Annotated in this window: 207 protein-coding genes and 2 pseudogenes (2 of these 209 cut by a window edge); 111 read left to right on the top strand and 98 right to left on the bottom strand. The window is 72.9% G+C overall.

From position 1 onward, the window contains the following. The 4 genes from OHA99_RS35305 to OHA99_RS35290 all read right to left on the bottom strand — a co-directional run. Positions 1–410, bottom strand: the 5' end (the start) of a protein-coding gene (locus tag OHA99_RS35305) for an SDR family oxidoreductase (protein WP_405698788.1). 415 nt of this gene lie to the left of the window's left edge; only the first 410 of its 825 coding nucleotides appear in the window; it begins with the start codon at positions 408–410; the stop codon falls past the left edge of the window. Next, positions 407–1534, bottom strand: coding sequence for a hypothetical protein (locus OHA99_RS35300; RefSeq protein WP_153181477.1), 1128 nt, complete (start codon positions 1532–1534; stop codon positions 407–409). Before OHA99_RS35300 ends, OHA99_RS35305 begins: the two co-directional genes overlap by 4 nt. Positions 1535–1612: 78 nt before the next feature. After that, the gene (locus tag OHA99_RS35295; protein ID WP_153181476.1) at positions 1613–2632 is read right to left on the bottom strand and encodes an AraC family transcriptional regulator; all 1020 of its coding nucleotides are present in this window, start codon (positions 2630–2632) and stop codon (positions 1613–1615) included. A 9-nt stretch (positions 2633–2641) separates the two neighbouring features. Then, positions 2642–3229 (bottom strand): TetR/AcrR family transcriptional regulator, encoded by a 588-nt coding sequence (locus tag OHA99_RS35290; protein ID WP_087792516.1) that lies wholly within the window; start codon positions 3227–3229, stop codon positions 2642–2644. Positions 3230–3356: 127 nt separating this feature from the next. Here OHA99_RS35290 and OHA99_RS35285 point away from each other — a divergent pair, with 127 nt between their 5' ends. The 5 genes and pseudogenes from OHA99_RS35285 to OHA99_RS35265 all read left to right on the top strand — a co-directional run bounded on the left by OHA99_RS35285 (position 3357) and on the right by OHA99_RS35265 (position 9550). Next, positions 3357–4802, top strand: coding sequence for an amidase (locus OHA99_RS35285; RefSeq protein WP_405698786.1), 1446 nt, complete (start codon positions 3357–3359; stop codon positions 4800–4802). 256 nt (positions 4803–5058) lie between these two features. Next, a complete protein-coding gene (locus OHA99_RS35280; RefSeq protein ID WP_405698784.1) occupies positions 5059–6264 on the top strand; it encodes an alanine--tRNA ligase-related protein in 1206 nt (401 codons plus the stop codon). A 79-nt stretch (positions 6265–6343) separates the two neighbouring features. Continuing rightward, positions 6344–7135, top strand: a complete 792-nt coding sequence (locus tag OHA99_RS35275) for an N-acetylglucosamine kinase (RefSeq protein ID WP_405698783.1) — start codon at positions 6344–6346, stop codon at positions 7133–7135. Positions 7136–7181: 46 nt separating this feature from the next. Beyond that, positions 7182–8337 (top strand): annotated as a pseudogene (locus tag OHA99_RS35270) (sodium:solute symporter family transporter). 37 nt (positions 8338–8374) lie between these two features. Further along, entirely contained in the window at positions 8375–9550 is a 1176-nt protein-coding gene (locus OHA99_RS35265; RefSeq protein ID WP_153181472.1) for an anhydro-N-acetylmuramic acid kinase, read from the top strand. Positions 9551–9574: 24 nt separating this feature from the next. Here OHA99_RS35265 and mgrA read toward each other — a convergent pair whose 3' ends face one another. The 3 genes from mgrA to OHA99_RS35250 all read right to left on the bottom strand — a co-directional run bounded on the left by mgrA (position 9575) and on the right by OHA99_RS35250 (position 12067). Further along, entirely contained in the window at positions 9575–10621 is a 1047-nt protein-coding gene (mgrA, locus tag OHA99_RS35260) for an L-glyceraldehyde 3-phosphate reductase (protein WP_164386074.1), read from the bottom strand. Positions 10622–10745: 124 nt separating this feature from the next. After that, positions 10746–11111: a darcynin family protein gene (locus OHA99_RS35255; RefSeq protein WP_153181470.1), complete on the bottom strand. Its 366-nt coding sequence runs from the start codon at positions 11109–11111 to the stop codon at positions 10746–10748. Between the two features lie 62 nt (positions 11112–11173). Next, positions 11174–12067: an NAD(P)H-binding protein gene (locus OHA99_RS35250; protein ID WP_405698781.1), complete on the bottom strand. Its 894-nt coding sequence runs from the start codon at positions 12065–12067 to the stop codon at positions 11174–11176. 112 nt (positions 12068–12179) lie between these two features. Here OHA99_RS35250 and OHA99_RS35245 point away from each other — a divergent pair, with 112 nt between their 5' ends. The 4 genes from OHA99_RS35245 to OHA99_RS35230 all read left to right on the top strand — a co-directional run bounded on the left by OHA99_RS35245 (position 12180) and on the right by OHA99_RS35230 (position 17127). After that, the gene (locus tag OHA99_RS35245; protein ID WP_153181468.1) at positions 12180–13139 is read left to right on the top strand and encodes a LysR family transcriptional regulator; all 960 of its coding nucleotides are present in this window, start codon (positions 12180–12182) and stop codon (positions 13137–13139) included. Positions 13140–13626: 487 nt separating this feature from the next. Beyond that, positions 13627–15147 (top strand): catalase, encoded by a 1521-nt coding sequence (locus OHA99_RS35240; protein ID WP_164386072.1) that lies wholly within the window; start codon positions 13627–13629, stop codon positions 15145–15147. Between the two features lie 165 nt (positions 15148–15312). After that, positions 15313–16041, top strand: a complete 729-nt coding sequence (locus tag OHA99_RS35235) for an esterase/lipase family protein (RefSeq protein ID WP_405698780.1) — start codon at positions 15313–15315, stop codon at positions 16039–16041. A gap of 165 nt (positions 16042–16206) precedes the next feature. Beyond that, positions 16207–17127 (top strand): SDR family oxidoreductase, encoded by a 921-nt coding sequence (locus tag OHA99_RS35230; protein WP_405699051.1) that lies wholly within the window; start codon positions 16207–16209, stop codon positions 17125–17127. A gap of 24 nt (positions 17128–17151) precedes the next feature. Here OHA99_RS35230 and OHA99_RS35225 read toward each other — a convergent pair whose 3' ends face one another. Then, entirely contained in the window at positions 17152–18462 is a 1311-nt protein-coding gene (locus OHA99_RS35225) for a phosphatase PAP2 family protein (protein WP_405698779.1), read from the bottom strand. A 160-nt stretch (positions 18463–18622) separates the two neighbouring features. After that, positions 18623–19696: an alkene reductase gene (locus tag OHA99_RS35220; protein ID WP_153181464.1), complete on the bottom strand. Its 1074-nt coding sequence runs from the start codon at positions 19694–19696 to the stop codon at positions 18623–18625. Between the two features lie 115 nt (positions 19697–19811). Here OHA99_RS35220 and OHA99_RS35215 point away from each other — a divergent pair, with 115 nt between their 5' ends. Both OHA99_RS35215 and OHA99_RS35210 read left to right on the top strand, forming a co-directional pair. Continuing rightward, positions 19812–20186: a MerR family transcriptional regulator gene (locus tag OHA99_RS35215; RefSeq protein WP_153181463.1), complete on the top strand. Its 375-nt coding sequence runs from the start codon at positions 19812–19814 to the stop codon at positions 20184–20186. A gap of 48 nt (positions 20187–20234) precedes the next feature. Next, a complete protein-coding gene (locus OHA99_RS35210; protein ID WP_087792508.1) occupies positions 20235–20807 on the top strand; it encodes a TetR/AcrR family transcriptional regulator in 573 nt (190 codons plus the stop codon). 37 nt (positions 20808–20844) lie between these two features. Here the strand turns inward: OHA99_RS35210 and OHA99_RS35205 are convergent, their stop codons facing one another. After that, positions 20845–22737 carry a glycoside hydrolase family 9 protein gene (locus OHA99_RS35205; RefSeq protein WP_194280227.1) on the bottom strand — a complete coding sequence of 631 codons (1893 nt, stop codon included), beginning with the start codon at positions 22735–22737 and terminating at the stop codon, positions 20845–20847. A 140-nt stretch (positions 22738–22877) separates the two neighbouring features. On the opposite strand from OHA99_RS35205, the gene OHA99_RS35200 reads away from it, so the two are divergent. Then, a complete protein-coding gene (locus OHA99_RS35200; RefSeq protein WP_405698776.1) occupies positions 22878–24095 on the top strand; it encodes an AAA family ATPase in 1218 nt (405 codons plus the stop codon). Positions 24096–24115: 20 nt separating this feature from the next. Next, positions 24116–25831: a VWA domain-containing protein gene (locus OHA99_RS35195; protein WP_405698774.1), complete on the top strand. Its 1716-nt coding sequence runs from the start codon at positions 24116–24118 to the stop codon at positions 25829–25831. Between the two features lie 67 nt (positions 25832–25898). Here the strand turns inward: OHA99_RS35195 and OHA99_RS35190 are convergent, their stop codons facing one another. Continuing rightward, complete coding sequence (locus OHA99_RS35190; RefSeq protein WP_165686989.1) at positions 25899–26714, bottom strand: SAM-dependent methyltransferase; 816 nt, start codon at positions 26712–26714, stop codon at positions 25899–25901. 71 nt (positions 26715–26785) lie between these two features. Further along, a complete protein-coding gene (locus OHA99_RS35185; RefSeq protein ID WP_153181459.1) occupies positions 26786–27661 on the bottom strand; it encodes a helix-turn-helix transcriptional regulator in 876 nt (291 codons plus the stop codon). Positions 27662–27933: 272 nt separating this feature from the next. Here OHA99_RS35185 and OHA99_RS35180 point away from each other — a divergent pair, with 272 nt between their 5' ends. Continuing rightward, positions 27934–28407, top strand: a complete 474-nt coding sequence (locus tag OHA99_RS35180; RefSeq protein WP_153181458.1) for a hypothetical protein — start codon at positions 27934–27936, stop codon at positions 28405–28407. A gap of 24 nt (positions 28408–28431) precedes the next feature. Here OHA99_RS35180 and OHA99_RS35175 read toward each other — a convergent pair whose 3' ends face one another. Further along, the gene (locus OHA99_RS35175) at positions 28432–29541 is read right to left on the bottom strand and encodes a glycoside hydrolase family 43 protein (protein ID WP_282881393.1); all 1110 of its coding nucleotides are present in this window, start codon (positions 29539–29541) and stop codon (positions 28432–28434) included. A gap of 262 nt (positions 29542–29803) precedes the next feature. Here OHA99_RS35175 and OHA99_RS35170 point away from each other — a divergent pair, with 262 nt between their 5' ends. Together OHA99_RS35170 and OHA99_RS35165 are read left to right on the top strand one after the other, a co-directional pair. Further along, positions 29804–30997, top strand: coding sequence for a glycoside hydrolase family 64 protein (locus OHA99_RS35170; RefSeq protein ID WP_405698771.1), 1194 nt, complete (start codon positions 29804–29806; stop codon positions 30995–30997). Between the two features lie 99 nt (positions 30998–31096). Beyond that, a complete protein-coding gene (locus OHA99_RS35165; protein ID WP_153181455.1) occupies positions 31097–31954 on the top strand; it encodes a family 16 glycosylhydrolase in 858 nt (285 codons plus the stop codon). A gap of 35 nt (positions 31955–31989) precedes the next feature. Here OHA99_RS35165 and OHA99_RS35160 read toward each other — a convergent pair whose 3' ends face one another. Continuing rightward, the gene (locus OHA99_RS35160; protein ID WP_381497690.1) at positions 31990–32145 is read right to left on the bottom strand and encodes a hypothetical protein; all 156 of its coding nucleotides are present in this window, start codon (positions 32143–32145) and stop codon (positions 31990–31992) included. Positions 32146–32503: 358 nt separating this feature from the next. On the opposite strand from OHA99_RS35160, the gene OHA99_RS35155 reads away from it, so the two are divergent. The 4 genes from OHA99_RS35155 (at position 32504) to OHA99_RS35140 (ending at position 37663) form a co-directional block, all read left to right on the top strand. Further along, complete coding sequence (locus tag OHA99_RS35155; RefSeq protein ID WP_405698769.1) at positions 32504–34753, top strand: alpha-N-acetylglucosaminidase; 2250 nt, start codon at positions 32504–32506, stop codon at positions 34751–34753. Between the two features lie 5 nt (positions 34754–34758). Next, complete coding sequence (locus OHA99_RS35150) at positions 34759–35607, top strand: glycerophosphodiester phosphodiesterase (protein ID WP_405698767.1); 849 nt, start codon at positions 34759–34761, stop codon at positions 35605–35607. A gap of 112 nt (positions 35608–35719) precedes the next feature. Beyond that, positions 35720–36211: an NUDIX hydrolase gene (locus OHA99_RS35145; RefSeq protein ID WP_381608524.1), complete on the top strand. Its 492-nt coding sequence runs from the start codon at positions 35720–35722 to the stop codon at positions 36209–36211. 255 nt (positions 36212–36466) lie between these two features. Further along, positions 36467–37663, top strand: coding sequence for a glycoside hydrolase family 64 protein (locus OHA99_RS35140; protein ID WP_405698765.1), 1197 nt, complete (start codon positions 36467–36469; stop codon positions 37661–37663). 110 nt (positions 37664–37773) lie between these two features. On the opposite strand, the gene OHA99_RS35135 is transcribed toward OHA99_RS35140, so the two are convergent. The 4 genes from OHA99_RS35135 to OHA99_RS35120 form a co-directional block, all read right to left on the bottom strand. Continuing rightward, positions 37774–39213 carry a GH1 family beta-glucosidase gene (locus tag OHA99_RS35135; RefSeq protein WP_153181449.1) on the bottom strand — a complete coding sequence of 480 codons (1440 nt, stop codon included), beginning with the start codon at positions 39211–39213 and terminating at the stop codon, positions 37774–37776. 96 nt (positions 39214–39309) lie between these two features. After that, entirely contained in the window at positions 39310–40233 is a 924-nt protein-coding gene (locus tag OHA99_RS35130; RefSeq protein WP_153181448.1) for a carbohydrate ABC transporter permease, read from the bottom strand. A 12-nt stretch (positions 40234–40245) separates the two neighbouring features. Then, positions 40246–41241, bottom strand: a complete 996-nt coding sequence (locus OHA99_RS35125; protein WP_153181447.1) for a carbohydrate ABC transporter permease — start codon at positions 41239–41241, stop codon at positions 40246–40248. Between the two features lie 104 nt (positions 41242–41345). Further along, complete coding sequence (locus OHA99_RS35120) at positions 41346–42656, bottom strand: ABC transporter substrate-binding protein (RefSeq protein ID WP_153181446.1); 1311 nt, start codon at positions 42654–42656, stop codon at positions 41346–41348. Between the two features lie 327 nt (positions 42657–42983). Here OHA99_RS35120 and OHA99_RS35115 point away from each other — a divergent pair, with 327 nt between their 5' ends. Beyond that, positions 42984–43997 (top strand): LacI family DNA-binding transcriptional regulator, encoded by a 1014-nt coding sequence (locus OHA99_RS35115; protein ID WP_153181445.1) that lies wholly within the window; start codon positions 42984–42986, stop codon positions 43995–43997. Positions 43998–44034: 37 nt separating this feature from the next. On the opposite strand, the gene OHA99_RS35110 is transcribed toward OHA99_RS35115, so the two are convergent. Beyond that, positions 44035–44523, bottom strand: a complete 489-nt coding sequence (locus OHA99_RS35110) for a DUF6083 domain-containing protein (RefSeq protein WP_405698763.1) — start codon at positions 44521–44523, stop codon at positions 44035–44037. Positions 44524–44645: 122 nt separating this feature from the next. On the opposite strand from OHA99_RS35110, the gene OHA99_RS35105 reads away from it, so the two are divergent. The 3 genes from OHA99_RS35105 (at position 44646) to OHA99_RS35095 (ending at position 46855) form a co-directional block, all read left to right on the top strand. After that, positions 44646–45491 (top strand): class I SAM-dependent methyltransferase, encoded by an 846-nt coding sequence (locus OHA99_RS35105; RefSeq protein ID WP_405699049.1) that lies wholly within the window; start codon positions 44646–44648, stop codon positions 45489–45491. 135 nt (positions 45492–45626) lie between these two features. After that, on the top strand, positions 45627–45830 hold the full coding sequence (locus tag OHA99_RS35100; protein ID WP_153181443.1) for a hypothetical protein: 204 nt from the start codon (positions 45627–45629) through the stop codon (positions 45828–45830). Positions 45831–45997: 167 nt separating this feature from the next. Beyond that, positions 45998–46855 carry a glycerophosphodiester phosphodiesterase gene (locus OHA99_RS35095; protein ID WP_405698762.1) on the top strand — a complete coding sequence of 286 codons (858 nt, stop codon included), beginning with the start codon at positions 45998–46000 and terminating at the stop codon, positions 46853–46855. On the opposite strand, the gene OHA99_RS35090 is transcribed toward OHA99_RS35095, so the two are convergent. The 6 genes from OHA99_RS35090 to OHA99_RS35065 are packed head-to-tail and all read right to left on the bottom strand — an operon-like array spanning position 46842 to position 53359. Then, complete coding sequence (locus tag OHA99_RS35090; protein WP_405698760.1) at positions 46842–47819, bottom strand: formylglycine-generating enzyme family protein; 978 nt, start codon at positions 47817–47819, stop codon at positions 46842–46844. The two genes, OHA99_RS35095 and OHA99_RS35090, sit on opposite strands and share 14 nt — an antisense overlap. A gap of 34 nt (positions 47820–47853) precedes the next feature. Continuing rightward, entirely contained in the window at positions 47854–49398 is a 1545-nt protein-coding gene (locus tag OHA99_RS35085) for a sulfatase-like hydrolase/transferase (RefSeq protein WP_405698759.1), read from the bottom strand. After that, positions 49395–50396, bottom strand: a complete 1002-nt coding sequence (locus OHA99_RS35080; RefSeq protein WP_405698758.1) for an aliphatic sulfonate ABC transporter substrate-binding protein — start codon at positions 50394–50396, stop codon at positions 49395–49397. Before OHA99_RS35080 ends, OHA99_RS35085 begins: the two co-directional genes overlap by 4 nt. Before the next feature lie 20 nt (positions 50397–50416). Further along, positions 50417–51229, bottom strand: a complete 813-nt coding sequence (locus tag OHA99_RS35075; RefSeq protein ID WP_007387996.1) for an ABC transporter ATP-binding protein — start codon at positions 51227–51229, stop codon at positions 50417–50419. Next, positions 51226–52107 carry an ABC transporter permease gene (locus tag OHA99_RS35070; RefSeq protein WP_345964429.1) on the bottom strand — a complete coding sequence of 294 codons (882 nt, stop codon included), beginning with the start codon at positions 52105–52107 and terminating at the stop codon, positions 51226–51228. The genes OHA99_RS35075 and OHA99_RS35070 overlap by 4 nt, the downstream gene beginning before the upstream one ends. Next, complete coding sequence (locus OHA99_RS35065; protein ID WP_164386047.1) at positions 52094–53359, bottom strand: ROK family transcriptional regulator; 1266 nt, start codon at positions 53357–53359, stop codon at positions 52094–52096. The genes OHA99_RS35070 and OHA99_RS35065 overlap by 14 nt, the downstream gene beginning before the upstream one ends. A 235-nt stretch (positions 53360–53594) precedes the next feature. Here OHA99_RS35065 and OHA99_RS35060 point away from each other — a divergent pair, with 235 nt between their 5' ends. The 3 genes from OHA99_RS35060 to OHA99_RS35050 all read left to right on the top strand — a co-directional run bounded on the left by OHA99_RS35060 (position 53595) and on the right by OHA99_RS35050 (position 57907). Continuing rightward, positions 53595–54950 carry a family 43 glycosylhydrolase gene (locus OHA99_RS35060; RefSeq protein WP_405698756.1) on the top strand — a complete coding sequence of 452 codons (1356 nt, stop codon included), beginning with the start codon at positions 53595–53597 and terminating at the stop codon, positions 54948–54950. Between the two features lie 129 nt (positions 54951–55079). Continuing rightward, positions 55080–57236 (top strand): SpoIIE family protein phosphatase, encoded by a 2157-nt coding sequence (locus OHA99_RS35055; protein ID WP_405698755.1) that lies wholly within the window; start codon positions 55080–55082, stop codon positions 57234–57236. Further along, entirely contained in the window at positions 57233–57907 is a 675-nt protein-coding gene (locus tag OHA99_RS35050; protein ID WP_153181435.1) for a CBS domain-containing protein, read from the top strand. The genes OHA99_RS35055 and OHA99_RS35050 overlap by 4 nt, the downstream gene beginning before the upstream one ends. 18 nt (positions 57908–57925) lie before the next feature. On the opposite strand, the gene OHA99_RS35045 is transcribed toward OHA99_RS35050, so the two are convergent. Further along, entirely contained in the window at positions 57926–58873 is a 948-nt protein-coding gene (locus OHA99_RS35045) for a LysR family transcriptional regulator (protein ID WP_381587146.1), read from the bottom strand. 106 nt (positions 58874–58979) lie between these two features. Here OHA99_RS35045 and OHA99_RS35040 point away from each other — a divergent pair, with 106 nt between their 5' ends. After that, on the top strand, positions 58980–60293 hold the full coding sequence (locus tag OHA99_RS35040) for an aspartate aminotransferase family protein (RefSeq protein WP_153181433.1): 1314 nt from the start codon (positions 58980–58982) through the stop codon (positions 60291–60293). A 59-nt stretch (positions 60294–60352) separates the two neighbouring features. Here OHA99_RS35040 and OHA99_RS35035 read toward each other — a convergent pair whose 3' ends face one another. From OHA99_RS35035 to OHA99_RS35020, 4 genes are all read right to left on the bottom strand, one after another. Continuing rightward, positions 60353–62572: an MMPL family transporter gene (locus tag OHA99_RS35035; RefSeq protein ID WP_405698754.1), complete on the bottom strand. Its 2220-nt coding sequence runs from the start codon at positions 62570–62572 to the stop codon at positions 60353–60355. A gap of 240 nt (positions 62573–62812) precedes the next feature. Further along, the gene (locus OHA99_RS35030) at positions 62813–63373 is read right to left on the bottom strand and encodes a GerMN domain-containing protein (RefSeq protein ID WP_153181431.1); all 561 of its coding nucleotides are present in this window, start codon (positions 63371–63373) and stop codon (positions 62813–62815) included. Then, positions 63370–64929 carry an ATP-binding protein gene (locus tag OHA99_RS35025; RefSeq protein ID WP_405698752.1) on the bottom strand — a complete coding sequence of 520 codons (1560 nt, stop codon included), beginning with the start codon at positions 64927–64929 and terminating at the stop codon, positions 63370–63372. The genes OHA99_RS35030 and OHA99_RS35025 overlap by 4 nt, the downstream gene beginning before the upstream one ends. Beyond that, the gene (locus OHA99_RS35020) at positions 64926–65627 is read right to left on the bottom strand and encodes a response regulator transcription factor (protein WP_153181429.1); all 702 of its coding nucleotides are present in this window, start codon (positions 65625–65627) and stop codon (positions 64926–64928) included. Before OHA99_RS35020 ends, OHA99_RS35025 begins: the two co-directional genes overlap by 4 nt. A 147-nt stretch (positions 65628–65774) precedes the next feature. On the opposite strand from OHA99_RS35020, the gene OHA99_RS35015 reads away from it, so the two are divergent. The 3 genes from OHA99_RS35015 (at position 65775) to OHA99_RS35005 (ending at position 69241) form a co-directional block, all read left to right on the top strand. Further along, positions 65775–66611 carry an SGNH/GDSL hydrolase family protein gene (locus tag OHA99_RS35015; protein ID WP_153181428.1) on the top strand — a complete coding sequence of 279 codons (837 nt, stop codon included), beginning with the start codon at positions 65775–65777 and terminating at the stop codon, positions 66609–66611. 117 nt (positions 66612–66728) lie between these two features. Beyond that, the gene (locus OHA99_RS35010) at positions 66729–67985 is read left to right on the top strand and encodes an acyltransferase (protein WP_153181427.1); all 1257 of its coding nucleotides are present in this window, start codon (positions 66729–66731) and stop codon (positions 67983–67985) included. A 179-nt stretch (positions 67986–68164) separates the two neighbouring features. Continuing rightward, entirely contained in the window at positions 68165–69241 is a 1077-nt protein-coding gene (locus OHA99_RS35005; protein WP_405698750.1) for a MerR family transcriptional regulator, read from the top strand. 36 nt (positions 69242–69277) lie between these two features. On the opposite strand, the gene OHA99_RS35000 is transcribed toward OHA99_RS35005, so the two are convergent. After that, entirely contained in the window at positions 69278–70378 is a 1101-nt protein-coding gene (locus OHA99_RS35000; RefSeq protein WP_405698748.1) for a winged helix DNA-binding domain-containing protein, read from the bottom strand. Beyond that, the gene (locus OHA99_RS34995; protein ID WP_366472708.1) at positions 70375–70797 is read right to left on the bottom strand and encodes a VOC family protein; all 423 of its coding nucleotides are present in this window, start codon (positions 70795–70797) and stop codon (positions 70375–70377) included. Before OHA99_RS34995 ends, OHA99_RS35000 begins: the two co-directional genes overlap by 4 nt. A gap of 148 nt (positions 70798–70945) precedes the next feature. Here OHA99_RS34995 and OHA99_RS34990 point away from each other — a divergent pair, with 148 nt between their 5' ends. Next, a complete protein-coding gene (locus OHA99_RS34990) occupies positions 70946–71956 on the top strand; it encodes a YafY family protein (protein ID WP_194280222.1) in 1011 nt (336 codons plus the stop codon). Positions 71957–72139: 183 nt separating this feature from the next. Here OHA99_RS34990 and OHA99_RS34985 read toward each other — a convergent pair whose 3' ends face one another. From OHA99_RS34985 to OHA99_RS34975, 3 genes are all read right to left on the bottom strand, one after another. After that, a complete protein-coding gene (locus OHA99_RS34985) occupies positions 72140–73348 on the bottom strand; it encodes a Cmx/CmrA family chloramphenicol efflux MFS transporter (RefSeq protein ID WP_007388003.1) in 1209 nt (402 codons plus the stop codon). Positions 73349–73447: 99 nt separating this feature from the next. After that, positions 73448–75742 carry an FdhF/YdeP family oxidoreductase gene (locus OHA99_RS34980; protein ID WP_405698747.1) on the bottom strand — a complete coding sequence of 765 codons (2295 nt, stop codon included), beginning with the start codon at positions 75740–75742 and terminating at the stop codon, positions 73448–73450. Between the two features lie 40 nt (positions 75743–75782). After that, positions 75783–76301, bottom strand: a complete 519-nt coding sequence (locus OHA99_RS34975) for an SRPBCC family protein (RefSeq protein WP_153181421.1) — start codon at positions 76299–76301, stop codon at positions 75783–75785. 155 nt (positions 76302–76456) lie between these two features. On the opposite strand from OHA99_RS34975, the gene ligA reads away from it, so the two are divergent. The 4 genes from ligA to OHA99_RS34955 all read left to right on the top strand — a co-directional run bounded on the left by ligA (position 76457) and on the right by OHA99_RS34955 (position 81095). Beyond that, complete coding sequence (gene ligA / locus OHA99_RS34970) at positions 76457–78547, top strand: NAD-dependent DNA ligase LigA (RefSeq protein WP_164386032.1); 2091 nt, start codon at positions 76457–76459, stop codon at positions 78545–78547. Positions 78548–78606: 59 nt separating this feature from the next. Beyond that, entirely contained in the window at positions 78607–79830 is a 1224-nt protein-coding gene (locus OHA99_RS34965) for an MFS transporter (protein ID WP_405698744.1), read from the top strand. Positions 79831–79927: 97 nt separating this feature from the next. Next, entirely contained in the window at positions 79928–80509 is a 582-nt protein-coding gene (locus OHA99_RS34960; RefSeq protein WP_153181418.1) for a sugar O-acetyltransferase, read from the top strand. A 10-nt stretch (positions 80510–80519) separates the two neighbouring features. Then, entirely contained in the window at positions 80520–81095 is a 576-nt protein-coding gene (locus OHA99_RS34955) for a TetR/AcrR family transcriptional regulator (protein WP_087792479.1), read from the top strand. Between the two features lie 73 nt (positions 81096–81168). Here the strand turns inward: OHA99_RS34955 and OHA99_RS34950 are convergent, their stop codons facing one another. Next, positions 81169–82467 (bottom strand): YeeE/YedE family protein, encoded by a 1299-nt coding sequence (locus OHA99_RS34950; RefSeq protein ID WP_366472706.1) that lies wholly within the window; start codon positions 82465–82467, stop codon positions 81169–81171. Between the two features lie 260 nt (positions 82468–82727). Continuing rightward, complete coding sequence (gene htpG / locus OHA99_RS34945) at positions 82728–84653, bottom strand: molecular chaperone HtpG (protein ID WP_405698743.1); 1926 nt, start codon at positions 84651–84653, stop codon at positions 82728–82730. 207 nt (positions 84654–84860) lie between these two features. Here htpG and OHA99_RS34940 point away from each other — a divergent pair, with 207 nt between their 5' ends. From OHA99_RS34940 to OHA99_RS34910, 7 genes are all read left to right on the top strand, one after another. Beyond that, a complete protein-coding gene (locus tag OHA99_RS34940) occupies positions 84861–85736 on the top strand; it encodes an SGNH/GDSL hydrolase family protein (RefSeq protein WP_366472705.1) in 876 nt (291 codons plus the stop codon). A 30-nt stretch (positions 85737–85766) separates the two neighbouring features. Next, positions 85767–86723: a GlxA family transcriptional regulator gene (locus tag OHA99_RS34935; RefSeq protein WP_153181414.1), complete on the top strand. Its 957-nt coding sequence runs from the start codon at positions 85767–85769 to the stop codon at positions 86721–86723. 139 nt (positions 86724–86862) lie between these two features. Continuing rightward, positions 86863–87861 carry a type I glyceraldehyde-3-phosphate dehydrogenase gene (gene gap, locus OHA99_RS34930; RefSeq protein ID WP_153181413.1) on the top strand — a complete coding sequence of 333 codons (999 nt, stop codon included), beginning with the start codon at positions 86863–86865 and terminating at the stop codon, positions 87859–87861. 49 nt (positions 87862–87910) lie between these two features. Then, on the top strand, positions 87911–88408 hold the full coding sequence (locus tag OHA99_RS34925; RefSeq protein WP_153181412.1) for a peptidylprolyl isomerase: 498 nt from the start codon (positions 87911–87913) through the stop codon (positions 88406–88408). Between the two features lie 150 nt (positions 88409–88558). Continuing rightward, entirely contained in the window at positions 88559–90037 is a 1479-nt protein-coding gene (locus OHA99_RS34920) for a glutamate-cysteine ligase family protein (protein ID WP_153181411.1), read from the top strand. Between the two features lie 40 nt (positions 90038–90077). Next, complete coding sequence (locus OHA99_RS34915) at positions 90078–90911, top strand: class II glutamine amidotransferase (RefSeq protein ID WP_153181410.1); 834 nt, start codon at positions 90078–90080, stop codon at positions 90909–90911. A 323-nt stretch (positions 90912–91234) separates the two neighbouring features. Next, positions 91235–92173: a TauD/TfdA family dioxygenase gene (locus OHA99_RS34910; RefSeq protein ID WP_153181409.1), complete on the top strand. Its 939-nt coding sequence runs from the start codon at positions 91235–91237 to the stop codon at positions 92171–92173. Positions 92174–92230: 57 nt separating this feature from the next. On the opposite strand, the gene OHA99_RS34905 is transcribed toward OHA99_RS34910, so the two are convergent. The 4 genes from OHA99_RS34905 to OHA99_RS34890 form a co-directional block, all read right to left on the bottom strand. Further along, positions 92231–94051 carry a glycoside hydrolase family 2 protein gene (locus tag OHA99_RS34905; protein WP_381499223.1) on the bottom strand — a complete coding sequence of 607 codons (1821 nt, stop codon included), beginning with the start codon at positions 94049–94051 and terminating at the stop codon, positions 92231–92233. Positions 94052–94117: 66 nt separating this feature from the next. Next, entirely contained in the window at positions 94118–95017 is a 900-nt protein-coding gene (locus tag OHA99_RS34900; protein WP_366472702.1) for a carbohydrate ABC transporter permease, read from the bottom strand. 2 nt (positions 95018–95019) lie between these two features. Further along, positions 95020–95961, bottom strand: coding sequence for a carbohydrate ABC transporter permease (locus OHA99_RS34895; RefSeq protein WP_165686953.1), 942 nt, complete (start codon positions 95959–95961; stop codon positions 95020–95022). A 21-nt stretch (positions 95962–95982) separates the two neighbouring features. Beyond that, positions 95983–97356 (bottom strand): extracellular solute-binding protein, encoded by a 1374-nt coding sequence (locus tag OHA99_RS34890; RefSeq protein ID WP_405698741.1) that lies wholly within the window; start codon positions 97354–97356, stop codon positions 95983–95985. 154 nt (positions 97357–97510) lie between these two features. On the opposite strand from OHA99_RS34890, the gene OHA99_RS34885 reads away from it, so the two are divergent. The 4 genes from OHA99_RS34885 to OHA99_RS34870 all read left to right on the top strand — a co-directional run bounded on the left by OHA99_RS34885 (position 97511) and on the right by OHA99_RS34870 (position 101910). Then, positions 97511–98554 (top strand): LacI family DNA-binding transcriptional regulator, encoded by a 1044-nt coding sequence (locus OHA99_RS34885; RefSeq protein WP_405698740.1) that lies wholly within the window; start codon positions 97511–97513, stop codon positions 98552–98554. Between the two features lie 215 nt (positions 98555–98769). After that, positions 98770–100257, top strand: coding sequence for an NCS1 family nucleobase:cation symporter-1 (locus tag OHA99_RS34880; RefSeq protein WP_153181403.1), 1488 nt, complete (start codon positions 98770–98772; stop codon positions 100255–100257). 151 nt (positions 100258–100408) lie between these two features. After that, positions 100409–101134, top strand: coding sequence for an aspartate/glutamate racemase family protein (locus tag OHA99_RS34875; protein ID WP_165686949.1), 726 nt, complete (start codon positions 100409–100411; stop codon positions 101132–101134). A 125-nt stretch (positions 101135–101259) separates the two neighbouring features. Further along, the gene (locus tag OHA99_RS34870) at positions 101260–101910 is read left to right on the top strand and encodes a GntR family transcriptional regulator (protein WP_007446382.1); all 651 of its coding nucleotides are present in this window, start codon (positions 101260–101262) and stop codon (positions 101908–101910) included. Between the two features lie 71 nt (positions 101911–101981). Here the strand turns inward: OHA99_RS34870 and OHA99_RS34865 are convergent, their stop codons facing one another. Next, positions 101982–102911, bottom strand: a complete 930-nt coding sequence (locus OHA99_RS34865; protein WP_153181401.1) for a GNAT family N-acetyltransferase — start codon at positions 102909–102911, stop codon at positions 101982–101984. A 131-nt stretch (positions 102912–103042) separates the two neighbouring features. Between OHA99_RS34865 and OHA99_RS34860 the strand changes: the two genes are divergently transcribed. Both OHA99_RS34860 and OHA99_RS34855 read left to right on the top strand, forming a co-directional pair. Further along, a complete protein-coding gene (locus tag OHA99_RS34860; RefSeq protein WP_366472701.1) occupies positions 103043–103480 on the top strand; it encodes a hypothetical protein in 438 nt (145 codons plus the stop codon). Between the two features lie 167 nt (positions 103481–103647). After that, complete coding sequence (locus tag OHA99_RS34855) at positions 103648–104232, top strand: tellurite resistance TerB family protein (RefSeq protein ID WP_042825622.1); 585 nt, start codon at positions 103648–103650, stop codon at positions 104230–104232. Positions 104233–104251: 19 nt separating this feature from the next. Here the strand turns inward: OHA99_RS34855 and OHA99_RS34850 are convergent, their stop codons facing one another. Beyond that, the gene (locus OHA99_RS34850) at positions 104252–104857 is read right to left on the bottom strand and encodes a CGNR zinc finger domain-containing protein (protein WP_153181399.1); all 606 of its coding nucleotides are present in this window, start codon (positions 104855–104857) and stop codon (positions 104252–104254) included. A gap of 38 nt (positions 104858–104895) precedes the next feature. On the opposite strand from OHA99_RS34850, the gene OHA99_RS34845 reads away from it, so the two are divergent. Together OHA99_RS34845 and OHA99_RS34840 are read left to right on the top strand one after the other, a co-directional pair. After that, the gene (locus tag OHA99_RS34845; RefSeq protein ID WP_153181398.1) at positions 104896–106080 is read left to right on the top strand and encodes an MFS transporter; all 1185 of its coding nucleotides are present in this window, start codon (positions 104896–104898) and stop codon (positions 106078–106080) included. Positions 106081–106113: 33 nt separating this feature from the next. After that, positions 106114–107016, top strand: a complete 903-nt coding sequence (locus tag OHA99_RS34840) for an aminoglycoside phosphotransferase family protein (protein ID WP_266572479.1) — start codon at positions 106114–106116, stop codon at positions 107014–107016. Here the strand turns inward: OHA99_RS34840 and OHA99_RS34835 are convergent. Beyond that, the gene (locus OHA99_RS34835; protein ID WP_153181397.1) at positions 107013–108491 is read right to left on the bottom strand and encodes a DUF6351 family protein; all 1479 of its coding nucleotides are present in this window, start codon (positions 108489–108491) and stop codon (positions 107013–107015) included. The two genes, OHA99_RS34840 and OHA99_RS34835, sit on opposite strands and share 4 nt — an antisense overlap. Before the next feature lie 258 nt (positions 108492–108749). Between OHA99_RS34835 and OHA99_RS34830 the strand changes: the two genes are divergently transcribed. Beyond that, positions 108750–109967, top strand: a complete 1218-nt coding sequence (locus OHA99_RS34830; protein ID WP_153181396.1) for an alginate lyase family protein — start codon at positions 108750–108752, stop codon at positions 109965–109967. 22 nt (positions 109968–109989) lie between these two features. Here the strand turns inward: OHA99_RS34830 and paaE are convergent, their stop codons facing one another. The 5 genes from paaE to paaA are packed head-to-tail and all read right to left on the bottom strand — an operon-like array spanning position 109990 to position 113736. Then, positions 109990–111096 (bottom strand): 1,2-phenylacetyl-CoA epoxidase subunit PaaE, encoded by a 1107-nt coding sequence (gene paaE, locus OHA99_RS34825; protein WP_405698737.1) that lies wholly within the window; start codon positions 111094–111096, stop codon positions 109990–109992. Beyond that, entirely contained in the window at positions 111096–111611 is a 516-nt protein-coding gene (gene paaD, locus OHA99_RS34820) for a 1,2-phenylacetyl-CoA epoxidase subunit PaaD (protein WP_165686941.1), read from the bottom strand. The genes paaE and paaD overlap by 1 nt, the downstream gene beginning before the upstream one ends. After that, positions 111605–112432 (bottom strand): 1,2-phenylacetyl-CoA epoxidase subunit PaaC, encoded by an 828-nt coding sequence (paaC, locus tag OHA99_RS34815; protein ID WP_405698735.1) that lies wholly within the window; start codon positions 112430–112432, stop codon positions 111605–111607. Before paaC ends, paaD begins: the two co-directional genes overlap by 7 nt. Before the next feature lie 9 nt (positions 112433–112441). Then, the gene (gene paaB / locus OHA99_RS34810; RefSeq protein ID WP_007388027.1) at positions 112442–112753 is read right to left on the bottom strand and encodes a 1,2-phenylacetyl-CoA epoxidase subunit PaaB; all 312 of its coding nucleotides are present in this window, start codon (positions 112751–112753) and stop codon (positions 112442–112444) included. Next, complete coding sequence (paaA, locus tag OHA99_RS34805) at positions 112750–113736, bottom strand: 1,2-phenylacetyl-CoA epoxidase subunit PaaA (protein ID WP_153181393.1); 987 nt, start codon at positions 113734–113736, stop codon at positions 112750–112752. Before paaA ends, paaB begins: the two co-directional genes overlap by 4 nt. Positions 113737–113949: 213 nt before the next feature. Between paaA and paaI the strand changes: the two genes are divergently transcribed. The 3 genes from paaI (at position 113950) to OHA99_RS34790 (ending at position 117116) form a co-directional block, all read left to right on the top strand. Beyond that, positions 113950–114363 carry a hydroxyphenylacetyl-CoA thioesterase PaaI gene (gene paaI / locus OHA99_RS34800; protein ID WP_405699047.1) on the top strand — a complete coding sequence of 138 codons (414 nt, stop codon included), beginning with the start codon at positions 113950–113952 and terminating at the stop codon, positions 114361–114363. Next, positions 114360–115706, top strand: a complete 1347-nt coding sequence (gene paaK / locus OHA99_RS34795) for a phenylacetate--CoA ligase PaaK (protein ID WP_405698733.1) — start codon at positions 114360–114362, stop codon at positions 115704–115706. The genes paaI and paaK overlap by 4 nt, the downstream gene beginning before the upstream one ends. A gap of 111 nt (positions 115707–115817) precedes the next feature. Further along, positions 115818–117116: a flavin-containing monooxygenase gene (locus OHA99_RS34790; RefSeq protein WP_381587167.1), complete on the top strand. Its 1299-nt coding sequence runs from the start codon at positions 115818–115820 to the stop codon at positions 117114–117116. Positions 117117–117225: 109 nt separating this feature from the next. On the opposite strand, the gene OHA99_RS34785 is transcribed toward OHA99_RS34790, so the two are convergent. From OHA99_RS34785 to OHA99_RS34760, 6 genes are all read right to left on the bottom strand, one after another. Further along, positions 117226–118353, bottom strand: a complete 1128-nt coding sequence (locus tag OHA99_RS34785; RefSeq protein WP_405698731.1) for a tryptophan dimethylallyltransferase family protein — start codon at positions 118351–118353, stop codon at positions 117226–117228. A gap of 207 nt (positions 118354–118560) precedes the next feature. Further along, on the bottom strand, positions 118561–119910 hold the full coding sequence (locus tag OHA99_RS34780; RefSeq protein WP_153181388.1) for a cytochrome P450: 1350 nt from the start codon (positions 119908–119910) through the stop codon (positions 118561–118563). A 15-nt stretch (positions 119911–119925) separates the two neighbouring features. Next, the gene (locus tag OHA99_RS34775) at positions 119926–120519 is read right to left on the bottom strand and encodes an ATP/GTP-binding protein (protein ID WP_108989779.1); all 594 of its coding nucleotides are present in this window, start codon (positions 120517–120519) and stop codon (positions 119926–119928) included. Continuing rightward, positions 120494–120871 (bottom strand): DUF742 domain-containing protein, encoded by a 378-nt coding sequence (locus OHA99_RS34770; RefSeq protein ID WP_007388032.1) that lies wholly within the window; start codon positions 120869–120871, stop codon positions 120494–120496. The genes OHA99_RS34775 and OHA99_RS34770 overlap by 26 nt, the downstream gene beginning before the upstream one ends. Continuing rightward, a complete protein-coding gene (locus tag OHA99_RS34765) occupies positions 120868–121269 on the bottom strand; it encodes a roadblock/LC7 domain-containing protein (protein ID WP_007388033.1) in 402 nt (133 codons plus the stop codon). Before OHA99_RS34765 ends, OHA99_RS34770 begins: the two co-directional genes overlap by 4 nt. Beyond that, positions 121266–122471, bottom strand: a complete 1206-nt coding sequence (locus OHA99_RS34760; protein ID WP_381499236.1) for an ATP-binding protein — start codon at positions 122469–122471, stop codon at positions 121266–121268. Before OHA99_RS34760 ends, OHA99_RS34765 begins: the two co-directional genes overlap by 4 nt. Positions 122472–122803: 332 nt before the next feature. On the opposite strand from OHA99_RS34760, the gene OHA99_RS34755 reads away from it, so the two are divergent. Further along, positions 122804–123556: a sulfite exporter TauE/SafE family protein gene (locus OHA99_RS34755; RefSeq protein ID WP_194280217.1), complete on the top strand. Its 753-nt coding sequence runs from the start codon at positions 122804–122806 to the stop codon at positions 123554–123556. A gap of 192 nt (positions 123557–123748) precedes the next feature. Next, positions 123749–124477, top strand: coding sequence for a trypsin-like serine protease (locus tag OHA99_RS34750; RefSeq protein WP_194280216.1), 729 nt, complete (start codon positions 123749–123751; stop codon positions 124475–124477). Between the two features lie 40 nt (positions 124478–124517). Here OHA99_RS34750 and OHA99_RS34745 read toward each other — a convergent pair whose 3' ends face one another. Next, positions 124518–125588: an SCO7460 family lipoprotein gene (locus OHA99_RS34745; RefSeq protein ID WP_153181385.1), complete on the bottom strand. Its 1071-nt coding sequence runs from the start codon at positions 125586–125588 to the stop codon at positions 124518–124520. A gap of 208 nt (positions 125589–125796) precedes the next feature. Here OHA99_RS34745 and OHA99_RS34740 point away from each other — a divergent pair, with 208 nt between their 5' ends. Continuing rightward, positions 125797–126636: an ABC transporter ATP-binding protein gene (locus tag OHA99_RS34740; protein WP_153181384.1), complete on the top strand. Its 840-nt coding sequence runs from the start codon at positions 125797–125799 to the stop codon at positions 126634–126636. A gap of 337 nt (positions 126637–126973) precedes the next feature. Here the strand turns inward: OHA99_RS34740 and rpfE are convergent, their stop codons facing one another. After that, the gene (gene rpfE, locus OHA99_RS34735) at positions 126974–127339 is read right to left on the bottom strand and encodes a resuscitation-promoting factor protein RpfE (protein WP_042821978.1); all 366 of its coding nucleotides are present in this window, start codon (positions 127337–127339) and stop codon (positions 126974–126976) included. A 200-nt stretch (positions 127340–127539) separates the two neighbouring features. On the opposite strand from rpfE, the gene OHA99_RS34730 reads away from it, so the two are divergent. Beyond that, complete coding sequence (locus tag OHA99_RS34730) at positions 127540–128031, top strand: DUF5949 family protein (protein WP_153181381.1); 492 nt, start codon at positions 127540–127542, stop codon at positions 128029–128031. Positions 128032–128073: 42 nt separating this feature from the next. Here the strand turns inward: OHA99_RS34730 and OHA99_RS34725 are convergent, their stop codons facing one another. Both OHA99_RS34725 and OHA99_RS34720 read right to left on the bottom strand, forming a co-directional pair. After that, the gene (locus OHA99_RS34725; RefSeq protein ID WP_345964396.1) at positions 128074–128610 is read right to left on the bottom strand and encodes an isochorismatase family cysteine hydrolase; all 537 of its coding nucleotides are present in this window, start codon (positions 128608–128610) and stop codon (positions 128074–128076) included. Between the two features lie 74 nt (positions 128611–128684). Beyond that, positions 128685–129479 (bottom strand): restriction endonuclease, encoded by a 795-nt coding sequence (locus tag OHA99_RS34720; RefSeq protein WP_405698727.1) that lies wholly within the window; start codon positions 129477–129479, stop codon positions 128685–128687. 141 nt (positions 129480–129620) lie between these two features. On the opposite strand from OHA99_RS34720, the gene OHA99_RS34715 reads away from it, so the two are divergent. Beyond that, on the top strand, positions 129621–130691 hold the full coding sequence (locus tag OHA99_RS34715) for a nitrous oxide reductase family maturation protein NosD (protein ID WP_405698725.1): 1071 nt from the start codon (positions 129621–129623) through the stop codon (positions 130689–130691). A 64-nt stretch (positions 130692–130755) separates the two neighbouring features. After that, positions 130756–131790 (top strand): methyltransferase, encoded by a 1035-nt coding sequence (locus tag OHA99_RS34710; RefSeq protein ID WP_405698723.1) that lies wholly within the window; start codon positions 130756–130758, stop codon positions 131788–131790. A gap of 79 nt (positions 131791–131869) precedes the next feature. Here OHA99_RS34710 and OHA99_RS34705 read toward each other — a convergent pair whose 3' ends face one another. From OHA99_RS34705 to OHA99_RS34690, 4 genes are all read right to left on the bottom strand, one after another. Then, the gene (locus tag OHA99_RS34705) at positions 131870–133036 is read right to left on the bottom strand and encodes a SchA/CurD-like domain-containing protein (protein WP_153181376.1); all 1167 of its coding nucleotides are present in this window, start codon (positions 133034–133036) and stop codon (positions 131870–131872) included. Positions 133037–133216: 180 nt separating this feature from the next. Next, entirely contained in the window at positions 133217–133897 is a 681-nt protein-coding gene (locus OHA99_RS34700) for a class F sortase (RefSeq protein WP_381506759.1), read from the bottom strand. A 112-nt stretch (positions 133898–134009) separates the two neighbouring features. Continuing rightward, positions 134010–134564 carry a hypothetical protein gene (locus tag OHA99_RS34695; protein WP_153181375.1) on the bottom strand — a complete coding sequence of 185 codons (555 nt, stop codon included), beginning with the start codon at positions 134562–134564 and terminating at the stop codon, positions 134010–134012. A gap of 222 nt (positions 134565–134786) precedes the next feature. Further along, a complete protein-coding gene (locus OHA99_RS34690) occupies positions 134787–136691 on the bottom strand; it encodes a SpoIIE family protein phosphatase (protein WP_405698722.1) in 1905 nt (634 codons plus the stop codon). 142 nt (positions 136692–136833) lie between these two features. Between OHA99_RS34690 and OHA99_RS34685 the strand changes: the two genes are divergently transcribed. Next, complete coding sequence (locus OHA99_RS34685; RefSeq protein ID WP_345964392.1) at positions 136834–137385, top strand: GNAT family N-acetyltransferase; 552 nt, start codon at positions 136834–136836, stop codon at positions 137383–137385. A gap of 638 nt (positions 137386–138023) precedes the next feature. On the opposite strand, the gene OHA99_RS34680 is transcribed toward OHA99_RS34685, so the two are convergent. After that, positions 138024–138503 carry an ATP-binding protein gene (locus tag OHA99_RS34680; RefSeq protein ID WP_366473703.1) on the bottom strand — a complete coding sequence of 160 codons (480 nt, stop codon included), beginning with the start codon at positions 138501–138503 and terminating at the stop codon, positions 138024–138026. Positions 138504–138726: 223 nt separating this feature from the next. Between OHA99_RS34680 and OHA99_RS34675 the strand changes: the two genes are divergently transcribed. Next, complete coding sequence (locus OHA99_RS34675; protein ID WP_366473702.1) at positions 138727–139923, top strand: cytochrome P450; 1197 nt, start codon at positions 138727–138729, stop codon at positions 139921–139923. Positions 139924–139947: 24 nt separating this feature from the next. On the opposite strand, the gene pgm is transcribed toward OHA99_RS34675, so the two are convergent. From pgm to OHA99_RS34660, 3 genes are all read right to left on the bottom strand, one after another. Further along, positions 139948–141588, bottom strand: coding sequence for a phosphoglucomutase (alpha-D-glucose-1,6-bisphosphate-dependent) (gene pgm, locus OHA99_RS34670; RefSeq protein ID WP_405698720.1), 1641 nt, complete (start codon positions 141586–141588; stop codon positions 139948–139950). Positions 141589–141688: 100 nt separating this feature from the next. Continuing rightward, positions 141689–142117 carry a hypothetical protein gene (locus OHA99_RS34665; protein ID WP_153181369.1) on the bottom strand — a complete coding sequence of 143 codons (429 nt, stop codon included), beginning with the start codon at positions 142115–142117 and terminating at the stop codon, positions 141689–141691. A gap of 158 nt (positions 142118–142275) precedes the next feature. Beyond that, positions 142276–143016 carry a peptidase E gene (locus tag OHA99_RS34660; protein ID WP_366473700.1) on the bottom strand — a complete coding sequence of 247 codons (741 nt, stop codon included), beginning with the start codon at positions 143014–143016 and terminating at the stop codon, positions 142276–142278. A gap of 146 nt (positions 143017–143162) precedes the next feature. Between OHA99_RS34660 and OHA99_RS34655 the strand changes: the two genes are divergently transcribed. Further along, positions 143163–143978 (top strand): SAM-dependent methyltransferase, encoded by an 816-nt coding sequence (locus tag OHA99_RS34655; RefSeq protein ID WP_405698718.1) that lies wholly within the window; start codon positions 143163–143165, stop codon positions 143976–143978. Between the two features lie 16 nt (positions 143979–143994). Here OHA99_RS34655 and OHA99_RS34650 read toward each other — a convergent pair whose 3' ends face one another. Beyond that, a complete protein-coding gene (locus tag OHA99_RS34650) occupies positions 143995–144933 on the bottom strand; it encodes a LysR family transcriptional regulator (protein ID WP_153181367.1) in 939 nt (312 codons plus the stop codon). A 94-nt stretch (positions 144934–145027) separates the two neighbouring features. Between OHA99_RS34650 and mdlC the strand changes: the two genes are divergently transcribed. From mdlC to OHA99_RS34635, 3 genes are all read left to right on the top strand, one after another. After that, a complete protein-coding gene (gene mdlC, locus OHA99_RS34645; protein ID WP_405698716.1) occupies positions 145028–146608 on the top strand; it encodes a benzoylformate decarboxylase in 1581 nt (526 codons plus the stop codon). Positions 146609–146650: 42 nt separating this feature from the next. Next, positions 146651–148105, top strand: coding sequence for a benzaldehyde dehydrogenase (locus OHA99_RS34640; RefSeq protein ID WP_153181365.1), 1455 nt, complete (start codon positions 146651–146653; stop codon positions 148103–148105). Positions 148106–148195: 90 nt separating this feature from the next. Next, positions 148196–149470, top strand: a complete 1275-nt coding sequence (locus OHA99_RS34635) for an aromatic acid/H+ symport family MFS transporter (protein ID WP_366473698.1) — start codon at positions 148196–148198, stop codon at positions 149468–149470. A 72-nt stretch (positions 149471–149542) separates the two neighbouring features. Here the strand turns inward: OHA99_RS34635 and OHA99_RS34630 are convergent, their stop codons facing one another. Next, positions 149543–150310, bottom strand: coding sequence for a PepSY domain-containing protein (locus OHA99_RS34630; RefSeq protein ID WP_153181363.1), 768 nt, complete (start codon positions 150308–150310; stop codon positions 149543–149545). 109 nt (positions 150311–150419) lie between these two features. Then, on the bottom strand, positions 150420–151406 hold the full coding sequence (locus tag OHA99_RS34625) for a LysR family transcriptional regulator (protein WP_153181362.1): 987 nt from the start codon (positions 151404–151406) through the stop codon (positions 150420–150422). A gap of 214 nt (positions 151407–151620) precedes the next feature. Between OHA99_RS34625 and snpA the strand changes: the two genes are divergently transcribed. Beyond that, positions 151621–152319 (top strand): snapalysin, encoded by a 699-nt coding sequence (gene snpA / locus OHA99_RS34620; RefSeq protein ID WP_164385972.1) that lies wholly within the window; start codon positions 151621–151623, stop codon positions 152317–152319. A 100-nt stretch (positions 152320–152419) separates the two neighbouring features. Here the strand turns inward: snpA and OHA99_RS34615 are convergent, their stop codons facing one another. Beyond that, entirely contained in the window at positions 152420–153112 is a 693-nt protein-coding gene (locus tag OHA99_RS34615; RefSeq protein WP_153181360.1) for an adenosylcobinamide amidohydrolase, read from the bottom strand. A gap of 176 nt (positions 153113–153288) precedes the next feature. On the opposite strand from OHA99_RS34615, the gene OHA99_RS34610 reads away from it, so the two are divergent. Then, a complete protein-coding gene (locus tag OHA99_RS34610; protein WP_007446395.1) occupies positions 153289–153639 on the top strand; it encodes a hypothetical protein in 351 nt (116 codons plus the stop codon). Positions 153640–154075: 436 nt separating this feature from the next. Here the strand turns inward: OHA99_RS34610 and OHA99_RS34605 are convergent, their stop codons facing one another. Continuing rightward, positions 154076–155272 carry a globin domain-containing protein gene (locus tag OHA99_RS34605; protein ID WP_153181358.1) on the bottom strand — a complete coding sequence of 399 codons (1197 nt, stop codon included), beginning with the start codon at positions 155270–155272 and terminating at the stop codon, positions 154076–154078. A 72-nt stretch (positions 155273–155344) separates the two neighbouring features. After that, the gene (gene nsrR / locus OHA99_RS34600) at positions 155345–155791 is read right to left on the bottom strand and encodes a nitric oxide-sensing transcriptional repressor NsrR (RefSeq protein ID WP_153181357.1); all 447 of its coding nucleotides are present in this window, start codon (positions 155789–155791) and stop codon (positions 155345–155347) included. 150 nt (positions 155792–155941) lie between these two features. Between nsrR and OHA99_RS34595 the strand changes: the two genes are divergently transcribed. Continuing rightward, positions 155942–156424 (top strand): hypothetical protein, encoded by a 483-nt coding sequence (locus OHA99_RS34595; protein ID WP_153181356.1) that lies wholly within the window; start codon positions 155942–155944, stop codon positions 156422–156424. Between the two features lie 24 nt (positions 156425–156448). On the opposite strand, the gene OHA99_RS34590 is transcribed toward OHA99_RS34595, so the two are convergent. After that, positions 156449–158170, bottom strand: a complete 1722-nt coding sequence (locus OHA99_RS34590) for an MFS transporter (RefSeq protein ID WP_153181355.1) — start codon at positions 158168–158170, stop codon at positions 156449–156451. After that, positions 158167–158619: a MarR family winged helix-turn-helix transcriptional regulator gene (locus tag OHA99_RS34585; protein ID WP_228126263.1), complete on the bottom strand. Its 453-nt coding sequence runs from the start codon at positions 158617–158619 to the stop codon at positions 158167–158169. Before OHA99_RS34585 ends, OHA99_RS34590 begins: the two co-directional genes overlap by 4 nt. 111 nt (positions 158620–158730) lie before the next feature. On the opposite strand from OHA99_RS34585, the gene OHA99_RS34580 reads away from it, so the two are divergent. From OHA99_RS34580 to OHA99_RS34540, 9 genes are all read left to right on the top strand, one after another. Further along, a complete protein-coding gene (locus tag OHA99_RS34580) occupies positions 158731–159423 on the top strand; it encodes a GAF and ANTAR domain-containing protein (protein WP_153181353.1) in 693 nt (230 codons plus the stop codon). A gap of 172 nt (positions 159424–159595) precedes the next feature. Further along, a complete protein-coding gene (locus tag OHA99_RS34575; RefSeq protein WP_405698715.1) occupies positions 159596–161578 on the top strand; it encodes an ATP-binding protein in 1983 nt (660 codons plus the stop codon). Continuing rightward, entirely contained in the window at positions 161575–161982 is a 408-nt protein-coding gene (locus tag OHA99_RS34570; protein WP_007446518.1) for a roadblock/LC7 domain-containing protein, read from the top strand. Before OHA99_RS34575 ends, OHA99_RS34570 begins: the two co-directional genes overlap by 4 nt. After that, positions 161979–162326, top strand: a complete 348-nt coding sequence (locus tag OHA99_RS34565) for a DUF742 domain-containing protein (RefSeq protein WP_153181352.1) — start codon at positions 161979–161981, stop codon at positions 162324–162326. The genes OHA99_RS34570 and OHA99_RS34565 overlap by 4 nt, the downstream gene beginning before the upstream one ends. Beyond that, entirely contained in the window at positions 162307–162948 is a 642-nt protein-coding gene (locus OHA99_RS34560; protein WP_007446524.1) for an ATP/GTP-binding protein, read from the top strand. Before OHA99_RS34565 ends, OHA99_RS34560 begins: the two co-directional genes overlap by 20 nt. After that, positions 162945–164186, top strand: coding sequence for a cytochrome P450 (locus OHA99_RS34555; RefSeq protein ID WP_366473692.1), 1242 nt, complete (start codon positions 162945–162947; stop codon positions 164184–164186). The genes OHA99_RS34560 and OHA99_RS34555 overlap by 4 nt, the downstream gene beginning before the upstream one ends. Further along, positions 164183–165406, top strand: a complete 1224-nt coding sequence (locus tag OHA99_RS34550; RefSeq protein WP_405698713.1) for a cytochrome P450 — start codon at positions 164183–164185, stop codon at positions 165404–165406. Before OHA99_RS34555 ends, OHA99_RS34550 begins: the two co-directional genes overlap by 4 nt. Positions 165407–165504: 98 nt before the next feature. Next, positions 165505–165909 carry a hypothetical protein gene (locus OHA99_RS34545; RefSeq protein WP_153181349.1) on the top strand — a complete coding sequence of 135 codons (405 nt, stop codon included), beginning with the start codon at positions 165505–165507 and terminating at the stop codon, positions 165907–165909. 112 nt (positions 165910–166021) lie between these two features. Then, complete coding sequence (locus tag OHA99_RS34540) at positions 166022–166825, top strand: ribonuclease BN (protein WP_153181348.1); 804 nt, start codon at positions 166022–166024, stop codon at positions 166823–166825. Positions 166826–166872: 47 nt separating this feature from the next. Here the strand turns inward: OHA99_RS34540 and OHA99_RS34535 are convergent, their stop codons facing one another. The 3 genes from OHA99_RS34535 to OHA99_RS34525 all read right to left on the bottom strand — a co-directional run bounded on the left by OHA99_RS34535 (position 166873) and on the right by OHA99_RS34525 (position 170867). Beyond that, positions 166873–167907: an SDR family oxidoreductase gene (locus OHA99_RS34535; protein WP_405698711.1), complete on the bottom strand. Its 1035-nt coding sequence runs from the start codon at positions 167905–167907 to the stop codon at positions 166873–166875. Then, positions 167904–169706 (bottom strand): thiamine pyrophosphate-requiring protein, encoded by a 1803-nt coding sequence (locus OHA99_RS34530; protein ID WP_366473690.1) that lies wholly within the window; start codon positions 169704–169706, stop codon positions 167904–167906. The genes OHA99_RS34535 and OHA99_RS34530 overlap by 4 nt, the downstream gene beginning before the upstream one ends. A 102-nt stretch (positions 169707–169808) precedes the next feature. Next, positions 169809–170867 carry a LacI family DNA-binding transcriptional regulator gene (locus OHA99_RS34525; RefSeq protein WP_051005886.1) on the bottom strand — a complete coding sequence of 353 codons (1059 nt, stop codon included), beginning with the start codon at positions 170865–170867 and terminating at the stop codon, positions 169809–169811. A 191-nt stretch (positions 170868–171058) separates the two neighbouring features. On the opposite strand from OHA99_RS34525, the gene OHA99_RS34520 reads away from it, so the two are divergent. The 7 genes from OHA99_RS34520 to OHA99_RS34490 all read left to right on the top strand — a co-directional run bounded on the left by OHA99_RS34520 (position 171059) and on the right by OHA99_RS34490 (position 180253). Next, positions 171059–171985: a carbohydrate ABC transporter permease gene (locus OHA99_RS34520; protein WP_153181346.1), complete on the top strand. Its 927-nt coding sequence runs from the start codon at positions 171059–171061 to the stop codon at positions 171983–171985. A 7-nt stretch (positions 171986–171992) separates the two neighbouring features. Beyond that, positions 171993–172943: a carbohydrate ABC transporter permease gene (locus OHA99_RS34515; protein ID WP_405698709.1), complete on the top strand. Its 951-nt coding sequence runs from the start codon at positions 171993–171995 to the stop codon at positions 172941–172943. An 86-nt stretch (positions 172944–173029) separates the two neighbouring features. Next, a complete protein-coding gene (locus tag OHA99_RS34510) occupies positions 173030–174385 on the top strand; it encodes an ABC transporter substrate-binding protein (RefSeq protein ID WP_405698708.1) in 1356 nt (451 codons plus the stop codon). Between the two features lie 28 nt (positions 174386–174413). After that, positions 174414–176459, top strand: a complete 2046-nt coding sequence (locus OHA99_RS34505; protein ID WP_153181343.1) for a beta-galactosidase — start codon at positions 174414–174416, stop codon at positions 176457–176459. Positions 176460–176579: 120 nt separating this feature from the next. Next, the gene (locus OHA99_RS34500) at positions 176580–178619 is read left to right on the top strand and encodes an RICIN domain-containing protein (RefSeq protein WP_405698706.1); all 2040 of its coding nucleotides are present in this window, start codon (positions 176580–176582) and stop codon (positions 178617–178619) included. 87 nt (positions 178620–178706) lie between these two features. Further along, entirely contained in the window at positions 178707–179348 is a 642-nt protein-coding gene (locus OHA99_RS34495) for a sugar O-acetyltransferase (protein ID WP_366473688.1), read from the top strand. A 113-nt stretch (positions 179349–179461) separates the two neighbouring features. Continuing rightward, positions 179462–180253, top strand: a complete 792-nt coding sequence (locus tag OHA99_RS34490) for an SAM-dependent methyltransferase (protein ID WP_153181341.1) — start codon at positions 179462–179464, stop codon at positions 180251–180253. A gap of 66 nt (positions 180254–180319) precedes the next feature. Here OHA99_RS34490 and OHA99_RS34485 read toward each other — a convergent pair whose 3' ends face one another. Continuing rightward, positions 180320–180505: a hypothetical protein gene (locus OHA99_RS34485; RefSeq protein ID WP_366473687.1), complete on the bottom strand. Its 186-nt coding sequence runs from the start codon at positions 180503–180505 to the stop codon at positions 180320–180322. Between the two features lie 156 nt (positions 180506–180661). Between OHA99_RS34485 and OHA99_RS34480 the strand changes: the two genes are divergently transcribed. The 7 genes from OHA99_RS34480 to proP all read left to right on the top strand — a co-directional run bounded on the left by OHA99_RS34480 (position 180662) and on the right by proP (position 189823). Beyond that, a complete protein-coding gene (locus OHA99_RS34480; protein WP_405698705.1) occupies positions 180662–181843 on the top strand; it encodes a spore photoproduct lyase family protein in 1182 nt (393 codons plus the stop codon). 75 nt (positions 181844–181918) lie between these two features. Further along, positions 181919–182479 carry an MSMEG_1061 family FMN-dependent PPOX-type flavoprotein gene (locus OHA99_RS34475; protein ID WP_381501663.1) on the top strand — a complete coding sequence of 187 codons (561 nt, stop codon included), beginning with the start codon at positions 181919–181921 and terminating at the stop codon, positions 182477–182479. Positions 182480–182582: 103 nt separating this feature from the next. After that, positions 182583–183446, top strand: a complete 864-nt coding sequence (locus OHA99_RS34470; protein WP_153181338.1) for an ABC transporter ATP-binding protein — start codon at positions 182583–182585, stop codon at positions 183444–183446. Beyond that, complete coding sequence (gene cdtB / locus OHA99_RS34465; protein WP_153181337.1) at positions 183443–184426, top strand: siderophore ABC transporter substrate-binding protein CdtB; 984 nt, start codon at positions 183443–183445, stop codon at positions 184424–184426. The genes OHA99_RS34470 and cdtB overlap by 4 nt, the downstream gene beginning before the upstream one ends. 7 nt (positions 184427–184433) lie before the next feature. Next, positions 184434–186518: a siderophore ABC transporter permease CdtC gene (gene cdtC, locus OHA99_RS34460; RefSeq protein ID WP_405698703.1), complete on the top strand. Its 2085-nt coding sequence runs from the start codon at positions 184434–184436 to the stop codon at positions 186516–186518. Positions 186519–186816: 298 nt separating this feature from the next. Next, entirely contained in the window at positions 186817–188154 is a 1338-nt protein-coding gene (locus OHA99_RS34455; protein ID WP_405698702.1) for a lipase family protein, read from the top strand. A gap of 181 nt (positions 188155–188335) precedes the next feature. Further along, positions 188336–189823 (top strand): glycine betaine/L-proline transporter ProP, encoded by a 1488-nt coding sequence (gene proP / locus OHA99_RS34450; protein WP_153182114.1) that lies wholly within the window; start codon positions 188336–188338, stop codon positions 189821–189823. On the opposite strand, the gene OHA99_RS34445 is transcribed toward proP, so the two are convergent. Further along, positions 189787–190722 (bottom strand): EamA family transporter, encoded by a 936-nt coding sequence (locus tag OHA99_RS34445; RefSeq protein WP_153181334.1) that lies wholly within the window; start codon positions 190720–190722, stop codon positions 189787–189789. The genes proP and OHA99_RS34445 overlap by 37 nt on opposite strands. A gap of 214 nt (positions 190723–190936) precedes the next feature. Between OHA99_RS34445 and OHA99_RS34440 the strand changes: the two genes are divergently transcribed. After that, positions 190937–191686: a hypothetical protein gene (locus tag OHA99_RS34440; RefSeq protein WP_087792421.1), complete on the top strand. Its 750-nt coding sequence runs from the start codon at positions 190937–190939 to the stop codon at positions 191684–191686. 12 nt (positions 191687–191698) lie between these two features. Here OHA99_RS34440 and OHA99_RS34435 read toward each other — a convergent pair whose 3' ends face one another. Genes OHA99_RS34435 through crtI form a run of 4 tightly spaced genes read right to left on the bottom strand, consistent with a single transcriptional unit; the run spans position 191699 to position 195719 of the window. Further along, positions 191699–192175 (bottom strand): MSMEG_6728 family protein, encoded by a 477-nt coding sequence (locus tag OHA99_RS34435; protein WP_405698700.1) that lies wholly within the window; start codon positions 192173–192175, stop codon positions 191699–191701. Positions 192176–192190: 15 nt separating this feature from the next. Next, positions 192191–193213, bottom strand: a complete 1023-nt coding sequence (locus tag OHA99_RS34430) for a DUF5914 domain-containing protein (protein ID WP_405698698.1) — start codon at positions 193211–193213, stop codon at positions 192191–192193. After that, positions 193210–194205: a phytoene/squalene synthase family protein gene (locus tag OHA99_RS34425; RefSeq protein ID WP_405698696.1), complete on the bottom strand. Its 996-nt coding sequence runs from the start codon at positions 194203–194205 to the stop codon at positions 193210–193212. The genes OHA99_RS34430 and OHA99_RS34425 overlap by 4 nt, the downstream gene beginning before the upstream one ends. Next, positions 194202–195719: a phytoene desaturase family protein gene (gene crtI / locus OHA99_RS34420; protein ID WP_153181330.1), complete on the bottom strand. Its 1518-nt coding sequence runs from the start codon at positions 195717–195719 to the stop codon at positions 194202–194204. Before crtI ends, OHA99_RS34425 begins: the two co-directional genes overlap by 4 nt. 334 nt (positions 195720–196053) lie before the next feature. On the opposite strand from crtI, the gene OHA99_RS34415 reads away from it, so the two are divergent. The 3 genes and pseudogenes from OHA99_RS34415 to OHA99_RS34405 all read left to right on the top strand — a co-directional run bounded on the left by OHA99_RS34415 (position 196054) and on the right by OHA99_RS34405 (position 200101). Then, positions 196054–197256: a lycopene cyclase family protein gene (locus OHA99_RS34415; RefSeq protein ID WP_405698695.1), complete on the top strand. Its 1203-nt coding sequence runs from the start codon at positions 196054–196056 to the stop codon at positions 197254–197256. A 38-nt stretch (positions 197257–197294) separates the two neighbouring features. Beyond that, a pseudogene (locus OHA99_RS34410) lies at positions 197295–198077 on the top strand (methyltransferase domain-containing protein); the annotation flags it as partial. Positions 198078–198598: 521 nt separating this feature from the next. Continuing rightward, positions 198599–200101, top strand: coding sequence for an NAD(P)/FAD-dependent oxidoreductase (locus OHA99_RS34405; protein ID WP_194280356.1), 1503 nt, complete (start codon positions 198599–198601; stop codon positions 200099–200101). 27 nt (positions 200102–200128) lie between these two features. Here OHA99_RS34405 and OHA99_RS34400 read toward each other — a convergent pair whose 3' ends face one another. The 3 genes from OHA99_RS34400 to OHA99_RS34390 form a co-directional block, all read right to left on the bottom strand. After that, positions 200129–201007 carry an SDR family oxidoreductase gene (locus tag OHA99_RS34400; RefSeq protein WP_153181328.1) on the bottom strand — a complete coding sequence of 293 codons (879 nt, stop codon included), beginning with the start codon at positions 201005–201007 and terminating at the stop codon, positions 200129–200131. 98 nt (positions 201008–201105) lie between these two features. Next, positions 201106–202743 (bottom strand): NAD(P)/FAD-dependent oxidoreductase, encoded by a 1638-nt coding sequence (locus tag OHA99_RS34395; protein WP_366473685.1) that lies wholly within the window; start codon positions 202741–202743, stop codon positions 201106–201108. Next, the gene (locus OHA99_RS34390; protein ID WP_153181326.1) at positions 202736–203242 is read right to left on the bottom strand and encodes an SRPBCC family protein; all 507 of its coding nucleotides are present in this window, start codon (positions 203240–203242) and stop codon (positions 202736–202738) included. Before OHA99_RS34390 ends, OHA99_RS34395 begins: the two co-directional genes overlap by 8 nt. A 266-nt stretch (positions 203243–203508) precedes the next feature. On the opposite strand from OHA99_RS34390, the gene OHA99_RS34385 reads away from it, so the two are divergent. Then, positions 203509–204687 (top strand): S1 family peptidase, encoded by a 1179-nt coding sequence (locus OHA99_RS34385; RefSeq protein WP_405698693.1) that lies wholly within the window; start codon positions 203509–203511, stop codon positions 204685–204687. 175 nt (positions 204688–204862) lie between these two features. On the opposite strand, the gene OHA99_RS34380 is transcribed toward OHA99_RS34385, so the two are convergent. From OHA99_RS34380 to OHA99_RS34365, 4 genes are all read right to left on the bottom strand, one after another. Continuing rightward, positions 204863–205306 carry a hypothetical protein gene (locus tag OHA99_RS34380; protein ID WP_153181324.1) on the bottom strand — a complete coding sequence of 148 codons (444 nt, stop codon included), beginning with the start codon at positions 205304–205306 and terminating at the stop codon, positions 204863–204865. A 148-nt stretch (positions 205307–205454) separates the two neighbouring features. Then, on the bottom strand, positions 205455–206777 hold the full coding sequence (locus tag OHA99_RS34375) for a cation:proton antiporter (protein ID WP_405698691.1): 1323 nt from the start codon (positions 206775–206777) through the stop codon (positions 205455–205457). Between the two features lie 1152 nt (positions 206778–207929). Beyond that, a complete protein-coding gene (locus OHA99_RS34370; protein ID WP_405698689.1) occupies positions 207930–209171 on the bottom strand; it encodes a cytochrome P450 in 1242 nt (413 codons plus the stop codon). An 80-nt stretch (positions 209172–209251) separates the two neighbouring features. Further along, the gene (locus tag OHA99_RS34365; RefSeq protein WP_153181321.1) at positions 209252–209665 is read right to left on the bottom strand and encodes an SRPBCC family protein; all 414 of its coding nucleotides are present in this window, start codon (positions 209663–209665) and stop codon (positions 209252–209254) included. Positions 209666–209833: 168 nt separating this feature from the next. On the opposite strand from OHA99_RS34365, the gene OHA99_RS34360 reads away from it, so the two are divergent. After that, the gene (locus OHA99_RS34360; RefSeq protein ID WP_405698686.1) at positions 209834–211051 is read left to right on the top strand and encodes a PP2C family protein-serine/threonine phosphatase; all 1218 of its coding nucleotides are present in this window, start codon (positions 209834–209836) and stop codon (positions 211049–211051) included. 65 nt (positions 211052–211116) lie between these two features. Here OHA99_RS34360 and OHA99_RS34355 read toward each other — a convergent pair whose 3' ends face one another. Further along, positions 211117–211428 carry a hypothetical protein gene (locus OHA99_RS34355; protein ID WP_405698685.1) on the bottom strand — a complete coding sequence of 104 codons (312 nt, stop codon included), beginning with the start codon at positions 211426–211428 and terminating at the stop codon, positions 211117–211119. A 166-nt stretch (positions 211429–211594) separates the two neighbouring features. Between OHA99_RS34355 and OHA99_RS34350 the strand changes: the two genes are divergently transcribed. From OHA99_RS34350 to OHA99_RS34340, 3 genes are read left to right on the top strand one after another with little or no spacing between them, the layout of a single operon-like run. Continuing rightward, a complete protein-coding gene (locus tag OHA99_RS34350) occupies positions 211595–212305 on the top strand; it encodes a nucleotidyltransferase family protein (protein ID WP_405698684.1) in 711 nt (236 codons plus the stop codon). Then, entirely contained in the window at positions 212302–212610 is a 309-nt protein-coding gene (locus tag OHA99_RS34345) for a BON domain-containing protein (RefSeq protein ID WP_228126261.1), read from the top strand. The genes OHA99_RS34350 and OHA99_RS34345 overlap by 4 nt, the downstream gene beginning before the upstream one ends. After that, a complete protein-coding gene (locus tag OHA99_RS34340) occupies positions 212607–213332 on the top strand; it encodes a metallophosphoesterase (protein WP_405698682.1) in 726 nt (241 codons plus the stop codon). The genes OHA99_RS34345 and OHA99_RS34340 overlap by 4 nt, the downstream gene beginning before the upstream one ends. 58 nt (positions 213333–213390) lie before the next feature. On the opposite strand, the gene OHA99_RS34335 is transcribed toward OHA99_RS34340, so the two are convergent. Further along, complete coding sequence (locus tag OHA99_RS34335) at positions 213391–214035, bottom strand: GNAT family N-acetyltransferase (RefSeq protein WP_194280213.1); 645 nt, start codon at positions 214033–214035, stop codon at positions 213391–213393. A gap of 128 nt (positions 214036–214163) precedes the next feature. Between OHA99_RS34335 and OHA99_RS34330 the strand changes: the two genes are divergently transcribed. The 4 genes from OHA99_RS34330 to OHA99_RS34315 all read left to right on the top strand — a co-directional run bounded on the left by OHA99_RS34330 (position 214164) and on the right by OHA99_RS34315 (position 218491). Further along, complete coding sequence (locus OHA99_RS34330) at positions 214164–216656, top strand: molybdopterin-dependent oxidoreductase (protein WP_405698681.1); 2493 nt, start codon at positions 214164–214166, stop codon at positions 216654–216656. Then, positions 216653–217144, top strand: coding sequence for a hypothetical protein (locus tag OHA99_RS34325; protein WP_381503350.1), 492 nt, complete (start codon positions 216653–216655; stop codon positions 217142–217144). The genes OHA99_RS34330 and OHA99_RS34325 overlap by 4 nt, the downstream gene beginning before the upstream one ends. A gap of 154 nt (positions 217145–217298) precedes the next feature. Further along, positions 217299–217832, top strand: a complete 534-nt coding sequence (locus tag OHA99_RS34320) for a DoxX family protein (protein WP_153181314.1) — start codon at positions 217299–217301, stop codon at positions 217830–217832. Between the two features lie 95 nt (positions 217833–217927). Next, positions 217928–218491: a hemerythrin domain-containing protein gene (locus OHA99_RS34315; protein ID WP_153181313.1), complete on the top strand. Its 564-nt coding sequence runs from the start codon at positions 217928–217930 to the stop codon at positions 218489–218491. A gap of 94 nt (positions 218492–218585) precedes the next feature. Here the strand turns inward: OHA99_RS34315 and OHA99_RS34310 are convergent, their stop codons facing one another. Then, entirely contained in the window at positions 218586–219623 is a 1038-nt protein-coding gene (locus tag OHA99_RS34310) for an NAD-dependent epimerase/dehydratase family protein (protein WP_405698679.1), read from the bottom strand. 525 nt (positions 219624–220148) lie between these two features. Here OHA99_RS34310 and OHA99_RS34305 point away from each other — a divergent pair. After that, positions 220149–221369 (top strand): MFS transporter, encoded by a 1221-nt coding sequence (locus OHA99_RS34305; protein ID WP_366473675.1) that lies wholly within the window; start codon positions 220149–220151, stop codon positions 221367–221369. A gap of 39 nt (positions 221370–221408) precedes the next feature. Here OHA99_RS34305 and OHA99_RS34300 read toward each other — a convergent pair whose 3' ends face one another. Next, on the bottom strand, positions 221409–221942 hold the full coding sequence (locus OHA99_RS34300) for a hypothetical protein (RefSeq protein ID WP_194280212.1): 534 nt from the start codon (positions 221940–221942) through the stop codon (positions 221409–221411). Positions 221943–222113: 171 nt separating this feature from the next. Here OHA99_RS34300 and OHA99_RS34295 point away from each other — a divergent pair, with 171 nt between their 5' ends. Beyond that, a complete protein-coding gene (locus tag OHA99_RS34295) occupies positions 222114–223439 on the top strand; it encodes an SLC13 family permease (protein WP_405698677.1) in 1326 nt (441 codons plus the stop codon). 33 nt (positions 223440–223472) lie between these two features. Here the strand turns inward: OHA99_RS34295 and OHA99_RS34290 are convergent, their stop codons facing one another. The 3 genes from OHA99_RS34290 to OHA99_RS34280 form a co-directional block, all read right to left on the bottom strand. Next, entirely contained in the window at positions 223473–224240 is a 768-nt protein-coding gene (locus OHA99_RS34290) for a maleylpyruvate isomerase family mycothiol-dependent enzyme (protein ID WP_153181309.1), read from the bottom strand. A gap of 122 nt (positions 224241–224362) precedes the next feature. Next, positions 224363–224686 (bottom strand): hypothetical protein, encoded by a 324-nt coding sequence (locus OHA99_RS34285; RefSeq protein ID WP_007446477.1) that lies wholly within the window; start codon positions 224684–224686, stop codon positions 224363–224365. Positions 224687–224821: 135 nt separating this feature from the next. Next, a complete protein-coding gene (locus tag OHA99_RS34280) occupies positions 224822–225370 on the bottom strand; it encodes a GNAT family N-acetyltransferase (RefSeq protein ID WP_153181308.1) in 549 nt (182 codons plus the stop codon). 248 nt (positions 225371–225618) lie between these two features. On the opposite strand from OHA99_RS34280, the gene OHA99_RS34275 reads away from it, so the two are divergent. The 3 genes in view from OHA99_RS34275 to OHA99_RS34265 are tightly spaced (at most 47 nt apart) and all read left to right on the top strand, a layout consistent with a single transcriptional unit that may run on beyond the window. Beyond that, positions 225619–226296, top strand: coding sequence for a TetR/AcrR family transcriptional regulator (locus OHA99_RS34275; protein WP_194280211.1), 678 nt, complete (start codon positions 225619–225621; stop codon positions 226294–226296). A 10-nt stretch (positions 226297–226306) separates the two neighbouring features. Beyond that, on the top strand, positions 226307–227098 hold the full coding sequence (locus OHA99_RS34270; RefSeq protein ID WP_153181306.1) for an SDR family NAD(P)-dependent oxidoreductase: 792 nt from the start codon (positions 226307–226309) through the stop codon (positions 227096–227098). A gap of 47 nt (positions 227099–227145) precedes the next feature. Continuing rightward, positions 227146–227624 carry the 5' end (the start) of an NAD(P)-dependent alcohol dehydrogenase gene (locus OHA99_RS34265; RefSeq protein WP_405698675.1) on the top strand. 562 nt of this gene lie beyond the right edge of the window, so 479 of the gene's 1041 nt are visible here — the first part of the coding sequence; its start codon is at positions 227146–227148; the stop codon falls past the right edge of the window.

Genomic DNA, 227624 nt, shown 5'->3' with positions numbered 1-227624 from the left:
GACACCACGTTGAGGATGTGCCCGCCCGTGTGCCGCATGGCCCCGATCGCGGCGACGGTGCCGTTGACGGTGCCGAGCGCGTTGACCTCCAGCATCAGGCGCCGTACGTCGGACGGCTGCTCCCAGGCCGGGCCGGTGACGAGCACGCCGGCGTTGTTGACCCACACCTCGAGACGGCCGGCCTCCGCGACGACGCGGTCCCGTGCCCGGGCCACCTGCGCCTCGTCGCGCACGTCGACGGCCGCCCACGACGCGTCGGGCCCCAGCTCGGCGGCCGCGGCGCGGGCCGCGTCCTCGGACACGTCGGTGACGAGGACGTGGTGGCCGCGTTCGACCAGCAGCGCGGCGATCAGCCGGCCGAGGCCGCGGCCCGCCCCGGTGACCACCGCGCCGGTGCGCGGGCGGCTCACCGCCGGCCGCCCTTGATCTCGCCGTACGCGATGCCGCCGTGGACGTAGGTGGGCACCACCGGCCAGAACCGCTTCCACGGGGCCAGTTCGGTGGAGGGCAGGATCTGGAGCCAGCGCGGGTCGGCCTTGCAGGGGTCGGCCAGGGTCTTCTCCTTGACCATGGAGTCGTACTGGTCCAAGGAGTCCTCGAGGGTGTTGGCGTTGGGGCAGATCTCGCGGCCGAACTCCTCGTGGTAGCGCCGGACGCCGGGGATCCGGGAGAGCTCGGGCTGCCAGTTGTCCAGCGAGATGCCGTTCTCCGAGGACACCCACACCCCGTCGGGGGTGTTGAGCACCAGCGAGTGGTTGCCGTCGGTGTGCCCGGGTGTCCACAGCAGTGCGACGCCGGGGCCGAGTTCGACGTCGCCGTCGAAGGTGACGAACTTCTCCGGGTCGACGCCGCCCAGTCCGCCGTCGACGTACCAGGCCCACTGCATCGGGTGCAGGGACCGCAGGGTCGCCAGTTCGCGCTCGTGCACGAGCATCCTGGCGCCGCCGAACAACGGGCTGCGCGGGGCCTGTTCCCCCTCGATGACCTCGGTGGAGCCCAGGATCATCCGCGGGTCCTGGACGTGCAGGTGGTCGAAGGTGCAGAAGTCGATGTCGTCCGCGGTCAGGCCGAGGCGGCGCAGGACGTCGCCGGGCTCCGCGTAGTACCGCAGGACCGCGCGTTCGAGCAGCCTCCCGCCGGGGACCTTGTCGACCAGCTTCCGCAGGTTGCGGTAGAACGGGGCCTCCGCGGAGCCGTCCGGCACCGTCGGCTCGAAGACCAGGGTGCGGGCCCTGCCGTCGAAGTCGTCGTACTGCACGACGATCATGCGGTTGATCATCGAGATGAGCGGGAGGGTGGGCACCGAGACGGCGTCGTGGAAGGCGTACTTCACCGGGTACGGCGCCGCGGCGATGTCGACCGACCGCACGGCGCGCACCCTGCCCTGGGCCTTGAAGCGCTCCTTGTAGGCCGCGGCCGCCGCACGGACCGCACGCAGCCGGTCACCGCGCGGCCAGACCTCGTGGACGCCGTCGAACTCGGGGATCGTGCGCGCACCGATGCCGGTGAGGTGGTTGGTGCCGGCCGTCGCCATGGGTCACTCCTCGCTCTCGTCGTCGGGGCAGCAGCATGCCCTCGCCCGCCGGGCGGGATTTGTTTCCGCGCGACAATCTCAGCGGATGCCGCGCACCCGGCGGCGCACCTCGCTCGGACTGGCACCCTCCCACCGCCGCACCGCGTGGCTGAGCCCGGACTGGTCGGCGAAGCCCGCCATCGCGGCCACCTGGCCCAGCGGCAGGTCGGTGGTGGTGAGGTAGCGCAGCGCGAGGTCCCGCCGTACGTCCTCGAGGATCTCGGCGAAGCCGGTGGATTCCGCGGCGAGCCGCCGCTGCAGGGTGCGGGGGTGCAGGGCGAGGAGGCGCGCCACCCGGCCGACGGTGACGGGGGTGGTGCCGACGGCCTGGGTCAGGGCCCGCCGGACGTGTGTGGCGGTCAGGGCCTCCGGATCGGTGTGCAGGGCGGCCAGGCGGTCGACGGCGAGCCGGCGGACCGCCGCGTCCGTGCCGCGCAACTCCTTCTCCAGCAGCCGCCTCTCCACGCGCAGCGCGGCGGCCGGGCAGCCGAACTTCACGTCCGCGCCGAAGAACTCCGTGTACCGCGACACCGGTGACAGGGGCGGGTGGGGCAGTTCCACCGAGCGGAGCCCGACCGCGCTGCCCACCAGCGTCACCGCCACCCGGTGGAAGAGGCCGAGTCCGAGTTCGGTCGCCTGCGGGGAGTACGGGGACTCGCGCAGGTCCTTGCGGTAGGTCAGGGCCACCACCTCGCGACGCCCCCGCGGGTCGGGTTCGACTCCGACGCTGAGCGCCGGGCTGTGCACGAACATGAACCGTGCGGCGCACTCCAGTGCCTGCCGCACCGTGGACGAGGCCTGGACGGCCGGGGCGAGCAGGCCGAGGATGCCGAGGTCCTGGCCGTGGGCCAGGCGGAGGCCGAAGTCCGGGCAGCCGAGGTCGCGGGCGGCCGCGTCGAGCATCAGGTCGTGGCTGGTGATCGGGACGAGCCCGGCCTCGGAGGTGAGCGCCTGCGGAGGGATCGAGAACCGTGCCGTGAACTCCCCCGGGACGCCGCCGAGCTCCTCGACGAGGCGCGCGAAGCCGCGCAGGCTGGCTCCCCGGATCATCGCACCCATCGTGTGATGCTACTGGCCGACGAGCGCCTCGACGATGCGCAGCAGCCGCTCCCCCGTCCGGTCGATGCTTCCGTTCTGCGTGCTGACCTGGGCGCCTTCGAGCACGAAGGTGATCTGGGCCGCGACCTGCTCGGGGTCGGGCAGCCCGGCCTCGGTGCACATGCCGACCAGTCGGCGGGTCTGGCGGGCCTTGTGCTCCTCGATCACCTGCCGCGCGGGGTGCGAGCGGTCGGGCAGTTCGGCGAGGGAGTTGACGAAGGGGCAGCCCCGGTACGAGAGCGCCGGCAGTCCGTCGGCGATGAAGCGGGCCAGGCCCAGGATCTGCTCCCGGGGCCGGCCGGGGTGCTCGGCCTCGACGCGGTCGAAGGCCGCCTGGTACTCGGCGGCCAGGATGCGCAGCCACTCGGCGACCAGTGCGTCCTTGGTCTCGAAGTGCCGGTAGATCGCCATCTTGGTCGTCTCGGCCTTCTCGGCGATGGCCTGGACGCCCACGCGCTGGATGCCCTCGCCTCGGAAGAGCTCTTCGGCCGCGTCGAGGATGCGCTCGCGGGGCGGCAGCTTCGCCACTCTGCCCGGCCTGCCGGCGGTCGTTGTCATACCTGCTCCGTGACGTGCGGTCGATGGGCCCCTGCGGCTGCTGCTACGGTACCAGTCCGTCCCATGCGATACCGCTTGGTATCGCATGGGACTGATGGGTACCATTCTGTCGATCCGAGGAGTGACGGTGAGAGTTTCCGAGTACGTGCGCCACGACGCGGTGGGCCTCGCGGAGCTGATGGCCCGGGGCGAGGTGTCGCCCGCCGAGGTGGAAGCGGCCGCGCGCGAGGCGGTACGGGCGGTGAACCCTGCGATCGACGCCGTCGTGGAGACCTGGCCGGCCGACGACCGGCCCGCCCCCGGCAGCACACCGCTGGCCGGCGTGCCTTTCCTGATCAAGGACTTCGGCATATCCATGGCGGGCCGCCGCACCGAGATGGGCAGCCGGCTCACGGCCGGGCACGTCGCCCGCTCCGACTCCTTCCTGATGCGGCGCCTGCGGCGCGCCGGCCTGGTGACCGTCGGGCGCACCGCGACACCGGAGCTGGCCTACAGCATCACCACGGAACCGGTGCTGTACGGCCCCACCCGCAATCCGTGGGATCCCGAGCGCGGCGCCGGCGGATCCAGCGGCGGCGCGGGTGCGGCCGTGGCGGCCGGGGCGGTTCCCGTCGCCCACGCCACCGACGCGGCGGGTTCGCTGCGCATCCCGGCCGCTTACAACGGCCTCTTCGGGCTGAAGCCGACCCGCGGCCGGGTCTCCCTGGGCCCCGCCCTCGACGAGGGGTTCAACGGGCTCGCCGTCCAGGGCGGTGTCAGCCGCACCGTGCGGGACAGCGCGGCGCTCCTCGACCTGATCCGCGGTCCGGAACCGGGTGACCCCTACTTCGCCGAGCAGCCGTCCCGCCCGTACGCGCAGGAGGTCACCCGCCTGCCGGGTCCGCTGCGGATCGGGGTCCTCCCCCAGGCCTGGGGCGGGCGCCGGACCGCGGCCCCGGTGGCCGGCGCGCTGGACCGTACGGTGCGGCTGCTCGAATCCCTCGGCCACCGGACGGAGGAGGTCACGGTCGCGCTCGGCGTCGGATGGGAGGAGTTCGTGCTGGCCAACACCCGTCTGTCGACGGCGAACGTCGCGGCCTCGGTCGACTCCCTGGCCGCTGCCCTCGGCCGGCCCGTCGACTCCTCGACCCTCGAGCCGTCGACGCTGGCCGCCCACCGCTACGGGCGGGGGGTCAGCGGCCCCGAGTTCGTCGCCGCCCTCACGGTCCGCAACCGCGTCGCCCGCGGTCTGGCCCGCTACTTCGAGACCCACGACCTGCTGCTCACCCCCACCCTGCCGGAGCTTCCCCCACTGCTGGGCGCCTACGGCGAGGGCGCCGAGGCGCTCGACGGCCTCGGCTGGATCGAGCGGCTCAACGACCACTCGCCGTTCACCATGGCGTTCAACGTGGCGGGCACCCCCGCCATGTCCGTGCCGGTGACGGCCGACACCGGCACGGGCCTCCCGATCGGCATGCAGTTCGCCGCCGGATACGGGCGCGAGGACCTCCTCTTCCGCCTCGCCGGACAGCTCGAAAGGGCACAACCGTGGTCGGGCCGGACCCCGGGTGTGTGGGCGGGTGGACGTTCCTAGGCGGCAAAATCCGGGTGCCTGCGGACGCAGGGGGCGCTACCTTCGGGGCATGAACGTCATCGGCACCAGCACCTTCGCGACCGCGCGAGCGACCAGCTCGCCGGTTGCCGCCGTCTGACCTTCCCCCTTTCCACCGGCGACCGGAAACGGCCCGTCGGTGGTTCCCGTGGCGCTCAGTCGCCTTCGCCTCGGTGCGAGGACCGCACGGTTTCCGTTCTCCGGTGCCTCTTCCGCCCCGAAGCGAAGGAGCCCTCCCATGGACACCGAGCAGATCGTCCGCACGTTCACCGACTACTACCGGGAACACGGACACCGCCGCATCACCGGTTCGACACTGCTGCCAGACCCGGGCGACCCCGTGCTGTTCACCAGCGCCGGCATGCATCCGCTCACCCCGTACCTGGAGGGCCGACCCCATCCGCTGGGCCGGCGGCTGGTCAACGTACAGCGCTGTCTGCGTACGACGGACCTCGAGGAGGTCGGCGACCGCAGCCATCTGACGGTGTTCCAGATGCTCGGCACCTGGTCGCTGGGCGACTACGAGGGCTCACTGAGCCTGGACTGGGCCCACCGGCTGCTCACCGAGGGCCTCGGCGTCGATCCGGGCCTGCTGCACGCCACCGTGTACGGGGGCGGCGAGCAGGTCGGGCCGGACACCGAGTCCCTGCGGCTGTGGCAGGAGCGCGGCGTTCCCGTGGAGCTGACGGTGGACGACAACTGGTGGTCCAACGGGCCGGTGGGTCCCTGCGGACCCGACTCGGAGATCTTCCTGTGGAGCGGTGACACGCCGCCCCGGTCCACGCCCACGGGCGACGACCGCTGGGTGGAGGTGTGGAACCACGTGATGATGCGTCACCGACGGCTCGACGACGACCGTCTCGTGCCGCTTCCGCAGCGCAACGTCGACACCGGCCTGGGTCTGGAGCGCCTGGCCTCGCTGTTGCAGGGCAGGTCGTCGGTGTTCGATGGCGACGTCTTCGAGCCGTGGCGGCGGGTGCTGCCGTCCCTGTGGCCGCTGGACGAACCGTCCTTCCGGGTGGTCTGCGACCATCTCCGGTCGGCCGTCGTGGTCGTCGGCGACGGAGTCCGCCCGTCCAACACCGGCCGGGGCTACGTGCTGCGCCGCCTGGTGCGGCGGCTGCTCACGGTGCTGTGGCGGGAGGACTCCTCGCGCGGGCTCGGGGACCTGCCGGTGGAACTGATCACGCACACCTCGGACCATTTCCGGCAGGACGTGGACCCGGGGCTCGTGCGCGGACTTCTGGTGGAGGAGGAGCGCCGCTTCCGGCGGCTCCTGGAACGCGGCCGGAACGTGCTCGCCCGGCCCCGCTTCCGGGGACCGCTGGGCGAGGAGGACTTCGCCTACCTGCACGACACCCACGGCCTGCCGCGCGACCTGGTGACGAGCCTGCGTGGCGAGGGGGGTCCCGGAACGGGCGGCGGGGGCGCCGTACGGCCGTGAGGCGTCCTCACCCGGTGCGGCGCCCGGGGCGCCGGCGGAGCGGCCTCGGCCCCCCGCGGCGGCCCGTTCCCTGGCGGAAGTGCTTCTGGAGGACCTGGCCGTCCGGGAGGCCGCCGTCACCAGTGACGCGGTGACCGCCCGCGCCGGTGCGCTCGACGGCCGGGCCGGTGTGGTGCTGGCGATCGGCACCGGGTCGGTCGCCGTCGGCATCGGCACCGACGGTGCGTACGCACGCGTCGACGGGTGGGGTCCCCTGCTCGGCGACGACGGAAGCGGCGCCCGGATCGGCACGGCCGGACTGCGTGCGGCCCTGCGGGCCCACGACGGGCGGGGACCGGCCACCTCGTTGCTGAACGCGGCGGCCGGCCTCTTCGGTGACCTGGAACGGCTGCCGGCGCGAGTCGGACGGGACAGCAATCCGGCCCGTACGGCCGCCTCGTTCGCCCCCGAGGTGGCGCGCGCCGCCGACGCCGGGGACGTCGTGGCCTCGGCCATCGTCCGGGACGCGGCCGCCGACCTGGCCGAGACCGTCCTCGCGGTGGCCGGCCGCATCACCCCGGACGGCGGCCCGCTGCCCCTGGCCGTCACCGGTGGGCTGACGGGTCTCGGACCGGCCCTGACGGCGCCGCTGACCGACGCGATCTCCGGTGCCGGATCCCCGGTGCGGATCATGCCCGCGCTCGGTGACCCCCTCGACGGGGCCCGCCTGCTGGCCCTGGACCGCGCGACCCCGCACGCCCGCCTCGTCGTCCGCGCCCGCCGGTCGTCCCCCACACCCCTCCCCCACGCCGGCGACCCCACCGGCCCGTGCCTAGGGGGTGTCGTTTGGATCAGGTCGGCTCCAGGCAACGGTGTCTTATGGCCTACCTGACCCCGCGCCCCCGGCAAGATCCAGACGACACCCCCTAGGAGCAAGCGTGCGCCAGCTCGACCTCGTGGTGATCGTGGTCTATCTGATCGGGATCGCCTGGATCGGCCTGCGGAAGGCCGGCCGGCAGAAGTCGGCGAAGGACTACTTCGTCGGTGAGAGCCACATGCCGTGGTGGACGGTCTCCTTCTCCGTCGTCGCCACCGAGACCAGTGTGCTGACGGTGATCAGCGTCCCGGGCGGCGCCTACAGCGGCCAGGGGTTCGGCAACGTCGAACTCGCCCTGGGCTACGTCGTGGGACGCGTCGTCGTGGCCACCGTGCTGATCCCCCAGCCCGTTCGCCCTGCCCACGGCCATCGTCGGCGGCGCGATCTTCGCCATGGCCTCGCACGGCTCCGACCAGCTGATCGTCCAGCGGGTGCTGGCGACGAAGACCCTGCGCGAGGGTCAGAAGGCCATGATCGCCTCGGGTGTCTTCGTCACCGTCCAGTTCGCCGCGTTCTCCCTCGTCGGCGCGCTGCTGTGGTCGTACAACGAGGGCCGGTCCTTCTCGGAGCTGGGGCTGTCCAGCTCGGACAACCTCTACCCCGAGTTCATCCTGCACGGGCTGCCCGTGGTCGTCTCCGGCCTGCTCGTGGCCGGCATCCTGGGCGCCGCGATGGGCTCGCTGTCGTCGGCGCTGAACTCCATGTCGAACTCGACGGTCGCCGACATCATCCACAGCTTCTTCCGCACCACCCCGTCCGAGGAGGCGCTGCTGAGGCTCGCCCGCTGGATGACGCTGGTGTGGGCGACGCTGATGGCCGTCTTCGCCTGCGCGTTCAGCGCGAGCACGGGCAACGTGTACCTGACCGGTCTGACCATCGCGGGCTACACCTACGGCGCGCTGCTCGGCGCCTTCCTGCTGGGGCGGCTCGTCAAGCGTGCCAACGAGGTCGACTCCGTCGTGGCCTTCCTGGTCACCATCGGGGTGATGACGTACATCGTGCGCGGGGTGAGGATCGACGTCACCACCGGCGGGACCACGGTGTCCCAGGCGATCGCGGCCCAGTGGCTGGTGCCGATCGGCGTGCTGATCACCCTGCTGGTCGGGGGTGTGCTGAGCCTGTTCCACCGGGCGCCGGAGCCCTCGGCGGGCCCGGCTCTCGACGAGGAGCCCGGCGCCGGACCCGACCGGCTGACCACGACGGCCGGCCGGAACTGACCCCGTCCGGCCCGCTCAACCCTCGCAGGAGTACATCGTGCGTGTGATCGGCCTGATGTCAGGCACCTCCTACGACGCCATCGAGGCGGCCGCCGCGGACCTCGAACTGCGGGGCGAGGCCCTGGTGATGCGCCCGCTCGGCCATCTCTCCGCCCCCTACCCGGACGGGCTGCGCGACCTGATCGCGGGCAGCCTCCCCCCGGCGACGACGACGGTCCGCACCGTCGCCAGGCTCGACACCGGCATCGGCCAGGCCTTCGCCGACGTGGCCGTGCGGGCGGTGCGCAAGCTGTGCGGGGGCGCGGCCGATCTGGTGGTCTCGCACGGGCAGACCGTGTACCACTGGGTGGAGGACGGCGCCGTGCGCGGCACCCTCCAGCTCGGCCAGCCCGCCTGGATCGCCGAGGCGACCGGTCTGCCCGTCGTGTCCGACCTGCGCGGCAGGGACGTCGCGGCCGGCGGTCAGGGGGCGCCGCTGGTGGCCATGACCGACGTCCTGGCCATGGCGGCGCTGCCCGGCGTCCCCGCCGCCCTCAACCTCGGCGGGATCGCCAACGTCACCGTCGTCGCCCCCGGTGCCGAGCCGCTGGCCTTCGACACCGGCCCGGCCAACGCGCTGATGGACGCCGCCGTACGGCACTTCACCGGCGGTGCGGCCGCGTACGACGAGGACGGGCGCCGGGCCGGGGCCGGCCGGGTCGATCCGGGGCTGCTGCGGATGCTGCTTGACGACCCGTACTACGCCAGGCCGGCGCCGAAGAGCACCGGCAAGGAGCAGTTCCACCTGCCGTATCTGCTGCGGGCGCTCGCGGCGGCGCCCGTCGCGGAACCCGACGACGTCCTGGCGACCCTGGCCCGGCTCACCGCCGTCACGGTGGCCGAGGCCTGCCGGGCGCACGGCGTCACGCGGCTCGTCGTGTCCGGCGGTGGCGCGCACAACCCGGTGCTGATGGGCATGCTCGCCGAGGAGCTGCCCGGGGTGACCCTCGGTTCCAGCGACGCGCTCGGGCTGCCGTCCGACGCCAAGGAGGCACTTGCCTTCGCCCTCCTGGGCTTCCTGACCGTCAACGGCCTGCCCGGCGCGATCCCCTCGGGGACGGGCGCCCGCCGGGCGTCCCTGCTCGGCAGCATCACACCCGGTCGGGAGCCGCTGCGGCTGCCCGAACCGGCCGGCGAGCCGCCCCGGGTGCTGCGCGTCGTCGGCGGGCCCTGAGCACTTCCGCGGACGGGGGACGCCTCAGCCGAGGTCGCCGGTGCGGGCCCGCCGCCACAGGTCGACGTCGCCGTCGACGACCGCGTACTTGTCGATCTCGGCCAGTTCGTCGTCGCTGAAGGACGGGTTGGCCAGGGCGGTCACGTTCTCCTCCAGCTGCTCGGGGCGGGAGGCGCCGATCACGAGCGAGGTGACGCGCGGGTCGCGCAGTGCCCAGGCGAGCGCCATCTGCGCCAGGCTCTGGCCCCGGCGGGCGGCGATGCCGTTCAGGGCGCGCAGCCGCCGGACGGTGTCCTCGGTGAGCCAGCCGGTCGCGAAGGACTTGCCCTGGGTGGCGCGGGACCCCTCGGGCACGCCGTCGAGGTAGCGGCCGGTGAGCAGCCCCTGGGCCAGCGCGGTGAACCCGATGACGCCGAAGCCCTCGTCGGCGGCCGCGTCCAGCAGACCCTCGGTCTCGATCCACCGGTTGAGCATGTTGTACGACGGCTGGTGGATGAGCAGGGGGGTGCCCAGGTCGCGGAGGATCGCCGCGGCCTGCCGGGAGCGTTCGGCGTCGTAGGAGGAGATGCCGACGTAGAGCGCCTTGCCCTGCCGCACCGCCGTGTCCAGTGCCGTCATGGTCTCCTCCAGCGGGGTGGAGGCGTCCAGGCGGTGGGAGTAGAAGATGTCGACGTAGTCGAGACCCGTCCGCTTCAGGGACTGGTCGAGGGAGGCGAGCACGTACTTGCGGGAGCCGCCGCCCTGGCCGTAGGGGCCGGGCCACATGTCCCACCCGGCCTTGGTGGACACCACCAGCTCGTCGCGGTACGGCGCCAGGTCCTGCCGCAGGATCCGGCCGAAGTTGATCTCGGCGGACCCGTACGGCGGACCGTAGTTGTTGGCGAGGTCGTGGTGGGTGATGCCGAGGTCGAAGGCGCGCAGGGCGATCCGCCGCTGGGTCTCGAACGGCTTGTCGTCGCCGAAGTTGTGCCAGTAGCCGAGGGAGAGCGCGGGCAGGTCGAGCCCGGAGCGTCCGGTGCGGCGGTACTGCATGGTGCCGTCGTAGCGGCTGGGGTCCGCGACGTGGTTCATGGGGGTTCTCCGGTGGGGAAGCGGGTCGGACGGCCCGTGCCACCTGACCGTCCGGCCGCGGCGGCATCGCGGGCGCCGTCAGTTTCTCACCGTCGTCGGCGACGGCGTGATCCACCCGGTCCGGTCAGGTGGAGATGGTGGTGACCGCGTCGACTCCGTAGGTGCGCGCGTAACCGTTCTCCGTGCCCACCAGGAGGTCGACGACCTCGAAGTACCGGTCCCAGAAGGGCGTCTCGCGCAGGGCGTCGACGAGGAGCTGGTAGGCGTGGTGGTCGTCGGCCTCCCAGACCCACACGTCGGTGACGCGGGCGGAGTAGAACTCCGTGTCGTAGAAGCGTGACCGGACGCCGGTGGTCCTGGCCTTCACGACGGGGACGACCTCCGTGGTGAAGGCGTGCACCCGCTGCTCGACGGTCAGGGCGAGCCACTCGGGTGTGGTCTTGACGAGCATGAACGCGGTGACCGGGGTGTGGGCCGTCTCTTCGGGCATGGTTGCTCCCTGTTCCGGGGTGAGAGTGAGTGTGAGGGCTGGGGGTGGGGGTGGGTGAGGATTCAGGACAGGACCACGGGCCCGAGGGTCCGGGCGACCCAGTCCTCGAAGGTGGTCGGGGTGGCCGTGTCCGGGGTTCGGGTGACGCCCGTGTCGAGGCCGTCGTCCTTGGCCCGCTTCATGTCGACGACGCCGTCCACGAACTCCCGGTCCAGGCCGTGGCCGACGAGGGCGGCGCGCAGGTCGCCGAACGTCTGGCGTTCGTAGCGGACGGGGCGGCCGAGCTGTTCGGTCATGATGCGGGCCAGGTCGTTGGGTGACAGGTCCCGCGGTCCGAGCACCGGGACGCTGCCGGTGCCGGTCCACGACCGGTCGAGCAGGAGACCGGCGGCCACGGCGGCGACGTCGGCGACGGCCACGAGCGGGGCCTTGCGCTCGGCGTCGACGACGTCGGTGAAACAGCCGCGCTCCCGGATCGAGCCGGCCTCCTCCAGGAGGTTCTCGAAGAACGACGGGTTGGCCAGGGCCCGGTAGGCGACGCCGGTTTCCGCGATGAGGTCGTCCACGGCGAGGGACGCGGTGACGAGCCCCGCCCGGGCCGCGACCGGGGTGCCGCGGCCGAGTGCGGAGACGCCGACGACGTGGCCGACGCGGTGCGCGGCGAGCGCCTTCGCGGCGGGCCGGGTGAACCCCCGGTAGCCGTCGTCGGGGGCGCGGGAGGAGTCCGGCGGGACGAGCCAGAAGACGGCGTCGGCGCCGTCGAAGGCCCGGTCGACGACGGCGGGGTCGCCGTGCGATCCGGTGACCACCTCGACGCGCTCGCGCACCGGGGCGGCCAGGCGTCCGGGGTCGCGCACGATCACGCGCAGTTCCTCGCCCCGGGCGGGGGCGGAGTCCAGGAGCAGGGGCAGCAGTCGGCGCCCGATGTTCCCGGTGGGGGCAGTGATGACGATCATGAGAACCTCGTGGGTCGTTCCGTTCGGGTACGCCCACATCCTGCGGAGCCACGAGGCGTTGCCACAATGGGAACTTCAGCAAGGCATTGTTGCCCGGAACGGAATAACACTGGTGAACAGCACAGACCGGATCGCGCCGGTCATCGACGCCAACCTCGCCGTGGCGCTCGACGCCCTGCTCGCCGAGCAGAGCGTCACCCGCGCCGCCGCCCGCCTGCGCACCTCCCCCGCGGCCATGAGCCGCACCCTCGGCCGCCTCCGGCGGATCCTCCAGGACCCCCTGCTGGTCCGGGCGGGCCAGACCATGGTGCCGACCCCGAGGGCGCTGGCCCTGCGGGACGAGGCCGCCACCGTCGTACACCGGCTCGGCGCGCTGCTGACCCCGGCCACCGGCGTCGACCCGGCCACGCTGCGCGGCACCCTCAGCCTCCAGGCCGCCGACCTGGTCGGCGCGGCCCTCGCCGCCGGTCTGCTGACGCTGGCCGGGCAGGAGGCGCCGGGGATCTCACTGCGCTTCCGGGCCGAGGAACTGGAGGCCGGACCGGCCCTGCGCGACGGCCGGGTGGACCTGGAGGTCGGGGCGATCGACCACGTGGATCCCGAGACGCTGGTCGAGCAGCTGGTCACCCTGCGGATGACGGCCGCCGTCCGGCCCGGCCACCCGCTCGCCGAGGGGACCCTGACCCCGGCGCGGTTCGCCGCCGCCGAGCACGTCGCGGTCAGCCGCCGCGGCCGGTTCGACGGTCCGGTCGACGCCGCGCTCGCCGAGCACGGCCTCAGCCGCCGGGTCGCCGTCGTCCTCCCGGGGCATCTGGCCGCACTGTCCCTCGCCGCCCGCACCGACGTCGTCGCGCTGGTGCCCGCCGCACCGGGCGGCGACTCCTCACCCAGCCCCCTCACCGAACAGGCCTCGGTCCTCGGACTGCGGCTCCTCGACATCCCGCTGCCCCTGCCGCCGGTGACCATCGGCATGGCCTGGCACCCCCGGCACACCTCCGACGGCGCGCACCACTGGCTGCGCGCCGCGGTCCGCCGGGTGCTGCGCGCCGAGCCGTCCGGCCGGCTCGGGTAGCCGGGTGGCGGGGTGGCGGGGTGGCGGGGTGGCGGGGTGGCGGGGCAGGGTGCCGATCCGCCTTCCCCACCGCCGCACCCGCCGCACCCGCGTCCCGCAGCCCCCCGCACGCGCACCCGCACCCGTCGCTCGCTCCGCTTGCGGGGGCCGGGCGGCGGCGGAGACTGATACGGACGACGGCACTCCGGAAGGCCTGGACGGATGGGCGAGCACGCGGTGCGTCCCGGCGCCGGGACGCGGCACGGCCGACGAGCCGACGGGCCGACGGACTCCGCCCCCTCCTCCCTCCTGCCCGCCCCGCAGTCGCACCCGCACCCGATTGGCGCGGCCGCTCCAGGGCACACGTGCGGCGGGAACCGCGCGGGCCGGGGGACGGCCCGGGCGTCGGCGGATCCGCTCTGCCGGGCAGGGCGAAGAGGGTCCCGTGCCCCGTGTCCGAGTCGCGCGGCCCCTGGGCGTCAGCCACTCCCCGACGAAAGGCAGTCTCATGACGGACACCCCGCCTGCCACCACCACGGACTCCGGCGCACCGGCGGAGAGCGACGAACACTCGCTCACCGCGGGCCCGGCGGGTCCGGTCCTCCTCCAGGACGCCTACCTCATCGAGCAGATGGCGCAGTTCAACCGGGAGCGCATCCCCGAACGCCAGCCGCACGCCAAGGGCAGCGGCGCCTTCGGCCACTTCGAGGTGACGCACGACGTGAGCGCCTACACCAAGGCGGCCGTCTTCCAGCCGGGCACACGGACCGAACTGGTCACCCGCTTCTCGACCGTCGCGGGCGAGCGCGGCAGCCCGGACACCTGGCGCGACCCGCGCGGCTTCGCGGTGAAGTTCTACACCAGCCAGGGCAACTACGACATGGTCGGCAACAACACGCCGGTGTTCTTCGTCAAGGACCCGATGAAGTTCCAGCACTTCATCCGGTCGCAGAAACGCCGGGCGGACAGCAACCTGCGCGACCACGACATGCAGTGGGACTTCTGGACGCTCTCGCCGGAATCCGCGCACCAGGTCACCTGGCTCATGGGGGACCGCGGCATCCCGCGCACCTGGCGCCACATGAACGGCTACACCTCCCACACCTACATGTGGATCAACGCCTCGGGCGAGCGCTTCTGGGTGAAGTACCACTTCAAGACGGACCAGGGCATCGAGTACTTCACCCAGCACGAGGCCGACCAGATGGCGGCGGCCGACACCGACTACCACATGCGGGACCTCTTCGAGCACATCCGCGACGGCGACTTCCCGAGCTGGACGCTGCACGTGCAGGTCATGCCGTACGAGGACGCCGCGGGCTACCGGTTCAACCCGTTCGACCTGACGAAGGTCTGGCCGCACGGCGACTACCCCCTGATCCCGGTCGGCCGTATGACGCTGGACCGGAACCCGACGGACAACCACGCCGAGATCGAGCAGGCGGCCTTCCAGCCCAACAACCTGGTCCCGGGCATCGGCCCGAGCCCGGACCGCATGCTGCTGGCCCGGCTCTTCTCGTACGCCGACGCCCACCGCTACCGCATCGGCGCGAACTACCAGCAGCTTCCCGTGAACGCCCCGGTGGTCGACGTCCGCACCTACTCCAAGGACGGTGCGATGGCCTACCGGAAGACGACCGACCCGGTCTACGCGCCGAACTCCAAGGGGGGTCCGGCCGCCGACACCGAGCACTTCGGCACGCCGCCCAGCTGGGAGACGGACGGGTCCATCACCCGCACGGCCTACGTCAGCCACGCCGAGGACGACGACTGGGGGCAGCCGGGCACCCTGGTGCGCGAGGTGCTGGACGACGCGGCCCGGGACCGGCTGGTCGACAACGTGGTGGACCACCTCCTCAACGAGGTGACCGAACCCGTGCTGCAACGGGCCTTCGAGTACTGGTCGAACATCGACAGGACCATCGGCGAGCGCATCGCCAAGGGGGTGCGGGCGAAGGCGGGCGAGAAGGACTTCAAGGCCGCCGAACAGCGCAACCCGGCCAGGCAGTCCATGCAGGACAAGGCCTGATCCCTCTCGCGGTTCTCCGCTCCCGCGGGGCGTGCGCCGGCCGGCGCGCGCCCCGTTCCCGCTCGCCGACGGGTTTCCGCGGCTGGTGATTCTGCCGATGGCGCCGGTGCCCCGCACCAGGACTCTGATCGGGTCAGGTACCCGAATCCTCTCCTGGAGGGCTCCATGCGTCGTCGTTCCCCACGCCGGCTTCTCGGTGTTCTCGCGGCCGCCGCGGTCGTGTTCGGCCTCCTCTCCTCCGCGCCGACGGCCGGTGCGGCCACCCCCACGGGCACCGCGGTCGCCACGGCCGCCCGGCCGCTGTCCACGAGTACGCCGGTCGTCTTCGTCCACGGCTACACCGGCAGCGCGTCCAACTGGGTCACCGCCATGAGCGTCTTCCGGCTGAACGGCTGGTCCGGCTCCGACCTCTTCGCCTACGAGTACGACTCCTACGGCGACAACGTCGCCAACGCCCGGGGCCTCGCCTCCTTCGTCGACGACGTGAAGGCGCGGACCGGCGCGAGCCAGGTGGCGATCGTCAACCACTCGATGGGCGGGCTCGTCAGCCAGTACTACCTGAAGGTGCTGGGCGGGCACACCAGTGTCAGCCACCTCGCGTCGATCGCCGGAGCGAACCACGGGACGACGTACGCGGGCGCGTGCCTGATCTACACGACCTGCCGGCAGATGTACCCGGGCTCGTCCTTCATCGATCAGATCACGTCGGGTGACGAGACACCGGGCAGTACCCGGTACGCCACCTGGTACTCGGCCTGCGACGGGATCATCCTCCCGTACACCAGCACGCGGCTGAGCGGCGCGGACAACAACAACGTGCTCTGCCAGACGCACATCGGCTACCTGGCGGACACGGTGGTGCTGGGACGGATAGCCCGCTTCGTGGCGTCCTGATCCACGCCGCCCGGACGATCCTCCAGCGATGACAGTCGCTGACATCGCGTGTTACCGTCGATGTCAGCGACTGTCATCGACGGTTCCGGCGCCCTGCGCCCGCCGCTCGCGTCCGCACCCGGCGGACCCGCGGTCGCCATGTACGGACATATCTGGAGGATTCTCATGCGTGTCTTCGTCACCGGCGCCTCCGGCTGGATCGGCTCAGCCGTCGTTCCCGAGCTCGTCAAGGAAGGGCACCATGTCGTGGGACTCGCCCGTTCGGACGCCTCGGCCGGAGCGCTCACCGCGGCCGGGGCCGAAGTGGTCCGGGGCACCCTGGACGACCTCGGCGTCCTGCGGGACGCCGCCGCCGGCTCGGACGGGGTCGTGCACCTGGCCTTCAAGCACGACATCGCGTTCTCGGGGGACTTCAAGGGCGCGGGCGAGGCCGACCGGCGGGCCGTCGAGGTGATCGGCGAGGCGCTCGCCGGGTCCGGCCGGCCGTTCACGATCGCATCCGGGACGCCCTCGGTTCCCGGCCACGTGGCGACCGAACGCGACGGCCACGACCCGGACCCGGCCGCGGCCGCCCGCGGCGACGCCCAGCACGTGCGGGCCGCCACCGCCGAGCTGGCGCTCTCCCTCGCGGCCCGCGGTGTCCGCTCCTCCGTGGTGCGGCTGGCCCCGACCAATCACGGCGAGGGGGACAACGGCTTCGTCCCGGCCCTCATCGGGACCGCCCGCGACAAGGGCGTCTCCGGCTACGTCGCGGACGGCGCCAACCGCTGGTCGGCGGCGCACCGTCTCGACTCCGCGCACCTGTTCCGCCTGGCGCTGGAGAAGGCCCCCGCGGGCTCGACGCTGCACGCCGTCGCGGAGGAGGGCCTGCCCGTGCGGGATCTCGCCGAGGTGATCGGCCGCCGGCTGGGCCTGCCCGTGGTGTCGGTCCCGGCCGCGGACGCGGGCGCCCACTTCGGCTGGCTGGCGGGACCCCTCGCGGCCAACCGCGCGGCCTCCAGCGTCCTGACCCGCGAGCTGCTGGGGTGGGAACCCGTCCAGGTCGGGCTGGTCGAGGACCTGGAGCAGGGCCACTACTTCGCGTAGCCCCGCTCCGCTCCGGTCCCGGCTTCAGACCAGTTCGGGCTGCGGTTCCGCGGGGCGCGACGGTTCCGGCTGCCGCACCGTACCGGCTACGGAGTCCCACCGCCCGGTGGTCCGCACGTACCCGAGGATCACGGAGGCCAGAGCGAGGACGAGCAGTGGCCCGGCGACCCAGGGGTGCTCGGCCATCTCCACCGACAGGTACCGGTACGACACCAGCAGCACGGCGAACACCGTCGTGCCGTGGACGACCAGCCGGACGGCCCCGCGGTCCCAGCCCCGCGCGAAGGCGCGCATCGAGGCCTCGACGGTGAGCGCGAAGACCACGCCGGCGACGAGGTCCGCGCCGTAGTGGTAGCCGAAGCCGAGCGTCGCGGTGAGGGTGGCGACGAGCCAGAACGTGCCCGCGTACCGCATGGGTCGGGAACCCTTGCGGGAGTGGATGAACAGCGTCGTCGCCCACGCCGTGTGCAGGCTGGGCATGCAGTTGCGCGGAGTGATGTCGTCGAACGGGATCGGGTGCGGCGCACCGGTCGGCGGCGGTGTGCCCGGCCACAGGTTGGCCACCGCCCACTGACCGCCCTCGGCGCCGTAGGCGAAGACCGGCCCGACGACGGGGAAGATCATGTAGACGGCGGGCCCGAGCAGGCCGATGACCAGGAAGGTGCGCACGAGGTGGTGGCTCGGGAACCGGCGCTCGGCCGCCACGTGGCGCAGCTGGTACAGCCCGACGAGGGCGGCGGCCAGGGGCAGCTGGCCGTAGACGAGGTGGAGTACGTGGCCGCCGACCGGCTCGGTGGCCTCGACCAACCGGCCGACCAGCCACGAGGGGTTGCCCAGTGCCTGGTCGGCGGTGGCCACGTACGGGTCGAGCACCGTCTTGCGGGTCTCCGAGGTGATGAGCAGCCAGGTGTCGCCCGTCTTGTGCCCGGCGACGAGGAGCAGGCCCAGCCCGGTCCCCTTGAGCAGCAGGGTCCGTTCGCTGCCCGTGCGGCGCGTCACGGCGAGGACCGCGCAGCCCAGGACCACCCACAGCGCGCCGTTGCCGAAGTTCGGCTCGGCGCCGACCGCCCAGCGCACCAGCAGGAAGACGACGTCGATGCCGATGGCCGCGCCGGCCGCGACGAGGCGCTGGCGCCAGGTGAGCACCACCATCGTCAGGGCGAGACCGGCGTACAGCAGGGGCCCCGAGCGCGGGGAGAAGAGCACCTCTCGCGCCTGGTTGGTGATCGGGCCCCGCACGCCGTAGTGACGCGCGGCGATTTCCAGCGCGACGAGGAAACCGAGGGTCACCACACCGGCCGCGGTCCACAGCACGGCCCGCGGCCGGCGCCACACGGCGCACAGGGTGCCGAGGTCTCTTCGCGAGGATATTCGTGTCGGTGTGGTCTTCACTTGTTGGCCCGTTTGCTAGGGGTCGGACAAATCGGTAGCTCGTACGGATCGTCACGAGCCCGAACATGCTAACGGCACCGCTTCGCCGGCCCCGGCCCCGCCGTCAGGCCGTGTGCTGGTACGCCGGGTAGGTCAGGTAGCCCGCGTCACCGCCCTGGTAGTACGTGGCCTCGTCCACCGGTGCGAGGGGGAGTCCCGTGCGCAGGCGCTCCACCAGGTCGGGGTTGGCGACGAAGCCGCGGCCGAAGCTGATGAGGTCCGCCCCGAGCCCGAGCCAGTGGTCGGCGTCCTCGCGGCCGGTCTGCTTGGGACCCATCGGGAGCACCGGGTTCATGACGAGCGCGCCCGGCCAGGCGCGGCGCAGAGCCACCAGCACCTCCTCGCCGGCGGTGGCCTCGAGGTGGACGTAGGCGATCCGGAGCCGCGACAGCTCGGTCAGCAGCTCGGTGTAGAGGTCGAGGACGCCGGTCTCCTCGACGCCCCAGAAGGTCCCCGCCGGGGAGAGGCGGATGCCCGTCCGGTCGGCGCCGACGGCGTCGACGGTCGCGGACACGGCCTCGACGGCGAAGCGGATCCGGTTGGCCACCGAGCCGCCGTAGCGGTCGGTGCGGAGGTTGGCGTTCGAGGAGAGGAACTGCGAGATGAGGTAGCCGTTGGCGCCGTGCAGTTCGACGCCGTCGAAGCCGGCGTCCACGGCCCGGCGGGCGGCCCCGGCGTAGGACTCGGCCTGTTCCGGTACTTCGGCACTCTCCAGGGCGCGCGGCGTCGGTACGGGCTGCGGTCCGGTCGGCGTGAACACCTCCCCGACGGCCGGGACGGCCGAGGGCCCGACCGGCCGCATGCCCGTGGTGTCGGGGTGCGAGACGCGGCCGCCGTGCATGATCTGGGCGAAGATCCGTCCGCCGTTGGCGTGCACGGCGGCGGTGACGGGGCGCCAGGCGGCGACCTGCTCGTCGGTGTGCAGGCCCGGCGTCCCCGGGTTGGACTGCCCGACCGGGCTGGGCTGCACGCCCTCGGAGACGATCAGCCCGGCCGTGGCCCGCTGGGCGTAGTACGTGGCCATCGACGGTGTGGCCAGCCCGCCTGCGGCGGCACGGACGCGGGTCATCGGGGCCATCACCATGCGGTTGGGCAGCGTCAGTGCGCCGAGCCGGTACGGGTCGAAAAGGGACGTCATGTCAGGGCTCCTCAGCCGTTCGGCCCCGGATCTCGGGACCGACGGCTACGCTAGAACCTGACACTGACGTCAGAGGCAAGGAATTGTGCCGCAGATCACAGTCGGGAGTACGGCTTTGCGCATCGGAGAGCTCGCGTCACGGGCCGGGGTCAGCGTCCGGTCCGTGCGCTACTACGAGGACCAGGGCCTGCTGGTCAGCACGCGCAGCGCCGGAGGCCAGCGCCAGTACACGGAGGAGGGGGTCGAGCGGGTCAGGTTCCTCCAGCGGCTGTACACCGCCGGCCTGTCCAGCCGGACCATCGCGGAGCTGCTCCCGTGCGTCGACGCACCGAGCGCGGACCACTCCGACACCGCCCTGGAGCGCATGGCGCAGGAGCGCGACCGGATCTCCGAGCAGATCGAGGAACTCATGCGCACCAGGGACGCCCTCAACTCCCTGATCGACACGGCGCGCGAATACCGGGACACCCGGTTTGCCCAATCTCATTAGGCAGGCTCATAATCTTCCACCGCTGCCGGTGCGACAGGGAGGACGGGTGTGGCTCGGGTAGGACTGACGACCGAGACCTTGATCAGGGCCGGGGCCGAGACGGCCGACGAGATCGGCTTCGAGCGCACCACTCCGACGGAGCTGGCCAGGCGGTTCGGCGTGAAGACGGCGAGTCTGTACGCGCATGTGAGGAACGCCCACGACCTCAAGACCGGGATCGCGCTGTTCGCCCTGGAGGAGCTGGCCGACCTGGCCTCCGAGGCGGTGGCCGGCCGGGCCGGCAAGGACGCGCTGATCGCGTTCGCGAACGTCTACCGCGACTACGCCCTCGAGCACCCGGGCCGCTTCGCCGCCACGCAGTTCCCCCTCGACGCGGAGGCGGCGGCCGCCGGCGCCGGTGTGCGGCACGCCCGGATGTCGCGGGCGATCCTGCGCGGGTACCACCTGGCGGAACCGCACCAGACGCATGCCGTGCGGCTGCTGGGCAGCGTCTTCAGCGGTTACGTCGGCCTGGAGAGCGCGGGGGGATTCAGCCACAGTGCCCCCGACTCCCAGGAGAGCTGGACGGAGATCCTCAACGCGCTGGACGCCCTGCTGCGGACCTGGCCGACCAGTCCCTGACGCTGCCTCCCGGGTGCCGACGGGGCCGTGCCGGGTCTCAGGACCGCGCGGCGGTGAGGGACAGGGCGTACAGGGCCGTCGAGGTGAAGTCGTCCGCCGGTTCCACCGTCTGCCAGGCCCGCACGTCGTCGACGTAGCCGGCGCCGCGGCCGTCGAACTCCGACCACGGCCTGCCGTCCGGGGCGAAGGAGCAGGGGCGGCCGCCCTCGATGGTGCCGCGTTCCTTCAGCAGGCCCGCGTCGTTCGGGCCGTTGACGACGGCACCCCGCAGGATGTCGCCGCGGCCGGTGCGGCTCATGGCCAGGTTGGCCACCTGGTGCTGGAGGCAGTGCGGGTAGAGGTCGCCCGCGCCCACGACGAAGCTGGTGCCCCAGGCGTTGGCCCCGAACACCCACGCCAGTTGCCGCGCGGCGAACTCGTCGTAGCGGTGGTCACCGGTGACACGGGCGTACAGTTCGGCGGTCGCGAGCAGACCGAAGGTGTTCGGCACCGCGTCGAAGTCGCCGGGGACGACTCCCGACCGGAAGGGGTCCCCGGCCGCCCGCTTCCTGCCCGTCTCCACCTGCCGCCTCAGCTCCGCCTTCAGTGCGGCCGCGAGGCCCGGGTCGGGGTCCGCCGAGGTGAGCAGGCCGGCGTGGGCGAGCGCACTGACGTCGCCGGGTCCCAGGGTGCCGCCCCGCTCCTCCTTCAGGGCAGCACGGGCCCAGTCGGCCGCCTCGTCGCGCCACCGCGAGCGGCGGGCGTCGCCCAGCGTGTCCGCGCCGCGGGCGAGTTCGACGGCCGCCCACTCCATGTCGTCGCGCCAGGAGTGCTCCTGGTAGTAGTCCGCGGGCACCGTGGTGACCAGGGCTCCCCGGTCCGGCCGGGTGTCCGCCCGCGCGTAGACGGCGGCCGCCTTGTCCAGCCACTCACGGGCCTGCGCCGGGTCCTCGGCGGCCTCGGTCTGCGCGGCGAGGGCGAAGGCGGCGCTCACCCGTCCCGCGAGGTTGGGGCTGAGCGGCCCGCCCGGTTCGCCGGCCCGGAAGACGGGCCGGTACTTGATCAGGTAGTCGGCGTCCCCCGGCTCCACGGTGAGCCGGTCGTCCTCTTCGGGCAGCCGCCACACGTCGTGGTCGCCGCGCACCCCCTTGCCGCCGGATCCGAGCCCCACCTGCGCGTAGAGCGTGCCCGTCGTCCCGTCCCACATCCGGTCCAGCCACCGCAGACCGTGCCGTGCCTCCTCCCGCAGCCCGGGCACCGAGGGGGTGTCGCGGACGGTGCTCAGCATCTGCCCGACCACGTAGGACGCCGTCTGCGTGAACTTGAGGAAGTCCCCGGCGTCGAACCAGCCGCCCGAGACGTCCACCGGTCCGCCGCTCCCGGCCGGCTCCGGACCGGCCGCCGCCGCATCGGCGCGCGGCGGTTCGTAGACGCGGGCCTCCTGGTCGGTCAGGTGCGAGGGCTCCCGCCCGGTCGCGTCGGTCAGTACGTCCGCGCCGTCCCGCTGGGTGCCGAAGAAGTGCACGGTGTCCGCGCGCAGCGGGTCGAGCAGTTGCCGGGCCGGTGCCACGCGGAAGCGGGTCTCCGGGCCGGCGTCCGCGCCGACCAGCCGCAGCCGGTAGGTGCCGGTGCGGTCGAGCGAGGAGAGGTCGACGGTGCGCACGGCGGTGTACGTGCTGTTCCAGCCGCCGAGCGAGGGGCCGAGACCGCCGTGGCCGGCCGTGTTCCCCCGTTCGTCCAGGACCTCGTACTCGACGTCGGCCAACCGCTCCCGGTCACCCATGACGTAGGCGAACTTCTTCTCGCCGGTCACGTACCCGACCTGGTTCACGCGGACGGCCACCGACCCGCCGGTGCGGCCCCCTGAGCACGCGGTGAGGCAGCAGGCCGCCAGTACGGAGGCGACCGCGGCCGACACGGTGCGGGCCGGCCGCGAGAAGAAGTGGTTCATGGCGGACAGTCTGGTCGATGACACCACCGCGGTGCGGGCCGAGGTGCCGGTCGGAGGCGCGGAGGCGACAGGAACTGGCGTTCGTGCGGGATAGGCTCTGATCCGCCAGCCCACCCGGACCGTCACAGGAGGAGTCGGCCATGGGCCCACAGGACCCGCAGGAGGTGCCGGCCGCGCGGGACACGGCCGAGCGGCTCCGGGCGATCGGCGGCGAGCTGTCGGACCGCTTCTACGAGCGGGCCGACGTGGTGCGGACGCTGCTGGTGGCGCTGCTGGCCGGTCAGCACTCGCTGGTGCTCGGCCCGCCCGGAACGGCGAAGTCCGAGTTGGCCCGGGAACTCACGGGCCGGATCGTGGGAGCGTCCTACTGGGAGATCCTGCTGTCCAAGTTCACCGCGCCGACGAGGATGTTCGGACCCGTCGACGTCGCCGCGCTGGCGCGCGGGGAGTACCGCCAGGTCTACGAAGGGCGCGCCACCACCGCGCACGTGGCGTTCATCGACGAGATCTTCAAGTGTTCCACGGCGGCACTGAACGAGACGCTGGGCTACCTCAACGAGCGGATCTACCACCCCGAGAGCGGGGGCGAGCCCGTCCGCTGCCCGCTCATCGCGGCCATCACGGCGAGCAACGAGCTGCCCGAGGGTGCGGACTCGGCCGCGATCTACGACCGGCTGCTGGTACGGATCGAGGTCACGTACCTGGAGGACCCCTCGAACTTCGCCGCCCTGGTGCGCTCCGCGGTCAGGCGCCCTGCGGCACCGAAGCGGACCACCGTCGAACTGGCCGCGCTGCGGCACGCCGTCGACGAGGCCGTCCCGGCCGTGGCGGTGCCGGACGGGATCGTGGACGCGGTGTGCACCCTGCGGGCCGCCCTGCGCCGCAGGGAACTGATCGCCTCCGACCGCCGCTGGCGACAGGCGGTGGGCCTGCTCCAGGCGTCCGCGTACCTCGACGGCCGTCCCGCGGTCGCCGAGAGCGACCTGTCGGTGCTGACCCATGTGCTGTGGGACTCCGCCGCCCAACGTCCCACGGTCGAGCGCGAGGTGCTGCAACTGGTGAACCCGGACGCCAAGGAGGCACTCGACCTCGCCGACACCATCGAGGAGCTGGAGACCCAGCTCGACGCAATGGCCGGGCAGTCCCGCGAGGCGCTGAGCGAGTGGGTCATCAAGAAGGCGCACAACCAGCTGGCCACCGCGGGCAAGCGACTGGAGCGGCTGCGCGAGGAAGCGGTGGGCGCCGGACGCTCCACCACCGCCATCGACCGGGTCACCGGCCGTCAGCGCGCCGTTCGCGCCCGTGTGCTCACCGAGGCGCTCGGCGTGGACGCGAGCACGGTGCGGGCCCAGCTCTGAGCACGGGAGCGGACGGCACCATGGACGACGACGCCCGGGCGGACGCGGCCGCGGACGTGGACGTGGACGCGGACGTGGACGTGGCCGCGGACGTGGCCGCGGGGGGAACGGCAAGCCGGCCCGACGAGCCGGCGGGCCGGGCCGGGACGGGGCCGGCCCCGTCGGCCGCCGCTCCGGCCGGGCACGCCGGGGCCGTGGTCGCCGACCGTTTCGACCGCGTCGTCTGGCACGACATCTACGGGCAGTCCGCCGCGCTGCGGGAGCTGGCCGGCGAACTGGGCGAGCGCCACGCGCACTCCGCCGACCTCCTCACCGACGCCTTCCTGGCCGCCTACAAGGCGGCCCCGCGGCTGCGCGAGGCCGCCGAGATGGAGCACTCCCGGCTGGTCAACCACCGTGTCGTCGCCGCCCTGCTGGATTCGCCGGGCTTCGCCGAGCTGCACCGGGAGACGGTCGGCGACCCGTACGCCGCCGCCATGGCCGTGCTCGCCCAGGCCGGCGCGCTGCGCCGGATGCTGGACGACGCCCGGCCCGACCGGGACCGCGACGAACGAGCGGACCGGGCGCGGCAGGGCGCCGGGGACGCGGTCACCGTCGGGGCCGAGGCGCCGCGGCAGACCGGCGACGAGGCCGACGGGAGCGACGGGAGCGACGGGAGCGACGAGGACGGCACCGCGCCGGGGCCGGCCGCCGACGCCGTACGACGGACGGACGGCGACGCCGGGGACGCCGCGCGACGGGCTGCCGTGGACGCCGGCCAGGCCCTCGCGGCGGCGGTTCCCGGCGTCCCTGCCGCCGCGCGGGGCGCGGTCGCGAGATCGGCGGCCGGCGCGCGGAAGGAGGCCGCGCTGATGCGGGCCTGGGGCGTCGGTGCCGGCGAGCAGGAGCGGATGTCCTTCGACGAACGCGCCCGGCTGGCCGAGCGGCTGCGCACCGGCCGGCTCGCCGAGTGGGCCGAACTGATCGGCCGTTTCCGGCAGATGGCCGACGGTGAGCGCGCCCGCAAGGTGGAGAACGCCACCGGGGAGCTGATCGGGGTCACGCTCGGCGACGACCTCTCCCGGGTCGTCCCGTCCGAGCTGGCCAGTCTCGGACTGCCCGAACTGCGGGCGGTGTTCGCCGCGCGCTATGCCGCCGGGGAGCTGATGCTCTACGACAGCCGGGGCGAGCAGGCCACCGGCCGGGGCGCCGTCATCGCGTGCGTGGACACCTCGCACTCCATGTACGAGGCGGGGCCCGGCGGCATCACCCGGGAGGCGTGGGCGAAGGCGTGCGCGCTGGCGCTGCTCGACCAGGCCCGGCAGGGGGGCCGCGACTTCGTCGGCATCGTGTTCTCCGCCGCCGACAAGCTCCGCGTCTTCCGCTTCCCGGCCGACCGGCCCGCCGGCCCCGACCGCGTCCTCGACTTCGCGGAGACGTTCCTCGGCGGCGGCACCAGTTACCAGCGGCCCCTGACCGCGGCGTGCGAGCTCCTCGAGGAGGAGTTCAACGACAGCGCCCGCAGGCGCGGGGACATCGTCATGCTCACCGACGACGACTGCGGTGTCACCGAGGAGTGGATGCGCGGCTGGAACGAGGCCAAGCGCCGCCTGGGCTTCCGGGTGTTCGGCGTGGGCATCGGCGCGCCGCGCGTCGCGGCCGCCGGCTCGGTCCTCGAGGCCCTGTGCGACAACCTCCGTTCCGTCGAGGACTTCACCGACGTCCACGCCGCGGCCGACCTGTTCCGCGTGATCTGATCCCCTGCGGCTGCGACCGTTGCGTACCGCGACCGCCACGTACCACCACCGCCACGGTCCGCGACCGTCAGGGCTTGCGGGCCACCGCTCCGTACATCGCGATGTCCTCGTCCCGGATGCCCTGCTCCCCCGTGCCGTCGGGATGCCACTTGTGCACCTGGACGATGCCGGGTTCGGCCAGCTCCAGGCCCTCGAAGAACTCGTGGGCCTCCTCGACGGTCCGCAGCCGCATCGGCATGTCGCGGGCCGCGTACTCGCGTGCGACCCGGCCCACCTCCTCGGGGGCGAACTCGGCGGTGCCGATGGTCATGGCCAGGTGGCTCCCCGCGGGCAGGGGCTCCAGGAGGCGGCGGACGATGCCGACCGCGTCGTCCTCGTCCAGGACGAAGTGCACGATCGCGATCACGGTGAGCGCGACGGGCTCGGTCAGGTCCAGCGTCCTGCGGAACTCTTCGGACTCGAGGACCGCTTCCGGGTGCTGGAAGTCCGCCTCGATGTACGTCGTGCGGCCCTCGGGGGTGCTGGACAGCAGCCCCTGCGACAGGGTGAGGACGATCGGGTCGTTGTCCACGTAGACCACCCGCGAGTCGGGGGCCACCGACTGCGCTATCTCGTGCAGGTTGGGCGAGGTGGGGATGCCGGTGCCGATGTCGAGGAACTGACGGATCCCCGCCTCCTCGGCCAGCCACCGCACCGCGCGGTTCATCCAGTCCCGGTTGGCACGCATGTGGACGGGCAGTGCGGGCCATTCCCGGGCCATCGCGTCGCCCGCCTCGCGGTCGGCGGGGTAGTAGTCCTTCCCTCCCAGGATGTAGTCGTAGATCCGGGCCGAGTGCGCGTGCTCGGTGTCGATCCGGTCGGCCGGCCATCCGCTGTCGGACAACGTCCGCCCCTCTCCGTCGGGTCGTGCGGTACGAGTGGACTCTCGGTCGTGCCCCCGTCGTGCTCCCCCGGTCACAGCTCCTTGCGGAGCGCGCCGAGGAGTTCCTCGGTGCCCCGGGCCGGCACCGCCTGGGCGCCGAGGCGGTCCAGGGCCTCGCGGTAGACCACCACGTCGTCGCCCTTGTCCAGGTAGACGGCGCCCACGAGCCCACCGAGGTAGACGATGTCGGGGAGTTCGGGCGCCCGGAATCTGAACAGGTCGAACGCACCGGCGCGCATGGCCGGGTGGGGGCCGCCCGCGAAGGGCATGATCTGGAGGGTCACGTGGGGCATCCTGCCCACCTCGATCAGATGATCCACCTGCCGGCGCATCACCTCGGCGCCGCCGACCGGCCAGCGCAGGACCGTTTCGTCCATGACGACCCACAGTCGGGGCGGGGCGGAACGGGTGAGGATCTCCTGGCGCCGCATGCGCAGGGCCACCCGCCGCTCGGTGGCCGCGGAGGAGGCGTGCGGGTTGCCCGCACTCAGCAGGGCCCGCGCGTAGGCCGGGGTCTGCAGCAGGCCGTGCACGAACCCGGACTCGTAGGCGCGGATGTGCAGGGCCGCCTGCTCCAGGCTCAGGTAGGCCGCGAACCAGTCCGGCATGACGTCGCGGTAGGTGTGCCACCAGCCCCGCTTGTTCGCCTCCCGCGCCGACTTCAGGAAGGTGTCGATCTCCTGCTGGTCGCGCACGCCGTAGATCTGGAGCAGTTTCTCCACGTCCGGAAGGCGCAGCCGGGCCACCTTCGCCGCCTCGAGCCGACGGATCGTGGAGTGGCTCACCCCGATCGCCTCACCGGCCTGCTCGAACGTGAGACCGGCACGGGTGCGCAGCTCCTCCAGCTGTCTGCCGAGGATCATCCGCAGCACGGAGGGTGCGCCGCCCCAGTCGGTCTCCGCGGTCACACCGTCTCCCTTTCACCGTCCCGCGCGCGGGAGCGGACACACCAGTCTGTCACGGGCGTCACCCCGCCGCAGGAGCATGCCTCCAGACGCCTGCAATTTTCAACTTGGCGGTTGCGGATGGTTGTTGACGGGTGACACAGTGACTTCACCGCCCCCTGCACTTCTCGACCGACGACCAGGACCGCCCCGTTGCGGACACCTCCCCGCCTCACGGCCCCTCGCGCATGACAACGTTCTCCTGCCGTCCGTCGCGGCCAAAGGACACACCCCCCATGGACCCGCAGTACACCCGCGATCCACGTCCGTCCGCGGCCGCCGTCCGCGACCGCTCCCGCCTCTCCGGCGCCGCCGCCCGCCCGCCCCGCCGGCGCGGTCCCGGCCCCGCCCCACTCCGTCTTCCCCCCGGACTGCGCGCCGGGCTGGGGCACGACGCCGTCGGCACCTCCGTGTCCGACGGGGAGCGCATCCTGGCCCGACTGCCGCGCGCCGGCTGCGTGTTCGCCGACGGGGCCCGCTGGTGGTGGATCGTCCCGTCCGGCTCCGACATCGGGATGGCGTGGCCGTCCGGCACCTCCTACGTCGTCGGCGACCCTTCCTGGACGCGGGCGCGGCCCGCCGACCGGCCGACCGGTGCGCGCCTGGTCCACGGCCCCGACGGCGACTCGCCCTACACCGCGCCCATCCCCCTGTACTTCCTGGTCTGCGGGCTCGCCGGGGTGCCGCCGCGCTGGTCCCTGGCCCCCTGACGGGACGCGTGCCCGGGCGGTGCGCTACTCGAAAAACTTGAGGCTCCAGCCGGTGTCACTGGCGGGGCCGGGCACGTTGGCGCGGCTGTAGGTGGTTCCGCCCCACCAGCAGAAGGTGCCGGTGTACCAGTAGCGGTTCTCCCACGCGTACGGCGTCCCCTTCGCGACGGCGTGGAACATCAGGGGGAACCTGGGGCCGGCGGGCGGGCTCGTGGCGATGTCGCCGTCCAGCAGGACGAAGCTGTGGTGGCCTGGCCCGTCGACGTACAGGGTGGGGTCCCAGCCGGCCATCATCGTGGCGCGGTGCGAGCCGAACAGGCAGCCGTTGGACTTGTACCAGTCCCACACGTACGTCGGGTCGCCGCCGGCCCGCAGTCTCAGGTCGGCCAGGCAGTACTGGTCGCTCCAGCTGCCGTTGGCGGAGTACGCGATGTGCAGTTGCCCGTTCGGGTCCTTGACCGGCTCGGGGCCCTCGTTGACGAACGGGTTGCCGACCACCCTTTCCCAGCTCTCGCGGGGCTGCGAGATGACGTACCGCGCGCCGGTCGGCGTGGTCGGGCTGCTCATCCGCGCGATGTAGAGGTTCTGTTCGACGTTGGTGTCGCCGGCCCAGCCCGACCAGACGAACCACCGCTGCCCCTCGAAGGTGAACAGGGTGCCGTCGATGGCCCACTTGTCGCCGGGCAGCGCCAGCTTCGTCTCGGCCGTGTACCCGCTGTCCGCGGTGGCGGAGCCGATGACGTACATCCGGTGGGCCGCCCCGCGACCGGCCGAGAAGTAGATGTAGTAGCGGCCGCCGTCCCGCACGATCTCGGGGGCCCACACCTCGCCGTAGCCGCGGGTGTCCGTCCAGACCTGCCGGGCGGGCGCCGACGCCAGCGCGGCCGGGGAGGAGGCCCGGCGCACGGCGATGCCGCCCCCGGTGGACTGCACCGAGACGTAGGTGCCGCCGACCCGGATCACACTCGGGTCGGCGGCCCGCATGCCGGTCCGGTCCGCCTGCGCGGGACCGGCGGAGGACACCAGGAGCAGGAGCGCGGTCAGCGCGCCGCACAGCAGGGCGGCGACGGCGCCGCGCAGACGGCGGGAGAACTTCCCGGTACCGTTCGGCGCGCTTCCAGGCAGGGGCGGCATGTCCCTCCGCTTCCACGGGGCGTGACGGGGCGTGGTGTACATCGATGGAAGGAGACAGGTCCCCAGGATCGTAATTGACGGCGGACATGTCAATGAGCGCACCGCGACGCCCCGCTCACGCACGGCACACGGAAACGCGGGATACCCCTCCGCTTCACCTTCCGAACCTGGAGGGCCTTCTTCCGATTGATCTCGTTCAACTAGTTGACATGCCCAGGGAAGGACTACAACGCTGCAAGTCCCCCACACCAAGGAGGACCGTGTGCTTTCCCCACGCAAGCTGACGGCGTCCCTGGCCGTCGCGGCGTCGATCGGCGCCATCGCCGTCGTCGGCGGCCCGGCCGAACCGGCTTCGGCGGTACCGGACACCATCCCGCTCACCCTGAAGAACGACTCGGGCAACGCCGAGCAGGTCTACGTCTACGTGATCGGCACCGAACTCGCTTCCGGGAAGCAGGGGTACGCCGACGAGAGCGGGACCTTCCACGCCTGGCCGGCCGGTGGCGCTCCGCCGGTCCCCGCCCCCGACGCCTCGTTCGCGGGGCCCGCAAACGGCGGGTCAAAGACCGTTCAGCTTCCGAAGTTCTCGGGCCGGGTCTACTTCTCGTACGGCAAGAAGCTCGACTTCCGGCTCGCCGAGGGCGGCCTCGTGCAGCCCGCCGTCCAGAACGCCGCCGACCCCAACCACGACACGCTGTTCAACTGGACCGAGTACACGCTCAACGACTCCGGTCTGTGGATCAACTCCACCCAGGTGGACATGTTCTCGGCGCCCTACTCCGTCGGTCTGACCGCGGGTGACGGCTCCACGAAGCAGACGGGTTCGCTGAAGCCCGGCGGGTACAAGGCGGTCGCCGACGGTCTCACACGGCAGGGCGGCGGCTGGGAGGGGCTGGTCCAGACGCGCGGCGACGGCTCGCCGCTGCGCGTCCTGGCGCCCGGGCACGGCATCGGCTCCGGCGACCTGCCGGCCGGCGTGATGGACGACTACATCGACCGGGTCTGGAGCAAGTACGCCACCGACACGCTGACGGTGACGCCGTTCAAGGACCAGCCCGACACCAAGTTCCACGGCAGGGTCAACGGCGACAGGATGGACTTCACCGACGGCAGCGGCGCGGTGGTGACCTCCTTCGAGAAGCCGGACTCCGACTCGGTCTTCGGCTGCTACAACAAGCTGGCCGCCCCCAACGACCAGGTGCGCGGCCCCATCTCGCGGACCCTGTGCGCCGCGTACAACCGGTCCACGCTGCTCACCAACTCCGAGCAGCCCGATGCCGACGCCTCCGGCTTCTACCAGGACGACGTCACCAACCACTACGCCCGCCTCGTCCACGCGCAGATGCGGGACGGCCAGGCGTACGCCTTCGCCTTCGACGACGTCGGCAACCACGAGTCGCTGGTGCACGACGGCGACCCCAAGGACGCGGCGATCACGCTGGAGTCCTTCGGCTGACCGGCCCCGGCCGGCCCCACCCGGCCCGGACCGCACCACCCTCCCCCACCCCGGTGCCCGCTCCCCCCTCGTGGGAGCGGGCCCACGAAACGGAGAGACATGGCCTCCCCACGACTGCTCCGCGGTTGCCTGCTCGCCGCTCTGTCCGCCACCCTCGTCGCGGCCGCCGCGGTGACCCCCGCACAGGCGGAACTCCGGCCGGCGGCCGCGCAGGCGGTGACGTTCTCGGACACCTTCGACGGACCCGCCGGATCCGGCGTCGACGCAGCGAAGTGGCAGCTCGAGACCGGCGACAACGTCGACAACCACGAGCGGCAGTACTACACGCCCGGCACGGACAACGCGAAGCTCGACGGCCGGGGCAACCTGGTGATCGAGGCCCGCCGCGAGAACCCGGGCAACTACCAGTGCTGGTACGGCACGTGCGAGTACACCTCCGCGCGGCTGAACACCTCCGGAAAGTTCACCGCGACCTACGGGCACGTCGAGGCCCGGATGAAGATCCCGCGCGGGCAGGGCATCTGGCCCGCGTTCTGGATGCTCGGCCAGGACATCGGCGAGGTCGGCTGGCCCGGTTCGGGCGAGATCGACGTCATGGAGAACGTCGGCTTCGAACCGTCGACGGTCCACGGCACCATCCACGGCCCCGGCTACTCCGGCTCGGGCGGCATCGGCGCGGGTTACACGCTGCCGAACGGCGAGGCGTTCGCCGACGCCTTCCACACCTTCGCGGTGGACTGGGCGCCGGACAGCATCACCTGGTCGGTCGACGGCAACGTCTACCAGACCCGCACGCCGGCCGACCTGGGCGGCAAGGAGTGGGTCTTCGACAAGCCCTTCTTCCTCATCCTGAACCTCGCGGTGGGCGGCTACTGGCCGGGCGACCCCGACGGTTCGACCACCTTCCCGCAGCAGCTGGTGGTCGACGAGGTGAAGGTCACCACGAGCGACGGCTGACGGACCCCGGCGCCGGACACGGCCCCCCTCCCGTATCAGAGGGGGGTCGTGCGGGCGGTGTCGGCGCCCGGAGCATCCTCGCCCGGGGCCGCCGGGCCCTCCGGGGGCGGAAAGATCAGGTCTTCGAGCGCGTCGGCGCCGAAGAGGAAGGCCATCATCACGACTGGCAGGAGCAGCGCGAGCAGAATCACAGGACCTCCCGGTGGGTCGGTCTGTGGGCTTCGTGGCCCGGCTTCAAGGATGGACCCGAATGGCGGAACTCGCACGGCGGAGGACCCGGCACCCACCGAAGACCACCCGGCACGTCCCCTACCTCCGGCGATCCTTTGGCCAGCCATTCGCGCATATGCGGAACGAATGTGCAGCACCACCTCTGCCCAAGGCATGCCGGTACGTGTGGAACCTCCCATCGAGACCGGCCGCGGCCCACTCCACCGGCCCGCCGGTGATGGCCGAAGACCCACCTGCGCACGGCGAGGCGCCCTTGACCGGCTGCCCGCCCGCCCCCATATTCACCAGCACCCCGTCAACCACTTCGCAGAGGTGACCGTGAGAAGCCTCAGACCCTGGGCCGCCGTCTGCGCGGCCGTCGCCTTCGCCCTTCTCACCACCACGCTCACCCCCGCCCCCTCCCCCGCGGCGGATTCCGCGCCGCGCGGACCGGGCTTCTCGACGCACTCCGCCAGAGCGGCGCTCACCCGGCTGCTGCCCCGGCACGTCACTCAGTTCACGCTGGTTCCGGTGCGCCGCCCCGCCTCCGGCGACTGGTTCGGCGTCTCCGGCCGCGCCGGCCACGTGCGGGTGCGGGGGACCAGTCCCGCCGCGATCCTCAGCGGGGTCAACTGGTACCTCAAGTACACGGCCAAGGTGGACCTCGGCTGGCCGGGACGCAGCACGGCGAAGCTGCCGCGCGTCCTGCCCGCACCCGAGGGCACCGTTCGCCGGCACGCCTCCGTGCCCCACCGCTTCGCGCTCAACGACACCGACGACGGCTACTCCGGCGCCTACCGCGACTGGACCTCCTACGAGAAGCAGATCGATCTCCTCGCCCTGCACGGGGTGAACGAGGTCTTCGTCCAGATGGGCGCCGACGCCGTCTACTACGAGACGCTCCAGGAGTTCGGCTACTCGAAGAAGGAACTCCGGTCCTGGATCCCCGGTCCGGCGCACCAGCCGTGGTGGCTGATGCAGAACATGTCCGGCTTCGCCGGCCCCGTCTCCGAGCGGCTGATCGAGGAGCGCGCGGCACTCGGCCGCAGGATCGCGAACCGGCTGCGCGAGCTCGGCATGACGCCCGTACTGCCCGGCTACTACGGCACCGTGCCCGCGGGCTTCACGGCACGCAACCCCGGGGGAACGGTGGTCCCGCAGGGTCAGTGGGTCGGCTTCGAACGGCCCGACTGGCTGGACCCGCGCACCGGGGTGTTCTCCAGGGTCGCCGCCTCGTTCTACCGCCATCAGCGTGAGCTGTTCGGCGACTCCACGATGTACAAGATGGACCTGCTGCACGAGGGCGGTCGGCCAGGGAACGTCCCCGTCGGGGACGCCGCCCGGGCTGTGATGAACGCGCTCCAGACCGCCCGCCCCGGCGCCGTGTGGACCCTGATCGGCTGGCAGAACAACCCCTCGACGCAGATCATCGACGCCGTCGACAAGAGCAGACTGCTCATCGTCGACGGTCTGTCCGACCGCTACGACGGCCTCGATCGCGAGACCGCCTGGCACGGCGCGCCCTACGCGTTCGGCACGATCCCCAACTTCGGCGGTCACACCACCGTCGGCGCCAACACCGCGGTGTGGGCGGAGCGTTTCGACCGGTGGCGCACCGAGCCCGGCAGCGCGCTCGCGGGCATCGCTTACCTGCCGGAGGGCACGGGCGGCAATCCGGTCGCCTACGAGTTGTTCACCGAACTCGCCTGGCGCACGGAACCGGTGGACCACTCCGGCTGGTTCGCCGCATACGCGGAACGCCGCTACGGCCGGCCGGATCCGCACGCGGCCCGGGCCTGGGAACTGCTGCGCACCGGCCCGTACAGCATGCCGTCCGGCACCTGGAGCGAGGCGCAGGACAGCCTGTTCACCGCCCGTCCCCGGCTGACGGCCACCTCGGCGGCCAGCTGGAGTCCCGGCGCCATGCGCTACGACCCGGACACGGTGCGCGCGGCGCTGGCCGAGCTGCTGAAGGTCGCACCGGCGCTGCGGACGACCGACGCCTACCGCTTCGACCTGGTCGACGTCGCCCGGCAGGCGCTGGCGAACCGCAGCCGCTCCCTGCTGCCGGAGATCAAGGCCGCCTACGACGCCGGGGATCTGTCCCAGTTCCGTGCGGGGGCCGCCGAGTGGAAGGACGATCTGGACCTGCTCGACCGGCTGCTCGCCACCGACTCCCGTTTCCTGCTGGGCCCGTGGCTGGCGGACGCCAGGTCCTGGGGACGCACCGCGACGGAGAGGGACGCCGCCGAGTTCGACGCCCGTTCCCTCCTCACCACCTGGGGCCACCGTTCCGGCAGCGACGCGGGCGGCCTGCGGGACTACGCCAACCGGGAGTGGTCCGGGCTGGTCTCCGACTTCTACGCGATGCGCTGGACGACGTACCTCGACTCCCTCGACACCGCGCTGGTCACCGGACGGCCGCCGGCCGCCATCGACTGGTTCTCGCTCGAGAACGCCTGGAACCAGCGGCACGACGACTATCCCGTCGAGCCCTCGGGCGACCCCGTGGCACGGGCCGCCGCGGTGCTCGACGCCCTGCCCGCACCGGTGCCGCCGGCACCGGCCGCGTCCGGGGCGCGGCGGTGAGGCGCGTGGGCGGCAGAGCCGCCGGTGTCGTGGTGGCCGTGTTGAGTGGGCTGGCGTTGGCGATGACGTCGACGTCCGCGACGGCCGCGACCGACGGCCCCGACGTCATCGCCCACCGCGGCTCCTCCGGCATGGCACCCGAGAACACCGCCGCCGCCATCGACCTCGCCGTCCACCAACGCGCCGACCACGTCGAAATCGACGTCCAACGCACCAAGGACGGCAAACTCATCAACTTCCACGACTGCACCATGGAACGCACCACCAACATCGAAGACCTCTACCCCGACCGCCCCCACTACCGCGTCTCCGACTTCACCTGGAACGAACTCAGCCGCCTCGACGCCGGCACCTGGTTCCACCACACCTACGCAGACGAACGCATCATCACCCTCGACGACGTCATCCACCACATCCAGCACACCCGCACCGGACTCCTCGCCGAAATCAGCCCCTGCAGCCAATACGGCACCACCATCGCCACCGACCTCGCCGACACACTGCGCGCCAAACCCCACTACGTCCACAAAGCCCTCGCCCGGAACCGACTCGCCGTCCAGTCCTTCCAGACCGACGACGCCCACACCTTCCACACCGCCCAGCCCGACATCCCCATCGGCATCCTCGACGCCGACCGCCCCACCGACACCGAACTCGTCGAACTCAGCCAATGGGCCGACCAGATCAACCCCCAGCACACCGTCACCGACCAGACCCTCGTCGACCGCATCCACCAACTCGGCATGGACATCAACGTCTGGACCGTCGACGAACCCGGCGCCATCCGCAAAATGACCAACCTCGGCGTCGACGGCATCATCACCGACTACCCCCAAACCCTCACCCAGCACTGAGCTCGGCACCCTCCTCGTCATTGGCGCAGCGAAAGCCGACGTTGCCGGACGGTGCCCGCCGGACTCGTGCCCCCGCTGGCTTCCGAGCGCCGTCGCGGTGTGGAATGACCCGATGAAAGATTCCGCACCGCGCGCCGAACGCCCCGAACGTGTCCGTCCCAGCGCGCAGAGCCTCACCGGTGTCGGCCTCGCCGTCCTCGACCCCGACGGGCGGGTGCTGCTGGGGCTCGGTCACGACGGACGCTGGGAGCTGCCCGGCGGCAAGGTCGACGCGGGTGAGTACTTCGAGACGGCCGCCGTCCGGGAGCTGGCGGAGGAGACCGGGCTCGTGGCGGCCGCCGGTGACGTGCGGGTGCTGGCGGTGCTCGTCGACGGCGTGGGCGGGCTGACCCGGGTGACCGCCGCGGCCGTCACCGAGCGCGCGGCCGGTGCGCCCCGGGTGACCGAGCCCGACAAGATCGAGCGCTGGGCGTGGTTCGCCCGCGAGGCCGTCCCGTCGGCGCTGTTCCCGCCGTCCGCCTCGGTCCTGGACTGTCTGTGGCCCGGGGCGGAGCGGCGGGGCGCCGCAGGGGTCCGGCACTACGCGGTGGCCGGGCCGTGGTGAACGGCAGCACGAGCCGGGACGGGTGCGCCGCGTCGCGGTAGACCGTGCGGGTGACGGGGCGGCCCACCGGCAGGTGGAAGGCGTCCGGCCATCGGCGCCGGGAGGCGACGGCAGCCCCGAGTCGGTCCTCGTTCGACAGGCGGCGGAACGTCTCGCCTGCGCTCCTCATTGACATGAACGCGCCCGGGCGCAACGCTGAGAGCGCTCTCAGAATCGGTACGGACCAATTCCCCCACACCCGCACGGAGGTGGAGAGTGCTCTCCCGACTCAGACACCGTCTGCTCGCCCTGGCCGCGGCCGCAGGCCTGACCGGCGCCCTGCTCACGTTCGGCGCCGCACCGCCCGCGCACGCCGCGGTGCCCGCCACCATCCCCCTGAAGATCACCAACAACTCCGCCCGCGGCGACGCCGTCCACATCTACAACCTGGGCACCTCGCTGACGACCGGTCAGCAGGGCTGGGCGGACGAGAACGGCACCTTCCACGCCTGGCCCGCCGGCGGCAATCCCCCCACCCCCGCACCGGACGCGTCCATCCCCGGACCGGCCGCCGGACAGACCAAGACCATCCGGATCCCGAAGCTGTCCGGACGCATCTACTTCTCGTACGGCCAGAAGCTGGACTTCCGGCTGACCACGGGCGGCCTGGTGCAGCCCGCCGTGCAGAACCCGAGCGACCCCAACCGCGACATCCTCTTCAACTGGTCCGAGTACACGCTCAACGACGGCGGGCTGTGGCTGAACAGCACCCAGGTCGACATGTTCTCCGCGCCCTACACGGTCGGCGTACAGCGCGCCGACGGCGGCGTGACCAGCGCCGGACAGCTCAAGGCCGGTGGCTACCGCGGGGTGTTCGACGCGCTGCGGGCGCAGCCGGGCTGGGGCGGGCTGATCCAGACCCGGCCGGACGGCACCGTGCTGCGGGCGCTCGCACCGCTGTACGGGGTGGAGACCGGGGCGCTGCCCGCGTCGGTCATGGACGACTACATCAACCGGGTCTGGCAGAAGTACACGACGACCACGCTCACGGTCGCGCCCTTCGGGGACCGTCCCGACACCAAGTACTTCGGGCGGGTCTCGGGCAACGTCATGAACTTCACCAACACCTCCGGCGCGGTCGTCACCAGCTTCCAGAAGCCGGACGCCTCCAGTGTCTTCGGCTGCCACCGGCTCCTCGACGCGCCCAACGACCAGGTGCGCGGCCCGATCTCCCGCACACTGTGCGCCGGCTTCAACCGCTCGACGCTGCTGAGCAATCCCAACCAGCCCGACCCCTCGGCGGCGGACTTCTACCGGGACCCGGTGACCAACCACTACGCCCGGATCATCCACGAGCGCATGGCCGACGGGAAGGCGTACGCGTTCGCCTTCGACGACGTCGGCAACCACGAGTCGCTGGTGCACGACGGCAGTCCGGCCGAGGCCCGGCTCACCCTCGCCCCGTTCGACTGACCGGCGGCGGACATGGGTCCGCCCCCGCTCGCCGCTTGCGCGGAGGGCGGGGGCGGATCCGGGGTGCGGCACGCCTCGCGGGGCGGCTGGTGCGCACCGCACCGGCCCGGTCAGGCGCCGGGCAGTACGCCGGTGCGGGCGACCTCGGAGTACCAGCGGGCGCTCGCCTTGGGGATGCGGGTGCCGGTCGGGTAGTCGACGTAGACCGCGCCGAAGCGCTTGCTGTAGCCGTGGGCCCACTCGAAGTTGTCCAGCAGCGACCACAGGAAGTAGCCGCGCACGTCCGAGCCGTCGAGGATGGCCTGGTGGACGGCGGCCAGGTGACCGCGGACGTAGGCGATCCGGCCCGGGTCGTTGACCTGGCCCTCGGGATCGGCGTAGTCGTCGAAGGCGGCGCCGTTCTCGGTGATGACCAGCGGCAGCCTCGGGAAGTCCGCGGACAGCCGCCGCAGGAGGTCGTACAGGCCGGTGGGGTCGACGGCCCAGCCCATGGCGGTGGTGTCGCCGGGCGGCTGGTGGAAGGCGACCCGGTCGGCGCCCGGCCACGGGCTGTGGGAGCTGTTGCCGTGCCCGTCGGACGTGTGGGCGCCACTGCCGTCGGTCTCGGAGACGACGGTGGGCGTGTAGTAGTTGACGCCGAGGAAGTCCAGCGGCTGGTGGGCCTGGCGCAGGTCGCCGTCCTGGACGAAGGACCAGTCGGTCAGCTCGGCGGTGTCCTTGAGGAGGTCCTCCGGGTAGGCGCCGTTCAGCATGGGGCCGGTGAAGACGCGGTTGGCGAGCGCGTCGATCCGGCGGGCCGCGTCGGCGTCGCCCTCGCTGCCGGTGAGCGGGCGGACGTGGTGGATGTTGAGGGTGACGGAGACCTGGGCGTCGGCGCGGACGCGGTCCCGCAGCGCCTGGACGGCGAGGCCGTGCGCCAGGTTGAGGTGGTGGGCGGCGCGCAGCGCGGCGACCGGGTCGGTGCGGCCGGGGGCGTGCACACCGGAGCCGTACCCGAGGAAGGAACTGCACCAGGGCTCGTTGAGCGTGGTCCAGGTCTTCACCCGGTCGCCGAGGGCGTCGGCGGCGAGCGCCGCGTACTCGGCGAACCGCTCGGCCGTGGCGCGCTCGGGCCAGCCGCCGGCGTCCTCCAGCTCCTGGGGCAGGTCCCAGTGGTAGAGGGTGGCGACGGGCTGGATGCCCTTCTCCAGCAGCTCGTCCACCAGCCGCCGGTAGAAGTCCAGGCCCTTCTGCACGGCGGGGCCGCGGCCGGTGGGCTGGACGCGGGGCCAGGCGAGGGAGAACCGGTAGGCGTCCAGGCCGAGTTCGGCCATGAGGGCGACGTCCTCGCGCCGGCGGTGGTAGTGATCGGTGGCGACGTCACCGGTGTCGCCGTTGCGGACCCGGCCGGGGGTGCGGGCATAGGTGTCCCAGATCGACGGAGTGCGGCCGTCCTCCGCGGCGGCCCCCTCGATCTGGTAGGAGGCGGTCGCGGAGCCCCAGAGGAAGCCCTTGGGGAAGGTGCGGGCGGCGTCCGGGGCGGACGCGGTCTGCTGTGCTGCGGTGACCACGTAAGTCCTTTCAGTGGTGGGTGTGTGCGCGGGGCGCGCGCCCGAGGGGGTGGTGTGCGGCCCGGACGGCGCGGGGCCGGGCCGCACGGCGGTGGATCAGCCCTTGACGGCGCCGGCCATGATGCCGCTGACGATCTGGCGGCCGAAGACGATGAACATCGCCAGCAGCGGCAGGGTGCCGAGCAGCGCGCCGGCCATGATCAGCGACTGGTCGCGGACGTAGCCCGCGCTGAGCTGGGTGAGCGCGACGGGGACCGTCGGGTTGGTCATGTCGAGGACCACGAACGGCCAGAAGAAGTCGTTCCACGCGTGCACGAACGTGATCATGAACAGGACGGCCATCGCGGGCCGCGCGATGGGCAGCACGATGCTGAAGAAGATCCTGAGCGAGTGCGCCCCGTCCACGCGGCCGGCCTCGACCAGTTCGTCGGGCAGCGCCTCCGTCAGGTACTGCCGCATGAAGAACACGCCGACCGCGCTCACCAGCGTCGGAAAGATGACGGCCGGCAGCTGCTGCGACCAGCCGAGGTCGGCCATCATCATGAACAGCGGTACGACGGCGAGCTGCGGCGGCACCATCATGGTGCCGATCACCAGCATGAGCAGGGCGTTGCGTCCCTTGAACCGCAGCTTGGCGAAGGCGAACCCGGCGAGGGTCGCGAACAGCACCGTGGACAGGGCGATCACCCCGGCCACGATGAGGCTGTTGACCATCGCCTTGCCCATCGCCGCCTCGTCCCAGGCCCGGGCGAGGTTGCTGAACAGGTTCGGGCCGGGCAGGAACGGGGGCGGGGTCTGGCTGACCCGGGTGTTGTCGGTGGACGCGGCCACCATCGTCCAGTACAGCGGGAAGATCGACAGGATCGCCATGATGGCGAGCAGCACGTAGGCGAGGGGGCCGGCGTGGTGCTGGCGGCCGGCGCGCTGGCGCAGTAGCCGGCGGCCGCCGCGGCCGCTCGCCTTCACGGCGGGGGTCCGGGCCGGGGCGTCGGTCCGGGCCGGGAGACTTTGGGTGGTCATGACGGCTCCAGGTCAGGACGTACGGGAGCGCAGGCGCTTGACGACGCGCTGCACGACGAAGACGAGGACCAGCAGCATGAACATCGCCCAGGCGACGGTCGCGGAGCGGCCCATCTGGTAGTTCTTCCAGCCCTCCTCGTACAGCAGCAGGCCCAGCGTCTGGTACTGGTTGTCCGCGCCGCCGGTGACGCCGTTGGGCCCCTGGCCGAAGATCAGCGGCTCGCCGAAGAGCTGGGTGGCGCCGATCGTGGAGAGCACGATGGTGAAGACGATGGTGGAGCGGATCCCGGGCACGGTGACGTGGATGAACTGCTGCCACCGGGAGGCACCGTCGAGGGAGGCCGCCTCGTAGCGGTCGGCGGGGATGGCCTGCATCGCGGCCAGGTAGAGCAGCGCGTTGTAACCGGTCCAGCGCCAGATGACGATGGTGGAGATGGCGATCTGGGCGGGCCACTTGTCGGCCTCCCAGTCCACCGGGTCGATCCCGACCGAACCGAGCGCCCAGTTGATCATGCCGAAGTCGCGCTCGAAGATCATGGTGAAGACGAGGGCGGCCGCGGCGACCGAGGTGGCGTAGGGGACCAGGGAGGCGACCCGGAAGAACAGCGAGGCGCGCATCCGGTAGTTGAGCAGGTGCGCCATGCCGAGCGCCATCATCAGCTGCGGCACCGTGGAGATGACGCCGATGGTGATCGTGTTCTGGAGCGCGTTCCAGAACCGCGAGTCGCCCCACAGCTCCACGTAGTTGTCGAACGCCACCCACTCCATGACATCGAGGGTGGCCAGCTCCACGTCGTGCAGGGAGATCCACGAGGTGTAGATCAGGGGGTAGAAGCTGAACGCGGCGAAGACGATGAAGAACGGCGCGACGAACGCGTACGGGGCGCCCTTGATGTCGAGCCGGTGCCAGAGCGCGCCGCGCCGCCGGGGGGTGTCCCCGCCGCCGCTGCGGGGGGACGGACGCGGAGGCTCGCCCCCGGCCAGGGCCTTGGTGGTGGAGGTGGCCACCGGACTTCCTTCCTGAAAGCGGATGTGTGAGCCGGGCGCCGGGCCCGCCGGCCAGGACCTGTTCCTGGACGCGGGCGGGCCCGGCCGGCCTCGGGAGCGGAGAGTCAGCCGACGGCCTTCTCGATACGCTCCCCGGTGGTCTTCCACGCCTCGTCACGCGTGGCGTCGCCCTGCTCGATCAGGGCCAGGCCCTGGGAGAAGGTGTCCTTGATCGTGCCGTCCTTGCGGCCGAGGACCTGCTTGTCCGGGATCTCCTGGGCGGCCGCTCCGAAGATCTGGCCGATCGGTGCGCCGCTGAAGTACTCGGACTTGGCGTTCTTCACCTCGGGGCTGTCCAGCGCCGTGCGGGAGGAGGGGATGTTGCCGATCTCCTTGAAGATGTGGGCCTGCTGCTCGGGCGCGGTCAGCCAGGCGACGAGCTTCTTGGCCTCCTCCTTCACCGGGCTCTGCTCGACCACACCGAGGAAGGAGCCGCCCCAGTTGGCGCCCTTGGGGGCCTTGGCGACGTCCCACTTGCCCTTGTTGGCGTCGCCGGCCTTCTCACTGATGTGGCTGAGCATCCACGCCGGGCACACCGCGGTGGCGAAGGTGCCGTTGGCCAGGCCCGGGTCCCAACCCGGCTGGAACTGGCGGAGCTTGGCCGTCAGGCCGTCCTCGGCCGCGTCGGCGGAGAGGTTCCAGGCCTCCTTGACGGCCGGGTTGCTGTCGTAGATCAGCTCGCCGTTCTCGTCGTAGTACTGCTCGGGGTAGCCGTAGACCATGGCGTTGAACAGGCCGCTGGCCGCGTCCATGTAGGCCACGTCACCGCCCTTGAAGCCCTTCTTGAAGTCGCGGCCGACCTCGACGTACTTCTTCCAGTCGCCCGCCCACAGCTTGGCGACCTCTTCGCGGTCGGTGGGCAGGCCCGCCTTCTCGAAGTAGTCCTTGCGGTAGCAGACGGCCATCGGTCCGATGTCGGTGCCCAGGCCCAGCACCTTGCCGTCCTTGGTGCTGATCTGGGACTCCTTCCACGGCAGGAAGTGGTCGGTGCCCGGCACGTCGGAGAAGTCGGCGAACTTGTCCGCCTGGGTCTCGGTGATCTCCTTGGCCCGGCCGATCTCGATGCCCTGGATGTCCTTCAGGCCCTTGCCCGCGGCGAGCCTGGTCTGCAGGGCGGTGTAGTAGGTCTGCTCGTCACCGGCTATCTCGGCCTTGATGTCGACATTGGGGTTCTCCTTCTCGTACTGCTCGAGAAGGCCGGTCTCCTTGATGCCCATCACCCCGTACATGCCCATGGTGATGGTGACCTTGCCGTCCTCCTTGCCACCGCCGGTGGCCGAGTCGTCACCGCTGCTGCAGCCGACGACGAGCGCGAGCGCGCCGACGGCCGCGGCCGTCGCCACCGTCTTTCTGCGCAACGAACCGAGAGTGCCCATGGATCTCCTCCTAGCGACGGCGCTGACACATCGGAGTGACGAGTGCTGCGATGACTACTGCGATGGCTACAGCGATGAAAGACAGCGGTTCGAACACGGTATGGGAACGTGCCCAATTTTGGTGGGCACGTTCCCACCGGCGCAACGAAGACTCGTGGCAACGGGCCGATCTGTCAATGACTTGAACGCAAGTTCGCGCGGTGCCCCGCACGCCGCCTTCGCCTCACAGGACCCGGGGGGTGCTCCGCCGGGCTCCGTGTCTGCAAGAATTGCCGCAGGTCACCTCCGCGGCAGGCATCGCAGCCGCGGCCGCCGAGGGGGGAGTTCATGACCGGCAACCGCCGTCCAACGATCAAAACGGTCGCCGCCCGCGCCGGCGTGGGCCGCACCACGGTCTCCCGGGTCGTCAACGGCTCGGAGCTGGTCAGTGCCGATGCCCGGGAGAGGGTGCTTGCGGCGATCAAGGAACTGAACTACGTTCCCAACTCGGTCGCCCGCGGTCTGGTGACCAACCGCACCAACGCCGTGGCCCTGGTGATCCCCGAGTCGGAGAGCCGGCTCGGCTCGGAGCCGTTCTTCGCCGCGCTCATCCGCGGTGTCAGCGGCGCCCTCGCCGAGAGCCGCACCCAGTTGCAGCTCATGCTGGTCCGCGACCAGGCCGAGCGGGACCAGCTGACCGAGTCGGTCGCGACCCGCCGCGTGGACGGCGTACTGCTGGTCTCGGTGCACGCCGAGGACCGGCTGCCGGGCATGCTGGAGGAGATGGGCCTGCCCACCGTGCTCGCCGGCCGCCGCGACGCGGGCGAACGGCTGAGCTACGTCAACTCCGACAACGCGGGCGGGGCCGCCGCCGCGGTACGGCATCTGCTGGGCAGCGGACGGCGGCGGGTCGCCACGATCACCGGCCCCCTGGACATGGACGTCGGCCGCAGCAGGCTCGCCGGCTGGCGCGCCGCGCACGCGGAGGCGGGCGTTCCGGCGAGGGAACTCCTCGTCGAGGCGGGTGACTTCACGGAGGAGGGCGGCGCGGGCGCCATGCGTTCGCTTCTTGAACGTGTCCCGGACCTGGACGCCGTCTTCGCCGCGTCCGACCTCATGGCGGTGGGTGCCCTGGCCGAACTGCGCCGCTGGAAGCGGCAGGTGCCGGGCGATGTCGCCGTGGTCGGCTTCGAGGACTCCATCCTGGCCCGCCACACCAACCCGCCGCTGACGACCGTGCGCCAGCCGGTGGAGGAACTGGGCCGGACCATGGCCCGCATCCTCACCGACATCACGCAGCACGGTGCGCCCCGGCAGCAGATGACGCTGCCGACGGAGCTGGTGGTGCGCGAGTCGTCGTAGGCCCCACACACACAAACGACCGACCGTGGCCGGGCGCTCATCCGGCGTCGGGCAATGCCTCCGGGCGGCCCGTGCCGTCCGTCTGCCGCAGCGCCCGCCGGGCGTTCTCCTCGCGCACCGCGTCCAGCCACCGCCACGGTCTGATCTCGTCCAGGGACAGGCCGGGGCAGGTGAGCTGGTGGGGGACGCGGCAGGTGGCGCCGGGCGGGGGTTCGTCCAGGCCGCCGTTCCAGGCCTGCCCGCCCGGGTCGACGTGCCAGCGGTGTCCGCCGGGGACTAGGTGGGCGGGCACGGTGAGCAGGGGTTCGAGCAGGACGTGCTGGCCGGTGTAGGTGGGGCGGCGTTCTCCGGGCAGGCCGCAGTGCGGGCAGACGGGGCGGGCCGGCGGCTCCGGTCCGGTGGCGCCGTCGCGGACGGCCTGCCGCCGGTCCACGCTCTCCCAGGGGCGGGGCGCGTCAGGGGCCGGCTGCCGGTGTCCGTCCGGTCCCGGCACCGGGAAGAGGTTCGGTTCGCGGGTGTCCCCCATGCCTGTGAGTGTGCGGGACCGTGCGCGGGCGGAGCAGGGCGCAGAACGGGCGCACCGGCTGCACGGTGGAATCATGGGGCTCGGTGGGGACACGTACGGGACCGGTCAGGCGGCGGGTGGTCATGGGAGGCGACGGCTGGGAGTGGGACGAGACGCTGTTCTCCGGTACCGCGTCCTTCTACCGGCGCGGGCGGCTCCCGTACGCGCCCGGTCTGGCCCGCGTACTCGCCCAGGTGCTGGAGCTGGACGGCCGGGGCCGGCTCCTCGACCTGGGGTGCGGGCCGGGGACGGTCGCGCTCGGTCTGGCGGGGCTCTTCGACGAGGTGGTCGGGGTGGATCCGGACGCGGGGATGCTCGCCGAGGCGGCGCGCGAGGCCGCCGAGCTGGAGGTGACGGACAAGGTGCGGTGGGTGCGGGCGCGTGCCGAGGAACTGCCCGCGGGGCTCGGCGACTTCACCGTCGCGGCCCTCGCCCAGTCGTTCCACTGGATGGACCGCGAGCGGGTGGCGGCGACCGTACGGCGCATGCTCCGGCCCGGTGGGGCGCTGGTGCACATCTCCGACCTCAAGGGAGAGAGCCGGACCGTCGACGGGCTGCCTCATCCCCCGGTCCCGCGGGCGGCGATCGACGCGCTCGTCAGGCGGTATCTGGGACCGGTCCGCCGGGCCGGCCGGGGGCTGCTGCCGTGCGGCACGCCCGCCGGTGAGCACGCGATCCTGGCCGGGGCGGGGTTCGCCGGGCCGTACCGCCATGTCGTGCCCGGTGGGCAGGCGATGGTGCGCACCTGCGACGACGTCGTCGCGGGCGTGTTCTCGATGTCGTTCTCGGCTCCGCATCTGTTCGGCGACCGGCTCCCCGCCTTCGAGGCGGACCTGCGCCGACTGCTGAGGGAGGTTTCGCCGTCGGTCTGCTTCTCCGAACGCCGGCCCGGTACCGAGGTGTTCGTCTGGCCGCGCGGGGCGGAGTGAGCGGGCTTCACCCGGGGTGCCGTGTTCGGGGTGCGGGGTGCTCAACGCGGGGTGCGCGGTGTGGGGTGAACCCGACTGGTCCAGTCGGCCCACAGTTGGCGTTTCCCCCCACGCCCTCCCTTCGTTGGGACGGACATGATCAAGAAGCTCGCCTGTGTCTCCGTCATGGCCACCGCTCTGCTGGTCTCCGCCCCCGTCGCCGAGGCGGCTCCCGTGCCCAACCCGTCCGCCGGCGTTCCCGGTGGCCGGCTCCTCGACGGTCTCCTCGGATCGCTGGAGGTGGGGCATCCGGCCACCTCCCCGCAGTCGCTCCTGCCCCAGGGCCTCGTCGGCAGGTGAAGGGTGGGGCGGGAGGGGCTGATTGCGCGCAATCGGCCCCTCCTCCTCCGATGACCGGTTCGACGCTCCGCTCCACCGGCCCCTCCCGGCCCCGCCAGTCCGTGGCAGGGTTCCCGTAACCGCGGTCCGGGAGCCTCCAGGGAGTCGTTCGAGCACGGGAGGCTCAAGTGAAGCTTGCGAGCAAGAGGCGCACCGGTGTCGTGGTGGCCGTGTTGAGTGGGCTGGCGTTGGCGATGACGTCGACGTCCGCGACGGCCGCGACCGGCGGCCCCGACGTCATCGCCCACCGCGGCTCCTCCGGCATGGCACCCGAGAACACCGCCGCCGCCATCGACCTCGCCGTCCACCAACGCGCCGACCACGTCGAAATCGACGTCCAACGCACCAAGGACGGCAAACTCGTCAACTTCCACGACTGCACCATGGAACGCACCACCAACATCGAAGACCTCTACCCCGACCGCCCCCACTACCGCGTCTCCGACTTCACCTGGAACGAACTCAGCCGCCTCGACGCCGGCACCTGGTTCCACCACACCTACGCAGACGAACGCATCATCACCCTCGACGACGTCATCCACCACATCCAGCACACCCGCACCGGACTCCTCGCCGAAATCAGCCCCTGCAGCCAATACGGCACCACCATCGCCACCGACCTCGCCGACACACTGCGCGCCAAACCCCACTACGTCCACAAAGCCCTCGCCCGGAACCGACTCGCCGTCCAGTCCTTCCAGACCGACGACGCCCACACCTTCCACACCGCCCAGCCCGACATCCCCATCGGCATCCTCGACGCCGACCGCCCCACCGACACCGAACTCGTCGAACTCAGCCAATGGGCCGACCAGATCAACCCCCAGCACACCGTCACCGACCAGACCCTCGTCGACCGCATCCACCAACTCGGCATGGACATCAACGTCTGGACCGTCGACGAACCCGGCGCCATCCGCAAAATGACCAACCTCGGCGTCGACGGCATCATCACCGACTACCCCCAAACCCTCACCCAGCACTGAGCTCGGCACCCTCCTCGTCATTGGCGCAGCGAAAGCCGACGTTGCCGGACGAGGAGTCCGGGGTGTTGGAGGAGCGGGCGGCAACCCGGTAGCGGTTGCAGTAGGAGTCGTGGCACAGGTAGGAGCCGCCGCGCAGGACCCGGGTGGTCCCGGTCGCGGGGCCGCGCGGGTCCGTGGTCGGCGAGTCGGCGTAGTAGGTGGGTGAGAACCAGTCGGCGCACCATTCCCACACGTTGCCCGCGGTGTTCCACAGTCCGTGGCCGTTGGGGCGGTAGGACTTGACCGGTGCGGTGGTGAGGTGGCCGTCCTCGGCCGTGTTGACGTGGGGGAAGCGGCCCTGCCAGATGTTGCAGCGCCACCGGCCGCCGGGGGTCAGTTCGTCGCCCCAGGCGTAGCGGCGGCCGGCCAGTCCCCCGCGGGCCGCGTATTCCCACTCGGCCTCGGTGGGCAGGCGCTTGCCGGCCCACCGGGCGTAGGCGGTGGCATCGTTCCAGGAGACGTGGACGACGGGGTGGTTCTGCCGGCCGGTGATGTCGGAACGGGCGCCCTCGGGACGGCGCCAGTGGGCGCCCCGGACGTTGATCCACCAGGGGGCACCGGCGGCGTTGCCGAGGACGTCGGCGCCGGGGGCGGCGACCACGAGGTGGAAGACCGCCGAGGAGCCGAAGCGTTCGGCGTCGGTCACGTGGCCCGTCGCTTTGACGAAGGCGGCGAACCGGGCGTTGGTGACGGCCGTCTCGTCGATGTGGAAGGGTTTCAGACGCACCGCGTGCACGGGGGTCTCGCCGTCGGCCGGATACCCCTCGCCGAAGGCGTCCCCCATCGCGAACCCACCGCCCGGCAGGCGCACCTGACCGCGGGTCGAGCGCGGACGGGTGGCGGGCTCCGGCGCCGAGGCGTACGTGGTGGCTGCGGCGACGGGTGCTGTCGTGGGGGCGCAGCACGGGCGGTGGGCGCGGGTCATGGGGTCCTCGAATCGGGCTGCGGACTTGTCGGTGCTACGCCTTGTACGTGGACTCGTCGAGCCCGCTGAGGGTCGGGTCGTGGCCCACCTCGCCGACGTCGTACATCGAGGTCATCCAGTGGTAGAAGTTGTCGCCGCGCTCGCGCAGTACGTCGTACAGCCGGCGCATCATGCGGCCGCGGACCTCCGCCTGCTCGGGGTGGGCGTACACGTTCTGGAGTTCGTCCGGGTCGGTGTGCAGGTCGTACAGCTCGTTGACGGAGTCGGGGTTGACGACGAGTTTGTACCGGTCCTCGCGCAGCATGCGTTGCGGGTAGGGGAAGTGGTGGCCGTGGAACTCGCAGACGATGTCCTCGGCCCACTCCACCTGCTCGCCCCGCACCAGGGGCAGCAGGCTGCGTGAGTCGACGGCGGGTTTCGGGTCGAGGCCCGCCAGTTCGAGGATGGTGGCGGTGCAGTCGAGGAGGCTGACGAACTCGTCGCGCACCTGGCCACCGGGCGCGCCGGGGACGCGGAGCAGCCCGGGTGTGCGGTAGATGTCCTCGTACATCGCGGGGCCCTTGTCGTGCAGCCGGTGGGAGCCGGTGAACTCTCCGTGGTCGCAGGTGAAGAACACCGCGGTGTCGTCCACCAGGCCGAGCCGTTCCATGGCGTCCATGACCCGGCCGATCTGCTGGTCGATGAGGGCCACGTAGCCCCAGTAGACCGCGATGAGCTTGCGGGTCGTCTCGATGGGCATGGTGTCGAAGGTCCAGTGCGCGCTGTAGTTGCGCTGGACGGGGGGTTTGCCCTCGAAGGTCTCGGACACCGATCGCGGCAGCTGGACGTCGGCCGGGTCGACCAGGTCGAAGTACTCGTCCGGGAGGATGTACGGCAGGTGGGGTCCGAAGAAGTGCAGGGCCAGGAAGAAGGGCCGGTCGCGCTCGTGGGCGTCGGCGGCGTACCGCTCCAGCTGCTCGATGGCGCGGGTGGCCAGGTAGTACTCGAAGGTGGCCTCGACCGGCTGGTGCAGTCGTGCGGCGAGCAGGTTGCCGGGGCCGCCGTTGGGCAGGGTGCCGCGGATCCGGTCGCTGATCTCGTACGGGGGCAGTCCGCGCTCGTCGAGGTAGGCGAGGTAGTCGGGGTGGTCGACGGGGTTGTGCCAGCCGGGCAGGTCGGGGCCGTCGAAGCCGTAGTCGGCCGCGTTGCGCCGGTTGCCGGTGTGCCACTTGCCGAACAGGCCGCAGTTGTAGCCGTGTTCGCGCAGTGCGCGGGAGAAGGCGAACTGGTCCTCGGCCAGGTCCTCGAGGTAGCCGACGTTGCGTTCGTGGTTGGCGAGGAGCTTGTGCCGGAAGGGTGCCTGCCCGGTCAGGAGACTGGCGCGGGCCGGGGTGCAGATCGCGGTGGGGGTGTACCAGCGGTCGAAGCGGGTTCCCGTGGCGGCCAGTTCGTCGAGTGCGGGGGTGTGGGCCAGCGGGTTGCCGTAGGCGCCGAGCGTGTCCGTGCGGTGCTGGTCGGTCATGAGGAAGAGGATGTTCTTCCCGGGCGTGCCGGGCCGGGTGGTGCCGGGGCCGGCGCCGGGCTGGTTCGCTTGGGTCACTTGCCCGCTCCCGTGAAGAGGTCGCCGGTGTAGTAGGTCTCGGGGTCGACGGGCTTCTTCAGCTTGCCGGCGTCGACGAAGTAGTCGTTCATGCCCTTCAGCCACTTGACGACGGTGCCGTCCTCGGTCAGCTTGTCGAGTTCCTCGACGCCGAGCACCTTGTTGTTGGCGGCGTCCGCCTTCACCTGGTCGACGGGGATCTTCAGCTTGGCGGCGGTGAGTTCGATCGCCTCGTCGGTGTGCTCGGAGCGGAACGTCATGGCCTCGCGCAGCACGGCGAGGACCTTCTTGGTCTTCTCCGGCTGGTCCGCCACCACCTTGTTGCCCGCGACGAACGCGGTGGGGAAGGAGACGTCCTGCTCGAAGTCGGTGTTCTTGGCGAGTTCGACCAGGTCGGAAACCTGCTTCTTGATCGTCGCCGCGGCCGGGTACCAGAAGCCGGCGCCGTCGACCTGCCCGGACGAGAAGGCGGAGACGATGGTGGAGGGGTCCATGGGGACGACCTTCAGGTCGTCCTTGGTCATCCCGGCCTTCTCCAGGGCGAGGGTGAGGATCATGTCGCCGGAGGTGCCCTCGGGCACGGCGACGGTCTTGCCCTTGAGCTGCTGCATCGAAGTGATGCCCGGCTGGGCGAGGACCCGGTCGGAGTTGCCGAGGGTGTTGACGGCGACGACCTTCGCCTGGCCGGAGGCGGGAAGCCACATGGCGCCGGGGCCTATGTAGCCGAAGTCGAGGTTGTCGGTGCCGAGGGCCTGGATCTGGAGCGGCCCGTTGGTGAAGACCTTGGCGTCCGCAGACAGCCCGTGCTTCTTCCACAGGCCCTTGGCCTCGGCGATGGCGATGAGGCTGGCGCCGTTGAAGTCGTTGATGTAGCCGAAGCGGACCTTGTCCGAGGACCCGCCGGAGGACGAGCCGCCGCCGCACGCGGCGAGGAGCGCCATGGCGGCCGCGCCGGCGAGGGCGGTGGTGAGGCTTCTGCGGGTGGGGGAGGGTGTCATGGCGGTGGGTCCCTTCCGGGTCATGACGGGGAGGAGTGGGAACCGGAAAGGGCGGCGGTGCGGCCTTCCTGGTGGTAGACGGAGTGCCACACGCGGTTGCGCAGGGCGGCGAACTCGGGGCTGAGCCGGAAGGCCTCGTCGCGCACGATGGCCGGGTCGACGTCGATGACGTCGTAGACGCGTCCGGGGCGGGCTGCCATCACGACGACCCGGTTGGCCAGGAACACGGCCTCGTCGACGTCGTGGGTGATGAACAGGACCGTGCGTTTGTCCTGGCTCCAGGTCTTCAGCAGCTGCTCCTGGAGTTTGACCCGGGTGAGCGCGTCGAGGGCGCCGAAGGGTTCGTCCATCAGCAGGATCGAGGGGTCGACGGCGTAGGCGCGGGCGATGGCGCAGCGCTGGCGCATGCCGCCGGAGAGGGTCTTGGGGAGCGCGTCGGCGAAGCGTTCCAGGCCGACGAGTTCGATGAAGTGCTCGGCCCTGGCGCGTCGTTCCGCCTTGGGCACGCCCGTGGTGCGGAGCCCGAACTCGACGTTCTGACGCACGGTCAGCCAGGGGAAGAGGGCGTACTGCTGGAAGATCACGCCGCGCTCGGGGCCGGGGCCGGAGACGGGGGCGCCGTCCACCAGGGCGCGGCCGGCCGTGGGTGTCTCGAGTCCGGCGAGGATGTTCATCAGCGTGCTCTTGCCGCACCCGGAGGGGCCGACGACGGTGACGAACTCGTGGTTCGCGATGTCGAGGGACACGTCGTCGAGGGCGGTGAAGGTCTCCCGGCCCAGCGAGAAGGTCTTGGTGACGTGCTGGACGGAGATCTTGGCTTCTGTGCTGGTCATCGGCGTTCCTGCCATCGGGTGAGCCGGCGTTCGGCGAGGAGGAGGACGCGGTCCATGAGGAGACCGAGGATTCCGATCGAGATCAGCCCGACGAAGATGGTCGGGAGGTCGTAGTAGAGCTGCGCGTTCTGCATGCGGTAGCCGAGGCCCTCCTGGGCGGCGATCAGCTCGGCGGCGACCAGGGTCGCCCAGGCCGAGCCGAGGCCGACCCGCATGCCGACGAGGATGAAGGGCGTGGACGCCGGCACCACCACGCGGGCGAAGATCGTGGCGTCGCCCGCGCCGAGGACCCGGGCGGCGTTGATCAGGGTGCGGTCGACGTTCACCACGCCCTGGAAGGTGGAGATCACGCAGGCCAGGAACGCGGCGAGGAAGATGACGAAGATCTTCGGCGTCTCGTCGATGCCCATGGCGACCACGGCGAGCGGGATGATCGCCAACGGCGGGATGGTGCGGAAGAACTGGATCCAGGGTTCGATCAGTCCGCGCAGGATGCCGTACCAGCCCATCAGGAAACCCACCGGGACGGCCACGGCCGTGCCCAGCGCGAAGCCGATGAGGACCCGGGTCAGGCTGGCCAGCGCGTCGTCGGCGAGCGTCCCGTCGCTGATCAGCGTGCCGGCCCGGGAGACGACCTCGGGCGGGGTCGGCAGCTTGAACCCGGCGGACGCGAGGGCCCACCAGAGGGCGATGCCGAGCGCGACGGACACGGCGTTGAGGGCGAGCGGAAGCCCGCGCCGGCCGGAACGGGAGGGCTCCCGCGCGGACTTGGTGCCGCCCGCGGTGGTGTCGCCCGCTTCGGACCCGGGCACGGTCCCGGGCTCCTTCTCGGGCTGCGAGTGCCGCTGGCCGGCGCTCCGCTTGTCAAGGACGGACATGGGCGGCTCCTTCGGTGGCGGAGTCGGGCGCGTCGGAACGGCCCTTCACCTCGGCGGTTTCGGGGTACCTCGCCAGGAGGGGTGAGCTGTGGAAGACGGCGGCGAGCGCGCCGATGGCGCCGTCGTCGTCGGAGAGCCGGGCCGCGGCGACGACGGGCCCGGCCGAGGCGGTCGGGAAGATCTCGGCGGCGAGGGTGGCGGCGACCTGCTCCACGAGGACGGGCGCCAGCCGGGTGATCTCGCCTCCGACGACCACCTTCGCCGGGTTCAGCATCATGGTCGCGGCGCCGACCACCCGCCCCAGTGCCCCCGCGGCCTCCCGCAGCACCCGGTCCGCCACGGGGTGGGCGCGGCGCACGGCGGCGGCGAGGTCGTCGAGGTTCTCCAGGCGCAGTCCGAACTCCCAGCAGGCGGCGAGGATGCCGGGCACGGAGGCCACGGTCTCCAGACAGCCCCGCTTGCCGCACCGGCAGGGCCGGCCCGCCGGTTCGACGGTCACGTGGCCCAGCTCGCCGGCCAGTCCGGACGAGCCGGTCACCAGCTGGCCGCCGACGACGAGACCGCCGCCGACGCCGTCCGACAGCCGTACGTACACCAGGTCGGCGACGCTGTCGGCGCCGCTGATCGCCTCGGCCAGGGCGGCCAGGCGGGTGTTGTTGTCGACGATCACCGGTGCGTCGAAGCGCTCGGCGAAGGCCACGTCGACGCCCTCGGGTGCCGGGCGGAGCACGGTGGTGCCCGCCGCGGCGCGGGGCCAGGCGGCTCCCTCCGGTGCCGGGTAGGGGCCGGGCACACCGATGCCGATGCCTTGCAGCGCCCCGTAGTGGACTCCGGCCTCGCGGCTCAGCCGGTCGACCAGTTCCAGGGCCAGTTCGGTGCGGGTCTTCCAGGTCGCGGTGTCCTCGTAGCGGACGGAGCCCGAGACCATGATCTCGTGCGAGGCGTCCGCGACGACGACGTGCACCCGCCGGTGTCCGAAGTCGACGCCCATGAACTGCGCGGAGGCCGGGTCGAGGGCCAGCCGTTCGGCCGGCCGCCCGCTGCCCTCGCGCCGGGAGGCGTCGGTGTCCACGACGACGATGGCGCCTCGTTGCAGGAGGTTGCCGGTGATCTCGGACAGGGTGGTGCGCGACAGGCCCACGACCCGGGCGATCTCGCCGCGGCTCATGGCGCCGTTCTCCTGGAGCGCACGCATCACGCGCTCTTCGTGGGTCCGCCTGACCAGTGCGTGCACTCCGCTGGGCATCTGCATGCCGGTCAAGGTAGGGAGGCTCGATTATTCCGTCAACACTCCGACGGAAAGATGCAACGAAGCGTTCACATTGCCTGGTGGCCGGGACCACGGAAGCGACGTTCCGACGGGATTATTCGTCCGGCCTGTTGACGTAAATGCGCGGGGTTCGCATGCTGTGCGCCGTACCCCCGTCGTGCGGCTCGTGTGCCGCCCCCCGGTTCCCGGACGGGGACGACCAAGGAGAACCCGACTGATGACCGATGCCGAGTACGGACTCCACCGACGCTCCCTGCTGGCCGGCGCCGCCGGTGTGGGGGCGGCGTTCGCCCTGCCGGCGAGCACCGCGCAGGCGGCTCCCGCCGGCGCCCCCGCTTCCCCGGCGGCCGGGGCGTCGAGGCACCGCGCGCGGAACTGGCCCGACCCCGAGCAGTACGGCGTGGCGGACACGCGGAGGGACCTGTGGCCGCGCGAGGACAACTCGTTCGTCCTCCCGCTGGAGCTGCGTCCCCGTGACGAGGAGCGCGGCACGGTGTGGATGCGCGACACCTACGTGAACTGCTTCGTCGTCGACGGCCGTCCGCTGTACGTCGCCACGGGCACCTCCCGGGTACCCGGGCTCGAGGCCGCCGGTCCCTGGAACGACGGGATCTTCGTGTGGCTGGCCCCCTCCCTCGAGGGGCCGTGGCGGCTGGCCGACACCGCCGGCATCCGGCCCGGGGCCGAGCGGGGCAAGGTGTGGTCGCCCGAGTTCGCCGGGGAGAACCGGCCCGGGCGCACGGTCGTCGCGCCCTGGCAGGAGTACTGGCACGACGAGCGGTTCGGCAAGCGCGGTCAGGCCTGGGCGCCGGAGCTGCACTACTTCCGCGGCACCTGGTACCTCGTGGCGTGCATGGGCGACCACTCCCGCAAGGTCGGCTCGTTCATGCTGGTGAGCGAGGGCGGGGTCGAGGGCCCGTACCGGCTGATCGAGGGGAACCTGGAGAAGCCCTTCGGCGACTCCTTCATCGGCGGTCCGAAGTTCATCGAGCCCGGCGCCTACCACCACATCGACGGCGGCCTCTTCACCGAGGGCGACGACGCGTGGCTCGTGCTCCACAACGACCTGTACGCGAGGTTCCGGGACGACATGGAGGACATCGTCACGACGACGAACCTGCCCCGGTTCCGGCAAACCCCCTACTCCCCGGAGCCCTACCTCGAGGGCGCGTACGTGTTCAAGCACAAGGGCAAGTACCACCTCGTCCACGCCGCCTGGGACCGGACGTCGGTCAACGCCGACGGCACCGTCCGCCAAGCCTACGACCAGCCCGCGACCGGCCGGGTGCAGTACCAGTACGACGCGGTCGTCGCCGTGGCCGACCGGTTCGAGGGACCGTACTCGAAGCGGTACACCGCGGGGGTCGGGGCCGGTCACAACAACTTCTTCGCCGACCACAAGGGCGACCTGTGGGCGACGTACTTCCTGAACCCCGCCGCCGGCTACTGGTCCGACGCGTCCCGCGTCGCGGAGTCGGCCGTACCCGGTGTCGTACGGCTGGAGTGGACCGGACCGGCGGACGGCCGGCTGTATGTGAAGCGCAGGTCGCAGGGGCGCGGCGACCGGGACTGAGCGGCGGCCCCGTCCCGCCGCTCCCACGCATGCCGTCGCGGCGGGACGGGCGTAGTGTCCAGATATGGGTGATGTTCGGGGTGGCCGGCGTCGGGCAGCCCTGTCTGCGCGGACGCGGGTGGACGGCTGATGGACTCCGCGATGGCCGCGGTGGTGCGGGCGAGCGGTGCGTACGGAGGAATCCTGTACGTACTGCCGCCGGGCGAGGACGCCGTCTGGCAGGTCCTGGTCACGGGGGTCCCGCAGGAGATGGCCGCCCCGTGGCGGCGGGTCGGGCTGGGGGATCCCATGCCCGTCGCGGACGCGGTCCGCGAACGCCGTCTGGTGTGGGCCGGCGGCCGGGAGAACATGGCACGCCAGTACCCGCGGCTGGCGCTCGTCCTGCCGTACGAGTTCGGTCTCGCGGCCGCGCCGGTGATCTCGGGCACGGCCGTCCGGGGCGGGCTGGTGCTGCTGTGGGCCGGCAACCACCCGGCCGGGCTGAGCGGCGGCGAACAGGACGCCGTCCGGGCGGGCTGCCGCCGCCTGGGTGACAGCATGGAGCGGGCGTTGGCCCGTGGCGAGCCGCTGCGGCAGGACCGCCCCCGGACCCTGCCGCCGCCCTCCCCGCGCCCCTCCTCCCCCGTCGAGGCGGCCGCGCTGTCCGCGTTCGTGGACCGCCTGCCCGGCGGTTCGTGCGCGCTGGACCTGCAAGGACGCCTGACCTTCGTGACCCCGGGGGCCGCGGAACTGCTCGGTGTCGACCGGTCCCTGCTGCTGGGCGCACTGCCGTGGGAGGCGCTGCCCTGGATGGACGTGCCGCACGTGGAGGACCGCTACCGGGCCGCGCTGGTCAGCCGCAGCCCGCAGGCGTTCACGGTGCTCCGCCCGCCGCAGACGTGGCTGGCCTTCGAGCTGTACCCGGACGCCACGGGGCTGAGTGTCCGCATCCTCCCCGGCAGCCCGGGCGCGGACGCGTCCCCGTCCCGGTCGGCGCGGGGCACGGGCCCCAGCCGGGCCACGGTGCTGTACCACCTGATGCACCTGGCCTCCACGCTGACCGAGGCCGTCAGCGTGCCGGACGTGGTCGAGCAGACCGCCGACCAGCTGATGCCCGCACTGGGTGCGCAGGGCATGGTGGTGATGGTCCCGGAGGACGGCCACCTGAGGATCGTCGGCCAGCGCGGCTACCAACCGGAGCTCCTGAAGCACTTCAACGGGCTCCCCCTGTCCTCGGCCGTCCCCGGCGCCGACGTCATCGCCACGGGGGTCCCCGGTTTCTGGCCGACGTTCGAAGAACTCCACGAGGCCTATCCCGCGATGACGCACGAGGACGGGATGGCCGCCTGGGCCGTGCTGCCGCTGATCGCCTCCGGCCGCCCCATCGGCTCCCTTCTGCTCTCCTACCAACGGCCCCACGTCTTCCCGCCCGGCGAACGGGCCGCCCTCACGTCACTGGCCGGTCTGGTCGGACAGGCCCTGGACCGGGCCCTGCTCTACGACGCCAAGCACCACCTCGCCCACCGCCTCCAGTCGGCCCTGCTGCCCCACTCCCTCCCCCACGTGCCCGGTCTGAACGTCGCCGCCCGCTACCTCCCGGCGGCCCGGGGGCTGGGCATCGGCGGCGACTTCTACGACGTCATCCGTCTCGACGAGCGCACGGCCGCCGTCACCATCGGCGACGTACAGGGACACAACGTGGACGCGGCGGCCCTCATGGGGCAGGTCCGCACCGCCGTGCACGCGCACGCGACCGTGGGTGCGCCCCCCGGCGACGTCCTGGCCCGCACCAACCGCCTGCTCACCGACCTGGACCCCGGCCTGTTCACCAGTTGTGCCTACGTCCACCTCGACCTCGCCGCCCACCGTGCCTGCGTGGCGCTGGCCGGGCACCCCCCTCCCCTGCTGCGCCACGCCGACGGGCGTGTCGAGCCCCTGCGTGTCCCTCCCGGTCTGCTCCTCGGCATCGAGCCGGACACCGTGTACCCCTCGCTGGAGTTCCCGCTGCCGCCCGGCTGTGTGCTCGCCCTCTACACCGACGGCCTGGTCGAGGCGCCCGGAGTCGACCTCGACGACGCGATCGCGGCTCTCGCGGGGCTCCTGGAACACGGTGATCCCGGCGACCTCGACGCCATGGCCGAGACCCTCATCCGGCACGCGCCCACGCCGGGCGACGACATCGCACTGCTCCTCGTCAGTCCCCGCGCGGTGGCGGGGCACTCCGGGGGCCGGCCGATCGTTTTCACGGACGAGAAGGACGAACGCCGGTCCGCGGGGGCCGGCAGCGGAGGGGAAGACGCTCGATGAAACACCAGACGGTGCGCGACCTGATGAGTGACGCCGTGGTGCGCGTGCAGCGCGGCACACCGTTCAAGGAGATCGCCCACCTGCTGCTGGAGTACGACATCACGGCGGTGCCGGTGGTCGACGGGGAGAACCGTCCCGTGGGGGTGGTGTCGGAGGCGGACCTTCTGCAGAAGATGTGGGGCGGGGAGCCCGACGGTTCGCCCGAGCACGCCGAGTGGTCCCGGGCGGCGGCGGCCGGCAAGGCGGACGCCACGGACGCGGACGGTCTGATGACCTCGCCCCCGCTGTGTGCCCGCGAGAGCTGGAGCGTGGTGGAAGCCGCCCGGGTGATGGCCCGGCACCGCATCAAACGGCTGCTGGTCGTCGACGAGGACGGGCGCCTTGCCGGGGTCGTCAGCAGGAGCGACCTGCTGCGGGTCTTCCTGCGCACGGACCGCGCGATCCGCACCGAGATCATCGAAGAGGCCCTGGTGAAGGCACTCGGCCTGGCGCCGTCGTCGGTGCAGGTGGACGTGGTGCACGGCCATGTCGTGCTCAGTGGCCGGCTCCCGGCCGACGTGTCCGCCCCGCTCCTGGAGGAGCACTGCCGGAGCGTGGACGGCGTCGTCGCCGTCGAGTTCAGACCGGCCGGCGAGGCCGGTGCCGAGGGTCCCGCGGCCGTCGGCTCCTGACCTCCCGCCCGGGAGCCGTCAGAGGTTCCGGCCGTCGTCCCCGTGCTCGCGGGCCGGGTCCGGGGCGGCCAGGGCCTCGATCTCCGGATGGTCGCGCAGGGCGGCGATGACCGCGTTCACCGCCGCGCGCCGGGGCGCGCCGCGCCGCACCACGACGGCGACGTTGCGGTGCACCGGTGGGCTCAGCCGCCGGGTGACGACGGCGTGGTCGGCCGTGACGGCGAGGGCGGGCAGCAGACCGATCGACCCCGTCGTCTCGACGTGCCGCAGCAGCATGAGGTAGTTGCTGAACCGGCAGGCCACCCGGGGCTCGAACCCGGCCTCGCGGCACAGCCGCACGGTCAGGTCCGCCATGTACGACTGCGGACGGTCGCAGGCCCAGGTCTCCTCCTTGCACGCCGCCAGGTTCACCGCGGTGCGGGAGGCCAGCGGATGGCCGAGCGGCAGCACCAGCACGACCGGGTCACTGCCCAGCGTCATGACCTCGATGTCCGCGCCCCAGGTCAGGCCGGTGTAGTCGGTGGTGGTGACGATGACGTCGGCGTCGCCCGAGCGCAGGGCGGGACCGCTCTCGTGCGGCTCCATCTCGACGAGTTCCAGGTGCAGGTGGGGGTGGGTCGTGGCCAGCCGGTTCGCCGCGGGGACGGCGAGACTGTAGATCGCGCTCTGGAACACACCGAGCCGGACGGTGCCGATGGGTTCGTCGTTCAGGGCGCGCAGTTCGGCCTCGACGTCGGCCATCCGGTCCAGGATCTCCCGGCCCCTGCGGGCCAGCAGAAGCCCGGCCGGGGTCAGCCGCACCCGCCGCCCGGTCCGTTCGACGAGCCGGCACCGGGTCTCGGTCTCCAGCACCGCCAGCTGCTGGGAGACCGTCGACGCGCTCAGGTGCAGCGTTTCGGCGACCGCGCGGACGGTGCCGAGCGTGTCGAGCCGGCTGAGCAGGTGCAGGCGTCCGGAGTTGAGCACGCGGCGATGGTACGGCCTACCGGCCCGGTCTGTACGGTTCTGACGTACAGATGCATCGAAATTGTGCGATGGACACGCGCAGTGGCCCGTCCCTAACGTCGGTCGCATGCCTTCCGACTCTTCCGGCGCCGACGCGGGGCGTCACCTGATCCGCTACTCCGGCCACGCGCCCTTCTCGCCCGAGGTGGTCGTACGCGCCGCGGGCACCTCCGTGTTCACGGAGAACGGCCGTGAGCTGCTGGACTTCACCTCCGGTCAGATGAGTGCCATCCTCGGGCACTCCCATCCGGCGATCGTGTCCACGGTGCGCGAGCAGGTCGCGCACCTCGACCACCTGCACAGCGGCATGCTCAGCCGCCCGGTCGTCGAGCTGGCCCGCCGCCTGGCCGGCACCCTGCCCGAGCCGCTGGACAAGGCGCTGCTGCTGACCACCGGGGCGGAGGCGAACGAGGCCGCGGTACGGATGGCGAAGCTCGTCACCGGCCGCCACGAGATCGTCTCCTTCGCCCGGTCCTGGCACGGCATGACCCAGGCCGCGGCGAACGCCACCTACAGCGCCGGGCGCAAGGGCTACGGCCCCGCGGCCCCGGGCAACTTCGCGCTTCCGGTGCCCGACCGCTACCACCCCTCGGTCGTCGGCGCGGACGGCGAGCTGGACTGGCGCCGCCAGCTGGACCTGGGCTTCGAGATGATCGACGCGCAGTCGGTCGGCAGTCTGGCCGCGTGCCTGGTGGAACCGATCCTCTCCTCCGGCGGCGTCGTCGAGCTGCCGCCGGGCTATCTCGCCGCGCTGAAGGACAAGTGCCGTGAGCGGGACATGCTGCTGATCCTGGACGAGGCCCAGACGGGACTGTGCCGGACCGGCGACTGGTACGCCTTCGAGCACGAGGGCGTCGTCCCGGACATCCTCACCCTGTCCAAGACGCTGGGCGCGGGGCTGCCGCTGGCCGCCGTACTGACCAGCGCGGAGATCGAGCAGCGGGCGCACGAGCGCGGGTTCCTGTTCTTCACCACGCACGTCAACGACCCGCTGCCGGCCGCCGTGGGCAACACCGTCCTCGACGTCCTGGTCCGCGACCGGCTGGACGAGCGGGCACGCACCCTGGGCGCGGCGCTGCGGGAGGGCCTGGACAAGCTGGCCGCCCGCCACCGGGTCGTGGGCGACGTCCGGGGCCGCGGGCTGCTGCTGGGCATGGAACTGGCCGGCGACGAGGTACTGGGCGACGGCGGGGCGGACCGGCTCGGCGCCGCCGTCACCCGGCGCTGCTTCGAGCTGGGGCTGCACATGAACATCGTCCAGCTCCCGGGAATGGGCGGCATCTTCCGTATCGCGCCGCCCCTGACCGCGAGCGACGACGAGATCGCCCGGGGCGTCGCCGTCCTCGACCAGGCGCTCACGGACGCCGTCGGGGACCTGTGACACAGGGCCCCCGATGACCTGGGCTTCCAGGTCACCGGGGGCCGCCGTGCACGCGGGTGTCAGACTCCGGCCGTCTCCGGCTCCCGGGCGGGCTCCGGGGGCGCGGCGGCGTCGCCGAGTTCGCGGTGCAGCTTCTCACCCTCGACGTCGACGTTGGGCAGGACGCGGTCCAGCCACTTGGGCAGCCACCACGCCTTGGTGCCGAGCAGGGCGAGCACGGCCGGAACGATGGCCATGCGGACCACGAAGGCGTCGAAGAGGACCGCGATGGCGAGGCCGAAGCCCATCATCTTGATCATGGCGTCGTTCTCCAGGATGAAGCCGGAGAAGACACTGATCATGATGATCGCGGCCGCCGCGACGACCCGTCCGCCGTGGGTGAAGCCCGTGGTGACGGACTCGGCGGCGGACTGGCCGTGGACGTAGGCCTCCCGCATGCGGGTGACGAGGAAGACCTCGTAGTCCATGGCCAGGCCGAAGACCACGCCGATCATGAAGATGGGCATCATCGACATGATCGGGCCCGGCTGGTCCACGCCGAACACGTCGGCGAGCCAGCCCCACTGGAAGACCGCGACCACCGCGCCGAGCGCCGCGGCCACCGAGAGCAGGAAGCCCAGGGCCGCCTTCAGCGGGACGAGGACCGAGCGGAACACCAGCATCAGGAGCAGGAACGCGAGCCCGACGACCAGCGCCAGGTAGGGGATGAGCGCGTCGTCCAGGGTCTGCGAGAAGTCGATCGTCATCGCGGTCGCGCCGGTGACCAGCATGGTCGCGCCGGTGTCGGCCTCGATGCCGCCGGACAGCGAGCGGATGTCGTGCACCAGCGACTCGGTGGCGACGTCGCTCGGGCCGGTCTTGGGCACCACGGTGAGGACGGCCGTGTCGCCCTTCTCGTTGAAGCTGGCCGGGGTGACCGCCGCGGCCTTCCCCAGTCCGGTGATCTTCTCGCTCACGGTGTCGGCGGCGGCCTTCGGGTCGTCGGCGTCGCGCGCGTCGACGGCGATCAGGAACGGGCCGTTGAACCCGGCCCCGAAGGACTCGGACAGCATGTCGTAGGCCTTGCGCTGGGTGGTGTCGGGGGCCGAGCTGCCCTCGTCGGGCAGGCCCAGCTCCATGCCGGCGGCCGGTACGGCGATCACGCCGAGGCCGAGGACCGCGGTCAGCAGCACGGTGACCGGGCGCCGCTGCACGAAGCGGGCCCAGCGGGTGCCGAGCTTCGGCTTGCCGGAGGCGGCCCGCGCCCCGGCGGATGCCTTGCGGTCCTTGCGGCTGAGGGCCTTCTTGCCCGCGAAGCCGAGCAGGGCCGGGGTGAGGGTCAGGGCGATCAGCACGGCGATGCCGACGGTGCCCGCGGCGGCGAGGCCCATCTTGGTGAGGATCGGAATGTTGACGATGGCGAGCCCGGCGAGGGCCACGACGACGGTGAGTCCGGCGAAGACGACCGCGGAGCCCGCGGTGCCGACCGCGCGTCCGGCCGCCTCCTCGGGGGCGCGGCCCTCGGCTATCTCGGCCCGGTAGCGGGAGACGATGAACAGGGCGTAGTCGATGGCGACCGCGAGGCCGATCATCATGGCCAGCGTGGAGGTGGTGGCGGACAGCTCCAGGGTGCTGCCCAGCGCCCCGATGGCGGAGATGCCGATGCCGACACCGATGATCGCCGAGAGCAGCGGCATACCGGCCGCGACCAGTGAGCCGAAGGTCAGCAGGAGCACGATCGCGGCGACGCCGATGCCGATCAGCTCGGCGGTGCCGCCCATCTCCTGCTCGGCCACGACCGCGTCGCCGCCGGTCTCGACGGTGTACCCGCCCTCGCGGGCGGTGTCGGTGGCGGCGGTGAGCGAGTCCCGCGCCTCGTCGGTCAGCTCCATCGCGTTGACCTTGTAGGTCACGGAGGCGTAGGCGGTGGTGCCGTCCTTGCTGACGGCGTTCGCCTTGAACGGGTCGTCCACCGAGGCGACCTGTGGGCCGGCCTTCAGGTCGGCGACCAGGTCCTGGACCCGGTCCTTGCCGGCTCCGTCGGATATCTTCGCGCCCTCGGGGGCACGGATCACGACGCGGGCGGTGGCGCCTTCGGCACTGGCGGCCGGGAACTGCTCGTCGAGCAGGTCGAACGCCTTCTGGGACTCGGTACCCGGCATGGAGAAGGAGTCTTCGGGAGGGGCGGGCGCGGCCGACGAGGCGACGCCGGCGCCCACGAGTATGGCCACCCACAGCAGGGCGACGAGGCCGCGGCGCCGGAACGCCCTCCGGCCGAGTCGATAGAGAAACGTAGCCACCTTTTGGACCAATCCGTCGGGTTGCGGGCAGGACGAAGACCCGGCACATGGGGGGAAGGCGGAGGCGCGGACCGGGGTACACATCCATGCTCGCCCGGGGTTCCCGGCGTTTGATCCGACCCTGGGTCTGGACCGGCGTACTGCGTCGGGTGTAGTGCGTTCCCGCACTCCTCTCCCCCGGGTGTAGATCACGAACATGGGTGTACGCCGCATTTCGTTGCCGCGGGCAGCCGACGCCGGTCAGCCGGTGACGGGCGTGGCGTTGCCGCCCGCACCGCAGCGGAGGGTCCAGGGCCTGGCGGAGCTGATCCCGTTCTCGTGGATCCGGACGTCGACCTCACCGGCGGGCAGGTCGCCCGGGACCTCGGCGTGGGCCGCGGTGCAGACCAGCTGGCCGACCGCGGTCACATCCAGTTGGCCGCTGCTGACCTGGCCGGGAACGACGACGTCGACGGCTCCCTCGCCGGCGGTGGCGGTGAGCCGTCCGGCCGCCTCGGGCTCCACGTGGGTCGTCAGGCCCCGCTCCCGCTCGGCCGGGGTGGGCCCGTCCAGGAGGAGGTCGAGCGCCTGCTGGGGGGTGAGGGGGGCGTCCGTCGGTCGGGTGACGGGGCGGGTGCCGTAGGGGCCGGCGAAGTACAGGCGTACGGTGCTCGCCTCGGTGCCGGGGCGCTGGACGCCGGACGCGGGCGGGCCGGCCCGCACCGGGCCGGTGGTACCGATGCCGCATCCGGTCGCGACGGTGGCGAGCAGTGCGGTCAGGGCGACGGCTGCCCGCCTCGGGGGCGGCGCGGGGCGGGTCATGTCGTTCCCGGGGAGGAGGCGGCCGAGGGCAGGGTGAGGGTGAACACGGCACCGCCGTCGGGGTGGTTGGCGGCGGTGAGGGTGCCGCCGTGCAGGGCGGCGTTCTCGTGGGCGATGGCCAGGCCCAGGCCGCTGCCGCCGGAACGGGGGCGGGCCGCGTCGGCCTTGTAGAAGCGGTCGAAGACGTGCGGGAGCACGTCGTCCGGGATGCCGGGCCCGTGGTCGGTGACGGTGACCCGGACCAGGTCGTCGCGCGTGCGGACGGCGACCGTCACGGGCGGGCGTCCGTGGTGCAGCGCGTTGGCGACCAGGTTGCCGAGGACGACGTCGATCCGGCGGGGGTCGACGTGTACGGGGGCCGGTTCGGGCAGGTCGGCCCGGACCCGCTCGCCGTGGGCCCAGCCGCGCAGTTGGAGGGTCTTGGTCACCAGGGTGCGCAGGTCGACGTCCTCCCGGTGGACCGGGGCGGCCTTGGCGTCGAAGCGGGAGACCTCCATCAGGTCCTCCACCATCCGGGCCAGGGTGCGGACCTCCTCGCTGATCAGCCGGACGGCGTCCTCCGTGTCGGCGGGCAGCACACCCGACGCGGCGTCCTCGTCGAGGACCTCGGTGACCGCGGCCATGGCCGCCAGCGGGGTGCGCAGTTCGTGGGCGACGTCGGCGGCGAAGCGGCGGGCGCCCGCCTCCAGCCTGCGCAGTTCGGCGGCGTCGCCCTCGAGGGTCTCGGCCATGGTGTTGAACGCGCGGGTCAGGTCGGCGAGTTCGTCCCGGCCCTCGGTGTCCAGGCGCGTGGTCAGCTCCCCGGCGGCGATGCGTTCGGCGCCGTGGCGCAGGCGGCGTACAGGGCGCAGGACGCTGCGCGCCGCGAAGAGGGCGGGGACGAGGGCGAGGCCGAGCGCGGGGACGGCTCCCGCCTGGGCGGCGGTGACCAGGGCATCGATGTCGGCCTGGTCATCGTCGAGGGGGAAGGCGGCGTACACGGTCAGCCCGGACAGCGTGTCCGAGCCCGAGCCCGTGCCCGTGGTGGTGGCTGTGGGTGTGGCAGTGGCTGTCGTGGTGTCCGTGTTCCCTGGCCTGTCGCTGTAGGTGACGGGCATGCCGAGCGCCAGCCAGGGACTGCCGTCGTGTTCGGTTCGCTGGTGGACGGCCCGTCCGCTGTCCCGGACGGTCTCGCGCAGTTCCTCGGGGACGGGGGGCGCTCCCGGGGACGCCGCGACCGGTTCGCCGCCCCGGTAGGAGGCGGACGAGTGCCAGGCCCGGGCGCCGCCGGCCTGGTCGAGCTGCCGGGTGAGCCCGCGCAGGTCGTCGGTGGTGGGTGGGAGGGTCAGGTCGGGGGCGAGGGAGTCGAGTTGGGCGCGCAGATCGGTGACGGCGGTCTCCTCGGCCCGGTCGAGGATGGCCGCGCGGGCCCGCTGGAAGGTGAGGCCCGCGGTGAGCAGGGCGCCGAAGGCCGCGGCCAGGAGGAAGGCGACGACCAGTCGTACCCGCAGCCCGCGGGGCAGGTGCGGCCGGAGTGCGCGCACCGCCGACCGAGCCGGTGGCCGAAGCCTGCTCACAGCGGACCGAAGCGGTAGCCGAAGCCGCGCACGGTCCGCACGTACACCGGCTCGCGCGGATCGTCCTCGATGCGGGCGCGCAGCCGCATCACGCAGGCGTCGACGAGGCGGACATCGCCGTAGAAGGAGTGCTCCCAGACCTGCTCCAGGAGCTGCTGGCGCGAGTACACCTGGCCGGGGGTGGCGGTGAGGAACAGCAGGAGCTTCAGCTCGGAGGGGGCGAGAGGGAGTTCGGCGCCGTGCTTGGCCACAACCAGGGTGGTGCGGTCCACCGTGAGATCGGCGTGCCGTTCGGGGCCGGCGACCGCCTCCTGTCCGGGCAGGCCGTCCTGGGCGGGCGCGACCCGGCGCAGGACCGCCCGGATGCGTGCCTCCAGCAGTTCGGCGCCCGCCGGTTTGACGACGTAGTCGTCGGCGCCGGCCTCCAGGCCGACGACCATGTCGATCTCGTCGCCGCGCGCGGAGAGGATGATGATCGGGATCCGCTTGCTCTCCCGGATGCGGCGGCACACCTCGAGACCGCTCATGTTCGGCAGCATGAGGTCGAGCAGCACCAGGTCGGGCCGGTGCCGCTCCAGGGACAGCAGGCCTGTCTCGCCGCTGCCCGCGACGGCCACCTCGTGCCCCCGGCGTTTCAGCGCGAGCGAGACGCCTCGCTGCACGGCGGGGTCGTCTTCGATGAGCAGGACTCGTGCCATGGGGGTGCGCTCTTCTCCGGATTCTCGGCTCGCCGGGCGGCCGTCTTCTGCCGGCGTGCTCGAAGCGTATGACGCCCGGTTCCGCGTCAGGTGATGAAACGATGACAGCTCTCCCCGGGCCGGGGGCACGGAAGCTGTGCTGGGGGCATGGACAACGAGAACTCCGGCGGGCGGTCGCTGCCCGCGCTCCGTGCCGTCGGTTACGCCCTCGTGGCCGCGGCCGTGGCACTCTCCCTGACCAGCTGTCAGGGCTCCGGCACCGGCGTCGAGGTCCCCGCGGGCGACAGCGCGGGCGGCGATACCTCGGACGGCGGAAAGGACTCCCCCGACGGGAAGCGGGACGACAGGCCGCAACGGCTGCTGTGGATGGGCGACTCGATCGGCGAGGCCCAGGCGCCGGCGCTCGGCGCGGCCATGAAGGCGGGCGGTGTCGACTTCGAGTCGGTGGCCGCCGCCGGCGGGGGCGGTGTGGTCGGCGAGATCGCGGCACCCACCTGGGACCGCCTGCCGAAGACACTGAAGTCCTTCGCGCCCGACGTCGTCGCCTACCAGGTCACCACCTACGACTGGGGCACCCCGGCCGAACAGCGCGCGGCCTACGAACGCCTGGTGAAGACGGTCAACGAGGCGGGAGCCGACCTCCTCCTCGTGTCCGCCCCGCCGTTCAGGCTCGACGACTTCTACCGGCCGCACAAGGCGGAGCTCGAGTCCGCGCCCCGGTCCGCGAAGAGCGTGGCCGGGAAACACCCGGACACGGCCGGTTTCCTCGACGCCTCCGCCCTGTGGGGCGACGACGGCGCCGCCAAGAAGGCGCAGCGCAGCAAGGACGGCATCCACTCCTGCCAGCAGGGCTCGGCCGCGTTCGCCGTCTGGTTCGGCGAACAACTGGAGAAGCGGTACGGCTTCGACCCGGCCGCCGCCGGCACGTGGGCCACCGGCACCTGGACCGGCGAGGAGGTCTACAGCCGGCTCGGCTGCGAGTAGCCCCCGGCGCATCCCGGATCGCCCGCCACGAGGCGTTCGCGGGCCGGGGACGCCTTCCCACCGCGAGGCGCTGCCCGCCGGCCCGGGGACGCCTCGCCTCCTCGACGGAGACCGCCCATGCCGCTGCCGGCCATGCCCTCCCCCGCCCATCGCCGCACCCGCGCCGACCCGTCCCCCGCGCCGAGTTCCCTGCGGCGGCACGTCGCACCCCTGGACGGGCTGCGCGGCGTCGCCGTCCTGGGCGTGCTGTTCTTCCACGCCGGTCACTTCGACGGCGGGTTTCTCGGCGTCGACCTGTTCTTCGTCCTCTCCGGCTTCCTCATCACGGGCCTGCTGCTGCGGGAGGCACGCGTCCGCGACGGCCGGATCGACCTAGTCGCCTTCTGGGGGCGGCGGGCCCGCCGGCTGCTGCCCGCGCTGGCCGTCATGCTCGCGGGCACCCTGCTCCTGGTGTGGGCGCTCGGCCCGCCGTACCTGCTTCGCCACGCGCTCGACGACGGTCCCTGGGTGGCCGCGAACCTGGCCAACTGGCACTTCGTCGCCGACCGGGTCGGCTACTGGGACTCGGCCGGCACCCGGCCCTTCAGCCACCTGTGGAGTATCGCCGTCGAGGAGCAGTTCTACGTGGTGTGGCCGCTGGTGCTCTGCCTGGTGGCCCGCGGCCGGGGCGCCGGATCGCGGGTGGCCGCCGTGGCGGGGGCCGGAGCCGCCGTGTCCCTGGTCCTGATGGTCGCGCTCACCACCCCGGCCGACACCACACGGGTGTACGAGGGCACGGACACCCGCGCGTTCTCCCTCCTCCTCGGAGCGCTGGCGGCCACTTCGCCGGTCACGCGTCTGACGGCCCGCGTCAGCGAACGCGCGGCCGGACGGTGGAGCCTCGTCCTGGGGGCCGGCATCGGGGCCTACTGGGTCGCTGCCGACGGCCAGAACTCTCCCTCCCTGTTCCACGGCGGGCTCTTCCTCCACGCCCTGGCCGCCGCCCTCCTCGTCGCCTGCCTCGCCCGGGCCCCGCGCACTCCGGCCGGCCGCTTCCTCGGTGCCGCTCCCCTGCGCCGGCTCGGCACGGTCTCGTACAGCCTGTATCTGTGGCACTGGCCGGTGTACCTGCTGCTGAGCGAGGAACGGCTCGGTCTTGAGGGTCCACCTCGCACGCTCGTGCTGCTCGCCGTGTCGGTGACACTCGCCTGGCTCTCCAAGGTCCTGGTGGAGGACCCGGTCCGCTTCCGGGCCGGCTGGGCGAAGGGCCGTACCGGGACGATCGTCCTCGTCGCCGCCTTCGCCGCGCTGGCCGCGCTGTGGACGGTCGTCCCCCAGCCGCGAACCGGGGAGGGCTCGGTCGACGTCACACGTCTCGTGCCGGACGACGGCTGACGGCTGACGGCTGACGGCTCACGGCTGACGGCTGACGGCTCACGGCTGACGACTGACGACTCACGGTCGGCTGACAGCTCACGGCCGGCTGACGGCAGGACGGTGGTTGACCTTCACCTTGGGGCAGGCCACAGCATCGGTGTCACCGGGCGACGCGCCCGGTACGAGGAGGGGTGGGCATGGGGTTGCTGACCATCGGGGCGTTCGCGAAGGCGTCCCGGCTGTCGCCGAAGGCGCTGCGGCTCTACGACGAACTGGGTCTGCTGCCGCCCGCCCGCGTCGACCCGGTCACCGGCTATCGCCTCTACGCGCCGGACCAGCTGGAGCGGGCCCGGCTCGTCGCCTGGCTGCGGCGGGTGGGGATGCCGCTGGTCCGCATCCGGCACGTGTGCGCGCTGGACGCGGGGGCCGCGGCCCGGGAGATCCGCGCCTTCTGGGCGCGGACCGAGGCCGACTTCGCCGCACGGCGCGACCTGGTCGCCTTCCTCGTCGGTCATCTGGAACGGGAGGACCCCGACATGACAGCCACCGTGAGTCCGCTGAGCATCCGTTACGCCGCCGGTTCCGACGCCGGACTGGTCCGCGAGACCAACCAGGACACCGCCTACGCCGGGTCCCGTCTGCTCGCCGTCGCCGACGGGTTCGGCGCCGGCGGCGCCCCCGCGAGCGCGGCCGCCGTCGACGCGCTCAAGCACCTGGAGACGGACGGCGTCCCGGCGGGCGGTCTTCTCGACGTCCTGGCGGACGCCGTCGAGCAGGCCGAACGGGCGGTGCACGGCGCCGTCCGGACCGCCTCCGCCGGCGAGGAAGCCGGAACGACGCTCACCGCGATGCTCTGGACCGGGTCGCAACTGGCCCTCGTCCACATCGGCGACTGCCGCGTCTACCTGCTGCGCGACGGCGAGCTGTTCCGGATCACGCACGACCACACCGTGGTGCAGGCGATGATCGACGAAGGGCGCATCGGCCCGGAGGAGGCCGCCTCCCACCCCCAGCGGTCCATGCTGGTGCGGGCCCTGGGCAGCGGCGCCGACGGCACCCCCGACATGCGTCTGCACGACGCCAGGCCCGGGGACCGCTACCTGCTCTGCTCCGACGGGCTGCCGACGGTGGCGCCGGACGGAGAGATCCACCGGGTGCTGGCCGGCGCCGGGCAGCCCGAGCGTGCCGTCCGGGAGCTGGTCGCCCTCGCCAACGGCGCCGGCGGCCCCGACAACGTCAGCTGTGTGGTCGCCGACGTCGTGGCGAGCACCTGACCCCGCCGGGGCGGGGCGTTCCGGGTCACCCCTCGCTCAGGACGGTGCCGCGCCGACCCGGACCCGGTCGACGGCGCCGTCGGAGAGGAAGGACGCCAGGGCCCGCCCCTCCTCGGCGACCTCGGTGCGCTCGGGCCGGGTGAGCCGGCGCAGCGGAGCGACGGTCACCGTGCCGTCCTCGACGGTCCAGGTCGCGCAGACCCGGCCGTCGACGAGGACGAAACGGGCTCCGGTGACCGACAGGCCGCGGTGCGCGTCGTCGATGACGCGGCCGCGGTCCTGGTAGCCGAGGACCGCGTTGTCGAACGCCGGCAGGAACCTCGCCGGGGCCGGGGTGTCCGGGTCGGGTCGCGGTGCGCCGGGGAGGTCGAGCAGTTCCCGGCCGCGCTCGTCGCGGAAGGCGACCAGTTCCCCGCGTACCGCCGCGACCGCCGCGGGCAGCCCCGCGAGGCCGCACCAGGCGCGCAGGTCCGCCGAGGCGGCCGGTCCGAACGCGGCCAGGTAGCGCCGTACCAGCGCCGCACCGACCGGATCGGTGCCCGGCGGGGCCGGCGGGTCGACCTCGCGGCCCAGCCAGGCCCCGACCGGGGCGTTGCGCACCCCGGCCCTGGTGCGCCACAGCCCGCGCGGCGGCAGCTGCACCATCGGGATCAGCGCGGCGACCAGCATCTCTCCGAGCGGTCGCGGTGCGACGTCCGGCCACTGCTCCGCCACGGCCCGGGCGAGTCCGGTCATCGAGCGGGGCTCGCCGTCGGCCAGGACCGCCCGCCCGGCCGCCGCGAGTGCGCCGAGGTCGACCCCTTCCAGCTCGCGGCGGTAGGTGCCGAGGACGCGTCCGCGCAGCATGGCGTCGTGGCGGGAACGCCAGGCCAGTACGTCTTCGGCGGTGACGAGGTGGACGGTGCGCCGCATCAGATGGGTGCGCACCACCCGGCGCCCGGTCAGCAGGTCGTCGAGCGTCCCGGGCGCGAAGTCGCGCAGCCGCGACCACAGTCCGACGAACGGCTCCTGCGGCTCCTGCGCCTGCATGCCGCCGAGGTGCGCGACGGTGTCGAGGACCGGAAGGTCCGCGCGGTCGAGCAGCAGCTGCCGGGCGAGTGCCGCCCGGTTCAGCGACCGGGCGCCGAGCACGCTCACGCGTTGTACTCGCTCACGACGTCGAGGACCCAGGTGACGCCGAACCGGTCCCGCAGCATGCCGTACAGGGGCGCCCACTGCGCGGCGCCCAGGGGGCGCAGTACGGTCGCGCCGTCGGTCAGCTTCTCCCAGTACGCGGTGATCTCCTCGGTGCTCTCGCCGCGGACCGAGACGAAGAAGGCGTTCTCGCCCTGGTTCCACGGCAGGGCGGACGGCACGTCGTAGGCCATCACGCACACGCCGCCGGCGGTGGCCACCTGACCGAACATCACCTGGTCGGCCTCGGCGGGCTCCTGGACGCCGCCGGCGTCCTTGTACGTCACCAGGGTCACGTCCCCGCCGAAGGCGGCCTGGTAGAAGGTGAGTGCCTCGCGGGCGTCACCACGGAAGTTCAGGTGGGTCACGGCTTTGGCGGTCATGTCGGGCTCCTTGCCTCGGGGAACGTGCGGGAAGCGGTGGGACGGCCCGTGGGTTCGGGCCGGCCGTGGGCCGGTTCGGCCCCGCTGCGCCCACTCTGGTCGAGGTAGCGGTCAGGTTGTGGCCGCTATGTGCGCGAGCATGGTGGTCATGCAGAAGACCTCGGCACGGCTGCTGTCCCTGCTCTCGCTGCTCCAGGCCCGCCGGGACTGGCCGGGTGCGGTGCTGGCCGAGCGGCTGGACGTCAGTCCGCGCACGCTGCGCCGCGACGTCGACCGGCTGCGCGAGCTGGGCTATCCCGTGCTGGCGGTGAAGGGCCCCGACGGCGGCTACCGGCTGGACGCCGGTACGCGGCTGCCGCCGCTGCTCTTCGACGACGAGCAGGCGGTCGCTCTCGCCGTCGCGCTGCGGACCGCGGCGGCCACCGGTGCCGCGATCGAGGACGGTGCGGCACGGGCCCTGGCCACCGTGCGCCAGGTGATGCCCGCGCGGCTGCGGCACCGGATCGACGCGCTCCCCGTCGTCTCCGTCGTCTCCGTCGCAGGGTCCGCGCCGCGGCCGCAGCCCCAGGTGGACACCGGCGTCCTGACGGCGCTCAGTGCCGCCGTCCACGCCCGCGAGGTGATGCGCTTCGACCACTCCCCGGCCCGCCCGGAGGACGGCGCGCCCGGCGCCGTGCCGGCCTCGCGCCGTGTGGAGCCGCACCATCTCGTCGCCCGGGGCGGGCGCTGGTACCTGGTCGCCTGGGACCTGGACCGCGAGGACTGGCGCGTCTTCCGCGCCGACCGGATCACCCCGCGCACGCCCACCGGTCCCCGCTTCGGCCCCCGTGACCTGCCCGGCGAGGACGTGGCCGCCTTCCTGACCGGCAGGTTCCGCGGCTCGGACGACGGTGCCACCGACTGGCCCTGCCGTGGTGAGGCCGTGCTCCACCTGCCCGCCTCGGCGGTGTCCCCGCACGCCGGGGACGGAACCGTCGAGGCACTCGGCCCGGACCGCTGCCGGCTCACGCTGGGCTCCTGGTCGTGGCCCTCGCTGGCCGCCGCGTTCTGTCTCTTCGGCTCGGACGTCGAGGTCGTCGGCCCGCCGGCGCTCAGGGAGGCGTTCGCCGGGCTGGCCGACCGCTGTGCCAGGGCCGCCGCCGGACCCGCGGCCCCCTGACGGGGCGCCGTGGCCGGATGCGTGCCGGGCGCGAGAAGAAGGGGGCGGGGCGACCGGATTCGAACCGGCGTCCTCCGAGATGATGTCGCGGCGCACTACCTCTGTGCTACGGCCCCGCCCTTGCCGATGATCATATGCGCTGCCTGTTCGAACGCCCAGTGAGTATCCGGGGCCCGGCCGGCGTCACACCCGCTGGGCCCGGTCCGCGCCCGCGGGCTCGGCGGCCATGCCGCCCATCACGACGCGCGAGCGGCCGTGCAGCCGCAGGGAGACGGCGACGAAGGCGATCGCGACCAGGGTCATCGCCCCGCCCGCCCAGGCGGTGGCCGCGTACCCGAGGTCCGCGTCGATCACCGTACCGCCGAGCCAGGGGCCGCCGGTGTTGCCCAGGTTGAACGCGGCGGTCGTCGTCGCACCGGCGAGGGTGGGCGCGGCGCCGGCGACGTTGAACATGCGCGCGTTCAGCGCGGGCGCCGTGTAGAACGCGGAGACGCCGAGCAGCAGCGAGAGGACGATCACGGCGGCGGGGCTGGAGGCGAACAGCGCGAGCGCGGCCAGCAGGACCGTCGAGGCGGTGATGCCGGAGAGCAGTACGCCGAACAGGTGCGCGTCGGCGACCCGGCCGCCGATCGTCGTACCGATCAGCGCGCCGACCCCGAACAGCGCCAGCACGGTCGGGACCCAGCCGTCCGCGAGCCCGGCCACGTCGGTGAGGAGCGGGGCGAGGTAGGAGAAGGCGCAGAACACGCCGCCGGCGGCGAGGGCGGTCACGACGATGGACAGCCAGACCTGGCGGTCCCGGTAGATCGCCAGCTCGCCCCGCAGCCTGGGCCGCCGCTCGGGCAGCGGGATGCGGGGGATCAGGGTCACCACGCCGACGAGCGCGACGGCGGACGCGCCGCCCACGGCCCAGAACGCGGACCGCCAGCCCAGGTGCTCGCCGAGGAAGGCGCCGGCGGGGACGCCGAGGACGTTGGCGATGGACAGCCCGCCGATCATCACGGCCATCGCGCGGGCCCGCGCGGTCACCGGCACCATGGCGATGGCCACGGCGGCGCCCACGGCCCAGAAGCCGGCGCAGGCGAGCGCGCTCACCACCCGGGAGACGAACAGCACCTCGTAGCTCGTCGCGAGCGCGCCCGCGACCTGGCCGAGGCCGAACACGGAGATCAGGGCGACCAGTGTGGTCTTGCGCGGCAGCCGCAGGGTGGCGACGGCGAGCAGCGGCGCGCCGACCACCATGCCGATCGCGAAGGCCGATATCAGCAGCCCGGCTTGCGGGATCGACACGTCCATGTCGTCGGCGATGGGCGGCAGGAGCCCGGAGAGCATGAACTCGCTGGTGCCGAGCGCGAAGACGGACAGGCCGAGGATGTAGACGGCGAGCGGCATGCGGCCGGCCGCGGGCCGTGGGGAAGAGTCGGGCATGACAGGTGTCAACGGAGCCCCGCTTCCCGCCATTCCCGCGGCGGGGCCCGTCTCACGATGCGACTACGGTGTCACGCGCTCCAGCCGGACGACGATGCCCTTGGAGGTGGGCTGGTTGCTGATGTCGGCGACGCTGTCCAGCGGGACCAGGACCTGGGTCTCCGGGTAGTACGCGGCCGCTGATCCGCGGGCGGTGGGGTACGGGACCACCTCGAAGCCCTCGGCGCGGCGCTCGGTGTCGTCGTGCCAGACGCCGACGACGTCGACGCGGTCGCCCTCGGCCAGGGACAGGGCGCTCAGGTCGACCGGGTTGACCATGACCACCCGGCGGCTGCCGTGGATGCCCCGGTAGCGGTCGTTCAGGGTGTAGGGGATGGTGTTCCACTGGTCGTGGGAGCGCAGGGTCTGGAGCAGCAGGTGGCCTTCGGGGACGTCGGGCGCCTGCCACGTGTTGCGGCTGAACACGGCCTTGCCGGTGGCGGTGCGGTAGACGCCCTCGTTGACGGGGTTGGGCAGGCGGATCCCGCCGGGGCGTGCCACGCGCCGGTTGAAGTCGTGCAGGCCCGGCACGATGCGGGAGATCCGGTCGCGGATGGTGTGGTAGTCGGCTTCGAACTCGTCCCAGTGGATGTTCCCCGGGCCCTGGCCGAGGGTGCGGCGGGCCAGCCGGCACAGGATGGCGACCTCGCTGAGCAGCAGGGAGGAGGCGGGCTTGAGCCGTCCCCGGGAGGTGTGCACCTCGCTCATCGAGTTCTCCACCGTGACGAACTGTTCGCCGCCCGTCTGGTGGTCGCGTTCGGTGCGGCCGAGGGTGGGCAGGATGAGCGCGGTCCGTCCGCAGACGGTGTGGGACCGGTTCAGCTTGGTGGAGACGTGGGCGGTCAGCCGGCAGCCGCGCATGGCCTCCTCGGTGACCGCGCTGTCGGGGGCGGCCCGGACGAAGTTGCCCGCGACGCCGAGGAAGACCTTGATCCGGCCCTGCCGCATCGCCCGGATCGAGTCGACCGAGTCGAGTCCGTGGGCGCGTGGCGGGTCGAAGCCGAACTCCTCGCGCAGGGCGTCCAGGAAGGAGTCGGGCATCTGCTCCCAGATGCCCATGGTGCGGTCGCCCTGGACGTTGCTGTGGCCGCGCACCGGGCAGGCGCCGGTTCCCGCCCTGCCGAGGTTGCCGCGCAGCAGCAGGAAGTTGACGATCTCCCGGATGGTGGGGACGCCGTGCTTGTGCTGGGTGATGCCCATCGCCCAGCAGACGACGACCCGGCTGCTGTTCAGGACCTCGTCGCGGACCTGCTCGATCTCCTCGCGGGTGAGGCCGGTGGCTTCGAGTACGTCGTCCCAGGAGGTCTGCCGGACGTGCGCGGCGAATTCCTCGAAGCCGCTGGTGCTGTCGCGGATGAACGCGTGGTCCAGCACATGGCCGGGCCGGGCGTCCTCGGCTTCCAGCAGCAGCCGGTTGAGGGCCTGGAACAGGGCGAGGTCGCCGCCGGGCCGGATGTGCAGGAACCGGTCGGCGATGCGGACACCCTGTCCGATCACCCCGCGTACCTTCTGCGGGTTCTTGAACCGCAGCAGCCCCGCCTCCGGCAGCGGGTTGACGGCGACGACGCGGGCGCCGTTCAGTTTGGCCTGCTCGAGCGCGGACAGCTGCCGGGGGTGGTTGGTGCCGGGGTTCTGGCCCACCAGGAAGATCAGGTCGGCGTGGTGGAGGTCCTGGAGACCGACCGTGCCCTTGCCGGTGCCGAGCGTCTCGTGCAGGGCGAAGCCGCTCGACTCGTGGCACATGTTGCTGCAGTCGGGCAGGTTGTTGGTGCCGAAGGCGCGGGCGAACAGCTGGAGGACGAAGGCGGCTTCGTTGCTGACCCGGCCCGAGGTGTAGAAGACCGCCTCGTCGGGGCTGTCCAGCGCCTTGAGTTCCCCGGCGAGCAGGTCCAGGGCCTCGCGCCAGCTGACGGGCTCGTAGTGGTCGGAGCCGGGCCGCTTGACCACCGGCTCGGTGAGGCGCCCCTGCTGGTTCAGCCACAGGTCGGAGCGGCCCGCCAGGTCGGAGACCGGGTGCGCGCGGAAGAAGTCGGCGGTGATCCGCCGGGTCGTCGCCTCGTCGTTGATGTGCTTGGCGCCGTTCTCGCAGTACTCGTTGCGGTGCCGGTGGCCGGGCGCGGGGTCCGCCCAGGCGCAGCCCGGGCAGTCGATCCCGTCGACCTGGTTCATGGTCAGCAGGTCCACCGCGGTTTCCTTGGGGGCCGTCTGCTCCAGGGAGTACTCGAGCGCGTGCACCACCGCGGGCACTCCCGCGGCCCAGGTCTTGGGCGGCGTGACGGACAGGTCGTCCCGGGGTTCGTCCCTGGGCGGCTTCTTCATCGGTGGATCGCCTCTCGTTCGCTGTGTGCCCGCACGTGGCTCATCCGACGGGCCAGGCCGGCACCCGGCTGCGCGGCGGTTCCGGTTCCGTGGGCCGTACCTGCCCGTCCCGCACCGTCCCGCGCCAGGCCCCGCTCGCTTCCCCGTGGCCTTCGACGTACGTCTTGAAGTTCGCGAGCTCGCGTCGCAGGACGCGGCCGGTCGCGGCCGGGACGGCGGTGAGCACGCCGGTGAGTCCGCGCGGCTCGGCCGACATCCGCACGGTCAGCGCCGTGCCGCCCGCCCCGGTGGGCCGGAACGTCACCTCGCCCCGGTGGCCGTGGCGCTGTCCGAGGCTCCGCCAGGTGAGGTGCGAGTCGGGCACCTGGTCGACGACCTCGGTGGCGAACTCGCGGCGGACGGGGCCGAGGCCGAGGACCCACAGCGTCACGGTGGGCCTGATCTGTTCGACCCGCTTCACGGTGGTCATGAAACGCGGAAAGCACGCGACCTGGGTCCACTGGTCGTACGCGGTGCGCACCGGTACGGCGATCTCGATCGTCTCCTCGACGGTGTTCACGTCCGGCTCGCCTCCGTGGTCGGCATCGGCATGACAGTTCCAAGGGCGGTGGGGAGTCGCTTCCACCGAAACCCCGTGGCGGCGGCCGCGCAAGCGGAGCGGCCGCCGTGCGGGCGCGAGGGCCGTTGTCAGTGGTGGGCGGCATGATTCCGTCCATGACTACTCCTGCTGCGGTGATCGTCGATGCCACCACCTACGCCCAGGCGGTCGAGGACGCCGCACGCGCGGCCGCCGCCTACTACGCGGGCGGCTCCTCGCCACTCGACGACGACGCCTACGACCGGCTGGCGAGAGGGATCGCCGCGTGGGAGGCCGAGCACCCGGGCGAGGTGCTGCCCGACTCCCCCACCGGGAAGGTCGCCGGCGGTGCGGCCGAGGGCGACGTGCCGCACACGGTGCCGATGCTCAGCCTGGACAACGTGTTCTCGCCGGAGGAGTTCACCGCCTGGACGGCGTCCCTGGCCCGGCGCGTCGACCGCGAGGTCACCCGGTTCAGCGTGGGCCCCAAGCTGGACGGCCTCGCGGTCGCCGCCCGCTACCGGGAGGGCCGCCTGACCCGGCTGATCACCCGGGGCGACGGCACGGCCGGTGAGGACGTCTCGCACGCCATGGGCACCGTGGAGGGGCTGCCCGAGCGGCTGGCCGAGCCGGTGACCGTCGAGGTCCGCGGCGAGATCCTCATGACGACGGCCCAGTTCGAGCACGCCAACGAGGTGCGCATACGGCACGGCGGGCAGCCCTTCGCCAACCCGCGCAACGCCGCGGCGGGCACCCTGCGGGCCAAGGAGCGCGCCTACACGGTGCCGATGACGTTCTTCGGGTACGGCCTGCTGGCCTTGCCCGGCACCGACGCCGCGCTGGCCGCGCGGCTGGAGGAGTCGGCGTACGGCGACCTGATGGCGACGGCGGCCGGACTCGGCGTGCACACCAGCGCCGGCACCGCCGTACCGGACGTGGTCGTCGAGACGCCCGAGCAGGTCCTGGCCCGGGTCCGGGAGATCGCCGCGCTCCGTGCCGAGCTGCCCTTCGGCATCGACGGGATCGTCGTCAAGGCCGACCTCGCCGCGGATCAGCGGGCCGCCGGGTCCGGCTCGCGGGCGCCGCGGTGGGCGATCGCGTACAAGCTGCCGGCCGTCGAGAAGATCACCCGGCTCCTGGACGTGGAGTGGAACGTCGGCCGCACCGGCATCGTCGCCCCGCGCGGTGTCCTGGAACCGGTGGTCATCGAGGGCTCCACGATCACCTACGCCACGCTGCACAACCCGGCCGACATCACCCGCCGGGGCCTGCGCCTCGGCGACCACGTCATGGTCCACCGCGCCGGTGACGTCATCCCCCGCATCGAGGCCCCGGTCGCGCATCTGCGGACGGGCGAGGAGCAGCCGATCGTGTTCCCCGAGGCGTGTCCGCGCTGCGGGTCGGAGATCGACACGAGCGAGGAGCGCTGGCGGTGCGCGCAGGGCCGCAACTGCCACCTGGTGGCCTCGCTCGCCTACGCGGCCGGCCGCGACCAGCTCGACATCGAGGGTCTGGGCACCACCCGCGTCGTCCAGCTCGTCGAGGCCGGTCTCGTCGCCGACCTGGCCGACCTGTTCACGCTGCGGCGCGAGCAGCTGCTCGCCCTGGAGCGGATGGGCGAGACCAGCACCGACAACCTGCTGGCCGCGCTCGCCGGGGCCAGGGAGCAGCCGCTGTCCCGGGTGCTGTGCGCGCTGGGGGTGCGGGGCACCGGACGGTCCATGTCCCGTCGTATCGCCCGGTACTTCGCCACCATGGATCTCATACGCGCCGCCGACGCGGAGGCCATGCAGCGGGTCGACGGCATCGGGGTGGAGAAGGCGCCCTCCATCGTCGCGGAGATCGCCGAGCTCGCCCCGCTCATCGACAAGCTCGCCGCCGCCGGCGTCAACATGACGGAGCCCGGCGCGACCCCGCCCCCGGCCGCCGACGCGGACGGCGGGGACGCGGAAGCGTCCGCCGCGCCGGCCGGGGGCGGGCCGCTGGCGGGGATGAAGGTGGTCGTCACCGGCGCGATGACCGGAAGCCTCGAGCGGCTCAGCCGCAACGAGATGAACGAACTCGTCGAGCGGGCCGGCGGACGCTCCTCCTCCAGCGTCTCCAAGAACACGACGCTCGTCGTCGCGGGCGAGGGGGCGGGCTCGAAGCGGGCCAAGGCGGAACAGCTCGGCGTCCGTCTGGCCACTCCGGAGGAGTTCGCCGCCCTGGTGGCCGACCTGATCGGCTGAGGCTCCGCTCACGCAGCCGGGAGTGTACGTTCGTACGCCCTGGCGGTAGGCTCCGGCGCATGACTGTGGACGTACTGCGCCGGCCCGCCCCGGCCGATCGGCGGGCTCGCGTGGCCGTCGCCGTCCTGTTCTTCACCAACGGGGCCCTGTTCGCCAACCTGTTGCCGAGGTATCCGCAGATCAAGGCGGACCTCGGCATCGGCAACGCCGCCTACGGACTGGCCGTGGCGGCGTTCCCGGCGGGTGCCATCACGGCCGGGCTCGCGGCCGGGATACTGGTGCGCCGGTTCGGCTCGGCACGGGTGGCGGTCGGCGGCACGCTGCTGACCGGGGCGGGCATTCTCGCCGCCGGGCTCGCGGACTCGGTGGCGGTGTTCGCGGGGGCGTTGTTCCTGGCCGGTGCGATGGACGCGTTCACCGACGTCGCGCAGAACGCCCACGGGCTGCGGGTGCAGCGCCGTTACGGACGGTCCATCATCAACTCCTTCCACGCCATCTGGTCCATCGGCGCGGTCACCGGCGGTTCCATGGCCGCCGCCGCGATCGCGCTCGGCGTCTCGCGGGGCCCGCACCTGCTGTTCTCCGCCGTGGTGTTCGCGGTCGCGGCCTGCGTCGCCCTGCGGTACTGCCTGCCGGGGCCCGAGACCGACACCGGAACAGCTGTGGAGACCGGGGAGACCGGCGCCGGGGACGACGCGGCGTCGCCGGAGCGTGCCCCGGCGACGGGCCTGCGGACCGGCTGGGTGCTGGCCGCGCTCGTCCTCATCGCCACGGCCGGGACCCTGGTCGAGGACGCGGGCATGTCCTGGGCCACCCTCTATCTCTCGGACTCCCTGCACGCGACCGCGGCACTGGCCGCGTCCGGGTATGTCGCCCTGGTCGGCGCGCAGTTCGTCGGCCGGATCGTCGGCGACCGGCTCGTGGACCGCTTCGGCCAGCGCACGGTGGCCCGCTCCGGCGCCCTGATCGCCGCGGTCGGCATGGGCCTGGCGCTGGCCGTGCCGACGGTGCCCGGCACGGTCCTCGGCTTCGCCGCGGCCGGGTTCGGGGTGGCGACCCTGGTCCCGGCGGCCATGCACGAGGCCGACGAACTGCCGGGCCTCAAACCCGGTTCGGGGCTGACCCTCGTCTCCTGGCTGATGCGGCTCGGCTTCCTGCTCTCGCCGCCGGTGGTGGGACTGGTCGCCGACGCGACGAGCCTGCGGGTGGGGCTGCTGGTGGTGCCGTTCGCGGGGCTGATCGTCCTCGTGTGCGGCGGAGTGCTCCGGTCCCGGCGAGGCTGAGCCGGACGCCGGACGCCGGACGCCGGAAACCTGCCGCCTGGCGACACGACGGCGACAGGAGTGTACGTTCGTACGCTTCAGGGGTACGATCGGGTGCATGCCGACGGACCACTTCGCGGGCGACTCCCGCACCAACCTCGAACGCATGCTGGCGGGCGACCTCTACATCGCCGACGACCCGGAGATCGCCCGCAGGCAGCAGCAGGCGGTGCGGCTGGCCGCCCGCTACCAGGCGGCGTACGCGGAGGACGCGGAGGCCGCGCGGCCGCTCCTCGCCGAACTGCTCGGCTCCCTGGGCGCCGAGGCCCACGTACGGCCGCCCCTGTACGTCGACTACGGCAGCAACATCGCCATCGGGGCGCGCACCTTCGTCAACTACAACCTGACGGCGCTGGACGTCGCGGCGATCACCATCGGCGCGGACTGCCAGATCGGGCCGAACGTCCAGCTGCTCACCCCCACGCACCCCCTGGAGCCCGGGCCCCGGCGGGACAAGCTGGAGGCCGCCCGCCCCATCGTCATCGGCGACAACGTCTGGCTGGGCGGCGGCGCGATCGTGCTGCCGGGCGTGACCATCGGGGACAACTCCGTGATCGGCGCGGGCGCGGTCGTCACGAAGGACGTACCGGCGAACGTCGTGGCCGTCGGCAACCCTGCCCGGCCGGTGCGGAACGTGTAAGTCTGCTCCCATGGCAACCGGACACACCGATCCGCAGCGGCGTGAGCGCATCCTCGCGGCCACCCTCGACCTGATCGCCGAGGAGGGCATCGCACGCGTCTCCCACCGGAGGATCGCGACGCGCGCGGGGGTGCCCCTCGGCTCGATGACGTACCACTTCAGCGGCATGGACCAGCTGCTGCGGGAGGCGTTCGGCCGGTTCACCGACCACATCGTCGCGGTGTTCGACGAGCACCTCGGGGCCGCCGCCGACCGCGACCAGGCCCGGGAGGCGGTGGCCGACCTCGTGCACGAGCTGTCCGAGGACAGCCAGCGGGACCTGGTGCTCACCCAGGAGCTGTACACGCTCGCCGCGCGCCAGCCCGCCTACCGGGAGCTCACCCACGAGTGGATGCGCCGCAGCCGCGTCCACCTGGAGAAGCACTTCGACCCGGACACGGCCCGCCAGCTGGACGCCCTCATCGAGGGTCTGACGCTGCACCGCGCCCTGGCCCGGGAGCCGCACGGCCGAGCCCTCACCCTGGAGGCCATCGCCCGGGTCACCGCCACGGAGCGGCGGGCACCGCGGGGAAGCGGCACTCCCTAGCGGCGCCCTCGGCGGCGCCCTCAGCGGCCCGTGCGGCGCAGGCCTGACCCCTGTGCCGCACGGGCATCCCCCGTCAGCAGACGCCGTCGCCCGGCCTGGGGTTGCCCAGGCCGAACAGGGGCCGCAGCTTGAGGCCCACCCAGGTGCCGGCCAGTGCGAAGGCGCCCCACAGCCAGCCGCTGAGGCTGCCCGAGGCGATGCCCGCCAGGTAGGCGCCGATGTTGCAGCCGCCGGCCAGCCGGGCGCCGACGCCCATCAGCACACCGCCGAGCACCGCGGCGAGCGCGGTGCGCCAGGGGATGCCCCGGTGCAGCGCCCAGGTGCCGCCCAGCGAGGCGGCGACGGCCGCGCCGATCATGATGCCGATGTCGGTGAGGCTGGTCTTGTCGGCGAGCACCGGACCGGCCAGCATCTCGGCGTTGCCGGGCCGCTGCCACCAGGTCCAGTTCTCCGGGTGGCCGCCGAGCGCGCCCACCAGCTCGGAGCCCCACAGGCTGAAGGCGCTGGTGACGCCCCAGGCGCCGCCGGAGACCAGCAGGACGCCCGCGCCGAGCACGGCCAGCGCCAGGGCGCCGACGGCCAGCGGCCAGGAGCCGCGGAGGGCCCGGACGGCGGCCCGGCGCGCCGAGGGGACGGCGCCCAGCGGCGGCGGGTTGCGCCGGGCCTGGACGCGCCGGCTGACCAGCACCACCAGGGTCAGCGCGGCGACGGTCACGCCCCAGGAGCCGAACCAGCCGATGTGCTCGGACAGCACGACGGGCTCCCAGGCCGGGAGGTCCTTCCACAGGTCGAACTGCCAGGCGGCCAGCGTGGCGCCGGCGACGAACCCGCCGAGTGTCAGCACGATCGACGTCTGTCCCGAGCCGACCGCGAAGAGGGTGCCCGAGGCGCAGGCGCCGCCGAGCTGCATGCCGACGGCGAAGAGTGCCGAACCGGCGAACAGGCCGACGCCGATCGGTCCGGCGGACGGCGCGGGCTGGGCACCGAAGAGCCCGGTCTCCGTGCCGATGACCAGCGCGAACAGGGTGGCCGTGGTGCCGAGGAGCAGGGCGTGCGCCCGCAGCCCGGTCCCGTTGCCGACGGCGACCAGCTGCCGCCAGGCGGAGGTGAAGCCGAACCGGGAGTGGAAGAGGGCGACGCCCAGGCCGAGGCCGAACAGGAGCAGCACGCCGGGTTCGGCGCCGTGCGCGGACCACACGTACGCGGTCAGCGCGGCGGCGAGCAGCCCGGACACGGCGAGCGGCGTCCGCCGCACCGGGGGCAGGGGCGGTGCCTCGGGACGTTCCGAGGAGGTGGGCGAGGGAGCGAACAGCGGGGCGGACGCGCGCGGCGGCGCGGCCGGGGACGACCCGGCCGGGGGTGCGGTGGTCACGGAAGGAATCTCCGGGGTGGTGTGCACGGGGACGGCGGACGCGGGCGGACCGGCGGCGCGGGGAGCGCGCGGCCGGTCCGGGGGTCAGCGTCGACAGAGGCCGTCGTCGACGCACCACGCCGAGCACGCGAAGAGCGCGAGGCACAGCGGCGGAGCGGATGCATACATGCGTACGAAGATACGGAGGAGTGTGCTCCGCATGCCACGCCGTCTCGCCATGCGGATGGCGGACGGCGTGGAGTGCGGGTCCTTCCGGCCGGTTACAGCGTGCGCTCCAGACGGTCCGCCATCAGCTGCACGAACCGGGCGGGCTCCTTGGGCCGGCCGCCCTCGGCGAGCACCGCGAGGGTGTGCAGCAGTTCGGCGGTCTCGGTGAGTTCCGCGCGGTCCCGCCGGTCGCTCCAGGCCCGGTTCAGGGTCTTCACCAGCTGGTGCTCCGGGTTGAGTTCGAGGATCCGCTTGGCGCCGGGCACCTCCTGGCCCATCGCCCGGTACATGTTCTCCAGGGCGGGCGTCAGCTCACCCGCGTCGGAGACGACGCAGGCCGGCGAGACGGTGAGGCGGGAGGAGAGGCGGACCTCCTTGACGTCGTCGCCCAGGTGCTCGGTCATCCAGCCGAGCAGCCCCGCGTACTCCTCGCCCTGCTTCTCCTTCTCGGCGTCGCTCTTCTCCTCCTCGGCGCCCAGGAGGTCGATCTCGCCCTTGGCCACCGAGCGCAGCGTCCTGCCCTCGTACTCCCCCACCGCGTCGACCCAGACCTCGTCGACGGCGTCGGTGAGCAGGAGGACCTCGACACCCTTGGCCCGGAACGCCTCCATGTGCGGGGAGTTCTCGATGGCCTGACGGGACTCGCCCGTCATGTAGTAGATGTCGCCCTGTCCGTCCTTCATCCGCTCCACGTAGCCCTGCAGCGAAGTGGGCTCGCCGGCGTCGTGCGTGGACGGGAACGAACAGGCGGCCAGGATCGCGTCCCGGTTCTCCGAGTCGGTCACCAGGCCTTCCTTGAGCACCGCGCCGAACTCCCGCCAGAACGTGGCGTAGCGGTCCGGCGCGGAGGTCCTGAGGCCCTTGACCGTCGAGAGGACCTTTTTGGTCAGCCGCCGCTGGATCATGCGGATGTGGCGGTCCTGCTGGAGGATCTCGCGGGAGACGTTGAGCGAGAGGTCCTGCGCGTCGACGACGCCCTTGACGAAACGGAGGTAGGGCGGCAGCAGTTCCTCGCAGTCGTCCATGATGAAGACGCGCTTGACGTAGAGCTGGACGCCGCGCTGGTAGCCCTGGGTGAACAGGTCGTGCGGGGCGTGCGAGGGCACGAAGAGCAGGGCCTGGTACTCGAAGGTGCCCTCCGCCTGGAGCCGGATCGTCTCCAGCGGGTCGCGCCAGTCATGGCCGATGTGCTTGTACAGCTCGTGGTACTCGTCGTCGGAGACCTCGTCGCGCGGGCGTGCCCACAGGGCCTTCATCGAGTTGAGCGTCTCGGCCTCGCGGGTCTCGGCACCGTCGCCGTCGCTGCCGTCGCTGCCGTCGCCGCCCGGCTCGGGCAGCAGGCGCACCGGCCAGGTGATGAAGTCCGAGTACCGCTTGACGATCTCCTTGATCTTCCACGCGGAGGTGTAGTCGTGGAGCTGGTTCTCGGCGTCGGCGGGCTTGAGGTGCAGGGTGACCGCGGTGCCCTGCGGGGCCTCGCCGACCCGCTCCAGGGTGTAGGTGCCCTCGCCCTTCGAGGTCCAGCGGGTGCCCTCGGTCTCGCCGGCGTGCCGGGTGACCAGGGTGACCTCGTCCGCGACCATGAAGCCCGAGTAGAAGCCGACGCCGAACTGTCCGATGAGCCCGTCGGCCCCGGCTCCGTCCTTGGCCTCGCGCAGCTCTTCGAGGAACTTGGCGGTGCCCGAGTTGGCGATGGTGCCGATCAGCCGGGTGACCTCGTCGTACGACATGCCGATGCCGTTGTCCCGCACGGTCAGGGTGCGGGCGTCCTTGTCGACCTCCAACTCGATGCGCGGGTCGCTCACGTCGGCGTCGGGGGCGTCGCCGCGCAGGGCGGCGAGGCGCAGCTTGTCCAGCGCGTCGGAGGCGTTGGAGACGAGCTCGCGCAGGAAGACATCCTTGTTCGAGTAGACGGAGTGAATCATCAGCTGAAGCAGCTGACGCGCCTCTACCTGGAACTCAAACGTTTCGGTCGTCATGGCTGGTGAGTACCTCACAGATCCGTCGTGCGCCGTGCGCTCTGGCGGAAGTCACTCTAAAACAGCCCCGAGCCGCCCAGGGCGGCCGCGCACGACTGCAAGAAGTTCTGTCAACAACGTTGACTTGAAGTCAACGACCCCGCACATTACTTAAAAGTAGAACCGCCCAGTAACCCCGCTGCCGCCCTCCCGAAGAAGAGAGAACGCATGCCGAAGCACGCCCTTCGCCGTGTCATGACCGCGACAGCAGCCGCCGTCGGCACCCTGGCCCTCGGCCTCACGGACACCACCGCCCACGCCGCGCCCGCCACCCTCGACTACGTGGCCCTCGGCGACAGTTACAGCGCCGGTTCCGGCGTCCTGCCCGTCGACCTCACCAACCTGCTCTGCCTGCGCTCGACGGCCAACTACCCCCACGTCATCGCCGCCGCGACGGGCGCGCACCTGAAGGACGTCACCTGCGGCGCCGCCCAGACCTCCGACTTCACCGAACCCCAGTACCCGGGCGTCGCCCCCCAGTTGGACGCGCTCGACGCCGGCACGGACCTGGTCACGCTCACCATCGGCGGCAACGACAACAACACGTTCATCAACGCCATCACGGCCTGCGGCACGGCCGGCGTCCTCAGCGGCGGCAAGGGCAGCCCCTGCGAGGACAAGCACGGCACGTCCTTCGACGACGAGATCGAGACCAACACCTACCCCGCGCTCAAGGCGGCCCTGAGCGCCGTGCGCGCCGAGGCGCCGGGCGCGCGGGTGGCGGCCCTCGGCTACCCCTGGATCACCCCGGCCACCGCCGACCCGTCCTGCTTCGCCAAACTCCCGGTGGCCGCCGGTGACGTGCCCTACCTGCGGGCCATCCAGGCACACCTCAACGACGCCGTCCGGCGGGCCGCCGAGGAGACCGGCGCGACCTACGTGGACTTCTCCGCGGTCTCCGACGGCCACGACGCCTGCGCGGACCGCGGCACCCGCTGGATCGAACCGCTGCTGTTCGGGACCAGCCTCGTGCCCGTCCACCCCAACGCCCTCGGCGAGCGGCGCATGGCCGAGCACACGATGAGCGTCCTCGGCCTGAGCTGATCCCCCCGCTCCGCCGCGTACGCTGCTGCCGTGCCGTCCTCCCGCCTGCGCCGCGTCGCCGTCCTGGTGCTCGAAGGCGCGAAACCGCTCGACGTCGGCATCCCGGCGCAGGTCTTCACGACGCGCGCGAGCATGCCGTACGAGGTGCGGGTGTGCGGCGCGGCGCCCGGCCTGGTGACCGGCGGTGACGGCCTGTCGTACCACGTCGCCCACGGCCTGGAGGCCCTGGCCTGGGCCGACGTGGTCTTCCTGCCCGGTTACCGGTCCCCCGACGTGGACGACCCGCCGCGGACCGTCGTCGACGCGCTGACGGCGGCCCACGACCGGGGCGCCCGGCTCGCCGCCATCTCCACCGGCGCGTTCGCGCTCGCCGCCACGGGCCTGCTCGACGGCAGGCGGGCCACCACGCACTGGCACTACACACGGGCCCTGGCGGCCAGGCATCCGCGCGTGCGGGTCGACGAGAACGTGCTGTTCGTGGACGAGGGCAGCGTCCTGACGTCGGCGGGCGCCGCCTCCGGCATCGACCTGTGCCTGCACATCCTGCGCGGCGACCTCGGGGTGGCCGCGTCGAACCACGCGGCCCGGCGTCTGGTGGCGGCCCCCTACCGCAGCGGCGGTCAGGCCCAGTACGTGCCGCGCAGCGTGCCCGAGCCGCTGGGCGAGCGGTTCGCCGCCACCCGCGAGTGGGCGCTGCGCCTCCTCGGTGAGCCGCTCACCCTGGAGGCGCTGGCCCGGCACGCGGCGGTGTCCGCGCGCACCCTCTCCCGGCGCTTCGTCGAGGACACCGGGTACACCCCGATGCAGTGGATCATGCGCGCCCGGATCGACATGGCCCGTGAGCTGCTCGAACGCTCGGAGCGCGGGGTCGAGCAGATCGCCGCCGACGTCGGGCTCGGCACCGGTGCGAATCTGCGACTGCACTTCCAGCGCATCCTCGGCACCACCCCCAGCGAGTACCGGCGCACCTTCGCCCAGGGCGAGTGACCGCGTACCGCCGCCCCGCCACGCCCCGCCCTGGCGTGATCCTTGCGAACCATGGCTCTCGCGCCGCTGCTGCCCCCGGCCGGCCTGCGCGAGCCTGAGGGGGAAGGACCTGGTGGCAGAACGAAGGGACACACCACTCATGACTCGCATCGGCATCAACGGATTCGGCCGCATCGGGCGCAACGTGCTGCGTGCGCTGCTGGAGCGCGACACGAAACTCGAGGTCGTCGCCGTCAACGACCTCACGGAGCCCGCCACCCTGGCCCGTCTGCTCGCCTTCGACTCGACGGCCGGCCGGCTCGGCCGTCCGGTGACGGTCGACGGGGACACCCTGGTCGTCGACGGGCACCGCATCAAGGTGCTCGCCGAGCGCGAGCCGGCCCGGCTGCCCTGGGCCGAGCTGGGCGTCGACATCGTGCTGGAGTCGACCGGCCGCTTCACCTCGGCCGACGCCGCCCGCGGCCACCTCACCGCGGGTGCGCGGAAGGTCCTGGTCAGCGCCCCGTCGAGCGGTGCCGACGTGACGCTCGCCTACGGGGTGAACACCGACGCCTACGACCCGGCCGCGCACACGATCGTCTCCAACGCGTCCTGCACCACCAACGCCCTCGCGCCGCTCGCGGCGGTCCTCGACGAGCTGGCGGGCATCGAGCACGGCTTCATGACGACGGTGCACGCCTACACGCAGGAGCAGAACCTCCAGGACGGCCCGCACCGCGACGCGCGCCGCGCCCGCGCCGCCGGGGTGAACATCGTGCCGACCACGACCGGCGCCGCCAAGGCGATCGGCCTCGTGCTGCCGGGCCTGGACGGCAAGCTCTCGGGCGACTCGATCCGCGTGCCGGTCCCGGTGGGCTCGATCGTCGAGCTGAACACGACCGTCGCCCGCGACGTGACCCGCGAGGACGTCCTGGCCGCCTACCGCGCCGCCGCCGACGGTCCGCTCGCCGGGGTGCTGGAGTACTCCGAGGACCCGCTGGTCTCCTCCGACATCACGGGCAACCCGGCCTCGTCGATCTTCGACTCGGCACTGACCCGCGTGGACGGACGCCACGTCAAGGTGGTCGCCTGGTACGACAACGAATGGGGCTTTTCGAACCGTGTGATCGACACCCTCGGACTGCTCGCCACACGCTGAACGGGCAGCCGGTTCGGCATCACCGGGGGTCACACGTCACAATGGTGCGATGAGCAATTCCAAGGTTTACTTCGACATCGACATCGACGGCCAGGATGCGGGCCGCATCGTCTTCGAACTCTTCGAGGACGTCACCCCCAAGACCGCCAAGAACTTCCTGGAGCTGGCCACCGGCGAGCACGGCTTCGGCTACGCGGGTTCCTCCTTCCACCGCGTCATCCCGCAGTTCATGCTCCAGGGCGGTGACTTCACCAGGGGCGACGGCACCGGGGGCAAGAGCATCTACGGCGAGAAGTTCGCGGACGAGAACTTCCAGCTGAAGCACACCGAGCCGTACCTGCTCTCCATGGCGAACGCGGGCCCGAACACCAACGGCTCGCAGTTCTTCATCACCACCGTCGTCACCTCGTGGCTGGACGGCAAGCACGTCGTCTTCGGCAAGGTCGTCGAGGGCACGGACGTGGTCGACAAGATCGAGGGCTACGGCTCCTCGCCGGCGGGCAAGACGTCCAAGAAGATCACGGTGCGCGCGTCCGGCAAGCTGTAAGGCCTGATCAGTCCCACGGGGACCGGAGCCGACGGGGGTCCGCCGCACGCGGTGCGGTGGACCCCCGTTTTCTCTCGTCTGGTGGGGTACTCCGGGTGGTGCGACGCTGGGGTGGAGGAGCGTCCGCGGAAGGCAACCCCGGGAGGACCCATGGGACGGGACGTCCCGGCGCTGGTCTTCACCCGCGAGGACCGCCGCCGGTACCGGATCAAGATGCAGGAGTGCCTCGAGGCCTTCGCGCAGATGCTGCGCGAGTCCCGGTTCGACACCGAGCGGCCCCAGGTCGGCCTGGAGATCGAGCTGAACCTGGTCGACGACCGGGGCGAACCGGCGATGCGCAACAGCGACGCCCTCGAGGCGATCGCGGACCCCGCCTGGTCCACCGAGCTGGGCCGGTTCAACCTGGAGATCAACATCCCGCCCCGGCAGCTGACGGCGGGCGGCCCCGACGCCTGGGAGACCGAGATCCGTGCCGCCCTGAACCACGCCGAGGACCGTGCCGCGTCGGTCGGCGCCCATCTGATCATGGTCGGCACCCTCCCCACGCTGCGCCAGTCGGACGTGGGCGAGGCGGCCCTGTCGGAGAACCCGCGCTACCGGCTCCTCAACGACCAGGTGTTCGCCGCCCGGGGCGAGGACCTGCACATCGAGGTGGACGGCGTCGACCGCCTGCGGACCTACGCGGACACCATCACGCCCGAAGCCGCCTGCACCAGCACGCAGTTCCACCTCCAGGTCGCGCCTGAGGAGTTCCCCGACTACTGGAACGCGGCCCAGGCCGTAGCCGGTGTCCAGGTCGCCCTCGCGGCCAACTCGCCCTTCCTGCTCGGCAAGGAACTGTGGCACGAGAGCCGCATCCCCCTGTTCGAGCAGGCCACCGACACCCGGCCGCAGGAGATCAAGGCGCAGGGGGTCAGGCCCCGGGTGTGGTTCGGGGAGCGCTGGATCAACAGCGTCTTCGACCTGTTCGAGGAGAACCTCCGCTACTTCCCCGCGCTGCTGCCGCTGTGCGACGAGCAGGATCCCGCGGAGACCCTCGACCGCGGCGACATCCCCGAGCTGGGCGAACTCACGCTGCACAACGGCACCATCTACCGGTGGAACCGGCCCGTCTACGCCGTCGCCCACGACAGGCCGCACGTCCGCGTGGAGAACCGCGTCCTGCCGGCCGGCCCGACCGTCGCCGACACCCTGGCCAACGGCGCCTTCTACTACGGGCTCACCCGCGCCCTGGTGGAGGAGGAGCGTCCGGTGTGGTCGCGGATGTCCTTCTCGGTCGCCGAGGACAACCTGCACACCGCCGCCCGGCACGGCATCGAGGCACACCTGTACTGGCCGGGAGTGGGCGAGGTGACCGTGCCGGAACTGGTCCTGCGCCGGCTGCTGCCGCTGGCCCACCGGGGCCTGGAGCTGTCGGGCATGGACTCCGCCTGGCGGGAGCCGCTGCTCGGCATCATCGAGCAGCGCTGCGTCACCGGCCGCAACGGCGCGGTCTGGCAGAAGGAGATGTTCCACCACATCGATGCCACCGCCAGGCCCGACCGCCACGAGGCGCTGCGCCGGATGACCCAGCAGTACATGGACTACATGCACCTCAACGCCCCGGTCCACACCTGGCCGGTCGACTGACGTCCGGGGCGCCGCAGGCCGCCAGGGAGGCGACGGAGCGATGTGCCGATGGCTCGCCTACTCGGGGACACCCGTCCTCCTGGAGTCCCTGCTGTACCAGCCCGAGCACTCGCTCATCGACCAGAGCCTGCACGCCCGTATGGGGGTGGAGACGACGAACGGGGACGGGTTCGGGGTCGGCTGGTTCGGGCCGGAGATGGCGACGCCCGCGATCGTCCGGGAGGTCGGGCCGGCCTGGAGCAACCGCAACCTGCGGGAGATCGCGAGCCATGTCCGCTCCCCCTTGTTCTTCGCGCACATCCGCGCCTCGACGGGCAGCGCCGTGCAGCAGACCAATTGCCACCCCTTCCGCCACGGCCGCTGGATGTGGATGCACAACGGCGCGATCGCCGAGTTCCACCGGCTGCGCCGCGACCTCGCCCTGGCCGTCGATCCGCGGCTCTTCCTCGACATCGAGGGCTCGACGGACTCGGAGATGATGTTCTACCTGGCGCTCACGCTCGGTCTGGAGGACGACCCGCCGGCGGCCGTGGCCCGGATGGCGGGCCTGGTGGAGGAGATCGGCCACGAACACGGCGTGGAGTTCCCGATGCAGATGACGGTCGCCGTCACCGAGGGGCGGCGGCTGTGGGCCTTCCGCTACTCCAGCCAGGGTCAGTCGCGGTCGCTCTACTACAGCAGCCGGGTGGAGAGCCTGCGTGCGCTGCACCCCGGGCTGCCCTTCCTCAAGGAGGCGTCCGACAACAGCCGCCTCATCGTGTCGGAACCGCTGGGCGACCTGCCCGGCGTGTGGAACAAGGTGCCCGAGAGCAGCTACGGGGTCGTCCAGCCCGAGGGCGACGACCTGCGCCCCTTCGTTCCTCTCGCTCCGTGACCCCATTGACACGGGCGAGGAAAGATCACACAATCGGTGCCATGACCACATACCGGTTCGGCACCGCGGCGGAGTGTTGCCGTGTGCCCGAGCGAACCGGCTGTGAGCGTTCCGGCCTTTAACGGCCTTCTCCGCACCGACCGTCCGACGCCCGTCGCGTCGTAGCCCGTCGGCATCCTCTCCGGCCCACAGCCCGGAGCACCCGTAGCACCTCGTTCACCCCGGCCGTTCGTCGGTGGCCTCGCCGCCCCTTGGCCGGATTCCACGCGTCCCGTCACACACGTCCTGTCACACACGTCCCGTCACACAAGGGGAGGACTCCCATGTCCGTCACGGCCGTCGGCCCGAACACCGTCCTGCGTGAAGCACGCATCCCGGCGGACGGAATGTACGAGGGCCGGCGCACGCTGCGCCGGCTGCCCGAGGGCCGGGAGGAACGGCCCTACGAGCTCTTCGAGATCGTCCCGCAGGCGCGCACCATCGGCGCGGAGATCCGGGGTGCCGACCTCTCCCGTCCGCTCACTCCCGCCCTGCGCGAGGAGCTGAACCGGGCCCTGCTGGAGTGGAAGGTCCTGTTCTTCCGGGCTCAGCACCTCACCTCCGGGCAGCAGCGCGACTTCGCCCGCAACTGGGGCGAGTTGGAGACCAACCCCCTGCTCGCCGCCGGTGCCGGCGACGACATCGTCCGGTTCGACAAGGGCGCCGGGTCCACCCCGACGTACGAGAACGTGTGGCACACCGACGTCACCTTCCGGGAGCGGCCCGCGCTCGGTGCGGTGCTCCAGTTGCGCGAGGTGCCGCCGTTCGGCGGGGACACGATGTGGGCGGACATGGCCGCGGCCTACGACAACCTGCCCCGGGAGGTGAAGGAGCGCGTCGACGGCGCCAGCGCCGTGCACGACTTCATCCCGGGCTTCGCACGGTTCTACGGGCCCGAGCGACTGCTGCCGCACCAGGACCTGTTCCCGCCCGTGGAGCACCCGGTCGTGCGCACGCACCCGGAGACGGGCCGGCGCATGCTGTTCGTCAACACGTCCTTCACCACCCACATCACCGGCATGGAGCGCGACGAGAGCGACCGCCTGCTCCGCTTCCTCTTCCAGCAGGCACATGTGCCCGAGTACCAGGTGCGCTGGCGCTGGCAGCCCGGCGACGTCGCCTTCTGGGACAACCGCGCCACCCAGCACTACGCGGTCGGCGACTACGGCACCGAGCGGCGGGTCGCCGAACGCGTCGCCGTCGAGGGCGACCGCCCCTTCTGATCCGCGTGCACGGGGGCCGGAGGACGGTCAGCTGCGCCGCCTCCGGCCCCGCGCCGGCTAGCCCTCCGGTTCCTCGATGGCCGCCGGGCGCAGCTGGGCGGCCCGGACCCGGGCGACGTCGAGCTTCTCGCCCCGGTCGAAGCGGTAGATGCCGTTCTGCTCCTGGAAGACGTCGGTCAGCTGGGTGTAGCAGTAGCCGAACATGTTCCGGTCCTCCAGCAGCACTTCGGTGAGGCCGCTGAACCGCTCGTGGAACTCGTCCTCGTTGCGGACGCGTTCCCCGTAGCCCCAGGAGACGGTGCGGTCCTCGCCGGACTGCGCGGCGGCCGCCTCCGGGTCCCACCAGATGCCGCCGAACTCGCTGACGAAGTACGGCTGGCCCCGGTAGGGCTGGGAGTAGGGGGCGCCGCCCTCGTGGGCGTTGACGAACGGCGCGTCCTTGGCGAGGCCGGACATCAGCTCCCGGAAGGCGGCGGGGTCCTGCTCGTAGTTGTGGGAGTCGTAGATGTCGGTCTCGGCGACCCGGTGGGCGTAGCCGGACGCGTCGACGACCGGGCGGGTGGTGTCCATGGCCTTGGTGGCCAGGAACATCGCCCGGGTCACGTCGTCGAGCTGGGTGATCCGGTCGTGCAGCTTCTGGTAGGTCTCGTTGAGCGGGCACCAGCCGATGATCGAGGGGTGCGAGTAGTCGCGCTCCAGCGCCTCGAGCCACTGGGCGACGTAGGAGGCGTCGGGCTTCTGGTTGTCGCCCGAGGAGCCGCCCGTCTCGCAGCCCCAGTCGCCGAACTCGCCCCAGACCAGGTAGCCGAGGCGGTCCGCGTGGTGCAGGAAGCGCTCCTCGAAGACCTTCTGGTGCAGCCGGGCGCCGTTGAATCCGGCCGCCATGGCCAGCTCGATGTCCTTGACCAGGGCCTCGTCGGTCGGGGCGGTCATCAGCCCGTCCGGGTACCAGCCCTGGTCGAGGACGAGGCGCTGGAAGACGGGGCGCCCGTTGAGCAGGACGGCCTTGCCGCGCAGGCCCACGGCGCGCAGTCCGGCGTAGCTCTCGGCGCTGTCGACCACCTGTCCCGCGGCGTCGAGGAGTTCGAGGCGCAGGTCGTACAGGTGCGGGTCCTCGGGTCCCCACTCGCGCCGCCGGTCGTGCGGCACCGGCAGGTGCAGGCGCGGTGCGAGGTCGAGGTCGGCGCGGGCCTCGGCGCGGCTCACCTCGCCGTCGGCGTCGGCGAGGACGGCGCGCACCCGGTGCCCGGGGCGGTTGCCGGACAGCGGCAGTTCGAGGTGGAAGGCGGAGCCGGCCAGGTCGGGGGTGATCCGGGGGCGGCGCAGGTGTGTCTCGGGGACGGGCTCCAGCCAGACGGTCTGCCAGATGCCGGTGACCCGGGTGTAGTTGCAGTCGTGGTTGGCGTACTTGATCGCCTGCTTGCCGCGGGCCTGCGGGCCGGACTTGGGGTCGCGGGCCCGGACGGTGATCACGACCTCCTCCCCCGCCCCGGCGATGTCGCCGAGGTCGGCGGTGAAGGGGGTGAAGCCGCCGCGGTGCCGGGCGACCTCCCTGCCGTCGGCCCACACGGTGGTGTCGTGGTCGACGGCGCCGAAGTGCAGCAGTACGCGGCGTCCGGCCCAGGCGGCCGGCAGGGTGACGGCCCGCCGGTACCAGACGGCCTCGAGGAAGTCGGTGTCGCCGATGCCGGACAGCTCGGACTCGGGCGGGAAGGGGACGAGGATCTCCTCGCGCAGCTCGCGGTCGAGCAGACCGCGTTCGAGGCCGCTGTCCCCCCGGTCGGTCTCGAACTGCCAGGCGCCGTTCAGGTTGAGCCAGTCGCGGCGCGTGAACTGCGGTCGCGGGTACTCCGGGCGCGGTACGGAGTGAGTGGGCACACATGCTCCAGTCGATCGGTGGGCCGGGCGTGCGGACGCCGAGCCCGTGGGTACAGCTGTGGGGGTTCAGGAACCGCCGAGGCCGGTGGTGGCCACGGAGTTGACGATGCGGCGCTGGAAGAGGAGGAAGACCACGATCAGCGGCAGCGCGGCCAGCAGGGCGGAGGCCATGGACTGCGCGTACTGGATGCCGTAGGCGTCCTTGACGGTGGCCAGGCCCACCGGGAGGGTCATCAGGTCGGGGTCGTTGGTGACGATGAACGGCCACATGAAGTTGTTCCAGGCACCGATGAAGACGAAGATCGCCACCGCGGCCACGATCGGCCGGGAGAGCGGCAGGACGACCGACCGGAAGACCCGGAACTCGGAGGCGCCGTCGATGCGCGCCGCCTCCTCCAGCTCCTTGGGGATGCCGTCGAAGAACCGCTTCAGGATGAACACCATCATCGGTGCGACGACCTGGGGCAGGATGACCGCCGCGTAGGTGTCGACCAGGTTGAACAGGGTCATCTGGTCGAACAGCGGCACGACGAGCAGCTGCGGCGGGACCATGATGGCGGCCACGGTGACCCCGAGCAGCGCCCGGCGGCCGCGGAAGGTGCCGCGGGAGAAGCCGTACGCGGCGAGGGTGGAGACCGCGACGGTGATCAGCGTGACCAGGGCCGAGATCAGGAAGCTGTTGAAGGCCCAGACGGTGACGTTCCCGCGTTCGAGTATCTGCTGGTAGGCGTCCAGGGTGAAGGCGCCCTTGAACGGGGACAGCCCGGTGGTGTTGATGTCCTCCTCGCTCTGCACCGAGGTGATGACGGCCCACACGAACGGCAGCAGCCACAGGACGGCGAGGACGACGAGCGCGGTTCCGGCCAGGGCGCGGGGCAGCCTCCCGTGGCCGAGGAGCAGGGGCGAGCCGGCCGCTTCGCGGGGTGGACGGCGCCGGGTTCGGAGGGTGGTGGCGGTTGCGGACACGGTCAGTCCTCCCGGCGGAAGAGGCGGAGCTGCACGAGCGAGACGACGACGATCAGGGCGAAGAAGAGGTACGAGACGGCGGAGGCGTAGCCGAGGCGGTAGCCGGTGAAGCCCACGTCGTAGACGTACTCGAGGACGGGCCGGGTGGAGCCGTTGGGGCCGCCCTTGGTGAGGATGTAGATCTGGTCGAAGACCTTGAGGGAGGCCAGGACCTGGAGCATCGCCACCAGTCCTGTGGTCCTGCGCAGTTGCGGCAGGGTGATGGACCACAGGCGGCGCCAGGCGCCGGCCCCGTCGAGTGCCGCCGCCTCGTCGAAGGTCGTGGGCAGGGACTGGAGCGCCGCGAGGTAGAGCAGGAAGTTGAAGCCGACCGTCCACCAGACGGTGAGGGCGGCGACCGACCACATGGCGACGGACTCGTCGGACAGCCAGCCGACCGGTGCCATGCCGAGGGCGTCGAGGAGCTGGTTGGCCATGCCCAGTTCCGGCTGGTACAGCCAGGTCCAGATCATGGTCACGACGGTCACGGGCAGCAGGTAGGGGGCGAAGAACGACAGGCGCCACGCCCACTGCCCGGCGAGTCCGCTGTGCACCAGCAGCGCCATCGCGAGCGCGACCAGCACCAGCGGCACGCTCGAGACGACGGTGAAGAAGACGGTGTTGCCGAGGCTGCTCCACACGTCGGCGTCGCCGAACGCCTCGGTGTAGTTGTCGAAGCCGACGAAGCTCGTGTCGCGCAGGGCGAGCGAGCTGTCGGTGAAGCTCATCCAGAGGCCCTGCACGATGGGCCACACCATGAAGAGGCCGAACACGAGCAGGAACGGCAGGACGAAGACGAGCCCGTTGCCGGTGCGTATGCGGCCGAGGGCGGTGCGGCGCCCGTCCGCCGGAGCAGCGGGCGGGCCGGTCTGCTCCTCGGTGCCGAGGGGTGCGGTGGTGGTCACGTCGGTCACTCCTTTCGCTGGTCAGGCCACCGGGTTGGGCTGCCGCAGCAGGGTGTCCGCCTCGCGGACCATCTGCCGCACCGCCTTCTCGGGGGTGGTGTCGCCCAGCAGCGCCGACTGGAGCGGCTGGCACATCCGGTTCTGGAAGTTGGAACCGGCGCCCGCGAACCAGTTGGGCGGGTCGAGCACCGCCACCTTCGCGGCGTCGGCGTAGGAGGCCTGCGGGTCGAGCGCGGCGTACTCGGGCTCCGCGAGGACGGGCTGGTAGGCGGGAATGTGTCCGGCGCTCGCCCAGGTGAGGCTCTGCTTGAGTATCTGGGCGACGTAGCGGTGGGCCTCGCGGCGCCGGGCCGAGTCGGGGCTGTTCTGGTGCGGGAGGACGAAGCTGTGGCTGTCGGTGTAGACGGCGGGCTTCTCGAAGACCTGCGGGAAGGGCGCGGCGCCCAGCTCCATGCCGGACTTCTTCAGCGTCGGCAGCTCCCACTCGCCGAGCATCGCCATGCCGCCGCGGCCGCTGGAGAAGGCGGCCAGAGCGCCGTTGTAGTCCAGGTTGTTGGGGTTGGTCTTCCCGTCGAAGAGCCGCGTCATGAGGGTGACGGCGCGTACGGCGGCGTCGACGTCGATCTTCGGGGGGCCGCCGTCGGGCAGGTCGAACTCGGCGCCGGTCTGCGCGTAGAGGCCGGCGAACAGGCGCCAGTTCTGGGCCGTGTCGGTGACGTGGCCGAACAGGATGCCCGCCTCCCCGGTCGCCTCGGCGAGGGCCCTGCCGGCGTCCAGCAGGGCCTCGGGGGATCCCATGGGGGCCAGCTCGCCCGAAGTGTCCAGGAGCCCGGCCTTCTCGGCCGCCTTCTTGTCGTAGAACACGATGAAGGGGTGGACGTCCAGCGGGATCGCGTAGACGGTCCCCTCGTGCCGGGTGCGGGACCACACGGCCGGGGTGAAGTCCTTCTCCGTGACGCCGTACTCGGCGAGCAGGTCCAGGTCGAAGGCGTCCACCAGGCCGCCGGGGGCGTAGCCCGCGAGCCGGGAGAGGTGCATGGCGGCCACGTCGGAGGCCCGTCCGCCGGCCGCGGACATGGCGAGCTTGGTGTAGTACGACGGGCCCCAGTCCAGGATCGTACGGTCGACCTCGAAGCCCTCGGCTCCCCCGGTCCCCTTGGACACGGCCTCGATCATGTCGTCCATGAGCATGCCGTCGCCGCCCTGGAAGAGGTCCCAGACGCTCAGGGCGGACGCCCCGGAGGCCGAGGCCGGTGCGGCGCAGCCGGACAGCGGGCCCGCGGCGATCAGGGCTCCCGCCCCGGCCATGGCGTGACGCAGCAGCCGGCGGCGGCTGGGGCGGCGGACCGGGTCGGACACGGCCGGCACCCCCTGGGCAGGCAAACGGGAACTCATCGCGGACCTTTCGACGGCCGGAGCTCATGCGGTGGCTAGTTTTTACATCGATGTACATTGGCTGTAAAGAGCTGGGCGGAAGTGGACCTGCGCCGAAGCCCTCACCACACCGGGACATACACTCGGGCAGCGCGGAAGAGGCAGGGAGGTCTCGGTGGCACGGCCCAGGATCAAGGACGTCGCACGTCACGCGGGCGTGTCGGAGAAGACGGTGTCGAATGTCATCAACGACTACGCCCATGTCTCCGACCGCACCAGGCAGGTGGTGCGCGAGGCCATCGAACACCTCGGCTACCGCGTGAACCTGGCCGGCCGTCACCTGCGCAAGGGCAGAACCGGCATCATCGCCCTCGTCGTCCCGGAACTGGACATACCGTACTTCGCGGAGCTGGCCCGGCATGTCGTCCGCGAGGCGGAGAAACGCTCCCTGACCGTCCTGATCCATCAGTCCGGGGCGGATCGCGCCCACGAACTGGCGGCGCTGGCCGGGTTCGGCTCCACCTTCGTGGACGGCATCATCCTCAGCCCGCTGGCCCTGACCGCCGACGACCTGCGGGACCGCACGGGCCTCCCGCCCACGGTGCTGCTCGGCGAGCTGCTGGAGGAGGGCGCCGACCATGTGGCCATCGACAACGAGCGCGCCGCCCGTGAGGCGACCCGCCATCTGATCGGGCTCGGGCGCCGCACCGTCCTCGCCCTCGGCGGGCGCGACGACGTCGGTCTGGGGACGGCCCAGGCCCGCACCCGCGGCTATCGGGCCGCCCTGGCGGAGGCGGGCATCGCCTACGATCCGGCGGCCGTGCTGCCGGTCGACTCCTTCCGGATGCCCGACGGTGCGCGGGCCGTGACCCGGGCCCTCTCGGAGGGCGCGCGGCCCGACGCGCTGCTCTGCCTCAACGACCAGCTCGCGCTGGGCGCGCTGCGCGCCCTGCACGAGCACGGGGTCAGGGTGCCCGAGGACGTCGCCGTCATCGGCTTCGACGACGTGGAGGGCGGGCGGTTCAGCGTCCCGACGCTGAGCACGGTGGCCCCGGACAAGGCGGCGGTGGCCAGGGTCGCCGTCCAGCTGCTCCAGCACCGCATCGAGGAGGCGACGGCTCCGGACGGCGCCGGGTCGGAGGCCCAGGCGCCCCGGGACCTCGTCGTGGACCACCGGCTCGTCCTGCGGGAGAGCACGGAGGGCAGCGCGCGGCGCTGAGGCCGGGCCGTCGGCCGCCGCGGCCGGCGGCGTCCGGAGAAGCACGCGGGGGCATGCCGCCGCACCGCACCCGCCGACGGCTCGAAAAATGGTATTCCATTTGCCGCAGACCCCTTGACGGTGCGGTTTGGCGAAAACTACGTTCTGGGCACCGGAAAGCCGCTTCCGCTTTGTGAAAGCCTCCAACTCCCCGCACCTGAGCCCAGGAGTCCCGTATGACTGCCCTGGAAGACCGCCGCCCGTCCACCCGGACCGGCGACACCGCGACCAGCTCCGGCCTCTACACGTACGACCTGGCCCCGACGAAGCGGGAAGGGCGCCGCTGGGGCGCCTACAACGTCTTCACGCTGTGGGCCAACGACGTGCACAGCCTGGGCAATTACGCCTTCGCCATCGGACTGTTCGCCCTCGGGCTGAACGTGTGGGGCATCCTCGCCGCCTTCGCCCTCGCCTCGGTCCTGCTCTTCCTCCTGCTCACCCTGTCCGGGTTCATGGGCCACAAGACGGGCGTGCCGTTCCCCGTCATGAGCCGCATCGCGTTCGGCATCAAGGGGGCGAAGATTCCGGCCACCGTCCGCGGTGCCGTGGCGATCGCCTGGTTTGGTATCCAGACCTATCTGGCCTCGGCCGTGCTGAGCGCCCTCCTGGTGGCCATGTTCCCGTCCCTGGCCTCCCTGGACACCAACTCCCTGCTCGGCCAGTCGACGCTCGGCTGGATCACCTTCCTGGCGCTGTGGGCCGTGCAGGTGCTCATCGTCAGCTACGGGATGCAGATGATCCGCCGGTACATGGCCTTCGCGGCGCCCACCACGCTGCTCACGATGTGCGCCCTCGCGGTGTGGATGTTCGTCCGGGCCGACGGCTCGGTCTCCGTGTCGATCGGCGATCCGCTCACCGGCGGCGCGATGTGGCTCCAGGTGCTCCAGGCCGCCGCCCTGTGGGTGGTGATCTACGGGACGTTCGTACTGAACTTCTGCGACTTCACCCGGTCCGCGCGCAGCCGCGGCTCCATCGTCCGGGGCAACGTGATCGGCATCCCGGTGAACATGCTCTTCTTCGCGGTCATCGTGGCGGTCCTCAGCGGAGCCCAGTTCACCCTCGACGGGCACGTGATCACCAGCCCGACGGACATCGTGCGGACCATCCCCAACATGTTCCTGCTGGCCGTCGCCTCGCTCTGTCTCATCGCCCTCACGGTGGCGGTGAACCTGCTGGCCAACTTCGTCGCGCCGATCTACGCCCTGGTCAACCTCTTCCCGCACCGGCTCGACTTCCGCCGCGCGGGTCTGGTGAGCGCGGTCCTGGGCCTGGTGATCACACCGTGGAACCTCTACAACAGCCCCGTCGTCGTGAACTACTTCCTGGGCGGGCTCGGCGCGCTGCTCGGCCCCCTGTTCGGCGTGATCATGGCGGACTACTGGCTGCTGCGGAAGTCCCGCGTGAACGTGCCGGCCCTCTACACCGAGGACGCGGCCGCGGAGTACCACTACCGGCGCGGCTACAACCCGCGTGCCGTCGCCGCCTTCGTCCCCAGCGCCGCGATCGCCGTCGTCGTCGCCCTCGTCCCCTTCTTCCACGCCGCGGCCGGATTCTCCTGGTTCATCGGCGCGGTCCTCGCCGCGGGGCTGTACGCGCTGATCGCCGACCGTGCCTCCCCGTTCCGTGACGTGGACGGCGAGGCCATCGCCGTCGCCGCCGAATAGCCCCCACGGAACCCTGCCCAACGCCCCGCACCGGCCCGCACCCGCGCCGGCCCGTCCCCGCACCGCACCGGATCCGCGCCGCACCGACGCCGCGCCGCCCCGTCCCCGCGCCGTCGCGGAGCACCCGTCCGAGCAGAAGGCCCAGGCCCCCATGCGCATCCTCGTGGTCAACGTCAACACCACGCAGTCCATCACCGACGCGATCGGCAAGCAGGCCGCCGGCGCCGCTTCCCCCGGCACCGAGATCGTGCCGCTGACGCCGGCCTTCGGCGCGGAGTCCGTCGAGGGCAACTACGAGAGCTACCTCGCCGCGGTCGCGGTGATGGAGGCCGTCCGCGCCCATCCGGGGCCGTTCGACGCGGTGATCCAGGCCGGTTACGGCGAACACGGGCGGGAAGGGCTCCAGGAACTGCTCGACGTGCCCGTCGTCGACATCACCGAGGCGGCGGCGAGCACCGCGCAGTACCTGGGCCGCCGCTACTCCGTCGTCACCACCCTCGACCGCACGGTCCCCCTCATCGAGGAGCGGCTGGAGGTGGCCGGACTGAGCGCCAGGTGCGCCTCGGTGCGGGCCAGCGGGCTCGCCGTGCTCGAACTGGAGCGGGACGAACAGGCCGCCGTGGACGCCATCACCGAGCAGGCCGCCCGCGCGGTCGAGGACGACCGGGCCGAGGTGATCTGCCTGGGCTGCGGGGGCATGGCGGGTCTCGCCGAGCGTGTGGTGGAGCGCACCGGTGTCCCCGTGGTCGACGGGGTGGCCGCCGCCGTGACGGTCGCGGAGTCCCTGGTCCGGCTCGGCCTGTCCACGTCCAAGGTGCGCACGTACGCCCGCCCGCGTCCCAAGCGGATCGTCAACTGGCCCCCGCAGGCGGGCTGACCCGTCGTCGCGCCGTCCCGCCCCGGCCGCCCGCGGCCTCCGGGGTATCCTGACGGGCCGCCCGACCGCCGCCCCGCACGGCGCGGTCGGCGTGCCGGGGAACGGGAAACAGACGAGGGACGGCGATGGCTGCGTCAGAGGGCTTCACGCCCGAGTCCGAGCGGGTCACGCGGCGGTTGCGCGACGAGATCGTCGACGGGGTGCGGAGTCCGGGCAGCCGCCTGGTCGAAAGGGACCTGGCCGAGTCCCTCGGCGTGAGCCGGCTCCCGGTCCGCGAGGCCCTCAAGACCCTGGTGTCGGAGGGTCTGGTGACACCGAGGCCACGGAGCTGGGCGGTGGTGCGGGAGTTCACCACGAGCGACATCGCCGACCTGGACGAGGTCCGCTCGGGCCTGGAGACCCTGGGGTTCCGGCTCGCCGCCCAGCGGCACACGCGGGAAGGGCTGGAACGGCTGCGCGCGACGGTGGACGCCGAACTCGACGCGGCCCGCGCGAACGACGCGGTGCGGGCCCGCCGGGCCGCCGCCGACTTCCACGAGACCGTCGTCTCCCTGGCCGCCAACGAGCTGCTCAACGAACTGGAGCGGGTCCTGCGCAGCCGGCTGCGCTGGCTGCTGGGCCAGCACGACGACCTGCTCGCCGTCGCCCTGGAGCACGACGCCCTCTACCGGGCCATCGCGGCGCGTGACGTGGACCGCGTCCAGGAACTGGTGCTCCATCACCTGGCGACGAGCCGCAGCGCGGCCCTGGGCCACCACGCGCAGGAGCGGTCCTGACGGCGTGGCGGGGCCGCCCCTGACGGTCCCTCGCACGACGGGCCGCACCCCGCGGTGCCCGGCGCGGTGCCTCAGACGAGCACGGCCTCCCAGGTGTCGACCGCGAAGTGGACCGTCATGCCGTTGCGGCGGTACAGCCGCGGGGCGCCCGTCGCGTTGGCGGTGTCGACGCCGAGGCCCACCGTGTCCCGGCCCCGCGCGGCGAAGTGGGCGAAGGCGTGGCGCAGGAGGAAGCCGCCCAGACCGCGGCCACGGGCCTCGCCCAGCACGCCGATGCCGCGGATCCAGCCCATGGCCTCGCGGTCGTCCCGGGCGATCAGGAATCCGGCGTCGCCCAGGTCGTCGGTGCCGGCGATCCACACCAGGGACCAGTCCAGCCCGGCGGCGTCGATGTCGTCGAGCCACAGCCGGTAGGGGCGCGGCTGGAAGTCGAAGTGCTGCGCGAAAGACCGCTGGTACAGCTCGTACACCTTGACGCGGTCCGACTCCGTGGCGCACGCCCGCACCCGGACGCCCACCGGGGTCTCGGGCGGGAGGTCGGCCGCCGGGTCCAGCGTGCGGCGCAGTACGTGGTGGGTGCGCACGACGCTCCAGCCGCGCTCGGTGAGGAGCGTGGTGTCGGTGGTGGGCCGGGCGTTGAGGTGCAGGTGGACGACGGCGCGCTCCGCGCCGTTCGCCCGTGCCCTGGCCAGGGCGCGGGCCTCCATGGCCACCAGCATGCGCAGCCCGCACCTCTGGTGGTCGGGCAGCACGTAGTGGTCGATGTCGACGCGTTCCCCGCCGGAGTCGTCCCACAGCAGCCCGTACGCCACCGGCCGGCCGTCGTCGAGGGCGAGCCACGAGTCCTCGGCCAGGTCCGTGCGCGGGTGCTTCAGGTCGGCTTCGACGGTGTGCTGGTCGGTCTCGGGACGGCCGATCTCGATCCGGTCTATCTCGTTGAGGAGTTCGGTGATGGCGGGGGCGTCGGCGAGTGTGGCCGGTCGCAGGTCGGCAGGGGACATGAGGAGCAGGGTCGGGGACCGCGGTGACGGGCGCAACGGAATTTCGGCCAGGGCACCGCACGTAGGACGGCGAACCGGGGGCATACGGATGGCCCGAGGCCTTCTCCCCCGCCGACCCACGGGAGTTCCCTGTGACGCCGAGCCTGCGCACCGCCCGTGCGTGCCGTGCCGCCGCCGTGCTCCTTCTCGCCGCCGCCGGATACGCCGCCACCCGTCACCCCTGGCTCGCCCTGCCCGGTCTGTACGCCGCCGCCGTGTTCGCCTGGTGCGCGGCACGTGAGGGCGCGCTGCACCGGCGCGGTGTCGCCCTGGCCGTGCGCGCCGAGTACCTGGCCCGCCCCGGCGTGCGGCAGCCGCCCGGGGCGGGTCTCGAACCGTGCTGCGCGTTCTGGCGGCACGCCGACGGCGTCGTGCACGGCCCGCAGTGCACGGGCCCCGGCGCACGCTTCCCGGACCACGACGACTGCTGCGAGCGGTGGTGGACCTCTCTGGGCACGTGGCACGACGCGTCCTGCCGTCGGCACACCGGCGCCCCGGACCAGGACCGCGCCCACCCGGCGTCCCAGTAGGGACAGTTCGAGCCGGGACGGTTCGAGCGGGGACAGCCGAAAGTCGCTTTGCCTTCCCTTTGCTTTTGGGGAACCCTGTGGTTCCCGGGCGCGTTCATCGTGGTGACCGCGGGAAATCGCGGCCCAGGACAGACCGATGCACAGCGACAGAAGCCGAGGTGGCACGAGTGGCGATGTGGGACAAGATCAAGGACCAGGCCAAGACCTTCCAGCAGTCCCAGGGTGCTCGGGGAGCGGGCGGATCCGGGCAGGGGTCGCACGGACCCCTGGGAGGCGGCAGGTCCGGCTCGTCCTCCGGCTCCTCCGGCGGTTCCAAGGCCCAGGTGATCGGAATGTTCAAGGCCCAGCTCGCCTCGGCCAAGAACGAGCTCAAGAGCGGGGCCTACCGGGACGCCAGCATGGCCATGTGCGCGCTGGTCGCCGCCGCGGACGGGCGGGTGGAGCCGTCGGAGCGGCAGCGCGTGGAGGAGCTGATCGTCTCCAACGAGGTGCTTCAGAACTTCCCGGCGGACCAGCTCCGCCAGCGGTTCAACCAGCACGTGGACCGGCTCCTCGCCAACTTCGAGCAGGGCAGGGCCGAGGCGCTCCAGGTGATCGCCAAGGCCGCCAAGAAGCCCGCGGAGGCCCGTGCGGTGGTCCAGACCGGCATGGTCGTCGCCGGGGCCGACGGCACCTTCGAGCAGTCCGAGCAGTACGCGATCCGCGAGGCGTGCACCGCGCTCGGCATCCCGCCCACGGAGTTCGGCGTCTGAGGCCCCGTCAGGCGGACTGTCAGCCCCTGCGCCGGTGCGCCGCGACTCGCTCCCTCGTCGCGCAGCGGCGTGAGCAGTAGCGGCGCTCCGGACCGCTGCCCTGCCGGATGAAGACATTGCGGCAGGCACCGGACGCGCAGACCCTGCCGGGTGGGCGCTGGCGGTCCCAGACCAGGACGGCCAGCGCCATGCAGGACGAGGCCAGGAACCATTCCGGCCAGGGCGCGTCGTCGCCGCGGTCGAGGTGCGGGTGCCAGGGCGTGGTGCCCTGGTGGGACGTCAGCCGGAGCGCTCCCGTGTGCGCCCCGAGGAGGCGGTTGAGGGCGTGCGCGGCGGCGTCGGCGCAGTCCGCGGCGAAGACCTCCCGCAGCAGGACGGCCGCCGCGCGCATCCCTTCGACGTCTTGGGAGGTGAGGTCGACGGGATCGATCTCGCCGTGGGCGCGCAGCACTTCGGCGACCGCGTCGGGCGCGGGGTCGGAACCGGCGCCGGGGCCGGGAGGGCCGCCCGAGAGCACGTTGACCAGGGCGGCGGTGCGCCGCGCCGTGGACAGCACGGAGTGCCTGGTGGACCAGTCGGCTTCGGAGGGATCGAGAGGCGTGGACACCGGCCGAATGTAACGCATATTGCGGAGTTTTGAGTTACCTCCGTACCGTCGGCCGGATGCCGAAGGGTTACTCCGTACGCTCCTACCTGGCCGGGGCGACGGCCGCGCGCGCCGGTGACGAGATGTCGGGACCGGCGCTGCTGCTGGCCGGGCTCGCCGTCACCGGATCGGCGACGGGCGCGTCGTCCCTGCTCGCGGGCATCACGGTCGCCGCCGCGGTCGGTGGACCGGTGCTCGGGGCTCTCCTGGACCGGGCGGTGCGGCCGGGCCGGCTCCTGGCCTGCGCACTCGCGCTGTACGCGGCGGGACTGGCGGCGATCCTCGCGGGGCTCGGCCGCCTCCCCACGGCCTGGACCGTCCTGCTCGCGGTGCTCACGGGGCTGCTGGGCCCGGCACTGTCGGGCGGCTGGACCGCGCAGCTCCCGAGAGTGGCGGCGGCCCCACGACTGCCCAGGGCCAACGCGCTGGACGCGATGACCTTCGGCGCGGCCGCCCTGGCCGGTCCGGCCCTCGCCGGTGCGACGGCCGAGGTTCTGGGAGCCTCCGCGGCGGTCGTGGTCGCCGCGGCACTGGTCGCCGTCGCCGCACCCGTGGCATGGCGGTTGCCGGCGCGCACCGCCGCGGTCCCCCGGGCGCGGCCCGCCCCCGTGACCGCGGCCCTCGCCGCCGGGTTCCGTGTCGTCGTCCGGTCTCCGCCGCTGGCCCGGGCGACCCTCGTCTCGGTCGTCTGCTGTGCCGCCCAGGGCATGCTGACGGCCTGTGTCCCGTTGCTGGGCGCACGGGTTCTCGGCGGAGCCGGGCGCGGAGCCCTGCTGTTCTCCTGCGCGGCGGTCTCCGCCCTGGCGGCCAACGCCGTACTCGCGCGGCACCCGCGCTCCGTCGCCCCGGACACGGTCGTCCGGCTCTCGGCCCTGGTGCAGGCCGCGGCGCTGGCGCTGGCGGCGACGGGGCGGCCGGTCGCCCTGGTCGTGGCGGCACTCGTCCTCGGCGTCGGCGAAGGGCCGCAGCTCACCGCGCTCTTCGCGGTGCGCCACCGGGAGGCCCCCGAGCATCTGCGCGGCCAGATCTTCACCACCGGGGCGAGCCTCAAGGTCACCGCCTTCGCCCTGGGGGTGGCCGTCGCGGGCCCCCTGGCCACGTGGTCGCTGCCCGGCGCTCTGTTGACGGCCGCGGGTACGGCGGCAGGCGCGGCGTTCGTCGGTCGGTCGGTGGGCCGTCGGGCCGGCCGGGAAAGCATTTGACGGCCGTCCGCGTCGAAGGGTCGGATGACGCCCATGAGTCCAGGGCAGACACATCGGGGCCCGTACGCCCTCGACGACCGTCTGGTACGGCGGCTGGTCGAAGACCGGTTCCCGCAGTGGGCGGGGCTGCCCGTCCGGCGCCACCCCTCCGGCGGCACGGTCAACGCGATGTACCGGCTGGGCGAGGACATGGTCGTACGGCTGCCGCTGGTCAGGGGCGGCGTGGCGGACGTGGTGACGGAGCGGGAGTGGCTGCCCCGGCTGTCGCCGCTGCTGCCCACCGCCGTGCCCGAGGTGCTCGGGGAAGGCGCGCCGGCCGAGGACTACCCGTGGCCCTGGTCGGTCTACCGGTGGCTGCCCGGGGAGATCCCCGAGGCCGGAGGGCTGGCGGATCCGGTGTCGCTGGCGCGGGATCTGGCCGGGTTCGTGACGGCGATGCGGAGCGTCACCCTGCCGGACGCGCCGACGGCGTACCGCGGCGGGCCGCTCGCCACGCTCGACGCGTCGACGCGGGCCGCGCTCGACGAACTGCGCGGCCTGCCCGAGGAGGACGTCGACTGCGACGCGCTGACCGAGGTCTGGCAGGACGCGCTGCACGCCCCGGCCTGGAACGGACCGCCGCGCTGGCTGCACGCGGACCTGATGCCGGGCAACCTGCTGGTGACCGGCGGCAGGCTGTCCGGGGTGATCGACTTCGGGTGCATGGGCGTGGGCGATCCGGCCTGCGACCTCTTCCCGGCGTGGAACCTGCTGCCGTCCGGCGCGAGGGAGGTCTTCCGCGAGGCACTCGGCGTGGACGCGGCGACCTGGCGGCGCGGCCGGGGCCGCACCCTCTCCCAGGCACTGATCGCCCTGCCGTACCACCGCGGGACCAACCCCGCGATGGCCGGCAACGCGCGCCACGTGATCCGGGCGGTGCTGGAGGAGCGGCGTTAGGGCGCGATCCCGACGCCCTCGATCCTGCTCCACGCCCTTTCCTGCGCGGCCGTCATGGCGGGCCAGGTGAGGCCGCCCGGACGGGGCCGCACCCGAGAGGCGTACGGCGCGGGGTGGAAACCGGGGTCGTAGAAGCAGCCGTCGCCGTAGGCCGCGTCGAAGGCGGCGCAGCCGGCGGCGATCGAACGCGGGCTCGGCCTGTGTCCGGTGCGGACCCAGGCGTCCAGCGCCGAGAGGGAGTTGGCGTACTCGGAGTCGCTCAGCGAGCTGTGCTCGTGCTCGTTCGTGAACGTCTGGACGAGGTTTCCGTCCCGGCCGGCCCCCCGGAGCGTGGCGCGGTAGGCCGCCTCGTGCTCGACGAACGCCGTGGGGTCGTCGATGGCGTGCAGGGTGAGGACGGGAAGGGAGACCCTGCCGGTGAGGTCGCTGTCCCAGGACAGGTCCCGGCGTGCGGTGGGGTCGGCGGAGAAGCGCTCGACACCGGCGTTGAGCGCCTTGTCGTCGTGCGAGCCCGTGTAGCGCACCCCCCGGTTGCTCCACGGGTTCCGCCCGTCGAGCCGGTTGGTCACGATGTCCCGGAACGTGAAGGTGGCGAACCGGAGATGGGACTCCAGGGTGCGCTCGGGGATGCCGGTGACGGCGAGGATGTCGTCGAGGTTGCGCTGCTGCGACGCGGTCCGGTCCGCCCGGTCGGAGGCGTAGCCCGTGCACTCCTGGAGGCGGGCGCGCAGGCCGGCGGTCGTCATGGTGGAGCCGGGGCGCAGGCCCTGCCACAGCGGGTACTGCGGTTCGGTGGGGCGCGGGTGGTTGTGGCAGTAGTACTGGTAGACCACCCGCAGGTCCACGCGGTAGTCGTAGCCGCGCGAACCGCCGCCGAGGACGCCGTTGGTCAGCAGTACCCCGTCGTAGGCCCCGGGCCGCCGGCCGTAGGTCTCGGCGGCCTTGGCGGCGACGTTGCCGCCCCAGGACTGGCCGTGGAGGTAGGTGTGTTCGGGCCGGCCGAACCGGTCGGTGAACAGGCGGCGTACGTTCTCGGTGTCGGCGGCCGCCATGCGGGCCCCGTAGCCGCCGCGCCGGTAGGAGGAGCCGGCCCAGGCGTATCCCTGGTCGACCATCACCGCCCAGCGTTCGAGGTCCTCGGTGCTGCGGGCCGGGTCGGAGGCGTCGCCGAGGTCGGGGCCGCCGTGCGCGTGCACGACGAGGGAGCCGTTCCAGCGGTGCGGCACGGCCATCGCGTAGAAGGCCCCGTTGGCGTCCTGGCCGGTGTAGCAGGTGGCCTGGTCCGCGAGGGCGGGCGGACAGTCGGCGGCCACCGGCTGCGCGCCCGCAGGCTGATCGGCGGCCCGCGCGGGGGCGGCGGTCACGTTGCCGAGGGTGCCGAGGAGGACGGCGGCGAGCGCGGCGGCCAGCACCGCGGAGCGGCCTCTGCGGCGGGTGGGCCCGGCGTCGTGCGCGGGAGCGTGGAGTGTGGGCAAGGTGCGGCTCCTGACGTGCTCTGCTGCGGTCCGGCGCGAAGTCGCGCTGCGAGCAGGGATGTTAGGAACGCGGCGGAGCCGGAGCCACCCCTTCCGCCGTTGCGTTCATAGTGTTCGCGCGCCTTCACGGGCCCGGACCTCTCCGCGTTCCTCGCGTGGCCCCTTGACGCCCCATTGGTCTCTACCTATCGTCACGGCGCAGCCGAACGTTCAGAAAGACATTCAGCGTTCACGTACTCGAACGGATGGACCCCCCACATGTCCTCTGCTCCCACGCGCCGTCACCGCAGATCTCGCGCCGCGCTCCTCGCGACCCTCACCGCCGCCCTCGTCGGCACCCTGCTGGCCGGCCCCGGCCCGGCCGCTCCCCGCGCGGACGCCGCACCGGCCGCGTTCACGCACCCCGGAGTCACCGTCTCCCAGGGGCAACTCGACTTCGTCCGCGCCAAGGTCGCCGCCGGGGCCCAGCCCTGGAAGGGCGCCTTCGACCAGCTGACGGCGAGCAGGTACGCCGACCCGAACCGCACCCCGAAGCCCCGAGCGGTGGTGGAGTGCGGTTCCTACTCCAACCCGAACCACGGCTGCACCGACGAGCGCGAGGACGCCATCGCGGCCTACACCAACGCGCTGGCCTGGTACCTCACCCGTGACGAGCGGTACGCCCGCAAGTCCATCGAGCTGATGGACGCCTGGTCCGCCGTGCTCCGGGACCACACCGACAGCAACGCGCCGCTGCAGACCGGGTGGGCCGGGTCCTCCTGGCCCAAGGCCGCCGAGATCATCAAGTACACGTACGGCGGAACCTGGGCCAACTCCGGCCGCTTCGCCACCATGCTCCGGGACGTCTACCTGCCCGAGATCATCAACGGGTCGAACTCCAACGGCAACTGGGAGCTGACGATGACGGAGGCCGCCGTCGGCATCTCCGTCTTCCTGGAGGACCGGGCCTCCTACGACAGGGCCATGGCCAGGTTCCGCACCCGCACGGCCGCGTACGTGTACCTGGAGTCCGACGGAGCCCTGCCGAAGACCGTCCCGAGCCAGCACCTCGACACCCGGGACAAGATCGTCAGGTACTGGCAGGGCCAGTCCACCTTCGTCACCGGCCTCACCCAGGAGACCTGCCGCGACCTCACCCACACCGGATACGGCATCGCGTCCATCTCGCACGTCGCCGAGACCAGCCGGATCCAGGGCCAGGACCTGTACGGCACCGACGTCGGCGAGCGCCTGCGGCACGCGCTCGGCTTCCAGGCGAAGTACGAGCAGGGCGCGGCCGCGCCGGACTGGCTGTGCGGCGGGGAACTCGACCTCGGGCTGGGCCCGGTCACCGAGGTCGGCTACAACGCGATGCACAACCGCCTCGGCTTCGCCATGACCAACACCCAGGCCCTGACCGAGCGCACCCGCCCCTCCGGCACGAACAACCTCTTCGTCGCCTGGGAGACCCTCACCCACGGCGACAACCCGGCCTGAGCGGGGCCGGACCGTCCCGGGGTCAGCTGTCGTAGTCCACGGTCAGCTTCTCCGAGACCGGGTACGACTGGCAGGTGAGGACGTAACCCGCGTCGACCTCGGCCACCTCGAGGGCGTAGTTGCGGCGCATGTCGACACTGCCGTCGGTGACCAGGGCCCGGCAGGTCCCGCAGACCCCGCCCTTGCAGGCGAAGGGCAGGTCGGGGCGGGTCTGCTGGGCCCCGTCGAGGACCGACCGCTCGCGGGAGAGCGGGGCGGTCGTGGAGCGGCCGTCCAGGACGACGGTGACCTCGCTGACGGGGCCCTCGGGACCGCTCTCCTCGTGCCGGACCTCCCGCACGGGCTCGTCGTCGGCGTAGAACAGCTCCCGGTGGACACGCTCCGCCGGGACGCCGAGGCCGGTCAGGACCTGCTGGGCGTCGGCGACCATGCCCTGCGGTCCGCACAGCCACCAGTGGTCCGCGCTCTCCACGTCCAGCAGAGAGTCGATGAGCGCCGAGAGCCGTGCGGCGTCCAGGCGGCCGGAGAGCACCTCCGCCTCGCGGGGCTCGCGGGAGAGCACGTGGGCGAGGTGGAAGCGGGTCGGGTGGAGGTCCTTCAGGTCGGCCAGTTCGTCGGCGAACATCACCGTGTCGCTGCGGCGGTTGCCGTAGAAGAGGGTGACGGTGGAGCGGTCGTCGGCGGCGAGCACCGACTCGGCGATGGAGACCATCGGGGTGATGCCCGAGCCGGCCGCGATCAGCACGTGGTGGCCGGGGGTGCTCAGGTCGGGGGTGAAGAGGCCGGTGGGGGCCATCACCTGCACGATGTCACCCGGCCGCACGTCCTCCACCAGCCACGCCGAGAACAGCCCGCCCGGCACCACCCGCACCCCGATGCGCGGCGCCGAACCGGCCGGTGCGCAGATCGAGTAGGAGCGGCGCTCGTCCCGGCCGTCCACCTCGCGCCGCAGGGTGAGCGACTGACCGGGCGCGAAGGCGAACTCCCCGGCCAGCTCGTCGGGGATCTCGAAGCTCACGGCCGCGGCGTCCGCGCAGAGCCGCTCCACGGCGGCGACGCGCAGGGCGTGGAAGGCGGGACGGCGGCGGGTGCGCACGGGGGCCGCCGGGACGGGGGCGGTCGGGGCCATCAGATCTCCTTGACGTACTCGAACGGCTCGCGGCAGGCCCGGCAGCGCCACAGCGCCTTGCAGGACGTGGCGGCGAAGCGTGAGGTCTCCTCGGTGTCCGCGGAGCCGCAACGCGGACAGGGCACCGCGGGCCGGGTGGGCGACAGCACCAGGGAGACGGGACCCCGGGGCGCGGCCCCCGGCGGGGCGATGCCGTGCTCGGTGAGCTTCAGGCGGCCCGACTCGGTGATCCAGTCGCTGGTCCAGGGCGGGTCCAGGACGGTGCGGATCTCCACGCGCGGGTACCCCGCGTCCCGCAGCCGCGCCGCGACGTCCGCCCGCATCTCGGCCATGGCCGGGCAGCCCGAGTAGGTGGGAGTCAGGCTCGCCACGACCGTGCCGTCCCCGGTCACCTCGACGTCGCGCAGGACGCCGAGGTCGGCGAGGGTCAGCATGGGCAGCTCGGGGTCGGGCACCTGCTCGGCGACGTGCCGGGCGCGGTGGGCGTCCAGGAGTGCGGGGCCGCCGGTCACCATGTCGCCTCCGGGTGGGCGCGGGCGACGCCCTGAAGCTCGGTGAGGAGCGGCGCCAGGTGCTCGGTGTGTTCGCCGGCGCGGCCCGAGCCGGGCAGCGGGCGGTGGACCGGCAGGGTCAGCCCGGCGGCCCCGGTGACCTGGCGCAGGTCTTCGGCGACCTCGTCCCGCACGTCGTACGCCGTGTGCAGCTCGCCCAGGTAGGGGGCGACCTCGTCCAGTGCGGCGCGCGTCCGGCGGTGCGACTCGTCGGTGCCGTCGCCCAGGCGCACGCACCACTCGGCGGCGTACTGCCGGTGGTAGGTCAGCTCCTTGACGCCCTTGGCGGCGACCGCCGCGAGCACCGGGTCCGGGTGGGCCTCGAGCCGCCGGAAGTGGGCCAGCCGCCAGCTGGAGAGCACCAGCAGCCGTACGACCGCGAACGCGAAGTCTCCGCCGGGGAGTTCGGCCAGCCGCACGTTGCGGAAGTCGTCGGCGTCCCGGAAGTAGGCGTAGGCGTCCTCGTCGCGGCCGGTGCCGTCGGCCTGGCCCGCGCGGGAGTAGAGCAGGCGGGCCTGGCCGAGCAGGTCGAGGCCGATGTTGGCCAGCGCCACCTCCTCCTCCAGCTCCGGTGCCCGCGTGACCCACTCGGCGAGCCGCTGGGCGCTCACCAGGGCGTCGTCGGCGAGCGCCACGCACTCGGCGGCCAGCGCCTTGGCGTCGACGCCCTCGGGGACGGTGGTGTCGACGCCGTGCAGCGGGTCCTCGAAGCCGGTGCCGTAGGCCCAGCGGGTGTCGTCCTCGTGTCCCTCGGCCAGGGTGAGGTAGACGTGGTCGTCACTCATGCCCTGCTCCTAGATGTGGGGGACGTCGTCGGGGATGTCGTAGAAGGTCGGGTGGCGGTAGACCTTGTCGGCGCTGGGGGCGAAGAAGGGGTCCTTCTCGTCGCGGGTGGAGGCCGCGATGTGCTCGGAGCGCACCACCCAGATGCTCACGCCCTCGTTGCGCCGGGTGTAGAGGTCGCGGGCGTGGGTGAGGGCCATGGCGTCGTCGGCGGCGTGCAGCGAGCCGACGTGGACGTGGTTGAGGCCGCGCTTGCCGCGCACGAACACCTCGTACAGCGGCCAGCCCTGCTTCTCGTGGTGCTGGGGCTTGTCGGCGCTCATGCCGCCGCTCCCTTCTCCGTGCGGGCGGCCTGCTTGGCGGCGTGGGCGGTGGCCGCCTCGCGCACCCAGGCGCCCTCCTCGTGGGCGGTGCGCCGCCGCTCCATCCGCCGGTCGTTGCAGGGGCCGTCGCCCTTGATGACGCGCATCAGCTCGTCCCAGTCGGGGGTGCCGAAGTCGTGGTGGCCGCTCTCCTCGTTCCAGCGCAGCTCGGGGTCGGGCAGCGTGACACCCAGCTTCTCGGCCTGCGGGACGGTCATGTCGACGAAGCGCCGACGCAGCTCGTCGTTGCTGTGCCGCTTGATCTTCCAGGCCATCGACCGCGCCGAGTTGGGCGAGGCGTCGTCGGGCGGGCCGAACATCATCAGGGACGGCCACCACCAGCGGTCCACCGCGTCCTGGACCATCTCGCGCTGGGCGTCGGTGCCGCGCATCATCGTCATCAGCAGCTCGTAGCCCTGCCGCTGGTGGAAGGACTCCTCCTTGCAGATGCGCACCATCGCGCGCGCGTAGGGTCCGTACGAGCTGCGGCACAGCGGCACCTGGTTGCAGATCGCGGCGCCGTCCACGAACCAGCCGATCACGCCGACGTCGGCGAAGCTCAGGGTCGGGTAGTTGAAGATCGACGAGTACTTCTGGCGGCCCTCGATCAGCCGCTCGGTGAGGTCGTCGCGGTCCGCGCCGAGCGTCTCGGCGGCCGAGTACAGGTACAGCCCGTGGCCGGCCTCGTCCTGGACCTTGGCGAAGAGGATCGCCTTGCGCCGCAGCGACGGCGCCCGGGTGATCCACTCGCCCTCGGGCTGCATGCCGATGATCTCCGAGTGCGCGTGCTGGGCGATCTGCCGGATCAGCGTCTTGCGGTAGCCGTCGGGCATCCAGTCCCGCGGCTCGACCCGCTGGTCGCGCGCGATCGTCGCGTCGAAGTGCTCCTGGAGCCCGTCCGGCGCGTCCGGGGGCGGCGCCTCGGCGGCGTGTGTCGTGGTCATCGTCACCAGCTTCCCAACCGACCATTCGTTCGGTCTCAGTGTGACGTGTTTCCGCGCGCCGGGCAAGAGCCGGACGCCCGCCGGTCACACTCTTGACAGCGCCGCCGCGTGGCTGGATTACTTGCCCCTGTCGCGAGCTAACCGAATGGTCGGTCGGGAGAACGGGTGGTGGATACGGTGTCGCAGACCACTGGGCGGACGCCCACGGAGGTGATGTTCGCCGCGGACGAGGCGTCACGGGGACTGGGCATCGAACTGGTCGAGCACGGCGCGGGCACCGCGGTCGCCAGGATGACCGTGACCCCGGCGATGGTCAACGGACACCGGATCGCCCACGGCGGCTTCCTCTTCCTCCTCGCCGACACCGCGTTCGCCTGCGCCTGCAACAGCCACGGACCGGTCACGGTCGCGGCCGGCGCCGACATCGTCTTCGTCGCCCCGGCCCGCGAGGGCGACGTGCTGGTCGCCCGCGCCGAGGAGCGTGCCCGGTTCGGACGCAGCGGCATCTACGACGTGAGCGTGTGGCGCGGCGACGAGCTGATCGCGGAGTTCCGCGGCCGCAGCCGCAGCGCCCGGGACGACACGGCGCGCGAGGCGCCCGGCACGACGACGAAGGAGGCGCGATGAGCAGCGAGCCGACGACCGGGGCGGCCCCGGCACCCCGACCGGGCGAGCCCCTCCCCCACGACCTGCTCGACGACGCCGAGCGGCTCTCCCGCGAGCAGCTCCGCGAGCTCCAGCTCGACCGCCTACGCGCGACCCTGCGGCACGCCTACGACAACGTGGAGCTGTACCGCAAGAAGTTCGACGCCGCCGGGGTGACGCCCGAGGACTGCCGCAGCCTGGCGGACCTGTCCAGGTTCCCCTTCACCACCAAGGCGGACCTGCGGGACACCTACCCCTTCGGCATGTTCGCGGTCCCGATGTCCGACGTGCGGCGCGTGCACGCCTCCAGCGGCACCACCGGCCGTGCCACCGTCGTCGGGTACACCGAGAACGACCTGTCCATGTGGGCGGACGTCATAGCCCGTTCGATCCGCGCCGCCGGCGGCCGCCCGGGCCACAAGGTGCACATCTCCTACGGCTACGGCCTGTTCACCGGCGGACTCGGCGCGCACTACGGCGCGGAGCGCGCCGGCTGCACGGTGATTCCGGCGTCCGGCGGCATGACGGCACGTCAGGTGCAGATCATCCAGGACTTCCGGCCCGAGATCATCATGGTCACCCCCTCCTACATGCTCACGCTGCTCGACGAGTTCGAGCGCCAGGGCATCGATCCGCGCGGCAGCTCCCTCAGGGTCGGCATCTTCGGCGCCGAGCCGTGGACCGAGGAGATGCGGCGCGAGATCGAGGAGCGCATGGACATCCACGCCGTCGACATCTACGGCCTGTCCGAGGTGATCGGCCCCGGTGTGGCGCAGGAGTGCGTCGAGACCAAGGACGGACTGCACATCTGGGAGGACCACTTCTACCCCGAGGTGGTGGACCCGCTCACGGACGCGGTGCTGCCCGAGGGCGAGGAGGGCGAGGTCGTCTTCACCTCCCTCACCAAGGAGGCGCTCCCGGTGATCCGGTACCGCACCCGCGACCTGACCCGGCTGCTGCCCGGCACCGCGCGTCCCGCCTTCCGGCGGATGCGGAAGGTCACCGGCCGCTGCGACGACATGATCATCCTGCGCGGGGTGAACGTCTTCCCGACCCAGGTCGAGGAGATCGTGCTGCGCACCCCCGGCGTCGCCCCGCACTTCCAGATCCGGCTCACCGAGCGCGGCCGCATGGACCACATGACCGTACGGGTCGAGGCCCGCCTCGACGCCGGCCCCGAGCGGCGCGAGGCCGCCGCGAGGGCGATCGCCCAGGGCGTCAAGGACGGTGTGGGGGTCAGCGTCGAGGTGGAGGTCGTCGAGCCGGAGACGCTGGAGCGCTCGCTCGGCAAGATCCGCCGGGTGTGGGACCTGCGAGGCGCGTGAAACGTGATCACCGACACGTCCGTTCCCCGGTCGTTCTGGTGTGCGTGGAGATACGGATGGGCAGTAAGTGCATGATCGGGGGAGGTTGAGTACATCCTGGGGGGACGTCCCGTGCGTGTGTGTGTGATCGGTGCAGGCCTGTCGGGCCTGGCGATGGGCCATGCCCTGAAGGAGCGCGGCATCTCCTTCGTCTGCCTGGAGAAGGCACCCGACGTCGGCGGGATCTGGCGTCAGCCGGGGGCCGGCGAGCGCGGTCCGGGCTACCGGACCCTGCACCTGAACACCGCCAAGCAGCTGACGGGCTTCGCGGACTTCCCGATGCCGGAGTCGTACCCGCTCTACCCCCGGCACAGCCAGGTCGCCGCCTACCTGCGGTCCTTCGCCGAGTGGGCGGGCCTGCTCGGCCACGTCGAGCTGCGGACCGAGGTGGTCTCCGTCCGCCAGGACGCCGACGGCCTGTGGACCGTCGTCAGCCGGGGCGCGGACGGCGCGCGGACCTCGCGCCGGTTCGATCAGGTGGTCGTCGCCTCGGGGCACCACACCGATCCGGCCCTGCCCGACCCCCTGCCGGCCGGTGCCGACTCCTTCGCCGGAACGATTCTTCACTCCCTCGACTACCGCGACGGCGGCGACTTCGCCGGCCGGCGCGTCGTCGTGGTGGGCCTCGGCGCCTCCGCGGTGGACATCGCGGCGGACCTCTCCCGGCACGCGGAGCGGACGCTGCTGTCGGTGCGCCGGGGGCTGCACATCGTGCCCAAGCAGCTGTTCGGGATGTCGGTCGACGAGATCGCCGAAGCCCCCTGGTGGAACGAGATGTCCTTCGAGGAGCGGCGCAAGTGGGTGGAGCAGGCCCTGCTGGTGGCGCGCGGCAGGCTGTCGGACTACGGCCTGCCCGAGCCCGACCACCCGGTCTTCTCCTCCGCGACGACCCTCTCGGACGAGATCCTCAGCCGGATCCGGCACGGCGCGGTGACGCCGAAGCCCGCGATCGCCTCGTTCGACGGCGACCGGGTCGTGTTCACGGACGGCAGTTCCGAGCCCGCAGACGCGGTCGTCTACTGCACCGGTTTCCACATGACCTTCCCGTTCCTGCCGGCCGGCTGCCCGGTGGCGGCGGACGGCTCGGTCGAGCTGTACCGGCGGGTCGTCCCGGCGGACCGGCCCGGTCTGTACTTCGTCGGGCTGGTGCGCCCCGTGGGCGCGATCACCCGTCTCGTGGAGGCCCAGGCGGAGTGGGTCGCCCGCCTGATCGACGGTGCCGCGGCACTGCCCGCTGCCGAGGAGATGCGCGAGGAGATCGGCACGTACCTCACCGGCATCGTCCAGCGCTACGGCCGGACCGAAGGGGCCTCGATCCAGGTCGACGTGGGCCCTTACCTGGCCGGGTTCCGGGAGTCGCTGCCCGTGTGAGTGCCCCGCCCGGCGTCGCCGCGCGCGTCCGCGACGGCGCCCGGCCGGGTCCATGACGAGGACTCCCGGTGGATCGCACCGGGAGCCCCGTCGGGTGCGGACGGTCCGGTCAGGACACCGGCACCGGTCGGCCGGCGGTCTCCACGGCCGGCGGCCGCACCGCGTACGCCTCCGAGGAGAGGTACGCCGTGATCCGCGGGGCTTGGTCCCGCTGGTGGGCCAGGGCCAGGTAGGCGATCAGGCCCACCCCGTCCTCGGGCCGCCGCTCGGTGAGGGCCGCCAGGGCGCGGTCGAGCACGGAGGCGTCCATGCCGTGGTGGCGCAGCACTCTCGACGCCCGGGCCAGAGCCTCCCCGTCGTGCCGGACGTAGTCCCTGACCGGGATGTGCAGGGTGAATCCGCTCGGCCGTGCGGTTGTGGTGTCGGTGAAGGAGTGGCAGGACAGGCCGGGCCTTCCGCCGAGCCCCGTCGCGTCGGGTCCGAGACCCGCGGCCGTGCGGAAGAACCCCTCGACCGCCGCGGGCCCGGGGCCCGAGTCCATCCGGGACAGGCGCCCGGCCTGGCCGGCCGAGAGGTTCTCGTGCCGCACGTACACCTTCACCCGGGGTTCCGCCCAGTCCCCGAGGTCCAGGGCGAGGAACGGGTGTCCGGCGCCCCGGGGCAGACCGTCGTACGCCTGCCGGTGCCCGAGCCGGCGCAGAGCCTCGCGCACCGTCGCGGCGGAACGTTCCTCCCCGCCTGCCGCCGGGTTCAGATAGACCTTGACCTTGGGTACGCCACCGGGCCTCAGCTCCAGCGCGCACCACAGGGCGAGGGGGCCCTGCGGAGCGGGCGGCAGGAACAGGTCCCGGAGTTCGTCGAGGACGTCGGTGGCGAAGTGCCAGCGCCGCGCCATGGCCCGGATCGCCTCGAGTCCGACACGGCCGTTGTGAGCCAGGCTGTCTGCGCCGCAGCCGGGTTCGACGAGGACCCGCACGGAGGGTGCCGCGTCCGGTCGGAAGGAGAGGGAGAACTCCACGGGGGTGTGGTCGTCGGACAGGAAGGTGCGGGTGGGCGGCGGCAGGCTCAGCGGCCGCTCGGCCGCCGGGCCCAGTGACTCGGTCAGGACCTGTGCGTAGATCTCGACGTCGGCTCGGGACAGGCCCGCGACCCCCCCGAGTCTTCGCAGCTGACCGCCCGTGAGAGAACCGAGCGTCGGTGTGTGCCGCGGGCCCGTGCCCGTCGGTGCGGCGGTCACCGGCCCGTCCCCGGTCGGAGCCGCACAAAGTGATACCCGCCTCGGGGGGCGGGTATCAGGGGGTCCGGCGCCGGGAAAGCGGCGTTCGTGGATATGTGGTCCACGACACCTCCTTTGACTCGTAAGCAACTTGAGTACCGCGTTGCTCACTACCCGTGCCGTTCGATCTTCATGCGAATGGGGCGGGTTGTGGAGGTGTTGCGCAGATCACCGTGTGAGCCAGTTGAGGAACTGGCTCCACATGCCCTTGTGTTCGGCCGGGCGGGCCGTGTTCGCCGTCTGCTCCCGCTCGGCCGCCGCGGCGGCCTGCCCCGGTTCGGCACGCCGTGCGGAGCGCACCGGGGTGAACCGGGCCGGCAGCGTGGCCAGTGCCCGGTTGAAGGGCCCCGGACGCCACGTCAGGCTGTCTTCGGGCACGGCGAGTTCGACGTCGGGCAGCTCGTTGAGCAGGTGCTCGACGGCCGTGACCGTGATGTGCCGGGCCGGTTCCTTGGACGGGCAGGCGTGCGGGCCCGCGCTCCAGGCGAGGTGGGCCCGGTTGCTGCCCGCCTCGCGGGAGGCCGACAGGGCCGGGCCGGTGTTGGCCGCGGCGAAGCTGACCAGGACGAGGTCGCCCGCCCGGAGCTGCTGTCCGGCCAGTTCGGTGTCGGCGGCCGGATAGTGCGGGGCGTAGTTCGCCATGGGCGGGTTCTCCCACAGCGTGTCGTCCAGCGCCTCGTCGATCAGACCGCCCTCACGGGCGTACCGCTCGTGGGTGAGCAGCCGGTGCAGGGTGTTGCCGAGGAGGTTGCGCAGGGGCTCGGCGCCCGCACCGAGGAGCAGGGCGAGCTGGTGGACCATCTCCTCATCGTCGAGACCGGCCTCGTGCCGCATCAGCCAGGAGGTGACGTCGTCGCCGGGCTTGCGCCGCTTGAGGGCGACCAGCTCCCCCACCGCCTGGAAGAGGACCGCGGTGGCCTTCTCGGCGTTGACGCCGTCGAACATGCCGGAGATGCCGAACAGCACGCGGTCGCCGATGTCGGCGGGGCAGCCGAAGAGTTCGTTGAACACGAACAGCGGCAGCTGCTTGGCGTAGTCCCCGAGCAGGTCGGCCGAACCGCGGTTGGCGAACTGGGAGATGAGGTAGCCCGAGATCTGCTCGGTGCTGCGGCTCAGGCGCCGGGTGTCCACCCGCGCCATGCTGTCGGTGACCGCCTGGCGCAGCCTGAGGTGGTCGGCCCCGTCGGCGAACATGCAGTTGGGACGGTAGGCCAGCAGGGGTGCGACCGGGCTGTCCGGGCTGATCCTGCCCTCGTTGAAGGCCCGCCAGCGGCGCGCGTCCTTGCGGAAGGTTCCGGAGTCCTGCAGCAGTTGGAGCGCCGCCGCGTAGTCCGTGACCAGCGTAGCCTCGACCCCCGGGGCGAGTTCGACGGGGGCCGCGGCCCCGTAGTGACGCAGGTGCTCGTAGTACGCCTGCGGGTCGGCGGCGAACTCCGGCCCGTGCAGCGGCACCCGGGCGCCGGAGCCGTGGGCCGGGCAGCCGGGTGGCGGCACCGGGGCGGTGTCGTGGGCGTTCATGTCTGCTCCCAGCTCCTAGCGGGTGCGGTCCAGCAAGTAGCGGACGAGGGTGGTCAGTGCGGCGGCCGAGGACTTCTCGTCGCGGGCGTCGCAGGTGACGACGGGGGTGTCGTCGAGCAGGTCGAGCGCCTCGCGCAGCGCCCGCTCGTCGCGCAACGGCGTGCCGTCGAAGTGGTTGACGGCGATGGCGTAGTCGAGCCCGTAGTGCTCGATGAGGTCGATCACCGGGAAGGAGTCCGCCAGCCGCTCCGGATCGACCAGGACCAGCGCGCCGAGCGCGCCGCGGGCCATGTCCTCCCACATCTGCACGAAGCGCTGCTGGCCGGGGGTGCCGAAGAGGTAGAGCACGACGCGGTCGCTGATGGTCAGGCGGCCGAAGTCCATGGCGACCGTGGTGGTGGTCTTGCCCTGGACACCCTTGAGGTCGTCGACCGGCTCGGCGGCCTGCGTCATCGTCTCCTCGGTGGACAGCGGCTCGATCTCGGAGATGGAGCCGATGAGGGTGGTCTTTCCCACCGCGAAGTGCCCGACGACGAGGATCTTGACCGCGGTCTGGGTCGCTCCCTCGCGTACGTAGTCCCGCTCATCCAAACTTGGCGCGGAGCCCATTGAGCACCTCCTCCAGAATCTCCCGGTCCGCGAGGCGGGCGCGGGCCACCGGCGGGCGGGTCGTGAGGTGGCCGCCCTCCATCAGGGAGGCCAGCAGGATCCGCACGACGCCCAGCGGGAAGTGGGTGTGTCCGGCGATCTCGGCGACCGAGAGGTAGCCGGCGGCGCAGAGGTCGAGCAGGCTCTGCTCCTCGGGGGACAGCCGGGCCGGCCGCTGCTGCTGCCCGTCGGAGGCGGTGACCAGGGTGATGAGGGAGAGGTCGTCCTCGTCGGGCAGGCCGCGCCCCTTGGTGATGACGTACGGCCGTACTAATTCCGGCGCCTCGGGCTGCCAGCCGTCGTGGCCGGTCATGAGCGGGCGCCGAGGTTCTCGCGCGGCGGTGTCGTCAGCCGCTTGCCGAGCTGGGCGACGAGTTGCTGCATCCGGAAGGTGATGTCCGCCATGTCGACCTCCGGGGACGCGGACACGCCGAGGTAGGCGCCCTCGCCGGCGGAGATCAGGAAGACCCAGCCGCCGTCGAACTCGACGAGGGTCTGCCGCCAGGACTGGCCGGCGTCCTCACAGAAGAAGGCGAGGGTGCGGCTGAGCGACTGCACGCCGCTCATCGCCGCGGCGACCCGGTCGGCGTCGTCCTTGTCGAAGTCCTGCGTCCGGGCCATCAGCAGGCCGTCGGCGGATATCAGGACCGCGTGCAGGGCGCCTGGAATCTCCAGGGCGCTGTCGAGCATCCATGACAGATCGTCGTTCACGAGACCTCATGTCCTTCGCTGCTTGCACCAGGTGTGTCGCTCGTCCGGCCGGCGCTGTCCGGACGGTCCGTGCGGTCCGCGCGGTCCTGCTCGGTGACCCGGCCGGACTGCGTTCCGCGCTGGAAGGCGCCCATGACCTGTGCCTGTTCGGAGTCCGAGCGGCCGGCCGCGCGGGGGGTGGACGCGCTGCCGGGCACGATGGCCATCGGCCGCTTGCGCCGGCGCCGGGGCAGACCGTCGCCGGTCTGGGAGGAGGTGAGCGCGGCCTCGGGGCCGCCGTCCGGGACCGGCCGGGCGGTACCGCGTGCGGCCGGGGCGGCGGCGGGGGCCTTCTTCTCCGGCATCGCGGTGAGCAGTTCGTGCGGCAGCAGGACCACCGCCCGTACACCTCCGTAGGGGGAGGAGGAGTCCACCGACACCTCGAAGCCGAATCGTTCGCACAGCAGGCCGATGACGGCGAAGCCGAACTGCGGCGGGTTGCCGAGCCCCGCCACGCCCGAGGCTCGCTCGGTGGCGAGCAGCTTGTCGGCGCGGGCCCGCTCCTCGTCGCTCATGCCGACACCGGCGTCGTCGACCACGACGCAGATGCCCTTGGGCACGGTCCGGATGTTGATCTCGACGACGGTGTCGGGGCTGGAGTAGCTGGTGGCGTTGTCGAGCAGCTCGGCGAGGGCCAGGGCGACGGGCTCGACGGCACGGCTGGTGATGCCGAAGTCGACCTGGGAGAGGATGTCCACCCGGCGAAAGTGCCGGATGCGTCCCTGGGCGCTGCGCACCACGTCGTAGACCGAGGCGGTGTCGCGCCGGCCGCCGAGCCAGCCGTCGCACAGCACGGCGATGGACTGGGCCCGCCGGCCGAACTGCGAGTTGGTGTGGTCGATCTCCAGCAGGTCCTGGAGGAGGGCGGAGTCGCCGTACTTGGTCTGCAGCCGCGAGAGCACCAGCTGCTGTTCGGCGGCGAGGCCCTGAAGGGTCCGCATGGCGGATTTCAGCACCGTCTTCGTCTCGTCCTCGGCCCGCTCCTGGGCGGCCTGCACGGACTTCCCGTAATCGCTCTCCAGCTCGGTGTAGTGATCCCTGAGCCCCTGGACCTGCTGCCGCAACGCCCGTGCCGCCTTGCGCTGGCGGCTGATGAGCACGGCGGCGGCGACGAGGGCGACGAGGGCGACCCAGAGCAAGGGGTTCCCTGTGTATTCCGTCATAAGACTCTCTTCAGGCGACTGACAGCCGGCTTGCTGAATTCCCGTCCGCGCGGGCGGTCCGGTGGACTGCCCGCACCGGGGGTAGCTGCCCGGGCTGCCCTTTACGTCGGGGATGCCGTCTTTCACCCATCCGCCCGCTCCGCAAACGCGGTGATCGTATCACCGCATGATCAGGTGAATTAACGTCAAGAAGTGGCTGAACGCGAGCGGTTGAGACCGGCAAACACAGGGATCGGAGCGGTGGGTACAGTCGGCCCCGTGAAAGATGCACAAGACACCTTCCGGCCGAGCAGGGGTCCGGGGCGAGGCGGCACGGGGTGACACCGGAGGCCATGGCCGCGGTGTTCGCGGCCGGCGTCGGGGCCGGCGCCATCAACAGCGTCGTCGGCTCCGGCACGCTGATCACCTTTCCGGTGCTGCTGGCCACGGGGCTGCCGCCGGTCACCGCCACCGTCTCCAACGCGCTCGGTCTGATCCCCGGCTCCATCAGCGGGGCCATCGGCTACCGCGAGGAGCTGCGCGGCCAGCGCCGGCGGGTCCTGAAGTTCGGCGCCGGAGCGCTGCTGGGCGGCCTCGGGGGCGCCACTCTCCTGCTGATGCTGCCCGCCGACGCCTTCGAGACGATCGTGCCGGTCCTGGTGGGACTCGCCCTGCTGCTGGTGGCCTTCCAGCCGCAGATCGGCCGGCTGGTCCAGCGCCGCCGGGCCCGCACCGGCGCCTCGCCCCGCCGGGACGGCGGTCCGCTGCTCCAGACCGGCCTGACCCTGGCCAGCGTCTACGGCGGCTACTTCACCGCCGCCCAGGGGATCATCTACCTGTCCCTGATGGGCATGCTCCTGGACGAACCCCTGCAACGTCTCAACGGCGTCAAGAACGTCCTCTCCGCCCTCGTCAACACCGTGGCCGCGCTCTTCTTCCTCTTCGCCGCCGACTTCGAGTGGACCGCCGTCGGGCTCCTCGCGGTCGGCTCGGGCCTCGGCGGCTGGGTCGGCGCCAAGGTGGGACGCCGCTTCAGCCCCACGGTCCTGCGGATACTGGTCGTGACGGTCGGCACGGTCGCCCTCGTACAACTGCTGCTCCGCTAGGCCCTGTCCGGCCCTCGAACGCCGCTCTCCTCCCCGGCGGCCCCCGGCCGCCCCCGGCCGCCCCCGGCCCTCAGGCATAACACGGCGTTATGCGAAGCCGGGACTGTTCGGCCGGTGGCGGGGCCCGGCATGCTGTGGGCGCCCCCACACATCAGCACGCGCCCAGGCGCGTGTCGTCGGAATCGAGGAGCCTTGCGAACAACGAGACTCGTCCCCACCCTGCTCGCCGCCCTCGTGGCCGCGCTGCTGTCCGCCCTCACCCTCGCCCCGAGCGCCTCGGCGGTGGAGCCCCGGCCCGGTGACGGCGGCCCCCAGCCGATCATCGGCGGCGGCTACGCGCAGAACGCGCCCTGGGCGGCACGGCTGTTCTCGGGCGGCCAGCAGACCTGCACCTCGACCATCATCTCCCCCACCTGGATCCTCACCGCCAAGCACTGCGTCAGCGGCGGCAACCTCGCCTTCCGCATCGGCAGCCTCGACCAGGGCTCCGGCGGCACGGTGGCCAACGGCATCCAGACCGTCACCAGCCCCTCGGCGGACCTCGCGCTGGTCCGCCTCGACCGCTCCGTCTCCGCCACCTACGCCCGCCTCGGTCAGCCGGGCACGGTGCGGGTCGGCCAGACCGTGCAGGTCTACGGCTGGGGCGCCACCTCCCGCTGCGGCTCGGAGATCAACTGCCAGTCCCAGTACCTCAAGGTCGCCAACGTGAGCGTCACCCGGGGTTGTTACGACGCCTACTACGGCCAGGCGATATGCGCCCGTCCCGTCGACGGCATCACCGCGGGCGGCGACTCCGGCGGTCCGATGATGGCCGGCGGCGTCCAGGTGGGTGTCGCCTCGACCAGCGACCGGCAGACCACCACGGCGTACACCAATGTGACCGCCTACCGCTCCTGGATCCAGTCGGTGGCGGGCGTCTGACGCCTTCCGCCCCGCGGCACCGGTCCTGCGTCCGTCTCCGTCACCGCGGAGGCAGGCGCAGGACCCCGTGCTCGTCCCGGATGTCCGTGAGGATCCGGACGACCTCGGCGTCGCGGCCCGCCGGGTCCGAGCTCACCAGGGCCGCCAGGTCCCCGAAGCACTGCTTGCCGTCGGCGGGCGGCCGCTCGCAGAACAGCACGTAGCCGCGCATGCGGCGCACGGTCCCCTGCTCCAGTCGCCAGACCCCCATTCCCGCCCCACCGGCCGTCACGGCGTCCGGGTACGTCTCGCGCAGCGCGGGCAGGACCGACGCGTCGATCCGCCGGGAGAAGGCCTGCCGCTCCTCGAACGGCGACACGATCCGCAGGCCGGCCGCCGCGGCGTCGACCGTGCGGCCCTCGTCCCGGCCGACCGGGTAGGCGGCCACGTAGTACGGATCGTGCGCCAGGGCGGCGAGCCGGGGGCCGTGGGTGAACCGCACGACGGTGGGCAACGTGCTCTTCGCCTCCGGGAGGCCGTCCGCCGCGCCCGGGGCCGCGAGGTTGACGGTGACCCACTCCGGCGCCGCACCGGGATCCCGCTCCGCGCGAGCGGTGACCCAGCGCTGCACACAGGCGCCGACCCGGGCGAGGACGTCGTCCACCGTCCGATCGGTCACCCGGGCCTCGATCCAGGGGGCCGTCAGCTTCTCGTCCGTGCCCAGGAGCGGATGCCCGCAGCCGTCGAAGGCGTCGCGCATCGCGCGCAGCTGTCCGGCCTCCCGCCGCGCCCGGTCCACCGCCTCGCGGAGGGCGTCCGCGCAGTTCGGGCCGCCGTCGCAGCGGTCCTCGGCCGCGTCGATCCGGAACCTGACGGCCGCGTCCGGGTCGTCGGCGATCGCCAGGGTGACCTCCGAGCCGGTGGACTCCGGGAACAGGATCCGGGCGTCGACGACCTCGAGCTCCCCGGGGTACGACTCCTCGGCGAGCTCCCGGGCCCGCCGCACGTCGTCCTCGGTGTCGAACGCCGCGCAGCCGGTGCCGAGCAGCCCCACCAGCAGGGCCGCGAGGCCGACGCCGACGCGCCCCGCCCGCCGACGCCCGCTCCCCCGTACCGCGCCCCGACTCCCCATGGCTCCCCCTCCGTGTCCCACCGTCGGCGTCACCCTAGGAGCCGGGCCCGGTGCCGCGGATGAGTACGGGGGCTCATCCGCGTCTGAGTGCCCCCGCTGACGCCCGCCCACCGTCCAGGAAGCGGACGGACCGGCAGGCGTGTGGTGAGTACATCTACTGTGCCCGGTGACCGAACGAGGGGTCCACCGCGCGCGAAGGAGCCACGGCATGACCGGCCAGACAGCCAACTCCCGGGTGAACGAGCGGGAGGCGGACGTGCTCCGGCTCCAGGACGTGAGCGTGCGCCGCTTCACCACCGACCAGCTGATCCTCGACGACGTCGACTGGACGGTCCGGCCGGGCGAGCACTGGGCGCTGCTGGGGGCCAACGGCGCGGGGAAGACCACCCTGCTGCGGCTCCTCGGCGCGCTCATGCACCCCACCACGGGCACCGTCGAGGTCCTCGGCAGCCGGCTCGGCCGGGTGGACGTCCGTGAACTGCGGGCACGCATCGGCCACGTCAGCACGTCCCAGCGCGTGCCGCAGGACCTCACCGCCCACGCGGTCGTGCTCACCGGCCACAGCGGCACCGTCCAGCCCCTGTGGCGGACGTACGACGACGAGGTCCGCGTCCGGGCGCGCGACCTGCTCACCGAGCTGGGCGTCAAGGAGCTGGCCGACCGGCCGTACGGGGTCTGCTCGGGCGGGCAGCGGGCGCGGATCCTGATCGCCAGGGCGCTGATGGCCGATCCGGCGCTGCTGCTCCTGGACGAGCCGTTCAACGCCCTGGACCTGCCCTCCCGCGAGGACCTCGTCGAGGCGATGCACCAGCTGGCCGAGGGGAGGCCGCAGCTGGCCACCGTGACGGTCACCCACCATCTGGAGGAGCTGTTCCCGGCCGTCAGCCACGCCCTGCTGCTGCGCGAGGGACGGATCCTGTCCCGGGGCCCGGTGGACGAGGTCCTGACCGACTCCCTGCTGACCGCATGCTTCGGCCGGGACATCACGGTGGCCCGGCGGGACGGCCGCTGGTCGGCCTTTTCGGGGCGGCGCGTTTCCGGAACATGACACGGCCACGAAGGTGTCGTTGCGGTCCCGGCGGAGCCGACCGGTGGGCCTCGACCGCCTTTCACCCTCTGGTTGGCGTCCACGGCATGCGGTGATTCCGGCGGTTCACGAAGCGGCGCGCCATCGATCCGATGCGCGCCGCGACCGCGGTGTGCAGGCGGGGGCGAGGCGGCGGCCCCGGGCGTATCGGCGTAGGCGACGTCCGGGGCCGCCACTCGGCTCCCCCGCCGGTGGCACTGCCCGTCCGCCGCCCGGGGGAAACGGGAGCGGCGGTGATCGGCAGCACGTGCATGCCCACGGGTTACCCCGGTCAACACGGCGCGGACGGCGGTGGCCCTCAGGCGCAGCCCCAGGCGCCCATTCCCTGGATCCGCGCCAGGCGTTCCGCCACGGCGATCTGCTCGGCGCGGGTGGCGAGGTCCGCGCGCGGGGCGTACTCGAGGCCGCCGGCGGCGATCCAGCTTGACCGCGCGAACTGAAGGCCGCCGTAGTAGCCGTTGCCGGTGTTCGCCTGCCAGTTGCCGCTGGACTCGCAGGCGGCGATGGCGTCCCAGTCGGTGCGCGCGGGCGCCGACGGCGCGGCCACCGCCTGGCCGGTCGCGCCGAGTGCGGTGGCGGCGACCAGGGTCACCGCGGCGGTGCGGATCCTGCGGCCACGCGAACCGCGCACGTCGCTCTGACGATCATTTCGTCTACAGATCATAAGATGACTGATACACCACATGATCGGCCGTCGCCGCCCAAGACCGCCCCGTCCTGGGCCAGTCGGAGCACCGGCCCACTCCCGCTCGCGGCACGGGCCGGCCGTCGGGCGCCCCTCGTTCGTGTGAAGAAACGCGAGAGTGTCGTCCAGTCGGGTGACGGCCGGGCGGGTGCGCCCCCGCGCGCGCTTACGGTTTCGCGGTGACTTCGATCTCCACTGACCCGCGCCCCTTGCGCACCGCCGACCTCGGCACGCTCGTCATCATGTCCTGGCACCGTGAGACGCCCGAAGGCGACGTGCCCTTCCTCCTCGCCTGCTCCCTCGGCGACGGGGACGGCGGCCCGGAGGCGGTCCCCGCCGCCGTCGAGGGGCTGCTGAGCCGTTCCGGCATCGCGGTGGGCGGCGACAGCGTCCTCGACGGCACCGTGCTGCCCGACCTGCCGGTCGGCCTGCTCGTCGTACCCGGCGCGGCGGCCCTCACCATGCCCGGCGTCAACGCCCAGTTCGCCCCCACCCCGCGCTGGCGGGCGGCGGCCGACAAGCGGGGGTACGCCTGTCTCATCTTCGCCACCCGTCCCTGGTCCGGGGGCGAGCCCGGCGACAGTGCGGCGGTCGCCGCCTTCGCCAACCACGAGGACACGCTGTCCACGGCGGCGCAGGTGGTCCTGCCCGTGCGCAGCCTGCGGACCTGACGGCGGGCGCCCGTCCCGCCCGCGGCGGGGCGGCGGCCCGGCTCACGTCCACAACTCGCCGCTGTCGCACACCCGGGCGCCCATGTTCCGCTCCATCATGCGCAACGCCGCGTCCGCCAGATCGGCGTGAATGTGGGCGACCGCGTCGCGCGGAACGATGACCTTCAGATGGCGGATGTGCGCGTCCAGCGCCGAGTAGAGCACGCACTGCTCGGTGACCTGCCCGCACAGCACGAGCCGGTCGATGCCCTGCTGGTGGAGCAGATAGGTCAGCGGGGTCTCGAAGAAGACCGAGTGGCGCGCCTTGACGACGAAGAGGGAGGAGTCGTCGGGCTTCAGCGGCTCGACGAGCCGGGAGTGCGGCCCGGAGAGGGCCTTGTCGAGGATCTCACCGTGGTGCGAGCGCCACTCCCCGAAGTTGTCGTTGACGTAGATCACCGGTACGCCCTGCCGCCGTGCCCGCTCCAGCAGGCCGGTCACCCTGGGCAGTACGGACTCCACGGCGGGAATCAGGGACTCGGCGTCCTGGTGATCGTAGGTATTGATCATGTCGATGACGATCAGCGCGGTCTTGCCCATGTCGTTCAGGTTGCCACCGCGCGGCGCGGAAACCCCGCTCCCCCCGCCGACCGGGGGCGGGTGGGCGGCCCGGCTCACCACGACGCCCGGCCGGACGGATCCGTCCCGTCCTGTCCCGGCCCGGGCAGCTCCCAGGGCGCCGGTCCGCCGCCCGCGCACCAGTCGCGCAGCCGCTCTCCGTTCACGCAGAGTATTCCGCACCGCTCGGCGTAGTCGGCGGCCGGTGCGGTGAAGTCGGTGCTGGCGACGAGGACCGCCAGGTCGGCCCCGTGCACGGTGAAGCAGGTGCCGCCGAAGCGCTGGAGGTCCTGGGAGCCGACCTTGTTGTCCTCGCTGTAGCGCTTGCACTGGATGACGACCCGTCTGCCGTCGGGCGCCACGGCCAGCACGTCGGCGCCCAGGTCGCCGGCGCCTCCCACGACCTCGACCCGGGCGCAGCCGTCCCGTCGGCACAGGTCCGCTATCGCCTCCTCGAACTCGTCGGGGTCCAGCTCCTCGTGCTCGGTGGGGAGGACCGCGGTGGTCTCCTCGCCGCGGGCGTACTCCCCTCGTTCCGTCGCGCGTCCCTCCTCCAGTTCGTCCAGTGCCGTCGCCGTGGCCGCCGCCAGGGCGTCCGTGGTGCGCGGTGCCGTCCCCGCCCCGGCGGTCCGGTTCCGCGCGCGCCGGCGCAGGAGGACGGCCGTGAGCGCCCCGAGCACCAGGACGAACACCCAGACCGGACGGCGCTGCGCCACGTCGTACGCCATGCGCACGACCCACCCCGTCAGCACCAGGGCGATGGCGGCGAGACCGAACGTCACGCTCGTCGCCCGCAGGTCGAAGCGGCGCCTGACGCGCCTGTCGCGGACACGGCGTTCGGGCACGGTCACGGTGGTTCCTCCCCGGGTGGCCGACATGAAGATCACGTAGGCCTTCTGCCCGGCAACCGGCGGTTCAGCGCCCGTTCGTGACACGCCGTCGGATGGCTCATCCCAGCCGTCGGGGAATATTTCAGGCATACCTTTCCGAATATGAAGAAATGCCATGTCGTGTACCTCGTGTGCACCGCAGCGATGATCGGAACGGGGCTCGGTGCGGCCCCGGCGTCCTCCGTCCCCCTGACCCACGTGGTCCACCCCGGGGAATCGATCCAGAAGGCGGTGGACGCCGCCGACGCGGGCGACACCGTCCTCGTCACTCCCGGCGTCTACCACGAGAGCGTCAAGGTGAGCACTCCCCGGCTCACCCTGCGCGGCACGGGCCGCAGTACGGTCATCATGCCCAGCACGAAGAAGGCGGCCGACAACACCTGCGCCGAGGGCGGCAACGGCATCTGTGTGATCGGCACGAAGGACGAGAACGTCAAGGGCATCACGGTCTCCGACCTCACGGTGACCGGGTTCACCCGTACCGGTGTGTTCTCCATGGCCACCGACGGGCTGACGGTCCGGAACGTGAACGCGGTGAAGAACGGCGTCTGGGGCATCGCCCAGGAACGCTCCGTGCACGGCATCATCCGCGGCAACACCGCCCGCGACAACGGCGACGCGGGCATCTTCCTCGCCAACAACATCAAGGCCGAGGAGGGCGCCGCCGACACCGAGGGCACGCTCGTCGCGCACAACCGGCTCGAGGGCAACCGCATCGGCGTCACCGTCCGGCGTCTGCGCAACCTCGCCGTCGCGGACAACCACATCACCGGCAACTGCGCGGGCGTGTTCGTCGTCGGCGACGAGAACACCCCCAAGGCCGGCGACCTGGTCGTGCGCGACAACCACGTCGTGCGCAACAACAAGTCCTGCCCGAAGACCGACCGGCTGGAGGCCCTCCAGGGCTCCGGCATCGTGCTGACCGGCGTCGAGAAGGTCCTGGTCGCCGACAACACGGTCGAGGGCAACGCGGGCAAGTCGTCGATGTCGGGCGGCATCGTCCTGGCCGCCAGCATGGTGGGCACCGCCAACTCGAAGAACCAGGTCAACGGCAACCGGCTGAGCCAGAACTCCCCCGCCGACCTGGTCAACGCCGGGACCGGCGACACCGCCAAGAGCAACACCTTCACCGGCAACACCTGCGGCGCCTCCAAGCCCGCGGGCCTGTGCTGAGCCGGCCGTAACCACCCGTGGACCGGAAAAGGCCCATGGACCGAAGAAGGAAGGAAAGCGGCACATGACGACCGCACAGACTGCCCCGCCCCCGCCCCCGCCCATGCGGCTGAGGGAGCTCGTGTTCGGGGCGGCATGTGCCGCCGCCCTCCGCGCGGCCGCACGGCTCGGCGTCGCCGACGCGCTCGGCGACGGCCCCATGGCCGTGGAGGACCTCGCGGCCGCGGTGAAGACCGAACCCAAGCCGCTGCGCCGGCTGCTGCGCGCCCTGACCTGCTACGGCGTCTTCACCGAGCACAGGAACGGGACGTTCGCCCACACCGACATGTCCCGCCTGCTGCGCGAGGACGACCCGCACAGCCTGCGCAACATCACCCTGTGGTGCACCGAACCGTGGACCTGGGACGCCTGGCCCCTGCTCGACGAGGCGGTGCGCACCGGCTCGAACGTCGTCGAGGGCCTGTACGGCAAGGAGTTCTTCACCTACCTCAACGAGGACGCGCCGCAGTCCGCCGAGGTCTTCAACCGTGCCATGACGACGTCCAGCCGGCAGTCGGCCCAGGACGTCGCCGCCCTCCTCGACCTGTCGGCGAGCACCTCGGTCGCCGACATCGGCGGCGGCCAGGGCCACGTGGTGGCGAGCCTGCTGGAGAAGTACCCGGCCATGGAGGGCACCCTGCTCGACCTGCCGCGGGTGGTGGAGAACGCCGACCCCCGGCTGCGCGAGGGCGGTGCGCTCGCGGACCGCGTCCGCATCGTGCCGGGCGACTGCCGCGAGGCCATCCCGGTGCGGGCCGACGTGTACGTCATCAAGAACATCCTGGAGTGGGACGACGACAGCACCGCCCGCGCCCTGCGCAACGTGATGGCGGCCGGCGGTCCGGGCGCCCGGGTCGTCGTCATCGAGAACCTCGTCGACGACACCCCGTCGATGCGGTTCAGCACCGCCATGGACCTGCTGCTGCTCCTCAACGTCGGCGGTGCCAAGCACACCACCGACAGCATGGTCGGCAGGCTGACTGACGCGGGCCTCGTCATCGACGACATCCGCCCGGTCAACCCGTACCTGCACGCCTTCGACTGCACCGTGCCGAAGTGAGCTGACCCGCGGGCGCCCACGCGTCGGCCGCCGGACCGCTGTGCCGCGGTCCGGCGGCCGACGCGTGGGCGCGGACCGTTCAGGCGTCCGGGGCGCGCCGGTCGGTGACCAGTTCCATCCGGGCACCCTCGAGAGCGCGGACGAGTCCGCCGCCGGTCGGGGAACCGGCGTCCGTGAAGCCGTCCAGGAGGGTCGTCAGCTCGGACACCCGGGCCGGGGCCGGCAAGCCGAGGGTCACCGCGGGATCGCCCCCGTGGAGGTCCCCGCGTACGTCGACCAGCCGCACCACGACGTCGTCGCGCTGGAAGATGGTGCTGCACAGGACGGGGCTGGCCGGGTCCTTGGCCGCCGCCTCGTCGCGCTCGGCGAGCAGCTGGGCCAGCCGCATGCCGCAGCCCGGCCGGGCCGGGTACGACAGGGCGTGCCGCTGTGCCGCACCGTTCTCCTCCCCCGCGGTCACGTGGTGGACGGCGGGCAGCGCCGCCCGCGTGTAGAACACCCGGGCGGACTCCGGGTCGGCGAGGTCCCGGTCCTGCTCCAGGTACGGGTTGATGGCCTCCTCGACGGCCCGCACCTCGGGCTGCTCCGCCACGTGCCGCAGGGCCGCGAGCAGGTCGCCGCGCACCTCGATGGCCCGCACCACGCGGTTGCCGTGCAGGAACAGGGACGTACGGCACAGCCGGGTGGTGTCGTCCACCCGCGGCTCGGGCGAGGCGTAGTCGGCGAGGATCCTGCCGACCTCCTCCTCGCTGCCGGGCTTCACCGTGAAGGTGAGCGCGTGCCGGATGACGCCGTCTCCGATGCGGGGCGCGGCCTGGAGTCCGCCCCGGGCCGACTCGGCCCCGGCCGCGGCACGGCCGGTCTCGCGGACCACGTGGAAGCGGAGCGACCTGGTGTCCCGCACGCAGCTGTGCAGCGGCTTGACCATCCGCACGTGTTCCTCGCTGCTCACCCAGTTCAGGAACGGCGGTGCGCTCTCCCACTCGCTGGTGATGAGCCACTGGGAGGGGTTCTCGATGGACTGGCACAGCTGCTCGCCGATGTGCCCGGGGACGGACTCGACGTGGCTGCGCAGGTTCTCGTACGTCTCGAGGAACTGCTGCTGGGCCCCGTCGTAGACCTCCACCAGCAGGACGACCCGCAGGCGGGAGCCGTCGAACACGGACTGGGAGACCTGGTGCGACAGCTGTCGCGTCAGCTCTTCGGAGGCAAGTGGTTCTGCAGCGGGCGTGGGCGTGGTGGTCATCCTGCGCACATCTCCTTCGCGGGGGCGGTTGCGAACGTCGGCCGCGGTGATGCGACGCCGGCTGCCTCGATCCTGTGGGCGGCCCCGACGGCGCGCGAGTCGTGTGCGGTGCGCGGGTGACCGGCGCCGCGGGCGGCCGGTGGGGCGAGGCCGGGCACGAGGGGCCCGGGACGAGTCGTCTCAGGCGAGGTGTGCGAAGACCACCAGGTTGTCGGTGTAGTCCTTGACCTTGTGGTCGTAGTCGCCCGCGCAGGTGATGAGGCGCACCTCGGGCCGGTCGGCGTCGCCGTAGACGCGTTCGCTGGGGAACTCGTCCTTGGCGAAGGTCTCCATGTCGTCGACCACGAAGGTGGCCTTGCGGCCGTCCGCGCGCTCGACCTGGAACTTGTCGCCCTTGTCGAGCTGGTCGAGGCGGGCGAAGACGGCGGCCGACGTCTTCGTGTCCACGTGTCCCGCGATGATGGACGTGCCCTTCTCGCCGGGAGACGCTCCCTTGGCATACCAGCCGACGAGGTTGGTGTTGCCGGCCGGCGGCGGCTGGAGCTGTCCCTTGTCGCCGATGGCGAGGTCGGTGAAGGGGGCGTCGACGGAGATCTCCGGGATCAGCAGGCGCACGGGTTTCGACCGGGGCAGGGCGGAATCGGCCGCGCCGGTCGCGGGCGCGGCGGAGGAGGCGGTCGTGCCGGGCTGGGCGGGCAGCGGGGGGCGGGAGGAGTCGGCGGACGTGTCGTTGCCGCCGACCAGGCTCACGGCCAGGACCAGCAGGGCCACGGCACTCAGCACCATCCAGCCGGAGCGGGCACCCTGACCGGTCGTCGTCTCGTCGTCGGCGGGGGCGGGGGCGGAAGGGGGGACTGGCATCTGGGACGACCTCACTGGGGCACGGCGGCAGGGCGGACAGGTGGGCGCGGGCGAGCCGGGCCGCCCCGTGGTTCGTGGGTGGCGGCCCGGCTGCTATCGCGCCCGGCACGGCTTACGCCACTCCGTGAGCCGACTTCTTGCGTCGGACGGCGTACAGGCCGGTCGCGGCGACGGCCAGGACGGCCAGCCCGCCCGCGGTCGTGGTCGGCGTGGCCAGCCCGCCGCCGCCGGTGTGCATCCCGCCGCGCGGCTTCTCGTGCTCGCCGCCACCCCGGGAGCTCTCGCCCTCGTCCTGCTGGTAGGTCTGCGAGCCGCCTTCCTTGGACTCGCGGCCGCCGCCGTCCCAGTCGCCCTCGCTCACCGCGGCCAGCGCACCACCACCGGTGTGCATCCCGCCGCGCGGCTCCTCGTGCTTGCTTCCCTTGTCGTGCTCCTCGCCGGAGTCGTCGTGGTTCCAGTCGCCCTCGCTCACCGCGGCCAGCGCACCGCCACCGGTGTGCATCCCGCCGCGCGGCTCGTCGTGCTTGCTTCCGTTGTCGTGCTCCTTGCTGTACGAAGAGTCGTCGTGGTTCCAGTCGCCACCGGCCGCGGCGTAGGCGCCGGGAGCGCCGAGGACGAGGACGGCCGAGGCCGCCGCCGTGGTCAGAAGCATGCGAGCAGAACGCATCTGAGATTCCTTCCGTCACGACCGGGCAGCTGGTGCTTCGTCAGCTGAGGTGACCCGGCCCCGACGTGAATCACCGTCAGCCTGTCGTCCGTCTCGCACCACTCAAGCCGCTCAGCCGGGTGAACACCCCGTCCGTCCGGGTGCCGGGACCGCTCCCCCGGGCGGCGTGAACGGGTCCCGGCGGCGGGGCAGTTGAGCCGGCTGCCGCTGCTCGACGAGCCGCTAGTCCTCCGGGTCCGTGTGGGTCGGGTCCTCCACCTCGGGTTCCTGGCGGCGGGAGCCGGGAGCGGCCCGGTCGGGGGTGGCCTCGCTGTGCCCGGACTGGGGCGGCGGGGGCGGTTCGGTGTCGCCGGGGGCGCCCATGCCGGCGGCGGGCAGGCGCAGGGCGAGCAGGGCGACGTCGTCGCCGCGGGGCGCGATGCGCGCGAGCAGCTCGTCGCAGAAGTCGTCGGGGCTCCACCGGTCCAGCCGCCGGGCCAGGACGCCGGCGTGGTGGCGGAGCTTGTCCATGCCCGCGTCGATCGGACGGTCGCGGCTCTCTACGAGACCGTCGGTGTAGAGCAGGAGGATGCTCTCGGGCGGAAGGTCCTCGCGGGTGTCGGGCCAGTCCAGGCCGAGGCGCAGGGTGGCGCTCATGCCGATGAGCGGTCCGTGGCCGCCCTCCAGGAAGCGGGTCCCGCCGTCCTTGGTGATCAGCAGGGGCGGAGGGTGACCGGCGTTGACCCAGTGCAGCCGCCAGGGACCGCCCTCGGCGCCCTCGACACGGGCGAAGACGAGGGTGGCCATGGGCGCGTCGCTGGTGTTGGTGACGGCTTCGTCCAGGCGTCGCATGATCACGCTGGGCGGCTCCTGGTGGTCCCAGGCGAGGGCGCGCAGCATGTTGCGGACCTCGGCCATGTGGGCGGCTGCCTGCAGGTCGTGCCCGACGACGTCCCCGATGACCAGGGCCATGACGCCGTCGCCCAGGAGGAAGGCGTCGTACCAGTCGCCGCCGACCTCCATGGCGCTCTCGGCGGGCCAGTAGCGGGCGGCCATCCGGAGGTGGTCGACCTGCGGAAGGGGAGTCAGGAGCTGGCGCTGCATGGTCTCGGCGACGTTCTGCTGCTCGTGGTAGAGGCGGGCGTTGTCCAGGACCAGTCCGACGCGGCGGCCGATGTCGGCGAGGAGGGCGACCTCCGCCTCGGTGTGCGCGGGGCGCTCGCCGGTGCGGGCCACGGTCAGGATTCCGTAGGACCGCTGCCGCGTGCGCAGCGGGATGGCGACGGCCGCGTGGCCGCCGAGCCGTTCGAACAGCACCCGGTGGGTGGCGGCGAGCGGGTGTTCCGGGTCCCGGCACAGTTCCGCGGCTCCCAGCGGGACGGGCCGGTCGCCCTTGATCAGCAGGGTCAGTGCGGCGCGTGCCTGGTCCGGCAGCGAGGTCATCGGTCCGCGCAGGGGTCTGGCCCGCTCCGGCTGGGTGCTGCTGCGCACGGCCACCCGTTCCAGTACGTCCGACTGGCCCTGGTACACGTCGACCGCCGCCCACTGACCCAGTTCCGGCACCAGCAGCCGGACGAGACGCCGCAGGGTGGTGGAGGTGCGCTCGGTGGGGACCAGCACGGTGGAGATCTCGGCGACCAGGTGCAGCTGGGCGGTGAGGGCCTCCAGGGCGGCGGTCCGCGCCGCGGTCTCCTCGGCGGCGCTGCGGTGGAGGCTGAAGTCGTGGAAGACGAGGACCAGCCCTTCCTGCCGCCCCGCGCGGACCAGGGGGGTGGTGGCCCAGATGATGGGGACCGTGGTGCCGTCGGCCCGCTGGAAGTACTCGTCGCTGCCCTCCTCGGCGGGCACTCCGTGCAAGGGGCTGCGCAGGGCGCACCGCTCGCGCGGTACGGGGCTGCCGTCGGCGTGCCGGTGCAGGAGGTCGTGCGCGTCGTGCCCGAGCATCTCCTGTTCCGACCGGCCCAGCAGTTGCTCGGCCCAGGGGTTCACCGAGGTGATCCGGGCGGTGGGACCGAGGGTGAGCACGCCGGCACCGAGGGCGCGCAGGACGGCGGCGGGGAAGTCGGGCTCCGCGTGCTCCGGTGTGCCGTCCGCCTCGCCCTGCTCCGGTTCCTCGCCGTCCCGGTGGCCCGCCCTGCGTGCCGTCACGACCCTCCCGGCCTTCCGTTTCCGTCCATCACGCCAGGTTCCCCCGGCGAGCGTGGATGAACCGCTCCACACGCCCGAAGGGAGGAGAACCGCATCGCGTAAACGGGTCGCTCCGTCCGGCGCTCCCCCGTACGTTCAGGTGATGTCCGAACTTCGAACAGACCGTCTTGTGCTCCGCGACTGGCGGGCGGCCGACCTGGCCCCGTGGGCGGCGATGAACGCCGACCCGGTGGTCCGCGCGTACTTCCCCGAGGTGCTGACACGGGAGCAGAGCGAGGCCTCCGTGGCCCGCTTCCGGGCCGACCTGGACCGGCGGGGCTGGGGCTGGTGGGCGGTGGAGCTCGCCGCGACCGGCGAGTTCGTCGGGTTCGCCGGGCTGGATCCCGTGGCGGACGGCATGCCCTTCACCGGTGTGGAGGCGGGCTGGCGGCTGGCCCGTCCGGCCTGGGGCCACGGCTACGCCACCGAGGCCGCGCGGGCGGTGGTGTCGTACGGCTTCGAGAGGCTGGGCCTGGCGGAGGTGCTCGCGGTGACCGCGGCCGGCAATCTGCGCTCCCGGGCGGTGATGGACCGTCTCGGCATGAGCCACGACCCGGCCGACGACTTCGACGACCCGGAGGTCCCCGAGGGCCCGCTGCGCCGCTCCGTCGTGTACCGGATCCGGGCCGGGGACCGGCGGTCGACCGCCGGGTAGGGCAGTGGGCGCGGCACCCGGCCGGAGGCGGTCGGGGGCGGTCGGTCTCCGACGGGTGCGGTGCGGGGTGATGTGCCGCCGGGCACGAATCCGGCCGGAGGACGATGGCTCGGCGGGGGCGACGGCGACGCGCGCCGGGGGCGGCGCAGGGCGGGTGGCGTGTCCCCACGGACACGGGTGGCGCGCGTCGCGTACCCGGGAGGCGTGCCGACGCGACCCGGGCGCATGTCGCCGTGGACCCAACGGCGTACCGGCGCGGACACGGCGACGCGCCGGTGGGCGGCGTGGGGCGGGTGGCGTGTCTCCACGGACACGGATGGCGCGCCGTCGCGTACCCGGGAGGCGTGCCAACGCGACCCGGGCACATGTCGCCGTGGACCCAACGGCGTACCGGCGCGGACTTCGAAGGCGCGCCGATGGGCGGCGCGGGGCGGGTCGCGTGTCCCCACGGACACGGGTGGCGCACCGTCGCGTACCCGGGAGGCCTGCCGACGCCCGGGCACATGTCGCCGTGGACCCAACGGCGCACCGGCGCGGGCTTCGAAGGCGTGCCGTCGCGAACCCCGGGAGGCGCGCCGTCGCGAACCCCGGGGAGGCGCGCCGCCGGGGGGGCCGCGTGGCGCCTCGCCGCGGGCGGGTCAGGCCGAGCGGCCCAGGGTGGTCGCGCTCCGTGGGGCAGGGGCGTCGGCGAGCCGCACCGCGGCCCGCATGCGCTTTCCGGTCGGTTCCCTGTACACCTCGAAGCTCTGGCAGACGGCCATGACGATCTCCAGCCCGTGCCGCCCGACGCGGTCCGGGTCCGCGGGGTGGGGCACGGGCAGTACCGGCTCGCTGTCCCACACCGTGACCTCCACCCGGTCCCCGGCCAGCTCGAGGTCGACCGTCGAGGGGCCGGGCGCGTACTTGCAGGCGTTCGTCAGCAGCTCGCTGACCACCAGTTGCACCACTTCCACCGCCCGGTCGGACACCCTGGCCCCGCGCGCCGTCCGCACGCGTGCCAGGAACAGCCGGGCCAGCTCCCGGCCCCGGGCGATGTCGCCGGGAATGCCCTCGTACTCTGCCGAAACCCTGACCGGCTCGCCTCTCAGCCGGTCCCCGATGCGGGCAGCCCCGTCCATCCGATCCGCCCTCTTCCTGAGCCTTGACCGTTTACGCCAGCCGTCTACCCCCGAATCCGGCAACATCACCCGCCCCGGCACGGCCCCTCCGTGTCACTGGCGGCGGGCCGTCGACTCGGCCGTATCCGGGCTGGTCGGCGTCGGGCGGGGTGGCCGATCCTGTTGACCACGTCGTCGAGCCGGGTGGCCACCGGGGCCGCGCGGCCGGAGTGGGGGTGGGCACGTGGTGCAGGACGGACGGGTCTCCGCGCGGAAGGCCGACCGGGGCCGGACCGGACCGGTGTGCCCGGTCGGCCGGGCGGCGGACGGAACCTGGCAGGTGCACGATTTCGCCGTCGCGCGGGCGCTGCTGCGCGGCCCGGGCACGGTGCAGGCCGGTCTCGGCGTCGAGACGGTGGAGAAGCTCCCCCCGCGCGTCCGCCGGCCCGTGCTCTACCGGGACGGCCCCGAGCACCGGGAACACCGCAGGCAGACCGCCCGCTACTTCACGCCCCGCCGGGTGGACGAGCACTACCGGGAGCCGATGGTCCGGATCGCGGAGGAGCAGCTCGCCCTGCTGCGCTCGGCCGGCGAGGCCCCGCTGTCCGATCTCGCCTTCGGTCTGGCCATCGGCGTGGTGAGCGAGGTCGTCGGGCTGCGCCACAGCCGGCCCGGCATCCGGCGCAGGCTGGAGCGGTTCTTCCCCGAGGAGTTCGGCGAGCCCGGGCTGACCAGTGTCCGGGGCCTGTACTGGCTGGTGCGGCAGAACACCAACTGGCTCCGCATCCACCTGGCCGACGTGCGCCCCGCGATCCGCGCGCACCGCCGCCGCGAGCACGACGACCTGATCTCCCACCTGCTCGCGGAGGGCTGCTCGGACGTCGAGATCCTCGGTGAGTGCCTGACCTTCGCGGCGGCCGGCATGGTCACCACGCGCGAGTTCGTGTGCCTGGCCGCCTGGCACCTGTTCTCGGACGCCGATCTGCTCGGCCACTACCGGTCGGCGGACGAGGCGGGGCGCCTGGCGGTCCTCCAGGAGCTGCTGCGGCTGGAGCCCGTCATCGGGCGGCTGCGCAGACGGGCCACCGAGCCCGTGGAACTGCCCTGCCCGGGCGGGCCGGTGACGGTGTGCCCCGGCGAGGTGGTCGAGGTCCACCTGGACGACGCCAACAGCGACCCGAAGGCCGTGGGCGCCGATCCGCTGGCCGTGCGCCCGGAGCGCGCCGGGACGGTCGGCGCGGGGCTGTCCTTCGGTGACGGGCCGCACCGGTGTCCCGGCGCGCACATCGCGCTGCTGGAGACGGATGTCTTCCTCAGCCGCCTGTTCGCGCTCGACGGCGTCCGGATGAGCGGGGCGCCGCGGGTCACCTTCCAGGAGGCCGTCGACGGCTACGAGATCCGGGGTCTGACCGTGGCACTTCCCCGGGCCGGCCGTGGCTGACCGGCCCGGGACCGCGGTACGGCGTCAGTCGCCGAGGGCGCCCAGGACGACCGTCTTGGCCTCGTCCTGCACCTGACGGAGGTGGTCCGCGCCGCGGAACGACTCGCCGTAGATCTTGTAGACGTCCTCGGTGCCGGAGGGGCGGGCCGCGAACCAGGCGTTCTCGGTGGTCACCTTGATGCCGCCGATGGGGGCGCCGTTGCCCGGCGCCTCGGTGAGGACGGCGGTGACCGGCTCCCCGGCGAGGGTGTCGGCGGTGACCTGGGCCGGGGACAGCTTGGCCAGGCGGGCCTTCTCCTCGCGGGTGGCGGGGGCGTCGATGCGGGCGTAGGCGGGTTCGCCGAAGCGGGCGGTGAGCCCGGCGTAGTGCTCGGAGGGGGTCCTGCCGGTAACGGCGGTGATCTCGGAGGCGAGCAGGGCGAGGATGATGCCGTCCTTGTCGGTGGTCCACACGGAGCCGTCCCGGCGCAGGAAGGACGCCCCGGCGGACTCCTCGCCGCCGAAACCGAGGGAGCCGTCGACCAGCCCGTCCACGAACCACTTGAAGCCCACGGGGACTTCGACCAGGCGGCGGCCGAGGTCGGCGGCGACGCGGTCGATCATGCCGGAGGACACCAGTGTCTTGCCGACGCCCGCGCCGGCCGGCCAGTCGGCGCGGTGGGCGTAGAGGTAGGCGATGGCGGTGGCGAGGTAGTGGTTGGGGTTCATCAGGCCGCCGTCGGGGGTGACGATGCCGTGGCGGTCGGCGTCGGCGTCGTTGCCCGTGGCGATGGTGAAGCGGTCGCGCTGTTCGATGAGGGAGGCCATGGCGTGCGGCGACGAGCAGTCCATGCGGATCTTCCCGTCCCAGTCCAGCGTCATGAACCGCCAGGTCGGGTCGGCGAGCGGGTTGACCACCGTCAGGTCGAGGCGGTGCTGCTCGGCGATCCGTCCCCAGTACGCGACGGAGGCGCCGCCGAGCGGGTCCGCGCCGATGCGCACGCCGGCCGAGCGGATCGCGTCGAGGTCGAGGACGCTCGGCAGGTCGCGGACGTAGGCGTCGAGGAAGTCGTAGCGGCCGGTCCCGGGCGCGGCGAGCGCCCGCGCCCAGGGGATGCGGCGTACGTCCTTCAGCCCCGCCGTGATGATCTCGTTGGCGCGGTCCTGGATCCAGGAGGTGGCGTCGGAGCCGGCGGGGCCGCCGTGCGGCGGGTTGTACTTGAAGCCGCCGTCGGAGGGCGGGTTGTGCGAGGGGGTGACGACCACGCCGTCGGCCAGGCCCGAGGCGCGGCCCCGGTTGTGGGTGAGGATGGCGTGGGAGACCGCCGGAGTGGGGGTGTAACCGTCCGCGCTGTCGACGAGGACGGTCACGTCGTTGGCGGCGAACACCTCCAGTGCGGTGACCCTCGCGGGCTCGGACAGGGCGTGGGTGTCGGCGCCCAGGAAGAGCGGGCCGTCGGTGCCCTGTGCGGAACGGTACTCGCAGATGGCCTGGCTGGTGGCGGCGATGTGGTCGTCGTTGAACGCCGCCGCGAGGGACGAACCCCGGTGCCCGGACGTGCCGAAGGCCACCCGCTGGGCGGGCTCGGCCGGGTCCGGGTGCAGGGCGTAGTACGCCGTCACCAGCCGGGCCACGTCGATCAGGTCCTCGGGGCCGGCCGGCTTTCCGGCTCGGTCGTGCTGCATGCGCCCACTCCTCCGCGTCGGTCGGGACTTCGCTCGCGGGTCCCATCTTCCCCTGTCCGGGCAGTGGCGGTGGCAGTGGCGCGGTGCGTTCCGGCCGGTGTCAGATCCGGCCGCCGGTGAGTCGGGTGAGGGGCCCGTGGGTGTGCCGTCCGGCCCGGCGGCCGACGGCGTACGACGCGGCGCTCACGGCGGTGAGGCCGGCGCCGACGCCCGCGGCGACGAGTTTGCGGTGGGCGACGACCGTCCACGCCGTCTTCGCCGTGGCCGCGACCTGGCCCGAGGCGCCGACGACGGCCTGCCGGCCGGCCGCGACGCCCTTGGCCGCCGACCGGACGGCACCGTTCGCGGCGTCGGCGGAGCGCTGGGCACCGGCCTTGGCGGCCGACGCGGCGTCACCTGCCTTGCCCGCGGCGGCCTGTCCCGCCCGTGCGGCGGGCGCGGTGGCCTTCTCCGCGGTGCCGCGTGCCTTGGCCTCGGCGGTCCGCGTACCGGTGGGCTTCTTGTTCGTGTCCTTGTTCGGATCGCTCATGGACACCGCCTTGCCCCTCACCGCGTCGGCAAACGCGGACGTCCCGCACGGGTGGACGACGACGGGTGCGGGCGCCAACGGGTCTTACGGCGTCGGGGCCTTGACGCGCCGGGGTTCTGACGCGCCGGTGCCTTGACGGACCGGGGCCGCGCGGGCCGTCAGCGGCGCGGGGCGGGCAGCTCCCGTGGCTCGAGCCGCTCCTCCACCGCCGTGTCGCCGTCCCGTACGACCACGTAGGCGCCCTTGCCGCGGGCCTCCGTGACCGCCTCGACCAGTTCGGTGCCGCGGTAGACGAGGCCGACGCCGTCGTCCGTGCAGTGGGCGGTGGGCAGGGTGCCGTCGGCGACGAGGCGGTGGATCAGCGGGCGGCGGCCCGGGTCCACGTCGTAGTGGACACCGTTGCCGTAGGGCAGCAGGCCCAGGGCGTTGGTGACCGGGCGGAGTTCGGGACCGAAGGAGTCGGTCGCGCCGCCCCTGAACCAGCACAGGGAGCCGGCGCTCACGCCGCTGAGCACGACACCCGCCTCCCACGCCCGGCGCATGACGCGGTCCACGCCGTGCACGCGCCACACCGCCAGCAGGTTGGCCACCGAGCCGCCCATGACCCAGACGACGTCCTGGGCGAGCACGGTCTCCTCGATGTCCTCCACGTTGGGCATGGGGAACAGGTGCAGCGGTGTCAGGTCGAACCCGGCGACCCGGGCGGCCTCGGTCATGCGGGCGGTGAAGTGCTCGGCGTCCCCGATGGCGGTCCCGACGTACAGGACGCGGGGGCGCCGGCCGTGCGCGCCGGAGAGTTCCACCGCGTGGTGCACCAGGGCGTCGAAGGCCACCATGGTCCGGCCGCCCGCGCGGTGCCCGCCGGAGGTGGCGACGATGGTGGGCTCGGGTGCCGTCATGACGGTGATCCTAACGGCCCGCCCGCATGTCCTCCCGCCGCCCGCGGCGGCCGGCGCCCGCATCCTCGACGGAGTCTTCGCTTCCCCCAACTCCTGCCGTTACGTTTGGCCTTGAGTGATCGACACCGGAACCGGAGGACTTCACCATGGCCGAGTCGCCCGCCGTGAACGACGCGCGAGGCAGGATCAGGACGGACCAGCCGCACACCGCCCGGATCTGGAACTACTGGCTGGGGGGCAAGGACAACTATCCGGTCGACCAGCAGGCCGGCGACCGCATACGCCAACTGCACCCGGGCATCGGGGAGTACGCCCTCGCCGACCGCCGGTTCCTGGGGCGTGCGGTGCGCCGGCTCGTCGGTGAGTACGGCATCCGGCAGTTCCTCGACATCGGCACCGGCCTGCCCTCCGCGGACAACACCCACGAGGTGGCCCAGCGCATCGCGCCGGAGTCCCGCATCGTCTACGTCGACAACGACCCGATCGTCCTGGCCCACGCCGAGGCGCTGCTCGTCGGCACGCCCGAGGGCCGCACCGACTACCTCGACGAGGACCTGCGCAACGTCGACACCATCCTGGAGCAGGCCTCGCGCACGCTGGACCTCGGCCGGCCGGTCGCGCTGATGCTGCTCGGCGTCGTCATCTTCGTCGAGGAGGACGAGGAGGCGTACGGGCTCGTGCGGCGGCTGGTCGACGCCCTGCCGGCCGACAGCCACCTCGTCCTGTCGCACACCGTCACCCGGCCGGACATGCCCGACGTGGACGCGGCGGTGGCCTTCTGGAACGAGAACGGCACGCCGAAGCTGACCCAGCGCACCCCGGAAGCGGTCACCCGGTTCTTCGACGGCCTCGAGCTGCTGCCGCCCGGCGTGGTCTCCTGCAACCGCTGGCACCCGGAGACCGGCGACGGCGAACTGCCCCCCGAGGTGGCCATGTTCGGCGGGGTGGGCCGCAAGGGCTGAGATCCGCCGGTGACGCTCACGTCACCGCCGCGCTCGGCGGCAGCTGGGCCGGGCTCACCTGCTCGCCCAGCACCTCGGCCATGAACTGCACGAGCCAGCGCTGCGCCGGGCTGCGCGAGGACTCGTGCCGCGCGTACAGGGCGATCTCGATGGGCTCGGTCTCGAACGGCAGGCGCACCAGCCGCACCCGGTGGGAGGCGGTGAAGACCTCGCCGACGTACTCGGGGACGATGGCCACCAGGTCGGTCTGTTCCAGCAGGTAGGGCAGCATCGAGAAGCGGGTGGCGTCCACGGCCACCCGCTCGAGCAGCCCGTGGGCGCCCAGCAGGGCCCTGGGCGTGACGTGTCCGCTCGGCCCGAACACCGTCGCGTGGTGCTCGGCCGCGAGGTCCTCCGCCGTGACCGCGTCGCCCCGGACCCGCGGATGGTCGGCGGCGACCATCAGGACGTAGCGCTCGCGGAAGAGCGGGATGCGCACGGTCAGGTGCGAGGTGATCACCGGGGTGGCCACGAACGCGTCGAGGTCACCGCGGCGCAGCTGGCCCTCGGCGTCCTCCACGTCGAAGGGGCGCACCGTGAACGAGACCCCGGGCGCCCGCTCGCGTGCCGCCGCCACGAGCCTCGGCAGCAGCGTCGCCTCGCCGAGGTCGGACAGGGCGATGGTGAAGCGGCCCGACATGGTCCCGGCGTCGAACAGGTCGCCCTGCCGGACCGTCCCGTCGATCTCGGCCAGCGCGCGCTGGAGCGGCAGATACAGCCGCCGGGCGCCGGCGGTGGGGGTCAGCCCGCGTCCGTTGCGGCGGAACAGCTCGTCGTCGAAGTGCCGTCGCAGCTTGCCCAGGCTGTAGCTGACGGTGGGCTGCGTGACGTGGAGCGTCTCGGCGGTGGCCGTGACACTGCCGGTCTCGTAGAGCAGCACGAAGACGCGGGCCAGGTTGAGATCGAAGGAGCCCATATCGAAGAACTCTATATCGAAGTGGCGAAACATCTATTGGTGCCCATGTCGCGGGGTGCCTAGCGTGTGCCGCGTCACTTCGAAAGGAATGTCCGTGCCATCCGTGCGTCGTGTCTCCCACGATTTCCTGGAGCGCCAGGGGCTCACCACCGTCTTCGGCAATCCGGGCTCCAACGAGCTGCCCTTCCTCGCCGAGCTGCCCGACGACTTCCGCTACGTCCTCGGTCTGCACGAGGGTGCCGTCGTCGGCATGGCCGACGGGTACGCCCAGGCGACCGGCCGCCCGGTGCTGGTCAACCTGCACGCCGCCTCCGGTTCCGGCAATGCGATGGGCGCGCTGACCAACGCCGTCGCCTCCCGCACGCCGCTGGTCGTGGTCGCCGGGCAGCAGGTGCGCCCGGCCATCGGCCCCGAGGCCAATCTGGCCAGCGTCGACGCGCCCTCCCTGATGAAGCCGCTGGTCGGCTGGGCGGCGGAGCCCGCGTGTGCCGGCGACGTGCCGCGCGCGCTCGCCCAGGCCGTCTTCGAGGCGCGGCTCCAGCGCCGCCCGACGTACCTGTCGGTGCCGTACGACGACTGGTCGGCCGAGGTCGACGACAACGCCCTGGCGGTGCTCGACCGGCGGGTGCTGCGCGCCTCGGCGCCAGGCGAGGAGCAGCGCCGGTGGCTGCTGGAGCAGGTCGCCTCGGCCAGGCGCCCCGCGCTGGTGCTGGGCGGCGACATCGACTCCGCCGGCCGCTTCGACGACGCCGTGCGGCTGGCCGAGCGGCTCGGCGGGCCGGTGTGGGCGGCGCCCTCGCAGTTCCGGCTGCCGTTCCCCAACCGGCATCCGCAGTTCCGGGGTGTGCTGCCCGCCGGGATCGCGCCGGTCTCCGAGGCCTTCGAGGGCCACGACCTGGTGCTCGTGCTGGGTGCGCCGGTCTTCCGCTACCACGAGTACCTGCCCGGCCGGTACCTGCCCGAGGGCACCCGGCTGATCCAGGTGACCGAGGACGCCTCCGCCGCCGCCCGGGCACCGATGGGCGAGGCGCTGGTCGCGGACCCGGGCGCGGTCGTCGACGTACTCCTGGAGTCGCTCGACGCGGCCGGTACGCCCGCGGACCCCTACCGTCCCGTGCCGGAGCCGCTGACCGCCGAGGGGCCGGGCCTGCACCCCGAGCAGGTCTTCGCCGCGCTGCGCGACGAGATGCCCGGGGACACCGCGTACGTCGTCGAGTCGACGTCGACCAACGCGGCGTGGTGGCGCCAGATGGACCTGCGCCGGCCGGGGTCCTACTACTTCCCGGCGGCCGGCGGGCTCGGTTTCGGTCTGCCCGGCGCGGTCGGCGTGGCGATGGCGCGGCCCGACCGCCCGGTGGTCGGCGTGATCGGGGACGGCTCGGCCAACTACGGGATCACCGCCCTGTGGACGGCCGCGCAGCACCGGGTTCCGCTGACCGTCGTCCTGCTGCGCAACGGCACGTACGGGGCGCTGCGCTGGTTCGGCGGCCTGCTCGGCGTGCCGGACGCGCCCGGCCTCGACATCCCGGGGCTCGACTTCACCCGCATCGCGGAGGGCTACGGCGTCCGCGCCCAGCACGTCGGCGGGGCCGCGGAGCTGCGTGCCGCGCTCGCCGAGGCCCCGGACCACCCCCGCCTGATCCAGGTGGACACGGCGCTGACCACGCCCTCCTGAACAGCTGACACCCACACGAAGATCCCGACGAGAGGGAAGAAGATGACACTCCTGGACAGCGAGGTCTGGGGCGGAAAGTTCTTCAGCGACGGCTGGCGGGACTCCCCCGCCGAGCAGCCGGTGACCGAGCCCGCCACCGGCGACCGGCTCGGCACGGTGGGCCTGGCCACGGCCGAGGACGTGAACCGCGCCGCCGCCCGGGCCGCCGAGGCCCAGCGCGCATGGGCGGCGACCTCGCCGCAGCGCCGCGCGGCCGTGCTGCGGCGCGCGGGTGAGCTGTTCACCGAACACGCCGCAGGGATCGAGGACTGGCTGGTGCGCGAGGCCGGCTCGGTGCGGTCCAAGGCGGGCTTCGAGGCGGGGCTGGCGATCGGCGAGTGCTTCGAGTGCGCCGGGCTGCCGACCCATCCGCAGGGCGAGGTGCTCACCTCGGAGGACGCGCGCTGGTCGCTCGCGCGGCGCCGGCCCGCCGGTGTCGTCAGTGTGATCGCACCGTTCAACTTCCCGCTCATCCTCGCCTTGCGTTCCGTGGCTCCCGCGCTGGCGCTCGGCAACGCCGTGCTCCTCAAGCCCGATCCGCGCACCGCGGTCAGCGGCGGCGTCGTCATCGCCCGGATCTTCGAGGAGGCGGGGCTCCCGGCCGGCGTCCTGCACCTGCTGCCGGGCGACGGCGAGGTCGGCCGGGCGGTCGTGGAGGCGCCCGAGGTCCGGGTGATCTCGTTCACCGGCTCCACGCCGGTCGGGCGGGCGATCGGCGAGCAGGCGGGGCGACTGCTGAAGCGGGCGCACCTGGAGCTGGGCGGCAACAACGCGCTGGTCGTGCTGCCCGGTGCGGACGTGGCGAAGGCGGCGTCGGCGGGGGCGTTCGGCTCGTATCTGCACCAGGGGCAGATCTGCATGACGACCGGCCGGCACATCGTGCACGAGTCGCTGGTGGAGGAGTACACCGCCGCGCTCGCCGCGAAGGCCGAGGCGCTGCCGGTGGGCGACCCGGCGCGGGAGGACGTGGCGCTGGGTCCGATCATCGACCGGCGGCAGCTGGAGCGGGTGCACGGCATCGTCACCGACAGCGTCGCGGCGGGCGCGAAGGTCGCCGCGGGCGGCGAGACCGACGGCGCCGGCTACCGCGCCACCGTGCTGACCGGTCTGACCACGGACATGCCGGCCTGGCGCGAGGAGATCTTCGGTCCGGTCGCGCCCGTCATCTCGTTCTCCACGACGGAGGAGGCCGCGCACATCGTCAACGACTGCGAGTACGGGCTGTCGGTGGGCATCCTCGGCGACGTCGGTACGGCGATGAAGCTCGCCGACCGGATCGACTCCGGCAAGGTGCACATCAACGAGCAGACGGTCAGCGACGAGCCCAACGCACCCTTCGGCGGGGTCAAGGCCTCCGGCACCGGCTCCCGGTTCGGCGGCGCGGCGGCCAACGTCGAGGCGTTCACCGAGACCCAGTGGCTCACGGTGCGCCCGGACATCGCCGACTACCCGTTCTGATCCCTCCGGTCACCCGTACCGGTCCCACCCGGCCGCCCCGGCCGGTCCGGCTCCGCTCACTCACACCCGTCCCCCGGGGGGAGAGTCATCATGGCTTCCACCACCACGTCCGGCGCGCCCGCGCAGACCGGCCGCGCCGGCAGCGGCACCTGGACGGTGATCCTGTGCTGGATCACCGTCCTGCTCGAGGGCTACGACCTGGTCGTCCTCGGCGCCATCATCCCCACCCTGCTCAAGACCCACCACCTCGGCATGACCGCGGGCGACGCGACCACCATCGCGACGCTCTCGCTGGTGGGCGTCGCGATCGGCGCGGTCTGCGTCGGTCCGCTGGCCGACCGGCTGGGCCGGCGCCGCCTGCTCATCGGCTCGGTCGTGCTCTTCTCGGTCCTCACGATCGTGGTGCCGCTGGCGAACTCCGTCGCGATGTTCGCCGCGCTGCGCCTGCTGGCCGGTCTGGGTCTGGGCGCCTGCATGCCGGTCTCGCTCACGATGATGGCCGAGCACATGCCGGCCAGCCGCCGGGCGCGGGCCAGCACGCTGACGATGACCGGCTACCACACCGGTGCGGTGATCACCTCGTTGCTGGCCCTCCAGGTGACCGACAACTGGGAGATCCTCTTCTACCTGCTCGGCGTCGTCGGCCTGGTGATCGCCGCGATCCAGTGGTTCAAGCTGCCGGAGTCGGAGGCCTTCGTGCGGGCCAAGCAGGACGGGGCGCAGCGGGTGCCGTTCACCGAGCTGCTCAAGCCGGCGTACCTGCGCGCGGGCATCGGCATCTGGGTCGCCTCCTTCATGGGCCTGCTGCTGGTGTACGGCCTCAACACCTGGCTGCCGAAGCTGATGAACGACGCCGGCTACCCCGTGCCGACGGCCGTGACCCAGCTCCTCGTGCTCAACGTCGGCGGCGTCGTGGGCCTGGTCCTCGGCGGGTTCGTCGCCGACCGGCGGGGCATCAAGGGCACCACCATGGTCTGGTTCGCGGTCTCGGTGCTCATGCTGGGGTGTCTGAGCGTCAAGATGGAGAGCGACCTGCTGCTGAACGTGGTCGTCTTCTTCACCGGCGTGTTCGTCTTCTCGGCCATGGTGCTCGTCTACGCCTACGTGACGCACTACTACCCGGCGTCCGTGCGGAGCACCGCGCTCGGCTCGGCGTCCGGGATCGGCCGGATCGGCTCGATCGTCGGCCCGTCGATCACCGGTGCGCTGGTCGCCTCGGGGGTCGGCCACCCGTGGGGCTTCTACTTCTTCGCCGCGGTGGCGGTCCTCGGTTTCCTGGCCGTACTGACGCTGCCGCGCGGCGGGACCGGGCCGGCGGCCGAGGCCGGTGCGGTGCCCGCCGCGCCCGCCGCACCGGCCGGGTGACGCCCTGACGGCACGAGGAACGGGAGCAGTGGGCCGCGCGGCCCGCTGCTCCCGTCGGTGTCAGGGTGGGTCTCAGTCCTTGTCGACCTTCTGGCCCAGTACCTTGCCGTTGGCCGCGTCGACCTCGACGGAGGTCTTGTTCCAGTTCTCCTTGTCGACCACGTCGACGTCCCAGACGACCTGCTGGTTGTCGTTGTCACCGAGTTCGACGTGGGTGACGGTGCCCTTGGCCTTCTCGGTGGCCGCCTTGACCGCCTGCTCCGGGGTCTGCTTGGCCTTGTCCAGCCACTCGGTGATCTGGGTCTTGTCGTCGGGGTCCTGGTCCGGGTCGACCATGGTGCGGAAGACCTTGCCGTTCGCCGCGTCGATGTCGATGCGGTGCAGGGTGCCGTCGGGCTGGGCGACCTTGGCCTCCCACTCCGGGGCGCCCTCACTGGGGGCCGGGTTCGGCATGCTGGGGCTCGCCGACCCGGTCGGCGAGCCGCTCGGCGACGCGGTGGCGTCGGCGTCGGTCCGCTTGAGTTCGAGGTCCACGAGCTTGCCCTCGGGGACCTCCTTGACGGCGGTGTCGGCAGCCTTGTCCCAGGTGACCTTCGCCGCGGAGACGAGGTCCTTGCGCTCGGTCTTGTCCTCGTTCATCGAGGCCGACGCCGAGCCGGTGGAGGACGGGGACTGGGTATCTGTGGCGGTCGTGGAGGGGGACTCGGTCTGTGCCGCCTCCGCGACGCTGGAACGGTTCGTATCGGCGTTGCTGCAGGCCGTCAGAAGCAGGGCGGAGGCGCCCAGGGCACCCGCCACGGCCAGCGAACGCACGGGGGGAAGTCGTCGTGCAGAGCTCATGATGCTGTCCGTAACCGTTCCGTCACGCAGACACACCGGACCGGTGCGAAAATCACCCTATTGGCCGGAAGGTGCGGCGCCCTCGCGGGCCGCGGTGCCGGCGGAGCCTTCAGCGGGCCCGCACGAACTCCACCCGGCCGCCTCCCGTGGCGGCCACCGGGCACCGGGGCAGTGTCCGGACCCCGCCGCCTTCCAGCCACTCCCGGTACGCGGTGGACTGGCGGGCGACCTCCCAGTATGCGTCCTCCAGCGCCGGGAAGACGGCGTCCAGCTCGGCCCGGGTGCGGGCCGCCAGCAGCAGGCGTACGCCGAGGGGGTCGCCGGACAGGCGCCGTACCGCCATGTCGGGCCGGGACTGGGAGCTGGGCTGGCAGACGGTGACGACCTCGCCGGTGGCGACGAGGGAGGCGGCGGTGTGGTAGTCGCCGTGCAGTACCCGGGGGTTGAGGCCGACGGCGCGCAACATGCGGTGCACGCCGTCCCATTCACCGTCGACGGTGGGGTCGACCATCCACCGGTCCTCGGCGAGATCGGCGAGCCGGACGACGGGCCGGACGGCCGCGGGGTGGTCGGCCGGCAGCATGACGAACTGCGGTTCGCGCTCGACCAGGACCCGCACCCGCAGGCCCTCGGGGATGTGCAGGGAACTGCCCTCGACCTCGTGCACGAAGGCGACGTCGAGCTGGCCGTCGGTGACCCGGCGCAGCAGCGCGTTGGCGGAGACGTCCATCTGCAGCGTCGGTTCCAGGCCCGGCCGTCTGAGCCGGCGCAGCCAGCCGGCCAGGGCACGGCTGGCCGTGGAGCCGACCCGCAGCCTGCTGTCGCCGCCGGCCGCGGCGGCCCGGGCCTCGCAGACCAGGGTGCTCATGTCGGCCAGCAGGGGACGGGCCCGGCCGAGCACGGTGCGGCCGAGCGGGGTGGGGCGGCAGCCGGTGCGTTCCCGGACGAACAGGGGGCCACCCAGGGCCTGTTCGATGCGGGCCAGCTGGGTGCTCAACGTGGGCTGGGCGACGCCCAGTTGGCGTGCCGCCCGGTGCAGGCTGCCTGCGTCGGCGATGGCGCACAGCGCGCGTAGGTGCCTCACCTCGAGCTCCATGCAGGGAGCGTAAGGCGGAACAGTTGGTTGCGCCAGGTGAACAAAAGGCGGCGGACCAGGGCGAGTTCTGCACTCTGGTCAAAGCCGCAACGAATGGCCGGACGCGGGGGATAGCCCGGCCCTATCACCTGTTGCCATCATCACAGCGGGCGCACGGGCGCTCCACACTCACCGGTGACGACTTCTCCCCACTCCCCCACTCAAGGAGTCATCGATGCGTATCAGCCTGCCCCTGCTGTCCACCGCGGTCGGTCTCGGCCTGACGGCCGCCGTGCTCGGCACCGGCCCCGCCGCGACGGCCGCGGCGCCCCAGGAGCCGGTCCGGGCCGCCCAGGCGGCCCAGTCCGGCTACCTGCCCTCGGCCGGCTCGGGCGAGGACGCGGCCGCCAACCGGGCGTTCTTCGAGGCGGTCGTCAAGTCCGTCGCCAAGAAGCGCGCCGCCGGTCTCTCGCCGTCGGCCGCCGCGTCCGTCACCGTCTACTACAGCGCCGCCAACGCGCCGAGCTTCCGCTCGCAGATATCGCGCTCCGCCCAGATCTGGAACAGCTCGGTGTCCAACGTGCGGCTCGCGGAGTCGAGTTCCGGCGCGGACTTCGCGTACTACGAGGGCAACGACTCGCGCGGCTCGTACGCCTCCACGGACGGGCACGGCAGAGGCTACATCTTCCTCGACTACCGGCAGAACCAGCAGTACGACTCGACCCGGGTGACCGCCCACGAGACCGGCCACGTGCTCGGTCTGCCCGACCACTACTCCGGACCGTGCAGCGAGCTGATGTCGGGCGGCGGCCCCGGCCCGTCCTGCACCAACCCCTACCCCAACTCCAACGAACGCAGCCGGGTGAACCAGCTGTGGGCCTACGGCTTCCAGGCCGCCCTCGACAAGGCGCTGGAGAAGACCTCCCAGCGCTGACGTCGCGGCGGACAACGTGGGGGCGGCCCGGCCGGGCCGCCCCCGCCTGCGTGTGCCCGCGGCCCGCGCACGCGTGCCCGCGACGGCAGGGGCGCGGCGTTCAGGGACGGACGGGGGCGGGCAGCGCCGCGCCGACGGCCCGGTGGACGGCGCGGGCGAGCCGGGCGCCCCACTCGGAGCGGGGGCCCGCGAAGGCGTGCACCTCGGCGCCGTCGGCCGGGGTCCTGGCGGCGACGCACACCGCGTCGGTCGGGGTGCCGGAGCAGTCGAGACCGGCGTCGAGCAGCGCCTGGACCTTGGCCTCGGTCGCCGTCATCACCGCGTTGACGAGGGCGGCGTCGCTCAGCGCGACGGGCAGCGCGGCGACGATGTTGATCGTTCCGGGGGGTGCGGCCCCTGCGGCGCCCTCGTCGGGCACCGCCGCCCAGCCGCGCACCGAGACGCCGGCGGTCGCCACGGCCTCCGCCCCGCCGTCCCGCGCGCGTCCGTGGGCGGACACGTCGGCGGCCGTCATCAGGCCCACGCCGGGGCCGCGGGCACCGGCGGCCCGGGCCAGGCCGGCGAGGTGCCGTGCCGGGTCGGTGCGCCGGTAGCCGTGGGCGACCTGGGCGTTGAGCACCCACGCGGGCTCGGCGAGTCCGCCGCCCAGTACGGCGCTGCTGACCGTGCGCCAGCCCGGCCCCGGGCGCCACAGCAGGGCGTGCAGCCGTTCGCCGTCCTCCACCCGGGTCAGGTGTTCCAGGTCCATCAGGGGGGTGGTCCCGGCGCGGGGCGGAGGCAGGAGGGCGGGCACGGGTCGGGGGCTCCCAGCGGCGATCGGCGGAGGTCGGAGGCGGACCGGACGATGGTACTCAGCGCCGGTGCCACGGCGGCCGGCCACCCGGTCGGGTGCGGGACGCATTGCGGACCCGGGTCCGGGCACCTTCACTGAACACAACTTCGCCACGAGGCGACGGATCGGAGGCCGCGATGCTGTCCCACACCCTGGAGCATGGGGTCCTGGTCATCACGGTGGACCAGGACCCGGGAATCGACGGGCGGGCCGCACTGACCACGCACATCACCAACCTGGTCGACGCCCATCGGCCGGCCCCCGTCGTCATCGTCCTGACCGAGCGGGCCGCCGGCCACGCCGCGGTCAGCGCGGTGCTCCGGGCCCATCAGTGGTGCGGGCGGCTCGACGTCCTGATGTCCGTCGTGACCCACAGCGCGCCGGCCCGGCGGCTGCTGGAGAACAACGCCGACACCTCGGGTCCGCGCCTGGTGGTGCACGCCCGCGTCGACACCGCGATCAGCACCGCGTTCACCGCTGCGGCCTAGGGGGTGTCGTTTGGATCAGGTCGGCTCCAGGCGACGGTGCCTTGTGGCCGGCCCGAGCGGGGTTTGGTGCGTGCAGCTGCAAGGCGGAGGAGGGCGACAGGGCGGAGCCCTGGCAACCGACGACAACGCCGCAGATGGGCGTGCCAAACCCCGCGACCCCGGCAAGATCCAAACGACACCCCCTAGGGGCCTGTCCGGCGGATCAGGTCGCAGGAAAGACAGGGCACCTAGTCCGCGCCGGTGAGCGGGGTCCGGTGCGTCCATGTGCAAGGCGGAGGAGGGCGTCGACGCGGAGCGTCGGCAACCGACGACAACGCCGCAGATGGGCGTGCCGGACCCCGCGTCTGCGGCATGATCCGCCGGACAGGCCCTAAGCCCGTAGGCGAGTTCCGCGGCGGCCGGGCGTCGGCGGCCGGCCGCCGGCGAACCACCGCTGTTACTGCTGTCCGAGCCAGAGGTCGGGGCCGAACACCTCGTAGTGGACGGCCTCGGCGGGCACCCCGCGGCGCAGCAGGTCGCCGCGGACCGCGCGCATGAAGGGCACCGGGCCGCACAGGTAGACCGTGAGGTTCTCGGGCAGATCGATGCCGCTGAGGTCGGCGCGGCCGGTGGACGCCTCGGTCGTCCGGTCGCCGGGCTCCTCGTACCACAGGTGGAGCCGGGCGTCGGGCAGTGCGCGTACCAGGTCGAGCTGCTCCTGCCGGTGGGCGTGGTCGTCGGGGGTGCGGTCGGCGTGCACCACGGTCACCGGGCGGGTGGCGCCCGCGGCGGCCAGGTGGTCGAGCATCGCCAGCATGGGCGTGACGCCGATGCCGGCGGAGGCCAGCAGCAGCGGGCCGTCGTGCTCCACCAGGCCCAGGTCGCCGAAGGGCGCGGACGTGGTCAGCACGTCGCCCTTGCGGGCGTTCGCGTGCAGCCAGGAGGAGACCTCGCCGTCGGGCCGGCCGCCGCCCTGGACGCGCTTGACGGTGATGCGCAGGTCGGGCCGGCCGGGCGCGGCGGACAGGCTGTACTGGCGGATCTGGCGGGCACCGTCGGGCAGTTCGACCTGGACGCCGATGTACTGGCCCGGACGGAAGGGAGCCGGGGCACGGTCGTCGGCCGGCCGCAGGACGAGGGAGACCGCGTCGGCGCTCTCCTCGACCCGGTCGACGATCTCCATCGGCCGCCAGACGTCTCCGGCCTCGACACCCGTCTCCGCGTAGAGCCGGGCCTCCAGGGCTATGAGCGCGTTGGCCATCAGCCAGTACACCTCGTCCCAGGCGCGGGCGACCTCGGGAGTGACGGCGTCGCCGAGCACGTCGACGATGGCGGCCATGATGTTCTCGTGGACGATCGTGTACTGGTCGGGGGTGATGCCGAGCGAGGCGTGCTTGTGCGAGATGCGCGAGAGCATCACGTCGGCGCGCTCGTCGGGGTTCTCGAGCAGCATGCCGGCGAACGCGGCGATGGAGCCCGCCAGGGCCCGCTGCTGCTCGCCGTTGGCCTGGTTCCCGCGGTTGAACAGGTTCCGCAGCAGGTCGGGGTGGGCGTCGAACAGCTTGCGGTAGAACACGTCGGCGATGTCACCGATGGCCGCCCCGACGGCGGGAAGGGTGGCTCGGACCACGGGAACGGACTGCTCGGAGAGCACAGCGACTCCTTAATTGGTAGATCAGATGCGTGTTTTGGGTCACGACTCGGCGACCGTCGGGAGCGGCACCCCTCAGCCCGGGGGGCGCTCCGTCAGGCCGATCAGAACCGGGCCGGTCGGTGAGGCCACCAGGTCGGTCACGGTCAGCGGGTCGAGTGCGGCGTAGAACGCCTCCTGGGCGTCCCGGAGGGCACCGCGCAGCCGGCAGGCCCCGCGCAGCGGGCAGGGACTCTCCCCGTCGCAGTCGACCACCTCGGCCTCCCCCTCCAGCTCCCGGACCAGCCAGCCCACCGAGGCGTACCGCCCCAGGTCGGTCAGCGTCAGCCCGCCGCCGCGACCGCGCCGCGCCTCCACCACACCCAGGTGCCGCAGGCGGGTGATGGCCTTCGCCGCGTGCGTGTACGGCACACCGACGACCTCGGCCACCTCTCGGGTGGCCATCGGTTCGTCACCGTCTCTCACGACCGCCAGGCGCATGACCGAACGCAGCGCCAGGTCGGTGAACTTCGTCAGCCGCACACCAGGAAGCTATCAAATGCGCATGCTAGATTCGCCTTTACCGGGGGTACGGGCCCTGTGCGGTGCGTCACTGGACCGGCCGCCCCCGGAGCGCGTCGCTCAAGTGGGCGGCGTCCAGGCACGGTTGGGCACACGGATCGGCGGCATCTGATGGCAGTGGAAGACGGCGGCTCCTCCGGTACGGGGGCGGACTCCGGGACGGCGGGAGACTCCGGTGCGGCGGGGGGCTCCCCCCTCCCCCGGCTGCTGTGCGACACGGCGGAACTCGTGTCCCTGGGGAGCGACGCGCCGGCCGGCGCCCTGTGGAAGCTGGCGGAACCCGGACGGCAGCTCGACGCCAACGTCGTCCGCCTTCCCGCCGGGGGCCGGGTGGACACGCACACCGAGCCCGACCTCGACGTCCTGCTCCTCGTCCTCGCCGGTGAGGCGCGCCTCGACTCCGCCGACGGCGGGCATGCCCTGCGCGCGGGCGCCCTGACCTGGTTGCCGCACGGTTCGACCCGGGCCGTGGTGGCCGGACCGGACGGGGTGACGTACCTGACCGCGCACCGCCGGCGGCCCGGCATGCGCATCCAGCCGCCGGAGGCCGCCGACCGGCTGAGGAGGCCGCTGGAGGGCGGCAACGGCGTCTGACCGGCGGCGGGCTGCGGGGGCGTCTCAGCGCGTCTCGGCGCGCAGCTCCGTCAGCGACCGCACCGTCAGGGGGCGCGGTTCCTCGTCGGGGTCGACGAGGACGACGGTGCAGGTGGCGGCGTGGGTGAGGGCGCTGGTGAAGCTGCCGTCGGCGAACTGGGTCAGCGGGCCGCGCGGGGAGCGGCCGACCGCGATCGTGCGGGCGCCCACCTCGGCGGCGTGCCGGGCCAGGGCGCGACCCGCGGCGGCGTGGTCGCCGACGCCGGTGAGGATCTGGCCGGTGGCCGCGACACCGAGGCCGCCGAGCCGGTCGAGGTGCGCGGTGACGGCGGCCTCCGCCTCGGCGTCGGTCTCGGTGTCGGCGGCCTGTTCCTCGACGACGGCGGTCTGCCGTACGTGGACGACCTCGAGCGGGCTCGAGGTGGCGCGAGCGAGCCGTGCGGCGGCGTCCACGACGGCAGCCGCCTCGTGGTGGGCGCCTACGGCCACGACCACGGGCGACGCGCCGGTCGCGGCCGGGGTGCCCACCGGGGTCAGCGTCGGACTCACGGGCGCTGCCTCGCCGGGGTCCGTCTCGGCCCGGCCGAGCAGCCGGTGGCCGCTGGCCAGGACCGGGATGGCGAGCAGGAAGGTGGCGGCACCGAGGTAGAAGGGGACGCTCAGGTCGGTGGCGTCGGCGAGCTTCCCGGCGACGTAGGGGGCCAGACCGCCGCCGATGAAGCGCAGGAAGCCGTACGCGGAGGAGGCCACGGGGCGCTCGACCGGCGAGACGAGCATGACGGCCTGGGTGGTGAGGGTGTTGTTGACGCCGATGAACGCGCCGCTGACGACGACCGCGACGATCACGGTGGTGGGGTCGGTGACCCCGGCCGCTATGACGGCCATGACGACGGCGAGGCCGAGCAGGTTGGCGTAGAGGACGGGCGCGGTGCCGTAGCGGGCCTGGAGGCGGGGGGCGAAGAAGACGCTGAAGGCGGCGACCAGCAGGCCCCAGCCGGTGAAGACCAGGCCGAGTTCGTGGGCGTCCAGCTCCATCGGGTACGGGGCGTAGCCGAGCATGGTGAAGAAGCCCCAGTTGTACAGCAGGGCCATGATGCCCATGGTCAGCAGGCCGCGATGGCGCAGTGCCTTCAGCGGGGCCAGCGGTGAGGTGACCCTTTTGGGCCTGGGCAGGTCGGGGACGAAGGCGAGGGTGGCGATCAGGGCGACGGCCATCAGTGCGGCCACGCCGAAGAAGGGGCCGCGCCAGCTGATGCCGCCCAGTTCGCCGCCGAGCAGCGGGCCGACGGCGATGCCGAGGCCCAGGGCGGTCTCGTAGAGGATGATCGCGCCGCTGAAGCCGCCGCTGGCGGAGGCCACGATGACCGCGAGCGAGGTGGCGATGAACAGGGCGTTGCCCAGTCCCCAGCCGGCGCGGAAGCCGACGATGCCGTTGATGGAGCCGGTGGCACCCGCCAGGGCGGCGAAGACGACGATGACGGCGAGGCCGGTGACCAGGGTGCGCTTGGCGCCGATGCGGCTGGAGACCCAGCCGACGAAGAGCATGGCGACGGCGGTGACGATCAGGTAGCTGCTGAACAGCAGGGAGACCTGACTGGGGGTGGCGTCGAGGCTCTCGGCCAGCGCCGGCAGGATCGGGTCGACCAGGCCGATGCCCATGAACGAGATGACACAGGCGAAGGCGACGGCCCAGACCGCCTTGGGCTGCCGGAAGGGACTGGCGGCCTGTCCACGTGGTGCACTCATGCGCGGTCTTCCTCCGAGGTGTCCTGACGGTTGCGGATGACCCGGGCCAGGGCCAGGAGCGCGGTGGTGGTGGCCTGCTGTTCCGGCCCGGTCATGTCCTCCATGAGCTGCCGGAGGGCCACGGCACGTTCGGCGCGCCGCCGGGCCAGGACCTCGAGGCCGGCGGGCGTCACCGCCACGAGCACACCGCGGCCGTCGCTCGCGTCGGCGGTGCGACGGGCCAGTCCCGCGCGCTCCAGGCGCGTGACGAGCTGGGTCATGTTCGGCTGGGAGACGCCCTCGGCCCTGGCCAGCTCGGTCAGCCGCTGCGGCCCCTCGCGGCTCAGCCGGGCCAGCGTCGAGGAGGCGGCGGTGCTCAGACCGCCGGTCCGGGCGCTGTGCCGCACGTACCGGATCATCTGCTCCACGGCGATGATCAGGTCGTCCGGGCCCTGCGGCGACGTGTCCATAAGCGCATTATGCATTTAGATGTAGCATGAAACAAGGTGGTTGCCCCGGCCTCGCCCTGTTGCCCACGGCCGTCTCGGGGCACTCCTTCAGAGAGCGAGGGAGGAATCGGCATGGACGACTGGCGCGGGTTCGCCCAGCAGATGGCCTCGTTGGCCCGTGATCTGCTGGCCCAGGAATCGCTGAACGACACGCTCGAGAGGATCACCGCTTCGGCCACGGAACTGGTGGAGGACTGCGACGCCGCCGGCATCCTCATCCTGCGCGCCGATCACGTGCAGTCGCTGGCCCCCACCGAGCAGGTCGTCGTCGAAAGCGACGAGTTGCAGGGGCGCCTCAAAGAGGGTCCGTGCTTCGACGCCGCCCGCAGGGACACGGGCGAGCGGCACTTCCGGATCGCCGACTTCACCGACGAGGCTCGGCGCTGGCCCGAGTACGTCCCCGAGGCGCGCAAGCTGAACCTCGGCAGCATGATGGGCTTCCTGCTGTTCACCGAGGACGAGGACCTCGGCGCGCTGAACATGTACTCCTACAAGCCCGGCGCGTTCACCGAGGCCGACGAGACGGCCGGCTGGCTGCTGGCCTCCCACGCGGCGGTCGCCTTCTCCAGCGCGCGTACGCACGCCCAGTTGCAGGAGGCCATCGGCACCCGGCACGCCATCGGGGAGGCCATGGGCATCCTCATGGGCAGGCACCGCCTCACCGAGGACCAGGCCTTCGCGGCCCTGCGCCGCTACTCGCAGGACAACAACGTCAAACTGCGGGACGTGGCGGCCCGGGTCTGCGAGCAGGGTGGCCTGCCGTGAGGGAACCGGCAACTTGAGAGCACAAGCAAGAAGTTGAACACGTTTCTCTCTTTGGGATCACGAACACTCGTATAGTGATCGCCAGTTGAGTGCCGCGTGACAGCCCTCTGCTCGCATGCACCCCGTTGGACGACACGAGGGCCGCTACGGCGGCCTGGCGAGGACCCGATTGATGACCGCGCCCGCCCGCCCCGGCGACCGCCCCTCCCCCCGCGCCCTCGCAGCAGTGGCCCTGCCGTGCGCCGTCGTGGCGGCGCTGGTCGTCGGCGGCGCCGTGGCCGCGGCGCCCTCCTCGGTGCGCCTTCCGCTCGGGCTGGGCGCGGGCGCCGCGGCGATCCTGCTCACCGCGGCCCTGACGGCGGCCGTGCACGCCGTCCGAGCGGAGCGGGCCACACGGCGGCTGCTGGCCGCCGCCCGGGCGGACGCGGATGCCGGGCGGGCCCGTGCGGCGGCCGAGGCCGTTCGTGAACGCGGCGCTCTCGCCGCGGAGTTCGCGCGCGAACGGGAGCGGCTCACGGAGGGTTTCGAGCAGGAGCGCGCGCGACTCGCCGGGCAGCGGGCCGCGGAGACGGCCCGCCTCGCCGAGGAGAGCGCCCGCCTCGGCGCGCGGCTCAAGCGCGCCACCGCCGAGCGTGCCGCCGCCGTCTCCGCGACCGCGAACGCGGCCGGCCGGATGCAGGCGCTGGCCACCGGGATGCTCGCCGACCTGCGCGCCATGGAGGAGCGGCACAGCGACGAGGAGGTCCTCGCCGACCTGCTCCACCTCGACCACCGCACCGCGCAGGCGGGCCGGATCGCCGACTCCGTGGCCGTCCTCACCGGGGCGCGCTCCGGCCGGCGTTGGGCGCGGCCGATCGGCATGGAGTCGATCCTGCGGGGCGCCATGGGCCGTATCGCCGGCTACCAGCGGGTGCGCGTGCACTCCACCAGCGACTCCGCGGTCGCCGGGCACGCCGCCGAGGGCGTCATGCACGCGCTGGCCGAACTGCTCGACAACGCGGCGAACTTCTCCCCGCCGACGGCGGAGGTCCACGTGTACGTGGAGGAGGTGCCGGCCGGGGTCATCGTGTCCGTGGAGGACAGCGGGCTGGTGATGGGCGAGGTGCAGCTGCGCCGGGCCCAGCAGGCGGTGGCCGGTGAGACGGCCGGGCTCGGTGGCCTGACGGGCACCCGGCTCGGGCTGGCCGTGGTGGGGCGGCTGTCGGCCAAGTACGGGCTGAAGGTGTCCTTCCGGCCGTCCGCACGCGGAGGCACGGGTGTGCTGATGCTCGTCCCCCAGGACATCCTGAGCGGCCCCGCCGTCTCCGACGCACCGACGCCGGTGCCGGCGGTCCCGACCACGCCGACCACGCCGACGGTCCGGGCGGACCGGGGACGGGCGCCCGCACCGTCCGCCGCCGAGGCCGGCACCGAGCCCCCACCTCCCGCGCAGACGGATGGCGAGCCGCTGCCCGTCCACGACCACGCGGACCGGGAACAGGACGGAAACCGGGACCGGAACCGCGACGGGGAGCGGGACGGGGTTCAGGACCGGGACGGGCTTCAGGCCCCGGGCCGGGCTCCGGACCAGGACCGGCAGCAGGCCCCGGACCGGGGTCAGGGCCGGGACGGGCAACAGGAACCCAACCGGGGTAAGGACCAGCACCGGCACCAGGACCCAGACCGGAGTCAGGACCAGCACCGGCACCAGGGCCCAGACCGGGGTCAGAACCCGAACCGGCACCAGGACCAGGACCAGGACCGGCATCAGACCCCGGACCAGGTTCAGGACGTGGACCAGGTTCAGGCCCCAGACCGGCATCAGGCCCCGGACCGGGATCAGAACCCGGGTCGGGATCAGGGACAGGGCCGGGATCAGGGACAGGACCACAACCGGCACCAGGGCCCGGCGGCGCAGGGCCAGGCCGCCGTGGAGCTGCCCAAGCGGCGCCGCGGCCGTACCCTCGCCGCCGCCGAACGCGCCCGGGCCGCCGCCCGGGCCGCCGAGCCGCGCCCCGCCCCCTCCGCCGACGACGCCAAGGCGCGCGCGGCCCGCTTCAGCAGCTTCCGCCAGGCCGTACGGAACACCACCGGCGCCGCACCCGAACCGGCCGAGACGGCCCCCGACCATCCGTCCCACTCACCCGCGCACCCGGAAGGCGACACCACTCCATGACCGGCTCGACCACCGCCGACGAGAAGCTCACCTGGCTCATCGAGGGCCTCCTGGAGCGCACTCCGGGCGCGCGGCACGCGCTCGTCCTCTCCCGTGACGGACTCAAGCTGTGCCGCACCCCGGAGCTCTCCGTCGACCAGGCCGACCAACTGGCCGCCATCGCCGCCGGGATCCAGTCGCTGTCCCACGGCGCCTCCGTGGAGTTCGGCGACGGCAGCGGCGGGGTGCGCTCGGCGATGGCCGAGTTCTACGGCGGGGTCCTGTTCATCGTGGAGGCCGGTGAGGGCGCGCACCTCGCCGTCGTCACCTCGGAGGACGCGGACGCGGGGCTCGTCGGGCACAACATGAGCGAACTCGTCGAGCAGCTCGGCGAGCACCTCACCGCGCTGCCGCGCACCTCATGAGCCGCCCCGGCAGGGACGACGCGCCCGACCGCCTGTACACCGTCACCCAGGGACGCAGCAGCTCGGGCCCCGACAACCCCTTCGACCTGGTCACCCTCGTGGTCGCCGAGTGCGAGCCGAGGCCCGGCATGCAGTCGGAGCACACGGCGATCCTGAGGCTGACCGAGGCCCCCACGGCCGTGGTGGAGATCGCCGCCGAACTGCGGCTCCCGGTGAGCATCACCAAGATCCTGCTCGCCGACCTGCACGCCGCCGGCCGGGTGAGCGCACGCCACCCGTACACGGCTGCCGTCCCCGACCCCGACATCCTGGAGCAGGTGCTCGTTGGACTCCGCAATCTCTGACGCCCGTACCCCGGCGAGCGCCCCGGCGCGCACCCCGCTGGGCGCGTCCGCAGACAACGGCCTGAAGATCGTGGTCGTGGGCGGGTTCGGTGTCGGCAAGACGACCATGGTCCGCTCGGTCAGCGAGATACGTCCCCTCAACACCGAGGAGACGATGACGCAGGCCGGTGCCGCGTTCGACGACATCAGCGAGGTGCGCGGCAAGTCCGCGACGACCGTCGCCTTCGACTTCGGCCGGATCAGCCTCGACGCGCGCAACGTGCTGTACCTCTTCGGCGCGCCCGGCCAGGAGCGGTTCTGGTTCCTGTGGGACCGGCTGTTCTCGGGCACGCTCGGCGCGGTGGTCCTCGTCGACACCCGGCGCATCGACGACTCCTGGTACGCCATCGACCGCCTGGAGCACCACGGCACGCCGTTCATCGTGGCCTGCAACGACTTCGGCGGCCCGGAGCACTCGCCCGAGGCGGTCCGCGAGGCCCTCGATCTGGACCCGCGGGTGCCGCTGGTCTCCTGCGACGCCAGGTCCCGGGAGTCCAGCAAGCAGGTGCTGATCACGCTGGTCGAGCACCTGCGGGCCCGCTACGGCGGCCACGCCGCCCCACCCCGACAGGAGTTCGTGTGAGCACCGACGCCCACGGCGTTCCGGGCGCCGTACCGCTCGGCGGCCCCCGCTTCCAGACCGATCCCGCCCTGCTGTACCGGCGGATGCGGCGCGAGCACGGCGCCGTCACACCGGTGGTGCTGGACGGCGACGTACCGGCCTGGCTGGTGCTCGGCTACCGCGAGCTGCACCAGGTGACCGGCGACCCGGTGCTGTTCAGCCGGGACTCGGACCTGTGGAACCAGTGGGAGAACATCCCGGACGACTGGCCGCTGCTGCCGATGATCGGCCGCAAGCAGCCGTCGATCCTGTACACGGTCGGCGAGCGGCACCGCGAACGCGCCGCCATGATCAGCGACGCGCTGGAGGCCGTCGACCCGCACACCCTGCGCGGCCACGCCGAACGCTTCGCCGACGAACTCGTCGACCGGCTCTGCGCCAAGGGCGAGGCCGACCTCGTCGGCGACTACGCCATGCTGCTGCCGGTGCGCGTGCTGGCCCGCCTGTACGGCTTCTCCGACGAGCAGGGCCCGGCGCTCGTCACCGCGCTCAACGACATGATCGACGGCAGGGAGCGGGCCCTGGCGGGCCAGACGCACCTCGCCACGTCGATGGCGGCGCTGCTGGCCGACCGGAAGGCGGCGCCCGCCGACGACGTCGCCTCCCGGATGCTGGCGGACGACGGCGGCTTCAGCGAGGAGGAGGTCGCCCAGGACCTGATGGTGATGATGGCCGCGGGCCACCAGCCGACGGCGGACTGGATCGGCAACTCGCTGCGCCTGATGCTCACCGACGACCGCTTCGCCGCGTCGCTCTTCGGTGGCCGCAACAGCGTCGCCGAGGCCATGAACGAGGTGCTGTGGGAGGACACGCCCACGCAGAACGTGGCCGGCCGCTGGGCGTCCCGGGACACGCAGCTCGGCGGGCGCCGCGTCCGGGCCGGCGACCTGGTGCTGCTCGGCCTTCAGGGCGCCAACTCCGACCCGCAGGTCCGCACCGACGGCTCCGCGCTCACCGGCGGCAACAACGCGCACTTCTCCTTCGGCCACGGCGAGCACCGCTGCCCGTTCCCCGCGCAGGAGGTCGCCGAGGTGATCGCGCGCACCGGCATCGAGGTCGTGCTCGACCGGCTGCCGGACATCGACCTGGCGGTGCCCGCCGGGTCCCTCACCCGTCGCCCCTCGCCCTGGCTGCGGGGGCTGACCGAGTTGCCCGTGCGGTTCACCCCGACCACTGCCCTGGGAGGCACGTCAGCATGACGACCGGCACCGAAGAAGCCCGGATCCCGCTGGACCCGTTCGTCACCGACCTGGACGGCGAGAGTGCCCGGCTGCGCGCGGCCGGACCGCTCGCGGCCGTGGAGCTGCCCGGCGGCGTGCCCGTCTGGGCGGTCACGCACCACGCGGAGGCCAAGGGCCTCCTGACGGACCCGCGTCTGGTCAAGGACATCGAGGTGTGGGGTGCCTGGCAGCGCGGCGAGATCCCCGCGGACTGGCCGCTGATCGGGCTGGCGAACCCCGGCCGTTCGATGCTCACGGTGGACGGCGCCGAGCACCGCCGGCTGCGCACGCTCGTGGCGCAGGCGCTCACGGTGCGCCGGGTGGAGCACATGCGGGAGCGGATCACCGAGCTGACCGACCGGCTGCTCGACGAGCTGCCCGCGGACGGCGGCGTCGTCGACCTCAAGGCCGCCTTCGCCTATCCGCTGCCGATGTACGTCATCGCCGACCTGATGGGCATCGAGGAGGCGCGGCTGCCGCGCCTGAAGGTGCTGTTCGAGAAGTTCTTCTCGACGCAGACCCCGCCCGAGGAGGTCGTGGCGACCCTCACCGAGCTGGCGCAGATCATGGGCGACACGGTCGCCGCGAAGCGCGCCGACCCCGGGGACGACCTGACCAGCGCGCTGATCCAGGCGTCCGAGAACGGTGACCACCTCACCGACGCGGAGATCGTCTCGACCCTCCAGCTGATGGTGGCCGCGGGGCACGAGACGACGATCTCGCTCATCGTCAACGCCGTCGTCAACCTGTCCGCCCACCCCGAGCAGCGGGACCTGGTGCTGGCCGGGAAGGCCGAGTGGTCCGCGGTGGTCGAGGAGACGCTGCGGTACTCGACGCCGACCTCGCACGTGCTGATCCGGTTCGCGACCGAGGACGTGCCCATGGGCGACAAGGTGATACCCGCCGGGGACGCGCTGATCGTGTCGTACGGCGCGCTGGGCCGCGACGAGCGGGCGCACGGTCCGACGGCGGGCGGTTTCGACCTCACCCGTACGTCCGAGAACCGGCACATCTCCTTCGGACACGGGCCGCACGTGTGCCCGGGCGCGGCTCTGTCCCGGATGGAGGCCGGGGTGGCGCTCCCGGCCCTGTACGCCCGCTTCCCGCGGCTGGACCTGGCGGTGCCGGCCGCGGAGCTGCGCAACAAGCCGGTGGTGACGCAGAACGACCTGTTCGAGCTGCCGGTCAGGCTGGCCTGACCGCGTCCGGCCGCGGCCGGGCACCTCACCCGCGGGGCGTTTGCTTCCCGCCCCGCGGGTAACTCCGGCATTCCGGACACCGATCCCCGGGAGTCGCCATGTGGAAGCGCAAGGGCAGGAAGGGCCGTCGGACCGCCAGGCCGGTCCCCATGGAGCTGTGCGACCTGTGCGCCAAAGTCTTCCCCGAGGACGAGTCGGTGACGGGCTACGTGCCGGACTCCTCCGCGGTGCACGCCACCCACGAGTGGTTCGACGGACTGCGACTCGTCACCACGTGCTCGGACGACCACTTCGACCTGATCAAGGCGGGCTACGCCGACCGGCCCTTCGTGGACGAGGAGCTGTGGGCGGCGAAGCTGACCCGGGCCCTGACCACCGGCCCGCCGGCCCTCAGCATGGACCAGCTCGGCTGCCGTACGGGCCTCCAGGAACCGCAGATCCGCGCCGCCATCCTCTGGCACAACGAGCGCATGCGGGAGGCCCAGCAGCGCACCGATCCCTGAGGCGGGCGACCGCGGCCGGGGCCCGTCCGGGTGCACCGACGTTTGCCCGGGCCCCGGCCGGGTCACTCAGTTCCCCGTCGCGAGCCATCGAAAGGACGCCCGAGGAGCACCCGTGAACCGGTTGTGGCGGCCGTTCCACCGTGCGTGGGACTGGTTGGCCGCGTCCGCGCTGGTCCGGCGCGGCCGGGACCTGGAGCTGATGCACCGGGCCATGGGCTTCGCCACGCTCGCGCTCGTCACGCTGGCCCCGCTGCTGATCGTGGTGGCCGCGGCCGATCCGCTGGGACGCGGGGGCTTCGCCTCCTGGCTGGCCGACGGGATGGGGCTGTCCGGTCGGTCGGCCCGTGTGCTGACCGACATCATCAGCCCACCGACCAAGATCGTCGGCACCACCAGCGTGTGGGGCGGAATCCTGCTCGGCGTGTTCGGTGTGTCCTTCGCGGCGAGCGTCCAGAACGGTTACGAGCGCATCTGGGAGCTGCCGTCCGGCCCGTGGCACCGCATCTGGCGCCAGATGACCTGGGTGGCCCTGCTGACCGCCTACCTCTACCAGGAGGTGCAGACGCGGACCGCGCTGCACGGTTCGGCGCGGATCGCCCTGTCCACCGCGAGCGGCATCCTGTTCTTCTGGTGGGGCCAGCACTTCCTGCTGGGCGGCCAGGTCCGCTGGCGCGACCTGCTGCCGGGAGCCCTCGCCACGATGGTGGGACTGATCGGGCTGCGCGGCTTCTCGTACCTCTTCTTCACCCCGCTCATCCTCGACAACGCGTTCAGCTACGGCGCGGTCGGCATCGTGCTGGTGGTGGAGTCCTGGCTGATCGGCGTCGGGTTCGTCGTCTTCGGCGGCGCGATGGTCGGGCACTGGTTCTGCGAGCACCACTGGTGGGCACGGAACATCGACCGCAGGCCGGACTGACCGCGGCTGCCGACCGCGCGGTCGGCAGCCGCGGTCGAGGACGGTGGTCAGCAGCCGGTGCGCCGCCGCAGGCCACCCGCGAGTGCCCCGGCGGCCGCCCCGGTCACCGCGGCGGCCAGGGCCAGCGGCCCGCGGTGACGGGAGATCCAGAACTGGAGGCTGCGCTCATGGGCCTCGTCGTCGAAGACGCCGTGTGCGCCGTAGTCGTCCGGGGCGGTGTCGTCCGCCGGCTTCCACAGGTTGGCCGGCCGTGACGGGTCGACGGGCCGACCGGTCTGCTGCCCGTCGTAGCCGGTGCGGGCCAGATAGCGGTCCAGGAGCCCCGGGGCGAGTTTCTGGCCCAGCAGGGTGGCGACGGTGGAGCCGCCGACCCAGTACATGCGCCGACGCGGATGATCGGTCGCGTACAGCACGGCCCGGGCGGCCACCTCGGGCTGGTAGACGGGGGCCACCGGGCGCGGATGGCGGGGCAGACGGGTGAGGACCCAGCTGAACTGGGGCGTGTTGAGCCCGGGCATCTGGACCATCGTCACCCGTACCCCGCTGCGGTCGTGCAGCAGCTCGCAGCGCAGCGACTCGGTGAACCCCTGGATGGCGTGCTTGGCCCCGCAGTACACGGCCTGGAGCGGGACGCTGCGTTCGGCCAGGGCCGATCCGACCTGGACGATGGTCCCGCGGTCGCGCGGCGTCATGCGCCTGAGGGCGGCCTGGGTGCCGTGCACGAAGCCGAAGTAGGTCACCTCGGTGGCCCTCCTCAGCTCCTCGGGCCGGATCTCCGCCACGGGGGCGAACACGGTCGAGAACGCGGCGTTCACCCATACGTCGATGGGGCCGAGTTCCTCCTCGATCCGGCCGGCCGCGGCGTCCACGGCCTCCGCGTCGGCGACGTCCACGACCAGGGGCAGGGCCTGCCCGCCGGCCTCGCGGATCTCCTCGGCCGCCCGCTCCAGGGCGTACTCGCCCCGGGCCAGCAGGGCGACCCTGTCCCCACGGGCGCCGAAGGCCCGGGCGGCGGCCCGGCCGACGCCGCCGGTCGCTCCGGTGACGACGACGACCTGCCCGCGACGTCGGGCGCCGCTCACTTCTTGCCCCGGCCGGGGAGGTGCTCCGCGTACTCGGTGAGCTTCTGGCGCACGCCCTTGGTGGCGATCCCGGTGGCCTCCGGGTCGTGCAGCGCGGCCTTGACGGCCTTCTTGCCCTGCTCCTTCATGATGTGCGGCGGGATCGGCGCGATCTCCGCGTCCACCTTGAACTCCAGGACCACGGGTCGGCCGGCGGCGAGCGCCTCGTCCCAGGCGGCGCCGACCTTCTTCGGGTTGTCGCAGACGATGCCCTTGAGGCCGAGGAGTTCGGCGTAGGCGGCGTAGGGCACGTCGGGGATGTCCTGCGAGCCCGGGTACTTGGGGTCGCCGGCCATGGCGCGCTGCTCCCAGGTGACCTGGTTGAGGTCCTGGTTGTTGAAGACGCAGAAGATGAAGGGCGCGGGCCCGGACAGGCGGTCCAGGTACCGCTTGACGGTGATCATCTCGTTCATGCCGTTCATCTGGAACGCGCCGTCCCCGACGAAGGCGATCACCGGCCGGTCCGGGTAGGCGAACCGCGCCGCGATGGCGTACGGCGTGCCGGGACCCATCGTGGCGAGGGTGCCGGACAGCGAGGCCCGCATGCCGTCGCGGAGCTTGAGGTGGCGGGCCCACCAGTTGGTGCCGGAGCCGGAGTCGGCCGACAGGATGGCGCCGTCCGGCAGCCTGGACGAGAGTTCGGCGGCGACCGACTGGGGGTTGATCGTCTTGCCGAAGTGCTCACCGGCCCAGCGGTCGCACAGGTCGTTCCACTCCCGGACGTCCTTCTCGATCTTCTTCCGCCAGCCGCGGTCCTTCTTGCGTTCGAGCAGCGGGATCAGTGCCCTCAGCGTCTCCTTGGAGTCGCCGACGACATGGGCGTCCATCGGGTAGCGGATGCCGATCATGCGGCCGTCGATGTCGATCTCGACGCCCTTGGCCTGGCCTTCCTCCGGCAGCCACTCGGAGTAGGGGAAGCTGCTGCCGATCATGAGCAGGGTGTCGCAGCCCCGGATCATGTTGTCGCTTGCCTTGCTGCCGAGCAGACCGATCGGACCGGTCACGAACGGCAGGTCGTCCGGCAGCACCTCACGGCCCAGCAGGGCCTTGGCGACGCCCGCGCCGAGCAGTTCGGCGACCTCGATCACCTCGGCCTCCGCCTTCGCGGCGCCCTGACCGACCAGCATGGCGACCTTGCCGCCCGCGTTCAGGACGCCGGCGGCCTTGCGCAGCTCGTCGGGGTCGGGCAGGACCCGGGGCCGGCTCCAGCCCACACTGGAGAAGACGGAGCCGTGCTCCCTCGGCGGGGACGGCTGGGCCTCCTCCTCCTGGATGTCGTTGGGGATGATGACGGTGGCGACGCCCCGGGTGGTCAGCGCGGTCTTGAAGGCGCGGTCGATGACGTGCCGGGTCTGGCCGGGATGGACGACCATCTGGCAGAACTCGGACACGTCCGCGAAGAGCTGGTCGAGGGCGATCTCCTGCTGGTAGTGGGTGCCCAGCGACAGCCGCTTCTGCTGGCCCACCACCGCGACCACGGGCTGGTGGTCGAGCTTCGCGTCGTAGAGGCCGTTGAGCAGGTGCACGGCGCCCGGTCCCGACGTGGCGACGCAACAGCCCACCTCGCCGGTGAACTTGGCGTGCGCGCAGGCCATGAACGCGGCCATCTCCTCGTGCCGGGCCTGGATGAACTCCGGGTTCCCGTCCGCCCGGTCGAACGCGCCGAGCAGACCGTTGATGCCGTCACCCGGATAGCCGTACACCCGCTGGACGCCCCACTCGGACAGGCGCTGGAGCACGTAGTCGGCGACTTGGGTCATGGAGCTCTCCCGGGCGTGTGTAGGGCATGGGCCGGCTTGTGGGGTTACCCTCCCCGCCGCCCCTAAACCGGTGGTCCGTCCCCCGCGTCCGCCCCACGCCCGCTACGCCGGTGGCGGCGCCGTGCTCGCCCGGGTCACCAGCCGGGTCGGCACCAGGGTCGTGCCCCGCTCCGGGCCGGCCTCGCGCATCTTGCGCAGCACCGCCTGTACGCACAGCCGCCCGACCTCGGCGAAGTCCTGGTGCACGGTGGTCAGCGGGGGCAGGAAGGAGCCGGCCTCGGCGATGTCGTCGAAGCCGATGACGCTGACGTCCTCGGGCACCCGCCGGCCGCGTTCGTGCAGGGCGCGCAGCAGGCCGAGGGCCATCTGGTCGTTGGCCGCGAAGACGGCGGTGCACTCCTCGCGGGCGGCGAGTTCGAGGCCGGCCCGGTAACCGGACTCGGCCGACCAGTCGCCCCGGACCGGCGGCGGCGGGGTCCGCCCGGCCTCGGTGAGGGTGTGCCGCCAGGCGTCGGTGCGGCGCTGGGCGGCGAAGGAGCCCTCGGGTCCTGCCAGGTGCCACACCGTGTCGTGCCCGAGGTCCAGCAGATGGCGCACGGCGGCGCGGGAGCCGCCGGCCTGGTCGGTGTCGACGACCGTGTAGTGGTCGCCGGCGTCGGAGTCGACCACGACGACCTGGACGTGGGGCGGCAGGGTGAGGGAGCCGGCGTCGAGGAGGTGGACCTCCATGATGACGATGACCGCGTCGACGGCCAGTTCCTCCAGCCGCGAGAACGCGCCGCGCACCTCGTCCTGGGTGGGGACGGCGACCGGCAGCAGCGTCACCGCGTACCCCTCGCTCGCCGCGGAGACGGCGATGGCCTCCAGGGTGCGGACGTTGCCCGTGGTGGCCAGCGAGAAGGTGATGACGCCGATGGTGCGGAACTCACCGCGCTTGAGGGCACGGGCCGCGCTGTTGGGCCGGTAGCCCAGCTCCTTCATGGCCGCCAGCACCTGCTGCCGGGTCTCCTCGGTCACGCCCGCGTAGCCGTTGGAGACACGGGACACGGTCTGCGAGGAGACGCCGGCCAGCCGGGCGACGTCCGCCATGGAGGCCGTGCGCTCCCGTCCGCGCCGGGGTCGCGCTGGTGCGCTCGTCGGGACTTCCTCAGCCGTGCTCACTTGCCGTCAGCCGCCTATCTGTCGCTGTCGGGTCCGGGTGCGGAAGGACCCTTGACCGTCGTCGTCGGGGCAGTGTAGACATGCCGCCATCAGATGTTTACGTAAACATATCAGTCCGGCGCCCTTTCGCGGCGCGTGATGTTTACGCAAACATCGGGGTGAGGTTCAGGACGTGGACGAGCGAGGACGACATGACGACGCTGCAACCGCCGGCCGCCGCCGAGCCGCGGCCGGCCCCGCCCCCGGTGCGGCGGGACCGCCGTTCCTGGACCGGGTGGGGCTTCCTCGGTCCCTTCGTGGCCGTGTTCGCCCTGGTGTTCCTCGCGCCGATCGCGTACTCGGTCTACCTCAGCCTCTTCCGCGACCAGCTCATCGGCGGGACCACCTTCGTCGGCCTCGACAACTACGCCGAGGCGCTGAGGGACGAGCGGTTCTGGGCCTCGCTGGGCCGGGTCTCGCTGTTCCTCGCCGTACAGGTGCCGATCATGCTCGGCATCGCGCTGCTGGTGGCCCTGGCGCTGGACAGCGGGCGCCTCTACGGCCGGGACTTCTTCCGCATCTCCATCTTCCTGCCGTACGCCGTGCCCGCCGTGGTGGCCACCCTGATGTGGGGCTTCATGTACGGCACCCGCTTCGGCCTGGTCGGTGACATCAACGGCGCGCTGGGCGTCTCGCTGCCCGACCCGCTCTCCCCCGACCTGGTCCTTGCCTCCATCGGCAACATCGTGACCTGGGAGTTCGTCGGCTACAACATGCTGATCTTCTACGCCGCGCTGCGCGTGGTCCCGCACTCGCTCTACGAGGCGGCCCAGATCGACGGCGCCGGCCAGATCCGCGTGATCACCGCCATCAAGCTCCCGGCCATCCGCGGGGCCCTCGTGATCGCCACGATCTTCTCGATCATCGGCAGCTTCCAGCTCTTCAACGAGCCCAGCATCCTGCAACCGCTGGCGCGCAACGCCATCACCACCGACTACACGCCGAACTACTACACCTACGCGCTGTCCTTCAACGGCCAGCAGCACAACTACTCCGCGACGGTCGCCATCGTCATGGGGCTGATCACCATGGTCATCGCCTACGTCGTGCAGCTGCGCGGCATGCGCAAGGGAGTGTGAGGCAGCGATGACCAGTCCCGTCGCCACCGTCCGTCGCCGTTCCACGGCCGACCCGTCGGGCACCCCGGGCTCCGCGCCCCGGCTGCGTACGCCCCGGCGCCGGCACTCCGCCGACAAACCCCGGCGCAGTGTGCTGCTGACCGTGCTCACCTCGCTCGTGCTGCTCTACAGCCTGGTGCCGCTCGTCTGGCTGACCGTCAGCGCCACGAAGACGCAGGAGGGGCTGTCCCGTTCCGCCGGCCTCTGGTTCGACGGCGACTTCGCGCTGTGGGACAACATCGCCGAGACGTTCACCTACGACGACGGCGTCTTCACCCGCTGGCTGCTCAACACCCTGCTGTACGTGGGGCTCGGCGCGGGCGGCGCCACCTTCCTCGCCGTGCTCGGCGGCTACGCGCTCGCCAAGTTCGACTTCCCCGGCCGGCGGGCCGTCTTCGCCGTCGTGATCGGCGCGGTGGCCGTGCCGGGGACGGCGCTGGCGGTGCCGACCTTCCTGATGTTCAGCAAGATGGGGCTCACCAACACGCCCTGGGCGGTGATCATCCCGTCCCTGATCTCGCCGTTCGGCCTCTATCTGATGTGGGTGTTCGCCACCGAGGCCGTCCCGGCCGAGCTGATGGAGGCCGCCCGCATCGACGGGGCGGGCGAGGTGCGCACCTTCTTCCGGGTCGCCCTGCCGCTGCTGGCACCCGGCATCGTCACCGTCCTGCTGTTCACCATGGTCGCGACCTGGAACAACTACTTCCTGCCGCTGGTCATGCTCAAGGACCCCGACTGGTATCCGCTGACCCTGGGCCTCACCAGCTGGAACCAGCAGGCCGCGACCGCGGGCGGCGAGGCCGTGTTCAACCTCGTCGTCACCGGGTCGCTCATCACCATCCTGCCGCTGATCGCCGCGTTCCTGCTGCTCCAGAAGTACTGGCAGTCCGGTCTCGCCGCCGGAAGCGTCAAGGAGTAGCCCTCCCCCGTTCCCGCCCCTCACCGACAGCCCCGACAACCCTCGACCGGTGCCGGTTCCGGCCACGAAGAAGTGGAAGCACACCCATGCCCACACACCTGCCCCAGCACGCGCGCCGCCTCCTGCGCGGCACGGCCCTCGTCTGCGCCCTCGCCCTGGGAGCGACCGCCTGCGGCGGCTCCGACGACGGGGGATCGAGCGGGAAGGCCGTCTCCGAGGCGGACATACAGGCGGCCCTCAAGGAGGGCGGCACCCTCACGGTGTGGGCGTGGGAGCCCACGCTCAAGCAGGTGGCGGCCGACTTCGAGAAGGCACACCCGGGCGTCAAGGTGGACCTCGTCAACGCCGGCACCAACAAGGACGAGTACACGGCGCTGCAGAACGCCGTCTCGGCGAAGAAGGGCGTCCCGGACGTCGCCCAGATCGAGTACTACGCGATGGGCCAGTTCGCCCTGACCGAGCAGCTCACCGACCTCAAGTCCTTCGGCGCCGACAAGCTCTCCGCGAAGTTCTCCCCCGGTCCGTGGAACGGGGTGAAGGCCGGTTCGGACGGCATCTACGCGCTGCCGATGGACTCCGGCCCGATGGCGCTGTTCTACAACAAGAAGGTCTTCGACAAGTACGGCATCGAGGTGCCCACCACGTGGGCCGAGTACCTGGACGCCGCGCGCGACCTGCACAAGGCCGACCCGAAGGCCTACATCACCGCCGACAACGGCGACGCCGGGTTCGCCACCAGCATGCTGTGGCAGGCGGGTTCGCGCCCCTACACGGTGAACGGCACCAAGGTGAAGATCGACTTCTCCGACCAGGGTGCCAAGACCTTCACGGACACCTGGCAGAAGCTCATCGACGAGAAGCTGCTGGCCACCGTCCCCGCCTGGACCGACGAGTGGTACAAGGGCCTCGGCGACGGCAGCATCGCGACGCTGGCGACCGGCGCCTGGATGCCAGCCAACCTGGAGTCCGGTGCGAAGGCGGCCTCCGGCGACTGGCGCGTCGCCCCGATGCCGCAGTGGACCGCGGGCGGCAAGGTCAGCGCCGAGAACGGCGGCAGCGCGCTCGCGCTCCCGGAACTCGGCAAGAACGAGGCACTGGCGTACGCCTTCGTCGAGTACGCGAACGCCGGGGACGGCGTGCAGACCCGGCTGGAGAACGGCGCCTTCCCGGCGACCACCGCGGATCTGCAGTCCACCAGGTTCCAGGACACCGCGTTCCCGTACTTCGGCGGCCAGAAGGCCAACAAGATCTTCGCCGAGTCGGCCGCGAACGTCCCCGACGACTGGTCGTACCTGCCCTACCAGGTGTACGCGAACTCGGTCTTCAACGACACCGTCGGCAAGGCCTACGTCTCCGGCACCACGCTCGCCGAGGGCTTCGAGTCGTGGCAGGAGGCCTCGGTCGAGTACGGCGAGCAGCAGGGCTTCACCGTCGAGAAGTAGCGCACGCCCCCACACCGGAAGGACCGCCATGATCTCCACCCTCCACTCCCGCAGCCATCGCGGGGCGGACGGTGCCCCCGCCCCCCGTCTCGCCTACGGCGCCGACTACAACCCCGAGCAGTGGCCCCGGGAGGTGTGGGAGGAGGACGTACGGCTGATGCGCGAGGCCGGCGTGAACATCGTGTCGCTCGGCATCTTCTCCTGGGCCCGCATCCAGCCGGGGCCGGACACCTGGGACTTCGCCTGGCTCGACGAGGTGATGGACCTGCTGCACGAGCACGGCGTCGGCGTCGACCTGGCGACCGCCACCGCCTCCCCGCCGCCCTGGCTGACGAGGGCGCACCCGGAGATCCTGCCGGTCACCGAGCGGGGCGAGACGCTGTCGCCGGGAGCGCGCCAGCACTGGCGCCCGACCTCGCCCGTCTTCCGCGAGCACGCCCTGCGCCTGGTGCGGGAGCTGGCGACCCGCTACGCCGGCCATCCGGCCCTGGTCGCCTGGCACGTCAACAACGAGCTGGGCTGCCACAACGTGTACGACTACTCGGACGACGCGGCCCGTGCCTTCCGGGACTGGCTGCGCGCGCGGTACGGCACGACGGACGACCTCAACCACGCCTGGGGCACGGCGTTCTGGTCGCAGCGCTACGGCGACTGGGAGGAGATCCTGCCGCCCCGGTTGGCGGCCTCGCACCCGAACCCGACCCAGCAGCTGGACTTCAAGCGGTTCTCCTCGGACGCGCTCAAGGACCATCTGCGTGCCGAGCGGGACCTCCTTCGGGAGCTGACGCCCGACGTGCCCGTCACCACCAACTTCATGGTGATGCCCGGCACCAAGGGCATGAACTACGCGGACTGGGCCGGCGAGGTGGACTTCGTCGCCAACGACCACTACGTCGTCCCGCACCCGCAGGCCCGCGACGAGCTGTCGTTCTCGGCGAACCTCACCAGCGGCATCGCGGGCGGCAGGCCCTGGTTCCTGATGGAGCACTCCACGAGCGCGGTGAACTGGCAGCCCGTCAACCTGGCCAAGCTGCCCGGCGACATGGCCCGGGACTCGCTGACGCACGTGGCGCACGGCGCCGACGCGGTGTGCTTCTTCCAGTGGCGCCAGTCGGCGGCCGGCGCCGAGAAGTACCACTCGGCGATGGTCCCGCACGCCGGCGCGGACAGCGACCTGTTCCGTTCGGTCACGGCGCTCGGTGACACGCTGAAGACCCTCGCGCCGGTCGCCGGGAGCGAGCGGGAGCCCGCCGAGGTCGGCATCCTCTTCGACTGGGAGTCCCGGTGGGCCAGCGAGCAGGACTCGCACCCCACCTCGCTGCTCGACTACCACCAGGAGGCGCTCGACTGGTACTCCGCGCTGCTCTCCCTGGGCGTCCGCGCCGACGTCGTCACCACCGGCGCCGACCTGAGCCGCCACCGGGTGCTGATCGCGCCGGTGCTGCACCTGGTCCCGGCCGGGCTGGCCAAGGACCTCACGCGCTACGCCGAGCAGGGCGGGCACCTGGTCACCACGTACTTCTCCGGCATCGTGGACGAGAACGACCATGTCTGGCTGGGCGGTTACCCGGGCGCGCTGCGGGACCTGCTCGGCATCCGCGTCGAGGAGTTCGGCCCGCTGCCCGCCGGGCAGCGCGTGGAACTCGACGACGATGCCACGGGCGGCCTGTGGACCGACCACGTCACCGTCACCGACCCCGGGACCGAGGTCCTCGTCCGCTACCGCACCGGTGCCCAGGCGGGCCGCCCCGCGGTCACCCGGCGCGGCACGGGCGGTGGTTCGGCCGCCTACGTCTCCACCGGGCTCGGCGCCGACGGGCTCGCCGCGCTGCTGCCGAGGCTGCTCGGGCCAGCCGGGGTGACGAGCGAACTGCCCGCCGAGGCACGGGGGCGGGTCGAGGCCACCGTGCGCCGCGGCCCCGGTGGACGCTTCCTGTTCCTGGTCAACCGGACCGACGAGACCGTGACCGTCCCCGGGCTCACCGGGGAGGTCCTGGTGGGCACCACCGGCGACGAGGGCACCGTCGTCCTGGCGGGCCGGGGGGTCGCGGTCCTGCGCACGCCCGCCGGCTGATCCCACGCCCACGACTCCCCGGAGCGGCACGCGCCCGCTCCGGGGCCGTCCCCTCCTGCCCCGGACCGGGCGGCGGGGGCCACCACCGCAGCGACCACACCTTTCCGTTGGGAGCACACGATGGCACGCCGTACCCGCAGCAGACGCCTCCTCGGGGCCGCTGTTCTCACCTCCCTGGCCACCGGGGCCGCCCTGCTCGGCGTTCCCGCCCAGGCCGCACCGGTCGCGGCCGCCGCCTCCGTCACGGTGCGGCCGGACCCCTCGTACCAGCAGGAGGAGTTCGAGGGCTGGGGCACCAGCCTGGTCTGGTTCGCCAACGCCACCGGCGACTACCCGCCCGAGATCCGCGAGAAGCTGGCCCGGCTGCTGTTCGGCGACGACGGACTGGGCCTGAACATCGCCCGGTACAACATCGGCGGCGGCAACGCGCCGGACGTCAAGGACTACCTGCGGGCCGGCGGGGCGGTCGAGGGCTGGTGGCAGGCGCCCGCGGGCACCACGCGCGAGGACACCGACTGGTGGAGCGCCGACGACCCGGCCGACTGGAACGAGGACGCCGACGCCACCCAGCGCTGGTGGGTCGAGCGCATCAAGGACGACATCGACCACTGGGAGACGTTCAGCAACTCCCCGCCCTGGTTCATGACCGTCAGCGGCTACGTCTCCGGCGGCTTCGACTCCTCCGCCGACCAGCTGAAGCCCGGGTCCGTCGACGACTTCGCCGCCTATCTCGCGGGCGCGACCAGGCGGCTGGAGAAGGCCGAGGGCATCGAGGTCGACACCGTCGACCCGTTCAACGAGCCCAACACTCCCTACTGGGGGACGCAGTCGGGAGCGGAGGGCGAACCGGTCGGCGGCCGGCAGGAAGGCGCCCACATGGGTCCCGAGCTGCAACGCGAGGTGCTCCAAGCCCTCGCCCCCGCTCTGAAGAAGGCGAAGGTCAAGGCGGAGATCTCGGCGATGGACGAGACCAACCCCGGGACCTTCGCGAAGAACTGGAGCGCCTACTCCGAGGCCGACCGCGCCCTCGTCGGGCAGATGAACGTCCACACCTACGGCACCGGGCAGCGCACCACCGTGCGGGACCTCGCCAAGGCCGCGGACAAACCGCTGTGGATGAGCGAGGTGGGCGGCGACTGGGGCGACGGCCAGGACTTCGAGGACATGCGGCCGGGCCTCGGCCTCGCCCAGCAGATCGTCGACGACCTGCGGGAACTGGAGCCCCGTGCCTGGGTGTTCTGGCAGCCTGTCGAGGACTACGACAACATGAAGCCGGGGGGCGAGTCCGCGAAGGGCGGCAACTGGGGCAGCATCCAGCTCCCGTTCGACTGCACCGCCGGGGACACCCTGGAGACCTGCCCGATCCGGACCAACACCAAGTTCGACACCGCACGCAACTTCACCCACTTCATCAAGCCCGGCGACCGGCTGATCAAGACGGACGACACCTCCAGCGCCGCCGCCGTCACCCGCGACGGCAAGGGCGCCTCGCTCGTCCACGTCAACCGCACCACCGAGGCCCGCACGGTCACCGTCGACCTGTCGAAGTTCCGTGACGTGAGCCGCCGGGCCACCGTCACCCCGGTCGTGACCAGCGCCGACGGCAAGCTGGAGCGGCAGGCCCCGATCCGGGTGAGCGACCGCACGGCCACCTTCACCGTGCCCGCGCAGTCCGTCACCTCGTTCGAGGTCAAGGGCGTCTCGGGCGTCGCGAAGGGCGCCGCCGAGCTGCGCAGGGGCCACACGTACACGCTGACCGGCGTACAGAGCGGCAAGGCCGTCACCGTGTCCGGGGACGGCACGAACCTGGTCCTCGGCACCGGCGCCGACGCGAGCGCCGAGCGGTGGCGGCTGAGCGCGGTGCGCCACGACGGCGGCGTCCGCGACCGCTACGTCTTCTCCCGGCCCCAGGACGGCACGCGGCTGGCCGTACGGGACGACGTCCCCGTGGCGGAGCCCGACACCGGCGGGCGCGACCGGGCCGCCGAGTGGATCGCGTCGACCACCGGCGACGGCACCTGGACCCTGGTCAACGCGGCGACCGGGCGCCTGCTCGAAGTGGGGGGCCAGGCGACCCACGCGGGCGCCGCCGTCACGACCTGGCCGCCCAACTCCGGTGCCAACCAGCGCTGGACGCTGACGGACGTGTCCACCGGCTGACCTCCCCCTGACGGCGGCCCCGTCCGCGCGGCCGCACTCGGGCGCGGACGGGGCCGCGGTCCATCGGTACGGACACGAGGAGACCGTATGACCACCGACCCCCGTGAGCGCGAGGTCCGCCGCAGGATGGCGGCCCGGGAGCTCTACTCGGACGGCGCACCGGGTCTGGAGGGCCTGACGGAGGAACGGCTGCGCGGCAAGGAGCTGGCCGACTCCTACAACCGGACCGGCGCCCGGGACGAGGAGGGCCGCCGGACGATCCTGAAGGAGCTGCTCGGCGCCCTGGGCACGGGCGTGTGGATCGAGCCGCCGCTGCACGTGGCCTACGGCAGCCGGACCCGCCTGGGCGACGACGTGTACGCCAACTTCGGCCTCACCTTGGTCGACGACGTCGAAATCCTCGTCGGGGACCGGGTGATGTTCGCCCCGCACGTGGCGGTCAGCACGACCGGCCACCCCGTCCACCCGGAGCTGCGCCGGGACGGCACGCAGTTCTCCGCGCCGGTGCGCATCGAGGACGACGTGTGGATCGGGGCCGGTGCGCTGATCATGCCCGGGGTGACCGTGGGGCGGGGTTCGGTGGTCGGCGCGGGCAGCGTGGTGACGGCCCATGTGCCGCCGATGACGGTCGTCGCCGGGACCCCGGCCCGGGTGCTGCGCGAAATCACCGACGCCGACCGCGCGTGGACCCACCGTCCACCGCGCACCCTGGGCCGGGACGGCCGGTGAGCCGTGGGCGAACGGCAACTTCCGGCGTCCTTCGGGCACATGGCACGGCGACACAGCAGTACGATGATCGAAAACTGCGGCGCAGCGTCACCTCCCGGACCACGGAGCCTGCCATGACGACGGACCACACCCAGCCTCCCCACATCGACACCGGCCGGGCCCACCCCGCGCGTGTCTACGACTGGCTGCTGGGCGGCAAGGACAACTACCCGGTCGACGAGGCGGTGGGCGAGACGCTGCCGCCGGAGGCCCGGGACGCGGCGCGGCAGAACCGCGCCTTCATGAACCGCGCGGTGGCGCACCTCGCCGCGCGGGGCATCGACCAGTTCCTGGACATCGGCACGGGCATCCCGACGGAGCCCAACCTGCACCAGATCGTCCAGCGGACGGTGCCGAGGGCCAGGGTCGTCTACGCCGACAACGACCCGATCGTGCTGCGGCACGCGGAGGCGCTGCTGGTCAGCAGCCCGGAGGGGGCCACGGACTACATCCAGGCCGACGTCCGCGAGCCGGACGAGATCGTGCGGCACGCCCGCGGGATCCTCGACTTCGACCGGCCGATCGCGCTGTCGCTGATCGCCCTGATGCACTTCGTCCCGGACGACCAGGACGCCCACGGCATAGTCCGGGGGCTGGTGGAGACCCTTCCGTCCGGGAGTCACCTGGTGCTGTCGCACGCCGCGATCGACCTCTTCCCCGAGCTGGCGGAGCAGGTGATCGCCCAGTACGCCAAGGGCGGTATCCGCCTCGGCTTCCGTACCCGGGCGGAGGTCACCCGGTTCTTCGACGGCCTGGACCTGGTGCCGCCGGGCCTGGTGACGGCCACCGAGTGGTCCGGCGAGGGCCTGGAGCCGCCCGCGCCGGAGGAGAGCGGCATCTACGCGGGCGTGGCGCGCATTCCCTGACCGGATGACCGGATGACCGTGCGCCCCGATGACCGGGCGGCCGACGTGCGGTCGGTGAGCGTCGCCTCAGCGGCGGCGCCCGCGCGTCGCCCGGCCGCTGCCGATCCCGGCTACGTGCAGGGCCAGCAGGGCGAGGCCGACGAGCATGACGTTGGTGGAGGTGAAGACGTCGTTGGTCGACACTTCCGCCGCGTTGATCAGCCAGGCGAGGAGGAACAGAACAGCCGCGACGATGGCGAGCACGGTGCACATCCCTTCGGATCGGCGGCACCGGGGCGGTGCCGTGTCTCGCGTATGCCCCCGAAGGGCCGCGCGACACGACGGAAGGTGCCGTGCGCTTCGTACAGTGGAGGGACCGGACCGTGGCCGAGCCGCCCGGTCGTCCCCGCACCTCGCCCCGGAGCCCTCATGCACGACCCGTCCCCCGCGTCGGACGACGGCTCCGACGCCCTGTTCGGTCTCGACGCCCTGGCGCCCGGTCCACCGGCCGCCACGCCCGCCGCCGGACCGCTCTTCCGGGACTCCGCCGCCGCCCGCCGGCTGCTGCCGGTACGGGAGATCCACGCCGAGCCGGCGGCGGCCGCCTCCCCGCGCGGCCGGCAGGTCCTCGCCCGGTTCCCCGACGCCCGCGTCGTCGAGGTGGACTCCCACTGGGGCATCCCCGGTCTCCACGGCAACGAGGGCAACGTCGAGCGCTGGGTGCGCGTCAAGAGCGAGACGCTCGTCCTGGGCGAGCGCAAGACGCTGACCACCCGTCCCAACGGCCGCTCCGCGGACTGGATCGCGCCGGGCGGCTCCAACGGCTGCGCGCTGGCCTGCGCCTACTGCTACGTACCGCGCCGCAAGGGCTACGCCAATCCGATCACGGTCTTCACCAACGTCGACCGGATCATCGCCCACCTCGGCCGGCACATCGCCCGGCAGGGTCCCAAGCCCGAGCCGAACCAGTGCGACCCCGAGGCGTGGGTCTACGACGTCGGGGAGAACGGCGACTGCTCGGTGGACGCCCTGATCTGCGACAACACCGCGGACCTGGTGCACGCCTTCCGGCAGTGGCCGACGGCGAAGGCGTCCTTCGCGACCAAGTTCGTCAACCCCGACCTGCTGGCCCTGGACCCGCGCGGCCGGACCCGGATCCGCTTCTCCCTGATGCCGCCGGACGACTCCCGGCTGCTGGACGTGCGCACCTCCCCCGTCGCCGAGCGGATCGCCGCGGCCGCCGGCTTCCTGGACGCGGGCTACGAGGTGCACTTCAACCTCTCCCCCGTGGTGGTGCGGCCGGGCTGGGAGGCGGCCTGGGCGGAGTTGCTGCGGCATCTCGACGACGTCCTGCCGGAGCGGGTCAAGGGGCAGGCCGCCGCCGAGGTGATCATGCTGACGCACAACAGGGAGCTGCACGAGGTCAACCTGGGCTGGCATCCGCGGGCCGAGGAGGTGCTGTGGCGGCCGGAGGTCCAGGAGGCCAAGCGCTCCGAGAACGGCGCGCTGAACGTGCGCTACCGCGTGGGTGCCAAGGCCGAGGCGGTCGCCCGGCTCCGTGCGCTGGTCGCCGCGCACGCGCCCTGGCTGCGGATCCGGTACGCCTTCTGAGAGCGGTTCTCCCGGGTTTCCGAGGGCGGCGCCCGATGTGAGGTAAGGCGTACCTAAGATCAGAGCATGTTTAGTGTGCAACAACCATCGGAAGCCGACACCGCCCCCGGCGCCACCGGCGAAGAGGGCTGGGTCGAACTCGGCTCCGCCGCGCAATTGCGCGAACTGCTGGGCGAGCCCTGGCCCGTCGTCATCGACAAGGTGCACGACCGGCTCACCGACGACGACCGGGACATCCTGGCCCGCTCCCCCTTCTGTCTCCTGGCGACCTCCGACACGGGCGGCAACTGCGACGTGTCGCCGCGCGGAGACACCCCCGGCTTCACGCACGTCCTCGACTCCCGGACCCTCGCGCTGCCCGACCGGGCGGGCAACCGGCGCGGGGACAGCTTCCACAACATCCTCGGCAATCCGCACGCCGGGCTGCTCTACCTGATCCCCGGTGGCAAGGAGGTGCTGCGCGTCAACGGCCGGGCCCGCATCCTCACCGACGCACCCTTCTTCGACGCGATGGCACGGGACGGACGGCGCCCGGACCTCGCGCTGGTCCTGGAGATCGACGAGATCTACCTCCACTGCCCGATGTCCCTCAACCGGGCGGGACTGTGGAAACCCCGCTCCCCGCAGGGGAGTTGAGCACTCCGGCCCCACCCTGCAGCGGGACTCGCGCCAGTCGCCGCGAAACCTGTGTGAGCCCCGTCTCTACCAGCACTTTTTAGGTTAGGCTAACCTTCACTTCGTGAGATCAGCTGAAGACGCAGCCGGTACCCCGCGCCTGCGCGGTCATGAGTTGTCGGCGACGGGCGTGACCGTCGCGTACGACGGCGTGGACGTCGTGCACGACGCGGGGGTCAGGCTCAGGCCCGGCGAAGTGACCGTCCTGGTGGGGCCCAACGGCAGTGGGAAGTCGACACTGCTGCGGACCGTCGCCCGGCTCCAGCGGGCCCGCACCGCCACGATCGGCATCGACGGCACGACCGACGCGCTGGCGCTGACGTCCCGTGAGTTCTCGCGGCACGTCGCCCTGCTGACGCAGGGACGGCCGACGCCGGGCGGGCTGACCGTGCGGGACGTCGTCGAGTTCGGCCGTTATCCGTACCGGGGCCGCTGGGGGCGGCCCGACCCGGACGGCCCGGCCGCCGTCGACCGGGCGCTCGCGCTCACCGGCGTCACCGAGCTCGCCGACCGCGGCGCCGACCACCTCTCCGGCGGGCAGTTGCAGCGGGTGTGGCTCGCGAGCTGTCTCGCCCAGGAGACCGGCGTACTGCTCCTGGACGAACCCACCACCTACCTCGACCTGCGCTACCAGGTCGAACTGCTCGACCTCGTCCGCGACCTGGCGGACGACCACGGCATCGCCGTCGGAGTCGTCCTGCACGACCTCGACCAGGCGGCCGCCGTCGCCGACCGGATCACCCTCCTCGAAGCGGGCCGGATCGTCGCCGACGGCCCGCCCGAGGACGTACTGACCCCGGAGCGCCTGACCGCCGTGTACGGCATCCGGATCGACGTCGACACCGACCCCACGACCGGCCGGCTGCGCACGCGCCCGGTCGGCCGCCACCACATACGAACCCCCGAAAGGCTCGGCACCACCTCATGAGACGCCTCCTGCTCACCGCGGCCGCCACCACCGCCGCGGCGCTGACCCTCGCCGCCTGCGGCACCACCGAACCCGCCGCCGACAAGACGGAGAAGAAGGCCTCCGAGGCGATCACGCTCAAGGACGGCAAGGGCACCGAGGTGAAGCTCGACGGGCCGGCCACCAAGGTCGTCGCCACCGAGTGGAACGTCGTCGAGAGCCTCGTCTCGCTCGGCGTCGACCCGGTCGGCGTCGCGGACGTCAAGGGCTACAAGACCTGGGACAGCGCCGTTCCGCTGAAGAACGAGCCCAAGGACATCGGCACCCGCGGCGAGCCGAGCATGGACACCGTCGCCTCCCTCGCCCCCGATCTCATCGTCGCCACCACGGACCTCACGCCCGCCGCCGTGAAGCAGCTGCGCGAGGTCGCCCCGGTGATCGAGGTGACCTCCGCCGACGGCACCGGTCAGATCGACCAGATGCTGGAGAACGTCGACCTCATCGCCAAGGCCACCGGCACCACGGACAGGGCGAAGTCGCTGCGCGAGGGCTTCGAGGCGAAGGTCACCGAGGGCAAGAAGGCCCTGGCCGACGCCGGGATGTCCGGCCAGAACCTCGCCTTCGCCGACGGCTACGTCACCGCCAACCAGGTCTCGGTCCGCCCCTACACCGCCACCTCGCTCATCGGCGAGGTCAACGAGGCCATCGGTCTGAAGAACGCCTGGACGGTCAAGGGCGACGCGTCCTACGGTCTCGGCGCCACCGACGTCGAGGGCCTGACCAAGCTGCCCAAGGACACCCAGTTCGCCTACATCGGCAACGACGACGACCCGAGCGCCACCCCGTTCACCGGTGAGCTGGCGAAGAACTCGGTCTGGAAGTCCCTGCCGTTCGTGAAGGCGGGCGACGTGCACCGGCTCGACGACGGCATCTGGATGTTCGGCGGTCCCGGGTCGATGGAGGCGTACATCGACGCCGTCGTCGGCGCCCTGACGAAGTAGCGGGGTCATGGCCGTCACCGCAACCGAACCCGCCACCGAGCCCACCGCGGCCCGTCCGTCGACGGTCCCGTCGTCCCGGTCGGGCGCGGCCGCGGTGACGGCCGGGATCGTCCTGCTGGTCGCCGTCCTCGCCGTCGTCGACCTCACCCAGGGCACCGCCGCCGTCGGTACGTCCGAGGTCCTCAAGGCCCTGACCGGGCAGGCCGACCCGGACGACGCGTCCGTCGTCGTCGCCTCCCGGCTGCCCCGCACGACCGCGGGGCTCCTGGTCGGCGCGGTCCTGGGCATGGCCGGCGCCGTGCTCCAGGCGGTCAGCCGCAACGTGCTCGCCTCCCCCGACACCCTCGCCGTGAACGCCGGTTCCTACCTGGCGCTAGGGCTGGCCGCCGCCACGGGTGTCTCGCTGCCGATGCTCGCCTCGTCCGGTGTCGCCTTCGTGGGCGGACTCGCGGCGGCGGCCGTCGTGCTCGGTCTGTCCGGCCTCGGCACGGGGACCGTCCGGCTGGTGCTGGCGGGCACCGCGCTGATGCTGGGCCTCAACTCCATGACGGAGGGACTGCTGCTGCTCTTCCCGGAGCAGACGGAGGGCCTGTACGCGTGGAACCAGGGCAGCATCGCCCAGAACGGCTTCGACGGCGTCGTGCAGATGCTGCCGATCGCCCTGATCGGCCTGGCCGGGCTGATGCTGACGGCCCGCCGGGTGGACGCGCTGGCCCTCGGCGACGACGCCGCGCGCGGTCTCGGCGTCCCGGTGCGGGCCACCCGGGTCACGGTCGTCGTGCTGGCGGCACTGCTGTCCGCCGCCGCCGTCACGCTCGCCGGCCCGATCGGCTTCGTCGGCCTGTGCGCGCCCGCCCTGGTGCGTCCGCTGGCCCGCCGGTTCGGCGGCTTCGGCCGCTCCCGTACGGTGATGCCCGCGGCGGCGCTCACCGGCGCGGCCCTGGTGCTCGGTTCGGACGTGCTGCTGCGGGCCCTGATCGCGGACGACCGCGCGGTGTCCGTGCCCACGGGTGTGGTCACCAGCCTGGTCGGCGCCGTGTTCCTGGTCGCCATGGCGCTGCGGGTGCGGGACACCGCCGGCGCCGGGGCACCGGACCGGCTGCGCACCCCCGGCCGCGGGGTGTTCCTGACGACGGCCGCCGTCCTGGTCGTGGTCCTGGTGGGGCTCGTGATCGCCGCCGTGCTGGTGGGCGACACCAAGCTGCTGCTCGGTGACGTCGTCAACTGGGCCCAGGGACGGGCCGGGCGGACCGTCTCCTTCGTCCTGGACACGCGGGTGCCGCGGGTGCTCGCCGCGCTGGGCGCGGGCGCGGCGCTCGCCCTGGCCGGCACGCTCGTGCAGGCCGTCACCCGCAACCCGCTCGCCGAACCGAACGTCCTCGGTGTGACCGGTGGCGGCGCGCTGGGTGCGGTGATCCTGGTGACCACGGTCCCGGCCGCCGGGACGTGGGGCGTGGCGGGGGCCGCGTTCGCGGGGTCCGCCGTCACCGCCGTCCTCGTCTTCGGGCTCGCCGCCCGGGGCGGCTTCCGGCAGAACCGGCTGGTCCTCGTCGGCATCGGCGTGGCCTCCGGGACGGCGGCGCTGATCAGTCTGCTGATCGTGCTCACCGACCCGTTCAACGCCACCAAGGCGCTGACCTGGCTGTCGGGTTCGACCTACGGACGGACCATGCCGGACGTCGTGCCGGTCGCGCTGGCGCTGCTCGTCGGCATCGGTGTCGCGGTCGCCCGGCGCACCGAGCTGGACCTGATCTCGCTGGACGAGGACACCCCGCGCCTGCTCGGCCTGCGGCTGGCCCGGGGCCGCCTCGGGTTCCTGGTCCTGAGCGTCGTCCTCAGCGCGACCGCGGTGGCCTGCGCGGGCACCATCGGCTTCGTCGGGCTGGTGGCTCCGCACGCGGCACGCGCCCTCGTGGGCCGGCGCCACGTGCGGGTCGTGCCGGTGGCGATCCTGCTGGGCGCCGTCCTCGTGTGCGCCGCCGACCTCATCGGCCGCACGGTGATCGCCCCGGCCCAGCTCGGCGCGGGCCTCATGACCGCGGTGATCGGCACGCCGTACTTCCTGTACCTGCTGGTACGGAGCCGTCGCTAGGCGACCGTGGGACGACCTCGACGCCCGGGAGCGGGTGGCCCGGCACCGGATCCCGGTCCGGCCGGCCCGCTCCCGGGTCGGCGCGTTCCGCACGGAGCCGACCGCGAGCCCCGGAGGACACCCGGCTGCGCTCTTGTTAGACGTGGCGTCAAGTTACTGAACCGTAATGAGTCAGGTGCTACCCCTGGTAACCCCTGTCCGGTTACGGTCCCGTAACCCCACAGGAGCAGCGCGACCACGGCCCCGGCCCCACGGGACCGCGGACGACCGGATCCGGCCTTTCCCCAGGAGGTTCGCCATGCCCCCACGTCCCCACCTGCTCGTGGCGGCGATCGCCGCCGCGCTCGCCCTCGGCGCGCAGGCCGTCCCGGCGGTCGCGGCCGACGGCGCGGCCACCGACCCGGCCCCCACGACGTCGCGCGGCGTCGAGATACCCGCCTTCTACACCCCGCCGTCCGAACTCCCGGGCGCCGACGGGACGGTGATCCGCAGCGAACCGCTCCCCCTGGCACTGAGCCTGCCCGGGATCGACGGCCCGCTCCCCGGCCGGGCGACCCGGCTGATGTACAAGTCCACCGACGCGAACGGCGAGGCCGTCGCCGTCACCGGCGCCTACATCGAACCAGCCGCGAAGTGGCGCGGCGAGGGGCCGCGCCCCCTGGTCGCCGTCGCGCCCGGCACCATGGGGCAGGGCGACCAGTGCGCCGCCTCGATGGCCCTGGAGCACCCGCTGCGGCTCAACGGGCAGACGGTCTCCGTCGGTTACGAGGACCTGTCGGTCTACCGGCTGCTGCTGCGCGGCGTCGCCGTCGTCGTCACCGACTACGTGGGCCTGGGCACCACCGACCGGCTGCACACCTACGTCAACCGCGTCGACGGGGCGCACGCCGTGCTGGACGCCGTACGCGCCGCGCGCTCCCTCGACTCGTCGTCCGTCACCTCCAGCTCCCGGGTCGGCCTGTTCGGGTACAGCCAGGGCGGCGGTGCCACGGCGGCCGCGGCCGAGCTGCAGCCCTCCTACGCCCCGGACGTCGAGCTGTCCGGCACCTACGCCGGTGCGCCGCCCGCCGACCTGACCAAGGTGACGGAGGCGATCGACGGCGGCGACCTGGCGGGCGCGCTGGGCTGGTCGCTCAACGGCTTCCTGCAGACCGAGCCCGCCCTGCGGCCCATCGCCGACCGGTACATCAACGCCGCGGGCGAGGAGGCGCTGAAGGACCTGTCGACCATGTGCGTGGGCGACGCGCTCTTCGGTTACGGCGGCGAGAGCAGCACGGACTGGACGAAGACCGGGCAGTCCCTCGGCGACATCATCCGGGCCGAGCCGGCGCTCCAGGACTTCCTCGCCGAGCAGCGCATCGGCGCGCTGAAGCCCGGCAGCCCCGTCCGCGTGGCGACGGGCGTCAGCGACGACCTGGTCCCCCACGGCCAGGCCCGCCGGCTGGCCGTCGACTGGTGCGACAAGGGCGGCAAGGTCACCTACGTCCCCGTGCTGCTGCCGGGCGTGGGCAGCGGACTGCTCAACCACTTCGGCCCGCTGCTCGCCGATCAGGGCAACGCCCTCTCCTGGCTCACCGACCGGCTGTCCGGCGAGCCGGCCGGCTCCAACTGCTGGAGCATGCCGGTACAGCCCTGAGCCGTACCGCACCGCCGCTGCCCGGGGCATCCGCGCCGCCCCGGGCAGCGGCTCCGGCATGCGCCCCTTCCGAACTGCGGCACAGAATTCGCTCAGGCGAACCGTGGCGGAACGACAGGAAGGCAGCGGCGTGGACGACGCGAAGTCCGACGGCGGGTCCGGACCCCGGAACGGGGCGAAGATGCCGGGTACGGTCGCGCGCCTGCCGCGGCAGGTGCGCGAGGAACTGACCCGCCGGCTGCGCCGCACCAAGCGGGCGTTTCGCGAGGAGGACGTCCAGGTCGTCGAGAAGCCCCTGCTCAAGCGCGCGGTCGGGGCCTCGGCGCTCGGCAACTGCATGGAGTGGTTCGACTTCGGCGTCTACAGCTATCTGGCCGCCACCATCGGCAAGGTGTTCTTCCCCGGCGCCTCACCCGCCGCGCAGGTCATCTCCTCCTTCGCCACCTTCGCCGCGGCCTTCGTCGTACGCCCGCTCGGCGGCCTGTTCTTCGGCCCGCTCGGGGACCGCGTCGGCCGGCAGAAGGTACTCGCCACCACCATGATCATGATGGCGCTCGGCACCTTCTCCATCGGCCTCATCCCCAGCTATGCCAGCATCGGCATCGCCGCCCCGGTCCTGCTGCTGTTCGCCCGGATGGTCCAGGGCTTCTCCACCGGCGGCGAGTACGGCGGCGCCACCACCTTCGTCGCCGAGTACTCACCCGACCGGCGGCGCGGCTTCCTCTCCAGCTGGCTCGACTTCGGCACCTTCGTCGGCTACGCGCTGGGCTCGGCGCTGGTCACCGTCCTGAACCTGGCGCTGACCGACGCCCAGATGCTGCACTGGGGCTGGCGGCTGCCGTTCCTGATCGCCGGGCCGCTCGGCATCATCGGCCTGTACATGCGGCTCAAGCTGGAGGAGTCCCCCGCCTTCCAGCAGCAGCTCGACGAGCACGAGAAGGGCCTGGCCCAGGAGTCGGCGGGCAGCGAGTTCAGGACGATCGTGCGCGAGCACTGGCGCCCGCTGCTCGTCTGCATGGGCCTGGTGCTGCTCTACAACGTCACCAACTACATGGTCACCGGCTATCTGCCGACCTACCAGACGGAGACCCTGGACCGCTCCAGCGGCTTCGCGGACGTGCTGGTGCTGATCGGCATGGTGTGGATCGTGCTGCTGATCACCTTCCTCGGACGGCTCAGCGACCACGTCGGCCGCCGACCGCTGTACGCCGTCGGCGCCGCGTCGATGATCGTCCTCGCGATCCCGGCGTTCCTGCTGCTGAAGGCGGACGGCATCTGGGCGCCGGTCCTGGGGGTGCTGCTGCTGTCCACCCTGCTGGCCTGCTTCGCCGCGCCCAGCGCGGCCACCCTGCCCGCGCTGTTCCCGACCGCCGTGCGCTACGCCGCGATGGCCATCGGCTTCAACTTCGCCGTCGCGGCCTTCGGCGGCACCACACCGCTCGTCGCCGAGGCCCTGGTGAGCATCACCGGCGACGAGCTGATGCCCGCCTACTACCTGATGGTCGCGGGCGCCATCGGCCTGGTGGCCGTGAGGTTCCTGCCCGAGAGCGCCCAGGTGCCGCTGCACGGCTCGCAGCCCATGGTGGGCTCCCGGCAGGAACAGCGTGAGCTGATCACGACCTCGAAGGACCTCTACAGCTTCTCCAAGGACCGTTCGAGGGCCCTCTGACGCCCCGCCGCGGACCGTGGCCGGCGCCCGACGGGCAACGCGCCCGACCCCACGGCGACCCCGGCGAAGACCAGGGCGCTGCCCACGGCCTGGGCCGCGCCGTAGGAACCCGTGCCGACGAGGGGGGCCGTGCAGGCGGCGGCGACCGGGATCAGCCCGGAGAACAGGGTGGCACGCTCGGCCCCGATCCGCTGCATCCCCATGTACCAGCACACGAACCCGACGACGGTGACCACCACCGCCTGCCACAGCAGCGCGCCCGTCTCCACCGCGTCCGGCCGGCGCAGCCACCCGCCGCCGTCGGCCAGGACGCCCGCCAGAGCCGACTCGGCCGCCGCGACACCGCACACCACGGTGGACAGCAGCCGCGGGCCGAGGGGCCGCAGTACGGGCACCGCCAGCACGGCGAACCCGACCTCGCCGACCAGTGCGCACACCGAGAAGGCGAGGCCCGCGCCGTCGGTACGGCCCCAGCCCTGGACCGTGAAGGCCCCCAGGGCCACGAACAACGCCCCGTACAGGACGACCCGTTGCGGCCGGCGCCCCTCCAGGAGGGGGACGACGACGGCGACGACCACGGGCGCGCAGCCCACGAAGACGCCGGGCACCGCAGGCTCGGCCGTGCGCTCCGCGGCGAGGACGGCGAGGTTGAAGCCGACCATGCCCACGGCCGCGAGCAGCGCGAGGCGCACCCACCGGCCGGCGCCGAGCGCCCGCAGCCGGGTCGTCGCGCCGGGACCGGCGAGCGGCAGGAGCAGCAGGAAGGCCAGGCCGTAGCGCAGGAACTGGCCGCCCGCGTACGGGTAGTCGCCGAGCAGGCTGTTGGCGGTGAAGGATCCTCCGACGAGGAGGCAGGCGAGCGCGGCGAGCAGGGCCCCGCGCGTGGTGGTGGCGTTCATGGCCACGACGCTAGGGAGCGCGGCGGCCCGCCACGGGGTCCACTTCGGGTGCGCCGTCGGGGACCAATCGGGACGAGGCCGCTCACACGACCGTCACCGCTTCTCCCTCGTGTGCATGCCACGGGGATCCGGGGTAGTCGGAAGGCCCCGATGCCAACACATCGGGACAGCAAAGGATTTGACGGTGATGAACAGACATGGGAAGGAACTGCCAGTGCGTACCGGAAAAGTGGCAACCGCCGTGGCGACCGCGAGCGTCTCCGTCGCCCTCCTGGCCGGCTGTGGCGGCGATTCGGCTGACGAGGACAAGCCGTTCGAGGGGCAGAGCGCCGACGACATCGCCGCGAAGGCCGTCGAGGCGACCCGGCAGGCGAAGTCCATGCACGTGAAGGGCGACACCCGGTTGGAGGACGGCAGCACCGTCACCATCGACGTCTCGGTCGACCAGGAGAAGAACTGCCAGGGCACCGTCGGCGCCGGCGGGACCGAGGCGGACGTGCGGCACACCGAGGCGACTCTCTACCTGCGGGGCGACGAGCAGTACTGGGAGAACGCCCTGAAGCAGCAGCCCGACGCGGCACAGAAGATGGCGCCCAAGCTCCAGGACAAGTGGGTGAAGATGCCGGCGAACGACGCCACGACCGCCGGGGTCTGCGACAAGCAGGGGCTCGTCGCCGCCATGGACGAGGACGAGTCCGAGCGCCGGGGCATGAAGCGCGGCTCGACGACGGACGTGGACGGCGAGCAGGCCCTGCAGCTGACCAAGGACGCCTCCGGCGGCGAGAAGCTCACCCTCTACGTCGCGACGGAGGGCGAGCCGTACATCCTGAAGACCACGACCGAGGGCGGCAAGAACCCCGGCAGCGTCACGTTCAGCGAGTACGGCGAGAAGGTGAACCCCGAGCAGCCGCCGGCCGACGAGACGGTCGACATGAAGGACCTCGCGGGCAGGCAGCAGACCTGACCGTCCCGGGCGTCACCGCTCTCCGCGCTCCCGGTCCGAACCCGGCCACACGTAGGGCAGGTCGTCCGGGACTCCCGGGAACAGGTCGGCGTACACCTCCGGCTCCTTGCGCACCAGGGCCGAGCGGTGGCTGCGGTGGAAGGCCTCGTCGCCGAGCCAGGGCGGCAGTTCCCCGGCGGCTGCCAGTGCCGGCTGGTCGCGCACCGGTTCACCGGGGCGGTGCTCGGCGAGCCCCGCGACGAGTGAGGCCGCGCAGCTGTCCTGGTGGCCCTGCTCGCGCCAGACACGGCAGACGTCGAGACCGTAGCGGACGAGCGCCTCCTCGTAGCCCGTCCACATCCGCACGGCGGGGTGTCTGCGCCAGCCGTAGCCGGGGACGGTGAGTCCGCGCAGTACCTGGAGCGCCTCCACGCGCTGTTTGCCGAGACGCCGCCGGTCCAGGGCCAGTGCGGAGTCCCGGAAGCCCGGGTGGGGAAGGAAGGTCTGCATGCGGTGCCGCTCCGTTCAGCCGGGGAACTGGCCGCGGGCGCGCAGGTGTGCGCGGCGTTCGGCGTAGGCGAGGTCGTCGCGCCACAGGCGGCCCGCGGCGGCCCGCATCAGCGGACGCAGGGCCGGTGCCAGGCGCCGGGCGAGGGGGAAGCCGGGCCGGTCCGAGGTGGCGAGCACCGCCTCGACCACCGCGGTGCGCGGCCGGCCGTCGCCGCCCGGGCCGAGCGGCGTGGCATGGCTCTCCACGACGGATCCGGTGCCCTCGCCCCCGGTGATGCGCATGACGACGGTGCGGGGCCCGGGCGCGGTGAACTCGGCGCGTACGGGGACGACCAGACGGCCGGTCAGCCGGAAGGACACGTCCACGAGGAAGCGGTCGCCGTCCCCGTCGGGGTGCGTGCTCTCCCCGGGCGCCTCGACGACGGTGAGGTCCACGAAGGAGTACGGGTGGAACCAGGCTCCGTGCCACGGGTCGAGCCGGTTGGCGACCACGTCCTCGGGCTCGCAGGTCCCCACGCCGCGCCACACCGACGTCAGGGCCGTCGGCCGGGGCGGCCGGCCGGGCACGAGGGGCTCCGGGGTGGGTGGCTCCTCCCCCACCGTGTCCAGCCGTGCCCACACCAGTACACCGTCGTCGTGGACCGGCAGGGGTTCCCACCCGGCGAACGGGGCGCCGTCCAGGGCGAGTCCGTGCCAGTGGCACACGAGTGTGCCGCACCGCACGGGGCTGTCGGCCAGCGGGGCGCCGAGGTGGGGGCAGGCGCCGGGGCCGCCCACCAGCCGCCCGCGCGCGTCCCGCCAGACGACGACCTCGACGCCCTCGACGGTGCCGGACAGCGGGCGCGCGGGACGTACGTCGGTGCTCGCGCCGAGGACGTACCAGTTGCCCGAGGGGCGCGCCCCGGCGCGTGCGAGTGCGGCGGCGACGAGGGCGGGGCGGGCCTCGCGCCACGTCGGCCGCTGCCGCTCCCAGGGGATCGCGCGGCGCCGCAGCCGCAGGGGCAGGCGTCCCCGGCGGGGGCGGGGTTCGGTACTCATCGGGGCTCCTTCACGTCCACGGCGTCGCACGGCACCGGTGCGGGCACGGCGGTGCGGCGTGCCCGGAGCCGGGCGGCGAGGACGCGTACGAGCCCGTCGGCCGCGACGGCCGCGCGCCGCCGGCGGGGCACCACCGCGCGCCGGTGCAGTACCGCGTACCCGCCGTCCGCGATGGTGTCGAGGATGTTCCGGTAGAGCAGGAACGCGGTGCGGATGCAGGGCCGCGCGACGGGGTCGAGCATGGCGAGTCCGGGCTCGGCCTCGCGGTAGACACCCCGGGTGAGGTCCTCGGCGGCCCGCAGCGCGGCGGTGACGCGCCGGTCGTGGCGGCCGGTGGCCCTGCTCCAGAGCAGCAGGTCCCGGTGGACGCCGTGCGCGGCGAGCAGGTCGGCGGGCAGGTAGATCCGGCCGCGGTCCAGGTCCTCGCCGACGTCCCGCAGGAAGTTGGTCAGCTGGAAGGCGACGCCCAGCGCGGCGGCGTGCGGGGCGGCCGGGGCGCGGGCGGTCACGGTGCCCAGCACGGGGAGCATCTGGAGGCCGATGACGGCGGCCGAGCCGTGCATGTAGGTGCGCAGGTCGGCGTAGGTGGCGTAGTCGGTGACCGTGAGGTCGGCACGCATCGAGGCCATGAAGTCGGTGAAGTGCGCCGGTTCGATGGCGTACCGGGCGGCGGTGTCGGCCAGCGCGAGCACCACCGGTTCGGTGCTCGGCCGTCCGCCGGTGAGTGCCCGCCGCAGCAGTCGGTCGAGGCGGGTGAGGGCGGCGGCGCGCTCGGCGGGCGTGGCCTCGGCCCCCATGTCGTCGACGATGTCGTCCGCCCGGCGCGCGAACCCGTACAGGGCGTGCACGGCGGGCCTGCGGTCGGCGGGCAGGAGGCGGGTGGCCAGGAAGTAGGTGCGTCCGTGGCGGGCGTTGAGGAGCCGGCACCTGGTGTAGGCGGCCCGCAGTTCCGGGGCGGTGATGCCGGCGGCGTCGAGTTCGCGGGCGGTCATCGCGGCCCGCCCCTCGCCGACCGGGCGCGGGCCGGTGTGCCGGTGATCCGGGCGGCGGCCAGCTTCCCGGAGACGAGTACGGTCGGCACGCCGACGCCCGGGGTGGTCCCGCAGCCCGCGAGGACCGCGTTGTCGGTGCCGCGTACGAGGTTGCGCGGCCGGAAGGGCCCGGTCTGGGCGAAGGTGTGGGCGACGGAGAACGGGGTGCCCGCGGCGTGCCCCTGCGCGGTCCAGTCGGCGGGGGTCACCAGGCACTCCTCCTCCACGGCGGCGGCGATGCCGGTCAGTCCCCGGCGTTCCAGGGTGGCGAGCAGCCGGTCGCGGTAGCGGGGCGCGAGGTCGCTCCAGGCGTGGGCGCCGGGGCCGATGTCGGTGTTGGGGCAGGGCGCGAGGACGTAGTGGAGGTGGCGGCCCTCGGGGGCGAGGGTCGGGTCGTGGGCGGTGGGCCGGGTGATCAGCAGGGACGGGTCGGTCATGAGGGTTCCGGTCCTGGTGAGTTCGTCGAAGGTCCGCCGCCACGCGGCGCCGAAGGAGAGCGTGTGGTGGGCCAGGTGCGGCCAGGTGCGGGTGGTGCCGGCGTGCAGGACCACGGCCGAGGGCGCGTGCCGCAGGGCGACGGGGCGGCGCGGGCGGCGGCCGAGGAGCCGGTGGGCGACGGGCAGGTCGGGGGTGAGGACGACCGCGTCGCACGGGATGCGCTCGTGGTCGGTGACGACCGCGGTGACGCGGGTGCCGGACCGTTCCAGGCGGGTGACGTCCCGTCCGAGGCGCAGGTCGGCCCCGGCGTCGGCGGCGGCCGCGGCCATGGCCCGGGGCAGGGCGTGCAGGCCGCCGCGCGGGAAGTACACGCCGGCGACGGTGTCCATGTAGGCGATGACGGCGTAGGCGGCCAGCGCCCGGGAGGGTGCGACACCGGCGTACAGGGCCTGGAAGGAGAAGATCCGCTGGAGCCGCTCGTCGGTCAGGAACCGTGCGATACGGGCGTCCAGCCGGCCGAATCCGCCGAGGGCGGCGAGCCGGGCCAGGTCGGGCGTGAGCAGGCCGAGCGGCGAGTCGAAGTTGGCGTCGATGAACCGGCGCATCTGCACCGTGTACAGCCGCCCGAGCCAGTCGCGCAGCCTCCGGTACCCGGCCGCCTCCCGGGCCCCGGCGAACCGTTCGACCTCGGCCGCCATCGCGTCGGCGCCGGTGTGGACGTCGAGGGTGGTGCCGTCGGCGAAGCAGGCCCGGTAGGCGGGGTGCAGGGGCAGGAGTTCGACGCGGTCGCGCAGCCGTTCGCCGACGGCCGCGAAGGCCTCGTCGGCGAGGTCGGGCATGGTCAGCACGGTCGGGCCGGTGTCGAGGTGGTAGCCGCCGAGTGCGCGGCGTCCGGCCCGGCCGCCGGGCAGCGGGTCGCGTTCCACGACCGTCACCCGGCGGCCGGCGCCCAGCAGGTGCAGGGTGGCGGCCAGCCCGGCGAGCCCGGCCCCGACGACCACGACGTGGTCGGTGCGGCCGGGCACCGTCCGCGTCATCGCGCGCCCCGGCCCGCGAGCGGTGGGTGCGGCCGGTGGTCGCCGTGGTCGGCCGTGCTGCGGCGCATCGCGGGTCCTCTCGTACGGGTCGGCGTCAGCCTTCCCCCTTCGCCCCCGGGGGCGACGCCCCACGGGCCGGTTGCCGTCCGGCAGTCACCCGCCCGGCGGTATCGCGACCCCGGGCGGGTACCCGTGTCGCGCCGTCCAGCGCGCCGAACGTTCCGCGGACCGCGGCGGGCGGAATACTCCGCCGGACCGGACCGCGGCGGGACCGGACCGGGCGGACCGGACCTGGGCGGGCCGGCGGGTGGAGACCGACGGGAAGGAGGCGGGCGTGCTCGACGCGGAGATCGTGGTCGTCGGTGCGGGGGCGGCCGGGCTGTCCCTGGTCCACCGGCTCCCGGCCGCGGCGCCGCCCGGTGCGGCGTCCTCCGTCGTCCTGGTCGATCCGCCGCCCGGACCGCTGCGGCCCCCGCGTCGCACCTGGTGCTTCTGGGAGGCCGGGTGCGGCCGCTTCGACCGGGCGGCGACGGCGACGTGGGAGTGGCTGCGGGTGCACGGCCGGGACGGCACGGTCGTCCGGCGGCACATCGCGCCGGCCCGCTACAAGATGATCCGCTCGGACGACTTCGAGGCGCTGGTGGAGCGGGACCTGCAGGACCGTCCGGGGCTGCGGCGCGTCGAGGCCACCGTCGGCGCGGTGACCGTCCTGCCGGACGCCACCGTGCGGGTGGCGGCCACGGACGCCTCGGGCGCGCCGGTCGGCCTGCGCGCCCGCTGGGTCTTCGACTCCCGTCCGCCGGACCGGCTGCCGGCCGCCCGCACCCGGCTGCTCCAGCACTTCCGCGGCTGGTTCGTGCGCACCGAGCGGCCGGCCTTCGACCCGGGGGTGGTCGACCTGATGGACTTCCGCACCGCGCAGCCGCGCCGGGGCCTGTCGTTCGGCTACGTGCTGCCGACCGGACGGCACACCGCGCTGGTCGAGTACACCGAGTTCGGCCCGGCGCCCCTGACGACCGAGGCGTACGACGGTGCGCTGGAGGACTACACGCGCCGTGTGCTGCGCACCGGCGCCATGGAGGTCCTGTCGACCGAGCAGGGGGTCATCCCCATGACCGACGCCGTCTTCGAGCGGCGGGCCGGGGGCTGCGACCGGGTCTTCCGGATCGGCGTCGCGGGCGGGGCGACGCGGGCGTCCACCGGCTACACGTTCGCCGCCGTGCAGCGGCAGTCCGAGGCCGTCGCCCGTGCGGTGCGCGCGGGCCGCCGCCCGGTGCCGCCGCCCCCGCATCAGGCGCGGGCCCGGTGGATGGACGCGGTGCTGCTGCGCGCGCTGGACACCGGCCGGGTCGACGGGCCCGACCTCTTCTTCCGGCTGTTCGACCGCGTACCCGCCGCGCGGCTGCTGCGGTTCCTCGACGGCGGGTCGCGGCTGTCCGAGGACCTCGCGGTCGGGGTGCGCGTCCCCGTCCTGCCGATGCTGCGCACGGCGGCCGAACTGCCGTGGCTGCCGCGCCGTCACCTGCCCGTCCGCTGAACGCCGTCCGTCGACCCTCGACCCGCCAGGAGCCCCCGATGCCCTTGCTGCGCGACGCCGCGCTGACCGCCGCCTTCGACCGCGGGGCCGGCCGCTACGACCGCCTCGTCGCGCTCAACCCCGGCTACCACGCCCAGTTGCGCCGCTCGGCCCGCCGGCTGGGCCTCGCGGACGGCGGTGCCGGGGGCCGGGTGCTGGACCTGGGCTGCGGCACGGGGGCCTCGACCGCCGCCCTGGCCGCGGCCTTCCCGGCGGCCGAGATCGTCGGGGTGGACGCCTCGGCCGGCATGCTGGAGCGGGCCCGGGCCAAGCGGTGGCCCTCGCGGGTGCGCTTCGTGCACGCGGCGGCCGAGGACCTGGATCTGGAGGTCTTGGACCGGGAGAACTTGGACCGGGAGGACTCGGACCGGGAGGGCTTGGACCGGGCCGAGGTCCGCGGCCCCTTCGACGCGGTGTTCGCCGCCTACCTGTTCCGCAACGTGTCCGACCCCGACGCCGTCCTGCGGTCGGTGCGGCGGATGCTGGTCCCCGGTGGCCGGCTGGCGGTGCACGAGTACGCGCTCGGCGGGCGGCGCGGCAACCGGCTGGTGTGGGACGCGGTGTGCCGCGCCGTCATCCTGCCGCTGGGCACGGCGACGGGCGATCGGGAGCTGTACCTGCACCTGTGGCGCAGCGTCGCGGCGTTCGACACGGCCCCGGCGTTCGGCGCGCGGCTGGGGCGGGCCGGGTTCGCGGGGGTCCGTGTCCTGCCGCTGCCCGGCTGGCAGACGGGCATCACCCACACCTTCGTCGGCCGTCGCGCCCACGGGGAACCGGGCGGTACGGCGCGCGAGACGGGCAGCGTGCGGACCGGCGGCAGCGGCACCCGGACCGACGGCACCGGGAGCGGCGGTGTCCGCACGGGCGGCGCGGGGAACGACGTCGCACCGGCCTCCGGGACTCCGGCCGACGGCGCCGGAACCGCCGACGCGCGAACCGGCCACGCGCGAACCGGCCACGCGCACCACGACGCCGTCCGGACTCGCGGACCCGGGGCCCCCGGTTCCCGGACCGACGGCGCCGGAACCGCCGACGCGCGAACCGGCCACGCGCGAACCGGCCACGCGCACCACGACGCCGTCCGGACTCGCGGACCCGGGGCCCCCGGTTCCCGGACCGACGGCGCCGGAACCGGGGACGCGCCGACCACCGGCCCGCGTCACGACGCCGTCCGGGTCCCCGGCACCGGGTCCGGCGGCACGCGTGTCCGCCCCGCGCGCGGCGGAGGGGACCGGTGATCCGGCGGGGTGCCGGCGGCCGGGGCCGTGCGGTGCGGCCGCCCGGGCGGGACCGGCGGGCGCGGATGCTGTGTCCCGGGCCCGGGCGGGAGCGCGTCGAGGGCGGCGCGCCGTCGGTGGCGGTGATCGGCGGCGGCATCGCGGGCCTGGCGGCGGCCACCGTCCTGGCGGAACGCGGGGTGCGCGTCGTGCTGTACGAGCGCGAGTCCGTGCTCGGCGGCCGGGTCTCGGGCCGGACGTTCGCCCTGCCGGACGGCACGCCCGCCACGATGAGCCGGGGGTTCCACGCCTTCTTCCGCCAGTACTACAACCTGCGGGGCCTGTTGCGCCGTGGCGATCCCGGCCTGGCCATGCTGACCGGCCTGCCCGACTACCCCCTGCGGCACAGCAGCGGGCTGCACGACGGCTTCCGCCGGATTCCGCGCACTCCCCCGTTCAGCGCCCTCGCCTTCGTCGCCCTGAGTCCCAGTTTCGGGCTGCGGGACCTGACGTCCCTGCGGCCCTCGGCCGCGCTGCCGCTCCTCGACGTCCGCACCCGCCGCGTCCACGAGCGCCTGGACGACGTCAGCGCCCACGACTTCCTCGACTCCCTGCGTTTTCCCCCGGCCGCGCGGCACCTGGCCTTCGAGGTGTTCTCCCGCAGCTTCTTCGCCGACCCGCGCGAGCTGTCGGCCGCGGAGATGGCGCTGATGTTCCACATCTACTTCCTCGGCTCCAGCGAGGGGCTGCTGTTCGACGTACCGCGTGAGCCGTTCCCGCAGGCGCTGTGGGATCCCCTCGCCGGGCATCTGGCGCGGCACGGGGTCGAGGTGCGCACGGACACCGCCGTCGAGGCGGTCCGGCCCGGCCCGTCCGGCGGGCGGCTCGTGGTCGACGCCGCCGGGGCCCGGCCGTACGACGCCGTGGTGCTCGCGATGGACGTCGGCGGGCTGCGGGACGTGGTGTCCCGCTCGCCGCACCTGGGGGACGCCGGCTGGCGGACGCGGGTGGCGCGGCTGCGGAACGCTCCGCCGTTCCTGGTCTCCCGGCTGTGGCTGGACCGCCCGGTCGCGCCCGGCCGGCCCGGGTTCCTCGGCACCAGCGGTTACGGCTCGCTGGACAACGTCAGCGTGCTGTCCCACTGGGAGGGCGAGGCGGCCCGCTGGGCGGCGCGCACCGGGGGCTGCGTCGTCGAGCTCCACGCCTACGCCGTGCCGTCGGCGGCCGTCCGCGAGGTCGAGGAGAAGCGCCTCGTCGACCAGTTGCACCGGGTGTACCCGGAAACCCGCCGGGCCCGCGTGGTCGCCGCACGGCACGAATGGCGGGCGGACTGCCCGCTGTTCACCGTCGGGGGCTACCGCGACCGCCCCACGGTGCGCACGCCCGATCCGGCCGTCGTGGTCGCCGGGGACCTGGTCCGTACGGATCTGCCGGTGGCGCTGATGGAGCGCGCCGCGACCTCCGGGTTCCTCGCCGCGGGCGCCCTGCTGGAACGGTGGGGGGTGCGGGGCGAAACGCTGTGGACGGTGCCCGACCGGGGCCGGTCGGCGCCGCTGCGGGCCCTGGCCCGGCGGTTCGGGGCGTACTGACACGGGCCGTCCGCGCCCCGCCGGCGGCTACTGCCGCGGGTCCGCCGCGCGGTCGGCCAGCCCGCCCGCGCCCAGCGGCCCGGTGTGGCCCAGGGCCTCCTCGGCCTCCATCCGGGGCAGTTCGTGGCGGGACAGCCGTACGACCGCGGGCGGCAGGGTCACGCGCCCCAGCTGGACCAGGCGCAGCCAGCCCGGCACGTACACGGCGGTACGGCGGCGTTCCACGGCGCGCACCAGGCGGGCGGCGACGTCCTCCGGCGGAAAGGTGCGGCGGGCCGGGGGCGGCATGTGGGCGCGCAGTTCGCGCAGCACCGGGTAGCGGTCGGCGTCGCGGATCATGTCGGTGTCGATCCAGTTGAGGTAGGCGATGCCCACGGCGACGCCGCGGTGGGCCACCTCGGCGCGCAGCGAGTGGGTGAAGGCCTCCACGCCGGCCTTGGAGGCGCAGTAGGCGCTCATCAGGGGTGCGGCGCCGAGCGAGGCCAGCGAGGCGATCTGAAGGTGGTAGCCCGCGGTGTCGAGGAGGTCCGGCAGGAAGGCGCGGGCCGTGTGGGCGCTGCCGGTCAGGTTGACGTCGACGACGCGGCGCCACTCGGCGGGGTCGGACGTGGCGAACGGTCCGCCGTGCGCGACTCCGGCGTTCGACACCACGACCGACGGCTTGCCCAGGCGCCTGCGGGTCTCGTCGGCCGCGTCGGCCAGTGCGGCCGGGTCGGTGACGTCGGTCTCGACGGCGAGTGCCGGGGTCGGCAGGTCCGCCGCCAGGGCGTCGAGGCACGGCTTCTCGAGGCCGAGCAGTGCGAGCCGGGCGCCGCGGCGGGCGCAGGCGCGGGCCACGGCGGCACCGAGTCCGCGTGCGGCGCCGGTCACGACGACGGTGCGGTTCTGGAGGGGGCTGTCTGTCACGGGGGCCCTTCCCTCTTCGTCGGACGGCTCGGGGGCTTGTGCGGACGGTCACCGGCGTCCGGCGACGATCACCGGCATCCGGCGACGGTCACCGGCGTTCAGCAACGGTCGCCCGCCCGGTCTCGTCGGGTCAGGGCCCGCTGCACCCGGGCGAGCCCCGCGAACCGGTGCTGACGCAGCGCGGCGCGCGCGGCGTTGGCGCCGGGTGCTCCGTGCACCCCGCCTCCCGGGTGGGCGCCCGCGGAGGCGAGGAAGAGACCGGCCACCGGTGTCTCCGGCCGCCCGGTGCCGGGCACGGGGCGGAAGACGAGTTGCTGGTGCATGGCGGTGGTGCCGCCGTTGATGGCGCCGCCCTCCAGGTTGGCGTCCATGGCCTGGAGCGCCGGCGGGGCGAGCACGCGGCGGGCCCGGACCAGCGCACGGAACCCGGGGGCGAACCGTTCCACGTGGCGTTCGAGCCGGTCGGCCATCAGTTCCCGCTCCCGGGTGTCCCAGCTGCCGGTGATGCCCTCGTCGCCCGCGTCGGCGCGGACGTCGTGGGGGACGTGGGTGTAGGCCCAGGCGGACTCGGTACCGCTCGGTGAGCGGGTCGGGTCGGTGGTCGTCATCTGCCCGAACAGCGAGAAGGGACGGTCGGGGACCTGCCGCATGGCGATCTGGGCGGCGAACCGGGTCAGCTCGTCGAGGCCGTCGGCGAGGTGCACGGTGCCGGCCCGGGCCGCCGCCTCGCACCGCCAGGGCACGGGACCGTCCAGCGCCCAGTCCACTTTGAAGGTGGCGAAGTCCCACTGGAAGCGCCGCAGGTCGGCGAGGACCTGGTCCGGCAGGTCCGCCGGAGGGACGAGCCCGCCGTAGAGGGCGGGGACGGAGACGTCCGCGAGGACGGCGCGGCGGGCGGTCACCGTCTCCCCGTCGGCGGTGCGGACGCCGACGGCGCGCCGGTCGCGGACCAGGACCCGTTCGACGCGCCGCCCGCAGTGCAGGGTGCCGCCCCGGGCGCGCAGCCGGTGGACCAGGGCCCCGGTGAGGGCGCCGGCGCCGCCGACGGGCACGGGGAAGCCGTAGGTCTGTCCGAGCATCGACATCAGCCAGCCGAAGCCGCCGCTGCCGGCCGCCTCGGGCGCGAGGTCGGCGTGCAGGGCGTTGCCGGCCAGCAGCAGTTTGCCGCCCTCGCCCCGGAACTCCTCCTCGCCCATGCGGCGCACCGGCAGCACCAGGGTGCGGGCGAGCCTCAGCCCGCCCGCGCCGCGCAGCCGCAGGGCCAGCCTGGCGCCGGCGCGCACCGGTGGGAAGGGGGTGAACAGGGCGTCCACGATGTCGGCACGGTAGCGGTCCCACACCGCGTGCAGCCGCTCCCAGGCGGCGCCGTCCCCGGGTGCGAAGGCGTCGAGCGAGGCGGCGGTGGTGGCGACGTCTCGGTCGAGGACGGCGCAGGTGCCGTCGGTCAGGGGGTGCGCCAGTACATGGGGGGCGTGGGCCCAGCGCAGTCCGTGGTCCTCCAGCCGCAGTCCGCCGAGGATCGGGGAGGCGGCGGCGAGCGGGTAGAAGGAACTGAACAGGTCGTTGACGAAGCCGGGGGCGACCTCGCCGTCGTGGCGCACCGCGCCGCCCGGCTCGGGCTGCTCCTCCAGGACCGTCACGCTCCAGCCGGCGTCGGCCAGCAGGTTCGCCGCCACCAGGCCGTTGGGCCCGGCTCCGACCACGACGGCGTCGACGGCGTCCGGGGCGTCAGGCACGGCCGGTTCCCGGCCGGTGGCCCACGGGACCGAGCACGTCGGGCGGGTCGGGACGGCAGCGGTCGCCGGCCTCGGACTCGCACAGTTTCGCGAGCCTGGCGAGCATGGCGCGGTGCCGCACCTGGATCAGCGCCTCGACGCCGACGTTGTGCAGCAGGCCGCCGGGGCCGCGCAGTGGGTGCTCGTCCACGATCACCAGGCACTGCTCGCCCCACGGGCGCAGTTCCACGGCGATCCGGGCCGTGCCGAGCCGGCCCGCCTTGGCCTCCAGCTCCAGTTCGGAGCCCTCCACGCAGCGCCTGACCACCGACTCGTTGTGCAGCCGCAGCGGACCGAGCCGCACCTCGTACGCGATCGTCGCGCCGACCCGCGGCCACTGCCCGGCCCTGGGGGTGACCTCCGAGGGGCCCACCACCCACTCCACGTACGTGTTTCCGTCCGCGAGGACGTCCCAGACGGCCTCCGGGGTCGCCTGGATCAGCCTGTGCCGAACCGCCATGTGTACCTCCCACGTCCAGGGGCCGCCATGGGGCCGCCACAGCGAGGACGGAGTCTGAGTGCCCCGTCGGCGACCGGCCAACCGGACCGAACGGCGAGGTCGCCGCGGCGCGGAACAGGTGGCACGGAAAGCTCGTGCATTGGCATGGACCTGATGACAAGGGCTGGCTAAGCTCGGAACAACCCGATGAGAGCGCTCTCAAACCGCGGTTGTTCCATGCCGGCTGTTCCACCCCCACCTTGCTGGAACGACGAAGGGCAACTCCCGTGAGACGCAGCAGACTCAGGCACCTCGGCCTGGCCGGCCTCCTCGTGCTCGGCGGCCTCACCGCGGCCGGCACACTGCCGGCCTCGGCGGCCGACGCCTCCTCCACCTCCCCCTCCGCCTCCTCCGACCGGCAGCCTGCCTCCGCCGGCCTCCTCGACGCCATGCAGCGGGACTTCGGCCTCAGCCGCGCCGAGGCCGAGGACCGGCTGGCGGCCGAACGCGACGCCACCGGCCTCGAGCCCGTGGCACGCCGGGCCGCCGGAACGGCCTTCGGCGGCTCCTGGTTCGACGCCGACGCCGGAGAACTGACCGTGGCACTCACCTCGGACGCGGCGCCCTCTACCGTGCGGGCGGTCCGCGCCACCGGCGCGCAGGTGCGCACCGTCGAGCACAGCGCGCGGCAGCTGGACGCGGCCAAGGCACGCGTCGACCGCCTCGACGCCCCCGCCGGCGTCAGCGGCTGGCGCGTCGACCACAGCGCCAACACGGTGGTCGTCGACGTGGTCGGGAGCGAGCGCGCCGACAACGATGTCCAGAACTTCCTCGAGCGGGCGCGCGAGGCCGGACCGGTCACGGTGCGCTCGGTGCCGTCGGCCCCGCAGACGTTCGCCGCGGGCACGGTCGGCGGTGACCCGTACTACACCGGCAACGTCCGCTGCTCCATCGGCTTCTCCGTGCACGGCGGGTTCGTCACCGCCGGGCACTGCGGCCGGGCCGGCGCGGGGGTCAGCGGTTGGGACGGCTCGTACATCGGCACGTTCCAGGGCTCGTCGTTCCCCGACAACGACTCCGCGTGGGTCAGCGTGGGCAGCGGCTGGTGGACGGTACCGGTCGTGCTGGGCTGGGGCACGGTCTCCGACCAGCTCGTGCGCGGCTCGAACGTGGCGCCGGTGGGTGCCTCGATCTGCCGCTCCGGCTCCACCACGCACTGGCACTGCGGCACCGTGCTCGCCCACAACGAGACGGTCAACTACAGCGACGGTTCGGTGGTGCACCAGCTGACCAAGACCAGTGTGTGCGCCGAGCCCGGCGACTCCGGCGGCTCCTTCATCAGTGGTGACCAGGCGCAGGGCGTCACCTCGGGCGGCTGGGGCAACTGCTCCGGCGGCGGGGAGACCTGGTTCCAGCCGGTCAACGAGATCCTGAACCGCTACGGCCTGACCCTGCACACGGCCTGATCCGGCGGCGGTGGGGAGGGGCGGCCGGGGCCGGGTCTCCGGTCCGCCCCTCCCGCACCGCCGGTGTCGGAGGCCGCGCTACGCCATGCCACGCCCCGGTGGTCGTCGGCTCGGACGTCGTCGCGGCCCTGCGCCCGGGGGCTCGGACGTCCTCACGGCCCCGTGCCCGGGCGGCTCAGACGTCGCCGGGACCGGTTCCCGGCTCCGGCGCGTCGAGGCCCGTCGCCGTGGTGAGCCGGCGGTAGGCGGCCCGCGCGTGGACCACGCGGGCCAGCGCCGTGCCGACGAGGGCCGCGCCGAGCAGGCAGGCCAGCCAGAACGCGTCCCGCGGGCCGGCCCACGTGAGGGTGCCGGCCGGCGGAATGGCGAAGCCGTTGAGGGACAGCCAGCACAGGACGGCCGTCCCCGGCGCCGCCGTGAACCGGGCGCAGAGCCCGAGCAGGGCCGCCAGCAGGGAGAGCGCGACCAGAGCGAAGCCGGGACGCCCCGAGCCCACGGTGCCGTTGAGGAGCGCGACCAGGAGGAGGGCGCCGCCGAAGGCCCCCGCCCACACCAGGGGAGCCGAGACCGGCCGGGGCACGGGTCTGGCACCGCTGCCCAGGGGCACCCACTCGATCATGCTGACGGCTCCTTCCGGTCCGGACGCGTCCGCCCACGGCGTCGGACGACACCCCGTGGTCAGATTGTCCCACCGGGAGTCGCGGCGCCCTTCCGCCGACGGCGACGACCGGCCACCCACGCGGCTCGCCCGGACGTCTGCTCGCGCTCTACCGCTCCGCCTCGGCGCGTTCCGGGGAAGAGGGCGGGGAACCCGGCGAGGAGGACACCTCGGCCGGCACCGGCAGGCTGTCCGCCTCCGTCCGCCCGCCGTTCCCATCACCCGGTACGGGGACCGGGACCGGTGCCGCCGCCCCGGGCAGCAGCCGGCCGGCGGCCCGCAGCGCGGCGGCGAGTACGTGGGCGCGTCCCGCGACGACGGGACCGAGGACGGCGAGGACGAGCACGTATCCGGCGATGAAGGGGGCGAGCCGTGCGTCCAGTCCGGCGCCCGCGGCCATGGCGGCCAGGATCAGCGCGAACTCCCCCCGGGCGACGAGGGTGGTCGCGATCTCCGCGGCCGGTTCGCTGCCGTAGTGGTACACCCGGGCGACGCACAGCCCGGCGACGACGTTCATGACCACGGTCAGTGCCGCCGCGGCGGCGACCGGGCCTGCGACGGAGGCGAGGTCACCGGGGTCGATGGCGAGCCCGAAGGCGAAGAAGAAGATCGCCGCGAAGGCGTCGCGCAGCGGGTGCACCAGTTCGCGGATCCGCGGCCCGGAGGGAGTGCCGGCGAGGATCAGGCCGACCATGAAGGCGCCGATCGCGTCGGCGACGCCGAGGAGTTCGGAGACCCCGGCGACGAGCACCGCGGCGCCGAGGAAGCTGATGACGAGCAGTTCGTTGTCCCGCGTGTCGATCAGGCGGCCCACGAGCCGGGTGCCGTAGCGGGCCGCGGCGGCCAGCACCAGCAGGAAGCCGAAGGCCTTGCCGGCCTGAAGGACCGTGTCGGCCACGCCGTGCGCGCCCGCGATGACCGGCTGCAGGGCGGCCAGGTACAGCGCGAGGAAGATGTCCTCGACGACGATGACACCGAGGATCAGCCGGGTCTCCGGGCGGCCGATCCGGCCCAGGTCGATGAGGATCTTGGTGACGATCGCGGACGAGGAGATGCCGAGCACCCCCGCCAGCACCAGCGCCTCGCGGGCGCCCCACCCGAGGACGAGGCCGAAGCCGAGCCCGGCGCCGACGTTGAGGAGCAGATAGACGCCCCCGGCCGTCAGCAGCCGTTTGCCGCCGCTCCTGAGGTCGTCGAGGTGGAACTCCAGACCCAGGTAGAAGAGCAGCAGCACCAGTCCGAGCGCGGAGAGCATCTCGAAGTCGTGCGCGTCCTCCACCAGGACGAAACCCGGTGTGTGAGGACCGAGCAGGATGCCTGCGAGCATGAACAGGGGGATCGTCGGGAGTCCTATCCGCCCGCCGAGACGGGCGAAGAACGCGGCGGCCACGAAGGCACCGCCCATGGCGAGCAGGGTGTCAGCGTGTCCCACGGGTCACCGCCTTCGGCCACACGCGGGGTCGGGAGGGCTTCACTTGACGGGGATGGATGCGCATTCTCCTTCTCGGTCGTGCTTCGTCTGCCGTGCTTCGTCGGTCGTGTTTGGTCTGCCGTGCTTCGTCTGCCGTGCTTCGTCGGTCGTCCTTCTCGGTCGTGGACCGCCCGGAACGCCGCGGCATGACACCGCCCGGAGGCGAAAGGGAGGAAACCGGCTGGCCGGCCACACGCCCGGACGACGAGCGCACGCATCCGTGGCGCGTCCGCGGCGGTGAACCGGCCTGACCATCCGCCGCCCCTGCGCCCGGGGTGCGCACCGCACACCCGCACCGCAGACCCGCACCGAACCGTGCGGCAACGCCCGCCAACGGGCGGGACGGAGCTTCCCCGAAACGTCCCCCGGCCCCGAAGGGACCCCCGGGGGCGCGGCGTCGGTACACGGTCACACGGCGGGCCACGGCGCGACCATCGGGGACGACACCCAAATGGTCCGGCGGCCGACACCCATCGCCCACCGGAGCGGGGGAGCCGCTGGGCGGCCCCGGGGGGGGGAGGCGCCGCGGCCGACTCGGGGATACCGGCCGCGGCGCGTCCTGTTGCCCGGGGCGCGGGAGGACGGCGCGCCGCGGGGCACGACCGGCGAATGCCCCGGCCGTCCGTCCTGACACTGCGCCAACCGAGTGCTCGTCAGCTGCGGGCCGTGTTCCGGTTCCCGGACACGCCGTCCGCCCCGCCGCACGGGGCGACGGGGCGGACAGGTTGCGGACGGTCCGTCAGCACGGTGTGGTTGCCATCAACTTCTCGAAGGAAGCCATGCAGTCCGGGCAGTGTCGCGCCCGTTCACCGTCGGATGCTTCTCTGCGTTCGCGGAGCTGCTGTCCGCAGAGTGTGGCCGCGGCCTGTTTGGCCAACACGTGCCACACCAACGCTCCGCCCGCCTTCTCCGGGCCCACGCACATTTCGTACATGATCGGCCTCCCAGCCTGGACGCCGCTGACACCCTCCAGGAGACACCGGTTCGGCCGTGACCAGTAGCGCGCGGGGTCCATTCGGGTGACGGCCGCTTCGGCCGCCCGGAACGGCCGCACACCCGGACGGCTGCAAACGATCAGCCAACCGGCCCTGCACGGGTGCGCCTGACCCGGCGTCAGGGTGCGCGTACGCCGGTGACGACGAAGCCGCTGCGGGGGCGGGTCGGCACGCGGCGCAGCGGGATGCGCAGGTCCTGTTCGGGGACCGTGCACTCCAGGCGCGCCAACCGCACGGCCAGCGCCTCCAGCAGGCCGACGGTGACGCGCTCGCCGGGGCAGCGGTGGCCCGCGGCGGGGTCGCCGCCGCCCTGCGGGATCAGCTCGTCGGGGCCGGGGGGCCGGTCGAGGAACCGTTCGGGCCGGAAGGTGTACGGGTCGCCCCACAGCTCCGCGTCGTGGTGCTGCCCGTAGACGTCGAGCAGCAGGATGCCGTCGGCCGGGACGGACTCGCCGTGCCAGGTGAGCTCGGTGACGGTCCGGCCGCCGAGGAACGGGGCGAACGGGTAGAAGCGGCGCACCTCGTGTGCGAAGGCCGCCGCGAAGGCGGCGTCGCCCACGCGCAGCCGCTCCCGGTGGGCCGGCCACCGGTGCAGGGCGTGGGCGGCGAAGGCCGCGAACCAGCTCACGGCGACGGTGGGGCGCAGGACGTTCAGCAGTTCCACCGCCGCCGTCCGGGACTCCAGCGGGCCCTGCCCCGTGTCGCGGTGCCGGGCCACCCGCTCGAGGACCGAGTCCTCGGGGGCGGCGACCCTGCCCGCCCTCACCTCCTCGATCAGGCCGGCCATCCGGGTCTCCTGCCGGGTGCGGGCACGGCGGGCCCGCAGATGGCGCGGGCCCGGGGTGGCGAAGCCGTCAACCATCGCGACGAGGTCCCGTGCCAGGGTCTCCGGGTCGACGGCCTGCGGCGGGACCCCCGCCCAGTCGCAGACCCCACGGGTGAGCACGACGGCCGCCTCGTCGAACAGCACGACACGCTCGCGCCCGCTCCAGGAACGCACGGCCTCGTCCCAGGCCCCGGTGACGTGTTCGGTGAGGCCGGCGACGCGGCCGGCTTCGAGCAGCGGCAGGAAGAGTTCCTTGCGCGTGCGGTGAGCGGCGCCGTCGAGGGTGTGGACCGCGCCCTGTCCGAACAGCGTGTCCAGGACCGGTGCGGGGATCGCGCCGTGACGGTGGACGTGTGACTCGTCGTAGAAGAAGCGCACGGCGTCCGGTCCCCGTACGGCCAGCGCGGGCCTGCCGAGCAGTCGGGTGCGCAGCACGGAACGGGTGCTGTCGCGCATGCGGTTGGGCAGCCAGGCGTAGCCCTCGACGAGGAGCGCCGGGGTGCGGTCCGTCAGCGGGGGGCGGTGAGCGTTCATGGCGCGTGGGTGCCCCGGGGTGGCGGGCGGACACCCGGGACCGGGGCGGCGGCCGGACCGCCACCCTCCGGCTTCGTGCGTCAGCCGGCCGCGTTGTCGGTGCGCATCCTCACCTGCTCCTCCAGGCGCCGCAGGCTGCCGTCGAGTGCCTCGGCCACCGTCCGCCTCCCCGGGTCGTGTCCCTCGTCGAAGAACGACAGGTGCACCGTGACCTCGCTGGCCCCGCTGTCGAGCCCGGCGACCTGAAGCCAGCCGGCGTAGCTGCCCTGCTCGCGGGTGCCCCACTCGAGCCGCATCTGCTCGGGCCGGGCGCTCAGCAGGGCCGAGGTGTCCTGGTCGGTGCGGTCCTCGTGCACGGTGACGGCGGGCGGGTCCTCCGGCTCCACGTGCAGGTCCCGGGGCAGCCAGGTCTCCAGCTGACCGACGTTCGCGGCCTGGTCGAAGACCTGCTCGGGCTGGGCGGGCATGGTGCGGGAACGCTCGTACTCGGTCATGCTGCACCACTCCTCGGCGCTCGGGGTCGTCCGTGCTGACGCGTGCCCCTTCTGCCGGGACCGAAGCGCCGCACGGACGACCGGCCCGAGGGGCGGGGCGGGACGAGCGGTGCCAGACTGCGGGGCATCGTCCCCCGCCGCGGCGGGCGCCCGACGAGAGGAGACGAGGTGTCCACGCCGGACCCGGACGACGCGGCGCTGCGGCGGTTGCTCGCCGATCCGGCCCACCTCACCCTCGACCTGCGCGACGCCACGGCCCGTTCCACCAAGGCCCTGGGGCTGCGGCACGTCGTCGTCTACCTCGTCGACATCCAGCAGCGTCGCCTCGTCCCCCAGACGGCCGTGGCACCGGCGCTCCCGGTGGACGGCTCCCTGGCGGGATGGGCCTACCGCACACAGTCGCTGCGGGTGGAGGAGTCCAGGACCGGAGGCGGCATCACCGCCTGGTTCCCGCTCCTCGACGGCGCCGAGCGGCTCGGCGTCCTGGCCGTCGACGAGTGCGCCCTCACCGCTTCCTCGCTGACCCGCGGCCGGGCGCTCGCCTCGCTGCTCGCCATGGTGATCACGTCCAAGCGGGCGTACGAGGACTCCTTCGTCCTGCGCACCCGTACCGAGCGGATGCAGCTTCCGGCCGAGATGCTCCGCGCCCTGCTGCCGCCGCGCACCATCGGCGACGGCAACGTCGTGTCGACGGCCGTGCTCGAACCGGCCTACGAGATCGGTGGCGACGCCTTCGACCACTCGCTCACCGACACCACGCTCCACGTGGCCGTCCTGGACGCCATGGGGCACGACCTGGCCTCCGGACTCACCACCACCGTCTCGCTGGCGGCCTGCCGCAATGCCCGCCGTGTCGGCCTGCGCCTGCCCGAACTCGTGCGGAGTGTGGACGAGGCCCTGTCCAGCTGGCTCCCGGACAATTTCTGCACGGGTGTCATCGCGCAGCTGGACCTGGTCACCGGGCTGCTGCACTGGGTCAACTGCGGTCACCCGGCGCCCATCCTGATCCGCGACGAGCGGTTGATCATCGACGCCATGGAGCGTGACGCGGACCCGCCCATGGGCATGCCCTCCCTGCTCACCTCCCAGGCGCGCCGGACGCACGAGATCGCGCTGGAGCCCGGGGACCGGGTGCTGATGTACACCGACGGCGTCGTGGAGGCCCGGACCCGGGAGGCCAAACTGCTGGGCCTCGAACGCTTCGCCGACTACGTCATCCGGGCCACGGCCGGCGGAGAACTGGCGCCGGAGTCGTTGCGCCGTCTGATCCACTCGATCCTGGACGCGCAGGAGGGCCGGCTGCGGGACGACGCGACGCTGCTGATGTTCGAGTGGCGGCCGCCCCCGGAGGGCGGGCGGCCGTTCCCGCGCCCACTGCCCGACTGACGGCGGGCAGGCGAGCAGGCGAGCGGGGACAGGCCGCGGCCTGCCGGCCCGCGCCGGTGTCCGCCTCACACGGCATGTCCCCGTGCGCGCAGCCAGGCGTGCACGGTCTCCTTGTCCGTCGGTGTGATCCGGACGGGCCCCGGAACGTAGGGGCCCTCGTCCTCGCCGAAGCCGGTGTCCGTCACCCTGGCGGTGACCCAGGTGGCCAGGTCCTGCGCGGCCCGTTCGGACAGCGCGCCCCGTTCCCATCCGTCCCGGGCCTCGCCCGCGGCCTCGGAGTCGTGCCGTGCGGTCTCCTCGAGCCACGCCGCCACCAGCCGTTCCACGGTCCGGTGGTCGGCGGGGCCGCTCCCCTGTCGTACGTGCTCCTCGCTCATGCCGGCCGAGTGCCCGCGATCCCCGCGGGACCCACCCGGCGACGGGCCGCGGTGTCGGCGGTACGGCGCCGGGTACCCGCGTGCACAGGGGTGGGCCGGTCCGTGGGACGGGCCGGTCGTTCCGCCCCGTGACGGCGACGGCCCGGAACCCGGAAAGGGGACGACGATGAGGCAGCCCGCCGACGACCACCCCCACGGCAGGCGCGCCGGTGTCTCGGAGCTGCGTCCGGCCGCCGGTGAGCCGGGGCCCGCCCCCCGGCACGAGGCACCTCACGAGGATCTTCCCCTCGACCGCAACCAGGCGATCCTCCAGGCCGCCAAGCAGGTGGGGTCGATTCTCAAGAAGGCGGAGCAGCCGTTCGCGCTGGCCGGGAGCGTCGCCGTGTACGCCCACGGCGGGACCCAGAACCTCCAGCACGACGTCGACTTCTGCATCCGGCCCGAGGACGCGGACGCCGTCGCCGCGACGCTGCGGGAGGCGGGGCTGGCGGTCTACACGCCGCCGGAGGACTGGCTACTCAAGGCGGACTGCCTGGGGCAGCAGGTCGACCTCATCTTCGAGCTGGCGCACGAGCCCGTGACGACGGGACTGCTGGCCCGGGCCCGGGAACTCTCGGTCGACTCGGTGCTGATGCCGGTCCTGGCGCCGACCGATCTGCTGCGCGGTCTGCTGGCGGCCTTCTCCGAGCACCACTGCGACTTCGGCGCGGTACTGCCGATCGCCCGCACGCTGCGCGAGAAGATCGACTGGGAGGCGCTGCGGCGGGACTGCGGCGACGCTCCGATGCCCGCCGCGTTCTTCTTCATCCTCGAACGGCTGGAGATCATCGCCCCGGCCGGTTCCGCGGCCACCGCCCCGAAGGAGGAGCAGCCATGAGCGGTCCCGTCGGACACCAGGGCCCCGCGGCGAGCGGCCCCGCCTCCGCGGACGGGAGCCCCGAGGCCCCCGAATACCGTGTGGCCCATCTCCAGGAGCGGCTCGCCGCGGAGGAGCTGGGCGAGCTCGGCGTACGGGCCGAGTTCCGCGCCGGGGCGGTCGCGGTCACGGGCACCGTGCCCACGGCGCGGTGCCGGGAGACGGTGCTGCGCCTCGCCCGGGAGGAGCTGGCCGGGCTGACCGTGCACACGGACGTCGTGGTGGCGGAGACCGCCCGCCCCGACCATGCGGAGGAGCTGTGGTGATCCGCGTCGCCGCCGTCGGGGACATCCACATGGGACCCGACAGTCAGGGCCTGCTGCGGCCCGCGTTCGAGACCCTGCCCGACTGTGCCGACCTGCTGCTCCTCGCCGGGGACCTCACCCGGCACGGCACACCGGAGGAGGCACGGGTGGTCGCCCGGGAAGTGCGCGGTCTGCCGGTGCCGGTGGTCGCGGTCCTCGGCAACCACGACCACCACGACGAGCAGCCCGAGACGGTCACCTCCAACCTCCGGGACGCCGGGGTGAGGGTCCTGGAGGGCGAGGGCACGGTCGTGGAGTGCGCGGGGGGCAAGGTGGGCATCGCCGGGACCAAGGGCTTCGGCGGCGGGTTCGTCGGGCGCAGCGCGGGCGAGTTCGGCGAGCCGGTGATGAAGGAGTTCGTGCGCACCACACGCCGCTCGGCGGACAGTCTGCACGCCGCGCTGAAGGGTCTGGACGAGGAGGGCTGCGCGGCGCGGGTGGCGCTGACCCACTTCTCCCCCGTCGCCGACACCCTCGCCGGGGAGCCGCCGGAGATCCACCCGTTCCTCGGGAGCTATCTGCTGGCCGAGGCCATCGACACGGCCGGCGCCGACCTGGCCGTCCACGGCCACGCCCACCTGGGTGCGGAGCACGGGATGACGGCGGGCGGAGTCCGGGTGCGCAACGTGGCGCAGCCGGTCATCCGCCGGGCCTTCAACGTCTACCGGCTGGGCGCGGCCTGACCGTCCCCGGGGCCGCCAGGCCGGTGCCGCGCGTCGGATCGGTGCCGGGTCCCGCCCGTCAGGTCCCTGCCGTCTCCCGCGTCGTACGCCCGAGGCAGGTGACGTCGGCGGGGTCGAGGCCCGCGGCGGCGATCTCGTGGAAGCCCAGCCGGTCGTAGAAGGCCCTGGCCGGTGTGTTGGCCGTCGCCATGACCAGGTGGACGGCCGGGACGCCGCGGTCCCGCAGGGCACTCCAGAACGTCCGCATCAGCGTCCGGCCGTGGCCGCGTCCCTGCCAGTCGGGGAGCAGGTCGATGTGCAGGTGGGCCGGGTACGCGGCCAGCTCGGGGACGACCATGCGCTCCGGGTCGTGCAGCAGCCCGGCCATGACCTCGTCCGGGGTGCGGGCGGCGGGCGGGGCCTGCGGTGCCGGGTAACGGCCGGCGACCCGCGGCAGCCACTCGGTCCGGAACTCCTCGGCGAAGCGCGCGGTGTCCGCCGTGCCGAGGATGTAGCCGACCGCACGGCCCTCTCCGTCGTCCAGCACGAAGGCCAGCTCCGGGTCGAGGTGGACGTAGGGTGCGGCGAAGACGGCGGGCAGGACGGCGGGGTCGGCGTACACGGGCCGGCTGTCGCGGCCGTTGTGCGCGGTCCGGATGCAGATGTCGTCGAGGGCGGGGGCGTCGGCGGGGCGGTAGGGGCGTACGGAGGCAGTCGCTGTCACCGCAGCATCCTGCCCGCCTGGGAGCGCTCCCACAAGTGGTCCGCTTCGATCGCCCCCGCCCGGGTACCCGGCGGCCCGCAGTGCGGCGGAACGACGGAACGCGGACGGCAGTGGGCAGGAGGCCGGCGATGGAGGACGTGACGGACCGGATCGCTCGCCCGTGGGGTGCCAGGGCGCCCTTCGGGCGGCACGGGACGTGGCCGGCCCGGGTGGACACGTTCCTCGCGGAGGGAGTGGACCCCGAGTCGGTGCAGCGCTGGGTGCAGTCCGCGTCCATCCTGCACTCGGACGGCGACGCCATGGACATCGCGGTGGCCGACGGCCGCATGGTGGGCGTGCGGGGCCGGGAGGTGGACCGGGTCAACCGGGGTCGGCTCGGCCCGAAGGACCTCTTCGGCTGGCAGGCGAACGCCTCCCGGGACCGGTTGACCCGCCCGCTGGTACGGCGGAACGGGCGGCTGGTGGAGACCGACTGGGACACGGCGATGGACCTGGTGGCCGCCCGCTCCCGCGAACTGCTGGACGAGCGCGGGCCGGGCTCGATCGGTTTCTACACCAGCGGCCAGCTGTTCCTGGAGGAGTACTACACGCTCGCGGTCCTGGCCCGCGCCGGCATCGGCACCAACCACCTCGACGGCAACACCCGGCTGTGCACGTCCACGGCCGCGGAGGCGCTGAAGGAGACCTTCGGCTGCGACGGGCAGCCCGGCAGCTACGACGACTTCGACCACGCCGACGTGATCGCGCTGTTCGGCCACAACATCGCCGAGACCCAGCCCGTGCAGTGGATGCGGCTCCTCGACCGTTTGGAGGGGGCCGACCCGCCGCGCCTGTTGTGCGTGGACCCGCGCCCCACCCGCGTCGCCGAACACGCCGCCGTCCACCTCGCGCCGCGCGGCGGCACCAACGTCGCCCTGCTCAACGCGCTGCTGCACGAGACGATCCGGCACGAGCGGATCGACCGCGACTACATCGCGGCGCACACCGTCGGCTTCGACGAACTGGCCGCCCGGGTGGCCGACTGCACGCCCAGGTGGGCGGCGGAGATCTGCGACGTGCCCGCCGCCCGGATCGAGGAGGCGGCCGAACTCGTCGGCACCACCGACGCGTTGGTGTCGACCGTGCTCCAGGGCGTCTACCAGTCCCACCAGGCCACCGCCGCCGCCGTCCAGGTCAACAACCTGCACCTGATCCGCGGCATGCTCGGCCGCCCCGGCGCCGGCCTGCTCCAGATGAACGGCCAGCCCACCGCCCAGAACACCCGCGAGTGCGGCGCCAACGGCGACCTTCCGGGCTTCCGCAACTGGCAGAACGACGCCCACGTCGCCGACCTGGCCCGGGTGTGGAACGTCGAGCCCGAGACCATTCCCCACTTCGCGCCGCCGACCCACGCCATGCAGATCTTCCGCTACGCCGAGCAGGGCTCGCTGCGGCTGCTGTGGATCAGCGGCACCAACCCCGCCGTGTCGATGCCCGAGCTGTCGCGCATCCGCTCGATCCTGTCGCAGGAGCGGCTGTTCACGGTCGTCCAGGACCTGTACCTGACGGAGACGGCGCACCTGGCCGACGTGGTGCTGCCCGCCGCCACCTGGGGCGAGAAGACCGGCGCGCTCACCAACGCGGACCGCACCGTGCACCTGTCCCGCAAGGCGGTGGAACCGCCCGGCGAGGCCAGGCCCGACCTGGACATCTTCCTGGACTACGCGCGGCGCATGGACTTCCGGGACAAGGACGGCGGCCCGCTGGTCACCTGGGACGACCCCGAGTCGGCGTTCGAGGCGTGGAAGCGGTGCAGCGCGGGCCGCCCCTGCGACTACACGGGTCTGTCCTACGCCCTGCTGCGCGACACCAGCGGCATCCAGTGGCCCTGCGACGAGCGGAATCCGGAGGGCACCGCGCGCCTCTACACGGACGGCATCTCCTGGGCCCACCCCGACGTGTGCGAGAGCTACGGCAAGGACCTGGAGACGGGCGCGTCGCAGGAGGCCGTGGAGTACCGCTCCCTGAACCCGGACGGCAGGGCGATGCTGAAGGCGGCCGCCTACTGGCCACCGCACGAGGAGCCGGACGAGGAGTATCCGTTCCAGCTCACGACGGGCCGGACGATCTACCACTTCCACACCCGTACCAAGACCGGACGCGCCTCCCAACTCAACGACGCCGCTCCCGACGTGTGGGTGGAGATCTCCGCGGGCGACGCGGAGCGGCTCGGCCTCGGCGAGGGCGACCTGGTGGAGGTCTCCGGCAGGCGCGGCGCCCTGCGCGGGCGGCTGCGGGTGACCGGCATCCGGACGGGGCTGCTGTTCGTGCCGTTCCACTACGGCTACTGGGACACCGCCGACGGGTCGGGACCGGGCCCGGACACTCCCGGGCGGGCCGCGAACGAGACGACCGTCACCGACTGGGACCCCGTCTCCAAGCAGCCCCTGTTCAAGACGGCCACGGCCGCGCTCACCCTCGTGGAGCGCGGGGACGGCCGGCCCTCCCCGGCGCCCACCACGACCGCGTCGGCACCGGCCACCGCCGGCGTCGCCCCGCCCACCTCGGGCGGACCGGCGGCGCGCACGACGGAGCGGGAACCCACCGAGTTCCCGCACGCCCACGAGGAGGGCGCCCGGTGAACGGCATCACCCTGACCCTGCGCACCCTGCACCGCGGCGAACGGCATCTGGCCCACGACCTGGTGACCGTCGCCGAGCGGCACCGCGCCGAGCACGAGATCCACCACGTCGCCACCGACCTCGCCCGCTGGTCCCGCGAACACGTGCGGCGGCTCGCCGAGGTCGCCGCGGAGCACGGCGCGAAGCTGGGCGACCCGCCGGACCCCTCCACCGACGGCGTCTTCGCGACGCTGCGCGAGAAGGCGTCCGAGGCCGTCGCGCACCGGCCGGAGCCGGGGCTGCTGCTCCTGCGCGACCTGCGGGAGCTGCACGTCGCCGCGGCGGAGAACTCACTGCACTGGGAGATGCTGGCCCAGGCCGCCCAGGCGTCGAAGGACAGCGGGCTGCTGACGCTCGCCTCCTCCTGTCGTCCGCGGACACTGCGCCAGATGCGCTGGACCAACACCATGATCAAGAACCTGTCGCCCCAGATCCTCACCAGCCTGTGACCTGCGGGTTCCCCCGCCGGGGCGGTACCGGGGACTACCGGTCGCGCCCCGGACGCCGAATGGCGCGGGCCGTCGGAAGCACCTGATGATCCCCGTGGGGCACGCCCCGCCGGTGACCCCGTTGACACCCCATCCGAGAGAGCGAGACAGCGTCATGAGTCTTCTGCGTCTGGCCGGCCGGCCGATGCTCGCCTCCATGTTCGTCGCGGGCGGCCTGCAGTCGCTGCGCAGGCCGCAGGACGTGGCCCCGGCGGCCGAGCCGGTCGTGCGGCCGGTGGCCGACCGCGTGCCGGTGCTGCCGGACAGCACCGAGCAACTCGTACGGCTCAACGGCGCCGTCCACGTGGTCGGCGGCATCATGTTCGGGCTCGGCCGCTGTCCGCGGCTGGCCGCGCTGGCCCTCGCGGTGACGCTGGTCCCCACCACGCTGGCGGCGCACCGGTACTGGGAGGCGGCGGACCCGTCCGACCGCGCCCAGCAGCGCATCCACTTCCTGAAGAACCTGTCCATGATGGGCGGGCTGCTGATCGCGGCCGACGACACGGGCAGCGCGCCCTCGCTGCTGTGGCGCGGCCGGCACGCCGCCCAGGATCTGCGGCACGACGCCCACCTGGTGCACCGTTCGGTCCGGGCCGCCGCCGGGCCCGCCGCACGGGCGGGCGGCCTCCGGGCCAAGCTGGGTGCCTGAAACGGGCGTTAGTCCGCCCCGCGCCCGGGGACCCGGTCGTGCGTACGCCCGTGGCGGGCCGGCCCCGGGCCGCCACGACCTTCTGGAGGTGGAGCATGGGACACGGAGGAAACGTCATCGACGAGCTGACGACCGATCACCGCGAGGTCGAGGAGCTCTTCGGCAGGATCGAGGCACTGCCGCCCGGCCACAAGGACCGCAAGCGGTACGCCGACCAGGCCACCATCGAGCTGGTCCGGCACTCGGTGGCGGAGGAGGCCTATCTGTACCCGGCCGTCCGCGAGCACGTGCCGGGCGGCGGCGCCCTCGCGGACAAGGAGCTCGAGGACCATGCCGGGGCCGAGCAGATCATGAAGGACCTGGAGGGCCACGCGGCGGACGACGCCGAGTTCGACCGGTTGATCGGCAAGCTGATGAGCGAGATCCGTGAGCACGTCGCCGACGAGGAGGGCAATCTGTTCCCCAGGCTCCGCGAGGCGTGCCCCGCGGACGCCCTGGACCAGTTGGGCGACAAGGTCAGGCAGGCGAAGAAGACGGCGCCGACCCGGCCGCACCCGTCCTCCCCGGACAAGCCCCCGATGAACAAGCTGCTCGCCCCCGGCGCGGGCATGGTCGACCGGGTGCGCGACGCGCTGTCGGGGCGGGGCAAGTCCGGCTGAACGGCCGCCGCCCGCACCCGTGCGAGGGCCCGTCGCCGTGGCGACGGGCCCTCGCACGTGCTCGCACGCGCCCCGGCGGGCTGCGCGCGCACGCTCACGCCCACCACTCCCCCGCCCTCTCCTGCGCCGTCTCCCCGGTCGCCGTCGGGACCGGATCGGGCCGCCCGCGGAGGGCGGCGACGGTGCGTTCCAGGCCGTCCTGCCAGGTCACGCTCGGCAGCCAGCCGAAGATCTCGCGGGCGAAGCCGGTGACCGGCCGGGGCTGGAGGTACCCGGCACCGGTGTCCTCGACGAACGCCAGCGGCGAGCCGGAGCCGGTCAGCCCGATCACCAGCCTGGCGATCTCCGCGGCGGTGGGCTCCTCGTCCCCGCCGATGTCCACGGGCCGCACCGAACGGCCGGCCGCGACCAGCAGGACGCCGTCGACCATGTCGTCGACGTAGCACAGGGGGTGCGTCCGGCTGCCGTCCCCGGGGACGGTGACCGGCCGCCCGGCCAGGGCCTGCGCGATGGCGGCGGCCGGCGTCCCCGCGCCGTCCGTCCGCATGCCGGGTCCGTAGCCGGTGAACAGCCGGACGATCCCGGCGTTCGACCCGTGGGCGCCCGCGTGGGCGGCGACCAGGGCCTCGGCGAACCGGACGGCCTCGGCGCAGGCGCTGTGGGGCCGGACGGGGTCGGCGTCGTCCGGCACGTCGCCGCCGCGGGCGTCGGGGCACACCGGCGGCGAGGACGCGAGCAGGAACCGGGCACCGTCGCGGCCGGCGACGGCCAGCGCGGTCCGGGTGCCCACGCTCCCCGCGTCGAGGACGTCCACGGGCCGCTCCGGCCGGGCGGCCGGGGACGCGGGGCCCGCCAGGTGCAGGACCAGGTCGTAGGGTCCGGGGAGCGCCTCCGCGCAGCCGGGTTCCGAGACGTCCCGTTCCAGGAAGCGGAAGCCGGGGCGGCCCGACAGGTGGGCCACCTTCTCGGCGCGCCCGGTGGAGAGGTTGTCCAGGCAGTCGACCTCGGCGCCCGCGTCGAGCAGCCGGGTGCACAGGTGGGAGCCGAGGAATCCGGCACCGCCGGTCACCAGGACGCGGTCCCAGGGCGCGCGGGACTCCCCCCGCGCGCTGAACGCCGCCATCGGCATCATGGGGACGACCTTTCTCCCTCGGCGGGGCGCCGACGGAGCGCCGGGGCGCGCCCACGGAGCGCTCACGGGACGCTCGCCGAGCGCTGAAGAGCGTGCCCCGGGTGCCCCGCCCTGGCCTGCGCATGCTCCCCCCGCCCGCCGCCCGGATCACGCTCCGTGACCGCGGTCACGGCCGGCGGGTCCCGCACCCGGGGCGCCCGGTGCTGTGATCAAGCACACTCGGCTCGCCAAATTTGGCCCGGGCAGCGGCGATTGATGCTTCCGGGCAGCGGGCGGGGACACGGTCAGGCGACGACTCGCCGGTCCGTTCTGTCACGATGGTCGGCGCCGTCTCCGGCTCAGTGGAACGGCCGCGCAGCGCAGCCGGCCCCTCGTTCCCGTCCGTATCCCCTCCGGGTCCCGTGACCCGCCTGCGAGTGGCGCCCTGTGTCCTCTTCCTCCGTCTCCGCCCCGCCGCCTCCTCCCGCTCCCGTGCCGTCCGGGCGCGCGTCCACGTCACCGTGGCGCTCCCTGAGGTACCGCAGCATGCGCTGGTGGTCGGTCGCGAACTTCGTGTCCAACGCCGGTACGTGGATGCAGCTGACCGTGCAGAACCTGCTGGTCCTGCAGATCACCGGGTCAGCCGCCGCGACGGGTCTGTCCATGTCGGTCCAGGCCGCGCCGGCCCTGCTGATCAGCGTGTTCGGCGGTGCGGCCGTCGACCGCTGGCCACGCAGGCTGACGGCCGCGGTCAGCCAGGCGCTGCTCGGCACGGTCGCCTTCGTCACCGCGCTCATGGTGGCGCTGGACCGCCTCGACGTGACCTCCCTGATGGTTCTGGCCGCCGTCACCGGCGTCATCGCCACCGTCGACGGCCCGGCGTGTTCCCTCCTCGGCAACGACCTCGTCCCGCGCGAGGACATCCCGTCCGCCATCGGGGTGGGCGCGCTGGTGCACCAGGCGGGCCGGCTCACCGGCGCAGCGCTCGCCGGCGTGACGGTCGGCTTCCTCGGCACGGCCGCGGCGTACGCCGCCAACGGGCTGTCGTTCCTGTTCGTGGCCTCGGTGATCCCGTTCCTGCGACCGGCGCGCGGTGCGGTGAAGCACGTGGCGGCGGGCCGGGACGGCGGGACGAAGGACACCATGAGCGTGCGCGAGGGCCTGGCCTTCTTCGCGCGCCGGCCCCGGCTGCTGGCGCTGGCCGGTGTCACCGGGGTCAGCGCGGTCTTCGGCCGGAACTACCAGCTGACCCTGGCCGTGCTGGTCACCGGACCGCTCGCGGGCGGCGCGGGTTCCTTCGGCACGGTCTCCACGGTGCTGGCGGTCGGCGGCATCGTGGGTGCCGTCCTCGGTGCCCGGCTGCGCCGCCCCTCCGTGCGGGTGGTGGGCGCGCTGGCTGCGGCGGGCGGGCTGCTCCAGGTGGTGGCGGGCATGTCGCCGTCGCTGGCCGTGCTGCTGGTGATGGTGCTGCCGATGGCCGTCGTGGAGTCCGTCTCCGACACCGCGGGCACGGCGGTGCTGCAGACCGACCCGCCCGCGCACATGCGGGGCCGGGTGCTCGGCGTGTGGGGCAGCATCGGCACGGTGTGGGGCCTGGGCGGGCCGCCTGCGCTGGGTCTTCTGATGGAGCTGGCCGGCGCCCGCGGCGCCCTGATCGCGGGCGGGCTGATCATCGCCGGCACGATCGGCGCGGGCCATCTGCTGCGCGAACGCCGGAGCGCGGTGCCGCGGGTGTCCCCGGTGGCGAGCCTGGAGACGGCCGCCTGAGGCACGCCGGGGTCCGGGCGGGGCCCCGCCCGGCGCGGATCAGGCGACGAGGGCCTGGCCCGGATCCAGCCGGGCCACGAGCTGGGCGTGGTGCAGGCCGGCGACGGGGGCGACGAGGTCCGGATGACGCAGCAGGGCCGCGGCCCGGCGGTCGGCCTCGTCGGGCGCGAGCAGGCGGCGGAACTCCGCGGGCGTCCCGGCCGAGGGGCCACTCTCGGCCAGCGCGGCCACGGCCGGCCCGGCCAGCGCCGGGTCGGTGAGCAGACAGGCCGCCCAGCTGGCGACGACCTCGTCCACCCAGGTCCGCCAGGCATCCGCGTCCGGGTCCGGGTCGGCGGGCGTCGCGCCGTCGGCGCCGGTGATCCAGTCGAGCCGGGCGGCGCCGCCGGGTCCCGCGACGCCCAGCAGCGCCACGTCCATCGGGGTGGGGTAGCGCAGCCGGGCCGCGACCGTCACGGCCTGCCGGGCCTGCACCTCGCACAGGGCTCCGGCCAGCGCGCCGCCGGACGCCGGATAGGCGCGGACGAGCCACTGCGCGGTCGCCGCGATGACGGGGGAGAGATCTGTGTGCACTGCCGGGCCGTCCGAACTGCTCGTCGTGGGGAACACGGGTCCGTGAGCACGGTAGCCCGCGGCACCCCGCGCGGGACATGGCCCGGCTCTCGCCCGCGGCGTGGCCTCGGCCACACGGCCCCGGCCGCACCATGTCCCGCGCGGGCCGTCCCCCTCGGGGTGCGACCCTGTATGCCGTTCACCGATCACCGGGGTCCCACCCGGCTCACCCGGTGTGAAGGAGAAGCCCTGAGTACCGCCGTCCTCTTCGAGGCCGTCCCCGTCGCCCTGCTGCTGGGCGTCCTGGCCTTCGCCGTGCTGCGCCCCCGGGGGCTGCCGGAGGCGGTGGCCGCCGTACCCGCCGCGGTGCTGGTGGTGGCGCTCGGCGCGGTCACGCCGCGCGAGGCGTGGGAGCAGACCCGCACGCTGCTGCCGGTGGTCGTCTTCCTCGCGCTGGTGCTGACGCTGGCGTACCTGTGCGCGAAGGAGGGCCTGTTCGAGGCCGTCGGCGCGGCCGTGGCACGCCGGTGCGGGGGAAGCCCGAAACGGCTGCTGGCCGGGGTGTTCGCCGTGGCCTGCGCGGTGACGGCCGTACTGAGCCTGGACGCCACCGCCGTCCTGCTCACCCCGGTGGTCCTCGCCACCGCGTCGCGGGCCGGCGCCCGGGCCCGCCCGCACGTGTACGCGACGGCGCACCTGGCGAACTCGGCCTCGCTGCTCCTGCCGGTCTCCAACCTGACCAACCTGCTGGCGTTCACGGCCAGTGGGCTGACCTTCACCCGGTTCGCCGCGCTGATGGCGCTGCCCTGGCTGGCCGCGATCGCCGTCGAGTACGCCGTCTTCCGCCGCTTCTTCCGCGCGGACCTGGCCGAACCGGCGTCCCCCGCGCCTTCGCCGGCCACGCCGCCCGCGCCGAAGGTGCCCCGTTTCACCGTGGTCGTCGTGGCCCTCACCCTGGCCGGGTTCGCCGTGGCCTCGCCGGCCGGGGTGGACCCCGCCTGGGCGGCACTGGGCGGCGTGCTGGTGCTCGGGGCACGGGCACTGTCCCGGCGCCATGTCACGCCCCGGGAGATCGCGGGCGCCGCCGCGCCGCTGTTCTGCCTGTTCGTGCTGGCCCTCGGCATCGTGGTGCGGGCGGTGGTGGCGGACGGCCCGGCCGCGGAGCTGGGCCGGCTGCTGCCGGACGGGGACTCGCTGCCGGCGCTGCTCGGGGTGGCGGCGGTCGCCGCGCTGCTGGCCAACCTCGTCAACAACCTGCCGGCCGTGCTCGCCCTGCTCCCCCTGGCCGCGCCCGCCGGTCCCGCCCAGGTCCTCGCCGTGCTGATCGGCGTGAACCTGGGCCCCAACCTGACCTACGTCGGTTCGCTGGCGACCCTGCTGTGGCGGCGCATCCTGCACCGGCACGGCATCGAGGCGGAGCTGGGCCGCTTCACCCTGCTGGGGCTGCTCACCGTGCCGGCCACGGTCGCCGCCTCGACGGTGGCCCTGTGGGGTGCGCTGCGTGTCATCGGCGCCTGACGCCCGCGCCCGCCGCCTCCGGGCGGCGCCCGGTCACTGGGTCGCTTCGACGAGGCAGCGCCGCAGTTCCGCCACCGCCTCGGGGGCACCCTCGACGCTCACGCCGTCGTCCCCGCCGTCGCCCGACCGGTTCCACAGCGACCTCAGCACGCCCTCCGGGGGGCCGCTCAGCGTCACGTCGGCCGTGCCGTCGCCCGCGCCGTCCGTGACGGTGAACTCGCCGGGACCGGTACGCACCCGCCACGCCGCGTCGTCACCGGCCTGCACCAGGAACGTACGCCCCGGTGACCCGTCCAGGATCTCGGTGAAGTATTCGCCCCACTCGGCCACGGAGTACGCGGCGAACACCTTGAGCAGTTCGTCGACGCCGTCCACCGCGAGGTCGTCCGGTACGGCGGAGACGGGCCGCCCGGTGGCGAGTTCGGCGTCGATGCGGTGGACGACGGTCTCCTGCGCCATCCGCCGGATCCAGAAGCCGACGCTCTGGTCGGGGCCGTACCAGGTGCCTGCCGGTTCCTCGGGGGCGCGGGTGGCGAACTCGGCGCGCAGCGCGGTGTAGCCCCGGTCGAGCAGTGTCGTCGGCGCCTCGTCGGCGAACTCCTTCGGCGGCCAGGGCTCGGGCTCGGCCCCGTCGCGCATGGCGGCGGCCTTGTGCAGGTAGACCTCGCCGACGTGGCGGGTGAGATCGGCGACGGTCCAGCCGGGGCAGGTCGGCACCGGCGCGTCGGCGTGGGTCTCGACCAGGGCCCGCAGCCGGTCGTGGTCGGCCGCGAGGCAGTCGAGGAATCGGGTGTACTCCATGGCGCCGAGCCAAACACACGTGCGGTCCCGGAGCACGGGGTTTTCCGCACGTGGTGCGGCACGGCCCGCGCGTGGTTCTGCCCGACCCGTGCGGGGTTCTGCCCTGCCCGCGCGGGCCGTGCTCACCAGGCCGGGCTGGGGACGGCGGGGCGGCGGACCGCCTCGGCCGCGTCCCGCAGGTGCAGCGCGACGGTGATCAGGGCGCGCAGCGCGGAGGGCCGCAGGCTCTGGGCGCTCTCGGCGGCCAGCACCAGCAGACAGCCCGCGGCCTGCTCGACGACCGGCACGGAGAACGCGAAGTCGTCACCGTCGGCGCCGCGGAAGGCGCGCCACGGCGTGGCGGCACCGTCGATGGCCTTGTGCACCGCCTGCTCGAGGTGCTGTGCGGCCTGACGGCACACGGGGGCGGGCAGGATGATCGTGCGATGAAACGCTGAACTGGTCATAATCCCATTGCTCCCCCGCGCCCGGGGTGTCCGATCGGCACACGCGACGCTTTTCACCGGGTCGGCGGCAGCCGGCCCGGTTCGCCGGTCGGGCGGTGACCGCCGAGCGCCCGCCCTCGAAGATCGTCTACGCCGTCATGCGGGGTTCGCCCACTCTTCGCGGAGCATCCCGAAGAGCACGCTGTCGTAGCGCTTCCCGTCCAGCAGCACGGCCGACCGGCGGCGGCCCTCCTCACGGAAACCCAACCCGGTGAAGGCGCGCACGGCGCGCTCGTTGCCGCTCCAGGTATCCAGCTCCAGCCGGCTCAGGCCATACGCGCCGAACAGGTGGTCCACGAGCAGCCGCAGCGCGTCACTGCCGTGTCCGCGGCCCCAGAACTCCCGCTCGCCGACAGTCACTCCCAGCGTGGCCACCCCGACGTACGGGTCCAAGTCCCGGTAGTCGGCCATGCCGATCACGCTTCCGCCCACCAGGTCCTCGACCGTGAACACGGCCGACTCCCTCGGATTCAGGCGCAGCATGGTCTCGAAGCCGAGACCGACCGCCTCCGCCGTCACCGGGCCGAAGCACGGATCGCCGGCCGTGGCCCAGCGCACCACTTCCGGATCGTTGCGCCACCGAAGATGATGCTCCGCATCTTCGGCACGCAGCGCACGCAGCCTCACCAACCTGCCTTCGAACATTGCGCCACTGTAAGCGTTCGCAGAACCGCTGCAGCCAACGAGGTTGCCGGGTTCAGGAGAGACGATGTCGCCGACCTTCCGGAATGACCGCCTTCCTCTGCGAGGTCTCAGATCCTGCGGCGCTCTGCCTCACGCGGGGCGAGCCACGTCGTACGACGATCGTGCCGAGCACCAGGCGTCCCAGCGGGCCATATGTCTCAACGGGTCATGTGTCCCATTGGGACATTTCCAGGTGTACGCTCGGAGGCATGACGGCAACGAAGCCCTCCCGGACCGCCCAGGACCGCACCGAGGACCGGCGGCAGCGCAAGGCACGGCAGACCCGTGACGCGCTGGCCACCGCCGCCTGCGACCTGATCCTGGAGCGCGGGCCGGCGGCGACCACGGTGGAGGCGATCGCCGAGCGCGCGGACGTCACGCGCCGGACGTTCAGCCGGCACTTCGCCGGCAAGGAGGACGCGGCGCTCGACTTCGTCCGCCGGGACGGTGACCGGATCAACGCGCTGCTGCGGTCCCGCCCCCCGGGCGAGCCGCCCCTGCTCGCCTACCGCAGGGCCGTGCGGGACTGGCTGGCCGACCGGGAGGACCCGGCCTGGCACGTGCGTCCCCGGATGCGCCGCCTGCTGGCCCTGGCCGACACCGAGCCCGAGCTGTTCGCCGCCTACCAGCGCATCCGGGTCGACGCCCAGGAGGAGTCGATCCGCATCGTCGCCGGCCGGCTCGGCAGCGACGACGCCCGGGACGTGCGCCCGGCCGCCGTCGTCGACGCCGCCGCCGGAGTCCTGATCGCCGCCCTGCGCCTGTGGGCGCGCGGCGACGAGGGGGACTCGGGAGCCGCAGACCTCGCCGCCCTCGTGGAGCGGGCCTACGACGCCCTGACCTCGGAGGCCGCGGCCGCGACCCCCGACAGCACCACCGAAGAGTGAGAACAGCACCATGAGCACTACCGGAACCACCCCCGCCACCACCGAGTACGCCGCCGAGTTCGCCGGCCGTACCGCCCTCGTCACCGGCGCCGCCTCCGGCATCGGCCTGGCCACCGCCCGCCGGCTCGGTGCCGGCGGCGCGAACGTGGTCGTCGCCGACTTCAACGCCGAGGGCGCCGAGAAGGCCGCCGCCGAGCTCACGGCGCAGGGCGTGCGCGCCGCCGCCGTCGAGCTGGACGTGACCCGCCCGGAGTCCGTCGAGGCGGCCGTCCGGTTCACCGTCGCCACGTACGGCGGCCTGGACCTCGCCGTGAACAACGCCGGCATCGGCGGCCCCAGCGCCCCGACCGGCGAGTACGACGTGGACGCCTACCAGCGCGTCGTGCGCACCAACCTCGACGGCGTCTTCTACTCGATGCGCTTCGAGCTGCCCGCCATGCTGGCCGGCGGCCGGGGCGGCTCGATCGTCAACGTCGCCTCCATCCTCGGCTCGGTCGGCTTCGCCGGCTCCCCCGCCTACGTCGCCGCCAAGCACGGCGTGGTCGGACTGACCAAGGCGGCCGCGGCCGAGTACGCAGCCCGGGGCGTCCGGATCAACGCGGTCGGTCCGGGCTTCATCGACACGCCGCTGCTGAAGACCATGGACGAGGCCGCCTACAACGGCCTGGTCGCCCTGCACCCGGCCGGCCGGCTCGGGCGTTCCGAGGAGGTCGCCGAGCTGATCGCCTTCCTGCTGTCGGACCGCGCGTCCTTCGTCGCCGGCAGCTACCACCTGGTCGACGGCGCCTACACCGCCGTCTGACCACCGGTCACCCGTCCCGGGGGGAGAGAGAACAAAGGAGTTCGGTCATGAAGGCACTGCAGTACCGCACCGTCGGGGCCCCGCCCGAGGTCGTCACCGTCCCCGATCCGGAACCCGGCCACGGCCAGGTGCTGCTGAAGGTGACAGCCGCCGGCGTCTGCCACTCCGACATCGCGGTGATGGGCTGGCCCGCCGAGGGCTTCCCGTACGAGCTGCCGCTCACGCTCGGCCACGAGGGCGTCGGCACCGTGGCCGCGCTCGGCGCCGGGGTGACCGGTGTCGCCGAGGGCGACGCGGTCGCCGTGTACGGGCCCTGGGGCTGCGGCACCTGCGCCAAGTGCGCCGAGGGCAAGGAGAACTACTGCCTGCGCGCCGACGAGCTGGGCATCCGCCCGCCGGGGCTCGGCCGGCCCGGCTCGATGGCGGAGTACCTGCTGATCGACGACCCCCGGCACCTGGTCCCGCTGGACGGGCTCGACCCGGTGGCGGCGGTGCCGCTGACCGACGCCGGGCTGACGCCCTACCA

The sequence above is a fragment of the Streptomyces coelicoflavus genome, from assembly GCF_045041415.1.
GTDB classification, from domain to species: Bacteria; Actinomycetota; Actinomycetes; order Streptomycetales; family Streptomycetaceae; genus Streptomyces; species Streptomyces coelicoflavus.
This window is presented reverse-complemented; position numbering and strand designations above follow the sequence as displayed.

Coding starts and splice junctions, on each gene's coding strand:
- mgrA (WP_164386074.1), bottom strand. CDS start 10,621: ATGAACCACGTCGCGGACCCCAGCCGCTACGACGGCACCATGCAGTAC.
- OHA99_RS34845 (WP_153181398.1), top strand. CDS start 104,896: ATGCCGAAGGGTTACTCCGTACGCTCCTACCTGGCCGGGGCGACGGCC.
- OHA99_RS35250 (WP_405698781.1), bottom strand. CDS start 12,067: ATGATCGTCATCACTGCCCCCACCGGGAACATCGGGCGCCGACTGCTG.
- OHA99_RS35015 (WP_153181428.1), top strand. CDS start 65,775: ATGGACAACGAGAACTCCGGCGGGCGGTCGCTGCCCGCGCTCCGTGCC.
- OHA99_RS34315 (WP_153181313.1), top strand. CDS start 217,928: ATGGGACACGGAGGAAACGTCATCGACGAGCTGACGACCGATCACCGC.
- OHA99_RS35075 (WP_007387996.1), bottom strand. CDS start 51,229: ATGACCAGCACAGAAGCCAAGATCTCCGTCCAGCACGTCACCAAGACC.
- paaE (WP_405698737.1), bottom strand. CDS start 111,096: ATGGCCCCGACCGCCCCCGTCCCGGCGGCCCCCGTGCGCACCCGCCGC.
- OHA99_RS34355 (WP_405698685.1), bottom strand. CDS start 211,428: ATGAGCGAGGAGCACGTACGACAGGGGAGCGGCCCCGCCGACCACCGG.
- OHA99_RS35020 (WP_153181429.1), bottom strand. CDS start 65,627: ATGGCACGAGTCCTGCTCATCGAAGACGACCCCGCCGTGCAGCGAGGC.
- OHA99_RS35300 (WP_153181477.1), bottom strand. CDS start 1,534: ATGGCGACGGCCGGCACCAACCACCTCACCGGCATCGGTGCGCGCACG.
- cdtB (WP_153181337.1), top strand. CDS start 183,443: ATGAGACGCCTCCTGCTCACCGCGGCCGCCACCACCGCCGCGGCGCTG.
- crtI (WP_153181330.1), bottom strand. CDS start 195,719: ATGACGCGGACGGTGCCCGGCCGCACCGACCACGTCGTGGTCGTCGGG.
- OHA99_RS34305 (WP_366473675.1), top strand. CDS start 220,149: ATGCGCTGGTGGTCGGTCGCGAACTTCGTGTCCAACGCCGGTACGTGG.
- rpfE (WP_042821978.1), bottom strand. CDS start 127,339: ATGATCTGTAGACGAAATGATCGTCAGAGCGACGTGCGCGGTTCGCGT.
- pgm (WP_405698720.1), bottom strand. CDS start 141,588: ATGCAGCACGACCGAGCCGGAAAGCCGGCCGGCCCCGAGGACCTGATC.
- OHA99_RS34570 (WP_007446518.1), top strand. CDS start 161,575: ATGACCGGCTCGACCACCGCCGACGAGAAGCTCACCTGGCTCATCGAG.
- OHA99_RS35110 (WP_405698763.1), bottom strand. CDS start 44,523: ATGGGGGACACCCGCGAACCGAACCTCTTCCCGGTGCCGGGACCGGAC.
- OHA99_RS35120 (WP_153181446.1), bottom strand. CDS start 42,656: ATGGGCACTCTCGGTTCGTTGCGCAGAAAGACGGTGGCGACGGCCGCG.
- OHA99_RS34290 (WP_153181309.1), bottom strand. CDS start 224,240: ATGGAGTACACCCGATTCCTCGACTGCCTCGCGGCCGACCACGACCGG.
- OHA99_RS34680 (WP_366473703.1), bottom strand. CDS start 138,503: ATGGACGGGGCTGCCCGCATCGGGGACCGGCTGAGAGGCGAGCCGGTC.
- OHA99_RS34485 (WP_366473687.1), bottom strand. CDS start 180,505: ATGTGCACCGTGCTCGCCATCGTCGCGGCTGTTCTGTTCCTCCTCGCC.
- OHA99_RS34955 (WP_087792479.1), top strand. CDS start 80,520: ATGGCAACCGGACACACCGATCCGCAGCGGCGTGAGCGCATCCTCGCG.
- OHA99_RS34915 (WP_153181410.1), top strand. CDS start 90,078: ATGTGCCGATGGCTCGCCTACTCGGGGACACCCGTCCTCCTGGAGTCC.
- snpA (WP_164385972.1), top strand. CDS start 151,621: ATGCGTATCAGCCTGCCCCTGCTGTCCACCGCGGTCGGTCTCGGCCTG.
- OHA99_RS34510 (WP_405698708.1), top strand. CDS start 173,030: ATGCCCACACACCTGCCCCAGCACGCGCGCCGCCTCCTGCGCGGCACG.
- paaC (WP_405698735.1), bottom strand. CDS start 112,432: ATGAGTGACGACCACGTCTACCTCACCCTGGCCGAGGGACACGAGGAC.
- htpG (WP_405698743.1), bottom strand. CDS start 84,653: ATGACGACCGAAACGTTTGAGTTCCAGGTAGAGGCGCGTCAGCTGCTT.
- OHA99_RS34865 (WP_153181401.1), bottom strand. CDS start 102,911: ATGTCCCCTGCCGACCTGCGACCGGCCACACTCGCCGACGCCCCCGCC.
- OHA99_RS34980 (WP_405698747.1), bottom strand. CDS start 75,742: ATGAAGAAGCCGCCCAGGGACGAACCCCGGGACGACCTGTCCGTCACG.
- OHA99_RS35290 (WP_087792516.1), bottom strand. CDS start 3,229: ATGACAACGACCGCCGGCAGGCCGGGCAGAGTGGCGAAGCTGCCGCCC.
- OHA99_RS34850 (WP_153181399.1), bottom strand. CDS start 104,857: ATGCGTTACATTCGGCCGGTGTCCACGCCTCTCGATCCCTCCGAAGCC.
- paaA (WP_153181393.1), bottom strand. CDS start 113,736: ATGACCACGACACACGCCGCCGAGGCGCCGCCCCCGGACGCGCCGGAC.
- OHA99_RS34565 (WP_153181352.1), top strand. CDS start 161,979: ATGAGCCGCCCCGGCAGGGACGACGCGCCCGACCGCCTGTACACCGTC.
- OHA99_RS35070 (WP_345964429.1), bottom strand. CDS start 52,107: ATGTCCGTCCTTGACAAGCGGAGCGCCGGCCAGCGGCACTCGCAGCCC.
- OHA99_RS34530 (WP_366473690.1), bottom strand. CDS start 169,706: ATGACCCAAGTCGCCGACTACGTGCTCCAGCGCCTGTCCGAGTGGGGC.
- OHA99_RS34275 (WP_194280211.1), top strand. CDS start 225,619: ATGACGGCAACGAAGCCCTCCCGGACCGCCCAGGACCGCACCGAGGAC.
- cdtC (WP_405698703.1), top strand. CDS start 184,434: ATGGCCGTCACCGCAACCGAACCCGCCACCGAGCCCACCGCGGCCCGT.
- OHA99_RS34925 (WP_153181412.1), top strand. CDS start 87,911: ATGAGCAATTCCAAGGTTTACTTCGACATCGACATCGACGGCCAGGAT.
- OHA99_RS34660 (WP_366473700.1), bottom strand. CDS start 143,016: ATGACGGCACCCGAGCCCACCATCGTCGCCACCTCCGGCGGGCACCGC.
- OHA99_RS35100 (WP_153181443.1), top strand. CDS start 45,627: ATGATCAAGAAGCTCGCCTGTGTCTCCGTCATGGCCACCGCTCTGCTG.
- OHA99_RS35165 (WP_153181455.1), top strand. CDS start 31,097: ATGGCCTCCCCACGACTGCTCCGCGGTTGCCTGCTCGCCGCTCTGTCC.
- paaD (WP_165686941.1), bottom strand. CDS start 111,611: ATGGTGACCGGCGGCCCCGCACTCCTGGACGCCCACCGCGCCCGGCAC.
- OHA99_RS34685 (WP_345964392.1), top strand. CDS start 136,834: ATGTCCGAACTTCGAACAGACCGTCTTGTGCTCCGCGACTGGCGGGCG.
- OHA99_RS34715 (WP_405698725.1), top strand. CDS start 129,621: ATGAAGAAATGCCATGTCGTGTACCTCGTGTGCACCGCAGCGATGATC.
- OHA99_RS34365 (WP_153181321.1), bottom strand. CDS start 209,665: ATGACCGAGTACGAGCGTTCCCGCACCATGCCCGCCCAGCCCGAGCAG.
- OHA99_RS34890 (WP_405698741.1), bottom strand. CDS start 97,356: ATGAGTTCCCGTTTGCCTGCCCAGGGGGTGCCGGCCGTGTCCGACCCG.
- OHA99_RS34920 (WP_153181411.1), top strand. CDS start 88,559: ATGGGACGGGACGTCCCGGCGCTGGTCTTCACCCGCGAGGACCGCCGC.
- OHA99_RS35005 (WP_405698750.1), top strand. CDS start 68,165: ATGGGGTTGCTGACCATCGGGGCGTTCGCGAAGGCGTCCCGGCTGTCG.
- OHA99_RS34505 (WP_153181343.1), top strand. CDS start 174,414: ATGATCTCCACCCTCCACTCCCGCAGCCATCGCGGGGCGGACGGTGCC.
- OHA99_RS34515 (WP_405698709.1), top strand. CDS start 171,993: ATGACCAGTCCCGTCGCCACCGTCCGTCGCCGTTCCACGGCCGACCCG.
- OHA99_RS34985 (WP_007388003.1), bottom strand. CDS start 73,348: ATGCCGCTCGCCGTCTACATCCTCGGCCTGTCCGTCTTCGCGCTCGGC.
- OHA99_RS34495 (WP_366473688.1), top strand. CDS start 178,707: ATGACCACCGACCCCCGTGAGCGCGAGGTCCGCCGCAGGATGGCGGCC.
- OHA99_RS34640 (WP_153181365.1), top strand. CDS start 146,651: ATGACACTCCTGGACAGCGAGGTCTGGGGCGGAAAGTTCTTCAGCGAC.
- OHA99_RS35180 (WP_153181458.1), top strand. CDS start 27,934: ATGGACCCGCAGTACACCCGCGATCCACGTCCGTCCGCGGCCGCCGTC.
- OHA99_RS34705 (WP_153181376.1), bottom strand. CDS start 133,036: ATGACCACCACGCCCACGCCCGCTGCAGAACCACTTGCCTCCGAAGAG.
- OHA99_RS34480 (WP_405698705.1), top strand. CDS start 180,662: ATGCACGACCCGTCCCCCGCGTCGGACGACGGCTCCGACGCCCTGTTC.
- OHA99_RS34490 (WP_153181341.1), top strand. CDS start 179,462: ATGACGACGGACCACACCCAGCCTCCCCACATCGACACCGGCCGGGCC.
- OHA99_RS35010 (WP_153181427.1), top strand. CDS start 66,729: ATGCCGCTGCCGGCCATGCCCTCCCCCGCCCATCGCCGCACCCGCGCC.
- OHA99_RS34775 (WP_108989779.1), bottom strand. CDS start 120,519: ATGGGCTCCGCGCCAAGTTTGGATGAGCGGGACTACGTACGCGAGGGA.
- OHA99_RS34995 (WP_366472708.1), bottom strand. CDS start 70,797: ATGACCGCCAAAGCCGTGACCCACCTGAACTTCCGTGGTGACGCCCGC.
- OHA99_RS34350 (WP_405698684.1), top strand. CDS start 211,595: ATGAGGCAGCCCGCCGACGACCACCCCCACGGCAGGCGCGCCGGTGTC.
- OHA99_RS35055 (WP_405698755.1), top strand. CDS start 55,080: ATGGACTCCGCGATGGCCGCGGTGGTGCGGGCGAGCGGTGCGTACGGA.
- OHA99_RS35230 (WP_405699051.1), top strand. CDS start 16,207: ATGCGTGTCTTCGTCACCGGCGCCTCCGGCTGGATCGGCTCAGCCGTC.
- OHA99_RS34760 (WP_381499236.1), bottom strand. CDS start 122,471: ATGACGGAATACACAGGGAACCCCTTGCTCTGGGTCGCCCTCGTCGCC.
- OHA99_RS34520 (WP_153181346.1), top strand. CDS start 171,059: ATGACGACGCTGCAACCGCCGGCCGCCGCCGAGCCGCGGCCGGCCCCG.
- OHA99_RS35240 (WP_164386072.1), top strand. CDS start 13,627: ATGACGGACACCCCGCCTGCCACCACCACGGACTCCGGCGCACCGGCG.
- OHA99_RS35040 (WP_153181433.1), top strand. CDS start 58,980: ATGCCTTCCGACTCTTCCGGCGCCGACGCGGGGCGTCACCTGATCCGC.
- OHA99_RS34665 (WP_153181369.1), bottom strand. CDS start 142,117: ATGAGCGATCCGAACAAGGACACGAACAAGAAGCCCACCGGTACGCGG.
- OHA99_RS34295 (WP_405698677.1), top strand. CDS start 222,114: ATGCCGTTCACCGATCACCGGGGTCCCACCCGGCTCACCCGGTGTGAA.
- OHA99_RS34435 (WP_405698700.1), bottom strand. CDS start 192,175: ATGCAGACCTTCCTTCCCCACCCGGGCTTCCGGGACTCCGCACTGGCC.
- OHA99_RS35090 (WP_405698760.1), bottom strand. CDS start 47,819: ATGACCCGCGCCCACCGCCCGTGCTGCGCCCCCACGACAGCACCCGTC.
- OHA99_RS34780 (WP_153181388.1), bottom strand. CDS start 119,910: ATGAACGCCCACGACACCGCCCCGGTGCCGCCACCCGGCTGCCCGGCC.
- OHA99_RS34550 (WP_405698713.1), top strand. CDS start 164,183: ATGACGACCGGCACCGAAGAAGCCCGGATCCCGCTGGACCCGTTCGTC.
- OHA99_RS34320 (WP_153181314.1), top strand. CDS start 217,299: ATGAGTCTTCTGCGTCTGGCCGGCCGGCCGATGCTCGCCTCCATGTTC.
- OHA99_RS35175 (WP_282881393.1), bottom strand. CDS start 29,541: ATGCCGCCCCTGCCTGGAAGCGCGCCGAACGGTACCGGGAAGTTCTCC.
- paaI (WP_405699047.1), top strand. CDS start 113,950: ATGTTCGCCGCGGACGAGGCGTCACGGGGACTGGGCATCGAACTGGTC.
- OHA99_RS34770 (WP_007388032.1), bottom strand. CDS start 120,871: ATGACCGGCCACGACGGCTGGCAGCCCGAGGCGCCGGAATTAGTACGG.
- OHA99_RS34840 (WP_266572479.1), top strand. CDS start 106,114: ATGAGTCCAGGGCAGACACATCGGGGCCCGTACGCCCTCGACGACCGT.
- OHA99_RS34880 (WP_153181403.1), top strand. CDS start 98,770: ATGACTGCCCTGGAAGACCGCCGCCCGTCCACCCGGACCGGCGACACC.
- OHA99_RS34595 (WP_153181356.1), top strand. CDS start 155,942: ATGGCAGTGGAAGACGGCGGCTCCTCCGGTACGGGGGCGGACTCCGGG.
- OHA99_RS34635 (WP_366473698.1), top strand. CDS start 148,196: ATGGCTTCCACCACCACGTCCGGCGCGCCCGCGCAGACCGGCCGCGCC.
- OHA99_RS34455 (WP_405698702.1), top strand. CDS start 186,817: ATGCCCCCACGTCCCCACCTGCTCGTGGCGGCGATCGCCGCCGCGCTC.
- OHA99_RS34740 (WP_153181384.1), top strand. CDS start 125,797: ATGACCGGCCAGACAGCCAACTCCCGGGTGAACGAGCGGGAGGCGGAC.
- OHA99_RS34545 (WP_153181349.1), top strand. CDS start 165,505: ATGTGGAAGCGCAAGGGCAGGAAGGGCCGTCGGACCGCCAGGCCGGTC.
- OHA99_RS34370 (WP_405698689.1), bottom strand. CDS start 209,171: ATGAACGCTCACCGCCCCCCGCTGACGGACCGCACCCCGGCGCTCCTC.
- OHA99_RS34990 (WP_194280222.1), top strand. CDS start 70,946: ATGCAGAAGACCTCGGCACGGCTGCTGTCCCTGCTCTCGCTGCTCCAG.
- OHA99_RS35220 (WP_153181464.1), bottom strand. CDS start 19,696: ATGACGTCCCTTTTCGACCCGTACCGGCTCGGCGCACTGACGCTGCCC.
- OHA99_RS35195 (WP_405698774.1), top strand. CDS start 24,116: ATGGACGACGACGCCCGGGCGGACGCGGCCGCGGACGTGGACGTGGAC.
- OHA99_RS34910 (WP_153181409.1), top strand. CDS start 91,235: ATGTCCGTCACGGCCGTCGGCCCGAACACCGTCCTGCGTGAAGCACGC.
- OHA99_RS34580 (WP_153181353.1), top strand. CDS start 158,731: ATGGACGACTGGCGCGGGTTCGCCCAGCAGATGGCCTCGTTGGCCCGT.
- OHA99_RS34745 (WP_153181385.1), bottom strand. CDS start 125,588: ATGGGGAGTCGGGGCGCGGTACGGGGGAGCGGGCGTCGGCGGGCGGGG.
- OHA99_RS35030 (WP_153181431.1), bottom strand. CDS start 63,373: ATGACCCGCCCCGCGCCGCCCCCGAGGCGGGCAGCCGTCGCCCTGACC.
- OHA99_RS34870 (WP_007446382.1), top strand. CDS start 101,260: ATGGCTGCGTCAGAGGGCTTCACGCCCGAGTCCGAGCGGGTCACGCGG.
- OHA99_RS34445 (WP_153181334.1), bottom strand. CDS start 190,722: ATGAACGCCACCACCACGCGCGGGGCCCTGCTCGCCGCGCTCGCCTGC.
- OHA99_RS34755 (WP_194280217.1), top strand. CDS start 122,804: ATGGCCGCGGTGTTCGCGGCCGGCGTCGGGGCCGGCGCCATCAACAGC.
- OHA99_RS34710 (WP_405698723.1), top strand. CDS start 130,756: ATGACGACCGCACAGACTGCCCCGCCCCCGCCCCCGCCCATGCGGCTG.
- OHA99_RS34590 (WP_153181355.1), bottom strand. CDS start 158,170: ATGAGTGCACCACGTGGACAGGCCGCCAGTCCCTTCCGGCAGCCCAAG.
- OHA99_RS35280 (WP_405698784.1), top strand. CDS start 5,059: ATGGACACCGAGCAGATCGTCCGCACGTTCACCGACTACTACCGGGAA.
- OHA99_RS35255 (WP_153181470.1), bottom strand. CDS start 11,111: ATGCCCGAAGAGACGGCCCACACCCCGGTCACCGCGTTCATGCTCGTC.
- OHA99_RS34610 (WP_007446395.1), top strand. CDS start 153,289: ATGCTGTCCCACACCCTGGAGCATGGGGTCCTGGTCATCACGGTGGAC.
- OHA99_RS35145 (WP_381608524.1), top strand. CDS start 35,720: ATGAAAGATTCCGCACCGCGCGCCGAACGCCCCGAACGTGTCCGTCCC.
- OHA99_RS34625 (WP_153181362.1), bottom strand. CDS start 151,406: ATGGAGCTCGAGGTGAGGCACCTACGCGCGCTGTGCGCCATCGCCGAC.
- OHA99_RS34330 (WP_405698681.1), top strand. CDS start 214,164: ATGGAGGACGTGACGGACCGGATCGCTCGCCCGTGGGGTGCCAGGGCG.
- OHA99_RS34655 (WP_405698718.1), top strand. CDS start 143,163: ATGGCCGAGTCGCCCGCCGTGAACGACGCGCGAGGCAGGATCAGGACG.
- OHA99_RS35205 (WP_194280227.1), bottom strand. CDS start 22,737: ATGAACCACTTCTTCTCGCGGCCGGCCCGCACCGTGTCGGCCGCGGTC.
- OHA99_RS34270 (WP_153181306.1), top strand. CDS start 226,307: ATGAGCACTACCGGAACCACCCCCGCCACCACCGAGTACGCCGCCGAG.
- OHA99_RS34280 (WP_153181308.1), bottom strand. CDS start 225,370: ATGTTCGAAGGCAGGTTGGTGAGGCTGCGTGCGCTGCGTGCCGAAGAT.
- paaB (WP_007388027.1), bottom strand. CDS start 112,753: ATGAGCGCCGACAAGCCCCAGCACCACGAGAAGCAGGGCTGGCCGCTG.
- OHA99_RS35065 (WP_164386047.1), bottom strand. CDS start 53,359: ATGCAGATGCCCAGCGGAGTGCACGCACTGGTCAGGCGGACCCACGAA.
- OHA99_RS34650 (WP_153181367.1), bottom strand. CDS start 144,933: ATGGGCTCCTTCGATCTCAACCTGGCCCGCGTCTTCGTGCTGCTCTAC.
- OHA99_RS34380 (WP_153181324.1), bottom strand. CDS start 205,306: ATGATCGAGTGGGTGCCCCTGGGCAGCGGTGCCAGACCCGTGCCCCGG.
- OHA99_RS34500 (WP_405698706.1), top strand. CDS start 176,580: ATGGCACGCCGTACCCGCAGCAGACGCCTCCTCGGGGCCGCTGTTCTC.
- OHA99_RS34875 (WP_165686949.1), top strand. CDS start 100,409: ATGCGCATCCTCGTGGTCAACGTCAACACCACGCAGTCCATCACCGAC.
- OHA99_RS34630 (WP_153181363.1), bottom strand. CDS start 150,310: ATGAGCTCTGCACGACGACTTCCCCCCGTGCGTTCGCTGGCCGTGGCG.
- OHA99_RS34960 (WP_153181418.1), top strand. CDS start 79,928: ATGCCGACGGACCACTTCGCGGGCGACTCCCGCACCAACCTCGAACGC.
- OHA99_RS35295 (WP_153181476.1), bottom strand. CDS start 2,632: ATGGGTGCGATGATCCGGGGAGCCAGCCTGCGCGGCTTCGCGCGCCTC.
- OHA99_RS34575 (WP_405698715.1), top strand. CDS start 159,596: ATGACCGCGCCCGCCCGCCCCGGCGACCGCCCCTCCCCCCGCGCCCTC.
- OHA99_RS34940 (WP_366472705.1), top strand. CDS start 84,861: ATGCCGAAGCACGCCCTTCGCCGTGTCATGACCGCGACAGCAGCCGCC.
- OHA99_RS34725 (WP_345964396.1), bottom strand. CDS start 128,610: ATGGGCAAGACCGCGCTGATCGTCATCGACATGATCAATACCTACGAT.
- OHA99_RS34430 (WP_405698698.1), bottom strand. CDS start 193,213: ATGAGTACCGAACCCCGCCCCCGCCGGGGACGCCTGCCCCTGCGGCTG.
- OHA99_RS34700 (WP_381506759.1), bottom strand. CDS start 133,897: ATGCCAGTCCCCCCTTCCGCCCCCGCCCCCGCCGACGACGAGACGACG.
- OHA99_RS34425 (WP_405698696.1), bottom strand. CDS start 194,205: ATGACCGCCCGCGAACTCGACGCCGCCGGCATCACCGCCCCGGAACTG.
- OHA99_RS34695 (WP_153181375.1), bottom strand. CDS start 134,564: ATGCGTTCTGCTCGCATGCTTCTGACCACGGCGGCGGCCTCGGCCGTC.
- paaK (WP_405698733.1), top strand. CDS start 114,360: ATGAGCAGCGAGCCGACGACCGGGGCGGCCCCGGCACCCCGACCGGGC.
- OHA99_RS35105 (WP_405699049.1), top strand. CDS start 44,646: ATGGGAGGCGACGGCTGGGAGTGGGACGAGACGCTGTTCTCCGGTACC.
- OHA99_RS34310 (WP_405698679.1), bottom strand. CDS start 219,623: ATGATGCCGATGGCGGCGTTCAGCGCGCGGGGGGAGTCCCGCGCGCCC.
- OHA99_RS35060 (WP_405698756.1), top strand. CDS start 53,595: ATGACCGATGCCGAGTACGGACTCCACCGACGCTCCCTGCTGGCCGGC.
- OHA99_RS35130 (WP_153181448.1), bottom strand. CDS start 40,233: ATGACCACCCAAAGTCTCCCGGCCCGGACCGACGCCCCGGCCCGGACC.
- OHA99_RS35235 (WP_405698780.1), top strand. CDS start 15,313: ATGCGTCGTCGTTCCCCACGCCGGCTTCTCGGTGTTCTCGCGGCCGCC.
- gap (WP_153181413.1), top strand. CDS start 86,863: ATGACTCGCATCGGCATCAACGGATTCGGCCGCATCGGGCGCAACGTG.
- OHA99_RS34965 (WP_405698744.1), top strand. CDS start 78,607: ATGACTGTGGACGTACTGCGCCGGCCCGCCCCGGCCGATCGGCGGGCT.
- OHA99_RS34585 (WP_228126263.1), bottom strand. CDS start 158,619: ATGGACACGTCGCCGCAGGGCCCGGACGACCTGATCATCGCCGTGGAG.
- OHA99_RS34830 (WP_153181396.1), top strand. CDS start 108,750: ATGTCCTCTGCTCCCACGCGCCGTCACCGCAGATCTCGCGCCGCGCTC.
- OHA99_RS34285 (WP_007446477.1), bottom strand. CDS start 224,686: ATGACCAGTTCAGCGTTTCATCGCACGATCATCCTGCCCGCCCCCGTG.
- ligA (WP_164386032.1), top strand. CDS start 76,457: ATGACTACTCCTGCTGCGGTGATCGTCGATGCCACCACCTACGCCCAG.
- OHA99_RS35200 (WP_405698776.1), top strand. CDS start 22,878: ATGGGCCCACAGGACCCGCAGGAGGTGCCGGCCGCGCGGGACACGGCC.
- OHA99_RS35080 (WP_405698758.1), bottom strand. CDS start 50,396: ATGACACCCTCCCCCACCCGCAGAAGCCTCACCACCGCCCTCGCCGGC.
- OHA99_RS34405 (WP_194280356.1), top strand. CDS start 198,599: ATGCTGTGTCCCGGGCCCGGGCGGGAGCGCGTCGAGGGCGGCGCGCCG.
- OHA99_RS35115 (WP_153181445.1), top strand. CDS start 42,984: ATGACCGGCAACCGCCGTCCAACGATCAAAACGGTCGCCGCCCGCGCC.
- OHA99_RS35050 (WP_153181435.1), top strand. CDS start 57,233: ATGAAACACCAGACGGTGCGCGACCTGATGAGTGACGCCGTGGTGCGC.
- proP (WP_153182114.1), top strand. CDS start 188,336: ATGCCGGGTACGGTCGCGCGCCTGCCGCGGCAGGTGCGCGAGGAACTG.
- OHA99_RS34345 (WP_228126261.1), top strand. CDS start 212,302: ATGAGCGGTCCCGTCGGACACCAGGGCCCCGCGGCGAGCGGCCCCGCC.
- OHA99_RS34390 (WP_153181326.1), bottom strand. CDS start 203,242: ATGGCGGTTCGGCACAGGCTGATCCAGGCGACCCCGGAGGCCGTCTGG.